Origin of the sequence: Kribbella koreensis, from assembly GCF_039525325.1 — a bacterium.
Lineage (GTDB): Bacteria > Actinomycetota > Actinomycetes > Propionibacteriales > Kribbellaceae > Kribbella > Kribbella koreensis.
In genome coordinates, this window is sequence record NZ_BAAAHK010000003.1 from 627,301 (window position 1) to 857,986 (window position 230,686).

General features: G+C 68.3%; 188 protein-coding genes and 2 pseudogenes (1 of these 190 cut by a window edge). 79 read left to right on the plus strand and 111 right to left on the minus strand.

Features of this window, described 5'->3' with window-relative positions:
- Positions 1-30: 30 nt before the first annotated feature.
- The 3 genes from alaS to ABD116_RS06650 are packed head-to-tail and all read right to left on the minus strand — an operon-like array spanning position 31 to position 3,363.
- Positions 31-2,700 (minus strand): alanine--tRNA ligase, encoded by a 2,670-nt coding sequence (alaS, locus tag ABD116_RS06640; RefSeq protein WP_343965929.1) that lies wholly within the window; start codon positions 2,698-2,700, stop codon positions 31-33.
- 4 nt (positions 2,701-2,704) lie between these two features.
- The gene (locus ABD116_RS06645; RefSeq protein WP_343965931.1) at positions 2,705-2,944 is read right to left on the minus strand and encodes a DUF6167 family protein; all 240 of its coding nucleotides are present in this window, start codon (positions 2,942-2,944) and stop codon (positions 2,705-2,707) included.
- Positions 2,941-3,363 carry a DUF948 domain-containing protein gene (locus ABD116_RS06650; RefSeq protein WP_328325242.1) on the minus strand — a complete coding sequence of 141 codons (423 nt, stop codon included), beginning with the start codon at positions 3,361-3,363 and terminating at the stop codon, positions 2,941-2,943. The genes ABD116_RS06645 and ABD116_RS06650 overlap by 4 nt, the downstream gene beginning before the upstream one ends.
- A 233-nt stretch (positions 3,364-3,596) precedes the next feature.
- Here ABD116_RS06650 and ABD116_RS06655 point away from each other — a divergent pair, with 233 nt between their 5' ends.
- The 4 genes from ABD116_RS06655 to ABD116_RS06670 are packed head-to-tail and all read left to right on the plus strand — an operon-like array spanning position 3,597 to position 8,665.
- Positions 3,597-4,820, plus strand: a complete 1,224-nt coding sequence (locus ABD116_RS06655) for an FAD-dependent oxidoreductase (RefSeq protein ID WP_343965935.1) — start codon at positions 3,597-3,599, stop codon at positions 4,818-4,820.
- A complete protein-coding gene (locus tag ABD116_RS06660) occupies positions 4,817-6,022 on the plus strand; it encodes a carboxylate--amine ligase (RefSeq protein ID WP_343965937.1) in 1,206 nt (401 codons plus the stop codon). The genes ABD116_RS06655 and ABD116_RS06660 overlap by 4 nt, the downstream gene beginning before the upstream one ends.
- The gene (locus tag ABD116_RS06665) at positions 6,022-7,449 is read left to right on the plus strand and encodes a polysaccharide deacetylase family protein (protein ID WP_343965939.1); all 1,428 of its coding nucleotides are present in this window, start codon (positions 6,022-6,024) and stop codon (positions 7,447-7,449) included. The genes ABD116_RS06660 and ABD116_RS06665 overlap by 1 nt, the downstream gene beginning before the upstream one ends.
- Before the next feature lie 4 nt (positions 7,450-7,453).
- On the plus strand, positions 7,454-8,665 hold the full coding sequence (locus ABD116_RS06670) for a glycosyltransferase family 4 protein (protein WP_343965941.1): 1,212 nt from the start codon (positions 7,454-7,456) through the stop codon (positions 8,663-8,665).
- On the opposite strand, the gene ABD116_RS06675 is transcribed toward ABD116_RS06670, so the two are convergent.
- The 10 genes from ABD116_RS06675 to ABD116_RS06720 form a co-directional block, all read right to left on the minus strand.
- On the minus strand, positions 8,621-9,631 hold the full coding sequence (locus tag ABD116_RS06675) for a hypothetical protein (RefSeq protein ID WP_343965943.1): 1,011 nt from the start codon (positions 9,629-9,631) through the stop codon (positions 8,621-8,623). The genes ABD116_RS06670 and ABD116_RS06675 overlap by 45 nt on opposite strands.
- Positions 9,618-11,000 carry a tyrosine-protein kinase domain-containing protein gene (locus ABD116_RS06680; RefSeq protein ID WP_343965945.1) on the minus strand — a complete coding sequence of 461 codons (1,383 nt, stop codon included), beginning with the start codon at positions 10,998-11,000 and terminating at the stop codon, positions 9,618-9,620. Before ABD116_RS06680 ends, ABD116_RS06675 begins: the two co-directional genes overlap by 14 nt.
- Positions 10,997-12,538, minus strand: a complete 1,542-nt coding sequence (locus ABD116_RS06685; RefSeq protein WP_343965948.1) for a hypothetical protein — start codon at positions 12,536-12,538, stop codon at positions 10,997-10,999. The genes ABD116_RS06680 and ABD116_RS06685 overlap by 4 nt, the downstream gene beginning before the upstream one ends.
- Positions 12,535-14,241, minus strand: coding sequence for a murein biosynthesis integral membrane protein MurJ (murJ, locus tag ABD116_RS06690; RefSeq protein WP_343965950.1), 1,707 nt, complete (start codon positions 14,239-14,241; stop codon positions 12,535-12,537). Before murJ ends, ABD116_RS06685 begins: the two co-directional genes overlap by 4 nt.
- On the minus strand, positions 14,238-14,837 hold the full coding sequence (locus ABD116_RS06695; protein WP_343965952.1) for a sugar transferase: 600 nt from the start codon (positions 14,835-14,837) through the stop codon (positions 14,238-14,240). Before ABD116_RS06695 ends, murJ begins: the two co-directional genes overlap by 4 nt.
- A gap of 83 nt (positions 14,838-14,920) precedes the next feature.
- Positions 14,921-15,616: an acyltransferase gene (locus ABD116_RS06700; protein WP_343965954.1), complete on the minus strand. Its 696-nt coding sequence runs from the start codon at positions 15,614-15,616 to the stop codon at positions 14,921-14,923.
- Positions 15,613-16,779, minus strand: coding sequence for a DegT/DnrJ/EryC1/StrS family aminotransferase (locus ABD116_RS06705; protein ID WP_343965956.1), 1,167 nt, complete (start codon positions 16,777-16,779; stop codon positions 15,613-15,615). The genes ABD116_RS06700 and ABD116_RS06705 overlap by 4 nt, the downstream gene beginning before the upstream one ends.
- Positions 16,776-17,909 carry a Gfo/Idh/MocA family protein gene (locus tag ABD116_RS06710; RefSeq protein ID WP_343965958.1) on the minus strand — a complete coding sequence of 378 codons (1,134 nt, stop codon included), beginning with the start codon at positions 17,907-17,909 and terminating at the stop codon, positions 16,776-16,778. The genes ABD116_RS06705 and ABD116_RS06710 overlap by 4 nt, the downstream gene beginning before the upstream one ends.
- Before the next feature lie 483 nt (positions 17,910-18,392).
- Positions 18,393-19,781, minus strand: coding sequence for a replication-associated recombination protein A (locus ABD116_RS06715; protein ID WP_343965961.1), 1,389 nt, complete (start codon positions 19,779-19,781; stop codon positions 18,393-18,395).
- Between the two features lie 145 nt (positions 19,782-19,926).
- The gene (locus ABD116_RS06720) at positions 19,927-20,121 is read right to left on the minus strand and encodes a hypothetical protein (protein WP_343965964.1); all 195 of its coding nucleotides are present in this window, start codon (positions 20,119-20,121) and stop codon (positions 19,927-19,929) included.
- Between the two features lie 149 nt (positions 20,122-20,270).
- Here ABD116_RS06720 and ABD116_RS06725 point away from each other — a divergent pair, with 149 nt between their 5' ends.
- Together ABD116_RS06725 and ABD116_RS06730 are read left to right on the plus strand one after the other, a co-directional pair.
- The gene (locus ABD116_RS06725; protein ID WP_343965966.1) at positions 20,271-21,512 is read left to right on the plus strand and encodes an MFS transporter; all 1,242 of its coding nucleotides are present in this window, start codon (positions 20,271-20,273) and stop codon (positions 21,510-21,512) included.
- Positions 21,513-21,686: 174 nt separating this feature from the next.
- Positions 21,687-22,997 carry a GGDEF domain-containing protein gene (locus tag ABD116_RS06730; RefSeq protein ID WP_343965968.1) on the plus strand — a complete coding sequence of 437 codons (1,311 nt, stop codon included), beginning with the start codon at positions 21,687-21,689 and terminating at the stop codon, positions 22,995-22,997.
- 52 nt (positions 22,998-23,049) lie between these two features.
- Here ABD116_RS06730 and secA2 read toward each other — a convergent pair whose 3' ends face one another.
- Positions 23,050-25,530: an accessory Sec system translocase SecA2 gene (gene secA2, locus ABD116_RS06735; protein WP_343965970.1), complete on the minus strand. Its 2,481-nt coding sequence runs from the start codon at positions 25,528-25,530 to the stop codon at positions 23,050-23,052.
- A gap of 60 nt (positions 25,531-25,590) precedes the next feature.
- Positions 25,591-26,391 (minus strand): GNAT family N-acetyltransferase, encoded by an 801-nt coding sequence (locus tag ABD116_RS06740; RefSeq protein ID WP_343965972.1) that lies wholly within the window; start codon positions 26,389-26,391, stop codon positions 25,591-25,593.
- 101 nt (positions 26,392-26,492) lie between these two features.
- Between ABD116_RS06740 and ABD116_RS06745 the strand changes: the two genes are divergently transcribed.
- The 4 genes from ABD116_RS06745 to ABD116_RS06760 are packed head-to-tail and all read left to right on the plus strand — an operon-like array spanning position 26,493 to position 29,773.
- Positions 26,493-27,098 carry an AMIN-like domain-containing (lipo)protein gene (locus tag ABD116_RS06745; RefSeq protein ID WP_343965974.1) on the plus strand — a complete coding sequence of 202 codons (606 nt, stop codon included), beginning with the start codon at positions 26,493-26,495 and terminating at the stop codon, positions 27,096-27,098.
- Between the two features lie 36 nt (positions 27,099-27,134).
- Complete coding sequence (locus ABD116_RS06750) at positions 27,135-27,893, plus strand: DeoR/GlpR family DNA-binding transcription regulator (RefSeq protein ID WP_343965976.1); 759 nt, start codon at positions 27,135-27,137, stop codon at positions 27,891-27,893.
- A gap of 46 nt (positions 27,894-27,939) precedes the next feature.
- Entirely contained in the window at positions 27,940-29,121 is a 1,182-nt protein-coding gene (locus ABD116_RS06755; RefSeq protein ID WP_343965978.1) for an MFS transporter, read from the plus strand.
- 46 nt (positions 29,122-29,167) lie between these two features.
- Positions 29,168-29,773, plus strand: a complete 606-nt coding sequence (locus ABD116_RS06760; protein ID WP_343965980.1) for an AMIN-like domain-containing (lipo)protein — start codon at positions 29,168-29,170, stop codon at positions 29,771-29,773.
- Positions 29,774-29,831: 58 nt separating this feature from the next.
- Here the strand turns inward: ABD116_RS06760 and ABD116_RS06765 are convergent, their stop codons facing one another.
- A complete protein-coding gene (locus tag ABD116_RS06765) occupies positions 29,832-31,844 on the minus strand; it encodes a GxGYxYP domain-containing protein (RefSeq protein ID WP_343965982.1) in 2,013 nt (670 codons plus the stop codon).
- A gap of 164 nt (positions 31,845-32,008) precedes the next feature.
- Between ABD116_RS06765 and ABD116_RS06770 the strand changes: the two genes are divergently transcribed.
- Together ABD116_RS06770 and ABD116_RS06775 are read left to right on the plus strand one after the other, a co-directional pair.
- Complete coding sequence (locus tag ABD116_RS06770) at positions 32,009-32,629, plus strand: TetR/AcrR family transcriptional regulator (protein ID WP_343965984.1); 621 nt, start codon at positions 32,009-32,011, stop codon at positions 32,627-32,629.
- A 5-nt stretch (positions 32,630-32,634) separates the two neighbouring features.
- Positions 32,635-33,015 (plus strand): RidA family protein, encoded by a 381-nt coding sequence (locus ABD116_RS06775; protein WP_343965986.1) that lies wholly within the window; start codon positions 32,635-32,637, stop codon positions 33,013-33,015.
- Between the two features lie 2 nt (positions 33,016-33,017).
- Here ABD116_RS06775 and ABD116_RS06780 read toward each other — a convergent pair whose 3' ends face one another.
- From ABD116_RS06780 to ABD116_RS06810, 7 genes and pseudogenes are all read right to left on the minus strand, one after another.
- Positions 33,018-33,371, minus strand: a complete 354-nt coding sequence (locus ABD116_RS06780) for a GntR family transcriptional regulator (protein WP_343965988.1) — start codon at positions 33,369-33,371, stop codon at positions 33,018-33,020.
- A 2-nt stretch (positions 33,372-33,373) separates the two neighbouring features.
- The gene (locus tag ABD116_RS06785; RefSeq protein ID WP_343965990.1) at positions 33,374-34,246 is read right to left on the minus strand and encodes a hypothetical protein; all 873 of its coding nucleotides are present in this window, start codon (positions 34,244-34,246) and stop codon (positions 33,374-33,376) included.
- Between the two features lie 66 nt (positions 34,247-34,312).
- Positions 34,313-34,513: a VOC family protein gene (locus ABD116_RS06790; protein WP_343966614.1), complete on the minus strand. Its 201-nt coding sequence runs from the start codon at positions 34,511-34,513 to the stop codon at positions 34,313-34,315.
- Positions 34,514-34,574: 61 nt separating this feature from the next.
- Positions 34,575-34,748 (minus strand): annotated as a pseudogene (locus ABD116_RS06795) (VOC family protein); the annotation flags it as partial.
- 65 nt (positions 34,749-34,813) lie between these two features.
- Positions 34,814-35,248, minus strand: coding sequence for a helix-turn-helix transcriptional regulator (locus ABD116_RS06800; RefSeq protein ID WP_343965993.1), 435 nt, complete (start codon positions 35,246-35,248; stop codon positions 34,814-34,816).
- Positions 35,245-35,820 carry a TetR/AcrR family transcriptional regulator gene (locus ABD116_RS06805; RefSeq protein WP_343965995.1) on the minus strand — a complete coding sequence of 192 codons (576 nt, stop codon included), beginning with the start codon at positions 35,818-35,820 and terminating at the stop codon, positions 35,245-35,247. Before ABD116_RS06805 ends, ABD116_RS06800 begins: the two co-directional genes overlap by 4 nt.
- Before the next feature lie 19 nt (positions 35,821-35,839).
- Positions 35,840-37,228, minus strand: a complete 1,389-nt coding sequence (locus ABD116_RS06810; RefSeq protein ID WP_343965997.1) for an MFS transporter — start codon at positions 37,226-37,228, stop codon at positions 35,840-35,842.
- Positions 37,229-37,349: 121 nt separating this feature from the next.
- Between ABD116_RS06810 and ABD116_RS06815 the strand changes: the two genes are divergently transcribed.
- Genes ABD116_RS06815 through ABD116_RS06825 form a run of 3 tightly spaced genes read left to right on the plus strand, consistent with a single transcriptional unit; the run spans position 37,350 to position 39,584 of the window.
- Positions 37,350-38,033, plus strand: coding sequence for a class I SAM-dependent methyltransferase (locus ABD116_RS06815; protein WP_343965998.1), 684 nt, complete (start codon positions 37,350-37,352; stop codon positions 38,031-38,033).
- 55 nt (positions 38,034-38,088) lie between these two features.
- Positions 38,089-38,697 (plus strand): RNA polymerase sigma factor, encoded by a 609-nt coding sequence (locus ABD116_RS06820; protein WP_343966000.1) that lies wholly within the window; start codon positions 38,089-38,091, stop codon positions 38,695-38,697.
- A complete protein-coding gene (locus tag ABD116_RS06825) occupies positions 38,694-39,584 on the plus strand; it encodes a hypothetical protein (protein WP_343966003.1) in 891 nt (296 codons plus the stop codon). Before ABD116_RS06820 ends, ABD116_RS06825 begins: the two co-directional genes overlap by 4 nt.
- 74 nt (positions 39,585-39,658) lie before the next feature.
- Here ABD116_RS06825 and ABD116_RS06830 read toward each other — a convergent pair whose 3' ends face one another.
- The 5 genes from ABD116_RS06830 to ABD116_RS06850 all read right to left on the minus strand — a co-directional run bounded on the left by ABD116_RS06830 (position 39,659) and on the right by ABD116_RS06850 (position 45,839).
- Positions 39,659-40,618, minus strand: coding sequence for a glycoside hydrolase family 19 protein (locus tag ABD116_RS06830; RefSeq protein ID WP_343966005.1), 960 nt, complete (start codon positions 40,616-40,618; stop codon positions 39,659-39,661).
- 124 nt (positions 40,619-40,742) lie between these two features.
- Positions 40,743-41,687: a glycoside hydrolase family 19 protein gene (locus ABD116_RS06835; RefSeq protein WP_343966007.1), complete on the minus strand. Its 945-nt coding sequence runs from the start codon at positions 41,685-41,687 to the stop codon at positions 40,743-40,745.
- 303 nt (positions 41,688-41,990) lie between these two features.
- Entirely contained in the window at positions 41,991-43,799 is a 1,809-nt protein-coding gene (gene aspS, locus ABD116_RS06840; protein WP_343966009.1) for an aspartate--tRNA ligase, read from the minus strand.
- Positions 43,796-45,154, minus strand: coding sequence for a histidine--tRNA ligase (hisS, locus tag ABD116_RS06845; RefSeq protein WP_343966011.1), 1,359 nt, complete (start codon positions 45,152-45,154; stop codon positions 43,796-43,798). The genes aspS and hisS overlap by 4 nt, the downstream gene beginning before the upstream one ends.
- A 4-nt stretch (positions 45,155-45,158) precedes the next feature.
- Positions 45,159-45,839 carry an MBL fold metallo-hydrolase gene (locus ABD116_RS06850; protein WP_343966013.1) on the minus strand — a complete coding sequence of 227 codons (681 nt, stop codon included), beginning with the start codon at positions 45,837-45,839 and terminating at the stop codon, positions 45,159-45,161.
- A gap of 262 nt (positions 45,840-46,101) precedes the next feature.
- Here ABD116_RS06850 and ABD116_RS06855 point away from each other — a divergent pair, with 262 nt between their 5' ends.
- Complete coding sequence (locus tag ABD116_RS06855; RefSeq protein WP_343966015.1) at positions 46,102-47,328, plus strand: DUF349 domain-containing protein; 1,227 nt, start codon at positions 46,102-46,104, stop codon at positions 47,326-47,328.
- A 52-nt stretch (positions 47,329-47,380) separates the two neighbouring features.
- A complete protein-coding gene (locus ABD116_RS06860) occupies positions 47,381-48,232 on the plus strand; it encodes a hypothetical protein (protein WP_343966017.1) in 852 nt (283 codons plus the stop codon).
- On the opposite strand, the gene ABD116_RS06865 is transcribed toward ABD116_RS06860, so the two are convergent.
- Entirely contained in the window at positions 48,215-49,081 is an 867-nt protein-coding gene (locus ABD116_RS06865; protein WP_343966019.1) for an MBL fold metallo-hydrolase, read from the minus strand. The genes ABD116_RS06860 and ABD116_RS06865 overlap by 18 nt on opposite strands.
- 93 nt (positions 49,082-49,174) lie before the next feature.
- Between ABD116_RS06865 and ABD116_RS06870 the strand changes: the two genes are divergently transcribed.
- Positions 49,175-49,756 carry a TetR/AcrR family transcriptional regulator gene (locus tag ABD116_RS06870; protein WP_343966021.1) on the plus strand — a complete coding sequence of 194 codons (582 nt, stop codon included), beginning with the start codon at positions 49,175-49,177 and terminating at the stop codon, positions 49,754-49,756.
- A 46-nt stretch (positions 49,757-49,802) separates the two neighbouring features.
- On the opposite strand, the gene infA is transcribed toward ABD116_RS06870, so the two are convergent.
- From infA to ABD116_RS06965, 19 genes are all read right to left on the minus strand, one after another.
- Positions 49,803-50,027, minus strand: coding sequence for a translation initiation factor IF-1 (gene infA / locus ABD116_RS06875; protein WP_343966023.1), 225 nt, complete (start codon positions 50,025-50,027; stop codon positions 49,803-49,805).
- A gap of 2 nt (positions 50,028-50,029) precedes the next feature.
- Complete coding sequence (locus ABD116_RS06880; protein WP_343966024.1) at positions 50,030-50,818, minus strand: GNAT family N-acetyltransferase; 789 nt, start codon at positions 50,816-50,818, stop codon at positions 50,030-50,032.
- 204 nt (positions 50,819-51,022) lie between these two features.
- Entirely contained in the window at positions 51,023-54,877 is a 3,855-nt protein-coding gene (locus ABD116_RS06885) for a hypothetical protein (RefSeq protein ID WP_343966027.1), read from the minus strand.
- Between the two features lie 116 nt (positions 54,878-54,993).
- Positions 54,994-55,974, minus strand: a complete 981-nt coding sequence (locus tag ABD116_RS06890; protein ID WP_343966029.1) for a hypothetical protein — start codon at positions 55,972-55,974, stop codon at positions 54,994-54,996.
- Positions 55,943-58,333, minus strand: coding sequence for a RelA/SpoT family protein (locus tag ABD116_RS06895; RefSeq protein ID WP_425552055.1), 2,391 nt, complete (start codon positions 58,331-58,333; stop codon positions 55,943-55,945). Before ABD116_RS06895 ends, ABD116_RS06890 begins: the two co-directional genes overlap by 32 nt.
- Before the next feature lie 119 nt (positions 58,334-58,452).
- Positions 58,453-58,992, minus strand: coding sequence for an adenine phosphoribosyltransferase (locus tag ABD116_RS06900; protein ID WP_343966602.1), 540 nt, complete (start codon positions 58,990-58,992; stop codon positions 58,453-58,455).
- Between the two features lie 10 nt (positions 58,993-59,002).
- Entirely contained in the window at positions 59,003-60,190 is a 1,188-nt protein-coding gene (secF, locus tag ABD116_RS06905; RefSeq protein WP_343966031.1) for a protein translocase subunit SecF, read from the minus strand.
- Positions 60,190-61,959 (minus strand): protein translocase subunit SecD, encoded by a 1,770-nt coding sequence (secD, locus tag ABD116_RS06910; protein ID WP_343966033.1) that lies wholly within the window; start codon positions 61,957-61,959, stop codon positions 60,190-60,192. Before secD ends, secF begins: the two co-directional genes overlap by 1 nt.
- An 82-nt stretch (positions 61,960-62,041) precedes the next feature.
- A complete protein-coding gene (gene yajC, locus ABD116_RS06915) occupies positions 62,042-62,491 on the minus strand; it encodes a preprotein translocase subunit YajC (RefSeq protein ID WP_343966035.1) in 450 nt (149 codons plus the stop codon).
- Positions 62,492-62,688: 197 nt separating this feature from the next.
- Positions 62,689-63,741 carry a Holliday junction branch migration DNA helicase RuvB gene (gene ruvB, locus ABD116_RS06920; RefSeq protein ID WP_343966038.1) on the minus strand — a complete coding sequence of 351 codons (1,053 nt, stop codon included), beginning with the start codon at positions 63,739-63,741 and terminating at the stop codon, positions 62,689-62,691.
- Positions 63,742-63,789: 48 nt separating this feature from the next.
- Positions 63,790-64,392 carry a Holliday junction branch migration protein RuvA gene (gene ruvA / locus ABD116_RS06925; RefSeq protein ID WP_343966040.1) on the minus strand — a complete coding sequence of 201 codons (603 nt, stop codon included), beginning with the start codon at positions 64,390-64,392 and terminating at the stop codon, positions 63,790-63,792.
- Between the two features lie 16 nt (positions 64,393-64,408).
- Positions 64,409-65,005 (minus strand): crossover junction endodeoxyribonuclease RuvC, encoded by a 597-nt coding sequence (ruvC, locus tag ABD116_RS06930; RefSeq protein WP_343966041.1) that lies wholly within the window; start codon positions 65,003-65,005, stop codon positions 64,409-64,411.
- Positions 65,006-65,081: 76 nt separating this feature from the next.
- A complete protein-coding gene (locus ABD116_RS06935) occupies positions 65,082-66,251 on the minus strand; it encodes a GNAT family N-acetyltransferase (RefSeq protein WP_343966043.1) in 1,170 nt (389 codons plus the stop codon).
- A gap of 40 nt (positions 66,252-66,291) precedes the next feature.
- Entirely contained in the window at positions 66,292-66,753 is a 462-nt protein-coding gene (locus ABD116_RS06940; RefSeq protein ID WP_343966045.1) for a hotdog fold domain-containing protein, read from the minus strand.
- Positions 66,754-66,786: 33 nt separating this feature from the next.
- On the minus strand, positions 66,787-67,548 hold the full coding sequence (locus ABD116_RS06945) for a YebC/PmpR family DNA-binding transcriptional regulator (RefSeq protein WP_343966047.1): 762 nt from the start codon (positions 67,546-67,548) through the stop codon (positions 66,787-66,789).
- A gap of 34 nt (positions 67,549-67,582) precedes the next feature.
- Positions 67,583-68,176 (minus strand): pyridoxal 5'-phosphate synthase glutaminase subunit PdxT, encoded by a 594-nt coding sequence (gene pdxT, locus ABD116_RS06950; RefSeq protein WP_343966049.1) that lies wholly within the window; start codon positions 68,174-68,176, stop codon positions 67,583-67,585.
- Positions 68,173-68,733, minus strand: coding sequence for a DUF6891 domain-containing protein (locus ABD116_RS06955; RefSeq protein WP_343966051.1), 561 nt, complete (start codon positions 68,731-68,733; stop codon positions 68,173-68,175). The genes pdxT and ABD116_RS06955 overlap by 4 nt, the downstream gene beginning before the upstream one ends.
- A 9-nt stretch (positions 68,734-68,742) precedes the next feature.
- Positions 68,743-69,645 (minus strand): pyridoxal 5'-phosphate synthase lyase subunit PdxS, encoded by a 903-nt coding sequence (pdxS, locus tag ABD116_RS06960; protein WP_343966053.1) that lies wholly within the window; start codon positions 69,643-69,645, stop codon positions 68,743-68,745.
- 75 nt (positions 69,646-69,720) lie between these two features.
- Complete coding sequence (locus ABD116_RS06965) at positions 69,721-71,076, minus strand: aminotransferase-like domain-containing protein (protein ID WP_343966055.1); 1,356 nt, start codon at positions 71,074-71,076, stop codon at positions 69,721-69,723.
- 284 nt (positions 71,077-71,360) lie between these two features.
- On the opposite strand from ABD116_RS06965, the gene ABD116_RS06970 reads away from it, so the two are divergent.
- Positions 71,361-73,013: a bifunctional 3'-5' exonuclease/DNA polymerase gene (locus ABD116_RS06970; protein ID WP_343966057.1), complete on the plus strand. Its 1,653-nt coding sequence runs from the start codon at positions 71,361-71,363 to the stop codon at positions 73,011-73,013.
- On the opposite strand, the gene ABD116_RS06975 is transcribed toward ABD116_RS06970, so the two are convergent.
- Both ABD116_RS06975 and ABD116_RS06980 read right to left on the minus strand, forming a co-directional pair.
- Entirely contained in the window at positions 72,995-73,981 is a 987-nt protein-coding gene (locus tag ABD116_RS06975) for a sigma-70 family RNA polymerase sigma factor (protein ID WP_343966059.1), read from the minus strand. The two genes, ABD116_RS06970 and ABD116_RS06975, sit on opposite strands and share 19 nt — an antisense overlap.
- Positions 73,981-74,466 carry a hypothetical protein gene (locus ABD116_RS06980; protein WP_343966061.1) on the minus strand — a complete coding sequence of 162 codons (486 nt, stop codon included), beginning with the start codon at positions 74,464-74,466 and terminating at the stop codon, positions 73,981-73,983. The genes ABD116_RS06975 and ABD116_RS06980 overlap by 1 nt, the downstream gene beginning before the upstream one ends.
- Positions 74,467-74,584: 118 nt before the next feature.
- On the opposite strand from ABD116_RS06980, the gene ABD116_RS06985 reads away from it, so the two are divergent.
- Positions 74,585-75,376 carry an S-methyl-5'-thioadenosine phosphorylase gene (locus ABD116_RS06985; protein WP_343966062.1) on the plus strand — a complete coding sequence of 264 codons (792 nt, stop codon included), beginning with the start codon at positions 74,585-74,587 and terminating at the stop codon, positions 75,374-75,376.
- The gene (locus ABD116_RS06990) at positions 75,373-76,395 is read left to right on the plus strand and encodes an NAD-dependent epimerase/dehydratase family protein (protein WP_343966064.1); all 1,023 of its coding nucleotides are present in this window, start codon (positions 75,373-75,375) and stop codon (positions 76,393-76,395) included. The genes ABD116_RS06985 and ABD116_RS06990 overlap by 4 nt, the downstream gene beginning before the upstream one ends.
- A gap of 76 nt (positions 76,396-76,471) precedes the next feature.
- Here the strand turns inward: ABD116_RS06990 and ABD116_RS06995 are convergent, their stop codons facing one another.
- Both ABD116_RS06995 and ABD116_RS07000 read right to left on the minus strand, forming a co-directional pair.
- Positions 76,472-77,431 (minus strand): hypothetical protein, encoded by a 960-nt coding sequence (locus ABD116_RS06995; protein ID WP_343966066.1) that lies wholly within the window; start codon positions 77,429-77,431, stop codon positions 76,472-76,474.
- A gap of 125 nt (positions 77,432-77,556) precedes the next feature.
- Positions 77,557-77,742: a hypothetical protein gene (locus ABD116_RS07000; protein WP_343966068.1), complete on the minus strand. Its 186-nt coding sequence runs from the start codon at positions 77,740-77,742 to the stop codon at positions 77,557-77,559.
- Between the two features lie 127 nt (positions 77,743-77,869).
- Here ABD116_RS07000 and ABD116_RS07005 point away from each other — a divergent pair, with 127 nt between their 5' ends.
- Positions 77,870-81,634, plus strand: coding sequence for a S8 family serine peptidase (locus ABD116_RS07005; protein WP_343966070.1), 3,765 nt, complete (start codon positions 77,870-77,872; stop codon positions 81,632-81,634).
- 60 nt (positions 81,635-81,694) lie between these two features.
- On the opposite strand, the gene ABD116_RS07010 is transcribed toward ABD116_RS07005, so the two are convergent.
- Entirely contained in the window at positions 81,695-82,450 is a 756-nt protein-coding gene (locus ABD116_RS07010) for a class I SAM-dependent methyltransferase (protein ID WP_343966072.1), read from the minus strand.
- A gap of 71 nt (positions 82,451-82,521) precedes the next feature.
- Between ABD116_RS07010 and ABD116_RS07015 the strand changes: the two genes are divergently transcribed.
- Complete coding sequence (locus tag ABD116_RS07015; RefSeq protein WP_343966074.1) at positions 82,522-82,710, plus strand: MmyB family transcriptional regulator; 189 nt, start codon at positions 82,522-82,524, stop codon at positions 82,708-82,710.
- Between the two features lie 28 nt (positions 82,711-82,738).
- Here ABD116_RS07015 and ABD116_RS07020 read toward each other — a convergent pair whose 3' ends face one another.
- Complete coding sequence (locus tag ABD116_RS07020; protein WP_343966076.1) at positions 82,739-83,446, minus strand: SDR family oxidoreductase; 708 nt, start codon at positions 83,444-83,446, stop codon at positions 82,739-82,741.
- 113 nt (positions 83,447-83,559) lie between these two features.
- On the opposite strand from ABD116_RS07020, the gene ABD116_RS07025 reads away from it, so the two are divergent.
- Complete coding sequence (locus ABD116_RS07025; protein ID WP_343966078.1) at positions 83,560-84,003, plus strand: MerR family transcriptional regulator; 444 nt, start codon at positions 83,560-83,562, stop codon at positions 84,001-84,003.
- A gap of 70 nt (positions 84,004-84,073) precedes the next feature.
- Here ABD116_RS07025 and ABD116_RS07030 read toward each other — a convergent pair whose 3' ends face one another.
- Both ABD116_RS07030 and ABD116_RS07035 read right to left on the minus strand, forming a co-directional pair.
- Positions 84,074-85,237: a sensor histidine kinase gene (locus tag ABD116_RS07030; protein ID WP_343966080.1), complete on the minus strand. Its 1,164-nt coding sequence runs from the start codon at positions 85,235-85,237 to the stop codon at positions 84,074-84,076.
- A complete protein-coding gene (locus ABD116_RS07035; protein ID WP_343966083.1) occupies positions 85,234-85,932 on the minus strand; it encodes a response regulator transcription factor in 699 nt (232 codons plus the stop codon). Before ABD116_RS07035 ends, ABD116_RS07030 begins: the two co-directional genes overlap by 4 nt.
- A gap of 122 nt (positions 85,933-86,054) precedes the next feature.
- On the opposite strand from ABD116_RS07035, the gene ABD116_RS07040 reads away from it, so the two are divergent.
- The 6 genes and pseudogenes from ABD116_RS07040 to ABD116_RS07060 all read left to right on the plus strand — a co-directional run bounded on the left by ABD116_RS07040 (position 86,055) and on the right by ABD116_RS07060 (position 90,678).
- Positions 86,055-86,720, plus strand: coding sequence for a glycosyltransferase family 2 protein (locus ABD116_RS07040; RefSeq protein WP_343966085.1), 666 nt, complete (start codon positions 86,055-86,057; stop codon positions 86,718-86,720).
- On the plus strand, positions 86,717-87,997 hold the full coding sequence (locus ABD116_RS07045; protein WP_343966087.1) for a DUF2064 domain-containing protein: 1,281 nt from the start codon (positions 86,717-86,719) through the stop codon (positions 87,995-87,997). The genes ABD116_RS07040 and ABD116_RS07045 overlap by 4 nt, the downstream gene beginning before the upstream one ends.
- A gap of 80 nt (positions 87,998-88,077) precedes the next feature.
- A pseudogene (locus ABD116_RS41910) lies at positions 88,078-88,374 on the plus strand (MptA/MptB family glycosyltransferase); the annotation flags it as partial.
- 168 nt (positions 88,375-88,542) lie between these two features.
- Positions 88,543-89,457: a glycosyltransferase 87 family protein gene (locus ABD116_RS07050; protein WP_343966089.1), complete on the plus strand. Its 915-nt coding sequence runs from the start codon at positions 88,543-88,545 to the stop codon at positions 89,455-89,457.
- 5 nt (positions 89,458-89,462) lie between these two features.
- A complete protein-coding gene (locus ABD116_RS07055) occupies positions 89,463-90,320 on the plus strand; it encodes an ATP-grasp domain-containing protein (protein ID WP_343966091.1) in 858 nt (285 codons plus the stop codon).
- A 79-nt stretch (positions 90,321-90,399) separates the two neighbouring features.
- Positions 90,400-90,678 carry a WhiB family transcriptional regulator gene (locus tag ABD116_RS07060; protein ID WP_343966094.1) on the plus strand — a complete coding sequence of 93 codons (279 nt, stop codon included), beginning with the start codon at positions 90,400-90,402 and terminating at the stop codon, positions 90,676-90,678.
- Here the strand turns inward: ABD116_RS07060 and ABD116_RS07065 are convergent.
- Positions 90,671-91,132 carry a hypothetical protein gene (locus ABD116_RS07065; protein ID WP_343966096.1) on the minus strand — a complete coding sequence of 154 codons (462 nt, stop codon included), beginning with the start codon at positions 91,130-91,132 and terminating at the stop codon, positions 90,671-90,673. The genes ABD116_RS07060 and ABD116_RS07065 overlap by 8 nt on opposite strands.
- Positions 91,133-91,175: 43 nt before the next feature.
- Here ABD116_RS07065 and ABD116_RS07070 point away from each other — a divergent pair, with 43 nt between their 5' ends.
- A complete protein-coding gene (locus ABD116_RS07070) occupies positions 91,176-92,105 on the plus strand; it encodes a threonine ammonia-lyase (RefSeq protein WP_343966098.1) in 930 nt (309 codons plus the stop codon).
- Between the two features lie 28 nt (positions 92,106-92,133).
- Here ABD116_RS07070 and ABD116_RS07075 read toward each other — a convergent pair whose 3' ends face one another.
- The 11 genes from ABD116_RS07075 to ABD116_RS07125 all read right to left on the minus strand — a co-directional run bounded on the left by ABD116_RS07075 (position 92,134) and on the right by ABD116_RS07125 (position 105,418).
- Positions 92,134-93,588: a glycosyltransferase family 87 protein gene (locus ABD116_RS07075; RefSeq protein ID WP_343966100.1), complete on the minus strand. Its 1,455-nt coding sequence runs from the start codon at positions 93,586-93,588 to the stop codon at positions 92,134-92,136.
- Between the two features lie 47 nt (positions 93,589-93,635).
- Entirely contained in the window at positions 93,636-94,472 is an 837-nt protein-coding gene (locus ABD116_RS07080) for an alpha/beta fold hydrolase (RefSeq protein ID WP_343966102.1), read from the minus strand.
- Positions 94,473-94,534: 62 nt separating this feature from the next.
- A complete protein-coding gene (locus ABD116_RS07085) occupies positions 94,535-97,279 on the minus strand; it encodes an ATP-binding protein (protein WP_343966104.1) in 2,745 nt (914 codons plus the stop codon).
- A gap of 75 nt (positions 97,280-97,354) precedes the next feature.
- Positions 97,355-98,101, minus strand: coding sequence for an AfsR/SARP family transcriptional regulator (locus ABD116_RS07090; RefSeq protein WP_343966107.1), 747 nt, complete (start codon positions 98,099-98,101; stop codon positions 97,355-97,357).
- Positions 98,102-98,206: 105 nt separating this feature from the next.
- Entirely contained in the window at positions 98,207-98,380 is a 174-nt protein-coding gene (locus ABD116_RS07095; protein WP_343966109.1) for a hypothetical protein, read from the minus strand.
- 64 nt (positions 98,381-98,444) lie between these two features.
- Positions 98,445-99,266, minus strand: a complete 822-nt coding sequence (locus ABD116_RS07100; RefSeq protein ID WP_343966110.1) for a bifunctional allantoicase/(S)-ureidoglycine aminohydrolase — start codon at positions 99,264-99,266, stop codon at positions 98,445-98,447.
- Entirely contained in the window at positions 99,263-100,606 is a 1,344-nt protein-coding gene (gene allB / locus ABD116_RS07105; RefSeq protein WP_343966112.1) for an allantoinase AllB, read from the minus strand. Before allB ends, ABD116_RS07100 begins: the two co-directional genes overlap by 4 nt.
- Positions 100,607-100,628: 22 nt before the next feature.
- Positions 100,629-101,744 (minus strand): glycerate kinase, encoded by a 1,116-nt coding sequence (locus tag ABD116_RS07110; RefSeq protein ID WP_343966115.1) that lies wholly within the window; start codon positions 101,742-101,744, stop codon positions 100,629-100,631.
- A gap of 131 nt (positions 101,745-101,875) precedes the next feature.
- Complete coding sequence (gene gcl, locus ABD116_RS07115) at positions 101,876-103,696, minus strand: glyoxylate carboligase (protein ID WP_343966117.1); 1,821 nt, start codon at positions 103,694-103,696, stop codon at positions 101,876-101,878.
- Complete coding sequence (locus ABD116_RS07120) at positions 103,696-104,580, minus strand: 2-hydroxy-3-oxopropionate reductase (protein WP_343966118.1); 885 nt, start codon at positions 104,578-104,580, stop codon at positions 103,696-103,698. Before ABD116_RS07120 ends, gcl begins: the two co-directional genes overlap by 1 nt.
- Positions 104,581-104,590: 10 nt before the next feature.
- A complete protein-coding gene (locus ABD116_RS07125; RefSeq protein ID WP_343966119.1) occupies positions 104,591-105,418 on the minus strand; it encodes a hydroxypyruvate isomerase family protein in 828 nt (275 codons plus the stop codon).
- 209 nt (positions 105,419-105,627) lie between these two features.
- Here ABD116_RS07125 and ABD116_RS07130 point away from each other — a divergent pair, with 209 nt between their 5' ends.
- The 12 genes from ABD116_RS07130 (at position 105,628) to ABD116_RS07185 (ending at position 120,359) form a co-directional block, all read left to right on the plus strand.
- Complete coding sequence (locus ABD116_RS07130; RefSeq protein ID WP_343966121.1) at positions 105,628-107,160, plus strand: PucR family transcriptional regulator; 1,533 nt, start codon at positions 105,628-105,630, stop codon at positions 107,158-107,160.
- Positions 107,161-107,292: 132 nt separating this feature from the next.
- On the plus strand, positions 107,293-109,218 hold the full coding sequence (gene uraD, locus ABD116_RS07135; RefSeq protein WP_343966124.1) for a 2-oxo-4-hydroxy-4-carboxy-5-ureidoimidazoline decarboxylase: 1,926 nt from the start codon (positions 107,293-107,295) through the stop codon (positions 109,216-109,218).
- The gene (locus ABD116_RS07140) at positions 109,215-110,699 is read left to right on the plus strand and encodes a xanthine dehydrogenase small subunit (RefSeq protein WP_343966126.1); all 1,485 of its coding nucleotides are present in this window, start codon (positions 109,215-109,217) and stop codon (positions 110,697-110,699) included. The genes uraD (ABD116_RS07135) and ABD116_RS07140 overlap by 4 nt, the downstream gene beginning before the upstream one ends.
- Positions 110,696-113,053 carry a xanthine dehydrogenase molybdopterin binding subunit gene (gene xdhB, locus ABD116_RS07145; RefSeq protein WP_343966128.1) on the plus strand — a complete coding sequence of 786 codons (2,358 nt, stop codon included), beginning with the start codon at positions 110,696-110,698 and terminating at the stop codon, positions 113,051-113,053. Before ABD116_RS07140 ends, xdhB begins: the two co-directional genes overlap by 4 nt.
- 14 nt (positions 113,054-113,067) lie before the next feature.
- Complete coding sequence (gene xdhC, locus ABD116_RS07150; RefSeq protein ID WP_343966130.1) at positions 113,068-113,895, plus strand: xanthine dehydrogenase accessory protein XdhC; 828 nt, start codon at positions 113,068-113,070, stop codon at positions 113,893-113,895.
- The gene (gene guaD / locus ABD116_RS07155; protein WP_343966132.1) at positions 113,892-115,184 is read left to right on the plus strand and encodes a guanine deaminase; all 1,293 of its coding nucleotides are present in this window, start codon (positions 113,892-113,894) and stop codon (positions 115,182-115,184) included. The genes xdhC and guaD overlap by 4 nt, the downstream gene beginning before the upstream one ends.
- Positions 115,181-115,672, plus strand: coding sequence for a 2-oxo-4-hydroxy-4-carboxy-5-ureidoimidazoline decarboxylase (gene uraD, locus ABD116_RS07160; RefSeq protein ID WP_343966134.1), 492 nt, complete (start codon positions 115,181-115,183; stop codon positions 115,670-115,672). The genes guaD and uraD (ABD116_RS07160) overlap by 4 nt, the downstream gene beginning before the upstream one ends.
- Positions 115,669-115,998: a hydroxyisourate hydrolase gene (uraH, locus tag ABD116_RS07165; protein WP_343966136.1), complete on the plus strand. Its 330-nt coding sequence runs from the start codon at positions 115,669-115,671 to the stop codon at positions 115,996-115,998. Before uraD (ABD116_RS07160) ends, uraH begins: the two co-directional genes overlap by 4 nt.
- A gap of 4 nt (positions 115,999-116,002) precedes the next feature.
- Positions 116,003-116,908 (plus strand): factor-independent urate hydroxylase, encoded by a 906-nt coding sequence (gene pucL / locus ABD116_RS07170; RefSeq protein ID WP_343966138.1) that lies wholly within the window; start codon positions 116,003-116,005, stop codon positions 116,906-116,908.
- On the plus strand, positions 116,905-118,257 hold the full coding sequence (locus tag ABD116_RS07175) for an 8-oxoguanine deaminase (protein WP_343966141.1): 1,353 nt from the start codon (positions 116,905-116,907) through the stop codon (positions 118,255-118,257). The genes pucL and ABD116_RS07175 overlap by 4 nt, the downstream gene beginning before the upstream one ends.
- Positions 118,250-119,500, plus strand: a complete 1,251-nt coding sequence (locus ABD116_RS07180) for a DUF6986 family protein (RefSeq protein ID WP_343966143.1) — start codon at positions 118,250-118,252, stop codon at positions 119,498-119,500. The genes ABD116_RS07175 and ABD116_RS07180 overlap by 8 nt, the downstream gene beginning before the upstream one ends.
- 133 nt (positions 119,501-119,633) lie before the next feature.
- Complete coding sequence (locus tag ABD116_RS07185; protein WP_343966145.1) at positions 119,634-120,359, plus strand: IclR family transcriptional regulator; 726 nt, start codon at positions 119,634-119,636, stop codon at positions 120,357-120,359.
- An 11-nt stretch (positions 120,360-120,370) separates the two neighbouring features.
- Here ABD116_RS07185 and ABD116_RS07190 read toward each other — a convergent pair whose 3' ends face one another.
- Positions 120,371-121,261 carry an LLM class flavin-dependent oxidoreductase gene (locus tag ABD116_RS07190; RefSeq protein ID WP_343966147.1) on the minus strand — a complete coding sequence of 297 codons (891 nt, stop codon included), beginning with the start codon at positions 121,259-121,261 and terminating at the stop codon, positions 120,371-120,373.
- 229 nt (positions 121,262-121,490) lie between these two features.
- Complete coding sequence (gene lplAB / locus ABD116_RS07195; protein ID WP_486336010.1) at positions 121,491-122,540, minus strand: lipoate-protein ligase LplAB; 1,050 nt, start codon at positions 122,538-122,540, stop codon at positions 121,491-121,493.
- 67 nt (positions 122,541-122,607) lie between these two features.
- On the opposite strand from lplAB, the gene ABD116_RS07200 reads away from it, so the two are divergent.
- The 8 genes from ABD116_RS07200 to ABD116_RS07235 all read left to right on the plus strand — a co-directional run bounded on the left by ABD116_RS07200 (position 122,608) and on the right by ABD116_RS07235 (position 132,466).
- Positions 122,608-123,123 (plus strand): hypothetical protein, encoded by a 516-nt coding sequence (locus ABD116_RS07200; RefSeq protein WP_343966151.1) that lies wholly within the window; start codon positions 122,608-122,610, stop codon positions 123,121-123,123.
- A gap of 70 nt (positions 123,124-123,193) precedes the next feature.
- Positions 123,194-124,501 carry a SidA/IucD/PvdA family monooxygenase gene (locus ABD116_RS07205; RefSeq protein ID WP_343966153.1) on the plus strand — a complete coding sequence of 436 codons (1,308 nt, stop codon included), beginning with the start codon at positions 123,194-123,196 and terminating at the stop codon, positions 124,499-124,501.
- A gap of 35 nt (positions 124,502-124,536) precedes the next feature.
- Positions 124,537-126,072, plus strand: coding sequence for a PqqD family protein (locus ABD116_RS07210; protein ID WP_343966155.1), 1,536 nt, complete (start codon positions 124,537-124,539; stop codon positions 126,070-126,072).
- Positions 126,073-126,075: 3 nt separating this feature from the next.
- Positions 126,076-126,543 carry a cupin domain-containing protein gene (locus ABD116_RS07215; protein ID WP_343966157.1) on the plus strand — a complete coding sequence of 156 codons (468 nt, stop codon included), beginning with the start codon at positions 126,076-126,078 and terminating at the stop codon, positions 126,541-126,543.
- On the plus strand, positions 126,540-128,228 hold the full coding sequence (locus ABD116_RS07220) for a class I tRNA ligase family protein (RefSeq protein WP_343966160.1): 1,689 nt from the start codon (positions 126,540-126,542) through the stop codon (positions 128,226-128,228). The genes ABD116_RS07215 and ABD116_RS07220 overlap by 4 nt, the downstream gene beginning before the upstream one ends.
- A gap of 6 nt (positions 128,229-128,234) precedes the next feature.
- A complete protein-coding gene (locus tag ABD116_RS07225; RefSeq protein ID WP_343966162.1) occupies positions 128,235-129,392 on the plus strand; it encodes an NAD(P)/FAD-dependent oxidoreductase in 1,158 nt (385 codons plus the stop codon).
- Positions 129,389-130,645, plus strand: coding sequence for an ATP-grasp domain-containing protein (locus ABD116_RS07230; RefSeq protein ID WP_343966164.1), 1,257 nt, complete (start codon positions 129,389-129,391; stop codon positions 130,643-130,645). Before ABD116_RS07225 ends, ABD116_RS07230 begins: the two co-directional genes overlap by 4 nt.
- A 30-nt stretch (positions 130,646-130,675) precedes the next feature.
- Positions 130,676-132,466 carry an ABC transporter substrate-binding protein gene (locus ABD116_RS07235; RefSeq protein WP_343966166.1) on the plus strand — a complete coding sequence of 597 codons (1,791 nt, stop codon included), beginning with the start codon at positions 130,676-130,678 and terminating at the stop codon, positions 132,464-132,466.
- 74 nt (positions 132,467-132,540) lie between these two features.
- On the opposite strand, the gene ABD116_RS07240 is transcribed toward ABD116_RS07235, so the two are convergent.
- Positions 132,541-133,785 carry a cytochrome P450 family protein gene (locus tag ABD116_RS07240; RefSeq protein ID WP_343966168.1) on the minus strand — a complete coding sequence of 415 codons (1,245 nt, stop codon included), beginning with the start codon at positions 133,783-133,785 and terminating at the stop codon, positions 132,541-132,543.
- A 233-nt stretch (positions 133,786-134,018) separates the two neighbouring features.
- Between ABD116_RS07240 and ABD116_RS07245 the strand changes: the two genes are divergently transcribed.
- Complete coding sequence (locus ABD116_RS07245) at positions 134,019-135,320, plus strand: MFS transporter (protein ID WP_343966169.1); 1,302 nt, start codon at positions 134,019-134,021, stop codon at positions 135,318-135,320.
- Positions 135,321-135,373: 53 nt separating this feature from the next.
- Here the strand turns inward: ABD116_RS07245 and ABD116_RS07250 are convergent, their stop codons facing one another.
- Positions 135,374-136,768, minus strand: a complete 1,395-nt coding sequence (locus tag ABD116_RS07250) for a hypothetical protein (RefSeq protein WP_343966171.1) — start codon at positions 136,766-136,768, stop codon at positions 135,374-135,376.
- Positions 136,769-136,907: 139 nt separating this feature from the next.
- Between ABD116_RS07250 and ddaH the strand changes: the two genes are divergently transcribed.
- From ddaH to ABD116_RS07280, 6 genes are read left to right on the plus strand one after another with little or no spacing between them, the layout of a single operon-like run.
- On the plus strand, positions 136,908-137,729 hold the full coding sequence (gene ddaH / locus ABD116_RS07255; protein ID WP_343966173.1) for a dimethylargininase: 822 nt from the start codon (positions 136,908-136,910) through the stop codon (positions 137,727-137,729).
- Complete coding sequence (locus tag ABD116_RS07260; RefSeq protein WP_343966174.1) at positions 137,729-138,067, plus strand: avidin-fold protein; 339 nt, start codon at positions 137,729-137,731, stop codon at positions 138,065-138,067. The genes ddaH and ABD116_RS07260 overlap by 1 nt, the downstream gene beginning before the upstream one ends.
- A 45-nt stretch (positions 138,068-138,112) precedes the next feature.
- Positions 138,113-138,577 carry a cobalamin B12-binding domain-containing protein gene (locus ABD116_RS07265; protein WP_343966176.1) on the plus strand — a complete coding sequence of 155 codons (465 nt, stop codon included), beginning with the start codon at positions 138,113-138,115 and terminating at the stop codon, positions 138,575-138,577.
- Positions 138,574-139,917, plus strand: coding sequence for a methylaspartate mutase (locus ABD116_RS07270; protein ID WP_343966180.1), 1,344 nt, complete (start codon positions 138,574-138,576; stop codon positions 139,915-139,917). Before ABD116_RS07265 ends, ABD116_RS07270 begins: the two co-directional genes overlap by 4 nt.
- Positions 139,914-140,927: an asparagine synthetase A gene (locus ABD116_RS07275; protein ID WP_343966181.1), complete on the plus strand. Its 1,014-nt coding sequence runs from the start codon at positions 139,914-139,916 to the stop codon at positions 140,925-140,927. The genes ABD116_RS07270 and ABD116_RS07275 overlap by 4 nt, the downstream gene beginning before the upstream one ends.
- Before the next feature lie 55 nt (positions 140,928-140,982).
- A complete protein-coding gene (locus ABD116_RS07280) occupies positions 140,983-142,251 on the plus strand; it encodes an amino acid permease (RefSeq protein ID WP_343966183.1) in 1,269 nt (422 codons plus the stop codon).
- Here the strand turns inward: ABD116_RS07280 and ABD116_RS07285 are convergent.
- A complete protein-coding gene (locus ABD116_RS07285; RefSeq protein WP_343966185.1) occupies positions 142,236-143,261 on the minus strand; it encodes a matrixin family metalloprotease in 1,026 nt (341 codons plus the stop codon). The two genes, ABD116_RS07280 and ABD116_RS07285, sit on opposite strands and share 16 nt — an antisense overlap.
- A 170-nt stretch (positions 143,262-143,431) precedes the next feature.
- Here ABD116_RS07285 and ABD116_RS07290 point away from each other — a divergent pair, with 170 nt between their 5' ends.
- Positions 143,432-144,712, plus strand: a complete 1,281-nt coding sequence (locus ABD116_RS07290; protein WP_343966187.1) for a glutamate synthase-related protein — start codon at positions 143,432-143,434, stop codon at positions 144,710-144,712.
- A 25-nt stretch (positions 144,713-144,737) separates the two neighbouring features.
- On the opposite strand, the gene ABD116_RS07295 is transcribed toward ABD116_RS07290, so the two are convergent.
- Entirely contained in the window at positions 144,738-145,553 is an 816-nt protein-coding gene (locus ABD116_RS07295; RefSeq protein WP_343966189.1) for an AfsR/SARP family transcriptional regulator, read from the minus strand.
- A gap of 311 nt (positions 145,554-145,864) precedes the next feature.
- Here ABD116_RS07295 and ABD116_RS07300 point away from each other — a divergent pair, with 311 nt between their 5' ends.
- The 5 genes from ABD116_RS07300 (at position 145,865) to ABD116_RS07320 (ending at position 152,190) form a co-directional block, all read left to right on the plus strand.
- Complete coding sequence (locus ABD116_RS07300) at positions 145,865-147,151, plus strand: ATP-grasp domain-containing protein (protein ID WP_343966191.1); 1,287 nt, start codon at positions 145,865-145,867, stop codon at positions 147,149-147,151.
- Positions 147,152-147,185: 34 nt separating this feature from the next.
- Positions 147,186-148,541 carry a SidA/IucD/PvdA family monooxygenase gene (locus ABD116_RS07305; RefSeq protein ID WP_343966193.1) on the plus strand — a complete coding sequence of 452 codons (1,356 nt, stop codon included), beginning with the start codon at positions 147,186-147,188 and terminating at the stop codon, positions 148,539-148,541.
- A gap of 28 nt (positions 148,542-148,569) precedes the next feature.
- Entirely contained in the window at positions 148,570-150,036 is a 1,467-nt protein-coding gene (locus ABD116_RS07310; RefSeq protein WP_343966195.1) for a cation:proton antiporter, read from the plus strand.
- A gap of 248 nt (positions 150,037-150,284) precedes the next feature.
- Positions 150,285-150,908 (plus strand): RNA polymerase sigma factor, encoded by a 624-nt coding sequence (locus ABD116_RS07315; RefSeq protein WP_343966197.1) that lies wholly within the window; start codon positions 150,285-150,287, stop codon positions 150,906-150,908.
- Between the two features lie 97 nt (positions 150,909-151,005).
- Positions 151,006-152,190: a hypothetical protein gene (locus tag ABD116_RS07320; RefSeq protein ID WP_343966199.1), complete on the plus strand. Its 1,185-nt coding sequence runs from the start codon at positions 151,006-151,008 to the stop codon at positions 152,188-152,190.
- Positions 152,191-153,255: 1,065 nt separating this feature from the next.
- On the opposite strand, the gene ABD116_RS07325 is transcribed toward ABD116_RS07320, so the two are convergent.
- From ABD116_RS07325 to ABD116_RS07345, 5 genes are read right to left on the minus strand one after another with little or no spacing between them, the layout of a single operon-like run.
- On the minus strand, positions 153,256-154,032 hold the full coding sequence (locus ABD116_RS07325) for an enoyl-CoA hydratase (RefSeq protein ID WP_343966201.1): 777 nt from the start codon (positions 154,030-154,032) through the stop codon (positions 153,256-153,258).
- Positions 154,029-154,928, minus strand: a complete 900-nt coding sequence (gene mmsB / locus ABD116_RS07330; protein ID WP_343966203.1) for a 3-hydroxyisobutyrate dehydrogenase — start codon at positions 154,926-154,928, stop codon at positions 154,029-154,031. Before mmsB ends, ABD116_RS07325 begins: the two co-directional genes overlap by 4 nt.
- Positions 154,925-155,977 (minus strand): enoyl-CoA hydratase/isomerase family protein, encoded by a 1,053-nt coding sequence (locus tag ABD116_RS07335; RefSeq protein WP_343966205.1) that lies wholly within the window; start codon positions 155,975-155,977, stop codon positions 154,925-154,927. The genes mmsB and ABD116_RS07335 overlap by 4 nt, the downstream gene beginning before the upstream one ends.
- Entirely contained in the window at positions 155,974-157,116 is a 1,143-nt protein-coding gene (locus ABD116_RS07340) for an acyl-CoA dehydrogenase family protein (protein ID WP_343966207.1), read from the minus strand. Before ABD116_RS07340 ends, ABD116_RS07335 begins: the two co-directional genes overlap by 4 nt.
- A 4-nt stretch (positions 157,117-157,120) precedes the next feature.
- Entirely contained in the window at positions 157,121-158,662 is a 1,542-nt protein-coding gene (locus tag ABD116_RS07345; RefSeq protein WP_425552056.1) for a CoA-acylating methylmalonate-semialdehyde dehydrogenase, read from the minus strand.
- A 131-nt stretch (positions 158,663-158,793) separates the two neighbouring features.
- Between ABD116_RS07345 and ABD116_RS07350 the strand changes: the two genes are divergently transcribed.
- Positions 158,794-161,532, plus strand: a complete 2,739-nt coding sequence (locus tag ABD116_RS07350) for an AfsR/SARP family transcriptional regulator (protein WP_343966209.1) — start codon at positions 158,794-158,796, stop codon at positions 161,530-161,532.
- On the opposite strand, the gene ABD116_RS07355 is transcribed toward ABD116_RS07350, so the two are convergent.
- The 3 genes from ABD116_RS07355 to ABD116_RS07365 form a co-directional block, all read right to left on the minus strand.
- Positions 161,492-162,412 (minus strand): COG1470 family protein, encoded by a 921-nt coding sequence (locus tag ABD116_RS07355; protein ID WP_343966212.1) that lies wholly within the window; start codon positions 162,410-162,412, stop codon positions 161,492-161,494. The two genes, ABD116_RS07350 and ABD116_RS07355, sit on opposite strands and share 41 nt — an antisense overlap.
- Before the next feature lie 58 nt (positions 162,413-162,470).
- Positions 162,471-164,009 (minus strand): purple acid phosphatase family protein, encoded by a 1,539-nt coding sequence (locus tag ABD116_RS07360; RefSeq protein ID WP_343966214.1) that lies wholly within the window; start codon positions 164,007-164,009, stop codon positions 162,471-162,473.
- A gap of 126 nt (positions 164,010-164,135) precedes the next feature.
- Positions 164,136-165,338 (minus strand): HupE/UreJ family protein, encoded by a 1,203-nt coding sequence (locus ABD116_RS07365; protein ID WP_343966217.1) that lies wholly within the window; start codon positions 165,336-165,338, stop codon positions 164,136-164,138.
- A 126-nt stretch (positions 165,339-165,464) separates the two neighbouring features.
- Here ABD116_RS07365 and ABD116_RS07370 point away from each other — a divergent pair, with 126 nt between their 5' ends.
- Positions 165,465-166,121 carry a type 1 periplasmic-binding domain-containing protein gene (locus ABD116_RS07370; protein ID WP_343966219.1) on the plus strand — a complete coding sequence of 219 codons (657 nt, stop codon included), beginning with the start codon at positions 165,465-165,467 and terminating at the stop codon, positions 166,119-166,121.
- On the opposite strand, the gene ABD116_RS07375 is transcribed toward ABD116_RS07370, so the two are convergent.
- Positions 166,053-167,258 carry an acyltransferase family protein gene (locus ABD116_RS07375; RefSeq protein WP_343966220.1) on the minus strand — a complete coding sequence of 402 codons (1,206 nt, stop codon included), beginning with the start codon at positions 167,256-167,258 and terminating at the stop codon, positions 166,053-166,055. The two genes, ABD116_RS07370 and ABD116_RS07375, sit on opposite strands and share 69 nt — an antisense overlap.
- 57 nt (positions 167,259-167,315) lie before the next feature.
- Between ABD116_RS07375 and ABD116_RS07380 the strand changes: the two genes are divergently transcribed.
- The gene (locus ABD116_RS07380; RefSeq protein WP_343966222.1) at positions 167,316-167,894 is read left to right on the plus strand and encodes a TetR/AcrR family transcriptional regulator; all 579 of its coding nucleotides are present in this window, start codon (positions 167,316-167,318) and stop codon (positions 167,892-167,894) included.
- An 89-nt stretch (positions 167,895-167,983) separates the two neighbouring features.
- A complete protein-coding gene (locus ABD116_RS07385) occupies positions 167,984-168,964 on the plus strand; it encodes a CE1 family esterase (RefSeq protein ID WP_343966224.1) in 981 nt (326 codons plus the stop codon).
- Positions 168,965-168,994: 30 nt separating this feature from the next.
- On the opposite strand, the gene ABD116_RS07390 is transcribed toward ABD116_RS07385, so the two are convergent.
- Positions 168,995-171,193: an ABC transporter permease gene (locus ABD116_RS07390; RefSeq protein ID WP_343966225.1), complete on the minus strand. Its 2,199-nt coding sequence runs from the start codon at positions 171,191-171,193 to the stop codon at positions 168,995-168,997.
- Entirely contained in the window at positions 171,190-171,927 is a 738-nt protein-coding gene (locus tag ABD116_RS07395; RefSeq protein ID WP_425552065.1) for an ABC transporter ATP-binding protein, read from the minus strand. Before ABD116_RS07395 ends, ABD116_RS07390 begins: the two co-directional genes overlap by 4 nt.
- A 193-nt stretch (positions 171,928-172,120) precedes the next feature.
- Between ABD116_RS07395 and ABD116_RS07400 the strand changes: the two genes are divergently transcribed.
- Together ABD116_RS07400 and ABD116_RS07405 are read left to right on the plus strand one after the other, a co-directional pair.
- The gene (locus tag ABD116_RS07400; protein WP_343966227.1) at positions 172,121-175,360 is read left to right on the plus strand and encodes a TIM-barrel domain-containing protein; all 3,240 of its coding nucleotides are present in this window, start codon (positions 172,121-172,123) and stop codon (positions 175,358-175,360) included.
- A gap of 99 nt (positions 175,361-175,459) precedes the next feature.
- The gene (locus tag ABD116_RS07405; protein WP_343966229.1) at positions 175,460-176,836 is read left to right on the plus strand and encodes a BTAD domain-containing putative transcriptional regulator; all 1,377 of its coding nucleotides are present in this window, start codon (positions 175,460-175,462) and stop codon (positions 176,834-176,836) included.
- Positions 176,837-176,977: 141 nt separating this feature from the next.
- On the opposite strand, the gene ABD116_RS07410 is transcribed toward ABD116_RS07405, so the two are convergent.
- From ABD116_RS07410 to ABD116_RS07450, 9 genes are all read right to left on the minus strand, one after another.
- Positions 176,978-177,220: a hypothetical protein gene (locus tag ABD116_RS07410; protein WP_343966232.1), complete on the minus strand. Its 243-nt coding sequence runs from the start codon at positions 177,218-177,220 to the stop codon at positions 176,978-176,980.
- A 50-nt stretch (positions 177,221-177,270) separates the two neighbouring features.
- Positions 177,271-182,139 (minus strand): choice-of-anchor D domain-containing protein, encoded by a 4,869-nt coding sequence (locus tag ABD116_RS07415; protein WP_343966234.1) that lies wholly within the window; start codon positions 182,137-182,139, stop codon positions 177,271-177,273.
- The gene (locus tag ABD116_RS07420) at positions 182,136-186,059 is read right to left on the minus strand and encodes a hypothetical protein (protein WP_343966236.1); all 3,924 of its coding nucleotides are present in this window, start codon (positions 186,057-186,059) and stop codon (positions 182,136-182,138) included. Before ABD116_RS07420 ends, ABD116_RS07415 begins: the two co-directional genes overlap by 4 nt.
- A complete protein-coding gene (locus tag ABD116_RS07425) occupies positions 186,059-187,081 on the minus strand; it encodes a hypothetical protein (protein ID WP_343966238.1) in 1,023 nt (340 codons plus the stop codon). The genes ABD116_RS07420 and ABD116_RS07425 overlap by 1 nt, the downstream gene beginning before the upstream one ends.
- Positions 187,078-188,856, minus strand: a complete 1,779-nt coding sequence (locus ABD116_RS07430; protein ID WP_343966240.1) for a hypothetical protein — start codon at positions 188,854-188,856, stop codon at positions 187,078-187,080. The genes ABD116_RS07425 and ABD116_RS07430 overlap by 4 nt, the downstream gene beginning before the upstream one ends.
- The gene (locus ABD116_RS07435; RefSeq protein ID WP_343966242.1) at positions 188,849-198,868 is read right to left on the minus strand and encodes a DUF6603 domain-containing protein; all 10,020 of its coding nucleotides are present in this window, start codon (positions 198,866-198,868) and stop codon (positions 188,849-188,851) included. The genes ABD116_RS07430 and ABD116_RS07435 overlap by 8 nt, the downstream gene beginning before the upstream one ends.
- Positions 198,865-199,443 (minus strand): hypothetical protein, encoded by a 579-nt coding sequence (locus ABD116_RS07440; RefSeq protein WP_343966244.1) that lies wholly within the window; start codon positions 199,441-199,443, stop codon positions 198,865-198,867. Before ABD116_RS07440 ends, ABD116_RS07435 begins: the two co-directional genes overlap by 4 nt.
- Before the next feature lie 213 nt (positions 199,444-199,656).
- On the minus strand, positions 199,657-200,049 hold the full coding sequence (locus ABD116_RS07445) for an aldehyde dehydrogenase family protein (protein ID WP_343966608.1): 393 nt from the start codon (positions 200,047-200,049) through the stop codon (positions 199,657-199,659).
- Positions 200,050-200,121: 72 nt separating this feature from the next.
- The gene (locus ABD116_RS07450) at positions 200,122-202,047 is read right to left on the minus strand and encodes an alpha-L-fucosidase (protein WP_343966246.1); all 1,926 of its coding nucleotides are present in this window, start codon (positions 202,045-202,047) and stop codon (positions 200,122-200,124) included.
- A gap of 106 nt (positions 202,048-202,153) precedes the next feature.
- Between ABD116_RS07450 and ABD116_RS07455 the strand changes: the two genes are divergently transcribed.
- The 6 genes from ABD116_RS07455 to ABD116_RS07480 all read left to right on the plus strand — a co-directional run bounded on the left by ABD116_RS07455 (position 202,154) and on the right by ABD116_RS07480 (position 211,128).
- Positions 202,154-202,846 (plus strand): GntR family transcriptional regulator, encoded by a 693-nt coding sequence (locus tag ABD116_RS07455; protein WP_343966248.1) that lies wholly within the window; start codon positions 202,154-202,156, stop codon positions 202,844-202,846.
- Between the two features lie 79 nt (positions 202,847-202,925).
- Positions 202,926-205,559, plus strand: coding sequence for a glycoside hydrolase family 97 N-terminal domain-containing protein (locus ABD116_RS07460; protein WP_343966251.1), 2,634 nt, complete (start codon positions 202,926-202,928; stop codon positions 205,557-205,559).
- Between the two features lie 125 nt (positions 205,560-205,684).
- Complete coding sequence (locus ABD116_RS07465; protein WP_343966253.1) at positions 205,685-208,180, plus strand: glycoside hydrolase family 97 catalytic domain-containing protein; 2,496 nt, start codon at positions 205,685-205,687, stop codon at positions 208,178-208,180.
- Entirely contained in the window at positions 208,177-209,442 is a 1,266-nt protein-coding gene (locus ABD116_RS07470; protein ID WP_343966256.1) for an ABC transporter substrate-binding protein, read from the plus strand. Before ABD116_RS07465 ends, ABD116_RS07470 begins: the two co-directional genes overlap by 4 nt.
- Positions 209,439-210,314: a carbohydrate ABC transporter permease gene (locus ABD116_RS07475; protein WP_343966258.1), complete on the plus strand. Its 876-nt coding sequence runs from the start codon at positions 209,439-209,441 to the stop codon at positions 210,312-210,314. The genes ABD116_RS07470 and ABD116_RS07475 overlap by 4 nt, the downstream gene beginning before the upstream one ends.
- Positions 210,307-211,128, plus strand: a complete 822-nt coding sequence (locus tag ABD116_RS07480; RefSeq protein WP_343966260.1) for a carbohydrate ABC transporter permease — start codon at positions 210,307-210,309, stop codon at positions 211,126-211,128. The genes ABD116_RS07475 and ABD116_RS07480 overlap by 8 nt, the downstream gene beginning before the upstream one ends.
- Positions 211,129-211,132: 4 nt before the next feature.
- Here the strand turns inward: ABD116_RS07480 and ABD116_RS07485 are convergent, their stop codons facing one another.
- A complete protein-coding gene (locus ABD116_RS07485; RefSeq protein ID WP_343966262.1) occupies positions 211,133-211,996 on the minus strand; it encodes a helix-turn-helix domain-containing protein in 864 nt (287 codons plus the stop codon).
- 57 nt (positions 211,997-212,053) lie between these two features.
- The gene (locus ABD116_RS07490; RefSeq protein ID WP_343966264.1) at positions 212,054-212,632 is read right to left on the minus strand and encodes a hypothetical protein; all 579 of its coding nucleotides are present in this window, start codon (positions 212,630-212,632) and stop codon (positions 212,054-212,056) included.
- Between the two features lie 127 nt (positions 212,633-212,759).
- Between ABD116_RS07490 and ABD116_RS07495 the strand changes: the two genes are divergently transcribed.
- Together ABD116_RS07495 and ABD116_RS07500 are read left to right on the plus strand one after the other, a co-directional pair.
- Positions 212,760-213,035: a DUF167 domain-containing protein gene (locus ABD116_RS07495; protein WP_343966266.1), complete on the plus strand. Its 276-nt coding sequence runs from the start codon at positions 212,760-212,762 to the stop codon at positions 213,033-213,035.
- Between the two features lie 95 nt (positions 213,036-213,130).
- Entirely contained in the window at positions 213,131-213,292 is a 162-nt protein-coding gene (locus tag ABD116_RS07500; protein WP_343966268.1) for a hypothetical protein, read from the plus strand.
- 25 nt (positions 213,293-213,317) lie between these two features.
- On the opposite strand, the gene ABD116_RS07505 is transcribed toward ABD116_RS07500, so the two are convergent.
- Together ABD116_RS07505 and ABD116_RS07510 are read right to left on the minus strand one after the other, a co-directional pair.
- Positions 213,318-214,322 carry a hypothetical protein gene (locus ABD116_RS07505; RefSeq protein WP_343966270.1) on the minus strand — a complete coding sequence of 335 codons (1,005 nt, stop codon included), beginning with the start codon at positions 214,320-214,322 and terminating at the stop codon, positions 213,318-213,320.
- Positions 214,322-214,912, minus strand: coding sequence for a hypothetical protein (locus ABD116_RS07510; RefSeq protein WP_343966272.1), 591 nt, complete (start codon positions 214,910-214,912; stop codon positions 214,322-214,324). The genes ABD116_RS07505 and ABD116_RS07510 overlap by 1 nt, the downstream gene beginning before the upstream one ends.
- Before the next feature lie 107 nt (positions 214,913-215,019).
- Here ABD116_RS07510 and ABD116_RS07515 point away from each other — a divergent pair, with 107 nt between their 5' ends.
- Entirely contained in the window at positions 215,020-215,886 is an 867-nt protein-coding gene (locus ABD116_RS07515; RefSeq protein ID WP_343966274.1) for a glycoside hydrolase family 16 protein, read from the plus strand.
- Between the two features lie 54 nt (positions 215,887-215,940).
- On the opposite strand, the gene ABD116_RS07520 is transcribed toward ABD116_RS07515, so the two are convergent.
- From ABD116_RS07520 to ABD116_RS07580, 13 genes are all read right to left on the minus strand, one after another.
- Positions 215,941-216,777: an SDR family oxidoreductase gene (locus tag ABD116_RS07520; RefSeq protein ID WP_343966276.1), complete on the minus strand. Its 837-nt coding sequence runs from the start codon at positions 216,775-216,777 to the stop codon at positions 215,941-215,943.
- Between the two features lie 48 nt (positions 216,778-216,825).
- Positions 216,826-217,788 carry a LysR family transcriptional regulator gene (locus ABD116_RS07525; RefSeq protein WP_343966278.1) on the minus strand — a complete coding sequence of 321 codons (963 nt, stop codon included), beginning with the start codon at positions 217,786-217,788 and terminating at the stop codon, positions 216,826-216,828.
- A gap of 259 nt (positions 217,789-218,047) precedes the next feature.
- Positions 218,048-219,265: an acyl-CoA dehydrogenase family protein gene (locus ABD116_RS07530; protein WP_343966280.1), complete on the minus strand. Its 1,218-nt coding sequence runs from the start codon at positions 219,263-219,265 to the stop codon at positions 218,048-218,050.
- Entirely contained in the window at positions 219,265-220,590 is a 1,326-nt protein-coding gene (locus tag ABD116_RS07535) for an acyl-CoA dehydrogenase family protein (RefSeq protein WP_343966282.1), read from the minus strand. Before ABD116_RS07535 ends, ABD116_RS07530 begins: the two co-directional genes overlap by 1 nt.
- Before the next feature lie 177 nt (positions 220,591-220,767).
- Positions 220,768-222,018 carry an RNA polymerase sigma factor gene (locus ABD116_RS07540; RefSeq protein WP_343966284.1) on the minus strand — a complete coding sequence of 417 codons (1,251 nt, stop codon included), beginning with the start codon at positions 222,016-222,018 and terminating at the stop codon, positions 220,768-220,770.
- The gene (locus tag ABD116_RS07545; protein ID WP_343966286.1) at positions 222,018-223,610 is read right to left on the minus strand and encodes a phytoene desaturase family protein; all 1,593 of its coding nucleotides are present in this window, start codon (positions 223,608-223,610) and stop codon (positions 222,018-222,020) included. The genes ABD116_RS07540 and ABD116_RS07545 overlap by 1 nt, the downstream gene beginning before the upstream one ends.
- A gap of 10 nt (positions 223,611-223,620) precedes the next feature.
- Entirely contained in the window at positions 223,621-224,178 is a 558-nt protein-coding gene (locus ABD116_RS07550) for a CGNR zinc finger domain-containing protein (protein ID WP_343966288.1), read from the minus strand.
- The gene (locus ABD116_RS07555; RefSeq protein ID WP_343966290.1) at positions 224,175-225,023 is read right to left on the minus strand and encodes an MBL fold metallo-hydrolase; all 849 of its coding nucleotides are present in this window, start codon (positions 225,021-225,023) and stop codon (positions 224,175-224,177) included. The genes ABD116_RS07550 and ABD116_RS07555 overlap by 4 nt, the downstream gene beginning before the upstream one ends.
- 25 nt (positions 225,024-225,048) lie before the next feature.
- Positions 225,049-225,198: a hypothetical protein gene (locus ABD116_RS07560; RefSeq protein WP_343966292.1), complete on the minus strand. Its 150-nt coding sequence runs from the start codon at positions 225,196-225,198 to the stop codon at positions 225,049-225,051.
- 1,320 nt (positions 225,199-226,518) lie between these two features.
- Positions 226,519-227,340 (minus strand): HpcH/HpaI aldolase/citrate lyase family protein, encoded by an 822-nt coding sequence (locus ABD116_RS07565; protein ID WP_343966294.1) that lies wholly within the window; start codon positions 227,338-227,340, stop codon positions 226,519-226,521.
- Complete coding sequence (locus ABD116_RS07570) at positions 227,341-228,528, minus strand: CaiB/BaiF CoA transferase family protein (protein ID WP_343966296.1); 1,188 nt, start codon at positions 228,526-228,528, stop codon at positions 227,341-227,343.
- 16 nt (positions 228,529-228,544) lie between these two features.
- On the minus strand, positions 228,545-230,533 hold the full coding sequence (locus ABD116_RS07575; protein WP_343966299.1) for an SUMF1/EgtB/PvdO family nonheme iron enzyme: 1,989 nt from the start codon (positions 230,531-230,533) through the stop codon (positions 228,545-228,547).
- Positions 230,530-230,686, minus strand: the end of a protein-coding gene (locus tag ABD116_RS07580) for a ribokinase (protein WP_343966301.1). Its footprint extends 728 nt past the window's final position; 157 of the gene's 885 nt are visible here — the last part of the coding sequence; the start codon falls outside the window, past its right edge; the stop codon is at positions 230,530-230,532. Before ABD116_RS07580 ends, ABD116_RS07575 begins: the two co-directional genes overlap by 4 nt.

The window sequence follows — 230,686 nt, forward strand, 5'->3', positions numbered from 1 at the left end:
TCGAAGATGTACAGAGGCGGAGGTTCATCGTTAACCGGTTACTAGTTGGCCGATGGCGTGTTCTACGGCTGCTAGGGCCTTGTCGGCGCCTGCTGGGTCGGTGCCGCCGCCTTGGGCTACGTCGTCTTTGCCGCCGCCTCGGCCGCCCAGCTGCTCAGCGGCGATCCGGACCAGGTCTCCGGCCTTCAGGCGCCATTCGCGGGCTACGTCGTTCAACGCGATGACTACGCCGGGCTTGCCGTCGTTGACGCTCAGTACTGCGACGACCGCCGGCTTGTCGGCGGGCATCCGGCCTCGGACGTCGAGCGCCAGCTTGCGCAGGTCGCCGCCGTTGACGCCGTCAGGCGCACGGTGACCGACATACGCGACACCGAAGACGTCCTTGGGCGCCTTCGCCAGCTCGGCGCCGGCAGCGAGCACCTGGCCGGCGTGGATCTTCTCCAGCTCCTTCTCGGCGACCCGCAACCGCTCCGCCAGATCGGCCACCTTCGCGGGCAGCTCCTCCGGACGCGTCTTCAGGTTCTCCGACAGCAGCCGCACCAACGCCCGCTCGCGCCCCAGGTAATGCAGCGCGTCCATCCCGACGAACGCCTCGAGCCGCCGCACCCCGGCACCGACCGACGACTCACTCGTCAACGTCAGCGCACCGACCTGCGACGAGTGCTTCACATGCGTGCCACCGCAGAGCTCGCGCGACCAGGGCCCGCCGATCTCCACCACCCGCACGGAGTCGTCGTACGTCTCGCCGAACAGCGCGAGCGCACCCCACTCCCGAGCCTCCGGGAGCGTCATGTACTGCGCCGAGACCTGCAGGTCCTGCCGAACCGCAAGGTTCGCGACCTCTTCGATCTCACTGCGGGTCGCCTGATCCAGCGCCGACCCCCAAGCGAAGTCGAGCCGCAGATACCCAGGCTTGTTGTACGACCCGCTCTGCAACGCGGTCGGCCCCAGCACCTGACGCAACGCAGCGTGGACGACGTGCGTCCCCGAGTGCGCCTGGCAAGCCGAGATCCGCCACTCCTTGTCGACCTGAGCATGCACATCGAGCCCAGCCTGGACAGCACCCTCGACGACCTCGACGCGGTGCACGATCAGGCCCTTGACCGGCCGCTGGACGTCGAGCACCTTCAGCTTGAACCCGTCACCGACGATCAGGCCCTCGTCCGCGATCTGACCACCGGACTCCGCGTAGAACGGGGTCTTCTCCAGCACCACCTCGACGGTCTCACCCTGCTCGGCGGCACCGGCCACCGCGCCGTCCCGCAGCACGCCGCGGATCTGGGAGTCGGTCGCGAGCTCGTCGTACCCGGTGAACTCGGTGACGCCCTTCTCACGCAGCTCGCGGTACGCCGAAGTGTCCGCGTGGCCGGCCTTCTTGGCCCGCGCGTCCGCCTTGGCCCGCTCGCGCTGCTCCTTCATCAGCGACCGGAAGCCGTCGGTGTCCACCTGCAGACCCTGCTCGGCGGCCATCTCGACGGTCAGGTCGATCGGGAACCCGTACGTGTCGTGCAGCTGGAAGGCCTGGTTGCCGGCCAACTGCGCCTCACCGGAAGCCTTCACGTTCTTCACGGCCAGGTCGAAGATCGTCGTACCGGCGGTGAGAGTACGCCGGAACGCCTCCTCCTCCGCGTACGCGATCTGGCTGATCCGCGGGAAGTCCGCCTCCAGCTCCGGGTACGACTTCTTCATCTGCTCGAGGCTGGTCGGCAGCAGTTCCACCAGGCTCGGGTCCTCGTAGCCGAGCAGGCGCATCGACCGGATCGAGCGCCGCAGCAGGCGGCGCAGTACATAGCCGCCCTGCTCGTTGCCCGGGGTGACGCCGTCGCCGATCAGCATCAGCGCGCTGCGGACGTGGTCCGCGATCACCCGGAACCGGACGTCGTCGACGTGGTCCGCGCCGTACTTGCGGCCGCTCAGCTCCGACGCCTTCTCGATCACCGGGAAGATCTCGTCGATCTCGTACATGTTGTCGACGCCCTGCAGCAGGTACGCGACCCGCTCCAGGCCCAGGCCGGTGTCGATGTTCTTCTTCGGCAGCTCGCCGAGGATCGGGTAGCCCTCCTTGCCGCCACCCTCACCGCGGATGTTCTGCATGAAGACCAGGTTCCAGAACTCCAGGTAGCGGTCGCCCGCCTCCCAGTCCCGGTCGGCGCCGAACTCCGGGCCGCGGTCGATCAGGATCTCCGAGCACGGGCCGCACGGACCCGGGATGCCCATCGACCAGAAGTTGTCCTTCATCCCGAGCCGGACGATCCGGTCGTCGGGCAGCCCGGCGACCCGCTTCCAGATGTCGATCGCCTCGTCGTCCTCGTAGTACACCGAGGCGTAGAGGACAGACTCGTCGAAGCCGTAGCCACCCTCGCTCTGCGGCTTGGTGACCAGTTCCCAGGCGTACTGGACGGCCTGTTCCTTGAAGTAGTCGCCGAAGGAGAAGTTGCCGTTCATCTGGAAGAACGTGCCGTGCCGGGTGGTCTTGCCGACCTCCTCGATGTCGAGGGTCCGGACACACTTCTGCACGCTGGTGGCGCGCGGGTACGGCGGCGTCTGCTGACCGACGAAGTACGGCACGAACTGGGCCATGCCGGCCACGTTGAACAGCAGGTTCGGGTCCGGCGACGGCAGGGGCGCGCTGGGCACCACCGTGTGGCCGCGGTCCTCGAAGTAGCTCAGGAACCGCCGGCGAATCTCACTGGTTTCCATGGTGTTACCGGTAGTCCTCACGTTCGTTTGCCGCTGTGTCTATGCCGAGCGCGTCGCGCAGCTCGGTCTCCCGCTCGGCCATCCCGGCCCGTACCTCGTCGCCGAAGTGCCGGATCGCGCTGGCCATCTTCTCCGCCGACTGCTGCAGGCCCTCCGGCGCGAACTGCTGGGCCCGCTTCTTCAGCCGGGTCACCGCGTACACACCGACCAGGATGCCCACGATCAGCCACAGGATCCGCTTCATCGCACGTCACCCCGCTTCTTCGCCTTGCGCTCGGCCTTCATCTCGTCCTTCACCCGGCGGGACACGTCGCGGCGCTGGTTCTCGCCGAGCGCCTTGCGGACGCCGTAGGTGAAGGCGGCCGCCTTCACCAGCGGACCGCCGGCGGTCGCCGCGAACAAAGACGCGAGCGCGGCCGCGTTGGTTGTCACGGTGGTGGCGTTGTCGGTGATCGTGTCCACCTTGGCCAGCTGGGCGTTCGTGGTCGCGACCGTGTTGGTCACCTCGCCGAGCAACGGAACGCTGGAGTCCGAAACTCCCTTGACCATCACGCGGGTCTCTTCGAACACCTTGCCGAGCTTGAGGATCGGATAGGCCAGCAGGCCCACCAAGATGAGCAGTGCGCAGGCTGCTATCAGCCCCGCGACTTCACCGACGCTCATGGTTACGATCCGCCTTCCGTTCGTCTGCCCCGTCCCGAGACCCCGGGTACCTCAGGGACCTTATCGCGCGGATAGCACAGTCCCGGACACAGGGACACCCTCACTGCCGGGTCAGCAACACATCTGCAATCCGGCAGAAGTTCGCCGCGCGGACCCGTGACGCAGCGCCACGAATGCGCAATACTGGCCGAAGCTCCGGGGGGAGTGTTCAGGACGTGGGGGGAGACCACCTAATGGACGAGACAGCCATTGCTGTCCTTGGCGCGGGCCCGCATGGCCTCGCCGCAGCCGCACACCTTCGCCGGGCAGGTGAAGAAGTCCGCATCTTCGGCGACCCGATGTCGTTCTGGCGGACCATGCCGGCCGGGATGTGGCTCAGATCGAACTGGACCGCGACCTGTATCGCGGAGTACGACGGACCGCTCAATCTCGACTCCTATATCGCCGAGACCGGCGCCAAGGTGACCAAGCCGGTGCCGCTGGACGACTTCATCGCGTACGGCACCTGGGTGCAGTCGAAGGTGGCACCGGACGTCGACCGCCGGTGGGTCACGAAGGTCGCCAAGGACGGTGACGGATTCGTGCTCACGCTGGGTGACGAGTCCCAGCTGCGGGCCCGGCGGATGGTCGTCGCGGCCGGTATCGCCGACTTCGTGAATCGCCCCGGCGTGATGTCCGGACTGCCGCGCGAGCTCGCCTCGCACACGGCCGACCACGCCGACCTGTCGGTCTTCAAGAACCAGGAGGTCCTGGTCGTCGGCGGCGGGCAGAGCGCGCTCGAGTCGGCCGCGTTGATGAGCGAGTCCGGCGCCGACGTGGAGGTCGTCGCCCGGGCCGAGAAGATCAACTGGCTGCACGGCGGCAAGTACCACCGCATGCTCGGCCCGAAGCTGGTGCCGCTGGTCTACGCGCCGACCGACGTCGGCCCGATGGGTCTGTCCAAGATCGTCGCCAAGCCGGGCCTGTTCACCGCCCTGCCGCGCTCGATCCAGGACCCGCTGGCCTACCGGGCGATCCGGCCGGCCGGTGCTGCCTGGCTGATTCCCCGGCTGGCGGACGTACAGGTCGGCACCGGTATCCAGGTGACGAGCGCCAAGGCGGTCGGCGACCGGGTGCACGTCGAGCTGAGTGACGGCAGTGCCCGCGAGGTCGACCACCTGATGTTCGGTACCGGCTACAAGGTCGACATCACGCGGTACCCGTTCCTCGACCCGGCGCTGGCGCTGCAGGTCAAGACACTCGACGGCTACCCGCTGATGAAGCCGGGTATGGAGTCGTCCGTCCCAGGCCTGCACTTCCTCGGCGCACCGGGTGCCCGCAGCTTCGGCCCGCTGATGCGGTTCGTGGCCGGCGGCTGGTACGGCGCGGAGTCGCTCACCAGGCTGGTTCGCAACAGCCGGCGCAAGACCGCTACCAGCGGTGCCGGCCGACTGGAACCCACAGGCGACGGCGTATGAACAGACACCCGTTCCGCAAGAACGCTGCCGGACCGGGTTCTGGAGTAGGGGCGGTAGTCGTCGGAGGCGACTACCAGGGCCTCGGCATCGTGCGCAGCCTCGGCCGGTACGGCGTACCGGTGACTGTGCTCGACGACGAGCGGTCCATCTCGCGCGTGTCCCGGTACGTCACCGGGCACGAGCGCGTGCCCGAGCTCCGGGACGCCGGCGAGACGGTCCGGATCCTGATCGACGCCTGCAAGCGGCTCGGTCTGCACGGTGCCGTCCTCTACCCGACCAGGGAGGAGACGGTCGCGGCGATCGCGGCCAACCGGGAGGAGCTCAGCGAGTACTACAAGCTGCCGACTCCCGCCTGGCAGGCGGTGCAGCCGGCCTGGGACAAGAGAGAGACCTACCAGCGGGCGGAGCGGCTCGGGATCCCCATTCCCCGGTGCTGGTTCCCGGAGTCCTTCGCCGACCTGGACCAGATCGATCTCAGCTCGCCGGTGATCCTGAAGCCGGCGATCAAGGAGAACTTCTTCTACGAGACCCGCGCCAAGGCGTGGCGGGTCGACACCCGGGCCGAGCTCGAGGCGGTGTACCGCAAGGCGGTCGACATCGTCGGCGAGGCCGAGATCATCGTCCAGGAGCTGATCCCGGGCGGCGGTGACCGGCAGTTCGGCTACTGCGCCTTCTTCAAGGACGGCGAGGCGGTCGCGGAGATGACGGTACGCCGGCTGCGTCAGCACCCGTCCGACTTCGGCCGGGCGAGCACGTTCGTGGAGACGATCGACCTGCCGGAGCTGGCCAAGCACTCGCTGACCTTCCTGCGCGACATCCGGTACTACGGGCTGGTCGAGCTGGAGTACAAGCAGGACGAGCGCGACGGGCAGTACAAGCTGCTGGACGTCAACGCCCGCACGTGGGGCTACCACTCGCTGGGCTACACAGCAGGTGCCGACTTCCCCTATCTGGTCTACCGCGACCAGCTGGGGCTGCCGGTGACCGAGTGCCGTGCCCGTGCGGGTGTCAGGTGGCTACGGCTCGCCACTGACCTGCCCAACGCGGCACTTGACATCAAGGCCGGGAAGCTGAAGGTCTGGCCGTACCTGAAGACCTTCCGCGGCGTGCAGACGGAGGCAGTGTTCAGCCTGCGCGACCCACTGCCAGGCCTGTACGAAGTGGCGCTACTGCCGTACCTGTTCTTCAAGCGGGGGTTGTGATGTTCGAGTCGACGCATCCCTTTGCGTTCTTCGACTACTGGCGAGTCCCGTACGACCTGAGCGGTGACTCGCCAGAGACCCGGCTGGGCGTGGTCACCGCCGGTACGTCCGGCAAGCAGCTCACCTGGATCCGGGCCAACGGCGGTAAGTCCCGCAGCGACTACAAGGCCGGCCGCTACCAACTGGCCGGCTTCTCCGTCGTCTGCCACCTCTACACCGGTACTGCGCTGTCGCCGGTCGACGAGACCTGGCACAAGGTGGAGCCGATCCTCGACGGCCACGGCACCGAGGTAGCAGCCGTCTGGGAGGACCAGCAGGGCAACGTGTTCCTGCCACTCGACCCGGGCGAGTCGATGAGCTTCCTGTGGTCCGAGCGCTACAAGACGGTCGGCAGCGCCAACGTCAAACGCCTTGTGCGCAAGGGAATAGTGAAGGGCTACTACGTGGTCCGCCCGCTCCTCCCCCGGCCGCTCCAGCTCAAGATGCGCCGGACCCTGGCCAAGCGCCAGAATGCTCCGTCCTTCCCGTCCTGGCCGCTCGAGCCCAGCCTGCACTCGTTCTACGACTGGCTGTTCGACCTGACCACGCGGCTGGCCGGTACGCCGGTGCCGTGGATCGATCTGTGGCCGGACGGCCACTCCTGGGCGATGGTGCTCACGCACGACGTCGAGACGGGCTTCGGGCGCGACGAGATGGAGCTGTTGCGGGCGCCGGAGCGCGACCGTGGCTATGTCTCCTCCTGGAACTTCGTGGCCGAGCGGTACGAGGTGTCCGACGAGGTGGTGGCCAAGGTCAAGGCGGACGGCTGCGAGGTCGGCGTACACGGTCTGCGGCACGATGGCCGGGATGTGGCGTCCAAGCGCATGCTGGGGCAGCGGTTGCCGGCCATGCGCAAGCACGCGGACCACTGGGGTGCGGTTGGCTTCCGCTCCCCCGCGACCCAGCGGTCGTGGGAGCTGATGCCGACGATGGGCTTCGACTACGACTCGTCGTACACGGACTCGGATCCCTACGAGCCGCAGCCGGGCGGTTGCTGCACGTACCTGCCGTTCTTCAACGAGGGCCAGGTCGAGCTGCCGATCACGCTGCCGCAGGACCACACGCTGTTCGAGATCCTGCAGCACGACGACGGCGAGCTGTGGGTCGGCAAGGCCCGCGACATCCGGGAGCGACGCGGCATGGTGCTGGTGCTCGCGCACCCGGACTACGCCGAGGACCCGCGGCTGGCCAAGGGCTGGCAGCAGCTCCTGGACGAGTTCCAGAGCGATGAGACGGCATGGAAGGCACTACCGCGAGATGTGGCGTCCTGGTGGCGTGACCGCGCGTCCAGTGAGCTCCGCCAGAGCCCGGACGGGTGGACGTTGACAGGGCCTGCTGAGGGCCGTGCCAGGGTTCAGCACGCCCCGCTCGCAAACCAGGAGGCCTAGCAAGATGCCGAAGCCGTTGCACGTCGCAGTGATCGTCGAGAACGTCGCACTGGGCGTCGACACCCGGTTGCGCAAGCAGGTGGACAACCTGATCGAGGCCGGGGTCCAGCTGTCGGTCATCACCATGCGGGACGACGACAACGCCCGCTACCGCGACATACCGAACCTGACGATCTTCGAGTACCCGGCACCCAAGCAGCCATCCGGCCCGGTCGGGTATGTCGGCGAGTACCTGCAATCCTTCGCCTGGGCCAGCTGGTACCTGACCAAGCTCCGGTTGCGCGGGCGGATCGACGTACTGCAGATCTGCCAGCCGCCGGACATCTACTTCCCACTGGCCTGGGTACTGCGCTGGGCCGGCACCCGCATCCTGGTCGACCAGCGTGATCTGATGCCCGAGCTACTCGGCAGCCGGTACGACGAGCCGCCGAAGCTGATGCTCAAGGCCATGCACTGGCTGGAGCGCCGTACCCAGCGGGTCGCCCACCACAGCCTCACGGTGAACTCCTACCTGAAGAACCGCATGGTGGAAGCCGGCGCCAAGCCGGACGCGATCTCCCTTGTCTACAACGGCCCCGTGCTGGCCCGTACCTCGCTGGCCGTCCCCGAGCCGAGTCTGCACGGCGAGCACCGCCACCTGGTCGCCTGGGCCGGCAAGATGGGCCGCCAGGACCGGGTGGACCTGACGATCGACGTCGCCGAGCACGTGATCCGCGAGCTCGGCCGGGAGGACGTCGGCTTCGTCCTACTAGGCGACGGCGAGTGCGTCGAGGAGCTGCAGCAGTCGGTCAAGGACCGTGGGCTGGAGCGCTGGATCACCTTCCCTGGCTGGATTCCCGAGAAGGACCTGTTCAGCTACCTGGCCACCGCGGACCTCGGCATCGACTGCAGCCTGCAGGTGGAGGTGTCGCCGGTGAAGGTGATGGAGTACATGGCTCAGGGTCTGCCGGTGGTCTGCTTCGACCTGCAGGAGAGCAAGCTGCTCGCGGACGGCGCAGGCGTCTTCACTCCGGCCGGCGACATCCCGGCGCTCGCGGCGAAGGTGGTCGAGCTGCTGGACGACCCGACCACGCGCAAGCAGCTCGGCGACACCGGGCGGCAGCTGATCACGGAGAAGCTGTCCTGGGAGCGCCAGACGCCGATCTACCTGAAGGCGATCGGCTGGGAGCCGTCAGTTGTTGCTACCGCAGCGGCGGATCCAGGAGCAGACGCCTGACGGTGAGGCCCAGGTCCTGTTCAGCCAGGGCCTCTCCTCCATCGTCTTGAACACCAGTGCGGTGTAGTCGTCGGCAGGCTTGGTGTGCCAGGCACCTGCGAACCAGGCGCCGACACAGCCGTCCAGCCGCTTCGCCGGGTCGACCGGGTTGTCCTTGCCGGTCAGCCACCAGGCCCAGCCCTCGAGGCAGCCACGGATGTACGCGCCGTAGTAGTCGAGCGCGAAGGCCGTCGAGTCGCGGTTGAACGGGAAGGTCCCGTTCTGGTTGCCGGCCATCTGCCCCCAGGCCGGGTCCTGCCACGACATCACGCCGATGATCGAGAACGTCTTCGGGCACAGGTTCTGCCCGTAGTCACGCTGGTAGTCGTAGCCGGCGAGCTTGATCTCGTTGCAGTACTCGCCTGAGGCCGCTGTCGGCTTGGGGAACAGGTCACCACAGCCTCGCTTCTCGACGCAGGCACCAGAGGGGTACAGGTCCTTCTGGTACCAGGTCGACTCGGTCACGGCGACTGCGCGCACCAGGTTGTCGGCGAGCCCCCACTTGCAGGCGGCCCATTGGATGTTCTCGTCCGTAGTACCGGTGTGGTGTCCGGTCACCCGGGCCAGTCCGAGGCTGTCCCAGCGGGTGTCGTACGCCTCTGCGGGAGTAGCGCGCGGCCGGACGGCCAGTGAGGTGTGCACCTGCTCCACTGCCGGCATCGTCTGGTTGGGCTTGCTGTTGCCCGGGCGAGGCTCCCACTCCGACCGGTGCACGCGCTCGGCGCACTCGGCCTCGGTGGGCAGCTGGGCGAACGATCCTGCGGGCATGGTCTGCCAGTAGCCGTCAGCTGCCGGCGGATCGTCGCCCGGGCTGTGTAGCCCGGGTAGTGCGAGATACACGCCGGCCAGCGTCACCGCGGCGATGAGTCCCCGTACTACGCGCCGCTGTATTCGGCCCTCCAGACGCATCCGATCAGTGCCCGACATGTTCCGACTTGGCGACCGGTCCGTCGCCTACCGGGTGACCGTCACCCTGCACGCTCCCCTGGCCGCTGTGCCGCTCATGGGACGCCGGCACCGTCTTGCGCTGGAACCGCCGCGAGCGCGGGGTGTTCGTCACGCAGCCGATCAGGTTGCCGCCGACACCGGAGAGGGCGGAGACGGCCTCGGCGGCCACTGCGCGCGAGCCCCGCTGGCCGTCGACGACGAGCAGGGTGAAGTCGGTCCGGCCGGCCAGCACGGCCGACTCGGTCGCGCCGATCGCGGTCGGCGCGTCGACGATCACGAAGGAGTGCTTGGACAGGGCCTGCAGCAACAACTCGAGGTCCTCGACGTTGAACCACGCGCCGACCCGCGGTGTCCCACCAGGCAGCACCCGCAGGTTCACGAACTCGGTCGACTGCACGGACCGCTCGAGCTTGCCCGAATCAGCCAGTACGTCGGTCAGGCCGGGTGTCAGCGGGAGCCCGAAGAGCAGATGCAGATCCGGGTGCCGCAGGTCGCCGCCGATCAGCACGACCTCCTTGCCGGTGGCCGCCATCGCGATCGCCAGCTGCGCGGCCACGGTGGTCTTGCCGGCGCCCGGCGACGGGCTGGTGATCAGCAGCGAAGCGCCCTTGCCACGCGTCGTCAGCGTGGTCAGGTGAGCGGCCAGATAGCCGAAGACCTCGCGTTCCGGGGTCGACGGCCCGATCTGTGGCGCCAGTGGGAAGTGCTGCTTGACGACCGGGATCTGGGCGAGCACCTCCAGCCCGGTCTGCCGCGTGACGTCGGCAGCGCCCCGGAGCCGGCCACGGACGCGGTCCCAGACGAAGGCGAAGCCGATGCCGAGCATCAGGCCGAGCACCAGGCCCAGGCCGATGATCAGCGGCATGTTCGCCGCCTCCGGCTCGGTCGGCACGGTGGCCGGCGAGATGACCTCCGCGAGCTTCGCCGACCGGCCCTTGTTGCGGTAGTCGACGTAGGCGTCGGTGAAGGCGGCTGCGCCGGCCAGTGCCCGCGAGCGGATCTCCGACGAGTACTTGAACTGCAGTACCTGGGCGTCGACCGGCACGGAGACCGAGAGAGACTTGGTGGCCTCGGTGACGCCGATCCCCATCGCCTTGGCCGCCGCGGCCGAGACGAGGCCGGAGTTCGCGACCTCACGCTCGGTGCCCATGTCAGGCGCCACGGTGCCGCCACCACGGGCCGCATCCGGGTAGACGACCACCTGGGCGGCACCGACGTACATCTTCGGCCTGGACATCACCGTGGCGCCGGCTGCGGCGGTGGTGAGCAAAGTGATCAGGATGATCACCCACAGGTAGCTACGGACGATCCCGCGTGACTTCGCGGTGCGATGGGTCGATCGGCTCATCTGTCCACTCCCGTGAGTGTGTCTGCTGATCTCATCATCGCTCCCCGTTGCGGTTTTTCGACAGTATCTTCCACTTCTTGTGCCTCAGCTGTAGCCGAGGCAGCCTCCGGCGGATCTTTCCCGACCGCCGCCAGCGCCAGCAGGGCGAACAGCAGGTCGGCGGTCCCTCGGTAGGTCAGGTGCGGGTCGAAGTTCATCAAGACGATGATCACCACGACAGCGGTGAAGGCTCCTACCGCCGCCACCGCGCTCCAGTCCGTCAGGTCCCGGCAGCGGATCCACAGGTCCTTGATGGCGACCCGGCAGAACCACACGTAGGCCGCGAACAGGGGGATCCCGCCACCCCACAGCAACCAGGTGTAACCGCTCTCGATCCAGACGTAACCGGTGCCCTGGGTCAGCACCACGACCCGGGCCGACGGCCGGACGCCGAACAACACGTTCGAGCCGTGGAACAGGTCCGGCCAGAAGTAGGTCTGCAGGTTGTACCAGCGCACGATCCAGCTGTTCGGCAGGCCCTGCGCGGACTGGAACCCTTCCAGCCGGTGCGTCACCGCTGGCCAGGCCGCGATCACCGCGACCGACAGCCCGACCGGCGCGTACTTGAGCAGGTCGAGCCGGCGCAGCGCGAACGCGATGCAGATGACCGCGACCACCAGGCCGAGCACGCTGGAGAACTCACCGGCGGCGAAGGTGCCGATCACGAAGACCAGGCAGGCCATCACCAGCAGCGCGATATGACGCCGGCTCTTCCACAGCATCGCCACCGCGATCGCCAGGTTGAAGATCAGCACGTCGGCAGTTGCTGCCGGCAACGACAGCGTCGAGCTGCCACGCGGGATCTCCAGCTGCGCCTCGAACCCGAACGGCACCCAGTACGTCATCAGCAGCGCGCGGACCCCGAGCACGTCGAGGGTCTGCAGGATGGCCAGCCCGCCGAGGATCACGGCCGACGACACCGACGCCCAGAGGCAGAACCAGACCTGCCGCTGGGTGTGGACGGTCCCCCGGACGATCGCGTAGACGCCCAGGAACTTCCACAGCACCAGTGCGTAGGTGATGTCGTCGCCGGTGATCTCCTTGCCCTGCAGGAACATCCAGGCCAGCGGGGTGATCGACGTGGTGATGGCGATCGCGATCAGGGACGCCTCGATGCGGCCTACTCGCAGGCGCAACGGAGTACCGGGGCGGTACTGGACGAAGAACCTCAGGGTCAGCAGGCCGGCGAAGAACACGGCCAGCGCCTCGTTGGGGCGCAGTACCGGAACGATGCGGCCGCGGTCGATACCGGCGACCAGCGGAGTCATGAAGATGATCAGGTACGCCGCTACGGCGGGCTTGCGCCAGATGACGATGGACAGGCCGATCACCGCGGTCACCGCGAGTGCTGCCATCGCCGAGACGGCCACCAGAGCACCCAGCATCACGGGGAGGCAGACACCCGCCGCCACCAGGCCGACGAGGTCCAGGCGCAGCCGACGGGCCCGGTCAGTCGCCTGACCGGACCCCAACAGCACACTCGGAGCGGCTACCGTCATCCGGTCTCCACCACCGCTGTCTTGCCACGATTGCGGAGTCCTGAGGTCAGCCAGGCGAACTCCGGCGACCGCAACAGGAGCTGGATGAGGGCGTACACGATCACGCCGACCGCAGCTCCGGTGACCAGCGCGAGGGCCTGCCCGGGCCTGCCGGCGAGATGCGAGCTGATGAGCTGTGCGCTGAAGTACGCCGGAATGGCCATCACGATCGAGCCGAAGGTGATCCGGACCAGCGAGCTCCACAGCTCCCGCCGCTGCCAGCCCCTGCTCATCCGCAGGAACAGATGTGCACCGCCGATGACCGCTCCAATGGCGTACGCGCCGCCGATTGCCGGTACCAGCAGCCTGGCCGGAGCGAAGGCGGCCAAAGCGCACAGAGTGAGGCAGAAGACCGCCTGGACGCCCATCGAGACCAGTGGCGTCTTGGTGTCACCACGCGCGTAGGAAGCCTGTGTGGTCACGTAGAACGTGGTCTCCCCCACCAACCCGAGCGCCAGCGCAGCGAGCCCCAGGGCGATCATCCGCAGACCCTCCGGCGAGGCCATCTGGCCCGCCGCGATGGTGTGCGCGATCGGGTCGGCCAGTACTACGAAGCCGACCGCCGCAGGGATCGCCATGAACAAGGCCAGCCCCAAACCCTCGATGAACGTGCTGGTGAATTCACCTGTCGAGTCGCTCTGATGCAACCGCGACAACCTCGGCAGGAGCGCCAGGGCGACCGGGGTGGCAGCAAGCGCGATCGGCAGATAGTAGAAGTTCAATGCCATCTGTATTGCGACAGTACCGCCTGCGACCCGGTTCGAGACCAGTAGCAACGCCAGGAGCTGTACTGCGAGCAGCCCCGCCTGGCTGACCGAGCGCAACGCCTTGCGGATCGTCACGAGCACTTCCGGATCGCGCCAGCCGGCCCGTGGGCGCAGGAGCACCCCTGCCCGGCGCGCACCCCACCACTGGATCGCTGCATGGGCTGCGACGGCACCTGTCGAGCCGAGGCCGAGCAGGAGCACTTCACCGGTCGACTGAGCGCCCAACTCCTTACCGGTGCCATAGATCATGCCGACGAGGACCAGTACGAGGATGATGCCGATGTTCTCGACCAGTGGCGCTGCAGCGGCCAGGGCGAAGCGGCGGTGCGCGTACATGACCGCGGTGGCGGAGCCGACTACGGCGTACAGGAAGACCTGCGGGATGGTCAGCAGGATCAGGAGCCGGGTGACGCCGATCTGGCCGCTGTCTCGCGTCACCTCGCTGAGACCGACGCCGCCGAGTGAGGTGATGCGTAGGAGCTCAGGGAGCAGCAGTACGGCGATCGGAGCGAGCAGTCCCAGCAGGACCATGGCAATCCCGAGGAAGCCTCCGGCGACGCGTGCGCTGTCCTTGGGACGGTGGTTGTCGATGTGCTGGACCAGTGCCGGCACCAGGAGCGACACGAACAGTGAGCCGGCCAGGAAGCCGTAGTAGATGAGGTTCGGCAGCGAGTTGGTCAGCTGGTAGGTGTTGCCGAGGAACGTCGGGCCCAGAACGGCACCGATGACCACTACCCGGATGACACCGGTGCCACGGCTTAGCGCCGTCCAGGCACCGACAGTGACCGAGTCCCGCGCGGTACCGGACGCACTGGTCAGGTCCTCGCGCAGTTCGTCGCCGGAACCGGCCATCGGCTCCGGCGACGTGATCTGCTCGCTCTGATCGGCTGTTGTCAACGCGCTCCCCCGAGCAAGGCCGGAATGGTCTTGAAGATGATCTGCAGATCCAGCCGGACACTCCGGGTCGAGACGTACTCGAGGTCCCAGCGCAGGCCCTCATCCATCGTGAGCTGGTTGCGGCCGTTCACCTGCCACAGCCCGGTCAGCCCGGGCTTGACCTGGAACCGGTCGAACGCCCATTCCGGGAACAGCTCGGCCTCGAAGGGCAGCACCGGTCGCGGCCCGACCAGCGACATCTCGCCGCGCAGTACGTTGAGCAACTGCGGCAGCTCGTCGAGGCTGGTCTTGCGGAGGAACTTGCCCGGCTTGGTGATCCGCGGGTCCTGGTGCAGCTTGTACAGGCCGTCGACCTTCTCGACCTCACCCGCCGCCATCGCGCGGACATACTCCTGGTGGACCTTGGGATCCGCGTCGGTACGCATCGTCCGGAACTTGTACATCACGAACTCGCGCTGGTCCGCACCCAGCCGGACCTGACGGAACAGGCCCTTGCCCGGGCTGGTCAACCGGATCCACAGGTAGATACCGAGCAGGATCGGCGCAGCCAGCACCATCCCGGTGAGAGCAAGGATCAGGTCAAGCGACCTTTTCACCAGTCCCACCGGAATGATGCGGCTCACTCCGCGGACGGGAATAGGCCGGGTTACGGGGGTTGCCCGGCTACCGCGGAGGAGACTCATCCCGCTACCTCCATCGTGACACTGACGCCAAGCCCCGTCTTCTCCTCGGCCGGACTCGCGTCCGAACCGTTGGAGAACCGGAAGCGCGAGGCCGATCCGTCGTCCGGCCGGATCCGCGCGCTGATGTCCTCCAGCTCGCCGACCAGACCGCGGACGCGGGCCGGGTTCCCGAAAGCGACGGTTCCGGCGGGCAGGTCGCGGGTGACGACCGAGCCCGCTCCGACCAGGCAGTTCGCCCCGATCCGGACGAACGGCAGCACGGTGACGTTGACGCCGAGCTGGGCGCCGGCCCCGATCGACGGGCCGGACATCACCTCGGCCGACTCCGCGCTGCCCGGATACAGGTCGTTCGCGATCGTGACCCCCGGCGCGAGGAACGCGCCCGGCCCGATCTCGGTGTACTGCGCGACGTAGCAGTTCGTGTGGATCTTCACCCCGGCGCCGATCCGGCAGCCGTAGTCGATCACCGAGTTGCTCCAGACCGACACGTCGTCGGCGATCTCGCACTGTTCCCGGACCACCACGTGGTGACCGGTCTCGAACCGGTCGCCGATCCGCGATCCGGCGTACAGGATCGTGCCGCTGCGCAGTCTGGCGCCCTCGCCGATGGTCAGCTCGGCGCCGGCCACCCGCGCCGCCGGGTAGCCGATCTCGACTCCCGGATCGGCGTTGATCGGTGGGTGGCTGCTCATCGGTCCAGCTCCGCGAGTACTTCGTTCAGTCCCTCGGCGACCCGGCGCGCGTCGTCCTGGGACAGATGCGGGAACATCGGCAAGGACAGCTGGCGGGCGGCGGCCGCCTCGGCGACCGGCAGCGGCCCGTCGGCGTACTGCTCGTAGGGCCCCATCACGTGGCAGGGAACGGGATAGTGGATGCCGGTCCCGATCCCCCGCTCCTGCAGGAGTTCACGGACGCGGTCGCGCTGGTCGACCTGTACGACGGCCAGGTGGTGCACGCCCTCGCCGTCCTCGAGTTGCTCGACCAGCTTCGCCCGGGCCGGATCGATCAGCTCCCGGTACGTCGCCATCAGCGCGCGCCGCTGCTGGTTCCACCCGTCGAGGTGCCGCAGCTTCGCCGACAGCACCACGGCCTGTACGCCGTCCAGCCGGCTGTTCATCCCCAGCACGCCGTGCGAGTAGTGCCCGCCCTCGCTCTGCATCCGGCCGTGGTCACGGACGGACAGCATCAGCTGGGTCAGCCCGGCATCGGAGGTGACGACCGCGCCCGCGTCGCCGAAGGCGCCGAGGTTCTTGCCCGGGTAGAAGCTGAAGCAGCCGACCTTGCCGAACGAGCCGGCCTTGCGGCCGTTCCAGGTCGCGCCCTGGGCCTGCGCGGCATCCTCGATCAGTACGAGCCCGAGCTCGTCGCAGATCTGCGTGATCGCGGTCATGTCGGGCAGCTGCCCGTAGAGGTGGACCACCGCGACCGCCTTGGTGGCGGGTGTGACGGCGGCCTTGATCGTCTCGGGCGTGAGCAGCAGCGTGCCGTCGTCGACATCCGCGAACCGCGGCACCGCGCCGGCCAGGACGACCGCCTCGGCCGTTGCCACGAAGGTGTTCGCGGGCACGATGACCTCGTCGCCGGGACCGATGCCCAGGGCACGGATCGCCAGGTGCAGGGCATCGGTGCCGTTGGCGACACCGACCGCGAACTCGGTTCCGCAGTACTCGGCCCACTCCTTCTCGAAGGCCGCGACCGCCTTACCGCCGACGTACTGGCCGTTGCGCAGCAGCTCGTCCCAGCCCGCGCGAATCTCCTCCGCGACGTCGTTGGTCGCGCCGGAGATGTCCAGGAAGGGCACAGGTTCGGAAGACCGCACCGGCGTCGGCCGGCCGGTCGGGGTACCGGTGCTCACCGCAGGTCACCGACCGGGGCCGAACCGTTCTGGTGCAGAACGCCGTTCTGGTGGATGACTCCGTTCGCCTTGTCCAGCACGACCTTGGCCGGCCCGTTTCCGGCGAGCTCCTCGATCAGCACCTCGCGGCCCTGGGTCGCCGACAGCTGAGCAGCCTCCAGCACCTCGACCACGGCCAGGCCGTTGGCGCCGCTGGTCAGCGGGGTCAGCCCGGTCAGGATGCAGTCGACGAAGTGCTCGTCCTCGACCATCAGCGGCTCGTTCATCACCAGGTGCGGAGACACCACGTCGCCGTACCGGTAGGACATCGGCGGCTGGGTCAGGTCGTCCCCGAGCTGCGGTCCCTGCGAGACGCCCTTGTCGTGGACCTTGATCCGCTCCTCCGACGCGAGGTCGTTGAAGATGACCATCTTCTGGCTGCCGACCATGGTGACCCGGCGGACCTTGCACGGGTCCAGCCAACTGACGTGCACGTTGGCCGTCACGTCCGGGTTCTTGTAGTGCAGCCGCAGGTAGCCGACGTCCTCGAGCTTGGCGTTCGCGTGGTGCGACGACCAGCACTGGACGCTGACCGGAGTCGCGCCGAGCACGTAGTTGAGGATCGACACGTCGTGCGGCGCCAGGTCGAACAGCACGTTGCAGTCGTGCTGGTAGAGACCGAGGTTCAGCCGCGCGGTGTCCAGGTAGTACAGATCGCCGAGCTCCTTCTTCTGCACCATCTCGCGCAGCTGCCAGACCGCGGAGTGGTACTCGAAGGTGTGGCCGACCATCAGCACCACGCCTGCTGTCTCGGCGGCCGCGATCATCTCGCGTGCGTCGGCGGCGGTGGTCGCCAGCGGCTTCTCCACCATCACGTGCACGCCGGCCGCGATCACCTTCAGCGCCAGCGGTTTGTGCGTGCTCGGCGGCGTGGCGATGATCACGGCATCCAGGTGCGGGATCGCCTCGTCCAGATCCTTGTACGCCTCGAGCGCCGGGTAGTTGCGGGACAACTGGAGCGCGCGATCCGGGTTCGGGTCGATCACCGCGATGGTGCCGACCGACTCGAGCGAGTGCAGCACCCTGATGTGCTTGGAGCCCCAGTAACCACAGCCGACCACGCCTACGCGCAGGCCAGTAACGTTCGTCATTGCCATTGCCGGAAAACCCCCATAGTGAGACCACCCCTGACCCTGCAACCAGCGGTGCCTCTCAGCCCCCGCTGACCCCCTGACCGACCCCCCGGCCAGCAAATGTCGATTGAACCGACAACGAAACAATAGGCCGACTTTCAGACCACGTACAGGCCTTCATCGGCTCGCGTGTCGCGAACTCGTTGGGTAATCGAACGACTCCAGAGAATCACAGTCCAACGGGCAGCCGCAAGGGCTGGAAGGCTCGACTTCTGGGCAGTTTCTCACTGTTCACCGGGACTTCGGCCGGAACTCCTTTACCTGCCAGGGGTCGCGAACGGAGCCACCCTGAAGGGATCCGGGCCGGCCTCGACGGCGAAATATTCGACACCGAAGCGTCTCGTTGCCGATCGGGCCTGGGCAATTGTTACGGGCCCGGTAATTCTCTTGGTTTATCCTCCGGAAATACCGGAGTTATTCACAATGAAATCAGCGGATCACTCAGCGCTTCCGGAGGATCTCCCGGATCTTCGTCAGCGCCTCGGCGTAGGCCGCTTCGCCGCCGCGCCGGGTGGGCTGGTAGTAGTCCACCTTGTCGACGACGTCCGGCGCGTACTGCTGGCCGACCACGCCACGCGGATCGTTGTGGGAGTACTGGTACGACGAGCCGTGGCCGATCTTCTTGGCGCCGGCGTAGTGCGCGTCGCGCAGATGCGGCGGCACCGGGCCGACCTTGCCCGCTTTGACGTCGGCGATCGCGGCATCGATGGCCAGGATGACCGCATTGGATTTCGGCGCGAGCGCGAGGGCGACGACGGCCTGGGCCAGATTGATCCTTGCCTCCGGCATCCCGATCAGCTGCACCGCTTCGGCGGCCGCGACGGCGACGCCGAGCGCGGTCGGGTCGCCCATCCCGATGTCCTCGCTGGCCGAGATCACCAGCCTCCGGGCGATGAACCTGGGGTCCTCGCCGGCCTCGATCATCCGCGCCAGGTAGTGCATCGCGGCGTCGACGTCGGAGCCGCGGATCGACTTGATCAGCGCGGACGCGACGTCGTAGTGCTGGTCGCCGGCCCGGTCGTACCGGACGGCGGCCCGGTCGACCGCGGTCTCCAGCGTCAACAGGTCGATGAGCACCGCGCCCTCGCCCGGTTCGTTGCCTTCGGCAGCTCTTGCCTTGGCGCCGCCAGCCGCTGCCTCCAGGTACGTGAGCGCGCGGCGTGCATCGCCACCGGCCATCCGGAGCAGGTGATCCAAGGCATCGTCGGCCAGCTCGAACTCACCGTTCAGCCCGCGCTCGTCGACGAGGGCGCGCTGGAGCAGTACCGCGATGTCTTCGTCGGTCAGCGACTCGAGAGTCAGCAGCAGCGAGCGGGACAGCAACGGCGAGATGACCGAGAAGAACGGGTTCTCGGTGGTCGCCGCGACCAGCGTCACCCAGCGGTTCTCCACGCCCGGGAGCAGCGCGTCCTGCTGGGCCTTCGTGAAGCGGTGGACCTCGTCGATGAACAGCACGGTCTCGACGGTGTCGGCCCGGGTCAGGTCGCGCCGGGCGGCGTCGATCACCTGGCGGACCTCCTTCACCCCCGCGGTGACCGCCGACAGCTCGACGAACTTCCGGTTGGTGGCGTGCGACACCACCGCCGCGATGGTGGTCTTCCCGGTCCCGGGCGGCCCCCACAACAGCAACGACATCGGCTGGTCCCCCTCGACCAGCCGCCGCAACGGCGACCCCGGACTCAGCAGATGCTGCTGGCCGACCAGCTCGTCCAGACCGCGCGGCCGCATCCGGACCGCCAACGGCGCCGAGGTGTGATCGGCGTCGGCCAGACTCCCACCCCCACGACTGGAAGCAGGCACGCCTGGCAACTCGAACAACCCATCACTCACCCCCCGACCCTAACCGCCGCCACCGACAGTCCACGAAACCACCGCGACCACAAGGCGAAGGGCCAGCCCTCCGGTACCGGCGAGCCCGCTGGCGGACTGGCTCCACGGCCCGGACCTGACCCTTGCACCTCTCGGGCAGCGCTGCTCAGATTCTCTTCCGGTACCGGCATCGCCGGCGGATCCGGCGTGGCCTCGGGCTGCAGCTGATCAAGCGATCGAGTAACTCCTCGTCCCCGTGCTCGGTCGCCATCGGCACCGGTACGGTGACGATCGCCCACAACGCACGCAGCCGGCGCGCGAGCTCCAGCTCCGCGGAATCAGCCCCCACCCGCCGTGCCATTTCGTCTTCTCCCATGAGTCCCCAGTTCTCCCCTGCCCGGTGTATCGCTGAAGAGGACGACAACGTTTCACGACCGCCCGGCTTCGAACGGATAACGGCTCACCGCTACCGCCAGCCGACGCCCCCCGACCCTGGGTAACTTGGCCGGCATGGCCCGCCCCCATGAACCCAGCACGACTGATCCTGCCGACCGGCCGGCGACCTATCGCGACGTCTTCGCGGTAGCGGAGTTCCGCTGGTTGTGGGGAGCGCTGCTGGGCTCGGTGATCGGGGATCAGCTGGCCCGGGTCGCGCTCGCGGTCCTGGTGTTCGACCGGACCGGATCGGCCGGTCTGTCCGCGCTGACCTATGCGCTCACTCTGCTGCCCGACATCGCCGGAGGCCCGCTCTTGTCGGGGCTCGCCGACCGGTACCCCCGGCGTACCGTGATGGTCGGCTGCGACGTCGCCAGGGCCGGCCTGGTCGGGCTGATGGCGATTCCCGGCACCCCGCTGCTGATCCTCTGCGTACTGCTGGTCGCCGTACAGTTGCTCGCGGCACCTTTCCAGTCGGCCCGGATCGCCTCGATGGCCACCATCATGACCGGCGACCGGTACCCGGCCGCGATGGGCGTCTCGGCGATCACCCTGCAACTCGCCCAGCTCGCCGGGTTCGTCGCCGGTGGCACGATCGTCGCCGGGCTCGGCGCGAGCAAGGCCTTGATCATCAACGCGATCTCCTTCGCCGTCTCCGCGGTGGTGCTGCGATTCGGCATCAAGGAGCGACCGGCCGCGGCCGGCACGGAGCCGACCGCCAAGCCGAGCTGGTGGGGCTCGCTGTCCGCGGGAGCCCGGCTCGTCTGGCAGAACCGGAGGCTGCGGTACCTGACCGCGCTGATCTGCCTGCCCGGCTTCTACATCTCGGTCGAGGGCCTGGCGACCCCGTACGCCGCGACGCTCGGCGGCGGCGCGGTCGCCGTCGGCGTGCTCTTCGCGGCCAACCCGGCAGGCAACGTCATCGGCGTCCTCTTCCTCAGTCGGCTGACCCCATCGCGGCGACACGCCTTGATGGGGCCGCTGGCAGTGGGCGCCTCGGCCCCGCTGATCGGTTGCGTCTTCTCACCCGGGCTCTGGGCGACCGTGGCCTTGTGGATGCTGTCCGGGGTTTGCTCGTCCTACCTGATCACTGCCCAGACGACGTTCGTCAAGGACGTTCCTGATGCGCAGCGCGGTCAGGTGATCGGCCTGGCCCGCACTGCGCTCACGGTTTCTCAGGGAGTGGGGATTCTGGCCGCGGGCGTTGCCGCCGACAGCGTCCGCCCGGCCTTGGTGGTAGCTGCCGCTGGGGTCCTCGGCGTCATCTTCGCGTCTGGCTTCGCCGGTGGCTACCGGCGCGCCGATCAGCGTGGATGATCCGGTCTCCGACCGCAACGGCTCGTCCGGGGTTCACGGCCATTCGACTACGCGCATGTGGATCCACCTCCTCCTGACTACGGTCCGCCTACCGTTGGCCCCCTCTGGCCATGACAATGGGTGACTTCGCGTTTACGCTGTTACACGAGGACCAGTGGGGCTGGGGGAACTGTTATGTCGAGTATCAGGTACTGGAGACCAAAGCGCAGGCGTAGGCGCGAGACTGACACCGCTTCTTCATGGACGCCTGCCCGCTGGGCGCTGTGGTCGGCACCCAAGTCCGTGCTCGGCTACGTGCTGGCCGTCGACGTGCTCGCGCTCGTCGTCTTGGCCGCATCGTTGCGGGACCTCTCGATCGGCGGTGACGATTGGATCAGGTTCGGGGTGCTCGCCCTCGGCTCGGCGATCCAGACCGAGGCGGGACGCGAGATCGAACGGCTCCGCTGGACGGCCGCCGAAGGCGCCATCTACGCGAATCTGAAGTCGATGTGGATTTTCGCGGCCGTGCTCGTGCTGCCGGGGCCGCTCGCCATTGCGATCACCGCACTGACCTTCCTGCACTCGGGGCTCCGCCTTCGGCGCAGCGCTCCCCACCGCGGGATCTTCTCCGCCGCCAGCGTGGTGGTCGGAGCGGCCGCGGCATCGGTGAGCCTGACCGCCATCAACCCCACCGGCCACCCGGGCTATGCGGGCGGATTCGTCGGGCTGATCGCGGTGATCGTCGCCGGCGTCGTGTTCTGGTTCGTCAACTTCGCCTTGGTCGTCGGCGCGATCCTGCTGTCCAATCCGAACACGAACGCCCGCAAGGTGCTCGGCCAGCCGTCCGACCACCTCGTGGTGGCCGGTGCCCTCGGGCTCGGCGTAGCCAACGGGGCATTGCTGATGGAGCAGCCGTGGCTCACGGTCGTGCTGCTCATCACGGTGCTCGGCCTGCACCGGGCACTGCTCGTCGGACAGTTCCAGTACGCCGCACGCACCGACTCGCAGACGGGGCTCGCGAACGCCGTCTTCTGGCACGAGCTGGCCGGCAAGGAGCTCGACCGGGCACAGAACGGCGGTACCTCGCTCGGCGTGCTCTACCTGGACCTCGACCACTTCAAGCTCGTCAACGACACCTATGGGCACCTGGCCGGGGACCAGGTCCTCAAGGTCGTGGCGAACGAACTGAAGGACGATGTCCGGACCGACGATCTGGTCGGCCGGCTCGGCGGCGAGGAGTTCGCGATCCTGCTGCCGAACACCAGCGCGGAGGAAACCAGCCAGGCAGCGGAACGGATCCGGCGGCGGATCTCCAGGATCACCGCCACCGTCACCACGGCCCACGGCCATGCCACCGTCGAAGGTCTCACCTGCTCGATCGGCGCGGCCAGCTACCCGGTAGCGGGGAGCACCCTCGACGAACTGCTGCTGGCGGCGGACTCGGCGACGTACGCCGCCAAGAACGCCGGCCGGAACCAGGTCGTCACCGCTCCGGCGATGAGCTGACAGCAAAACAGCCACCACGGAGGAGTCCGTGGTGGCTGGCTGCTGACGGAGATCAGTCCTTGGTGTCCGGCTTCTTGTCCTCGGTGTCGTCGCCGGCCTCGCGGAGTTCCTCCGGGAGTTCGTCGGCGAGGTCTTCGTCGTCGAGGTCGCGGAGTTCCTCGGGGAGTTCGTCCTGGTCGAAGGTCTCGGCCGGGATCTCTTCGGACTGGCCTTCGGACTCGGGCTTGATCGCGTTGCGGAGGCGGCCGAGGATCCGGTCGGCCTCGGTGCCGAAGGGGTTGTCGTTGACCAGGTAGGTCCACGTCGCGGTCGGGCGCGGAACGCCGGAGGCTTCCTCGTCGAGACCGTCAGCCGTGATCTCGGCTTCCTTGAAGGTCTCGGCGGCCTCGGTCCACGCGTCGGCGATCAGCGTGTCGAAGGAGGCGATCGCGGACTTGTTGAACTCGTCGATCGGCTTCATGTGGACGATGCCGCCGGCCAGCGAGCGGAGGTGGATGCCCTCGCGCAGGTCGGCCAGGTAGGCCAGGTGGTCGGTCCACTTGCGGTCCAGGTGGTGCAGCGCGATCTTCCGCGCGGCCGCCTTCACGGTGTCCTCGTCGAGCTCCTCGACCAGTTCGTCGTACCGCTCCTTGGCCCGCTCGGCCAGCTCCTCGGCGGCCAGGTCCTCGGTCAGCACCTTCTCGCGGGTGTCGAGCAGGATCGACCGCTGCTGGCCGGTGAGCCGGTGGTACGACCACGTCGTACGGTGCAGCTCGGCATTCGCGCCGTCGGCGACCCGCTGCGCGTGCTCCAGCATGCCGATCGCCTTGCGGTCGGTGAGTCGGCCATCGGCGTCCGGCGACGGGCGCAGGCCCGACGTCACGGAGTACCGGGTGACGAGCTCGTCGGCGAGGCTGGCGAAGAACAGCGAGCCGCCCGGGTCGCCCTGGCGTCCGGCGCGGCCGCGCAGCTGGTCGTCCAGCCGGCGGGACGCGTGCAGGCCGGTGCCGATGACGTACAGCCCGCCCAGCTCGATCGCGCGGTCCTTGTCGTGCGATTCGTCGCGCCCACCGAGACGGATGTCGGTACCACGGCCGGCCATCTGCGTCGACACGGTCACTGTCCCCGGCACACCCGCCTCGGCGATGATCGCGGCTTCCTCGGCGTCGTTCTTGGCGTTCAGCACGACGTGCGGGATGTCCGCTTCCTCGAGCTGATCGCTGAGCTGCTCGGACTCCTCGACGCTGTGCGTCCCGATCAGGATCGGCCGGCCGGTCTCGTGCACCTCGCCGATGTGCTCGACCAGCGCCTTGTTCTTCTGGGCGACCGTCAGGTACAGCCGGTCCGGCTCGTCGACGCGGATGTTGGGCTTGTTCGGCGGGACGACCGCCACCTCGACCTTGTAGAACTCCTGCAGCTGCTCGCCGACGACGACCGCGGTACCGGTCATGCCGCACACCGTCGGGTAGCTGCTGACCAGCGCCTGCACGGTGATGCTGTCGAGCACCTCACCGGAGTCGCTGACCGGGACGGCCTCCTTGGCCTCGACCGCGGCCTGCAGACCGTCGGGCCAGCGCTGCAGCTTGGCGATCCGGCCGCGGTTGTTGTTGATCAGGCTGACCTTGCCGTCGCGGACCAGGTAGTCGACGTCGCGGCGCAGCAGTACCTCGGCGTGCAGCGCGACGTTGATCTGGGTCAGCCGGTCGAGGTTCTCGTCCTCGTACAGGTTGATGTCGCCGAGGGCCGCTTCGACCTTGTCCGTGCCCTTGTCGGTCAGCGCGACCGTCCGGCCGTCGCCGTCGATCTCGTAGTCGAGGCCGGCCCGCAGCGTGCGGACCAGCGCGACCACGTCGTCGTCGAGCTCCTCGGTCCGGGTCGCGCCAGCCAGGATCAGCGGCACCCGGGCCTCGTCGATCAGCACCGAGTCGGCCTCGTCGACCAGTGCCACGTCGGGCTGGACGGTGACCCGGTCGGCGACGTCGTCGACCAGCCGGTCCCGCAGTACGTCGAAGCCCAGCTCGCTCACCGGCGCGTAACAGACATCCGCCTGGTACGCCGCCCGCCGCTCCTCAGGTGTCGAGGCCTGGCCGATGTGGCTGACCGTCACGCCGAGCAGCGCGTAGATCGGCCCCATCCACTCCGAGTCGCGCTGGGCCAGGTAGTCGTTGACCGCCATCACCTGGACGCGCCGGCCACCGATCGCATACCCGGCGGCCGCGAACGCGCCGGCCAGTGTCTTGCCCTCACCGGTCGCCATCTCGACGATCCGGCCCTGCAGCAGCGCGAGCGCACCGACGATCTGCCCGTCGAAGGCCCGCTCGCCGATGGCCCGGAGCCCGGCCTCCCGGGCGAGCGCGAGGAACTCGATCTGGTCGCCCTCGTCCAGACCACCGGTGGTCCGCATCTCGGTGACGACCTCGGTGAGTTCTTCGTCGGTCAGGTCCTTGAGCGACTCCTCCGCCTCGCCGACCGCGGCGGTCAGCTTCTCGTACGGGCCGAGGTCGATCGAGCCGGGGCGCTGCAGCAGCCGGCGAAAGCGCGAGGTGAGTTTCATGGCCATGATCTCCGCAACGTACAGCCTGCCGAGGTCGTTCCGCTCACCGGGTTGGGCGTGTCAGGGCTTCCATTCATAGGGCGTGGTCGTGGTGACCGCATGGAGGCCGAGCTTCTGCAGGATCGGCCGGGAGTCCTCGGACGCGTCGACCCGGAGGAATTCGTACCCGCGCTCCTTCGCGATCTTCGCCCGGTGCACCAGGATCGCGCTGTAGAGCCCTTGCCGGCGCCACTGCGGCAGCGTCCCGCCACCCCACAGGCTCGCGAACCCGGTCTCCGGATGGAACCGGATCCAGGCCGCCGTCAACGCCGGTCCCTCGGGTCCCCGCAGCGCATCCTCGATCAGCGTCACGACCAGCCGGTCGGGGAACATCCGGTACTCCGCGGCCAGCCGCTCCTCGATCCGCTCCAGCCCGTTGTGCCACAGCGTGTCCATCAGCACCGCGATCCGATGGAAGTCCGCCGGGTCCTCGCCCACGTCCCGCATCCGCACCTTCGACGGCAGCGCCGACGGCCGGGCCAGGATCGCGTCCACCTCGCCGAGGATCAGCGTCTCCGGGTCCGCCTTGACGAACCCGGCGCGAAGCAGCCGCTCCCCCAGGTCGGCCGGCTCGTCGTACGCGTAGGTCTTCCACTCGAACTCCAGCCCGCGCTCGCGGAAGAACGCGACCTGCGCGGCGATCACCGCGTCCGGGTCGTCGCCGAGACCGCGCGGCGTCTCGACGAATCCGCCGCCGCCCTCGCCCTCGAAGTACGAGCGGTGCACCAGCCCGTCCAGCTCCTGCTTCCAGCCAGGAATCGTGTCGGCGTCCGGCAGGCGGATCCGACGGTGGAAAACCTCTAGCAGCTCATCAGGTGTCATCCCGGCCATCCTCGCTGCTGCGGAGTCAACCGTCATCCCCTTTACCGCGTCCAACCAGCAGACCAACCACCACGGTCACGGTCACGGGAGGGAAGTACGTCATGAGCAAGGTCAGCGTCATTCGTCGTCACCCCGTCCGCGGCACGCTCGCTGCCCTGGCGATCGCCGCCCTCGCTACCGGCGCCGCGGTCGCGGTACCGGCGCAGGCCGGCCCGCCCGTCGAGCGATCGGCGGCGAGCCGGGCCGGCTGTCCGACCGGCTGGGGTTCATTGCCTGAGGCAAGCACCAGGGGCGGCGCTTCGGCAGTCACGAACGTCCGGACCGGCCGGCACGCCTGCTACGACCGGCTGGTTGTCGATCTGGCAGGCAAGGGCGGGACCGGATACCGGGTCAGGTACGTGAAGGTGGCCACCGCGGACGGCTCCGGTGCACCGATCCGCACCCGCGGCGGCGCCGTCCTCCAGATCGTCGTCACCGCCCCGGCGTACGACGCGGCCGGAAGGCCGACGTACCGGTTCACGAACCAGAAGGAGCTGTCGACCGTCGCCGGGTACAGCACCTTCCGTCAGGTGGCCTGGGGCGGCAGCTTCGAAGGCCAGACGACGCTGGCGCTCGGTGTCCGGGCCCGGCTGCCGTTCCGGACCTTCGTCCTGACCGGCCCGGGCAGCAACAGCCGCATCGTGATCGACGTCGCGCACCATTGGTGAGTTGCGAACGAACATCAGCCGTGTTCGAATGAACGTGTGAACAGTGAGGAACGGCTGAGGTTCGTCGTCGAGGAGCTCGCGCGAGCGGGCCGGGTCGGCGTTGCCGAGCTAGCCCAGGACACCGGGACGTCGGAGATGACGATCCGGCGCGACCTCGACCTGCTGCAGAGCCAGGGGCTGGTACGCCGGGTCCGCGGCGGCGCGGTCGGGGTCGCCCTGCGCGGCGAGATCATCCCGTTCACGTTGCGGGACAAGCAGGGCAAGGAGGTCAAGCTACGGCTCGCCGCGGCCGTCGCCGAACTGATCTCCGACGGCGAGGCGGTCGCGCTCGACAACGGGACGACCTGCCTCGCGGTCGCCCGCGAGCTGGCCGGGCGCGCGATCACGGTGATGCCGCTGTCGCTGCACTCGGCGGTCGTCCTGGGCGAGGCGGCGCGGACCAAGCTGATCATGCCCGGCGGCGAGGTCAGCTCCCCCGAGCTCGCGTCGTACGGCGCTGCCGCGGAAGCCGGCGTCCGCGGCATCCACTTCGACACCGCGGTGATCAGCAGCTGCGCGGCACTCCCAGCCCACGGACTCACCACCAACACCCTGGCCGACGCCGCCATGAAACGCGCTCTGATCGAGTCCTCCGCGCGAGTGCTGCTGGCCGTCGAATCAGCCAAGCTCGAGCGCACCGCGATGGTGACGGTGGCCGGCCTCGAGTCAGTCGACGTCCTGATCACCGACGACGAAGCCGACAACGAAGCCCTGGAAGCCTTCCGCTCCGCCGACGTCGAAATCAGATTCGCCTGATGAGCCACTCGGCGCCGACCCCAGGCCGCACGATCGGGGCGCTCGCATGACCACCACCTCCCCCAACCCCATGTCCACCCGGACAGCGGCGGGCGCGGTGTTCCTGTTGTTCGTCACCAACGGGATGTTGATCGGCGGTGTCGGCGGAAGCCTGCCTGCCCTGCGGGATCGCCTCGATATCGAAGCAGCAGGGCTTTCGCTGCTGTTGTTCTGTCTGGCGTCCTCGGCCGTCGTCTCGATGCAGATCGGTGGCCGGCTGGCCGACCGGATCGGCGCGCGGCCGGTCGCGCTCGTCACGCTGACCCTGCTCGCGCTCGGCGTCGGCACCCTGTCGATCACCTCATCGTTGCCCTGGGCAATCGTCGCGATGGTGCTGGCCGGGCTGGGCAACGGCGCGATGGACGTCGCGATGAACTCGCTCGGCGTCGAGGTCGAGCAGGCCCGGCCGAAGCCGATCATGAGCCGCTTCCACGCCTTCTGGAGCGTCGGCAACCTGACCGCCGCCGGCACCATCGTGCTGATCGCCCGCGCCTTCGACAAGACCGGCGCGGCCAACGTCGGCCCGGCCCTCGGCACGCTCTGCGTCGTCGGCCTGATCTCGATCGCCGTCTGCGTCCGGATCGTGCCGCACGGACGCAGGATCGAGCACACCGAGGACGGCGTCCGTACCGCGATCCCGCGGCTGGCCTGGGCGCTCGGCCTGATGGCGTTCTGCTTCGGCCTGGCCGAGGGAACGGCTGTCGACTGGTCCTCGGTCCACGTCACCGACGTCGCCAAGATCGACCCATCGACAGGCGCCCTCGGCCTCGTCGCCGTCAGCGGCTTCATGGTCGTCATCCGCCTACTCGGCGACCGAGCCGTCGCACGAGTCGGTCGGCGCACGGTAGTACGGGTAGGCGCGGTCACCGCCATCGGCGGCTACCTCTTCACAGTCTTGGCCCACCCACTCCCCCTGCTACTGATCGGCTGGTCGCTGGTCGGCCTAGGCGTAGGCCTGGTCGCTCCCCAGGTCTACGCCGTAGCCGGCCACGTCGGCGGCGGCCGCATGCTCGCAATAGTCGTAACCTTCGGCTACGCCGCCTTCCTGGTAGGCCCAGCTCTCATCGGCCAACTGGTCGAACACTTCGGCATCCAGCACGCAATGATCCTCCCGCTGACTTTGTCCGCCTGCCTGGTCGCGGTCTCGGCCGTCCTCCCACGCGACGAAGAAGACCGGCAGAATCGATAACTTCGGACCCTCCGGGCGCATCTAACAGGTGTCCTGAGGGGGGCACATGAAATGCATCCAGCTCATCCACCGCCGCCACCACCGACCGATCCGCACCGCGCTCGCAGTACTCACCCTCGCCGCAGTACCGGCGGGCGCGGTCAGTGTGCCGGCGCATGCCGCGTCGACCGCGAGCACCGCCGCTGCCGCCACCTGCGCCGCTCGATGGGGCTCGTTGCCTGAGGCAAGCACCTACCGGGGGTACGGGCTGCTGACGAACGTCCGGACCGGGCGGCACGCCTGCTACGACCGGATCGTGTTCGACGTCCAGGGCAAGCCGTCCTGGTTCCGCGTGCACTACGTGAAGAACATCTACACCATCGGCGAGGGCAAGCTGATCCCGCTGCGCGGTGGCGCCAAGCTGGAGATCATCCTGTCGGTCACTCCATACGACACGGACGACGGCTACGTCACCTACGATCCGCCGAACCACAACGAGCTGACCAACGTGCGCGGCTACCGGACGTTCCGGCAGGTCGTGGACGCGGGCAGCTTCGAGGGCGAGACGGTCATCGGCGTCGGAGTCCGCGCCCGCCTCCCGTTCCGCGTCTTCACGCTGACCGGCGCTGGCAACACCAGCCGCATCGTCGTCGACGTCGCGCACCGCTGGTAGGACCGCAACCTGAAGCCGCTGGACCTGCCGCGCCACCGCGGCAGGTCCAGCTCCGTTTCTAGAGGACGCGGTTGAGGAGGTCGAAGAAGGTGTTGGCCAGCACGAGCTCATATGGGTCTTTGAGCAGGCCGGCCAACTCCGAGATGTCCGAGGGGGTCCACGACCACGCGTTGATGCCGCCGGAGATGAACAGCGGCTTCGTGCCGTCCCACTGGGCGACCCGGGCATCCAGCGCGGCCTTGTACTCGGCGGCCTTGCCGGGCGCGCCCCACTGTCCGACGACCGGCAGCCCGCACTGGCGGACTGCGAGGAGGTCGCCGTCCCAGGTCTGCATGATCCCCTTCAGCGGGGTGTACTTCTTGAAGCCGGCGGCGATCTCCGGGGACAGCAGGACCCATTTGTCGTTCTCGCGGTGGCTGTAGGAGTAGACGACGTCCATCCCGGTCCGGCGCAGCGTCGAGCCGGTCAGCTTCAGGAATTGGGTGAAGTCGCTCGGCACCCACGATCCGGGGTAGGTGTAGCCGGCGCCGGAGGGGCCACAGACCAGCAGGTCGTTGGCCGTCGCGGTCCGCTGGTAGTGGCTGAACAACCCAGGACCGGTCTCCAAGAGCAGCGGGCTGATGGTCCAGTTCGCCGGTGCGTCGCCACGCTTCGGGTCGTCCCAGAGGTCGCGCATGTGCCGCTGGCAGTACTGGATGTTGTCGCCCTCGCCGAACGTCAGCGTCAGGTACACCTTGTTCTTCGGCTTGTTGATCCGCCGGACCGGCCGGACCTTGTCCGAGATCGGTGCGCTGAAGCCCGCATGGACGGTCCCGTTCATGTAGAAGTCGGCCGCGATCACCGGCGATCCACCCTGCGAGGCGAGGTCGACGCCGTCCCACTCACCGGAGACGTCGTTGGCGAACCAGCCCATGTACGGCGCCAGCGTCGGGTACTTCGCGAAGTGCTCGACCAGCAGATCGCCGGTCTCGCCACCCGGCGGTAGCCAGCTCACCAGGGCTTTGGTGGCCACCACGTAGTCGCGGAAGTACGCGAACGGCTCGATCCGCGTCGGCGAGGTGTCGGTCGCGCTCACCAGGTACTGGTTCCACATCGTCACGGTGACCACGAGGGACGTCGTACCGGCCGGCGGGTCGAACTGGTAGATGAAGTAGCCACCGCCGTCGCTGAAGCGGTTGGCCTCGCCGCCGATCGACGAGTTGACGCCGTCGAAGAGGAACGGCGCCTCCTGCGGCGTACCGGGCAGGAAGTGCGCGATCTGGGCGCCGTCGGCCTTCACCGTGATCTCGGAGACCGACGCGCCCCAGCCGTCGTCGGTGAACGAGTCGGCGAACCGGACGAAGACGGTGCCCTTGCCGAGCTTGGCCGAGACGTCGAGGTCGTAGCTGCCGCGGTTCGACGAGTCGCGGATCTGCCTTGTCTCGCGGGCGATCTCCTGCCACTGCACGTTCTCGACCGCGACCACCCGGGTCGGCGGCAGGCCGGCGAGCAGCTGGTGGGTGACGCGTGGGAACAGGTTGTCGAGCTGCCAGCGGTAGGTCTTCACGCGGTCGTCGTCGAACATCCCGCGCAGGTCTTTGACGATCCGCAGGCCGTGTGCCTTGGCCTGATCGGCGTCGGCGACGACCGCGCTCTCCAGCCCAGCCAGGGTCGTCGCAACATTGAGCGAGTCCGGTACGGCCGGGTCGTGGACGATCGCGCCGCGGACCCGATGCCGGTACCTGGCCACCAGGTCCAGGGGATTCTGGTACGTCGTCGTCGGCAGGTGCATATCCGTGAGCCACTTGGCGTCCGGCGTACTCATCGTGCCGGTGTCGAAGCTGAAGTAGAGCTCCGGCCTGGTCCTGTTGACGATGCCCTGCAGCGTCGTCAACAGGGTCTGGTCGCCGCCGCTGAGCTTGCTGACATCGCCGTAGTGCAGGTGTTTCGGTCTCTCGAAGGCCGGCAGCAGCCTGCCGCTCGTGGTGGTACTCAAGGTCGGTACGGCGCCTGCGGGCAGGCCGGGGAGCAACCCGAACCCACCTGCTGTCAGTGCGCCGCTACCCGCCAGGAACGTTCGTCTCGACACCATCGTGACCACTCCCCTGTCGCTGACATCGCTGTCAAATGACGGGGAGATTAGTCAGCATCACGGCGCGTGTCGAGACCTCGGACAACGTTGTCGGCAAATTGCTTGGAATCGTTTCCGTTTGCTCGCCTCGGCATGCTCTTACCGTATGGTGATACGGTAAGAGCATGAGCAATCTTGGGTCAGGCCGCGCTCGCCGGGCCGGCGGCGCCAAGCGCACGCTCGTGCTCGACCAGGTGATCGCGGTGCTCGCCGACCGCGGCTACGCGGGCACTCGGTACGCCGACGTGTCCGAGGCGTCCGGGGTGGCGGTCAGTACGTTGCAGGGCTACTTCGGCTCGCGCGAGGACATGCTGATCGAGGCGTTCGGGCGCGCCACGGCCGTCGCGGTGACCGCCATGGACGAGCTGGTGGCGCAGTTCGACGATCCTTGGCAGCAGTTGGTGGCGATGGTCGATCGAGGACTGTCCACCGATATCGCGACGTGGCGGATGTTGATGGAGTTCTGGACGGCCGCTGCTCATGACGCCGAGTTGCAGGAGCATGCCGCGGCGCTGGCGGCGCAGTACCGGGAGCCGTTCGTCGACGCGGTGCGGCGAGGGGTCGAGAGCGGTGCGTTCACGCCGCGCTTCGAGATCGCCACAGTGGTCGAGGTCGTGGTGGCGGCGATCGTCGGGCAGCTCTACCCGGTCGTACTGGGTCATCGAACGCCGCAGGACAAGGACTATCGCGAAGTGGTGCTGGCTCAGCTGGCCTTCGCGCTCACGATCGATCCCACAGAGAGGTGACCTGTATGTTCGTCAACCCGGAGGGCCTGCACAACCCGGTCCCGTTCGGCTACAGCCACACCGCCGCCGTTCCGGCCGGCTCGGAGCTGGTGTTCGTCTCGGGTCAGTACGGGTCGGGCCCGGACGGCATGGTCGTCTCCCCCGACTTCGCCGAGCAGGTGAAGCAGGCGTTCGGCAACCTGGGGATCGCACTGGCCGCCCACGGGCTCGATCTCAGCCATGTCGTCCAGCTCCGGACGTACGTGGTGAATCCTGACTTCGAGAAGCTCGGGGTGATCGGCCAGTTCGCCGGCGCGACTCCGCCGACCCAGACCGTGATCGGAGTGGCCGCGCTCGCCATGCCCGACATCCTCTTCGAGGTGGAGGCGGTCGCCGCACGGTCCTAGAACTACCAGGCCTCGTGCAGGATCCGGGTCGCCTCGGACAAGGAGAGGTTGGCCCGGCGGGCCGCGCGAGCGAACACCGTTGCCGCCGCCTGCGTTTCCTCGTCGTCGATCTCGCTGCGCGCGGCCAGTACGAACGTTCCGTTCCGGCCGCGGGTCTCCACCAGCCGGTCGGCCTCGAGCTCCTTGTACGCCCGGGCCACGGTGTTGACCGCGAGCCCGAGATCCCCGGCGAGTTGGCGCACGGTCGGCAGACGCGTGCCCTGCGCCAGCTCCCCCCGGCGGATCGACTGCTCCACCTGCTGCTTCACCTGCTCGTACGGCGGCCGGGATGCGGCCGGGTCCACCGAGATGATCATCTTTACCTGTCTCCGAGGGGTGCTTGGATCGCTTGCTGCGAGCGACGCAGGCCCCGCTTGCTGTCGGCGGCACCCCAGATCAGGCATTCGACCGCCGTGCCGCCGATGAACATAACCCACGCGAACGGCGCGGCGAAAGCAGGGACGCCGGCCGGCCACTCGAAGGACAGCACCGCGGCCGCGCCGAACAGCCAGCCGGCGCCGATCAGGATGTTGAGCATGTCCCGCAAAGCCTTGGCCCGCAGGGCTTCCTGCCAGCGCAGCTCGTCCTCAGTGGCGGCCGGCTGATTCAGCTGGAGGATCCGGCGCTGCAGGTAGATCCCGACCGCCGCGATCGGGATCGTCGCCAGCCCCGGGATCGCCAGCGCCCAGCCGCGGCTTGCGTGCTCGTCGGCGGTCGTCAGCACCAGCACACCCAGGCCCAGCGCGAGCAGCGGGAAGACGAGCATGGCGTACTGCCCGATAACCTCCACCGGAGTGAGGTAGTCCCCCAGGCGACGCTGCCGCAGGGTCGCGGTCCGCGGTCCGGCCGGCCGCGCGGCACGCACCGCACGGTACTGCAGGACGAAGGATCCGATGCCGATACCGGCGACCATCCCCATGAAGGTCCAGCCGAGAACCGGCGAGAAGAGGTCGCCTCCGGCCAGCAGCACGATCCCGCCGACCACCACCCCGGCAACCGCCAGCCCGACCGCGCTGGCGGCCTGCGTCTGGGCCAGCCGGCTCTCCGCCGCCGCCATCAACTTCTCGTCCTTCGGCAGCCCGCCGGTGTAGACCAGCCGTCCCACCTGGCTGCGCGCGATCGACTTGCGCGACAAGAACAGCAGCGCCCCACCGACCACCGCCACGACCACCAGGCCGAGTGACAACCCCATCCTGACCAGCTCCCCTCGAGTCTTTGTCCCAATTGTATTGAGACAAAGACTACTGTCAACCAGGGGTCAGTCGGCGGGCTGGAAATCGGCGGCGCTGTACAGCTTCTGCTCGACCAGGACCAGCCAGTTGCCGGAGTTGTCGCGGAGGACCGCCTCGACGCCGTACGGGCGGTCGGATGGTTCCTGGATGTACTCGACGCCCTTGGCGACGAGTTCGGCGAAGGTTTTGCGCCAGACCGGGGCGGTGGGGTGGGGCAGAGATAACACAGTCGTCGGTGTTGATGCCGAAGCCGTGCATCGAGCCCTTGGCCATGATCCGGCGGATCGACTCGGCCGATTCGGGGTCCATCGGCGGGCCGGGCAGCATCAGCACCACGTGCAGCTCGGGGTGGTCGGCCTGGTAGACGGTGCACCAGCGGAACTCGCCGACGGTGATGTCCTCGCCGGGCGCGAAGTCCAGTTTCTCGGTGTAGAACGCCTTCGCCTCGTCGATGTCGTGCACGTAGACGGTGATCAGGCTGATGTTGGTGATCAAGGTGCCTCCTCGTCGGATCCGTGCCTGCGACGCTACGGCCGCGGAGGCTGCGGTGGCTTCTCCGCGATTGCGGAGTTCAGACCGACCATGAAGACGAAGCAGCCGGGGATCCGGGCCCCCGGCTGCGTGCGCTGGTACTCCGACGGGCTCATCCCGATCAGCTCGGAGAACCGCTGCGAGAACGAGCCGAGACTGCTGTAGCCGACGAGTTGGCAGACCTCGGTGACGGTCAGGTTGGTCGCGCGCAGCAGGTCGGCCGCCCGCTCGATCCGGCGCCGGGCGACGTACTGCATCGGCGTCTCGCCGTACGCCGTCGTGAAACAGCGCAGGAAGTGGTACTTCGAAACGCCCGCCGCAGCGGCCAGCGCCTCCAGGTCGAGCGGCCCGGCGTAGTTGCGGTCGGCAACATCCCGGGCTCGCCGCAAGTGCGGGAGCAGCTCGGACGGCACGGTCACGGTCGTCGTCATCGGCGGAGGGTGGAGAGCAAGGTGCTGATCAGGAGGTCGGGCGCGTCGGCCGAGGCCAGGCGACCGGCGTCGACCTCGTCGGCGGCCGCGTGCAGGATCGCGTAGAAGGTGGCGACCAGCCAGTCCACCGGCTGATCGGTGCGGAAGTCGCCGGCTGCACGACCTCGCTCGATCAGCCGGCCGACGTGCTGGAAGGCGGCGTCGTGCTGTCGCCGGAGTGTCTCCGGCCCGATCTCGGCGAGTGCGATGGTCCGCACCCGCCGATGGCGGTCCAGGATCGGCCACGACTTCTGTACCAACCGCACCAGCGCCTCTGCCGGTGGCTGCTCGTCGAGAGCGAGCTCCGTCAGTACCTGGTCGGTGTGCTCGATCCCCCGCCGCAGCACCTCCTCCAGCAGGACCTCGCGGGACGGGAAGTGCGAGTAGAGGGTGACCCGGCCGATCCCGGAGGCGGTGGCGACGTCGCTCATCGATGGCAGCGTGCCGTGCGCCATCAGCTCGTGGGTTGCGCGCAGGATGGTCTCGATGTTCCGCTCGGCGTCGGCCCTGCGCTTCGGAGTGGAGGTCGGCACGCCTACACCTTACGAGGCCTCAGTGGCCGTGTCCGTGACCTGCTACTACGAGTGCTTTGCCGCCCGGGACGAGCAGTAGGGCGATTACCCCGGCCACGGCCGCAGCGATCGCGCAAACGGCGTACCCGGCGGAGAAACCGTCCGTGCTCACGACTGTCGGCCCGGCGAAACTGGCGGCCGCCACCGTCGACATCACGGCGACGCCGATGCTGCCGCCGAGCTCGTGGAAGGTCGTGACGACACCTGACGCCACTCCGGCCTCGGCTGTGGGCACGTTGGCCATCGTGGTGGTCATGGCGGTGACGAAGAGCGGTCCGACGCCGAACGCCGCCAGCAGGAAGCCGGGCAGTACTCCGGTCCAGACGCTGTCGCCGACCTGGGTGAGCAACGCTGCCCCGAGAGCGGTGACCAGGAAGCTCCCGGCGGCGACGGCACGACCGCCGACTCTCCCGATCAGGTGTCCGCCGACTTGCGCTCCCCCGGTGATCGCCAGGGCAACCGGCAGGAAGACAAGTCCGGTCTCGAGCGCGCTGTAGCCGCGAACCTCTTGCAGCAAAGGCGAAGTCAGGAAGAACAGACCCAGCAACAGCCCGGTCGCCACCAACATCAAGAACATCCCGGAAACCACCGGCCGACGCCCCATCGTCCGCAGATCCATCAGCGGAGTCGCGGTCCTCGCCTCCACCAGCAGAAACAGCCCATAACTGAGGGCCGCAGCCGCCAGGACTCCCAAGGTGCTGGCTGCACCCCAGCCGTCCTCTCCCGCGTTGACCAGTCCGTAGATCAGCAGCGCGGTGGCGGCTGTCACCAGCAGAGCCCCCGGCAGATCGATCGGCGCCCGCCCAGCGCCCGCCTGTGCCGGAACCAACTGAGGTAGCAACACCAGCACTGCCACACCGATGGGCACGTTCACGTAGAACACCCACTGCCAGCCTGGCCCCGCCGTCAGTAGACCGCCGAGGAGTACTCCGACGGCTGCTCCGGCGCCGCCGATGGCTGCCCAGATGCCTAATGCGCGGCTGCGATCCCGGTCGTGGAACGTCGTCGTGACGATCGCGAGTGCTGCCGGCGAGAGCAGTGCTGCTCCCAGGCCCTGCGCCGCCCGGCCCGCGATCAGGACCGCCGCCGATCCCGCCAACCCAGAAGTGGCCGAGGCCAGCGTGAAGATCACCAGGCCGGCCAGCAGCGTCCGCCGCGCGCCGAGTACGTCGGCCAGCCGCCCGCCGAGAATCATCAACCCGCCGAACACCAGCGTGTACGTCGTCACCACCCACGTCAGCGACTGCCGGCCCAACCCGAGGTCGGTCCCGATGCTCGGCAACGCGATCTGCACGACGGTGATGTCGACCACCAGCATGAACTGCACGAACGCGAGCAGCCCGAGCACCAGCCATTTGTTCTCTCGCACACCCTCACCCCTAACCTGAACACTGCTGTATAGTTTATTCCAGAGAGCGTGGCACGGATGACAAGTTTCGGCAAGAGCCGAATCTCTGGACAGCACGGAGGGAGCCGCCGAGGCTCGCGGTATGACGACAGACGAACGCGTAGGGCAGGGCGGCGCCGGCCCTGGCGAGCTCGCGCCGGACGGCAGCTCGGTGGATCTGTACGTCCAGGTGCAGCCGCACGGTGAGGACGAGCTGATCAACGCCGCGATCGCCCCTGGCAGCAGCATTCTCGAGCTGGGGTGCGGTACCGGGCGGATCACCCGGCCATTGGTTGCCTTCGGCCACCAAGTGGTCGCGGTCGACGAATCGGCGGCGATGACGTCGCGGATCACCGAGGCCGAGACGGTCGTGTCGACGATCGAGGAGCTCCGGCTCGACCGGCGGTTCGACGTGGTGCTGATGATGTCGTACCTGATCAACGTCGCCGACGACGGCGCCCGGCAGCGACTGCTCGACACCTGTGCGCATCACGTGAAGTCCGATGGTGTGGTGCTTTTGCAGCAGCAGGATCGGGAGGTGTTCGCGCGGAACGTAGTACGGGAGAGCCCGCAGCGGCGGGTCGAGGTCGCGGACGTCAAGCAACTCCCCGACGACATGCAGTCGGCCACGATGATCTACACCGTGGACGGCCGCACTTGGTCTCAACATGTCCTGGTCAAGAATTTGACCGAGGAAACTCTTAGCGCTGCGCTGCACGCCTCCGGGCTCGCTCTGGACGGCTATCTGACGCCTGATCGGGGCTGGATCCGCGCCAAGCTGCAGTAACCGGCCACCTGGCCGGCAACCGGGCGGGGACCCGCGGACCCTGTTAGGTATGCCCATGACATCGAGCAGGCAGGACAAACCTCCGCCTGCCATGCCCGCCGACCACGACCTGTGGGAGGCACTGCGCCGCTGCGACCCCGAGGCCCTCGGCACCCTCTTCACCCGGTACGCCGGTGTCGTCCACGCCTACGCGGTCCGCCACACCGGCTCGTACTCGACCGCAGACGACGCAGTACAGGCCACCTTCATCACTGCGTGGAGGCAGTTCACCCATGCCGACCCAGGGCCGCTGGTGCATGACACGGCCCGCGCCTGGTTGCTGACCATCGCCCGCAACGAGCTACGCAACAGCACTCGCGCCAAACGCCGGCTGGCGCAGTTCGTCAGCCGGCAGCCCGCTCCCCTGCATGCGCCCGACCACGCCGAAAGTGTCGCGGCCCAAGTCGACTCGGAGCAACGGATCCAGGCCGTACGGGCAGCGCTCGGCCGGCTGCCGGCGCACGAGCGCGAAACGGTCGAGCTCGTCTACTGGGCCGAACTACCGCTCGCCGAGGCCGCCGAAGTACTCGGGGTCGCCGAGGGAACCGTCAAGGCACGGCTCTCCCGGGCCCGCCGACGCCTGCCCGCTCTGCTCGACCAATCCGGACCGGAGGAGGCCCGATGAACAACCTCACCACCCCGCCGCCGGTCGAGGAGCTCGACCCGCAGTACGTCGAGGACCTCCGCGCCAACCTGGTCAGGACCGCCCGGGGAGCCCAGCGCCACCGGTCCATCTGGACGCCGGTACTGGCAGCCGCCTGCGGAGTAGCCGTCATCACCGGCGGCGTAGTAGCCAGCACCCGCGCCGGCGGCCACTCCGGCTCCGTCGAACCGGCCGGCCCTCAACCGACAGTGGCTCAGCAGGTCCCGCCCAAGGACTCCGAACGCATCAACCTCGACCGCGGATCCGCCTTCATCGGCAGCGGCGTCGGCATCGTCGACGCGGCGGTGGCCAGGAAGTGCCTTGCGGAGAAGAAGTCTGCGCTCGGCCAGCCGAATCCGGCGACGCCGGCCGACGTCTCACTCGACGGTTCCTATCTGGCCCGCCTGCAGAAGACCCTGCCCGGCGAAGGCGGCCTGCTCGAGCCGCTGAGGACCACACTGCTGATCCAGGAGTTCACGACGCTGGCCGGCGTCCAGGTCGAGTGCTACGACGACAAGCTCCTCTATGCCTTTGATCCGGCCGCCGTCCCGCTGGAGAAGACCCTGAAGCTGACCAGCAGCAAGCCGGTCAACGGGCGGTGGAATTTCTCGGAGATCCCGGACGGCAACTCGACCCGACTGTTCGTCACCTACACCTTCGCCGCCCTCCCCGGCGTCAACGAGGTGCAAGTCCGGATCCGGTGGACCGGCGGAGCCTCGCCCTGGTACGTCGTACCGGCGTACTTCGGCCGCGGCTACGCCACCGCCTCCCAGCTCGGCGCTGTTCATCGGCCCGGGCTGACCGAGGTGGACTACCGCGCCGTCGACAAGGACGGCAAGGTCCTCTTCAGCGGGGTCGAACGGGGCTGACGCTGACCGCCGGCCGGACTCTGGGCGGAGTCCGGCCGGCTTGTCGCCAAGGTGGCGCTTCGGTTGAGGAGGGGTCAGCCGAGGCCGCCGCCGACCTTGGTGAGGGCGTCGAACTGGGTGCGGCTGAGCTTGCTGGTGTCACCGCTGAGCGCCTTGGAGCGGGTGCAGATGATGCCGCCCGGCACCGAGCCGGTCAGCACCCGGATCGCATTCTTGAACGAGTCGCAACGGCGCTGGTCCTCGGCGCCGGCCGGGTAGCCGATCGCCGCGTTGACCTTGCCCATGTTGAGCTGGTCCGCGAACGGGTTGATGTTGCGGGCGACCGTCCAGTACCAGCGGGCGATCGGGGCGCTCCACTGCAGCGACCGGGCCAGCTCGGGGTTGCCGAGCAGGTCGATACCGAAGTACCGGCCGGCCGGGCCGTAGTTGAAGTCACCGGTCAGCTGGATGTAGCCGCGGCCGCCGTACAGGCGGGTGTCGCCGATCTCGCGGATGTTGTACTCCAGCCGCGACTCGTGCACCAGCGTCGCGAGGAACGCTGCCTTCCGGTACGGCGTATTGATGTTGGCGTCGCGCATTGCCTGGTTGAGCGACGGCAGCCCGGTCTCGACGAGCGACGGATTCGCGATCCGGGTGCCGAACATCGCCTGCACCTGCGCCAGCGTGATGTCGCCGGACGGCGGGTTGGTGCCACCGCACTCGGCGACGCCGGGGAGCTTGTCCTCCGGGATCGCCACGTACGCGACGGTGACGTAGCCGCCGAGCGCCGGTACGTGCGCCCACCAGCGGCTCGAACCGCCGGAGACGGTGACGAGGTCGCCGTACTTCTGGCAGTCCACGTCGATGGAGGTCGGGCCGGGCAGCGTCCGGACGACCGGTGAGGACAGGTAGGCGTCGGCGCGGACGTTCACGCCGGTGCCGTAGGTGTTGAAGACGGCCGCGCTCGCCGGAACGGCGGTGACCAGACCGGCGGCGGTGAGGCCGGTGAGGGCGAGGGTGGCTATCAGAAGACGGCGGATTCTTCGCTTGAGCATGACAACTCCCGGGGCGGGGACAGCATGGGCACGGTAGCCGTGAAAAGTTAACGGGCGTCTCTCACGACGATGTCACTTTCCACCCAAACTGCCCCCGGCTCAAGCCTTTCGACCAGGTTGCAAATCAGCCGACGGTGCCGGGGATCCGGTCCAGGGCCTCGAACTGGGTCTTGGTGAGCTTGCTCGTGTCACCGCTGAGCGCCTTCGAGCGGGTGCAGATCACGCCGGCCGGGACGGAGCCGGACAGGTACCGCAGGGCGTTCTTGAAGGAGTCGCAGCGACGCTGGTCCTCGGCGCCAGCCGGGTAGCCGATCGCCGCGTTGACCTTGCCCATGTCCAGCGCGTCGGCCATCGGGTTGATGTTGCGGGCGACCGTCCAGTACCAGCGGGCGATCGGGGCGCTCCACTGCAGCGACCGGGCCAGCTCGGGGTTGCCGAGCAGGTCGATACCGAAGTACCGGCCGGCCGGGCCGTAGTTGAAGTCACCGGTCAGCTGGATGTAGCCGCGGCCGCCGTAGACGCGGGTGTCGCCGATCTCGCGGATGTTGTACTCCAGCCGCGACTCATGCACGAGGGTGGCGAGGAAGGCGGCCTTGCGGCGGGGCGTGTTGATGTTGGCGTCGCGCATTGCCTGGTTGAGGGACGGCAGTCCGGTCTGGACGATCGACGGGTTGGCGATCCGGGTGCCGAACATCGCCTGGACGTCGGCGAGGGTGACGTCACCGGCGGGCGGCGGTGGGTCGGCCGGACAGTCCGGTACGCCGGGAAGCTTCGTCTCCGTGGTGTTGATGTACCCGACCGTCGCGTACCCGCCATGCGCCGGCAGATGCGCCCACCAACTGGTCGCCGCCCGCCCCGGCACGGTCACCGGGTCCCCCAACTTCTGGCAGTCGACATCAACCGCGGTCGGCCCGTTGAGCACCTTCACCACCGCAGCGGAGAGGTAGGGCTCGGACCGGATGTTGAGAGCACTGGCGGTGGTCTGGAAGGCGACCGCCTGAGCCGGAGTGGCGGCAACCAGGCTGATTGCCACCAAGGCCACGGCAGAAGACAACACACGCTTGAACATGAGAACTCCCGGGCGGAAGGAGGATGAGGGCACAGTGAACAACTACTACGGACAGTCACTGCACGGTCACTTTCTCACCGCCCGATACCTGTTGCTCAAGTGCGCAACAGCCCTCACATCCGCCTCACGGCGCAAGCCGCCGCCTGCCCCTCCCACCGCCCACCATTTGAGGGGTTAACCCCTCAAATGGTGGGTTGCCTGCCCGGATTCTCAGGGGGCAACCCACAAAGTGAGGGGTTAACCCCTCAAATGGTGCGCGGCGGGAAAGGGAAGGAGCGCCGGTGAGGGGCGCCCCTTTCCGGGCTACTTCTGCGGGTCGGCCGCCGGCGCGGCCTTTGCTTCGCCCTTGGGTTCGGGCTTGGCGTCTACGCCGGCTTCCTTGCGTTGGGCGGGGGTGATGGGGGCGGGGGCAGCGGTGAGGGGGTCGAAGCCGCCGCCGGACTTGGGGAAGGCGATGACGTCCCGGATCGACTCCGTGCCCGCGAGGAGGGCGGTGATCCGGTCCCAGCCGAAGGCGATGCCGCCGTGCGGGGGCGCGCCGAACTTGAACGCGTCGAGCAGGAAGCCGAACTTCTCGGTCGCCTCCTCGTCGGTCAGGCCCATCACCTTGAAGACCCGCTTCTGCACGTCCTCGCGATGGATACGGATCGACCCACCGCCGATCTCGTTGCCGTTGCAGACGATGTCGTACGCATAAGCCAGCGCGCTGCCCGGATCGGTGTCGAACGTCTCCAGCGAGTCGGGCTTCGGCGACGTGAACGCGTGGTGCACCGCAGTCCACGCCCCCGACCCGACAGCGACATCACCAGCAGCGGTCGCGTCGTCGGCCGGCTCGAACAGCGGCGCGTCGACGACCCACACGAACGACCAGGCCGACTCGTCGATCAGCCCGCCGCGCCGGCCGATCTCCAGCCGCGCCGCACCCAGCAGCGCCCGCGACGATTTCACGGCACCAGCAGCGAAGAAGATGCAGTCGCCAGGCTTGGCACCGACGTGATCGGCCAGGCCAGCGCGCTCCTCCTCGGACAGGTTCTTGGCGACCGGTCCGCCCAGCTCGCCGTCCTGACCGACCAGCACGTACGCGAGCCCGCGCGCACCGCGCTGCTTGGCCCACTCCTGCCACGCGTCCAGCTGCTTGCGCGGCTGGTCGGCGCCACCCGGCATCACCACGGCGCCGACGTACTGCGCCTGGAAGACCCGGAACGGCGTGTCCTTGAAGTACTCCGTGCACTCGACCAGCTCGAGCCCCATCCGCAGATCGGGCTTGTCGCTGCCGAAGCGGGCCATCGACTCGGCATACGTCATCCGCTGGATCGGCGTCTGCACCTCGTGCCCGGCGAGCTTCCACAGCTCGACCAGGATCTCCTCGGACAGCGCGATGATGTCGTCCTGGTCGACGAAGCTCATCTCGATGTCGAGCTGGGTGAACTCCGGCTGCCGGTCGGCACGGAAGTCCTCGTCGCGGTAGCAGCGGGCGATCTGGAAGTACCGCTCCATCCCGGCGACCATCAGCAGCTGCTTGAACAGCTGCGGCGACTGCGGCAGCGCGTACCACGAGCCCGGCTGCAGGCGCGCCGGGACCAGGAAGTCGCGGGCGCCTTCCGGCGTCGACTTGGTCAGCGTCGGCGTCTCGATCTCGACGAAGTCGTGCTTGTCCAGGACCGCACGGGCCGCCTTGTTCACCTTGCTGCGCAGGCGAAGCGCCGAGCCCGGGCCCTGGCGGCGCAGGTCGAGGTAGCGGTACTTGAGCCGGACCTCTTCGTTCACCGGCGTCGCATGGTGCTCCTCGACCGGGAACGGTAGCGGCGCGGCCTCGTTGAGGACCTCGATCTCCTCGGTGATGATCTCGATCTCACCGGTCGGCAGGTCCGGGTTCGCGTTGCCCTCGGGGCGCGCGGCGACCGTACCGACGATCTTCAGGCAGTACTCCGAACGCAGCCCGCTGGCGGCCTCCTCGTCGCGGATGACGACCTGGACGGTGCCGCTGGAGTCGCGCAGGTCGATGAACGCCACGCCGCCGTGATCGCGTCGCCGTGCCACCCAGCCCGCCAGCGTGACGGTCTGTCCGGTGTTCTCGGCCCGCAGGGAGCCGGCGGAATGGGTACGGATCACGAGTTCTCCTGAGGGGTTTCGATGCTGGGTCGTACGTCCTGCGCGGGCGGTGCCCAGGTGGCCGGGTCGGCCGGTACCTGGTCACCGCTCCTGATGTCCTTCACCTCGGCGCCGTTCTCGGTGGTGAACCAGACGAACGGAATGCCGCGCCGGTCCGCGAACTTGATCTGCTTGCCGAACTTGGCCGCCGCCGGGGCGACCTCGACCGGAATGTTGCGCGCCCGCAACGCGGCGGCTGTGCGCATCGCGTCGGCCCGCTCGTCTTCGTTGTTCAAGGCAACCAGTACGGCGGTCGGCGTACTGCGGCTGCCCTTCACCAGGCCCTGGCTGAACAACCGGGCGATCAACCGGGACACCCCGATCGAGATGCCGACGCCCGGGTACGTCGTCTTGCCGTCGCTGGCGAGCGAGTCGTAGCGGCCGCCGGAGCAGATCGAGCCGTACGACTCGTGGCCGATCAGCTGGGTCTCGTAGACGGTGCCGGTGTAGTAGTCGAGGCCGCGGGCGATCTTGAGGTCGGCGACCAGCAGGCCGGGAGCGTGCTCGTTTGCCGCCGTCATGATCGCGGCCAGCCGCTCGAGGCCCTCGTCGAGGATCTCGTGCTGGACGCCGAGCGCCCGCACCTGCTCGACGAAGGACGCGTCGGTGCTGGAGATCTCGGCCAGGCGGAGCACCTGCTTGGCGGTCTCGGCCGACAGTTGAGGTCCGGCCGGTGCCGCCGTGTCTCCCCCGCCGGTCAACAGTTGGGTGACTTTGTCCGGGCCGATCTTGTCGAGCTTGTCGACGATACGGAGTACCGAGGTGACGTCCTCGATGCCCAGGCCGCGGTAGAAGCCCTCGGGGATCTGCCGGTTGTTGACCTGGATCCGGAACGGCGGGATCGGCAGCTTGCTGAACGCGTCGGCGATCACCAGCGGCAGCTCCACCTCGTAGTGGAACGGCAGCGTGCCGTCACCGACGATGTCGATGTCGGCCTGGGTGAACTCGCGGTAGCGGCCCTCCTGCGGGCGCTCTCCACGCCAGACCTTCTGGATCTGGTAGCGCCGGAAAGGGAAGGCCAGCTTGCCCGCGTGCTCCAGCACGTACCGGGCGAAGGGGACCGTTAGGTCGAAGTGCAGGCCGAGGTCCGACTTCTCCTCGACGGGCGCGCCGAGGCGGCGTACCGCGTAGATCTCCTTGTCCGCGTCCTCGCCCTGGTTCGAGAGCCGGTCGATCGGCTCGACGGCGCGCGTCTCGATCGAGGCGAAGCCGTGCAGCTCGAACGTCTCCCGGATCACGTCGAGGAACTGCTGCTCGACGATCCGGTCGCTCGGGAGGTACTCGGGGAACCCACTGATCGGGGTCACCTTGCTCATTTTCTTATGTCTCCAGGTCCTGCAGGTAAGGGTTGGTCGCCTTTTCCCGGCCGATCGTGGTCTGGCCGCCATGACCCGGCAGGACGACGATCTCGTCGCGCATCGGCAGGATCTTGGTGGCCAACGTATGCAGCATGGCCGGATGGTCGCCGCCGGGCAGATCCGTCCGGCCGATCGACCCCGCGAACAACACGTCCCCGGAGAACAGCACCGCCGGTACGTCCTCGGGACCCAGGTACGGGGTGGTGAAGGTGACCGAACCACGCGTGTGGCCCGGGGTGTGGTCGACGGTGAACTGAAGGCCCGCCAGCTCGAGCTGCTGGCCGTCCTTGAGCTCCTGGACGTCGTCGGGCTCGGCGAAGGTGTGATTGCCGCCGAGCAGCATCCGGGCGGTCTCCTGGCTGATGCCGGCCATCGGGTCGGCGAGCAGGTGCCGGTCGTCGGCGTGGATCCAGGCGGTGCTGTCGTAGGTGCCGCAGACCGGTAGTACCGAGAACATGTGGTCGATGTGGCCGTGGGTGAGCAGCACGGCGACCGGCTTCAGCTTGTTTTCCCGGACGACCTGCTCGACTCCGCTGGTGGCGTCCTGTCCGGGGTCGATGACGATGCACTCCGCGCCCTGGCCGGTGGCGACGACGTAGCAGTTCGTGCCCCACGAACCCGCGGGGAACCCGGCGATGAGCACGACAGACCTTCCTGGAACCGACAAGGGACCTGCCAAGGCTACCGGTGACGCTGTGCCGAGTACGAACCGCATTGTTGTCTGCTTGTTTTGTGCCCGATTGTGATGGCAACCCCGTTGCGTAGCGGCCGGGAGTTTGTGATTGTTCAGTGATACGCGTGGGGACAGCTCCCGACGCGCCCGACTGCACCCTGTCGACGGCGATGAACCGGCGACTGGACAGAATGGGAACGAGCGCAGTACATACCGCCGGAAGGGGCGAGTTGTGGCCGAGGAAAGCTGGGGCCGGGTAGCCGACGACGGAACGGTCTTCGTACGGACCAAGGACGGGGAGAGAGCGGTCGGCCAGTGGCCGGATGCGAACCCTGAGGAGGCGCTCGCCTTCTACACCCGCCGGTACGACGCCCTGGCGTTCGAGGTGGACCTGCTGGAGAAGCGGGTCCAGGCGGGCACCGTCTCGCCCGACGACGCCCGCGCCGCGGTGAAGAAGGTGACCGGCGCGATCGACGAGGCCCAGGCCGTCGGCGATCTGGACGGTCTGCGGGCCCGGCTGGACGCGCTCACCCCGCTGGTCGCCCAGCAGCGCGAGAAGAAGAAGGCCGAGCGCGCCGCGAAGGTCGAGGAGGCCCGGGACGCGAAGACGAAGATCGCCACCGAGGCCGAGACGATCGCGGCCGGCACCGACTGGCGGCACGGCGTCACCCGGCTGCGCGAGCTGCTGGACGAGTGGAAGGCACTCCCCCGGCTCGACAAGTCCAGCGACGACGAGCTGTGGCACCGCTTCTCGTCCGCCCGGACGACCTACACCCGGCACCGCAAGCAGCACTTCGCCGAGTTGTCCTCCAAGCGTGACGAGGCCGCCGTGGTGAAGGAGCGGCTGGCGGCGGAGGCAGAGTCGTTGTCCTCCTCCACCGACTGGGGCCCGACCTCAGGCCGCTTCCGCGACCTGATGCGCCAGTGGAAGGCCGCTGGCCCGGCGCCCCGCGAGGTGGACGACAAGCTGTGGGCGCGCTTCCGCAGCGCCCAGGACGCCTTCTTCGGCGCCCGCGACGCCGAACAGGCCCAGGAGAACGAGGAGCAGGTAGCCAACCTCGCCGCCAAGGAATCGTTGCTGGTCGAGATCGAGGCCATCCTCCCCGTCAACGACGCCAAGGCCGCCCGAGACCAACTCCGCGACCTCCTCGACCGCTGGGACGCCATCGGCAAGGTCCCCCGCGACTCGATGCGCACCATCGACGGCCGGCTCCGCGCCGTAGAACAAGCCGTCAAGTCCGCCGAGGACGAGGTCTGGAACCGCAGCAACCCCGAGGCCCGCGCCCGCGCCGAGGCCACCGTCAAACAACTCCAGTCCCTCATCACGGACCTGGAGAAGCAGGCCGCCAAGCACGAGGCCCAAGGCAACACCCGCAAGGCCACCGAGGCCCGCGAAGCAATCGCCGCCCGCCGAGAATGGCTAACCCAAGCCCAAAACGCCCTCACCGACTTCAGCTAGCCCTGTGGACAACTGAAAGCACAGGATGTCTGCCCTCAGACATCCTGTGCCGATGTCCTTTCCACCCTTCTTCTGCGGCCTACCCTTCACCGGCCGCCAAGCCGGCAAAAAGCTGAACTGGCTGCTCGGCGGCGGCGAGATCCGCCAATTGCTCAAAGGCGTGTACGTCGCCACCGAGACGCCCGACAGCCCAGAACTGCGAGCGGCCGCGGCCGCACTCGTCATCCCCTCCGACGGCGTCGCACGCGCCGAAACCGCGGCCTGGATCCACGGCATCCCCACCGCTGCCCTCAGCGCAGACGAGCAGGTTCCGATCCGCTGGACGAGAACCCCGGCCGAAACCGTGAACCTGGCCGGACACAAGGTGACCAGTCCGGCGGCGACAGGCGTCGAACTCGCCCTCCACCTACCCCGGCCGTTCGCCCTGGCATCGATCGACGCCCTCCTCCGCTCCGGCCGAGCAGACCGAGCCACCCTCGAAGGTCTCCTCGACCAGTACGACACCCACCAAGCCCAGCTACGCGCCCGCAACATCCTCAAACACGCCGACCCCCGCGCCGAGTCCCCCGCCGAATCCTGGCTCCGCCTCCGCCTACTCGACGCGGGCTTCCCCAAGCCCGACCTGCAGGTCCGCGTCAGCGGCCCAACCCGCGACTACCGCCTCGACCTCAGCTACCCCGACCCGATCGACGGCGTCCGCCTAGGCCTCGAATACGACTCCGACCGCTGGCACTCCAGCGATCGGGACCAGGTCCGCGACGAGGAACGCCGGACCGGGTTGAAGGCACTTGGCTGGCACATCATCCCTGTCCGGCGTACTGATCTGTGGGGTTCCTATCCAGCGCTGGAGCTTGCGGTGGGGGCGTTTCTTTGTCGGTGGCCTCGGCTACCGCGGCGTTGGTGAGCCTAGGCGGGCCATGGCGCCGGACCAGAGGGCGCCTGGGTTCAGGCGGTTGGGGTGGAGGTCGAGCATGGCGTGGAAGAAGTCGAGGGCTGAGCTCGGCTGAGCGAGCAGGCGCTTGGCATCGAGCAGGTACTGGCGTGTCTGGGCAATCGTCTCGGGGCTGTCGGCGTTGGCCCGGTTCTTGTGTCCGCTGACGACGCTGGCCGGTTGTAGCGCCTCCACGGTCTCCAGTGCCGCGAGCCAGGCATCGATCCCCCCGTCGGCGGACTCACTGAGGTACTGATGGACGCCGTTGTAGACAACGTCACCGGCGACGACCAGACCGATCGACGGGACATGCAGCACCGTCGTGTCGTCAGTGTCGGAGTGGCTCACCTCGACCGAGATCAACTCCTGCCCCTCCAGCTCGAACCGGTTGTCCGGCGGAACCGTGGCCAGGATCGGGGACGCGGGAATCTGGCCGGGAAACAGCTTGTCCCACAACTTCGCCCGGAACTCAGGCGAACCGTGCTGCCGCATCATCGCGATCGTGCCGGCCGACGCATAGGCCACCGCCCCCGGGAAGCGCTCCAGCAGCGGCGCCGTACCGAACCAGTGGTCACCGTGCCCGTGCGTCGCGTAGACGTACCGCAGGTTCTTCCCGCTCGCCTCGACCCAGTCGCCGACCCGCTCGGTCTGCTCGATCGTCATCGGCGGATCCACCAGCACCGCGTCGTGTTCGCCGAAGATCAGCGTCGTCGACAACGGAGAGAACATCCGCCGATCCCCGTTGGGAACCAACTCCGCGACGTTCTGCGGGATCGGATCGGAGATGAAGACGTCGTACGCGAGCGTGCCACCGGGAGCCATCGTGCCATCCTTAGTAGGTAGACCAGTCGATCTACTAATTATTAGATAGACTGGTTGATCTACTGTCAAGCCAGAGAGAGCGTGTACCCGCAGATGAGCCCCGCGACCGGCCCAGGACCCCGTGAACGCCTTCTCGACGCCACCCGCCGGCTGACCTATGACAAGGGCGTCGGCATCGGCATGGACGCGCTCCTGAGCGAGGCGGACGTGGCCCGCCGCTCGCTGTACCAGCACTTCGGCGGCAAGGACGGCCTGGTCGCCGAGACTCTGCGCACCACCCGCACGGCCGACCTGGAGCGATACCGCGCCATACTGGACTCGGCCGGCGACGATCCGCGGGAACGGCTCCTCGCGCTGTTCGACTTCTTCACCCAGGACACCGGCAATCGGGGATTCCGCGGCTGCCGCTACACCGCCGCGGATCTCGCCCTCCCCGACCCCGCACACCCCGCTCATGCCGAGACCAGCCAGTACTACGAGCACATCAACGAGTTGCTGCTGAAGGAACTCCAAGCCCTCGGCCACCCCGAGGCACAGCAGGCAGCCGATCAGATCCAGCTCGTCATCGACGGCGCGCTGATCGAGCGAGCCACCCGGCCGGGCGCGCGTCCCGCGGCCGCCGCTGCGCGACTCCTCCGGCACCTCGTGGACGACTGGCGGCAGGGCCCGAACTGACCCGCCCGCGCCCGGGAGTGGTTGCCAGGCGCGGGCGTTGGGTGGGTCAGTTGCGGTAGCGGAAGGTGATTCGGCCTCGGGTCAGGTCGTAGGGGCTGAGTTCTACCAGGACTCGGTCTTCGGGGAGGATCTTGATGTAGTTCTTGCGGATCTTGCCGGAGATGTGGGCGAGGACCTTGTGGCCGTTGGTGAGTTCCACCCGGAAGGTGGCATTGCGGAGGCATTCGACGATCGTGCCTTCGACCTCGATGCCGTTGACGTTTCTGGGCATGGTCAGGCCTTTCCTGGGTGGATGGAGAGTTCGAGGGTGGTGCCGGTGCGCTGACCGCCGAGGGACTCGAACAGGGCGAGGGCGGGTGTGTTGGATTCGTCGACCTCGGCCGTGACGGCTTCGAAGCCGGCACGGTGGAGACCCTGCAGTACTCGAGTGAGAAGGGCGCGACCGATGCCGTGGCGTCGATCAGCAGCGAGAACGGCGACCAATCCGATTCGAGGACGCCGGGTTCTCGTCGCGACCCGGACCATTCCGACATACCGGCCGTCTCGGATCGCGACCGTGTACTTCGAAGGATCCATCGGTCTCGTACCGCCCTGCCAAGGCAATACCTCGGCGGGCATCGTATGCCAGCCGACGGCAGCCTCGACCTCAGCCCGAATCGCCTTGTCCACAAGGCGAAGCGGCCCTTCGTCGGCAGCGGCGATGACCACGTCCGGAGGAGCTGACCTGGCCGACAGCTCAGTCGGTACCACGAACTCGTACTCGCGACGCGACATCGTGAACCCGGCCCGCTCCCAACCAGCCAGCAGCTCGCGATCGTTCTCGTCGACAACCGTGTGCAAAAGCTCCGACCGATCGGCCACCATCGCGGCGGCGAGCCGGTCGAAGATGTCGTCGCGCCAGGTGTCGATGCTGACGAAGGTACGGCCGTCGAGCCGGCGTGAGGCGTGGGCGCGGCCGGCCACCAGGTCGTTCTCGATCGCGTGCCACTGGTTATCAGCGACTCGCGAGATCGTGACCGCGTGGGAGCCGACGCCCTGCGGTGGGAAAGGCGAAGTGTTCATAGGTGTGTTCCTTCCGGGAGTGCCGAAGATTTCTCGGGGCGCTCCCGGCGACACCTATGTCAGTCGCCCGCCCGTGACCACGAGAGGGGACGCACCCACTGCGCTACAGCGTTCATGGGTTCCCACCTCCAAGCGTGATGTCACGGACCACGGCACGGTATCAACCATGCCGTGGTCCGGCCACTTGTTTTCCCAGGCTCCGGGCTACGGACCGAAGAAGGTCATCGTCCTCCCGACCAAGCCGGACTTGTCGGCGGCGGTTCCGTAGGCCTCCAGCGGGAAGGCGAGGAAGACCACCTTGTATCCCCCGGCGAACGACAGGCCGTCGGGCTGTGAGGTGTCGTCCGTGAAGGCCGCTGACGCCCCGCCGTTCGGGGTGACCTGGTCCTCGAACTCCGCGCCCAGCACCGAGTGGTCCAGCGGTACGGTGCCGATGCCGTCCGTCACCGGGTTGCCGGCGACGCCGTGGACCGCATCGGTGGCCTTGTCGTTCTGGACTTCGGTGCCGTCCCAGGTGATGTGCAGGTAGTCGTGCACGAACGCGGTCGTACCGGCCGCCTGGTCGAGGATGTCCTGGCCGGACATCAGCAGCCGCCCTCCCCCGTCCAGGAATGCCTGCAGACGTGTCTCGTACGGCGTGATCGGCGCCGGGTACGTGTTGCCGGTGAACCATACGACGTTCCGGTGCGCCAGCAGGTAGTTCGCCGGAAGGTTGCTGTCGGCATCCAGATCCCAGGTGTCGAACGAGACACCCGCGCCGGTCAGCGCGGCGGCGTACACAGCCTGTACGTCGGGCGCGTTGCCGTCCTCGTCCACCAGCAGGGTGTCGACGGTGACCGCGATGGTCTTGAGCGTCGCGCTCGCCGAGACTCCTGGACTGCCGACCGACGTCGCCGTGACCGTCGCCGTGTTGGTACCGGTGGCTCCGGCAGGTACGGCCACCTTCACGCAGAACGTCGCGGTCGCACCGGGCGCCACGGTGGGTGTGGACGACTGCGGCGTCGTGCAGGTGGGGTCGAAGAAGCTGACGGGATCAGTGCCGCCGGTACTCGCCAAGGTGTAGGAGTCGGGGGTGAACCCAAGGTTTCTCACCGTCTGGGTGTAGGAGACCGAGGTGCCAGGCCGGCCGCCATCGGTCTGCGTGGCCGGGGTGAGGCTCACGCCGTACGCCGGCGCGATGGGTGTGATCACCGGCGATCCGGTCGTGAACGGCCCTTGCGCCGATTCGGCCCGGATACCGTCGTTGACGATCGCCGTCGTCACGCCGGATCCGATCTTCACACTCAGGTGCACGGTGGTACTGCCACCGGCCGGAACGGTCAGACCGGTCCAGGTCGCGACACCGCGAACGTTGCTCCCGCCGCTGTCGGCGGACACGAAGGTCGTGTTCTTCGGCACCGGGTCGGTGAGCTTGACCCCGGTCGCGGCGGCGTTGCCGACGTTCGCGAGCGTGATCGTGTAGTCGAGCGTGCTCGACGGTCCGACCGGAACGTCGGCGGCCGTCTTCGTGACGACCAGAGCGGGCACGGCCGCCGAAGTGTCCGTACTCCGGAACGCTCCACGCCCGTGCGTTCCCGCGACGAGCACTCGGTGCGACGGGTCGAGGTCGAGCTGCCAGATCGCGATCTCAGGGATCCCGGAGCCGAGCGGAGCCCAGTGCCTGCCGCCGTCATGGGTGACGAACGGGCCCACATCGGTGCCGGCGTACAGCGTGTCCGCGTACGACGGGTCGAGGATGATCGAGTTGACCGGGCTGTCCGGCAGGTTGAAGCTGATGTTCGTCCAGTCCTTGCCACCGTTCGTCGTCTTGAAGAGGTGACCTGGATGGGCCGGCGTGGCGGCGCTGAATCCGGCGAACGCCGCGTAGGCGATCCGGTAGTTGCTGCGGTCGACCGCGAACTGGGTCACCGGCCGCTTCGGCAGTTGCCCCTTGTCCACCCGGGTCCACGACGGCGTGTCGCTGACCTGCGCGTCCGGACTCACGTAGACGTAGCCGTCTTCCGCGCCGGTGTACGCCGCGTCGCCGCCGCCCATCCCCACCGCGGAGATGACACAGCCCCGGCCGCCGTTCGGCGCCTCGCCGGTACAGCCGCTGGTCAGGTCGCCGCTGATGGGCTTCCACCGGACGTCACCGGCCGACGATGCCTTCGCGTTGTCAGTCCGGTAGAGCCGATAGGTGCCCAGCATCAGCTGGTTGGTCTTGCGCTGGTTCTGTACCCACGGGACGTAGAAGTCGGAGCGGTCGGTCAGGTCGATCCCGGTCCTGATGTACTGGTTGCTGAAGAAGGTGAGGCCGCCGTCGGTGTACCGGTACGGCGAGATGCCGAAGTAGGTGCCGAAGACGTAGTTCGCGTCGGTCGGATCGACCAGCACCTGTCCACCATCGCCGCTGGCGACGTCGAACCAGCTGGCCGAGGCGGTCGACTTGCGGTCCGTGCCGTTGTCCTGCGTGCCACCCCAGACCCGGCCGGGGACGGTCGGCGCGTTCGCGACCGAGGTGAACTGGCCCAGCTGAAGTCCGGTCCGATGGGTGACGGCCGCGGTCGCCGGATCGACCGTCCCGTTGAGGTTCTGCCACGTCACCGCGCTGAGCGGATCGGTCGCGTTCGGGCGGCCGCCGCGATCGCCGGAGTACCAGACGCCGCCGTCGGAGCCGATCAGGACGTGCTCCGGATGCGCCGGGTCGTAGGCGAGGGCGTGGAAGTCGGGGTGCTGGTCCCAGCCGAGGTTCTTCCAGGTCTGGCCGCCGTCGTCGGACCGGAAGATGCCGCCCGAGCCGATCGCGTAGTTGAACTGTCCGGCCGCATAGACGATGTCGGGGTTGACCGGATCGGCGACGATGACGTTGTCGTACGAGCACTGCTCGGCGCAGTAGTCCTCGACGGTGTCGTCCCCGGTGCCCGGCTGCGTGATCGACCAGCTCGCGCCCTCGTTGGTGGACTTGAAGACTCGCGCGGGCTGGTCGGTCCAGGTGAAGCCGGCGTACAGGACCGCGCCGTGACCCGCGGGATGGGAGATTCCGAGCGAGAACCGGGTGGCGGTCGAGGCATAGTCGACCGCCGGCAGGCCCGTCATGATCGGTGACCAGTGCCGGCCGGCGTCGGTGCTCTTGTAGATCGCGTCGCCCCAGAACGAGCTGTACAGGACATTCGGGTTCTGCGGGTCGATCTCGAGGTCGGTGGCCCCGTTGGACGCCGACTTCGCCACCTTGAGGATCCGCCAGCTCGTACCGCCGTCGGTGGACTCCCAGACGCCGTACCGCGAGTGGTCCGGCGGGGTGGTCCTGCGGGCGCCACCGCGGCCGCGCAGGATCGCGGCGTACAGGTGACTGGCGTTCCGTGGGTCGACGACCAGCGCCGAGGTCGAGACACCTTCGAAGAAGTCGCCCGACACGTGCGTCCAGTGCTGGCCGCCGTCGGTGGACTTCAGTACGCCGTTGCCGAAGTAGCTGTCACCGGACAACGCGCCCTCGCCGGTACCGGCGTACACGATCGCGTCGTTCGACGGTGCGACGGCCAGCGCTCCGATGGCCAGCGACGGCAGGTCGTCGGTCTTGGTGGACCACGTGCCGCTCGCCTGGTCGTACAGCCAGATGCCGCCTTGGGCACCGCCCAGGATGAACTGACCGGTGCTCGGCCGGATCGCGAGGGCGCCGATGCGGCCGCTCATCGCGGTGAAGATCGGCGTGCTCCGGGTCACCTGGACGATCGGATCGGGACCCAGACCGGTCCACTGGCCAGTGAAGGTCGCCGGGCCCGGGCTCTTCGTGCGCTGCCTTCGCTGTTCCCCGGCGTTGAGGGCCGCGACAGCGCGTAGTGCGCCCGCGCGCTGGTTGTCGAGCTTCTGGTCGCCTGCGGTCCGCCGGCTCATGAAGAAGAAGTCCCGCTCGAGGAACGCCTGTTCGTCCTTCTCACTCACCCGGGGCGGTCTGGTGCCCGGGATCAGCGTCGGGGTGTCGTCGACCGGTGGCGCGCCGGTCGCCCCCACTGGCGCCAGCAACAGACCGGCGACGAGTACCGCCGACCCGAGTGTTCCTACTGCGACCTGCTTCCGCCCCATAGCCATAGTGCACTCCCATTGCCGTTCCCCCGAGAGCGCGCGCAGGCGAATTTGCCTGCCTCCGACAGTTGGCACCCGGTGCGATGGGTTGTCAAGAGCACGGTGCCGGGTTCGGCTCAGCCGGAGAAGCCGGCGTGGACGTGGTCGTGGTGGGTTCGGTCGGAGAAGTAGGCGGGGCCGGAGAGTCGGTAAGGGCCGCCTACGTTGTAGGAGCCGAGGGCCTCGGCTGCCCGCATGTAGTTGGTGATGAGGGTGCGTGGGGTGGAGGGATTCACGACAGCCTGGCCGTTGATCTGCCACGTGTCGAAGGCTCGGCCTCGGGGGTGGTCGCTGGGCCGGGTGGTGCCGAAGACGTTGAGGGGGTGGCCGGAGCGGAGGACGCTGATGCCGATTCGGTAGGTCTTCGCGAGGGTGAGCATCGCGGTGAGGACGGTGTCGTGGATGTTGCCGGAGCGGATGTCGGCGGCTGAGGCGGGCGGGAGGATGATGCGGTCGTTCGCCAGGACCTGGCGGGCGGCTGCGGTGAGGGTGCGTGCCGGTGGGCCGGGTCGGGCTGGGTGTTGGGAGGTCACCCGCCAGGTGCGGCCCGATCTGGTCAGTCGTACGTCGACCGTGGTGCCGGCGGTCGTTAGCTTGCCGTTGGCAACTGAGTACGTGCGGCAGGGGACGAGGACGCTGGCGGTGTCGGCCAGCAGGCCGCCGTACTGGGCGTCGATGATCTCGACGACCGTGTTCGGGCGGGCCAGGAGCTTCTGGACGGCTTGGACGGCGGCGAGTTTGGCTTCGGGGACGAGCTCGCCGCGGCCCGGGGTCCAGGGTTTGACGGATGGAAGGGAGGCAGGGGGCGAGCTGGGCGTCGATGCCGAGGGAGGCGCAGAAATCGAGGACGCAGGAGGTGAAGGACTCGAGGACGTCGTTGAGGACCCAGGAGGCGTCGGCGCAGGTGGTGTAGGCGCCGGAGTGGAGCTGCTGGACGGCTTGTCGGCGCTGCAGCCGGCCAGCGTGCCTGCGCCGAGGATCAGCAGGCCGCGGCGGGTGAGCTGCGGCCTGCTGAGGAAAGACCAGCTACTGGGTGACCCGGTAGACGTCGAAAACACCCTCGACCGAACGGACCGCCTTCAACACGTGCCCCAGGTGGGTCGGATCGCCCATCTCGAAGGTGAACCGGGACTTGGCGATCCGGTCGCGCGTCGTCGTCAGCGCCGCCGACAGGATGTTCACGTGGTAGTCCGAGAGGACCCGCGTGATGTCGGACAGCAGACGGGCCCGGTCCAGAGCCTCGACCTGGATCGCGACCAGGAAGACGGACTGAGCCGTCGGAGCCCACTCGACCTCGACGATGCGCTCGGGTTGGGTCTGCAGGTTCTCCACGTTGGCGCAGTCGGCCCGGTGCACCGAGACGCCGGCACCGCGGGTGACCCAACCGATGATCTCGTCGCCCGGCACCGGAGTACAGCAGCGGGCGAGCTTCGACAGCACGTCCGTGGCGCCCTTGACGATGACGCCGGCATCGCCGCGTGCGGTCCGTTTGCGCCGCTCGCGAGTAGCCGGCAACCGCAGGCCCTCGGCGAGATCCTCGGCCGCACCCTCTTCGCCGCCGTAGGTCTCGATCAGGCGCCGTACTACGGCCTGCGCGCTCACGTGACTCTCCCCGACCGCGGCGTACAGGCCGGTCACGTCGGGGTAGCGCAGCGAGTTGGCGACTGCCGTCAGCGTCTCGTGCGAGAGCAGGCGCTGCAGCGGCAGGCCCTCCTTGCGCAGCTGCTTGGCGATCGCGTCCTTGCCGTGCTCGATCGCCTCGTCGCGGCGCTCCTTGGAGAACCAGTGCTTGATCTTGTTGCGGGCGCGCGGGCTCTTGACGAACATCAGCCAGTCGCGCGACGGTCCGGCGCCCTGAGCCTTCGAGGTGAAGACCTCGACGACGTCGCCGTTCTCCAGCGTGCTCTCCAGCGGCACGAGCCGCCCGTTGACCCGGGCGCCGATACATCGGTGCCCGACCTCGGTATGGATCGCGTAGGCGAAGTCGACCGGTGACGACCCGGTCGGCAGCGACATCACGTCGCCGCGCGGGGTGAAGACGTAGACCTCGGAGTTGTTGATCTCGAACCGCAGCGAGTCGAGGAACTCCGACGGGTCGGAGGTCTCCCGCTGCCAGTCGACGAGCTGCCGCACCCAGGGCATCTCGTTCGGGGCGCCGATCTCGGTGGTCGGCGGCGCGCCCACCTCGGGAGCCGGCGCGTTCGGATCTTCCTTGTACTTCCAGTGCGCGGCGATACCGTACTCAGCCCGCCGGTGCATCGAGAACGACCGGATCTGCAGCTCGACCGGCTTGCCCTGCGGGCCGATCACCGTCGTGTGCAGCGACTGGTACATGTTGAACTTCGGCATCGCGATGTAGTCCTTGAACCGCCCGGGCACCGGATTCCACCGGGCGTGCAGGACGCCGAGCGCCGCATAACAGTCGCGGACCGACTCGACCAGCACGCGGATGCCGACCAGGTCGTAGATGTCGCCGAACTCGCGGCCGCGGACGATCATCTTCTGGTAGATCGAGTAGTAGTGCTTCGGCCGGCCGGTGACGGTCGCCTTCACCTTGGCCGCGCGCAGGTCCTCGTGCACCTGGTCGATCACCGAGGCGAGGTACTCGTCCCGCGACGGAGCTCGCTCGGCCACCAGCCGGACGATCTCGTCGTACACCTTCGGGTGCAGGGTCGAGAAGGACAGGTCCTCGAGCTCCCACTTGATCGTGTTCATACCCAGCCGGTGCGCCAGCGGGGCGTAGATCTCGAGCGTCTCGCGGGCGATCCGCTCCTGCTTCTCCTGCCGCAGGAAGCCCAGCGTGCGCATGTTGTGCAGCCGGTCGGCGAGCTTGATCACCAGCACCCGGATGTCCTTGGCCATCGCGACGACCATCTTGCGGATCGTCTCGGCCTGCGCGGACTCGCCGTACTTGACCTTGTCCAGCTTGGTGACGCCGTCGACCAGCATCGCGATCTCTTCGCTGAAGTCCTTGGTCAGCTCGGCGATCGTGTAGTCGGTGTCCTCGACCGTGTCGTGCAGCAGGGCGGCGCACAGCGTCGGCGCGGTCATGCCCAGCTCGGCCAGGATGGTGGCCACCGCGAGCGGGTGCGTGATGTAGGCGTCGCCGCTCTTGCGGAGCTGGCCGGTGTGGTGCTTCTCGGCGGTGCGGTACGCCCGCTCGATCATCGCCAGGTCGGCCTTGGGGTGGGTCGCCCGGACGACCCGGAACAGCGGCTCGAGCATCGGCGCCCGGTTCGGGTGCCGGGTGCCGCCGAGGCGGGCCAGCCGGGCGCGAACCCGGGCCGGCGCGATCCGGGGCGGCTGCGCCGAGGGGGGCGCCGCGGGGGCTGGAGACGGCGATGCGGCGGCCACCGGGCGGCTCGCGGGAGCGCGCGGAGGATCGAGCGGCACCACGTCAGGTACCGCTGAAGTCATCGCCGGGTCTTCACCCACGTTGTTTCCCTCCGCCGACAGAGCACCAGTCTAGAGGGAAGGAACCAACGGGGCCGACACGGCCTGTGGACAACACGCCGATTTGATGTAACCGCTTGACTTCAGACAGTGACGAGCGTGTCCACACGCTCCCCCGCCAGGCGCTCGCGCCACGGCAGGAACGACAGGTCGATCAGTACCGACGTGGCGACCACTTCGGCACCGCAGCGGCGTACCAGGCGCAGGCAGGCCTCCACCGTGCCACCGGTGGCGAGCACGTCGTCGATCACCAGCACCCGGTCACCGGGCGCGAAAGCGTCCTGGTGGACCTCGATGGTCGCCTCGCCGTACTCCAGCGCGTAGGACTCCTCGAAGGTCGCTGACGGCAGCTTGCCCTTCTTGCGGACCGGGACAAACCCCGTGCCGAGGGCCAGCGCGACCGGGGCGGCCAGGATGAAGCCACGCGCTTCGATCCCGACCACCTTGTCGACGACGACGTTGCCGTCGGCATCACGACCGGCGGCAGCCAGCGCCTCCACCACCTGGGTGAACCCACTGTGGTCCGCCAGCAGCGGGGTGATGTCCTTGAACACCACCCCCGCCTGCGGGTAGTCCCGGATGTCGCGAATGCCGTCCTGCAGTACCTGATCCAGCGAACGCATCAGCAGCCTGTCACTTGCCACGCTTGGAGCGGGGCTTGCGGGCCGGTTGCGGGCGTCCTGCGCCGCTCGTTGGCCGCACCGGGCGGCTCGAGGCAGTCGGTACGCCGGCAGTCGCGCTGGCCGCCTTGGGCCGGTCCTGCACCCGGGTGGTGTCCGCCGCGCTGGCAGCACCCGCCACCGCGCCGGCGGCGACCGGAGTACCGGCTGTCACGCCTGCTTGGGCCCGCTTGGCGAGCACCCGGCGGCTCAGGGCCTGCATGCCCGGCTCACGCTCCTTGAACATGGCCAGCAGGGCCGGAGCGATGAAGATCGACGAGTACGCACCGACGGCGATACCGACGAACAAGGCCAGCGACAGGTCCTTCAGCGGACCGGTGCCCAGGACGACGGTACCGACGACCAGGATCGACCCGACCGGCATCAGCGCGATCAGCGTGGTGTTGATCGAGCGGACGATGGTCTGGTTGACGGCCAGGTTGGTCGCGTCGCTGTAGGTGTAGCGGTTCGACCCGGTGATGCCCCGGGTGTTCTCCCGCACCTTGTCGAACACCACGACGGTGTCGTACAGCGAGTAACCGAGGATCGTCAGTACGCCGATCACGGTGGCCGGCGTGACGTCGAAGCCGATCAGCGCGTAGACGCCGACGGTGATGAACACGTCGTGGATCAGCGCGATGATCGCCGCCATCGATGCCTTGGGCTCGCGGAAGTACGCCCAGATCACGCCGAACACGAGGATCAGGAAGACGATCAGCGCGAGGATCGCCTTGTTCGCGATCTGCGAGCCCCAGGAGGCGCCGATCTGCTGGTTGCTGACCTGGTCGGTCGGAACCCCGACCTCCTTGCCGATCGCCTCGCGGACCTTGACGATGTCGTCCTGGCTCAGCGGCTTGGTCTGCACCCGCACCTGGTTGGCGCCGATCGTGGTGACCACCGGGTCGCCGAGATCCTTGGCGTTGGTCGACTTCACCGCCGACGTGACGTCGTCGACGGTGTTGTGGGTGACCTTGACCTTCGCCTGGTACTCGACGCCGCCCTTGAACTCGATGCCCAGCGCCAGCCCCTTGGCCAGCAGCGAGCCGAGCGAGATGACGACCAGCGCGATCGAGACCGCGAACCAGATCTTGCGCTTGCCGATGAAGTCGTAGGAGACCTCGCCGCGGTGCAACCGGGCACCGATGCTTCCGAGCTTCGACATCAGACCTCGCCTCCGACGGGCTTGGGCGTGGACTTCTTCGCGGCCGGGCGGGCCGATGGTTTCATCTGACCGGGCAGCCGTTCGACGCCGAGATGCTCGGGGTCGAGACCGGACAGCTTGTGGCCGTGGCCGAAGAAGTCGGTCCGGGCCAGCAGCGTCACGATCGGCTTGGTGAAGACGAACACGACGAACAGGTCGATCAGGGTGGTCAGGCCGAGCGTGAACGCGAAGCCCTTCACGCTGCCGACCGCGAGGACGTACAGCACCACGGCCGCGAGCAGCGAGATCGAGTCGGCCGCGATGATGGTGTGCTTGGCGCGGGCCCAGCCGGTCTCCACCGACGAGCGCAGGCTGCGGCCCTCACGGACCTCGTCGCGCAGTCGTTCGAAGTAGATGACGAACGAGTCCGCGGTGATACCGATCGCCACGATCAGACCGGCGATTCCGGACAGCGTCAGGGCGAAGCCCATCGACTTGCCCAGCAGCACCACGGCCGCGTAGGTCAGCGCCGCGGCGACCGTCAGCGACATCACGACGACGATGCCCAGGCCGCGGTAGTACAGGAACGAGAAGAGCACGACCAGCGCGAGGCCGATCAGGCCGGCGGTGATACCGGCGGAGAGCTGGTCGCCACCGAGCTGGGCCGAGATCGTCTCGACCGACGAGGTGTCGAACTGCACCGGCAGCGCGCCGTACTTGAGCACGTTGCCCAGGTCGCGGGCCTCGGTCTCGGTGAACGAACCGGTGATCTGCGCCTGGCCACCGGGGATCGGCTGGCTCACGGTCGGGGTGGAGATCGTCACGCCGTCGAGCACGATCGCGAACAGGTTCGACGGCGGGGGGAGCTTGGAGATCGCGGTAGTGGCCTTGAGGAACTTGTCGCCGCCCTCACCGGTGAACTTCAGGTTGACCTGCCAGTTGACGCCGTTCTGCGGGATCGCCGCGGAGGCGTCGGACAGGTCGGTGCCCTTCAGGATCGCCGGACCGAGCAGGTACTTGGTCGAGAAGTCCTGGCTGCAGGAGAACAGCGGCTTCTTCTCCTCGTCCTTCGGCTTCGGCTTGTCCTTGTCGCAGGTGAACGTCGCGAAAGCGGCGGTGGTAGCCGCGTCCGGCTTCCACGCCAGCGGATCGCCGGTGACCTCGGCGCCCGGGATCGTCGACGGCGTCGGGGTGGCCGGTGTGCTCGGCTTCGCGCTCGGGGTCGACGGCTTGGGCGTCGGCGTCGGGGTGGCGGCGTGGCCCAGCACGCTGCTCCAGGCGCGGCCGTTCGGCGTGGCGGTGCTCGACGGCTTGATCGTGCTGGCCGGCTTCGGCGTCGCGCTCGGCTTCGGCGTGGCCGACGGCTTGCCGGTCGGCGTGGCCGACGGCGGCGCGGGCGGCAGCGGCTGGCCGGCCTGCTGGTCGTAGACGATCCGGAAGTTCAGCAGCGCGGTCTGGCCGATCTGCTTGACCAGCGCGTCCTGGTTGGCGCCCGGCACGGAGACGGTGATGTGGTTCTTGCCGGAGGTGGCGACCTCGGCCTCACCGACACCGGCGCCGTTCACCCGCTGGGAGATGATGTTCTTCGCCTCGGACAGCTGTTCGGCCGTCGGGTCGCCGCCACCGCCGACATTGCTGGCCGTCAGCGTGACGGTGGTGCCACCGCGCAGATCCAGGCCGAGCTTGGGTCCCCAGGTCTTGGCGATCGCCATGATCCCGAACAACAGGACCAGGATGACTGCCAGGACGATCAGGTTCCTGCCGGGGCGGGATGTCGTCGTCGTTGCCACGTCAAATTCTTCCTTGCGCTACTGGGCGCGCCCGGGCATCACCGTGATGCCCGTGCGCCGCACGCCGATAGGACGGGGTGGATCAGTTCTCGGTGTGCGTAGGGGGCAGCTTGGGCTTGTCCTGGACCTTGTCGGCGCCGGCGTCCGGCACCTCCACGGACTCCTTGGCGTCAGCCGGCTCCGTCGCGGTCTCGCCGTCGGCCTCATCCGCCGGCTCGTCCGCCGCCACATCCTCGGTCTCCTCCGGGATGACCCGGCCGATCGCTGCCTTCACGAACTGGACCAGCACGCCGTCGGAGATCTCCAGCGTCACGTACTCGTCGTCGACCTCTTCGACGATGCCGACCTGGCCGCTGGTGGTGATCACCTTGGTACCCGGTTGCAGCGCGGCGACCGTCTCGGCCTGCCTGGCCTTCTGCTTGCGCTGGGTACGGCTCATGAACCAGATCATCCCGACGATCAGGATCAGCGGGAGCAGGAGCGTGATGCCCCCACCGCCGGAGGAGGCCATCGGTGCGGCGATCAATACCATCGGGACTCAGAATCCTTCGTCGAGAGTACGGGTGCCCCGCACGCTCTGCTCGAGCGCGCCGGGTCATTGCGGGATGGCCCGGGTACGGGCCACCGGGGAGTCTAACGCGTGGGCGGCAACAAGTACCTCATGACTGCGGGTCACGTTTGAGTTACTCGTTACCGGTACAACGTCGCCGGCTGCCGGATGGTGCCCGGCTACTCGTCCTCGGCGTCGAAAAGCGTGTCGGCGAAGCTCGCGCCCTTCGGCACCGCCAGGCCGAGGTGGCGCCAGGCGGCCGGGGTGGCGACGCGGCCGCGCGGAGTACGGGCCAGGTAGCCGGAGCGGACCAGGAAGGGCTCGGCCACCTCTTCCACGGTTTCGCGCTCCTCACCGACGGCGACCGCGAGCGTGGACAGGCCGACCGGTCCCCCGCCGAACCGGCGGCAGAGCGCGTCGAGGACCGAGCGGTCGAGCCGGTCGAGGCCCATCCGGTCCACCTCGTACAGCTCCAGCGCGGCCTTCGACAGCGCGATCGTGATGATGCCGTCGGCTCGTACCTCTGCGTAGTCGCGGACCCGGCGGAGCAGCCGGTTCGCGATTCGGGGTGTACCGCGGGAGCGGGAGGCGATCTCGGCGGCCGCCTCCTTGGTGATGTCGACGTCCAGCAGCGTCGCCGAGCGGTTGATGATCTTCTCCAGCTCGGCCGACTCGTAGAACTCCAGATGGCCGGTGAACCCGAACCGGTCCCGCAGCGGTCCCGGCAGCAGCCCGGCCCGGGTGGTCGCGCCGACCAGCGTGAACGGCGGGATCTCCAGCGGGATCGCGGTGGCGCCGGGGCCCTTGCCGACGATCACGTCGACCCGGAAGTCCTCCATCGCCATGTAGAGCAGCTCTTCGGCCGGGCGGGACATCCGGTGGATCTCGTCGAGGAACAGGACCTCGCCCTCGTTCAGCCCGGACAGGATCGCGGCCAGGTCGCCGGCGTGCTGGATCGCCGGGCCGCTCGTGATCCGCAGTGGGGCGGAGAGCTCAGCGGCGATGATCATCGCCAGCGTGGTCTTGCCCAGGCCGGGTGGGCCGGACAGCAGTACGTGATCGGGCGCGCGGTTGCGGCCGCGGGCGGCGTGCAGGACCAGCTCGAGCTGCTCGCTGACCCGGCGCTGCCCGCCGAACTCGGCCAGCGTGCGCGGCCGCAACGCGGACTCGATCTTGCGTTCCTCGATGTCCATCGCATCCGCGGACACCAGTGGGCGAACGTTGTCGTCCATCCGCTACGCCCCCACGATCTGGCCGGACGGCTGTGCTGACTTCATCGGCTACGCCTTCGAGAGGGCGCGGAGTGCGGCGCGGAGGAGATCGGGAACGGAGGGTTCTGTTTCACCCTGGGCCAGCGGTGAGACGGCGATGACCGCGTCGTCGGCGTCGCGGGCCGACCAGCCGAGGCCGACCAGACCGGCGTGTACTTGCTCGCGCCAGACCTCGGTCGAGGCCAGCGGACGGCCGGCGACCGTGCGTGAGGGGGCGCCGATCTTGTCCTTCAGCTCCAGGACCAGGCGTTGGGCGACCTTCTTGCCGACGCCGGGGATCTTCACCAGCATCGCGAGGTCTTCGGCGGCGACGGCTTGCCGGAGTTGGTCCGGGCTCAGCACCGCGAGGGCCGCCTGGGCCAGCTTCGGGCCGACGCCCGAGGCGGTCTGCAGCAGCTCGAACAGTTCCTTCTCGTCGGAGTCCGAGAAGCCGTACAGGGTCAGGGAGTCCTCGCGCACCACCATCGAGGTGGCGAGCTTGAACTCCTGGCCGGGGCGCAGCGTCGCCAGGGTGCCGGGGTGGCAGTAGAGCTGCAGCCCGACTCCCCCGACCTCGATCACACAACTGTCCAGCCCGATCGCGGCCACCGGGCCACGCACGAACGCGATCATCGCTTCCCTCCGAGAGTCATCGTCGGCCTTCTTGTGCGGCCACTGCGGCGCGCAGTCTTGCTACCTGCAGGCGGGATTGGGCTTGGGCCAGGGCTTCGAGGTTGGCTCGGCTGCCTGCTGCCTCCTCCAGGCGGCTGGTCACTCCACCTCGCCAGACATGGCAGATCGCCAGTGCCAGCGCGTCCGCCGCGTCGGCCGGGGTGGGTCGCTCGGCCAGCTTGAGGATGCGGGTCACCATCGTGGTCACCTGCTCCTTTCCGGCCCGGCCCGACCCGGTGACCGCCGCCTTCACCTCGCTCGGCGTATGCAGCGCCACCGGCAATCCCCGCCGGGCAGCGACCACCATCGCCACCCCCGACGCCTGCGCCGTGCCCATCACCGTCCGCACGTTCTGCTGGGCGAACACCCGCTCGACCGCGACCGCGTCCGGCCGGTGCTCCACGATCCACTCCTCCAGCTCGGCCTCGATCCGGACGAGCCGCTTGGCGACGTCCAGATCGGCCGGTGTCCGGATCACTCCGACGGCGATCATCTTCGGCGGCCGCCCAGGGCTGCCTTCGACGACACCGAGACCACACCGGGTCAGTCCCGGGTCGACACCGAGCACGCGCACTGGATCACCTCCGAACGTTTGTTCGACAACCCTAGACGTCCGGCTGGAGGCGACGAAATCGACTCGCTGAAGGAGATCAGAAGTAGTCGAGCATGTACGACGTGGCGCCCGAGAAGGCGGTGTCGATCGCCCCGTCGTCGGCGGCCGCGCCACCCCACGCCAGCCCGGCCTTGCGCACGGCAGGCAGTGGCGTACCGGCGTATAGGGCGGTCAGGCCGCGGGAGCCGAGGCGTAGGGCGTCGCCACTGGAGGTACTAGGTGTCAGGGAGCCGGAGCCGCCGGAGACGGACAGGTGCCAGCGGCCGGTGTTGGCTCCCAGCTCGGAGTCGTCGAGGTCCAGGTCGACCTCCAGGGAGGCTCCTGGCGCGAAGCCGCGCGCGGAGATGGCGGCCGGCGCGTCCAGCACCCGCAGCATCCAGCGCTCGATCAGCGCGTTCTTGTCCGCTTCTGTGGGGACCAGGAGATGTGCAGGGTCGTCCGGCGACAGGTAAGCGTCCACATCGGTCGAGATGGAGGACCCCGAGCCGACCACCGCCCACAGGGCGCGCGCAGTGGCTTCAGAACCCGCAATCAGCTCCTCCACGCGCAGCTTGCCGCTCTGCCAGCCATAGACGACGAACCCGTCCTCAGCCAGGTAGCAGAAGCTGTTGTCCTCCCCCAGCCACTCGGCCACCTTCGCCTCAGGCCAGACAATCGGTCCGTTGCTCCGCCCACTGCTGTGCAGCTGCCCAGCCAACTCCAGGAAGCGGCCTGCGTCGGCAGGACCGGCTCGGCGGACACTGACCTCCTTGCCGCCCAGCGAACGCAGGTCTGCCGCCGGGAACGTGTACCGGTACCGCCCACCACCGAACTCGTACCCCAGGTGCCGGTAGATCACAGTGGTAGCCGGGTAGAGCCCCGACAACGGGTATCCGTGCTCAACAGCCCGGGCAAGGATCCCCCGCATCACCATGCTGCCGACCCCACGCCCCCGGTACTCCGGTGCGACGACAACCCCGGCGACCCCGGCCATCGGCACCTTGCGCCCGCTCCACCACTGCTCGAACGGCCAGTACCGGGCGGAGGCGACCACCTCGTCGCCATCCATCACACCGACTATCCGGCGGCCGGCGATCCAGGCCTGCGCATCCGCCTTCCACTCCTCGCGACGCCCGGCCTCCAGCAACCCGAAGGAGCGGGAGCGCACGCGCAGTACGTCGTCCAAGTGCTCGGTCTGGACATCTACCAACCGCAAGTCGTCAGCCACGCTCAGACCCTACGACGCGGGCGGCCCGGAGTACCTGGGGTTATTTCTTGTCCGTCACCCAGAGGTTGATCGTGCCCTGCACCACGACCGTCCCGTCGGTGCGGGTCGCCTTGACCTGGACAGGGACGTCGGGGCCGGCCGTCCACGCGTCCGGGTCGGTCTCGGCGGAGCAGGTGAGGTCCGAGGTGGACTTGGCGAGGTACTCGACCTCCATCCCCTTCGGCAGCCAGCGCTTGCCGGAAGGGATGGTCGCCTCGGCCAGGGCGCCCATCGCCGCCTCCAGGCCGTTGCAGACGGCGATCGCGTGCACGGTGCCGATGTGGTTCTGGACGGCCCGGCGCTTCGGTAGTACCAGGGAGGCGTAGTTCGGGCTCACCTGGACGAAGCGCGGGCGGACCGAGCGGAAGTACGGCGCCTTCAGCGTGAAGGCCAGCGAGAACAGCCGCGAACCGCCCGGAACCCCACGGAACTTCTCCCACATGCGCAGCACGTCGTTGGCCATGCCGCACATGTTACCCACGGGTAAGGCGAAATGTCAGCCGACCTCGGCCATGACCTCGTCGGAGACGTCGAAGTTGGCGTAGACGTTCTGCACGTCGTCGCTGTCCTCGAGGGCGTCGATCAGACGGAAGATCTTGCCGGCGCCCTCGGCGTCCAGCTCCACCGTCATCGACGGGACGAAGGACGCGTCGGCCGACTCGTAGTCGATGCCGGCTTCCTGCAGCGCGGTCCGGACCTTGACCAGGTCGCTGGACTCGGAGATCACCTCGAAGGACTCACCCAGGTCGTTGACCTCGTCGGCGCCCGCCTCGAGCACGGCCTCCATCACGTCGTCCTCGGAGTAGGTCTTGCCGTCCTGCTCCTTGTTCACCACGATGACGCCCTTGCGGTTGAACAGGTACGCGACGCTGCCCGGGTCGGCCAGCGAACCGCCGTTGCGGGTCATCGCGGTCCGGACATCGGCCGCCGCGCGGTTGCGGTTGTCGGTCAGGCACTCGATCAGCATCGCGACGCCGTTCGGCCCGTAGCCCTCGTACGTGATCGACTGCCAGTCCGCGCCACCCGCCTCGGCGCCGGAGCCGCGCTTGACGGCGCGGTCGATGTTGTCGTTCGGGACAGAGGACTTCTTCGCCTTCTGGACCGCGTCGTACAGGGTCGGGTTGCCCGCGAGGTCGCCACCGCCCGTCCGGGCGGCCACCTCGATGTTCTTGATCAGCTTCGCGAAGAGCTTGGCGCGCCTCGAGTCGATGACCGCTTTCTTGTGCTTGGTGGTGGCCCATTTGGAGTGGCCTGACATCGCGAACCCAACCCTTCTACCGCCTGCAACTGACCTAGAGGTCGCGCACCAGATCGGCGAAGTAGCCGTGCAGCCGAGCGTCACCCGTCATCTCGGGATGGAACGACGTGGCCAGCAGCCGATCGTGGCGAACCGCGACGATCCTACCTGCGCCCGTGCCCGACCTCACCGTCGACAGTACTTCGACGTCGCGCCCGACGCGTTCCACCCAGGGTGCCCGGATGAACACCGCGTGGTACGGCGTGTCGAAGGCCGCGAAGTCGAGATCGGCCTCGAACGAGTCGACCTGCCGCCCGAACGCGTTCCGGCGGACCGTCACGTCCAGGCCGCCGAGCGTCTCCTGGCCGTCGATCCCGCCGGTGATCTCGTTGGCCAGCATGATCATCCCGGCACACGTCCCGAAGGTCGGCATGCCGTCCGCGATCCGCTTCTGCAGCGGCTCGAACAGCTCGAACGTCCGGGCCAGCTTGTCCATCGTGGTCGACTCGCCACCGGGCAGCACCAGCCCGTCGACCTCGGCAAGCTCGGACGGCCGGCGTACCGGGCGTGCCTCGACGCCTACCTGGGCCAGCATGGCCAGGTGCTCACGCACGTTGCCCTGCAGCGCGAACACGCCGATAACCGTCACAGCTGAACCCTTCGTTGCCAGTCGATGGTCACTTCGATGCGGCCCTCGTCGAAGACCGCCGGTAGGTCCCGCTCGTGCAGCAGAGCCAGTACGTCGTCCAGCAGCGACTCCCCCGGCGCGACGTTGGCCGTGTCGGGGTGCCAGACCTTCAGCTCGAGCATGCCGAAGTCCACCGCGTGCCAGACGTCCGTGTCGGTGAAGAAGACCAGACCCTTCGGATCCGCGGCCGACTCCAGCACGGCACGCGCAGCGTGGTGATCCGACGTGTAGCGGACCACTACGACGCCCAGCGACCCCAGCTCGGCCAGTACTGCGTCCAGCCGGTCCGGGTCGGTCGTCTCCGGCCAGTCGGCCGCATCGGCCGCCACCGCAGCCACTGCCTCGTCGACCAGCTCGGGCACGAGCACTGCCGGGTCTGCCGCCGGCGCATCCTCCTGCACGGCCTCGGTCAAGGCAGCCGTGACAGCAGCGCGATCGGCGTACCCGGAACGGACCAGGACGCGAGCAAGACCGCGCAACTCGCGCGCGGTCCGCTCACCTACTGCTTGCTCTGCCACCGGTGTTGCTTACCAGCCACGCTCGGCGAGGCGGTGGGGCTGGGGGATCTCGTCGACGTTGATGCCGACCATGGCCTCGCCCAGGCCGCGGGAGACCTTGGCGAGGACGTCCGGGTCGTCGTAGAAGGTGGTGGCCTTGACGATCGCCTCGGCGCGCTGGGCCGGGTTGCCGGACTTGAAGATGCCGGAGCCGACGAACACGCCCTCGGCGCCGAGCTGCATCATCATGGCCGCGTCGGCCGGGGTGGCGATGCCACCGGCGGTGAACAGCACGACCGGAAGCTTGCCGGCCAGTGCGACCTCCTTGACCAGCTCGTACGGCGCCTGCAACTCCTTCGCCGCGACGTACAGCTCGTCCTCGGGCAGGTTCTGCAGCTTGCGCAGCTCCTGGCGGATCTGGCGCATGTGGGTGGTCGCGTTGGACACGTCACCGGTGCCGGCCTCGCCCTTGGAGCGGATCATCGCCGCGCCCTCGGTGATCCGGCGCAGCGCCTCGCCCAGGTTGGTCGCGCCGCAGACGAACGGAACGGTGAAGTTCCACTTGTCGATGTGGTTGGCGTAGTCGGCCGGGGTGAGCACCTCGGACTCGTCGATGTAGTCGACCCCGAGGCTCTGCAGGATCTGCGCCTCGACGAAGTGACCGATCCGGGCCTTGGCCATCACCGGGATCGACACGGTGTTGATGATGGATTCGATCATGTCCGGGTCGCTCATCCGGGAGACGCCGCCCTGGGCGCGGATGTCGGCCGGGACCCGCTCGAGCGCCATCACCGCGACGGCTCCGGCGTCCTCGGCGATCTTGGCCTGCTCGGCGGTGACGACGTCCATGATCACGCCGCCCTTGAGCATCTCGGCCATCCCGCGCTTGACCTTGGCGGTACCGGTCTGCGGGGTGTTCTGGGTCTCGGTCACTGCATCCTCCTGGTCGCGGTCTGGCACGAGTCCAGCCTAGGACGAGTGGCCTGCTGACCTTCAGTCCACTCTGAATCAACTGGACTGCTTCAGTGCCTCTCCCAGCCGGGCGACGACGAGCCGCAGAGTGGCCGGCGGGGCGGTGAACGGGATCCGGATGTGCCGTCGGTCGGTGCCGTCCGGCGTGAACAGATCCCCCGCGCCCAGTAGCAACCCCTGCTCGCGTGCAGCCTCCAGCACCTTTCTGGCCCGTACTTCGGTGAGCTCGAGCCACAGCGTCATGCCACCGGTCGGCGTCGGCCAGGCCACGCCGTCGAGTGTCTTGAGCCCGGTCTCCAAGGCCGCCAGGTTGGACCTCAGGCGTGTCTTGCGCCGGGAGATCACCCGGTCGAGCCTGCCGAGGATCGCCTGGGCCAGTAGGTCGTCCAGCGCACTAGGGGACGTCACGCTGAGCTGTGCCGACGTGTTGATCCGCCGCCTGAGCTGCCGGCCGGTACGGACCCAGCCGACCCGCAGTCCGCCCCAGACGGTCTTGCTGAGTGAGCCGACGCTGACAGTGCGCGGGTATCGGCTCAGCGGCTCGGCCTGCTCTCCACTGGCGAGCCAGAGCGGCCGCATGGTCTCGTCGCTGATCAGTGCGGCGTCGTAGCGCCGGGCGATCTCCACTACGGCCGTACGCCGGTCCGCTGGGAGGCTGAGGCCGGTCGGGTTGTGGTTGTCCGCCTGGAGGTAGATCACCTTGGGCTTGTGGCGCCTACAGAGATGGGCGAGCTGGTCGGTGTCCCAGACGCCTGCGGGCCAGCCCACTACGTCCAGTCGGTGTCTTCTCAGTAGGTCGAAGGCTGCTGGGTAGGTGGGCGACTCGGTGATTGCAACGCCGGGTCCTAGGTCCAGGCCGGCTAGGGCCGCGTTGAGGCCGGCTGCGGCGCCTACGGTCAGGGTCAACTGGCCTGGTTCGGTGGGGACGCCTTCGAGGGTGAGACGCTCGGCTAGCGCAGTACGGAGGTCCAGTGAGCCCCCGGAGGGTGGGCCGTCGCCGCCCATGGCCTGCGGGAGGCCCTCGGCGATGATCTGCGCGGCCACCTCAGCCACGTCGTGTGGAGCGGCCGTGGTGGCGAAGCGGAGGTCGAGCAAGGGCTGGTCACCCGCCGACACCGTCGAGGCGGGGGCAATGGGGTCCAGCAGGCGGTCGAGCGGCCTTACGTGCGTACCGGAGCCTCGCTTTGTCTCCAGTACGCCGTCCGCGCGCAGTTGATCGAGTGCGCGCACTACGGTCACCCGGCTCAGGCCGAGGCGCTCGGCGAGCACTCGCTCCGACGGGAGGCGGGACCCGATCGACAGGTCGCCGCGCTCGATCCGGCGCAGCACCAGGGCCTCGACCTGTTCGGTCTTGGTCCCGTCCGCTGGATCCAGATCGCTCCCCCGCCACATAAGTCCAGTGTCACATGATTGGCCTCACTCCACCCTCCACCTCCCACCCGCCCACCCACCCAGCCGCCTCCGACGAGCGCCGGCTGGGTGGGCATTTGAGGGGTTACCCCCTCAAATGGTGGGTTGTCACCCCTGGCTCAGGGGTGACAACCCACAACCTCGGGGGTTAACCACCCAGATGGCGGGCGTCGAGGGGCGGGCTTGGGGTTGGGCCGGTGGAAGGCGGGTGAGGTAGTCGTCGTGGTGGGTGGGGAAATGTCGGTGCCAGGTGTGAGGATCAGCGCATGGATGAGCGGTGGGCGATCGCGCCGGTTGAGGGTGGTGGGGCGCTGCTGGTCGCCCTCCACCCGGACGGCCAGCCCGCCGGTCCGGTGCTCCGTGAGCCGGACCTGGCCGCAGCTGTCGGGTCTCGGCCGGAGGTGACTCGCTGGGTCTGGCGGTCATCGCAGGAGATCTACCCGCGGTTGCTGGCGGCCGGCGTACGGGTCGAGCGGTGTTATGACATTGAGTCGGCCGAGTTGTTGCTGCTCGGGCATGAGGGGCGGTGGGGTGAGCCGCGGTCCGCGGCGGCCGCTTGGGCACGGTTGAGTGGGAAGCCGGTGCCTGCTGATCCGCCGTTGCGGTCGACGACGCCTGGCGAGCAGTCGTCGCTGTTCGAGATCCAGGAAGAGCCGATCGGGTTCGAGGCGCTGTTGCGGGTCTATGCCGAGCAACTCCGTCGGCATCAGCAGGCGGAGTATCCGGAGCGGATGCGGTTACTGACGGCCTCCGAGTCGTCGGGGATGCTCGTGGCCGCCGAGATGGATCGCGCTGGGCTGCCGTGGAGCGCTTCGCGGCATCGCGCTTTGCTGACCGAGCTGTTGGGGGAACGGTTCGCGGGGTCCGGGGAGCCGCGGCGGTTGACCGAGTTGGCGGATCAGATCTCGGAGGCGTTCGGGCGGCGGGTGCGGCCGGAGTTGCCGGCGGATGTGCTGAAGGCTTTCAAGCAGGCTGGGTTCCAGGTCACGTCGACGCGCAAATGGGAGCTGGAGCGGATCGAGCATCCGGCGGTGGCGCCGCTGCTCGAGTACAAGACGCTCTATCGGATCTATACGGCCAACGGATGGTCGTGGCTGAGCGACTGGGTGCATGACGGGCGGTTCCGGCCTGGGTTCATTCCGGGTGGCACGGTGTCCGGGCGGTGGGTGACCAACGGCGGCGGTGGATTGCAGATTCCGAAGGTGATCCGGAAGGCGGTGGTCGCGGATCCGGGGTGGCGGCTGGTGGTGGCCGACGCGTCCCAACTGGAGCCTCGGGTGCTGGCGGCGATCTCACGTGATCCCGGGTTGATGGAGGTCGCCGGCGACGCGGGCGATCTGTACAAAGCTGTTTCGGACAAGGCGTTCTCGGGTGACCGTGGGATGGCGAAGCTGGCCGTGCTGGGTTCGATCTACGGGCAGACGTCCGGTGACGGGCTGAAGAATCTGGCGATGCTGCGGAAGCGGTTCCCGAAGGCGGTCGCGTATGTGGACGATGCGGCTCGGGCCGGGGAGGAAGGCCGGTTGGTGCGGACCTGGCTCGGGCGGACCTGTCCGCCGTCGGGATCGCCGATCGACGACGCGCTGCTGGAGGGGCCGTCGGAGGAGCGGCAGACCGATGCACGGCATGCTCGGGCTCGTGGACGGTTCACGCGGAACTTCGTCGTCCAGGGGTCGGCCGCGGACTGGGCCTTGTTGATGATGGCTGCGTTGCGGCAATCCATTGCTGACCTCAAGGCCGAGCTGGTCTTCTTCCAGCATGACGAGGTGATCGTGCATTGCCCTGCTGACGAAGCCGAGGAGGTTGCTGCGGCTGTTCAGGCCGCGGGCGACCTGGCGGGCCGGATCACTTTTGGGGAGACGCCGACCCGCTTTCCCTTCACCACGGCCATCGTGGAGTGTTATGCCGACGCGAAATGAGTAGGTAGCTCGAGGCGTTCGAAGTCGGTGAGCTCGAAGGCGGTCATCTCGGCGATCAGGCCGTCCTCGATCCGGAAGACATCGATGCCGAACGGGCGATAGAGGTCGTCGCCGGGCACCCGGAGGTATGTGGCCAGGGCCGGCTGGCGGTTCACGCTGATGGGGATGAACCGCCAGTCGCCGCGGTTGGCGTCGCCGTCGGGGTCGAGGTTGGCGGCCATGATCCGCTGAGCGTCCGTGCGGCCTTCGAACCAGAACGGGTACGGCGGCATGGTGATGCGGATGTCCTCGTGCATCAGCTGGGCGATACCGGCTGAGTCGGCTCGCTCCCAGGCGTCCATGTACTTCTTGAGCAGCGCCTGCTCCTCGGCCGACGGGTCACTGGTGGGGGCCCACTCGGCGCGTCGGGGTGGCAGCTGCTCACGGAGTACCGGGCGGGCTCGCTGGAGGGCGCTGTTGACCGAGGCGACGGTGGAGTCGAGGAGGTCGGCGGTTTCCTTGGCGGACCAGCCGAGTACGTCTCTCAGGATCAGTACTGCGCGCTGGCGCGCGGGGAGGTGCTGGATCGCGATGAGGAAGGCCAGCTCGATCGTCTCGCGGCGTACGACGGCGGCGTCGGGCTCTTCGGCTCGGTCGAGCAGGACATCGGGGTAGGGCTGCAGCCAAGGGAGGTCGGTGCGGGCGATGGCTTCGCCGGTGGGCCAGGAGGCGGGTTCCAGTTGGTGCGGAAGGACGCGTTGCGGGCGGCGTACGTCGTCGATGCAGGCGTTGGTGGCGATCTTGTACAGCCAAGCGCGGAAGGACGAGCGGCCTTCGAAGTCGGTGCGTTTGCGCCAGGCGCGGAGGAAGGTCTCCTGGACCATGTCCTCGGCGTCGTCGTAGGAGCCGAGCATGCGGTAGCAGTGGACGCGTAGCTCGTGGCGGTACTGCTCTGCCTGGGCAGCGAAGGTTTCCTCGGTGACAGTCATCAGCTGCCGTCTTCCAGTTCGATGGTGGCGGGCATGGGGGCGTGGCCGGCTAGGCGGAACCAGGTGACGATGCGGCGGCTCCGGAGTACGCGGGTGGAGACCACGATGTCGTTGTGGAATCGCCTGGCCAGTTGGACCCGGCGTACCGCAGTACCGAGCTCTGTTGCCCAGGGCTCGACGTCTGTGCCGGTTGCTCCGATTGCTCGGGTCAAGGCCGACTCGGCTCGCTCGCGGGTGTCGCTGGTCGCGGTGCGGGCGCGGTGGGCTGCATCCAGCAAGAGTAGGGAGGAGGCGGGGTCTAGTGCGCCGCTTCCGGCTAGCTCGGCTACTAGGGCCGAGCGGCGGGCTAGTTCGGTCTCCAGGGAGGCGCGGGCGGTGGCGACGCGGTGGTGGAGGCGGTCGAGGCGGCCGGCGGTCCAGCTGCAGTAGCCACCGAGCAGGAGCAGCAGGACTCCCACCAGGATCAGCACGACAGAGACCTTCACGGGGACATTCGACCATCAATCACTCGGCTGCCGGCTCCACCTCCCCCGCCGATTACGGAGCGCTGACGGTCCGGGCGGATCGCGTAGTTGCCGGGCCGCGGGATTCTAGGGTCGGGGCATGGCGGAAATCGGTGTGATCGGTGGGTCTGGCTTCTACTCGTTCCTGTCCGGGGCGCGGACGGTGGAGGTGACGACGCCGTTCGGGGCGCCCAGTGAGATGCCGGTGGTCGGGGTTGTCGGTGGGCGGGAGGTCGCGTTCATTCCGCGCCATGGCGGGGATCATCGGTTCCCGGCTCATCGGGTCAACTACCGCGCGAACCTGTTCGCCCTGCGCCGGCTTGGCGTCCGGCAAGTGCTGGCGCCCTGCGCTGTCGGCTCTCTGCGCGAGTCGCTGACGCCAGGGACCTTGGTGGTGCCCGACCAGTTCGTCGATCGGACCTGGGGGCGGGAACATACCGTCTACGACGGCACCGGGCCGGTTGTGCACGTCTCGGTGGCGGATCCGTACTGTCCGGCCGGACGGGTCGCAGTGATTGCTGCGGGCAACGGGTCGGTGGTTGCCGAGGGCACCATGGTGGTGATCAACGGGCCGCGATTCTCGACCCGTGCGGAGTCGCAGTGGCATGCGGCGCAGGGGTGGTCGGTGGTCGGAATGACCGGTGCTCCGGAGGCGTCGATCGCCCGGGAGCTGGCTCTGTGCTACACGTCGGTCGCTGTCGTCACCGACCACGATGCGGGCGTCTCGGTGGGTGGTGGCGTTACCCAGGCGGAGGTGTTCGAGGTCTTCGGCCGGAGCATCGAACGGTTGAAGGGCCTGCTGACCGAGGTGATCGGACAGCTGCCCAAGGTGGACGAGGATTGCACCTGCCGGCACGCGTTGGACGGTACGGCCGGAGAGGACCTCTGGTGAAGATCCTGCTGACGGGCGGGGCCGGTTTCATCGGACGGCACGTCCACGCGCAACTCCTCGCCGACGGCCACTCGGTGCGTGTGCTCGACTCGCTCCGCCCGGACGTGCACGACGTCCCGCCTGTCATCGACGGCCTGATCGTCGGGGACATCCGCGATGCCTCGGTGGTCTCGGAGGCGTTGCAGGGCGTGGATTCGGTCGTGCATCTCGCCGCGAAGGTCGGCCTCGGCGTCGATCTCGACGACATGGACGACTACGTCAGTACCAACAGCCTCGGTACCGCCGTACTGCTGCGCGCTCTCGGGCGGCAGGGTGTGCAGCGACTCGTCTATGCCAGCTCGATGGTCGTCTATGGCGAAGGCCACTACGAATGCGACCGCCACGGCCCCGTCGCCCCTGGCCCGCGCCGAGTCGAAGACCTCGACTCCGGCCGTTTCGAACCACCCTGCCCGATCTGTTCTGAACCCCTGCGGCCGGGCCTGGTGAGTGAGGACGCTCCCACTGACCCTCGGAACACGTACGCCGCCACCAAACTCCACGGCGAACACCTGGCCGCCACCTGGTCCCGCGAGACCGGTGCCCACGCAACCGCCCTCCGCTTCCACAACGTCTACGGCCCCGGCATGCCCCGCAACACCCCGTACGCCGGAGTGGCCGCCATCTTCCGCTCCATGCTGGAACGAGGCGAGGCGCCGAAGGTCTATGAGGACGGCGGTCAGCGCCGCGACTTCATCCACGTCGCCGACATCGCCTCCGCAGTAGTGGCCGCCGTCAACTCCCCCACGCCTGCGCCGTTCGTCGCATACAACGTAGGCAGCGGCACCGTCCGCACAATCGGCGACCTGGCCTCCGAACTGGCCCGCGCCTACGACGGCCCGGCCCCCGTAATCACCGGCGCCTACCGCCTCGGCGACGTCCGCCACATCACCGCATCATCCGACCGCCTACGCGAGCACCTCCACTGGAAACCCGACTACGACCTCCGCACCGGCATCGCAGACCTCATCCACAACGGCTGAACGGAAAAGCCCAGGTCGGGTGACCTGGGCTTCTGCCGGTACTACGAGATCGTGGTGCTCAGCGCATCGGGCGAGCTCACTCGCCGATGAGGTTGGTGTTGGTGATGTAGCGGAAGTGGACGGTGCCGTTCTGCGGCAGAGCGACGCTGCCGATGGTGTTGACGACCGTCTGCGAGCCCTTGGCTTTGCTGAGGGCGTACACGGTGGCGGTGTGGGCTGTGTTGTTGAAGCCGGTGAGTAGCGTGCCGCCGCTGTTGCCGCAGCGCTCGGCGACCAGCTGCTGGTAGGCGCCGAAGCCGGTGGTGCGGACCGCCTTGAGGGTGCCCTTCAGCGTCGTCGTCTTGGGCAGGTGGATGGTGTAGAGCCCGCCGGCCTTGGTAACTCCCAGAAGCGTGTCGTAGGTCGCGGTCTCGGCGATCGTGGTGATCGACCTGAACGACTTGTAGCCGGCCGCGCTGCCGGCGGCCGAGACCGGACCGGTCGGGCCGTTGATGCTGTAGCGGTACAGCGAACCGTTCGTGCTCAAGCCGTAGAGGTACGAGCGTTCCGCGACGTTTTGTCCGTTGACGTAGCGCGAGCTCGCAATGGAGGTGAAGCTGGCCCAGCCGGTACCGAGCCGCTTCCAGCTGACCACCGGAGTCGTGGTCGTCGGAGTCTTGTACGACTCGACGGCGGTGTACAGGCTGCCGCCCACCAGGAGCATTCCGGTGAAGTACTTCGTGGTGCCTGAGCCTGCCCAGGCGAACCAGGTGGAGCTCGCGCGGACAGCGAACATCTTGTACGACCCGGCCTCCTCCTCGGTCACCGGCCTGGTCGCGGTGATCCGGTAGCCACCGTTCTGACCGGCGGCGGTCACGGCGCCGACAACGACCGAGCAAGCCCCGGTTGCGGCCTTCGCCCTGACGATCGGCTCTGCTCCGGTCGCAGCCCGCGGCTGGGGTTTGCCCTGCACCTCTGCGCCGGCCGGGTTGGCCGCCACAGCCCCCGTGACCAGGCTCAGCCCGGCCACAGCAAGAGCAAAACGACGAATTCTCATCTGCAAGTTCTCCCTGTAGTACTCGATGCCCCCCGAGGGCTTCACGAACCCACAAATGTCCGCTCACCCTAGCTACTCGAGCCCCCCACCAGAACGTCATTGCAGCAAGCTGCAACCAGCCCGAGTCATTTCGTTGGCCTGAGCCGTGTCCAGTGGACGCGGGTCAGCCAGGGGAGCGTGTACTCCGGCGCGGTGAGGTGTGACGACATGTCGAGCGGGAACCCGAAGTCTTGAGGCCAGGTGGGAGCGAGGAGCTCTTCGACGGCGGCGATGGAGGGGAGGACCGGTCCCTCGGCAACGTTCCACGTCACGACGAGGGTGCTGACTGCGTGCCCATTTTTGCCAAAATTGGGGTGTTGCTGGCGGAAACGGGCAATTCGTTTACTCCTGTCCCCGGTGCTGATCAGATTCGGTCACCCCTGATCACCGGAGGACTCCATGCATTCTTCTGCCCGTCGGCTGCTCGTGCCGGCCGCAGCGCTTCTCCTCGTCGCCGGTCTCGCAACTCCGACGACGGCTGGCGCCGCACCTCCCGCCGCACCTCCCCCAGCACTCCCCACCGCCGACGGCGCGACCGCAGGGACACCCCTCGACCTCACGCTCATCACCGGCGACAAGGTCACGGTCGCGCCCGGTCCCGGGCGGGCGGTGTCGGTGCAGGCCGTCGTACGCGCTCCGCGATCGACCGGACCGGTACGGGTCAGCGTCGAGAACGGCGACACGTTCGTCTACCCCGGCGCCGCGATGCCGTACCTGGCGACCGGGCAGCTCGACAAGCAGCTGTTCAACGTCAGCGAGCTGGTGGCCCAGGGGTACGACAACGCCCGGAGCAAGGACCTCCCGCTGGTCCTCACGGGCTCGCCCAGCGCGGCCGCCAAGTCCGTGCGCCGCTCGGCGCTGCCAGGCACGACCACCACGCTCGATCTGCCGTCGGTCGACGGAGCGGCCGTCAAGGCCGAGAAGGGGGAAGCGGCCGCGCTCTGGTCGGCGCTGACCGGGCCGAGCGGCGTACGGGCAAAGGCGAGCACTGCCGCCGCGCCCTCGTTCGCGGCGGGGATCGGCAAGGTCTGGCTAGACAGCAAGGCGCGGACGATGCTCGCGGACACCACCGCACAGATCGGCGCGCCCGCGGCGTGGGCAGCGGGAGTGACCGGTACGGGCGTACGGGTCGCGGTACTGGACTCCGGCGTGGACCTGGGGCACCCGGACCTGGCACAGCGGATCGTGGCAACCAAGAGCTTCGTGGCCGGTGAGGACGTCGTCGACCGCAACGGTCACGGCACGCACACCGCGTCGACTGTCGCCGGTACCGGCGCGGCCTCGGACGGCAAGGAGCGTGGCGTCGCGCCAGACGCCGATCTCATCGTGGGCAAGGTGCTCGGCGACAGCGGCTCCGGCCCGATCTCCGGCATCATCGCCGGGATGGAGTGGGCGGCGCGGACCGAGCACGCCAAGGTGATCAACATGAGCCTGGGTACGCCGGCCTGGCACACCCAGGACGATCCGCTGAGCCAGGCCGTGAACGAGCTGAGCGCCGAGACCGGTGCCCTGTTCGTGATCGCCGCCGGCAACTCGGGAAGCAACCCGTACAGCGTCAGCTCCCCCGGTACGGCGGACGCCGCCCTGACCGTCGGCGCGGTGGACGGCTCGGACCAACTGGCCGACTTCTCCAGCGTCGGCCCGCGGCTGATGGACGACGGACTCAAGCCTGACCTGACCGCACCCGGCGTCGACGTACTGGCCGCGCGGTCGCAGTACACGAACGACGGCGGCGAGGGCTACTACCGGACCGACAGCGGTACGTCGATGGCGGCTCCGCACGTCGCCGGCGCAGCTGTCCTGCTCGCCGCGCAGCACCCGGACTGGACCGGGCAGCAGCTCAAGGACGCGCTGATGAGCACCAGCAAGCTGACGCCCGCGTACACGGCGTACCAGGCAGGCACTGGCCGCGTGGACGTCGCGGCGGCCTCACTGCACGGCCAGGTCATCGCCACCGGCTCGGTCGACGCCGGGCTCGTCCCCTGGTCGCCGAAGCCGGCCCGGACGCCGGTGAAGCGGCAGATCAGCTACCGCAACACCACGGAGCTGCCGATCACCCTGCGGCTGTCCACTGACCACGCCGGGATCTTCCGCCTCGCAGCTACCCAGGTGACAGTGCCTGCGCGAAGCACCGCCTCAGTCGGCTTCACTGCAGACCCGAACGGACTGGCTCCCGGCCAGTACGCCGCCCAGGTCATCGCGACTTCAGCGACCGGCACCGTCCACACGGCCGTCGGACTGGCCGTCGAGCCGAAGAAGTACAACCTCACCGTCCATCTGAAGGACCAGGCCGGCAAGCCGGTCAGCGGCGAGGTCGAGGTCACCGGCGCGGACGGGAAGTCCACCGTGCTGTGGGCAGCGGACGGCAAGCTCACCAGCCGCTGGGCGCCCGGCTCGTACACGATCATCTCGACTCTGGACGTGCCTGGCAGCAACGGCCCGCACTCGCTCGGCCTGGCCTTCCTGACCGCGCCGGAGGTCGACCTGACCGGGGACCGGGACGTCGTCCTGGACGCGTCGCGGAGCCGTCCGATCAAGGTCGACACGCCCAAGCCGACGACCGTCACCACGAGCAGGTTCGACCTCTTCCGGTCGTTCACCTCGGCGCAGCCGACCCCCGACGACACGGCGGCGCTGCACGAGATCTACATGCCGCCGCCGGAGTACGACAGCTTCTGGGCGCTGCCGACGAAGAACAAGGTCCGCACCGGCAGCTTCGTGCTGACCACCCGGTTCCGGGCCGAGCAGACGCCGCTGACGATCAGCTACAGCGGTCACAGCCTCGACGACTCGCTGCTCGTCCAGCCCGGCTCCCCGGCGTTCCGCGCCGGCACGACGCGCGTCACGGCCGTGTTCGCCGGTACCGGCACACCTGCCGAGTACGCCGGTCTGGCTGCGCGCGGCAAGGCGGTCGTCGTCCGCAACAGCATCGACGTACCGCCCGCGGACCGGGCCGCCGCGGCGCACGCTGCCGGCGCGGCCATGCTGCTCGTGGTCAACGACGGCATCGGCCGCTACAACGACTGGTACGGCGAAGCCGACGGCCGGACCCTCGGCCCGATCCCGACGGCGTCGCTCACCCTCGACGACGGCGAGGCCCTGATCAAGAAGCTCGCCACGCGTCGTACCGAGCTGACCGTCGCGGCCAATCCGGTGCCGTCGTACCTGTATGACCTGGTCGACTACCACCAGGGCAAGGTCCCGGACGACCCGTCGGCGGCCACCGACCCCGGCAGCCTCGCCCGGATCGACAACGACTTCGCGCCCCCGAACGGTCAGCAGGTCGTGGAGAGCCGCGAGGACAGCCCGGCGTACGAGCACTGGCCGGCGGCCTTCCCGTACGCCGTCTTCGGGTCGGTCCGGGTACCGCGGTTCCCGGCGAAGCCCGCGGTCGGGCACCGGACGGACTGGGTGTCGGCGGGCGCGAAGTGGCAGCAGTACGCCTCGATCAACGGCTGGTCGACGTTCACCGACATCACCAGCTACCAGCCGCGCAGCGTGCAGAGTCAGCGCTGGTTCGGCCCGATCGTGCGGCCGCGGATGCTCGAGTTCGAGCTCCCGCACCGGGTCGGCAACGCGATGGGCGGCATGATCGCCGGCTTCGGTGACGGCGGGTCCGCGCACAGCGGCGACTCGCTGATGACACGCAGCTTCGCCCTGTACCAGGGTGAGGAGAAGCTGGTCGGCAACGGCCCGCGGCCGGACTTCGGCGTGGGCGACCTGGCGCCCGAGAAGCGCCCGTACCGGCTGGTGGCCGACACGATCGGAAACGCCGAGCTGACGCCGTACTCGACGACCACGCACACCGAGTGGAGCTTCACCTCCAGCGAGGCGGAGAACCAGCCGCTACCACTGGCCCAACTCGACTACGCCGTCGACGTCGACGCAACCGGCCGCGCAAAGCGAAACTCGCTCTTCGCCATCAAGCCGGTGGTCCTGGGCAGCAGTGCCCGGCAGGACGAGGTGGTCTCGGTCGGGCTGGAGGTCTCGTACGACGACGGCACAACCTGGCAACGCCTACAACTGAAGGAGACCAAGGGCAGCTGGGAGACGCGCCTGCAAGCGCCACCGCGCGCCGGACAGGTGTCGATCCGAGTCACCGCCAAACAACGCAACGCCGGCGGCATCACCCAAACAATCACCCGAGCCTTCGGCCTCAGATAATCCAGGCGGGCGACCGGCGACACCGGTCGCCCGCACTTCCTCGGACTGTCAGCTCGTTGGCTATGCCTTGCTCGCCACGACCGTGTAGTTCTCGGCCTCGGGGTTGTACGTGCTGCGTTCCGTGCGGAGTCCGGCCTGGTGCAGCTCGGCTGTGAGTTCGTCGTGGCGGTAGGGCCAGCACGACAGCAGTTCCGAGCGGACGAGAACCGGCCCGGCCGCATCGACTTGTGCGATCGCGATCTCGATGTGGTGCTCCTCTTCCCACTGCGACGCAATGTCCCAGCGGTAGATCACGACGGCATCGCGCCCGTTCCGGCGGACAAGATGATCGCTGATATCCAGCCGGGAACCTCTGGACCGCACCAGTTCCCAGTTGCGGGAGGTAAGTACCAAGCGGCCGCCGGGGCGCAGAAGCCGTGACATCGACTCCAGAGCAGCATCCCTGCCTCTCGCGCCCTCGGCGTGGTGCAGCGAGTTGCCGACGCAGAACACCATGTCGAAGGTCTCGTCGTCGAAATGGTCGGGCAACTCTTCCCAGCTCGCCCGCTCGGCCCGGACGGATGCCCCGAATTCTTCAGCCAGCTCCGCAGTACGACGAACCATCGCTTCGCTGGCGTCAGTTGCGGCCACCTGCATGCCACGACCGGCGAGGCCGACCGCCAACTGTCCGGTTCCACACGAACAGTCGAGGACACGAGCGTTCGACGGCAGCAGACTGATGACGTCGTCGAACGACGCAGCGAACTCGGCCGGGGTCAGCTTCGCATCCGAGATGAGCCACTCGTACACCTCGGCAAGCTCGTTGTAGCTCGTCACAACAACTACCTCCACACGGGGCTGGCTCACGGTCGGACGTCAGTACATCAGCGGAGCAAGACGGTCCACCAATGGTTTTGCAAGGGGGCCGCCCACAGAACAGCGGCAACCTCCATCCAGTACTGGGGGAACTCGAGCTGTACGCCCAGCGCCTGGTGGATCCCGACGAGGGGCAGGAGCTGCTGGTCTTCGTGGCAGAACCCGGCACGCCGAGCGCCGAGAAGCTGCAGTCCCTGGAAACCGTGACCGCAGCACCCTGACCTCGACGGGATCGGGATCCAGGGGCTGTCAGGCGAGCTGCTGGTAGAACAGGGCCGGGTCGCCGGCGAGTGAGGACTTCACCATTGCCGTCCAGTCGTCGACGACGACCTCGATCGAACCGGCGGACAGGCCGTCGAGCGCACGGCGCGTCACCTCGCGCGGATCGACCTTGGGTCCGTCGTACCCGGCCATCATGTCCGTGTCGGCGGCGCCGAGGTGAACGCCCTGGACGAGCGTGCCCTGGTCGGCGAGCTCGAGACGTACGGCGTTGGTCATGTTCCACTCCGCTGCCTTGGCGACGGCGTATGCTCCGGCACCCGGGGCGGCGAACCACGACAGCGCCGAGAGAACGTTCACGACAGCGCCCCCGCCGTTGGCGGCGAGGATCGGACTGAACACCCGGATCACGTCGAGCGTGCCCCAGAAGTGTGTGTCCAGCTCACGCCGGATCTCGGCGAGCTCGCCGGTGACCAGGCGGGCGCCGGTCGTGATGCCGGCGTTGTTCACCAGCAGGCTGACATCCCCCGCGGCGGCCGCCGCCGCGACGACGGACTCGTGATCGAGCAGGTCGAGCCGCAACGGCACCACCCGGGGATCGTCGAAGTCGAGTGTCTCGGGACGACGAGCGGTCGCGTAGACCTTGCTCGCCCCCCGTTCGAGAAGTTCGAGGACGAACTGACGGCCGATGCCGCGGTTGGCGCCGGTGACGAGGGCGATCTGGTCGGTGACGTTCATGGGTTTCCAGTCTCTTGTCTAGAGGTCGGGGCCGGGCCGTACCCGGCACTGGCTACGCTAGAACCTGACGTTGACGTGAAGGTCAAGTCGGATCAGTTCACCGAGAGGAAAAGATGCGGATCGGCGAGCTCGCGGATCGAGCCGGAGTCAGCACCAGGGCACTGCGGTACTACGAGGAGCAGGGCCTGCTCGCCTCCGAACGCACCGCCAGCGGCCAGCGCGTCTACGCCGAGGCGGCCGTTGAGCGGGTCCAGCTGATCCAGCAGCTGTTCACCGCCGGCCTACCCAGCCGGACCATCGTTCGGCTGCTGCCCTACATCGACGCCGGGCACGCCACACCCGAGTCCTTCGAACTCCTCGCCGCCGAACGCGACCGCATCACCACCGCGATGACGGAACTCGCCGCCGCCCGCGACGCGCTGGACCGCATGATCCACATCGCGAATCACCCAACCCCCGAACACTGCCCCGCCCTCCGAGAGCCCGCCTGGGCGCCGTACGTCGAGGCGGGCGCAGATTCGACGCCCGTGGATGAAGCCGCCGCCGTCACAGTCTGACCAGCAGTAGGTCTCCACCCGGCGACAGTCCACCACCCCCACCACCGACCCAACCCCGCGCGTTGGGGTTTTAGGAGGGGGTGGTTACGGGTGGGAGTTCTATTTTGAAGGTGCAGCCGCCGGGGATGTTGGTGACTGCGATCTCGCCGTCGTGGGATTCGACTACGCCTCGGGCGATGGCGAGGCCCAGGCCGCCGCCGCTGCTGGTGGTGCTGGTGGTTGCCAGGCCGTTGGCGGGGGTGCGTTGTTCGTCGCCTCGCCAGCCGATGTCGAAGACTCGGTCGAGGTCGTCGTCGGGGATGCCGCCGCAGCCGTCGGTGACGGCCAGGCGGACCCGGCCGTCGTCCTCGCGGGCGACCATGACCTTGACGGTGCCGCCGTGTTCGGTGTGGCGGATCGCGTTGCCGACGAGGTTCGTGACCGCGCGGGTCAGCTCGTCCGCGTCGCCGTGGACCGCGAGACGGTCGTCGTCGGACGGTGTCGACACCGTCAGCGACACGCCTTCCGAGCGGGCGTGCTCGCAGCTCTCCCCCACCACGTCCTCGGCCAGTTCGCGCAGGCTCACGGACGACCGTCGCCGCGGCGGCGGCGCGGCGGACAGGCGGGACAGTTCGAAGAGATCGTCCACCAGCCCGGTCATCCGGTCGACCGTCGCGCGCATCTGCCGCAGAGCACCCGGTACGTCGTCGATGACGCCGTCCTCCAGCCCCTCCGAGACAGCCCGCAGCCCAGCGAGCGGCGTACGGAGGTCGTGTGACATGAAGGCGACCAGCTCGCGCCGGCTGGCCTCCAACGCTCGCTCGCGCGCGTTCGACGCAGCAAGCTTCTGACGAGTCATCTCCAGCTCGTCGGTGATCGCCGCCAACTCGGCAGGCACGTTCGCGAGGCCTTCGACCGGCTCGTACGACGTACCGAGGTGCCGCAGCCGTCGTCCGACGTCACGTGAGCCGGTACTGATCCAGTGCCCGAGCAGCACCGACATCGCCAGCCCCAGCAACCCGGAGAACGCTAGCGTCCACAGCACCACCAGCGAGTCGTGAGCCGAGATGAACATCGCCTGCACGCTCTGCGTCACCGCGGCAAGCGCACCGAGCATCGGCACCAGCCCGGCGACGATGATCGTGATCCGCAGCGACTTGCGCCGGAACCGCCACAGCACCGCCGCACCGAGCAGCGCGACGATCAGCGTCCAGCCCGCGGTGAGCGCGAGGATCGTGAACTGGTCGCGGTTCATTCGGCCTCACCCGCGAAGCGGTATCCCGTCCGGGGCACGGTCAGCACCAACTGCGGATCCGACGGATCCACCTCGATCTTCTCGCGCAGCCGGCGTACGTGCACGGTCACCGTCGACGAGTCGCCGAAGTCCCAGCCCCACACCCGCCGCAGCAGCTCCGCCTTCGTGTACGCCTTGCCCGGATGCGACACCAGGAACGCCAGCAGATCGAACTCGCGATGCGTCAACGACAACGCGGCACCGTCAAGAGTGGCGATCCGGGCAGCGGTATCGACCGTGATCGGCCCGGCGCGGAGCTTGGTCGGCGTCAGGTCCAGCCCGGCCAGCCGTTCCTCCCGCCGCAGCATCGCCTGCACGCGCAGCGTCAGTTCGCGTGGGCTGAACGGCTTGACCACGTAGTCGTCCGCGCCGAACTCCAGCCCGACCAGACGGTCCTCTTCCTCACCCCGGGCCGACAGCATGATCACGGCGGCGCCGTCGTCGGCGGCACGCATCCGGCGCAGTACCTCCAGACCGGACAGTCCGGGCAGCATCACGTCCAGTACTACGACCGACGGCTTCCACTGCTGCCACACCTCGACCGCCATCACGCCGTCGGCGACCACGCGGGCGTCGTACCCCGCCTTGGTCAGGTACGCCGAGACGACGTTCGACACGGTCGGGTCGTCGTCCACCACGAGCACACGAGTAGCCACTGGTCGAGCGTAGATCGTCCATCTGGCCGAATGCGCCACCTGGCCCGCTATGGAGTGGGACGTAAGCGAGCTGTATCCGGTACTGGCCCCTGAAACCGGTCGATCCTCCCTACGGTCGAAGAGTGCAGCCAGTAGACGCCGAAGTCGATCTCATCCTCCCGTGCCTCAACGAGGCCGCCGCTCTGCCCTGGGTGCTCACCCGGCTGCCGGCCGGAGTACGGGCCGTTGTCGTCGACAACGGCTCCACCGACGGGTCCGCGGAGATCGCTGCCCGGCTGGGAGCGCTAGTGGTGCCGTGCGAGGTCCGCGGGTACGGCGCCGCTTGCCATGCGGGTCTAGAGGCCAGTACTGCGCCAGTGGTCGCCTTCCTCGATGCGGACGCATCCCTGGATCCGCGGCAGCTCGTCCGGGTGACTGCACCCGTGCTGTCCGGGCAGATCGACCTCATGCTCGGCAGGAGGCGGCCGGTGTCGCGCAACGTGTGGCCGTGGCATCTGCGGCTGGCGAATGCGGAGCTGTCGAGGCGGGTGCGTCGGCGTACCGGCGTACAGCTCAGGGATCTTGGGCCGATGCGGGCAGCGCGACGGGAGCCCTTACTGGGGTTGGATCTGCTCGACCGGCGGTCGGGGTATCCGCTGGAGACGGTCGTGAAGGCGGCAGACGCGGGGTGGCGGATCGCGGAGGTCGATGTGGACTACCTGCCGCGCTCTGGGCGCTCGAAGGTGACCGGTACGCCGCTGGGCGCCGCGCGGGCCGTGCTGGACATGTCGAAGGTGCTGTCGGCGTGAAGGCGGACACGCTGATCGTGATCGCCAAGGAGCCGGTCGCGGGGCGAGTGAAGACGCGCCTGCAGACCGAGTTCACCCCTGCGGAGGCGGCAGCGCTTGCCCGGGCCTCGCTGGCCGACACCCTTGCAGCGGTCCGCGATACGCCGGTACGCCGGTACGTGCTCGCCCTGGACGGGCAGAGCGGACCGTGGTTGCCCAGCGGCTTCGAGGTAGTCGAGCAGCGGGGTGATGGGCTGGCAGAGCGGCTCGCAGAGGCGTTCGAGGACGCGTACGCCGGTGGGCCGATGCTGCTGGTCGGTATGGACACCCCTCAGATCACCCGGGAGCTGCTGGACGTCGACTGGGCCGATCACGACGCTGTGCTGGGGTTGACCGAGGACGGTGGCTACTGGGCTCTCGGGTTGCGTCAACCGGACCGGCGGGCGCTGGTCGGCGTACCGATGTCCACTGATCACACCGGGGCGGATCAGCTGGCTCGGTTGCGGTTGCTCGGGTACAAGGTGTTGTTGCTGCCGATGTTGCGGGACATGGATACGCCGGAGGATGCGGCGGTGTTGGCGGCGTGCTTCCCGGCGCTGCGGATGTCGCGGTTGCATGGGCGGTTGCAGCATTCGGCGTCGCCGGGGTTGTTGTTCGAGAAGGCCCTCTCTGGGGCGCGGGTGGTTGCCACTGGCATCGATGGGCAGCAGGTGCCGTCGTTGTGCGAGGTGGATCGCTGGCAGGCGCCGGCGGATGAGGTGGATCGGTTGGCGCTGAGTCGGTGTGAGGGGCCGGTGCTCGATATCGGGTGCGGGCCGGGGCGGATCGTCACGGCGCTGGCGGAGCGCGGGATTCCGGCGCTCGGGGTCGATATCTCGGCGGAGGCTGTCCTGCTGACCACCAACCGAGGTGCTCCTGCGCTCCGGCGTCCGGTGCAGGAACCGCTGCCGGGCGAGGGGCGCTGGGGAAGCGTTCTCTTGATGGACGGCAACATCGGCATCGGTGGAGCGCCCGCGCTGCTGCTTCGCCGTTGCGCGGAGCTGGTCCGGCCCGACGGTCTGGTGCTGGTTGAAGTCGACCCCGACGACAACCTCGATGACACCGCTCCGATCATCCTGCACGCTGACGGCGGCCGTCGCTCAAGACCTTTGCCCTGGGCAAGGGTCGGCACCCGGGCAGTACTGCGCCACGCCCTCGCCGCAGACCTCCTAGCCACTGAAGACTGGCGCACCCCGCACCGAGCCTTCCTGGCCTTCCGCCGAGCCCCCGCAACCCTCCGCCAGGCGTCCTACCGATGAAGGCATCGGAGGAGGCAGCCAGGCCTCGCTGGCGCGCAGCGCGCGTCCGCCGGGGCGGGGCGGGGGTCGGCCGGGGCGGGATGGGGCTGGCGGTCGGCGGCTGCGTCGCTGTTGCTGTGTCGGTTGGCGTTCTCGCAGCGGAGGCTGCTGGGTGGTGGCCGAATGCGGTGTTGGTGGGTGGGTGCTTGGTGGTGGGTGGTGTTGGGTGGCTGGTGACCAGGCGGCCGGCTGGGGGGCGCGTGGTGCTGGCTGTGGTGGCGGTGGCGGCTGTTTGTCAGGTGCCTGGGTTGTTTAGGGCACCGATCACTAGTACCGACGCTTATCGGTATGTGTGGGATGGGCGGGTGCAGCTGTCTGGTAGTTCGCCCTACAGCCATGTGCCGCTGGCTGATGAGTTGGCTCGTCTGAGGGATCCAGTGCTGTTTCCTGGGCTGACAGCAGATGAGCGGTCTGGGGTGACCGGACCACCACGGGTACCGCGCGACCCGGCGGCTCTAGCGGCAGCTTCGGCCGATGATCCGCGGACGAAAATCAACCGGCCGCGCGTGCCGACCATTTACCCGCCAGTGGCTCAGGCCTACTTCGCCGCAGTCGCCCTGGTCACCCCCTGGTCGGCAGGCACGTTCGGACTCCAGGTAGCGGCTGCAGCACTCGCCGTCGCCCTGACCGCGCTCCTGGCTAGCCAACTCAAGCGCACCAACCGCGATCCACGCTGGGCTCTCCTGTGGGGTTGGTCACCGATAGTGGTCCTGGAGGCAGGCAGCGCAGCCCACGTCGACGTGCTCTCAGCCCTCCTCATCGCAGCCGCAGTAGCCGTAGCAGCCCGCCGCCGACCGATCCTCGCAGGACTACTCCTCGGCGCCGCCGCGGCCACCAAACTCCTGCCCCTCCTCCTGCTCCCCGCCTTCACCGCAATCAAGAAGAGAGACCTCCGTACGCCGCTGGTTGCCATCGGCACCTTCGTCGCCAGCTACATCCCCCACCTGCTCGCCGCAGGCACCCTGGTGATCGGCTTCCTCCCCGGCTACCTCACCCAGGAAGGCTTCGACGACGGCAGCTCCCGCTCGGCGATTCTCGCGCTGCTGTTGCCTCCTGAGGCCCGCCAGCTCGCCGCCGGCCTACTCGCGGTGACGCTCGCCATCGTCGCCCTGCAGCGCCAGGGCCGCGAGCCGATCGCCGTCACCTGCTGCTGGCTGTACGGCGCCGCGCTGCTCGTCACCACACCGACCTACCCCTGGTACGGACTCCCCTTGATCGCCCTCGCCGTACTGGCCAACAGGTTCGAGTGGCTCGTCGTACCGGTCGCGGCCTACCTCGCCTACGCCAGCTTCGGCCACGACCAGCGCCAGGGCCTGATCTACGCGGCGGCCCTTGTCATCGTTGTCATCGCGATCACGCTGCGTCAGCGCAGCGCCACACCAATCCGGTTTGACGAACCGATCGGGGCACGCCAACACTGAGCGACGTGAGAATCGCTCTGGTTAATTCGGCCGACCACGCCGAGCTGCACCCGCACGACCTGCCGCTCGCGGCCGCCCTCCGCGACGCCGGGCTCGACCCGGTGGCCGAGGTGTGGACCGATCCGTCGGTCGACTGGTCCTCGTACGACGCGGTGCTGCTGCGCGCCGTCTGGGACTACCACCGGCGCTACCTCGAGTTCACCGAGTGGCTCGGCCAGCTCGACAAGGCCGGCGTCCCGCTCCTCAACGAGGCCGGCCTGGTCCGCTGGAACGCCGACAAGCGCTACCTGCTCGAGCTGCGCGAGCGCGGCGTCGCGATCGTGCCGTCGCAGGTCGCGGCCGGCGCCTGCCTGCGCGAGGTCGTCGGCGGGCTGGACGGCCAGGAGATCGTGATCAAGCCGACCGTCAGCGCGACGGCCCACAACACGATCCGCGGCACGGCTGGCTCGACCGCGCTCAGCGACGCGATCGAGGACCTGCCCGACGACGTCTACCTCGTGCAGCCGTTCCAGCCGGAGATCCAGAGCGAGGGCGAGTGGTCGCTGATCTTCTTCGGCGGCGAGTTCAGCCACGCGGTCCTGAAGCGCCCGGCAGCTGGTGACTACCGGGTGCAGCACGACTTCGGCGGTACGGCTGAGCTGCTCGACCCGCCCGCGGCCGTCCTCGACGGCTCGATCGCGGCCATCGCGGCGGCCAAGAGCCGCAAGGCCCCCGTCTACGCCCGCGTCGACGGCATCGTCAGCAACGGCCGCTACCTGCTGATGGAGCTCGAGCTGATCGAGCCGTACCTGTTCCTCCCGGAGGCACCCGACGCGACCACCCGCTTCGCCACCGCGGTCGCCGACCGGCTCAGGCCCGCTTAAGTACAGTATTCAAGTGGACTAACTCTCATATAGTAAGACGCGCTCCGGAACCCTGCCGGGCGGGCCTAGCGTTTGCGTCATGAGGCCGACCCTGACAGTGATCGCAGACCCCGCGGACCGCTGGATGACCAAGGCAGCCTGCGTCGGACAAGCATCCTTGTACGACGAGACTGCATCGCCTTGGGAACAGCGCAAGGCGCGCGAGCTCTGCCTGAGCAGCTGCCCCGTGATCGACGAGTGCCACGCCTGGGCGCGCCGGGAGAAGTTCACCGGTACCGCCGCCGGCCAGCGCCTGCTCTACGGCCGCCGGCGTGGGCACCCGGAGACAGCGGCCGCTCCGGAGAGCGCGGTCAGCTGAGGCCGAGGTTGACGCTGAGGTAGCCGTCGTAGTCCGGGTCATGCGGCCGAGAGAGCACATGCGCGACCCAGGACTGCCGCTCCTGGTCCACTACGAGCAGCTCCCACGCACACGCGGTCGGACCGTCCGGCGGCACCAGGTGGAAGTCCGTAGTACCGAGGTCTGCGCGCAGGGAGCGCACGTACAGGATGTCGAGCTCCCACCAGCCGAGGATGCCCCAGAGCGCCTCGGTGCCGGTGTGGACGATCAGGAACGCCATGCCGGGTCGCTCAGCCGTCACTGGTGGGAGGAGCTTGTCCGCTGCGTCCAGGGCCGCCTCCTGGGCGGCAGCATCCGGCAGTACTCCGGTAGCCGAGATGCCGGTCACCCTGACCCGCCAGTCGCCGCCCTGCTCGACGCCAAGCGTGCGGGTGAGACGTGGACGGTAGGCCGGCATGGGCAGTGGCGCGGTCATGGGTCAATCATCTCGCGGCCCAGGTCCAGTTAATGTCTGCGGTATGCCGACCATCGAGGACGTTCGTACTGCCGCTGCGGGACTGCACGGGCGGATTCATCGCACGCCGATGGTCGAGTCGTCGGCGCTCGATGAGCTGTTCGGTGGACGGCTCACGCTGAAGGCTGAGCTGTTCCAGAAGACGGGCAGCTTCAAGGTGCGCGGACTGCTCAACAAGACGCTCAAGCTGACCGCGGAGGAACGCGAACGTGGCGTCATCACCGTCTCGGCGGGCAACGCTGCTGGTGCGCTGGCCTGGGCGGCGCGGGATGCCGGAGTGCCGGCGACGGTGGTGATGGCCAAGACGGCGGTGCCGGCGAAGATCGCGGCGGCACGGGCGTACGGAGCTCAGGTCGAACTGGTCGAGGGCGATCTGATGGGCGCCTACGAGTCGATCCGGGACGAACGGAAGCTGACCGGCGTCCACCCGTTCGACGATCTCGATGTCATCGCCGGGCATGGCAGCCTCGCGCTGGAACTCCTCGACGATCGTCCTGAGGTGGATACCGTGCTCGTGCCGGTCGGTGGCGGCGGACTGATCTCGGGGGTGGCGCTCGCGCTCAAGCTGATCCGGCCGAGCATCCGGGTGATCGGGATCGAGCCGGAGAACGCCGACGTCGTCAGCCGCAGCCTCGCCGCCGGATCACCGCAGAAGCTGCCAACCGCCAAGAGCGTCGCCGACGGCCTCGCCGCTCCCGTCTGCGGCACCCACAACTACGCGATCATCGCCCAGTACGTCGACCAGGTGGTCCGCGTCAGCGAAGAGTCGATCATCGAGGCGACTCGATTGGTCATGTCCCGCACGAAGCTCGCCCTCGAGCCTGCCGCGGCAGCACCCTTCGCAGCTTTGCTGGAAGGCAAGGTCGAGCTGGGCACGCTGACTGCCGGCGTCGTCAGCGGAGGGAACCTCGACGTCGCGAAGCTCGCCCTCTGACTGATCCGCCAGCGAGCCGGCTGCGTTGCTACGCGTGGACGGGGTCTAGCTGGCGTGGTGGGGCGTCGGGGATTACGCCGTCGCCGGGGTCGTTGACCAGGTCGCCTTGGCGGACTGGGTCGTTTTCTGGGAGGAGGATGTCGCGGGCTACTACCAGCATCAGCCAGAGGGTGCCGGCCATGCGGAGTACGACGGACAGCCAGTAGATCTTGTCCGGCTGGTTCGGGTCTCCGGGCGCCAGGTACTGGGCCAGATGCAGCCAGACCATCATCCAGTAGAACGATTCGCACGCCTGCCAGATCAGCCAGTCGCGCAGCTTCGGGCGGGCCAGGGCGACCAGCGGCAGCAGCCAGAGCACGTACTGCGGTGAGTACACCTTGTTGACCAGCAGGAACGCGGCCACCACCAGGAACGCCAGTTGCGCGAACCGCGGCGGCCGCGGCGCCATCAGCCCGAGGATCGCGATCGAGAGACACAGCCCGGCGAAGATGACGATATTGAGCTGGTTGACGTCGGCGACCTCGTGCTTGGCCAGCTTCAGGACGTACCAGATCGAGCCGTAGTCGCTCTCGCGCTCGTCGTTGAAGACCCAGAACGACAGCCACTCGTTCTTCGCCAGCAGGTAGATCGGCGCGTTGACCAGCCCCCAGCTGAACCCCGTCGCCACCAGCGCGAGGAACCACTGCCACAGCTTCCGCCCGCGCAGGCACACGATCAGCAGCGGCCCGAGCAGCAGGAACGGGTAGAACTTCGCCGCCGTCCCCAGCCCGAGCAGGATGCCGAACCAGATCGGCTTGCCCCGCGACCACGCATACATCGCGCCCGCAGTCAGTACGACCGCGAACAGGTCCCAGTTGATCGTGGAGGTGAAGGCCAGTACCGGCGCAGCGGCGACGTACAGGGCGATCATCGGCTGCCCGCGAGCCCCGCCCTGGCGTTTGGCCACCCCGCGCGCCGTCGCCACCGTCAGGCCGACCAGGATCAGCGCGCAGAGGAAGAGCATCGCGACGTTGACGACGAAGAAGACGCCGGCCGTGTCGCGTTTCTGCGCCTCGGTCACGTCCTTCTTCGGGTCGCCGGTGAAGACCCAGGTGATCTTGGCCGCGACCTCCATGAAGCCACCGGTGAGCACCGGGTACTCCAGCACCGGGTAGTTGCCGGTGTCGAGGAACGGCCGGTTGCCCTCGGCGAACCCGCGCTCCTGGTAGAGGTAGCCGATGTCGGAGTAGCACAGCGCCTGGAACGGCCGCCAGCTCTGCCGGTTCCAGCCGTCCTCCATGCAGGGCGCCTTCTGCAGGACGCCCAGCGCGAAGGTGATGCAGCACACCGCGAGCGCGATCCGCAGCGGCGTCCACCAGGACGAGCTGAGCCGGGCGAACTTGCCGGTGGGACCGCCGAGGCCGACAGTCAGACGCGCGACGGCCGGTTCGACCTCAGGCCGTCGTTGCGAGTCCTGGGCACTAGGTGGCGTCACGGTGGCCATACTCTCCTATCCGTCGGCCGCCCGGCAGGCGGCGCCCGCCAGGTTACCTAGGTTGTCCACCCCCGTGCGTCATTGCGGTCAGCCGCGCGTCTCTCCAGCTGGGTCAGGGCGGCAGCGGCACGGGCGGGGTCCTCCCACCAGAACAGGTGCCCGGCGCCGTCGAACAGCTCCAACTGAGCGCCTGGGATCAAGCCGGCCAGTCGGTGCCCGTTCACTACTGGGATGCCGGCGTCCGCAGTACCGTGCAGGACCGTGGTCGGCCTGGTGACGGTACCGAGCCTGTCGCCGGTGTCATGGGCGAGCGCTGCCTGCCACTGCATCTGTATGACCGGTACCGGGACCTTCACCGAGAGTGCGCGGCTCTGGTAGGTCTCGAGCAGTCCCGGTGTCTCCGCCGCGAACCGCCGGGAGAAGTTGGCCTCGAAGCTCGTCTTGGTCGCATGGTCCGGGTCCCTGGTCGCGAAGGCCTCGACCATGCGCCGGGATGTCTCGGACATCACCCCATCCGGCCCGCCTGCCCAGGTACAGCCGATCGCCAGCGCCCTGACCAGCTCCGGGTGGCGCAGGACGAGTTCCTGCGCCACCATCCCTCCGAGCGAGATCCCGAACACCAGTGCGTCACTCCACCCGAGCGACGCGATCACTGCGGCCGCATCCTCGGCCAGGTCGGCCGTACTGAACGCCTCGTCCGCCCGGTCGCCGCGCCCGACCCCCCGATGGTCGTACGCGACGATGTCGAATTCCGGCTCCAGCAGCGACAGCAACTCCTGGCCCCACATCGCGTGATGGGCACCCATCCCCTGGATCAGCAACAGCGGCGCACCCCGCCCACGCCGTACGTAGTCCAGCCGGCGACCGCCGGTGCCTGTCAGATAGTCGAGCATCGTCCCTCCGGGTTCCCTGTCTCGGGCAACTGTCTCCAGAGGTCCTTGCAGCCCGCTTGCAGTCAGTCGCCGGCGAGCAGGGCCAACATGGCGCTCCAGGACAGCTCAAGGCCCTCCGGCACCGCGATGCCTTCGAAGGCGTCCTCGACCCACGGCTCAGCCGGGTTGACCAGTCCCCTGGTACGCAGGCCGAGCAGTGCCGCATGAGTCTGTACCGCCGCCAGCAACCGTCCTGCGTCCTCAGCAGGCCGCCCGACCCGTACCATCGCCAGCGCGCCGACCCGCAGCACGTTCAAGGCGTACGGGTAGTCCTCATGCTCGAGGAACTTGGCCAGCGAGACGCGCACCTTCTCCATCGCCCGCTCAGGCGACGCCACCTCGGGGTGGAGCAGGAACGCCTCCGCGACCGCGAGCGTGGCCCAGGCACGCATGAAGCCGCGCCCCGTCTCCTCGATGAAGTCCGCCTGCGCCAGGATGCCGTCGCCGTCCCCACCGGCCGCCTTCAACAGGGCGACGGCGTAGACAGCACGCGCGGCGGATACCAGTCCTGTCAGGCCGTGCTCGTCGCTGATCTCCTCTACCCGTCCGGCGATGTCAGCGGTCAACTCGGTCCGGCCGCCGACCGCGCAACCGACAGCGAGGAACAGGCACAACTCCGCGTAGTCCCGAGGCGATTCCTTCGACACCTCCGGGAGCAGTGCGACCACCTGGTCGACCAACTCGTCGACGCCGCGCAGATCGCCGGAGTAGTAGGTCAGCGCGGTCAGCGAGTTGAGCGCCCGGCCACGGTCGATCGCTGGGCCGTCCGGCGCGGCATCCAGCGCGTCCCGAAGCATCCGGATCGCCTCGGCATGGTGCACGCTCCGGTACAGGTAGACGCCCAGGCCGACGGCCGTGGTCAGCGCCGCCGCCGGATCACGGGCGAGGTCGTGGGCGAATCCGGCCCGGACGTTCGGCAGCTCGCGGTTCATCCGCCGGATGAACCAGCCGCCCCGGTGCTCACGGATCGCGACAGCGCAGCGCGCGGTCAGCAGATGCACCCAGCGGGCCTGCAGTCTCAGCGTCTCGTCGGGGTCTGGATCGAGCTTGCGGCTGTAGGCGCGGATGCTCTCCAACATCAGGTACCTGGTCGGTTCAGCCGTCGTGTCGGCGACCACGACGGATCGAGTCACCAACGCCGACAGCGACTCCAGTACCTCCACCTCGGTACTACGAACGCCCAGGCTCTCCGCCGCTTCGAGCGTGAACCCGCCCTCGAACGCCCACAGCTTGACCAGCAACTCCCGATCCGCGGGATCCAGTAGGTCGACACTCCAGCCGATCGCGGCTTCGAGCGTCTCGTGGCTGGCCAGCGAGCCCTGCGGCACTGCCCCGAGCAAAGCGAACCGGTCGTCAAGGCGGTCGGCGATCTCACCCAGGCCGAGCACCCTCGCCCTGGCGGCGGCCAGCTCGATCGCCAGCGGCAGACCATCGAGCGCGGCCGCGATCCGGCGGGCGGCGGGCAACTCGGTGGCCGATGGCGTCCACCCCGGGCGGACCGACTGGACCCGATCGACGAGCAGGTCCACGGCCGCGTCCGTGTCGGTTGCCCAGGGCAAGGGGTTGACCGGCAGGGTGAGCTCGCCTTCGACGCCTAGTGGTTCGCGGCTCGTTGCGAGGATCCGTAGCTGGGGGCAGCCGTGGATCAGGTCGGAGACCAAGCAGGCGGCCGCCGCGACGAGGTGTTCGCAGTTGTCCAGTACGAGGAGGCCTGGGCCGGCTCCGATGGTGCGGATGAGCAAAGCGGTCGGGTCGTCTCCACTGGCGACCAGGCCGAATGCGTCCACCACGGTTGCCGGTAGTGCGGTGGGGTCCGAGACATCGGCCAGCTTGGCGAACCAGAGGTCGTCCGGGGTGTTCCTTGACACGTACTCGACGGCCAGGCGGGTCTTGCCCACGCCGGCCGGGCCGATCAGGGTGACCAGGCGGTGGCGGGTCAGGCGGTCCGTGAGTTGCTTGAGGTCGGCGGTGCGCCCCAGGAAGGAGGTGAGCGGCCGTAGTACCGGCTGGATCGGGGTGGCAAGGGTCGGCTCGGCTAGGCGCAGTCTGGGGTCTTGGGCGAGGATCTGCTGCTCTAGGGCCTGCAGCTCGGGGCCGGGGTCGACGCCTAGCTGGTCGGCGAGCAGGTCGCGGACCTTGCGCAGGGTCGCGAGTGCGTCTCCTTGGCGGTCGGCTCGGTAGAGGCCCAGCACGAGGAGGGCCCAGCGGCGTTCGCGCAGCGGCTGCTCTCGGACCAGTTGCTCCAGCTGGACGACCGCGCCGATCGCGTCCCCGTCGTCCAGCCTTGCCGCGGCGAGTTCCTCCGCTGCCACCTCACGGAGTTCCTGGAGGCGGCTGCGGTCGGCTGCTGTGGAGTCTTCGGGGAGTTCGGGGTAGGGGTCGCCTCGCCAGAGGGCGAGGGCTTCGGTGAGTTGGCGGCGGGCGGTCGGCGGCTGGCTCGATCTCGCCGATTCGATCAGGGCGGCGAAGCGGCGTACGTCCAGCTCGTCGATGGTGAGGCGGTAGCCGGTCGGCGTACGGTCCAGACGATCCCGGTACTCCGGTCCGAGGGCCGCCCGCAGTCTCGAGACGTACGCCTGCATGGCCGCGGCTGCCTTCGGCGGCGGACTGTCGTCCCACATGGCCGCCGCGAGCCGGTCGTTGGACACGGCTGAGCCACCGGCCGCCGCCAGCGCGGCAACCAGCCGACGAGGCAACGCGCCCCCGACATCGATCTGAACCCCGTCAACCAATACTTCGACCGGCCCCAGAACCCGGCACTCGAACACCCCCAGACAATACGCCGCCCCACCGCGCACCGCCCGCCCATTAGCCGTGCCACCCCTCGACGGCGGGGCTGGGGGTCAGCGCCAGCGGCCGCTTCTCACCGGGACTCGGCGGCGGGGTGTGAGGCGGTGTTCCAAGGCGCAGAGGGATGGGCCGGGGTCGAGGCCGACGCCGTCGGCGAGGAGGCTGCGGACCCGGTGGAGTTCGGCGATTGCCCTTTCGGGCCGACCTGCTTGACAGAGCCCCAGCACGAGGAGTTCCCATCGCCGCTCGCGATAGGGGCTCTCAGCAACGGCCTGCTGTAGTGCAGGAACAGCCCTCGCGACATCACCCAGCGTCAGCCGAGCCGCCTGCAACTCCTCCACGGCGACCTGCCGCAACTCCTCCAACCGCGCTCGCGATCCCACGACCAACGGCGAGTCCCCCAGATCCGACCACGGCGTACCGCGCCACAGCGCCAACGCCGACTCCAGACTCGCCTCAGCCCGGACCGCGTCATTGCCCCTCAGCTGCTGCAACCCACGATTCACCGCGGCGACGAACTGCCCATGATCCGTCTGCTCAACCGGTACTGCGAGCGCGTACCCGGCCGGCATCCGGCGGATCCACTCCCCGATCCCCGTACTCCGCAACCGCCACACCATCACCCGCAACGCCCGTACGGCGGCCGCCGGCTGCTCGTCCCGCCAGACGTACTCGGCCAGCACCTCATCGGGCACCGCAAACCCGTCCCCCGTAGCCAGCCCGGCCACCAACCGCCGCGACAATCCCCCACCCAACGGGACCCCAACCCCGTCGACCTCGACCGCCAGCTCCCCCAACACCCGACACACCACCCCGGCTCCCATGCCCCCACGTTCCCGCCGAGACCTTGCAAGCACCTTGCAGTCACCCGCCGCAGTGGTCAGCGGCGGGTGACTGGTGGGCGGTTACCCGGCGCCGTAGCGCAGGATGAAGTCGATGTCGGGGTCCCGGCCCAGGTTCGGGGCGGGCGGGTCTTCGGGGTCGTGGGTGGCGATGGTGTCTTCCAGTTTCACCGCGGGCGGAAGGTGCTTGAACCTGTCGGCGTCCGCTTTCGCCGCGGCGGGGATCTCGTCAGTCATCTCGTGCTCCCTCGAGTCGGCCTACGAGCTGTTAGATGCTCCAAACGACCGTTTGGTTCCGGGGTCAGCTCAGCCGGGGCAGCTTGGCGTGGCGGTTCACGTCCTTGTAGATGAGGTAGCGGAAAGGCCCAGGACCGCCGGCGTAGCAGGCCTGCGGGCAGAAGGCGCGGAGCCAGAGGAAGTCGCCCTCCTGGACCTCGACCCAGTCCTTGTTGAGCAGATACACGGCCTTGCCTTCGAGGATGTAGATGCCGTGTTCCATCACGTGCGTCTCCGGGAACGGGATCACCCCACCCGGCTCGAAGCTCACGATGTTGACATGGAAGTCGTACCGGACATCCAGCGGATCGACGAACCGCTGCGTCCGCCACCGCCCCTCGGTCCCGGGCATCTCGATGCCCTCGACCTCAGCCTCGTTCGTCACGAAAGCAGCCGGTACGTCGATCCCGTCGACCGCCTCGTAGGCCTTCCGCACGAAGTGGAAGGTCGCGAGCTCATCGCTGGTGTTGCGCAGCGTCCAGTCCGAGCTCGGCGGCAGGAACGCATAACCACCCGGCGCCAGTTCATGCTTCTCCCCGCCGACCGTCAGCACCAGGTTGCCCGAGACGACGAACAGCACGGCCGAGGCGCCCGGATCCGCCTCCGGCTTGTCGCTGCCCCCGCCCGGCGAGACCTCGACGATGTACTGCGAGAACGTCTCCGCGAACCCCGACAGCGGACGCGCGATCACCCAGAGCCTGGTGTTGTCCCAGAACGGCAGCTGGCTGGTGACGATGTCGCGCATCGTGTCGCGCGGCAGTACGGCGTACGACTCGGTGAAGACCGCGCGATCGGTGGTCAGCTCCGTCTGCGCGGGGTGCCCGCCCTTTGGGGAGTAGTAGGTCATGCGTCGTCTCCTCGGGTCAGCAGCCGGCCACGAGGGTCGGCGTGGATTTCGATCGGGCGGCCGCGCAGCCAGGTACTGCGCACCACGCCGGCGAGCGGGCGTCCGGCGTACGGGGTGATCGCGTTCTTGTGATGGAGCGCGGCGACGTCGACGACGAAGGACTCGTCGGGGGCGAAGACGCAGAAGTCCGCGTCGTACCCGACCTCGAGCCGGCCCTTGTGCGCCAGACCGACTTGCGCGGCCGGTGCCTGGCACATCCAGCGGGCGACGTCGGTGAGCGTGAATCCGCGCTCGCGCGCGCCGGTCCAGACGGCGGGCAGGCCGACTTGCAGCGACGCGATGCCGCCCCAAGCCGCACCGAAGTCGCCGGTGTCGAGTCGCTTGAGGTCAATGGTCGACGGCGAGTGGTCGGACACGACGAGGTCGATCACTCCGTCGCGGAGTCCTTGCCAAAGCAGCTCGCGGTTGGCCGCCTCGCGGATGGGTGGGCAGCACTTGTACTGCGTCGCGCCGTCGGGGATCTCCTCGGCGGAGAAGGTGAGGTAGTGCGGGCAGGTCTCCGCCGTGATGGGTACGCCGTCGCGCCGGGCTTCGGCCAACAGCGGCAGGACGTCGGCGCTGGAGACGTGCAATATGTGCACTCGGCAACCAGTTTGGCGGGCGAGGTCGATCACCTCAGCCACCGCCTTGTTCTCCGCCTCGCGTGGGCGGGAATGCAAGAAGCGCTGGTAGCTGGCGCCGTCCGGCGCGGGAGCGTGGTCGATCTGGTGGGCGTCCTCGGCGTGCACGATCAGCAGCCCGTCGAAGGAGCTGATCTCCCGCATCGCCTGCTCGAGTTGCACGTGATCGAGCGGCGGAAACTCATCCACCCCCGAATGCAGCAGAAAACACTTGAACCCGAACGTCCCAGCCTCGTGCAGCGGCCTCAACTGCTCGGCATTCCCCGGGATCGCGCCACCCCAGAACCCAACGTCCACGAACGCCTGACTCTGGGCCGTCTTCCGCTTGAGCTCCAGCGCCGGTACGTCGCAGGTCGGCGGGATGCTGTTGAGCGGCATGTCGATGATCGTCGTCACGCCACCCGCCGCGGCGGCCCGGGTCGCACTGGTGAACCCTTCCCAGTCGGTACGCCCCGGATCGTTCACATGCACATGCGAGTCGACCAGCCCCGGAAACAACACCTCATCCTCAGCCAACTCAACCGACTCAGAAGCGTTGAGGTCAGTGTCATATGGCTCGATGCTGACGATCCGGCCGTCCTTCACGCCCACGGCGGCGGGCACCAGGCCCGTAGTACTGACCATCCGGCGGGCCCGGATGACGAGGTCCAGCGCGGTCATGCGGTCCCCTCTCGGTTGAAACTCATCGTAGGTCGGCCGCGATCCGTTCACCGAGCATTCGCAGCAACGGCACCGGATCGGCGATACACCGCTGCACATCAGGCTCCAGGTCGTTCAGCGCATACGCCTTCGCAACCCCCACCTCCCTCAACTGCTCCCCCTCCAGCGTGTTAACCCCACAAACAGCCACCACCGGTACGCCGGCAGCCACCCCAGCCGCTGCCACCCCCACCACTGCCTTCCCCCGCAACGTCTGCTCGTCCAACTTCCCCTCCCCCGTCACCAGCAAGTCAGCCCCACGCACCCGCTCGTCGAATCCCACCAGCTCCAGCATCAACCGGATCCCCGCCCGCAACTCCGCCCCCAACACAGCCACCCCCACAAACCCCACACCCCCAGCAGCCCCCGCCCCCGCCGCTTCACGTTCATCCCGACCGACTGCGGAGGTGACCAAGTCGGCCCAGTGAGCCATCGCCTTGTCCAGCTCTTCGACATCGCCCGGGGTGGCGCCCTTCTGGGGGCCGTATGTCGCTGCGGCCCCGGTTGGGCCGGTCAGGGGGTTGTCGACGTCGCAGGCGATGACCAGGTCGACTCCCTGTAGGCATTCACGCAGTACAGCCAGCTCAAGCGATTCAGCAACTAGTAACCCAGCACCGCCCTCCGGTACCTCTTCACCCCGGGCGTCGAGCACCCGGGCGCCCAGCGCGCGGATCAGCCCGGCGCCTCCGTCCGTACTCGCACTACCGCCGATCCCAAGAATCACCCGGCTACAGCCGTCCGCGATCGCCGCAGCCAGCACCTCACCCACACCCCGCGAGGAAGCCGTCATCGGAGCCGGCCGACCGCCAGGCAGCCGCACCAACCCACACACGTCAGCCAACTCGACCACCGCCGTGTCCCCGCGCCGCGCATACCCACTCAGCACCGGCTCCCCAGTAGGCCCAGCAGCTGTAACCGGCACCAACTCAAACCCCGCAGCAACAACAGCGGCCAGCGTCCCGTCGCCACCATCAGCCACCGGCACCCAGTCGACCTCGACACCCGGCCGTCCCAGCCGCAGCCCGTCGCCGACCGCAGCAGCAACCTCGTCGCTACCCACCGACCCCTTGAACTTGTCCGAAGCAACAACCACCAACACCAAGCCACTCCCTCACTCATGCCGACCGCGTTCCACCGGACCCGCCAGCTGTCGGCTGGCGGGTTGTTCGGCGGCTGGCGACCTGTAGCGCGCCAGCCGCCGAACAAACACCGTTCGTCCGCTCGGGTCCGTCAGCCGGCCGGTGCGGGGAGGGCGGAGGTGGGGCGGTCGGTGAGGTGCGGGGTGCGGAGGATTGCTGTGGGGGCATCGCCGGGGGCGGTGGCCAGGTCCTCGAACTCGGTGATGTTGTTGAGTTCTGTGCCCATGGAGACGTTGGTGACTCGTTCGAGGATGACCTCGACGACGACCGGGACCTGGTACTCGGCGATCAGTTTCTTCGCCTGTTCCAGGGCGGGCAGGATCTCGTCCGGTTCGGAGACCCGGAGGGCCTTGCAGCCCAGGCCCTCGGCGACCTTCACGTGGTCGACCCCGTAGCCGTTGAGTTCGGGGCTGTTGAGGTTTTCGAAGGAGAGCTGGACGCAGTAGTCCATCTCCAGGCCACGCTGGGCTTGGCGGATCAGGCCCAGGTAGGAGTTGTTCACGACCACGTGGATGTAGGGGATGTTGAACTGCGCACCCACCGCCAGCTCCTCGATCAGGAACTGGAAGTCGTAGTCGCCGGACAACGCGACGACAGTCGAGTCCGGATCGGCGACGGCGACACCCAGGGCGGCCGGGACGGTCCAACCCAGCGGACCGGCCTGGCCGGCGTTGATCCAGTGCCGCGGCCGGTAGACATGCAACAACTGCGCCGCCTGGATCTGGGACAGGCCGATCGTGCTGACGTAGCGCGTCTCCGGACCGAAAGCCCGGTTCATCTCTTCGTAGACGCGCTGCGGCTTCACCGGCACCACGTCGAAGTGCGTCTTCCGCTGCAAGGTCGCCCGCCGTTCGCGGCACTCCTCACCCCAGCTGAAGCGCCCGGCCAGCTTCCCCTCGAGCGCCCATTCCCGGGCAACCTCGACGAAGACCTCCAGCGCGGCCCGCGCATCCGAGACGATCGAGTAGTCCGGCGCCAGCACCCGCCCGATCTGCGTCGGCTCGATGTCGACGTGCACGATCGTGCGGCCCTCGGTGTAGGTCGCGACCGACCCGGTGTGCCGGTTCGCCCACCGATTGCCGATCCCCAGCACGAAGTCCGACGCCAGCAACGTCGCGTTCCCGTACCGATGCGACGTCTGCAACCCGACCATGCCGGCCGCCAGCGGATGATCGTCCGGAATCGAACCCCACCCCATCAACGTCGGCACAACCGGTACGCCGACCAGCTCGGCAAACTCGACAAGCAACGAAGCGGCGTCCGCATTGATCACCCCTCCACCCGCAACGATCAGCGGCCGCTCGGCGGCGTTGAGCATTCCCAGCGCCTTCTCCGCCTGCGCCCGGGTCGCGGCAGGCCGTAGTACCGGCAGCGGCTCGTACGTGTCGATGTCGAACTCGATCTCCGCCAACTGCACGTCGATCGGCAGGTCGACAAGCACCGGCCCCGGCCGCCCCTCGCGCATCAACCAGAACGCGCGCTGGAACGTCCCCGGCACCTGCGCCGCCTCCATCACGGTCACCGCCCACTTGGCGACCGGCCCGGCGATCGAGGCGATGTCGACGGCCTGGAAGTCCTCCTTGTGCAGCTTCGCCACCGGCGCCTGCCCGGTGATGCACAGGATCGGGATCGAGTCGGCCGAAGCGGAGTACAGGCCGGTGATCATGTCGGTGCCGGCGGGACCCGACGTACCGATGCAGACGCCGATGTTCCCGTAAGCGGCCCGCGTGTACCCCTCGGCCATGTGTGATGCAGCCTCGACGTGACGCGCCAGGACGTGCTTGACCCCACCATGCTTCTTCAGAGCGCTGTAGAACGGATTGATCGCGGCACCAGGCAACCCGAACGCCTGCGTCGCACCTTCCTTCTCCAGGATCAGTACTGCGGCATCGACCGCGCGCATGCGAGCCATCAGGCCACGTCCTTCCCGGACAGCCGCTCCACGCCACGCAACAGAGCAGAGTGGTCCAGGCCGCCGTCACCATTGGCCCGGGCCGAAGCAACCAGCTGAGCCACCAGCGCACCCAGCGGTACGACGACGCCGGCCTCGCGAGCCGCGGCCGTCACGATGCCCATGTCCTTGTGATGCAGATCGATCCGGAACCCCGGCTGGAACGAGCGCGACAACATGTTCTCCTTCTTCTGCCGCAACACCGCCGACCCCGCCAGGCCGCCACCGAGTACCTCCAGCGCGGCCTTCGTGTCGACGCCGTACGCCTCCAGGAACACCAGCGCCTCGGACACCGCCTGGATATTGGCGGCAACGATCAACTGGTTAGCGGCCTTAACCGTCTGCCCCGAACCACTCGGCCCGACATGCACGACGGTCTTCCCCACGGCGTCGAACAGCGGCTTGGCGATGGCGAAGTCATCCGCCTCCCCGCCGACCATGATCGACAACGCCGCGTTCCGGGCACCCGCCTCACCGCCGGAAACCGGAGCATCGAGCAACCGGAACCCGACGGCCCGCGCCTGCTCGGCAAGCCGCTGGGTGACGTCCGGGCGGATGGACGAGAAGTCGATGATCAGCGTGCCGGTCTCGGCCAGCTGGAAGACGCCCTCCTCACCGGTCAGCACGGCCTCGACGTCGGGCGAGTCCGGCACCATCACGCAGACCACGTCGGCACCCTTGACCGCGTCGGCCAGCGACTCGGCCGCCCGGCCACCGGCCTCGACCAGCGCGACCGCACGCTCCGGGCTCCGATCGAACCCGGCCACCACGTGTCCGGCGTTGGCCAGATGGACAGCCATCGGGTTGCCCATGATGCCCAGCCCGATGAAAGCAATGTTCGTCATCTCGAATCTCCTAAGAAGTAGCCAGGCCGCGGCGTTGGAGCGGCAACCAGCTGAAGCTGTCGTTGGTGGAAGTGGCCGGCTTGTACTCCAGCGAGACCCACCCGGAATACCCGTTGGCCTCGAGCGCGGCGAGCTGAGCCTCGAGCGGTAGCGATCCGGTGCCGGGCTCGTTGCGCCCGGGCGCATCCGCGATCTGCACATGCGCGATCCGGTCGGTGTGCTCGGCGATCACCCGATCGACGTCGTCACCGTTGACCGCGAGGTGGTACAGATCCGCCAGCAGCCCGAGATTCTGTACGCCGTACGCCGCCCGCACCCGATCGATGACACCGAGCACATCGGCGGCCGTCCGCAGCGGATACCGCTCGGCCCCGCTGACCGGCTCGACCAGCACCGTCGCACCGATCCGCTCCGCAGCCCGAGCCGCCAACGCCAAGTTCTCGACGGCAAGCTCATCCTGCTCCCGGGCCTCCACTCCGTCCTCGCGGTTGCCGTAGAGCGCGTTGAACGCCCGGCACCCGAGCCGCTCCCCGATCCCGACCGTCACGTCGACGTTGTCCCGGAACTCCCCCGACCGCTTGGGCGACGACGCCAGCCCGCGGTCGCCACCCGGCATGTCCCCGGCGAAGAAGTTGAGCCCGACCAGCTGCACCCCGGCGTCCCGGATCGCCGCCACAAACCCGTCGACCGAGGCATCCCCCGGTACCGCCTCGGCGAACGGCCACCAGAACTCGACCGCCCCGAACCCGGCCTCCCGGGCAGCCGCCGGCCGCTCCAGCAGCGGCAGCTCGGTGAACAGGATCGAGCAGTTCACGGCATGACGCAGCGCGTGGCTCATGGAGTCCTTCTCTCGTTTTCCGCATTGTGGAAACTTGCTTCTGCTATGCGAAATGACCATAGGATGCCGATCAACGGCCCGTCAAGCACCGCCCCCCAAGCCCGAAGAGGCCTGTTCAAGGTCCGGACGGGCCGTCTTCCGGAAAAGCGCTCCTTTCGCGCGCGCGTACCCGCGTTGTACGTTCCTCCAAAGGGATGAAAGAGGCGCAGATGCTGCTCTCCGAACTGTTCGAGCCGCCAGAACTGCGGCTCCGGCTGCTGCACGCGGCCCGCGGCGCCTACGACCGACCGATCGGCCGGATCATCACCACCGACCTGCTCGAGCCCGGCACGTACCTCAACGGCGGCGAACTCGTCCTCACCGGCCTGGTCTGGCGCCGCAGCCCCAAAGACAGCGAAACCTTCGTCGCATCGGTAGCAGGCCGCGGCGCGACCACGATCCTGGCGGGCGCAGCGCTCCTCGGCGAGGTCCCCGACGACCTCCTCGAGGCCTGCCGCCGCCACCAGGTCACGCTCGTCGAGGTCCCCACCGAGATCGCCTTCGCCGACGTCACCGAGTACGTCGCGGCCGCCGGCTCAGCCGGTACCGGCGCCCGCCTGTCCGCAAGCCTCGTCCGCCAACGCCAGCTCCTCTCGGCCATCGCCTCCGGCCGCAGCCTCGACGAGCTGACCGCCCGGATCTCGACCGAGATCGGCCACGACTGCCGCGTCATCACGTCCACCGGCCGCCACGTAGTACCGGGCCCCGGACCGCTCGACGAGGAGACCCTCGACGCGATCACCAGGCGCTTCCTGACAGCGGATCGCACGCCCGCGGTCGCCGACGCGGCCGGTACGTCGTACAGCCTGTTCCCCATCGGATCGGGGCTCGGCAACCGCCTCACCGCCTGGCTGCTCGTCGTCGACGGCGACCACACGCAATGGGCCCGCGCCCACGTCGAAGCGGTCCAGGAACTGTGCGCGATCGCCGCTCTGGACCGCGTACGCCGCGACGAGGGCCGCCTCGCGCTACGCCCGCTAGTGGAGGACGCGCTGAGCCTGGTCGAATCCGGCGGCCCGCAAGCCGAGGTCGCGACCCGCCTCCGTCAGGCCGGCGTACAGGTCGATCGCCCGATGGCCGTCGCCGTGGCCGAGCTCAGGGACGACGGCCCGGTCGAGATCGCGCACTCGCTGATCGAGGATGTCGCCCTCACCGTCGGACCGGCTGTCGTCGCGGCCGGGCGGGACGGTTTGCTGGTCGCGTTGCTGCCCTGGTCTGCCGAGCTTCCCGACCTACTCCGGAGCGCATTCGGCCGGCTCGATCCCGGCCTGTCGCGGGCCAGACTCGCGGTCGGCGTCAGCGGCGAGACGACCGTCGACGCGCTGACCGGAGCGCTGGAGGAGGCACGGTTCGCGCAACGGGCGGCGCTGTCCGGGCGTACCCGGGTCTCGGTCGTCACCTCCGACGAGGTCGCCTCGCACGTCCTGCTGCTGGCGACCGTGCCCGACGACGTCCGGCGTACCTACGCGCACCGCGTCCTGGGCCCGGTGCTCGAGCACGATCGCCGGACCCGCGCCGATCTGCTGGCCACGCTGACGGAGTTCCTGGCGTGGTCAGGCTCCTGGTCGCGGACCGCGGAGTCGCTGCACCTGCACGTCAACACCGTTCGCTACCGGATCGAACGCGTCGAGCAACTGACCGGTCGCGATCTGTCGAACTTCGAGGACCGGGTGGACGTGTTCCTGGCCCTCAAGTCGCTCTGATTGGAGGATCCTCCAAAAGCGATCGATCCGATACCCCGCAAGTTCGGAGGTTTATCGGGTGCAATCAATCGCCGCCTGAGCCCAAGCTGTCGTGCAGGTCAGATCCGCCGCGACCCCTTGGAAGGTGCCGAAATGAAGGCAGAAACGCGACCGAGCCGCGCGAACCGTCATCCCGTCGACGAAGTCCTGTCGCCGGGCAAGCTCGCCGTCTACGGCACCCAGCACGTGCTGGCCTTCTACGCCGGCGCGGTGATCGTCCCGATTCTGCTGGCGAACTCGATCGGCCTGACCACGGCGCAGCTCGTGCACCTGATCAACGCCGACCTGTTCACCTGCGGGATCGCCTCGATCATCCAGTCGGTCGGCTTCTGGAAGGTCGGCGTCCGGCTGCCGCTGCTGCAGGGGGTGACGTTCACGGCCGTGTCGCCGATGATCGCGATCGGGCTCGCGGCCGGCGGTGGTACCAACGGCCTGCTGGTGATCTACGGCGCCGTCCTGGTCGCCGGGTTGGCCACCTTCTTCATCGCGCCGTTCTTCAGCAAGCTGATCCGGTACTTCCCTCCCGTCGTCACCGGCTCGGTGATCACGATCATCGGCCTGGCCCTGCTGCCGGTGGCCGCCGGCGACGCGACGGGTGGCGCTGGACCGACGTCGGACCCGACGAGCGGCAAGAACCTCGCCTACGCACTCGGCACGCTCGCGCTGATCGTCTTGATCCAGCGGGTCTTCAAGGGCTTCATGGCCACCGTCGCAGTACTGGCTGGCCTGGTCGTCGGCACGCTGGTCGCCTGGGCCTTCGGTGACGCGCACTTCGGTGCGGTCGGTGACGCGGCCTGGGTCGGTGTCACGCAGCCCTTCTACTTCGGCTGGCCCAAGTTCTCGATCGCCGCGATCATCTCGATGGTCGTCGTCATGCTGATCACCGCGGTGGAGACCACCGGGGACGTGTTCGCGACCGGTGAGATCGTGCAGAAGCGGATCAGCCGCGACGACATCGCCCGGGCGCTGCGGGCCGACGGCTTGGCGACCACCATCGGTGGCGTCTTCAACTCCTTCCCCTACACCTGCTTCGCCGAGAACGTCGGTCTGGTTCGGCTGACCCGGGTGAAGAGCCGGTGGGTGGTCGCGTCGGCGGGCGGGATCATGATCCTGCTCGGGCTGATCCCCAAGGCCGGTGCGATCGTGGCCGGCATTCCGCATCCCGTACTGGGTGGCGCCGCGCTGGCGATGTTCGCCACCGTCGCGGTCGTCGGCTTCCAGACCCTGGCCAAGGTCGACTTCCACGACCACCGCAATGTCGTGATCGTCGCGACCAGTGTGGGTCTGGCGATGTACGTCACCGCGCAACCGCAGATCTCCCAGGCGGTACCGGGCTGGGCCGAGATCATCTTCGGCAGCGGCATCACGCTGGGCAGCCTGACCGCCATCGGGCTGAACCTGCTCTTCCACCACGTCGGCAAGGACTTCGGGCCCGCTGTGGCCGGCCAGCCGACCGGGAGCGGACTGATCCGGCTCGACCAGGTGAACAAGATGAGCCGCGACGAGTTCGTGCAGACCTTCTCCGGACTGTTCCAGGGACCGACCTGGATGGTGGAGCGCGCTTGGGAGATGCGGCCCTTCAACGACACCCACGCGCTGCGGCGGTCGTTCCAGGAGGCGCTCTTCTCCGGGTCTGCTGAGGAGCAGCGTGAGTTGATCGGGTCGTATCCGCAGCTCGGGTCGCAGTTCGTTGCCGACGGGCTGAGTGGTGAGGCTTCACTGCGGGATCAGGCGACGCGTGGGCTGACCTTCCTCCCCGAGCAGGACCGGGACGAGTTGGCGGCGATCACCGCGGAGTACAAGGAGCGCTTCGGCTTCCCGCTCGTTATCTCGGTCAGGGATGCGGAGTCGTTCGACCGGATCGTCGAGCAGGGCCGGGCGCGGCTCGGCAACTGCGAGAACCAGGAGCACGCCGCCGCGCTGCTGGAGATCGCGAAGATCGCCGGCTACCGCTTCGACGACTTCCTGCAGGACGCGAACCCCATCCACAGTGCAAGGACCCGCTGGAGCCGACCATGACGACGATCAAGGTGAACGGCAAAGACGCCGGCCTCGACGGCGTGCCCGTCCACACCACCGTGCTGGACTGGCTTCGTGATCGCGGACTGACCGGTGCGAAGGAAGGTTGCGCCGAGGGCGAGTGCGGCGCTTGCTCCGTACTGGTCGCCCGCCCCGGCATCGACACCCCCACACAGTGGACCGCCATCAACGCCTGCCTACTCCCCGCCGCCTCCCTGGACGGCCAGGAGATCATCACCTCCGAAGGCCTGGGTAAGAGCACTGCCCTGCACCCCGTCCAACAAGAGATGGCCGTCCGGGGAGGCTCCCAATGCGGCTTCTGCACCCCCGGCTTCGTCTGCAGCATGGCCGCCGAGTACTACCGCCCGGACCGTACCGCCACCACTGCAGAGGCTGACCGAACTGCCGATGCTGACCGAACTGCCGCCGCTGACGGTGCCTGCGCCCACGAACACGGCCCCAACGGCTTCGACCTCCACGCCCTCAGCGGCAACCTCTGCCGCTGCACCGGCTACCGCCCCATCCGAGACGCCGCCTACGCCCTGGGCGAGCCCGCAGCCGATGACACCTTGGCGGCTCGTCGCTCATCGCCACCCCCTCCCCCGGTCGCCACCCAACTGTCGGTCAACGGCTCAGAGTTCCTCCGCCCTTCCACGCTGACCGAGGTACTAGACCTTCTCGCCAACCGCCCCGGGGCGCAGCTCGTGGCCGGCTCGACCGACGCCGGCGTCGAGGTCAACATCCGAGGCCAGCGCCCACCCCTGGTCATCGCCATCGACCGCCTACCCGAACTCCGCGAGTTCGACTTCGGGGTCAACGAGGTGCGGATCGGGGCGGCGTTGACGTTGAGCGAGATCGAGCGGTTGCTGGGTGGGCGGGTCCCGTTGCTGGCACAGCTCTTCCCGCAGTTCGCCTCTCGGTTGATCCGCAACGGCGCGACGATCGGCGGCAACCTCGGGACCGGGTCGCCGATCGGCGATACACCGCCGGCCCTCCTCGCCCTCGACGCGTCGCTCGTCTTGGCGTCGACCCGCGGTGAGCGCGTGGTGGCCTTGGCCGACTACTTCACGGGCTACCGGCAGACGCTCAAGGCGCCGGACGAGCTGATCCGCAGCATCGTGGTTCCGTTGCCATTGGCACCTATGACTGCTTTCCACAAGATCGCCAAACGGCGGTTCGATGACATCTCGAGTGTTGCTGTCGCGTACGCGGTGGAGGTTGTCGACGGAGTGGTCGAGCAGGCGCGGATCGGTCTGGGTGGGGTGGCGGCTACGCCGTTGCGGGCGCGAGCTACCGAGGACGCGTTGGTCGGACGGCCGTGGACCGAGCGGACCGTTCAAGAAGCGTCCGAAGTGCTCGCCGGGGAGGGGACTCCGATGGACGATCACCGGGCCAGTTCGGCGTACCGGTCGGCGATGCTCGGGCAGTCGCTGCTCAGGTTCTTCGCTCAGCATCTCGCAGCAGAGGGGGTCAGCGCATGAGCTCGCTGTCGCTTCGTCCTGAGAACTCGGTCGTCGGGCTGCCGTTGCCGCACGAGAGTGCCGCGTTGCATGTGACCGGCGAGGCCCTCTACACCGACGACCTGGTCATCCGCACCCACGACGTACTGCACGCGTGGCCGGTCCAGTCGCCGCATGCTCATGCGCGGATCCTCGACCTGCGGGTGAAGCCGGCGTACGACGTACCGGGCGTTGTCCGCGTCCTGACGTCCGAGGATGTGCCTGGCGTCAACGACGCCGGCGTCAAGCATGATGAGCCGCTGTTCCCGTCGGAGGCGATGTTCCACGGACACGCGATCTGCTGGGTGCTCGGTGAGACGCTGGAGGCTGCCCGGCTGGGTGCTTTGGCAGTCGAGGTCGAGTACGAGGAACTTCCTTCCTTGGTAACCGTCCGCGAAGCGATTGCCGCGGGCAACTTCCAGGGGATCGGCCGGCACCTGGAGAGCGGCGATGTCGAGGCAGCGCTTGCATCGGCACCGCATGTCTTCGAGGGCGAGTTCGAGTTCGCCGGCCAGGAACACTTCTACCTGGAGACGAACTCCGCCCTGGCGCTCATCGACGAGGGCGGCCAGATCTTCGTCCAGAGCAGCACGCAGCACCCATCGGAGACGCAGGAGATCATCGCCCACGTGCTCGGCGTCGCCAACCACGCGGTGACCGTCCAGTGCCTGCGGATGGGCGGCGGCTTCGGCGGCAAGGAGATGCAGCCACACGGCTTCGCGGCCATCGCGGCGCTCGGTGCGACGCTGACCGGCCGACCCGTACGGCTGCGGCTCAACCGCACCCAGGACGTCACGATGACCGGCAAGCGGCATGGCTTCCACAGCTCCTGGCGAGTCGGCTTCGACGACGACGGTCATCTGGTCGCGCTGGACGCAACGCTCACAGCCGACGGTGGCTGGAGTCTCGACCTGTCCGAGCCGGTGCTCGCCCGCGCGATGTGCCACATCGACAACGGGTACTCGATCCCCAACGTCCGCGTCGACGGCCGGATCGCCAAGACGAACAAGACGTCGCAGACCGCCTTCCGCGGCTTCGGCGGGCCGCAGGGCATGCTCGTCATCGAGGACATCCTCGGGCGGTGCGCGCCGAAGCTCGGGTACGACGCGATGGAGCTGCGGCGGCGCAACTTCTACCAGCCACTCGACAGCACGCCGTACGGGATGCCGGTCCGGCACGCCGAGCGGCTCGAGGCGTGCTGGAGCGAAGTACTGGAGACCGCGGACGTCGAGCGACGCAAGGTGGAGATCGAGGAGTTCAACGCCTCGCATCCGCATCTCAAGCGGGCGATCGCGATGACGCCGGTGAAGTTCGGGATCTCCTTCAACCTGACCGCGTTCAACCAGGCGGGCGCGCTGGTGCACGTCTACAAGGACGGCTCGGTGCTGATCAACCACGGCGGCACGGAGATGGGCCAGGGCCTGCACACGAAGATGCTGCAGGTGGCGGCGACCTCACTGGGCATTCCGCTGTCGCGGGTGCGGCTGGCGCCGACACGGACCGACAAGGTGCCCAACACGTCGGCGACGGCGGCGAGCTCGGGGGCCGATCTCAACGGAGCGGCGATCAAGAACGCGTGTGAGCAGATCCGCACGCGTCTCGAACAAGTTGCCGGGGGCAAGCTCGGGATCGGCGCGCATGATGTGCGCTTCGCCGACGGTGTCGTCCGCGGGCTGACCTTCGACAGTCCGACGCTCAGCTGGGAAGAGGTCGTCCACGCGGCGTACTTCCAGCGGGTGCAGCTGTGGGCGGCCGGCTTCTACCGGACCGAGGGCCTGCACTGGGATGCGAACGCGATGCGCGGCGAGCCGTTCAAGTACTTCGCGTACGGCGTGGCCGCCTCCGAGGTCGAGGTCGACGGCTTCACCGGTTCCTACACCCTGCGTCAGGTCGACATCGTCCACGACGTCGGCGACAGCCTCAGCCCGCTGATCGACATCGGCCAGATCGAAGGCGGCTTCGTCCAGGGCGCCGGCTGGCTGACCCTCGAAGACCTCCGCTGGGACGAAAGCACCGGCCCGAACCGCGGCCGGCTGGCCACCCAGGCAGCCAGCACCTACAAACTCCCCAGCTTCTCCGAGATGCCAGAAGTCTTCAACGTCCGCCTCCTCGAGAAGGCCCACGAAGACGGCGCGGTCTACGGCTCGAAGGCTGTCGGAGAACCCCCGCTGATGCTCGCCTTCTCCGTCCGCGAAGCGCTCCGCCAGGCAGCAGCTGCCTTCGGCCCGGCTGGAACGAGCGTGGATCTCGGCTGCCCCGCCACGCCGGAGGCGGTGTACTGGGCGCTGGACAAAGCCCGGGCGTGCTCCGCCTCTCCCAGCACGGGTGGGGCGTGATCGAGATGGAGTGGATGCGAGCGGTTCAGCGGCTGCGTGAGCAGCGTCAACCCGGAGTGCTGGTCACCGTGATGTCTGTTCGTGGGCACTCGCCTCGGGATGCCGGCGCCAAGATGGTCGTCTCCACGGACGAGGTCTGGGCGACCGTGGGCGGCGGCAACTTGGAAGCCGTTGCCATCGAGCGGGCGCGGGTGCTGCTTGCGGCGGGTGCGGGCGAACCCGAAGTACTGGAGTTTTCGTTGTCGGACAAGGCGCCGTTTCAGCAGGCGGTGCAGTGTTGTGGGGGTGAGGTGAAGTTGTTGCTGGAGCCGTTGCCGGTGGTTCCGTCGGTGGCGATCTTCGGGGTCGGTCATGTCGGGCTCGAACTGGCCCGCATCCTGGCACGGCACGATCTTGAGCTGCACCTCATCGACTCCCGCCCAGAGCAGCTCGTACCGGAAAGACTCTCAGTCCTGGACGACGCCGTGGCAGGCGTGCACGTGCACCACGTACCGGTCCTGCCCGAACTCGTGGTCGGCGAGCTCCCACCAGGCACGCACGCACTGGTGATGACCCACGACCACGCCGAGGACGCCGCCCTCTGCGACGCCGCGCTGCGCAACGGGCAGCTGGCGACGATCGGCCTGATCGGCTCGCGCGCCAAGTGGGCCCGATTCCGGCAGAAGCTCGCCGACGACGGCAACCCGGCCGAGGCGATCGACTCGATCACCACGCCGATCGGGCTGTCCGACCTGCCTGGCAAGGAGCCGGCCGTGATCGCGGTCAGCGTGGCCGCCTGGCTGCTCCAACTGTTTGTTGCCGAGCGCAACTCCGCGCCGGTTCACCGTGAGGCGAAAGCATGACGCTCTTCAGAGGAACCTTCCTCGACACACCCGAGAACCCGTTCACCGGTGGCACGCTCCGAGTCGCCACCGACGCAGCACTGCTCGTCGAGGACGGGCTGATCACCGCCCGCGGCAGCTACGCGGACCTGCGCGACGCCCACCCGGCCGAGCGCGTCGTCGACCTGACCGGCGGGCTCGTACTGCCCGGCTTCGTCGACACCCACGTCCACTTCCCGCAGATCCGCGCGGTCGGCGGGATGGGCATGCCCCTGCTCGAGTGGCTCGACCGCTACGCGCTCCCCGAGGAAGCCCGGATGGCCGACGACGCCTACGCCTCAGGCGTCGCCAACGAGTTCGTCCGCGGCCTCGCGGCAGCCGGTACGACGAGCGCGCTCGTCTTCGGCGCCCATTTCGCCTCCGCCGTCGACACCCTCTTCACCGCCGCCTCCCGCGTCGGCCTCCGGATCACGAGCGGCCTGGTCGTCAGCGACCGCATCATCCGCGCCGACCTACTCACCACTCCGGAGCGCGCGTACGCCGAGTCGCTCGCGCTGGCCGCCCGCTGGCACGGCGTCGGCCGCAACCGGTACGCCGTGACGCCCCGCTTCTCCCTCTCCTGCACCGACGACCTCCTCGCAACCTGCCACACGATCCTCGAGGAGATCCCCGGCGCCCTCTTCACCTCGCACCTCAACGAGAACGAGGCCGAGATCGCCACCGTGACCGAGCTCTTCGGCGGCAGCGACTACGTCAGTACCTACGACAAGCACGGCCTGGTCGACCACCGCAGCGTGCTGGCCCACAACGTCCACCCGACCGACGTCGAGCTCAAGCTGCTCGGCGACAGCGGCGCGACGGTCGCCCACTGCCCGACGAGCAACGCGGCGCTCGGGAGCGGGCTGTTCCCGCTCACCCGGCACCTCGATCACGGCGTACGGGTCGCGCTCGGGTCCGATGTCGGCGCTGGTACCGGCTTCTCGTTGTTGAAGGAAGGCCTGCAGGCGTACTTCTGCCAGCAACTGATGGGCGACCGCGGCCTGGCCCTCAACTCCGCCCACTTGTTGCACTTGGCAACAACTGCTGGAGCATCGGCGCTGGGCCTGGACGATGTCGGCGAGCTGAGTGTCGGCAAGCGCTTCGATGCGCAACTACTCCGGCCGGCCGACGGCTCGCCGCTGGCGATCGGCCTGGAGCACGCCGAGGATGCCGAGGACGCGCTGGCCCGGGCCTTCACCCTCGGTACGCCGGCCGACGTCCGTGCCGTCTGGATCGACGGTCAACTGGTCAACGACGTGGAGGTCGGATGAACCTGCAGGAATTCGACCTCGCGCCGGCCGACGAGCTGCGCCCGCTGCTCGCCGCCTGCTGCGACGTCCCGCGCTGGGTCGACCGCATCCTCGAGGCCCGCCCGTACGCCGATCTCGCCGCCCTCACCAAGGTCGCCGACGAAGCGTCCCGCTCCCTGACCTCCGACGAGGTCGCCCAGGCACTCGCCGCCCACCCCCGGATCGGCGACCGCGCCGAAGGCTCGAGCACCGAAGCAGCCTGGTCCCGCAAGGAACAGTCCGGCGTCGGCGACGACCCCGCTGTCCGCTCGGCCTTGGCCGATGGCAACCGCGCCTACGAGGAACGCTTCAACCGCGTCTTCCTCATCTGCGCCACCGGCCTGTCGGCGACCGAGATGCTCACCGCGCTGCGCGAACGCCTCACGAACGACGACGCGACCGAAGCGGCCGTAGTACAAGAGGAACTCCGCAAGATAGCCCACCTCCGCCTAGCGAAGGCGATCACATGACCACCCTCTCCACCCACGTCCTCGACACCGCCCTGGGCAAGCCGGCCCAAGGCGTCCCGGTCACTCTCAGCCGTCTCGAACCGGCCGTCCTGACACTCGGCACCGCAACCACCGATCAAGACGGGCGGATCGGCAGCCTGACCACCAAGGAACTCTCAGCCGGCACCTATCAACTGAGGTTCGACACCGCCGCCTACGCGCGGGCGACCAAGCAGGACATCTTCTTTCCCGAGGTCGTCGTGACCTTTCTGATCTCCGATGAGCGGCACTACCACGTTCCGCTGCTGCTCAGTCCGTTCGCCTTTTCCACTTATCGAGGGAGCTGATCCGATGGCGATCCACCTGGGAGCCAATCAGTACGGCAAGGCCGAGAGCCGCGTCGTCCGCATCTACCGCGACACGCCCCGGCACCAGATCCGCGACCTCAACGTCTCGTCGGCCTTGCGCGGCCGGTTCGAGGACGCCCACATCACCGGCGACCAGTCCGCGGTCCTGCCGACCGACACCCAGAAGAACACCGCCTTCGCCTTCGCCAAGGAGAAGGGCATCGACTCGATCGAGGAGTTCGCGCTCACGCTGGCCGATCACTTCCTCGAAGCCTCCGCCGCGGCAGACGGCGCCCGGGTCGAGATCGAGGAGTACAACTGGGAACGCATCTCCGTCGACGGCGCCGGCCACGACCACTCGTTCGTCCGCAGCGGCGCCGGCATCCGTACTACGGTCGTCAACGTCGACGGTCGAGGCGACGACCGCAAAGCGCATGTCGTCTCGGGGATCCGCGCCCTGACCGTGCTCAAGTCGACCGGCTCCGAGTTCCACGGCTTCCTCAAGGACAAGTACACGACCTTGAAGGAGACCGACGACCGCATCCTCGCGACCTCGCTGGTCGCCCGCTGGCGCTACGACCACACCGACGTCGACTGGGACAAGTCGTACGACGAGATCAAGAGCCTGCTGCTGGAGAAGTTCGCGACGATCCACAGTCTCGCGCTGCAGCAGACCCTGTACGGGATGGGCGAGGCGGTCCTGGAGCGCCACCCGGAGGTCGCGGAGATCAAGTTCTCGGCACCCAACAAGCATCATTTCCTGGTCGACCTGAGCCCGTTCGAGGTGGAGAACCCCGGTGAGGTCTTCATCGCGGCGGACCGTCCGTACGGCCTGATCGAGGCGTCCGTCGTCCGTGACGACGCAACGGACGCCGGGTCGGCCTGGCACGCAGTACCGGGTTTCTGTTGATCGTCATCGACGGCGCGGCCGTGGTCACGCTCGACCGGGAACGCCGGGAGCTGACCACCGGCCATGTCGTTGTCGACGGCAACCGGATCGTGGCGGTCGGGCCGGGGCCGGCGCCGGCCCTTGGCGCAGCGCGGGTGATCGACGCACGCGGGTGTCTGGTGACGCCCGGGTTCGTCAACACCCATCAGCATCTGTACCAATGGGTGACGCGTGGACTCGCAGTCGACTCAACTCTCTTCGGCTGGCTCAACACTCTGTACCCCGTCTGGGCCGGCATCGACGAGGAGTCGGTGCACGTCGCAGCACAAGGCGCGCTGGCCCAACTGGCGCGCACCGGCTGCACAACGGCCTCGGACCACCACTACGTCTTTCCCCGGCGAGGGGGTGATGTCCTGGAAGCCGAGATCACCGCGGCCTCTGAGGTCGGACTGCGGTTCCACCCGGCCCGCGGCTCGATGGACCTCAGCCAGAAGGACGGCGGGTTGCCGCCTGACTCGGTGGTCGAGGACCGCGAGGAGATCCTGCTCGCGACCGAGGCCGCGATCGACCGGTGGCATGACCCTTCGCCGGATTCGATGCTGCAGGTCGTGGTCGCTCCCTGCTCGCCGTTCAGCGTCACCGGCGACCTCATGCGGGAGTCGGCAGAGCTGGCTCGGCGCAAGGGCGTTCGGTTGCATACGCATCTGGCCGAGACGACCGATGAGGCGGAGTGGTGCGACGAGCGGTTCGGCTGTACGCCGTCGGAGTACGCGGCTGAGCTGGGCTGGACCGGCTCGGACGTGTGGTTCGCGCACGGCATCCACTTCGACGACGCGGAGATCAAGCGGCTGGGCTCGACGGCCACGGGAGTCGCGCATTGCCCCAGCTCGAATGCTCGCCTCGGCGCCGGGATCGCTCGTGTCGCCGATCTGCGAGCGGCCGGTTGTCCGGTCGGGCTCGGGGTGGATGGTGCTGCCAGCAATGAGGCCGGCAGTCTGCTCGAGGAGTTGCGCCATGCGTTGCTGTTCGCGCGCGCTCGTGGTGGGCCGCAGGCTCTCGACGTACGGACGGCTCTGGAATTGGCGACGCTGGATGGCGCACGGATCCTGGGCCGCTCGGACGAGATCGGCTCTTTGGAGGTCGGCAAGTTGGCCGACCTCGCCGTCTGGCGACTCGACACCCTCGCTCACGCGGGCATTGACGACCCCGTTGCCGCCTTGGTCCTGGGCGCTCCCCCGCCCCTGGAGCTGCTCCTCGTCAACGGCCGTCCCGTCGTTGAGCACGACACGGTCGTCACCGTCGACGAACCGATCCTGGCCGAGCAGGTGGCAAGGACCCAGCGCACACTTCTGAGGAGCATCAGTGGATGAACAGCTGTTTGCCGAACTCGACCGACGGCTGTCCGACGCCGACGAGGCGCTGACGACCCTCTACCCGGGCGATCGTGGAGTCCGGCAGCCGATCCACACCGTGTATGTGCCGGCCGATCGATTCCTGGTCGGCACCGTCGACGAGTGGGCGGAACAGGCTCGGGCTGTACTACGGGAGCACGGTGGGTCGGTCGCTGAGCTGACCGAAGTACTGGGTTTGCCTGCTGATCATGCTGTCGAGGTCTACGACCGTGTTTGCGCCAAGCTGACGCGGGAGCCGATCGAGGACCTGCGGATCGACTTCGAGGACGGCTATGGAGTCAGGCCGTACGAGCAGGAGGACAAGGCTGCGGCCAGCGCCGGCCAGGCGTTGGCGTCGCTGGTCAACGTGGGCACGGCTCCGCCGTACCACGGGCTCCGGATCAAGTCGCTCGAGGCTGTCAGCCGTCGGCGTGGGGTCCGAACGCTGACGCTGTTCGTCGGTGAGCTGGCCGAGGCCGGTGCGTTGACGGACGGGTTCGTGATCACGCTCGCCAAGGTCACGTCGGTCGCGCAGATCTCGGCGATGGTGGTGGTGCTGGATTCGGTTGAGCGATCGCTCGGGTTGGCTTCGGGGTCGTTGCGGTTCGAGATCCAGGTGGAGACGCCGCAGGCGATTCTCGGGGCGGACGGTACGACGCCGCTGCCGGCGATGATCCGGGCGGGTGCGGGGCGAGTGACTGGGCTGCACTACGGCACCTATGACTACTCAGCTTCGCTTGGCGTCGCAGCGGCGTACCAGAGCATGGAGCATCCGGTCGCCGACCACGCGAAGGACGTCATGCAGTTGGCTGCGGCCGGTACCGGCGTCTTCGTCTGCGATGGCTCCACCAACGTACTGCCCGTCGGCTCCCGCGAGCAGGTCCACGCCGCATGGCGTCTCCACCAACGCCTGGTCCGCCGCTCCCTCGAACGCGGCATCTACCAAGGCTGGGACATGCATCCCGCGCAACTACCAAGCCGCTACCTCGCGACCTACCTCTTCTACCGCGAAGGCCTTGGTACTGCGGCCGCCCGGCTGCGCGCCTACGTCGAAGGAGGCACCTCCGGCTACCTGGACGAGCCCGCCACAGCCGCCGCCCTGGCCGGCTTCGTCCTCCGCGGTCTCGAGTGCGGCGCCCTCGATCCCACAGAACTCGACAAGCTGATCGGTGTAGACCCCGCCGGCCTCTCGAAACTCGCTCGCCGCCCCCTCCGCTCCTGAAATCCCTCGGTACTTCCGCCATCTGTGGTTAAACTTCCATAATCCGGAAGTACCGAGGAGATCGGAGCCCCACATGGCGGAGCCGGCTGGGACAGTGCCAGATGGTGCTGGGCCGAAGAGTCGCACTGGGAGCGTGCAGTCTATTGAGCGGGCGTTCGCTCTGCTCGAGATGATGGCTGATGCGGGTGGGATGGTGCCGTTGTCGCAGCTCGCGACCAGCTCCGGGCTTCCGTTGCCGACGATCCACCGGCTGGTCCGGACGCTGGTCGATCTCGGGTACGTCCGGCAGGAGCCGTCTCGCCAGTACGTCCTCGGCCCCCGGCTGATCCGGCTCGGCGAGGCGTCCTCGCACATGCTCAGCATCTGGGCCCGCCCGCACCTGGCCCAGCTGGTCGACCAGGTCGGTGAGTCGGCCAACATGGCGATGCTCGACGGGGATCAGATCGTGTACCTGGCCCAGGTACAGTCCCGCCACTCCATGCGCATGTTCACCGAGGTCGGCCGCCGCGTCCTCCCGCACTGCACAGCGGTCGGCAAAGCCATCCTCTCCAAGCTCCCCGAGCCAGAGGTCCGCGACCTCCTCCACCGCACCGGCATGCCGCAGCACACCTCCACCACCATCACCAACCCCGACGAGTTCATCGCCCAACTCCACAAGGCCGAATCAGACGGCTACGCCCTGGACGAGGGCGAACAGGAGCAAGGCGTCCGCTGCATCGCAGTACCAGTCCCCGACGCCCCGTCCCGCCTAGCCCTCTCCCTCTCCGGCCCCGCCGGCCGAATGACCGAAGACCTCCTCCACCAAGCAGTCCCCCTCCTGACCCAAGCCGCCAAGTCCCTCTCCGACGACCTCCGCTAGCCATTCCCCTCTCACCCACCTCGTACTGCGGGAGCGACCTCGTGGGCGAAGAGGTTGACCTGGTCGAGAGTCAGGGTCTCCGGCCAGAGGACGAAGCCGCGGAACGGCGTGTTGGTGGCCAGTTCCGACAGCAGCGTCACCCATTGGTCGACGGAGCCGCGGAGTGGGCGGTCGCCGACCAGGTCGGTGCCGTTGGCAACGTTCTCGGGGGTGATGGTTCCGACTACTTGAGCGATCCGTAGGACGTCGCCGGGATCGCGCCCGGCCTCGCGGGCGCCCGCGTCGATGGCTGCATGAGCGTCCGCCCAGCTCTCGTACGGCAGATACGACGGAATCGGCGCGGCCCACCCATCAGCGATCCGGCCGGTCAACCGATTGGCGCGCGGCCCAACGGACCCGAACCAGATGCCGATCGAGTGCGCGGGCGCCGGTCCAGCATGCACACCGCGGACGTGATGAAACTCCCCGTCCACCCGCGCCGTCTCGCCCGCACGCCACAACGCCCGGATGACCTCGACGCCCTCCTCGAGCGCCTTGAGCGCCTCCCCCGGCTTCAGCTCGCCACCGCCCATGGCCGCGACCGCGTGCCACGCAGCCCCGCTCCCCAGGCCGAGTTCGAAACGTCCACCAGACAGCAGATCCAGCGTCGCCGCGGCCTTGGCCAGCATCGCCGGCGGTCGCAGCGGAAGATTCGCGACGTCCGGGAACACCCGGATCCTGGAGGTCTTGTCGAGCAGGTGACCCATCAGAGTGAACGTGTCCAGGAACTCCCCCACATACGGATGATCCTGTACGCCGAACAGCTCCAGCCCACCCTCATCCGCCGCCCGCGCGACCTCGACCGTGAACTCCACCGCCCCGGCCCGCGGCGGCGCCTGCACCCCGAACAGCAACTCAGTCATCCGCGAACCCTCCAGGCTCGGTCACTCTCACCACAAGTATCGCCCGACGAGGAGGTGGCACCGGCCCTCGGCGCGGACCTCCGTGCATACCTAACTCCGGCGTTCGAACACTTCCCCAGCGTGCCGGGCCTATCCGGCCGGGGGTTGTGCGTGCGTGGCGCTCCGCCAGATGCGGGCTACGGCTACGGCTACGGCTCGCATCGGGCGCCGGCCCCGACCCGGACGACGCTTACGGCACGCGGACGAGCCAGTCCTCGGTCCCGAACTTCGAGTCAACGCGACGCTGCGCCTCGGCCACCGTCTCGTCGTCGATGGTTGCGGCAGCGAGGCCGTAGCGGTTGGCGAAGGTGCCTACCAGGCGGTTGATCACCTCGGCCCGCTCCAACCCGGTCTGACTCCGCAACGGGTCGACTCGCTTGTTGGCGCTCTTGGTGCCCTTGTCGGACATCTTCTCGCGGCCGATCCGCAGGACCTCGACCATCTTCGCGGCGTCCATGTCGTACGCCATCGTCACGTGATGCAGCACCGCCCCACCGGCGAAGCGTTTCTGGGCGGCGCCGGCGATCTTGCCGGCCGGTGAGGTGATGTCGTTGATCGGCTGGTACGTCGCGGCGATGCCGAGCTCGTTCAGCGCGCCGACCACCCAGTCGTCGAGAAAGGCGTACGAGTCGACGAAGGACAGCCCGGAGACGAGCGACTCGGGCACATACAGCGAGTACGTGATCGTGTTGCCCGGTTCGACGAACATCGCGCCGCCGCCGCTGATCCGGCGTACCACCGTCACGTCATGCTTCGCCGCCCCGCCCAGATCCACCTCGTTGGCCAGCGACTGGAAGCTGCCGATGATGACCGCGTTCGACGCCCACTCCCAGATCCGCAACGTCGGCGGCCGCTCCCCCGACCCGACCTGCTCGGCCAGTACCTCGTCCAGCGCCATCTGCAGCGCCGGCTCCCGCGGTACGTCGTGCACGAACTCCCAAGCGTGATCCGTCCAAGCCGTAGCCCCCGTCAACGCCCGCCGCACCGCGACAGCCACAGCCTCAGGCGAGAACCCGATCATCTCGACCCCATCGCCGAGCACCCCGCGAACCCGGGCCGCGATCTGCGCCACCGGCATCTCGACCGGCACCCCGGTCAGCGCCCCGTTGATCCGCTCCAGCGCATCATCCGGCTCCAGGAAGAAGTCCCCGCTGATCCGCCCCCGCCGCACCACCTCGTCGACGACGTCGAGATCGGCGACGACCAACTTCCCACCAGGCACCTTGTATTCACCATGCACACCACTACCCAACCACCCACCCCCCAGAGATGTTCCTCAAGACCCCCTCCCCGAGCGATCATCAGCCATGCGCGAACGCCTGAACTCGACCCCCACCTGGGCCCTGCTCCTGATCCTCTGGCTCGCCTGGACCGCGGTGACGTTCGCGATCGGCATCATCGAGACCAGAGACCTGTTCTGGTCCCTCATCTTCGGCACCGCGGTCTCACTCATGGTGGCCGTCGGCATGACCTTTGCGATCAAGGCCAGGCTGCGCTGGGAGAACGGCGCACTGGGCGATGCCCCGAAGGACGCCCGGAGGCTGGCCCTGAAGGCTGCCTGGAAGGGCCCGCTCCCCACCGACCCCGAACTCCGCGCGACAACCCTCGCCGTCGCCCGGGAACAACTCCGCCAGATGCGCCGAGGCCGCCCGCTCCAGATCGTCGCCGTCTCCCTGGTCACCGTCTCTGCCATCGGTCTGGCCTTCACCGACTCCCCCTGGCAACTCCTCATGTTGGTCTTCTACGTCCCCCTCGCAGTCACCTTCCTCTACGCGCCCACCCGCCTCCGCAAACGCATCGCTCAGCTGTCCGAAGCCGAGTAGGTGTATCAGCGGGCCGGTGCCGAGTGCTCTCGAAGGGAGGTGATCACACCCCGAGACGAGGGCGGCACAGATGTCGGAACTGAGCGTGGACGTGGAACTGCTGGCCATCGGCGCCGGGCCGTCGAACCTGGGGCTCGCGGTGGCGCTCGAAGAGCTGGCCCCGGAGCTGGCGGAGAACAGCCTGCTGATCGACCGGAACACGGAGATCGCCTGGCAGCAGGGCATGTTGATGCCGTGGGCCACCAGCCAGGTGTCGTTCCTGAAGGATCTGGTCACCCAGCGGGACCCCACCAGCAAGTTCTCCTTCCTCAACCACCTGTTCGAGACCGGGCGGATGGACGAGTTCGTCAACATGAGCACCTTCACGCCGTACCGGGTGGAGTTCACCGAGTACCTGCGCTGGGTCGCCGCGTCGCTGGAGAAGGTGAAGATCGAGCTCGGCCGTGAGGTTGTCTCGATGCAAGCCAAGAAGGACGAGACCGGATCGGTGACCGGCTGGGTCACCACGCTGGCCGACGGCAGCACGATCAACAGCCGCTACCTCGTGTACGGCGGGAGTCGCGAGGCCAACATCCCGCCGGTGCTGGCCGATCTGCCGCCCAACCGGGTCGTGCACAGCACGGCGTACCGGCAGCGGGTTGCCCAGTTCGATGGCGAGCTGCCGTACCGCGTGGCCGTCGTCGGCAGCTCCCAGAGCGCCGCGGAGATGTTCCGTGCATTGCGCGACGACCTGCCCGACAGCGACGTCGCCTGGCTGATGCGGTCCATCGGCCTCAGCTCCGACGCCTCCAGCAAGTTCACCAACGAGCTGTACTACCCCGGCTTCGTCGACGAGTTCTACGACGCCCGGCCGGCCGCGCGCGAGCAGATCCTGCAGGAGATGTACCGGACCAACTACTCGGTCGTCACTCCCCCGATGCTCGAGCACCTGTACGCCGACCTCTACCTCGACCGCTTCAACGGCCGTACCGAGCGCCGTCTGATCCCGATGGTCGACATCACGGCCGCCCGCGACACCGGCGACGAGCTGGTACTCGAGCTGACCGACCGCCGCACCGGCGCGGTCACCGAACTGCACCGCGACGTCGTCTTCCTCGGTACCGGCTTCGACACCCGGATGCCGCGCCTGGTCCGCGAGCTGGCCGACAGCCTCGACCTCGACCAGATCGACGTCACCCGCAATTACCAGCTGGAGCTCGGCGTACCGAGCGCAGCGGCCGCCTACCTGCAAGGCGTCAACGAGCAGACGCACGGCATCTCCGACACCCTGCTCAGCGTGCTCGCCCAGCGGGCCGAGGAGATCTGCCGCGACATCATCGGGCACCGCGAGCGGATCCCGGCTGCCGCTGTATCAGGCGAGGAGGCGTCCGCGCTCTAACGGGTGGCAGAACGGCAACCCCGAGGAGACCCCGGATGGCAATGGTCGAACTGGAACGGACCCCACTCGACGAGGTGGCCCGGGCCCGTGAGCAGGCCTTCGCCGGCCTGCAGGCAGCGATGCCACCGGCCATCCTGGCCGAGGCGTTGCAGTGCACCGTCAAGCTGCAGGCTGAGTTGCCCTACCGCGAGGAGCTGGAGAAGAACCTCGTCATGGTGGCGTTCGGCGGCGGCAAGGACAGCTCGTACACGCTGGCCTTCGTCCGTGCGATGCAGCTGATCCTGTACCGCGTCCATGGCCGGACGTTCCGGATGCGGGTCGCCACCAACCGGCACGCGGGCATGCCGCGGCCGGTGATGGAGAACATCGATCGCGAGTACGTCGCCCTGCGGCTGTTCGACGACCCGGACTGCGAGCTGCTGCTGGTCGACGGCGACGAGGTGTCGGAGTTCTACGTCGACTCGCCGCAACGCGAGCACGTGATCCGGCGCAACCGGCTGGACATCCTGATGACCGGGCACCGCACCTTCGCCGACGGCCGGCCGACATTCTGCAACTCCTGCAACCTCAGCGTCTTCAACGCCTTCGGGGTGGCCGCGGCGTACGGCGACGGCGCCGACATCATCATCACCGGCGACTCACCGCGCGAGCAGCGGCAGTACACCGCCTGGGTCGGCCGGCTGGCCCGCCAGATCCGCGCGACCGACCCCGGCACGATCCGCGAGCACGCCAGCACCGAGAACGGCTTCGGCAAGGTGCTCGGCCAGCTCGACGACATCGCCGGCGCCTACTTCACCGACATCCTCGGCCCCGACGCGACCACCGCGATCGCCGAGCGGCAGGTCAGCACGGCCGTCCCGGACCGGTTGAAGTTCTTCTCGATCTACGACGAGACCGACTACGCGGCCGGCGACCACTTCGAGCTGCTGACCGGCTTCCTCGGCTTCCAGTTCGACGACCTGGCGTTCAGCTTCACCGAGTCCGACTGCGCGAACCCGGCCCTGATGGCGCATCTGCGCGGGATCAAGGCCGAGCACCTGTTCCAGCGCTCCTACGACGAGGGGATGGCCGAGTACGTCCAGTTCGCCCTCGGCCTGATGCGCAAGAAGGACATCCCGGCCGGCCTGATCGAGACGATGCGGGCCCGGTACGACACCCCGGACGCGCTGAAGCGGATGCGGCTGCTGGCCGAGGAGTACGCGCTGGAGACCTTCGCTCTCACCGAGAGCCACCTGGTCTGCATGACGTACTCCCCGTTCGCCGGCCAGGGCGCCGGGCTCGAGCAGTTCATCGAGCGCGAGCACCCCGAGCTGGCCGACCGGGTCGCGGACATGCACAGCCTGCTGGCCGGCGTGACCAACGACGTCGAGCTGGCCGCCGAGCTCGAGCGGATCAGCGGCCTCGAGCCGAGCCAGCTGCGGGTGCTCTACAGCCGGTCGGTGCAGACCCCCGGCGGCGGTGGCGCGCCGGTGATCGACCTGATCCTGCAGGGCGATCCGCACAAGGCGGTCATCGAGACCAAGCACTCCCAGAACGGTCCGAACACCTTCGAGCAGATTTCGGGACGGTAAGCCATGGTCGTACACATCTCCCGGCTGGATCGTGACAATCTCGTGCACGAGTACAGCGTCGACACCCAGCGGCTGATGCCGTGGGCGGTGCTGAACGCACCGTTCGAGGTCTCGTACGCCGTCTGCCGGGCGAACACGGTCTCCAAGCTGCACACCCACCACGAGCAGGAGATCTTCGTCGCGGTCTCCGGCGAGGTCGAGGTCGAGTGCGGTGGCGAGCGGCAGCCCTTCCGGGCCGGCGACGTCTGCTACTTCACGCCGGGCCAGCTGCACCGGGTGCACAACCACAACGACGAGGACTTCGTCTTCACCAGCATCTGGTGGGACCCGGAGATGTCGCACCGGTTCCTGGCCGCGCACGCCGGGTCGGAGACCGAGAAGCTCGCCGCCGAGGCGCGCGAGAAGGAAGCAGAGAACGCCGCGACCGCCGCGGCGATCGAGAACTCCGAGCGTGAAGGAGCCACCGCGTGACCGGCGTACTGCCCAAGGACGACGACCGTCCCGTCCTGGTCCTCGGCCCGAACCCGACTCCCAACGGTGGCATGCATCTGGGCCACATCGCCGGTCCGTACCTGGCCGGCGACGTGTACGCGCGCTACCAGCGGGCCCGCGGCCGCAACGTCATCTTCACCACCGAGACCGACGACAGCCAGACCTACGTGGTCGCGTCGGCCGCCCGCGAGGGAATCACCTCGGAGGCGCTCTGCAAGCGCTCGACGGGCCAGATCCAGGAAGCCCTGCAGGCGATCGGCATCTCGTACGACGGGTTCGGACCGTTCGACTCGACGTACAAGGCCACTGTGCTGCAGTACTTCCACGCGCTGCACTCGGCGGGAGTCTTCAAGCTCAAGACCGTCCGGCTGCCGTACCTGGAGCGGACCGGCGAGTTCATGGTCGAGGGTCTGATCGAGGGCGACTGCCCGGTCTGCCTGAGCAGCAGTCGCGGCGGCCTGTGCGAGACCTGTTGCCACCCGAACAACTTCGACCAGCTGCTCAACCCGCACTCGACGATCAACCCGGACGACAAGCTCACCTACCGCGAAGCCACCATCATGGTGCTGCCGCTGGAGGAGTACCGCGACCGGCTGACGAAATACCACGAATCGCTGGCGACCCACCGGCGCCCGCACGTGCGGCAGATGATCGCCGAACTGCTGGCCCGCCCGTTGCAGGACGTGCCGATCACCTTCCCGCTCGGCTGGGGTATCGACGCGCAGTTCCCGGAGGTGCCCGGCCAGGTGCTCAACGCCTGGCTCGAGCTGATCCCGGCCGGGATGTTCACCACCTCGTACGCCGCGAGCAAGCTCGGCCGCGACACGGTCCCCGGCGAGCTGTGGAAGAAGGCCGAGAACCTGCGGATCGTGCACTTCCTCGGCTTCGACAACGCGTACTACTTCTGCCTGCCGCACATCGCGATGCTGATGGCGCACGGCGACAAGTACGTCTGGCCGGAATCCATCATCAACAACGAGTTCTACGAGCTGGAGAGCTCGAAGTTCTCGACCAGCAAGCGGCACGTGCTGACGCCGCAGGAGTTGCTGAAGGAGGTACCGCGGGACGTCGCCCGGCTCTACCTGGCGCTGACGGCCCCGGAGTACCAGCGGTCGACCTTCAGCCGGGCGGGGCTGGACAAGATGGCCGAGGACCGGCTGATCGGTCCCTGGAACCAGCTCGCCGGCACGCTCGCCAAGGCGGTCGCCAACGCCGGCGACGACAGCGCCCGGCTGCCGGTCACCCCGGGCGGTCGCGGCCGAATCGTCCTCATGCTTGAGCGATTCGACCTGTTCTACGAGATGCCGACGTTCAACCTGAACCGCGCGGCCGACACCGTGCTCACCCAGCTTGAGCGACTGCGCGGCCGGGCAGCAGCTCTCGACGGCATCGGCCTGGACGAGCAGCCGGAAGCCTGGGGCGACCTGTTCGCCGAGGTCAAAGCCCTGCTGGCGTTGGCATCCCCGCTCCTGATCGACCTCGTCACAGCAGCCAAGGAAGCCGGCGTCTTCGACGGTACTTCGAACGCTCTGCTGGCGAACGGAGTCTTCGACGGCGCCGACGTCAAGCCGTTCGCCCCGCCGCTCCTGTCTGCCGAGCCGGCCGCTGCGGGCAACCCCGCCGAAGCCGTTGAGCCGGCCGGCGCGCTCGCCGGAGGTGGGTGATCCCGGATGCGGATCACGGTGGTAGGTGGTGGCGTGATCGGGCTGCTCACCGCGATCGAGTGCGTCCGCGCGTCCGGCGCCCACCAGGTCGATCTGGTGGACGCCGGTCCGATCCCGTCACCGCTGGCCACGTCGAACGATCGGCTCCGGGTGACCCGCGCGCTGCACCGGGGCGACCCGGTGCTGACGGCTGCGGCCGCGGGCGCGCATTCCGCCTGGCTGGATGTCGAGCGGCTGCTCGGTACGCGGTTCTATCACCCGACCGGTGCCCTCACGGCGATGCCGGCTGAGCAAGCCAACATCGAGTTGGCCGAGCTCACCGCCGACGGCGCGAAAGCCTGGGCGCTGTCACCGAAGGACCTGGCCAACTGGTATCCGCGCGTCAACTTCCCGCCCGGAAGCGCCGCCGTACTAGAGGCGACGGCCGGTGTGCTGCTGGCAGACCATGCCCTGGTGGCTATGGCCCGCTGGCTTGCCGAGCATCCTCGGGTGCGACTGCTCCCCCACCGCCAGGTCGTCGCGGTGTCCGAGGTCGAGGGGGACGGCGTGGTCCGATTCGCCGACGGCGCGACCCAGTCGGCAGATCGAGTCGTCATCGCTGCCGGACCGTGGTCACGCGAGCTGTTGGCCGGCTCGGTCGGACCGGATCTGACCTTGTACCGGCAGAGCGTGCTGTCCTATCGGCCACCGACCTGTCGCCGGAACTGGGCCGAGATGCCGGTCGTACTCGGCCTCGGCCCGAACCGCGATGCGTGGTTCATGCCGACGGTGGCGCAGTCGGAGGCGCCGATGCGATTGAGCGCGGCAAGCGCGTGCAGACCGGTCGAAGAGATGACCGATCGCGGTACGCCCGACCAGTGGCGTCATCACCTCGTCGACCTGTTCACCCAGCTGATCGACGGGTTCGACCCGGCCGGGGTGGTCGGGGCCAACGACGGCTACTACCTGGCCGAGCGCACGCAAGGCGGGCCGCTGCTCGCGGCGTACGGAGCAGGCACTATCTGGGCCTTTGCCGCGTGCGGCGGGATGTCTTTCAAGTTCGCACCCCAGATCGCCCGGGCGATCGCCGATCGTGCGGTGGGCGACTCGCCCCGCACGACCGGTCTCGAGTCGATCGACAGGCCGCGCCAGCTCGCCGCGGTCGGTGAGGAGTTGACCCTATGAAGCTGCTCGCTCTGGAGGCCGTGCAGAACGCCGGCTACTACCAGTCCCGCTACCAGCAGATCGAGGAGTTCGGCGGCACGCTGTACGTGCTGAACGGCCTCGGCCAGGAAGGCTATTGGCCGGCCGACCGGTACCGGATCGCCGGCTCCAAGCACATCGACGACATCATCAAGGCCGCCCAGGAGTGGCACGCCGACGAAACATTCGACGGCGTCCTCACCTTCTCCGAGTCCGGGGTGCTGACGGTCGCCGCGGTGGCCGAGGCGCTCGGGCTGCCTGGCGTCGGTCTCGATGCTGCGCGGATCAGCCGGAACAAGCTGCTGATGCGGGAGGCGCAGGAACGCGGTGGCGCGCCGGTGCCGAGGTACCGGCTGGTGCCCGATGTCGACGCGGCGCTGAAGGCGGCCGAGGAGTTCGGGTATCCGATCATCCTCAAGCCGACGTTGGGGGCCGCGAGCAACTTCGTGTTCAAGGTGGACAGCGCCGGCGAGCTGCGGACCCGGTTCCCGCAGGCGCTCGAGGGCATGGCCGGGATGTCGTGGTTCCAGATGGAGCCCGACGGGCTCGACCTCGGACCGTACGGACTGCTGGTCGAGTCGTTCCTGGACGGCCGGGAGATGCAGATCGAGGCCCTCGCCTGGGACGGCGAGGTGTATCTCGGCTCGATCGTCGACCGGATCACGATCGAGGGCAACACCTTCGACGACGACGCGCACCAGGCTCCGACCACCCTCGACGCGGACCAGCTGGCCGCCGTCCACGACGTCGTCACCAAGGCTGCCCACGCACAGGGACTGAAGCGCAGCGTGATGCACGCCGAAGTCCGTTTCCATCAAGGCAGACCGCACATGCTGGAGATCGCCGTACGACCGGGCGGTGGCGGGCTGGACTACTTCGCCCGCCTGAGCACCGGGTACTGCCCGATCCGCGCCACGATGGCGGTCGCTGCCGGGGTGAAGCCTGAGGTCCAGCACTACCACCCGACCGGAGTCCATCTCGCCGGCACCTGCTTGATCAGCGCGCCCGGCCGGATCGAGCAGATCACCGTGCCGCCGGCGGTGGCCGAGTCGGACCGGGTGTTCTTCCTCAAGATCACCGCCAAGCCCGGTGACCTGGTCCGGCGGCCGCCGGACGGCAACAACATCCTCGGCTTCCTCTGCACCAGCGGCGCGACCTTCGACGAGGCGATCGCGACGGCGTACGAGTTCGCCGCGCAGATCGACGTACGGCTGGCCTTGCCGGCGACGGCCTGACAGACCCTGAACAAGAAGAAAGGTGACCTGATGTCCACAACGTTGACCACGCAGGATTCCGGCCAGCCGTCCGAGGCGGGCCGGCCAGTCAAGGGTGGCATCGTCACCTGGGCCTGCAACCCCGGCTTCCCGCCGGCCGCGATCTTCCCGTTCACGCCGCGGGAGCGGATCGGGATCCGGAACCTGTACGAGTTCCAGATCCTGATGTTCCGCCCGCTGTACTGGCTGGGCAAGGACGGCGCGGCCGGCGTCGACTACGACCGCAGCCTGGCGCATCCGCCGGAGTGGAGCGAGGACGGCCTGAGCGTCACCGTCACGCTGAAGGACTGGCAGTGGTCCAACGGCGAGCCGATCTGCGCCGACAACGTGATGTTCTGGGTGAACATGATGGCGGTCAAGGGCGACCGGCTCGGCTACTACGTGCCCGGCTACTTCCCCGACAACCTGTCGTCGTACGAGAAGATCGCCGAGGACAAGGTCCGGTTCACCTTCAACGAGGTCTACTCCAAGACCTGGGTGGAGATGAACCAGCTGACCCTGATCACCCCGATGCCGAAGGCCTGGGACCGCACCGCGGACGGACCCGCGCGGGCGTCGTTCGACAAGGACGACATCCCCGCCGTCTACGACTACCTGGTGTCGGAGAACGGCGAGTGGACCGAGGAGGCCAACCTGCACCGCGGCGGCTGGGCCGACAGCCCGGTCTGGAGTGTCGTCAGCGGCCCGTGGAAACTGAAGAGCTACGACCTCGACGGCCTGGTCACCTTCGTACCGAACGAGAACTACTCCGGCCCGCACAAGCCCCAGCTGGCCGAGTTCCGCCAGGTGCAGAACGACACCGACGAGCTGATGTACAAGCGGCTGCTGGCCGGGCCGGACGCCGAGGACGGCATCCACATCGGCTATCTGCCACCCGGGATGGAGATCACCGACGGCAGCCCTGACCCGCTGGCGGACAAGTACCGGGTGGTGCCGCAGGACGTGTTCGTGCTCCGGTACATGCCGTTCAACTTCGACAACGACTCCGACACCGCGGCGATCTACAAGCACGCGTACGTCCGGCAGGCACTGCAGATGTGCCTGGACCAGGACCGGATCATCGCCGAGGTCTTCAACGGCAACGCCTACCGGATGGACGGGCCGATCCCGCCTTCGCCGCCGAACCCGCACGTCTCCCCCAAGCAGCGCAACGACCCGATGCCGTTCGACCCCGAGGCGGCCAACGAACTGCTCCGGGCACACGGCTGGGACACCAGCACGCTGCCGGCCGGCTGCGTCCAGCCCGGCGAGGTCGCCGGGTGTGCGGGTGAGGGTGTGGAGATCGGCGCCCACATGTCCTTCACGATCCGGTACGTCGAGGGCAAGGACGCGCTGCTGAAGCTGCTGGAGATCTTCAAGGAGGACGCGGCCAAGGCCGGCATCGAGCTCAAGCTGGAGCCCGTCTACGGCTCGGTGATGGTGGCCGAGGACCACAGCCCGAACGTGCCGAGCAAGCGGCTGTGGGAGATCAACACCTGGAACGGCGGCTGGTCGTTCTACGGTCACCTGACCGGCGAGATGCTGTTCGCCACCGGTGGCGGCAGCAACTTCGGCGACTACTCCGACCCGACCGCGGACAAGCTGATCGACGCGACCGTGCACAGCGACGACCCGGAGGCGATGTACGCCTACCAGGACTACATCGCCGAGCAGGTCCCGACGATCTGGTCACCGGGCTTCCCGAACCGGATGTTCGAGGTGGCGAAGAACCTGCGCGGCGTCGAGCCCTGCAACCCGTACGGCCTGATCAACCCCGAGGACTGGTACTACGTCGAGGACTGATCCCAGGACGAACAAGAAGCCGCCCCAGCCGGAGCTGGGGCGGCTTTCTTGTTGCCTGGGGTCAGCGCCTCAGCTCAGTGCTTCAGCGGGGTGGTTGCCGCCGGCAAGTGGTGCATGCCGCGCAGGAGCGTGCTCGGCTCCCACTCCAGGAACTTCGGGTCGGCGGTCATCCGCAGATCCGGGAACCGCTCCAGCAGCCGGGTCAGCGCGATGTTCGTCTGCATCTTGGCCAGCGGCTGGCCGATGCAGAAGTGCGGACCGTGACCGAACCCGAGCACGCCCTTGGGCTTGCGGTCCAGATCCAGCTTGTTCGCGTTCTCGTACTGCTCCTCGTCGCGGTGCGCCGACAGGATCGACAGCGCCATGATGCTGTTCTCCGGCACGATGGTGTCACCGATCTGGATGTCCTCCAGCGAGAACCGGAAGGTCGCCACCCCGACGCCGCCGTCGTAGCGCATCAGCTCGTCGATCGCCTGCGACATGATCCCCAGGTCGCCGCGCAGCCGCTCCATCGCGTCCGGGTTGGTGAGCAGGCTGAGGATCGCGTTCGACAGCGTGTGCTGCGAGGTGATGTGGCCGGCCACGGTGTAGAGGAAGATCATCGCGACCAGCTCGTCGTCGGTCAGCCGGTCGCCGTCGGGGTTGCCCTCGATCATCGCGCTGACCATGTCGTCACCGGGGTTCTTGCGCTTCATCTCGATGATCGCCTGGCCGTACTCCTGGACGTTCTTCGACGCCTGCTCGACCACCTCCGGCGGGTGCCCCGCGCCGACCAGCTCGACCGCCCACTGCTGGAACCGCTCGCGGTCCTCGAACGGGATGCCGAGCACGTCGCAGATGATCACGATCGGCAGCGGCTGGGCGAACTCGGTCACCAGGTCGACGTCGTCGCGACCCTCGAGCTTGTCCAGGTACTGGCCGACCAGCTCCTCGATCCGGTCGCGGAAGTTCTCCATCCGCTTCAGCGTGAAGGCCTTGCTGACCAGTGAGCGCAGCCGGGTGTGCCGGGGCGCGTCGGTGTTCAGCATGTGCTGGGACAGCTCGTCGTCGAAGCCGACGTCGGGCTTGTCGGTCTCGACGTAGGTGCCCGTGTGCCGGGCGAACATCTCGTTCATCCGGGTCCCGTCCTTGCTCACCCGGGGGTCCTGCAGCAGCGTCCGCACGTCGGCGTACCGAGTGACGAGCCAGACGTCGGCTCCGTGCGGGAAGACCACGTGATGGACGCGGCCCGCCTTCCGGTACGGCTCGAGAATCTCGTACGGCCTCTGCATGAAGTCGTCCGGGATTCGATCGAGGTCCCGGTGGATTTCGATGGTCATATTGGTCCGATCCTCCTGCCAGCGGGGCATGACGACGCGGGGGCACACGCGGTCCGCGATGTGTCGCCGTCACCCCACCAGAGGCAGCCCGGACGCGCCGCTGATACACGTGTTTTAGTTGCCTGCAAACCCTGTCGGACGGGCGTTCGGCGCGGTAGCGTGCGGGACCAAATGTCCGCAGGCAGACCTGCCCGGACAACTCGCCTGCCCGGAACCAAGGGGTGAAGTAACCGATGAGTGAAGAAGTCGACCGCGATCCGGCACCGGCCGAACAACCCGGCACCGGGCTCGGTGCGATCGCGACCTGGCGGCAGACATCGCTGACGTCCAAGGCGCTGCTGTTCGGCGTGTTCGTCAACCGGCTGGGCGCCTTCCTGCAGATCTTCCTGGTGCTGTTCATGACGCACAAGGGCTTCTCGGCCGGTGAGGCCGGCTTCGCGCTCGGCGTCTACGGCGCCGGCCACGTGCTCGGCTCGTTCGTCGGTGGCTGGCTCACCGACCGGCTGAGCGCCCGGGCCGCGACCCTGATCAGCATGCTCGGCTCGGCCGCGTTGATCGTCTCGATCCTGTACATCAAGCCGTACTGGCTGATCCTGCTCGCGATCTTGGTGGTCAGCACGGTCAGCATGCTGAACCGGCCGGCCGCGCAGGCGATGCTGGCCGAGCTCACCAAGCCGGGCCAGCTCGTGATGACGATGGCGATGTACCGGCTGGCGATCAACCTCGGTACGGCCGTCACGCCGATCGTGGGTGTCGCGCTGGTCTCGGTGTCGTACAACCTGCTGTTCTGGGCCGAGGCGTTCGCCGCGGTGCTGTACAGCGCGATCGCCTGGAAGTTCCTTCCTGGCAAGCCGAGTGCGGCCGAGCAGGCTGAGAAGGCCGCGGCGAAGGCGGCCGACAAGAAGCAGGGCTATCGGGCTGTTCTGGCCGACTGGCGCTATGACTTCTACCTGGCCGCCGTGTTCCTGGTGACCATCGTCTACTGCCAGTACCTCGCGGTGCTTCCGCTGGCGATCGTGGACGACGGGATGAGCCTGTGGTGGTACAGCCTGGTGGTCTCGGCGAACGCGGTCGTCGTCGCGGTCTGCGAGGTACCCGCGACGAAGTACGTGCAAACCTGGCCTTTGCGTATCACCGCCATCGCGGGCTTCGGCCTGGTCGCCGTCGGCTACGGCATGTACGCCATCGCCCTGATCCCAGCCCTGCTGATCGTCGGCACGATCATCTGGACCGCCTCCGAGATCATCGGCGCCCCCACCACCTTCGCCTACCCCGGCATGGTCGCTCCCCCGCACCTGATGGGCCGCTACTCCGGTGCCATGCTGACGGTCTTCGGTCTGGGCAACGCCATCGGCCCCGCAGTAGGCGTCTGGGCCTGGTCCCACCTGGGCCAGACCTTCTGGATCTGGGCCGCCGGCGTAGCAGTCCTCTCCGCAGTCTGCGCCCGCATAGGCATGCGCCGCCCAGACGGCGAGCCCTCCAAGATCCCCGCCCCCACCCCCACCACAGACCCCAGCACCGAACCAGCCACCTAAACAAATGAAAAAGGTGGGGCGGCCCATTGAGGGCCGCCCCAGCTTTTTGTGTACTACTTGACCGGAAGCGCGGTGCCTGGCTCGACGTCCGAGTCTTCTGGGAGGACGTGCATGCCGGTACCGACTGAGGCGCCGGCCTTCAGGCGGATGACCTCGAGGTCCGACTCCACCGTCGCAGCGCGGGCGAAGACGCCGCCGAAGCCGTTGACTACGGTGAAAACGCCCCAGTTGACCAGCCAGGGCACGGGATCGCCCTCTGGCATCGGGAAGTACTCCACCACCGGCCGGATCCGGCGCTGGACGATCCATGACCCGCCGACGGCCGACCGGACCCGCTCCTCCCACTCCTCCGCGCTGGTCTCCGCACGCCAGCCGAGCAGTACCCCGTCGCCGCCGTGCAGCTGGGTCGGCTTGAGCACCAGGTCGTCCTGGTGCGAGAGCACGTAGTCGATCAGGTCGACGCGGCTGCCATCCTCCAGCGTCACCTGCTCCGACCGCACCGCCCGGGTCCACGGCAGGATCCGGTCCAGGCTGGCCAGCGTCTCCGCGTCGAAGTGCTTCCGGTTCGCCTCGTCCGACAGCATCGCCAGTGCGCTCTTGCTCGCGAACATCTCCGAGTCCAGCGGGGTGAAGATCTTCACCTCACCGCGGGCCGCCGCGTCCAGGATCGGCTCGGCCAGCGCGAACGACTCCGGGTCCTCCAGGTCCTCCAGCATGAACAGCCGCTGGATGATGTCGAGCTTCACGTCCCCCAGCCAGACCCCACCGTCGCGCACCTCGAGCTGCCCGATGTGACCGAAGACGGTGTCGATCCCCATCTCGGTCAGCCGGCCGGAGAAGTGCTGCATGTACGGCTCGAGCGTCTCGTAGCTGCTCGGCCAGTCGACGGTCGCCATCTTCGGCCGCGACCCGGGCGCGAACCCGCTCTCGACCAGCATGTCGTTGACCTGCTCGCGCATCGTGTCGACGAAGGTCAGCCGGTGCTTCTGCGCGAACTCCAGCATCACCGGCTGGTCCAGCAACGCGGTGGCCATGTCGGAGTGGTCGATGCCACCGAGCGCGCTGCCCATGTTGAACTCGAGCAACTTGAACCCGTCCTCGGACAGGTACAGGTCACCGCGGCTCTGCTTGGTGACGGTCGTGCCGCGGCTGCGCAGGACCGCCGAGACCTGCGCCTCACTCAGTCCGACGGCCCGGCCGAAGGCGCCGAAGTCACCGCCGTACAGCTTGTCGGGCAGGCTGACCAGGGCGGCGTGCATGTTCAGCATGTCGTGCGCCAGTTGCTCGGTCTCCTCGGCACCGAGGAACAACGGCCGCGACAGGTACCGGCCGCCGTAGAAGGACTGCAGGCCGACGGACTCGGGCTGGGTGCTGGTGAGTTCGGTGGCCGAGATCCCTCGTCGCTTGACCTCGTCGAGATACAGCGCAGTGAGTTCAGCTCGGCTCAAGCCGGTAACCATATGTCGGACCTCCGAGTGGGCTGGGCGGAGCAGAGCCGCTCCTACTCGCAAGAGACCTCGACCTGCCCCCGGAAATACACCCATGGGGGGAGGTATCTGACGGTACCCCCGGCCTCCTCTGGTGGGCATGGAAACCACTGCTCGGCAGGCCACAGCCCGCCACTACCTGATGTGCCCGCCGACCCACTTCGACGTCACCTACTCCATCAACCCATGGATGGATCCCGGCAAACCGACCGACCAGTCGATCGCCATGGACCAGTGGCAGCGGATCCACGACCAGCTGATCGACCTCGGCCACACCGTCGACGTGATCCCGCCGCTGGAGGGATTGCCCGACATGGTCTTCGCCGCGAACGGCGCCACCGTGTACGGCGACCGCGCGCTGGTCGCCCGGTTCCGGTTCCCCGAGCGGGACGCGGAGTCGGCCGGCTACCTCGACTGGTTCGCCGCCAAGGGACTCAAGGTCCGCCAGGCGGCGCTGGAGAACGAGGGCGAGGGCGACTACCTGGCCGCCGGACCGTGGATCCTGGCAGGCAACGGCTTCCGTACCGACCGCCGCAGCCACGTGGAGACCGAGGAGTACTTCGGCCGCCCGGTGATCGGCCTGACCCTGGTGAACGACAAGTTCTACCACCTGGACACCGCGCTGTCGGCGCTCGACGACCGCACGATCATGTACTACCCGGCGGCCTTCACCCCCGGCAGCCAGGGCATCCTGCGCGAGCTCTTCCCGGACGCGATCATCGCCGACCACGACGACGCCGAGGCGTTCGGACTCAACGCGGTCTCCGACGGCAAGCACGTCCTCATGCCCGAGGGCGCCGCCAACCTGGTCGCCCAGCTGCGCGCAGCAGGCTTCGAGTCCTTCGGCATGGACGTCTCCGAACTGCTCCGGGCCGGCGGCGGCGTCAAGTGCTGCATCCTCGAGCTGCACAACCAGGTCTGATGATCGATTACGACGGCAGGAGGTTCCGCGATGTCGCGCACGCCGAGGGCGATGGCCCGTCGGCCGTGTACCGGCAGCGCGGAGACCTCCTGTGGGGTGACTTCAGCGGCGGCAAGGTACGGCGTGGGTCGCTGACCGGCCTCTGCCGGCCCGACGGGTCCATCGAGTTCACGTACACGATGGCGCTGGCCGACGGGACCGTACTGGCCGGGCATTGCGAGAGCACGCCCGAGATGCTGCCGGACGGCCGCATCCGGCTGCACGAGCGCTGGGAGCGGTACGGGCCGCAGGCGGCCAGTGGCGTCTCCCAGCTGGACGAGATCGCCTCACCACTCTGAGCAGGCCTGTGTATCAGGGCGTGAGCAACTGATGCTCTGGTTGTCATGGATCATGTCGCCGCCGTCCCGGCCGGCAGAGCCGCCGGGAACGGCGACCTCACCGTGCTGCTGACCAGCGTCTCCTCGGACTCGCACACCTGGAACCTGGTGTTCCTGCAGCTCGTGCTGGAAGAGCTGGGCCACCAGGTACACAACCTCGGCGCCTGTGTGCCGGACGACCTGCTGATCGCCGAGACGGAGCGCATCCGCCCGGACCTGATCGTGGTCAGCACCGTCAACGGGCACGGCTTCCACGACGGGCTGCGGGTGATCAGCCAGCTCCGCGACCGGCCGGGCCTGAGTCAGGTACCGGCGGTGATCGGCGGCAAGCTCGGCATCGACGGACCGGGCTCCGACGGCTCCCGCGCCAGGCTGATGTCCGCCGGGTTCGACGCGGTCTTCGACGACGGGACCGGCCTGACCGCCTTCCAGTCGTTCGTCCGTCAGCTGACCACCGGCGTCGCTTCGTGAGCCTCCCGTCCACCGGCTCGTTCGGTGACTTCGTCACGGGCGCGCACCAGGCCGGCCGGCTCGTGGTCCAGCCCCGGATGGGGGTCAGCGAGGCCGCCTCGATGCGCCTGGGGTTGCAGCTCACCAAGGCGGCAGCCGCAACGACCGTGGGTACGATCACGCTCGACAGCTACACCCGGGTCGGCGACCACGCCAGCGCCGGCGCGGCCCTGGCGGCCGGCATCGAGCTGAACGGCTACCCGATCGTGGCGCAGGACGTGTCCACCACCCGGGCGGTCCTGGACGGCGTCGTCGGCGTCGACTTCCCGGTCCAGGTCCGGCACGGCTCACCGTTGCCTGCGGCAATCATTCGCTCGCTGGTCGCGGCCGGTCTGCACGCGACGGAGGGCGGCCCGGTCTCGTACTGCCTGCCGTACAGCCGCGCTCCGCTGACCGAGTCGATCCCGAACTGGGCGCTCAGTTGCGAGTTGCTGTCGGAGGTACGGGAGACCGGCGTCGAACCGCATCTGGAGAGCTTCGGCGGCTGCATGATGGGCCAGCTCTGCCCGCCCGGCCTGCTCGTCGCGCTGAGCGTGCTCGAGTGCATGTTCTTCCGCCAGCACGGCATCCGCAGCGTCTCCCTGAGCTACGCCCAGCAGACCGATCCGGACCAGGACGCCGAGGCGATCCTCGCCATGCGCCGGCTGGCTGCGCAGTGGTTGCCGGACATCGACTGGCACGTCGTCATCTACACCTACATGGGCGTCTATCCGCGCACGCCCGAGGGCGCCTCGCGCCTGCTCGAAGAGGCCGCGCGGCTGGCAGTCCGTACGTCGTCCGCCCGGCTGATCGTCAAGACCGTTGCGGAGGGCTATCGGATCCCCACCTTCGCCGAGAACGTCGACGCGCTGGAGACTGCCGCGGCCGCTGCCGCGCGGTGCACCAGGATCATCGGCGACATCGACGACACCGGTATCCACGCCGAGGCGAGCGCGTTGATCGATGCCGTGGTCAACCTCGACCCGGACCTCGGTACCGCGCTCGAACTCGCCTTCCGCCGCGGCTACCTCGACGTCCCGTACTGCCTGCACCCGGACAACGCCGGCAAGGCTCGCAGCTATCTAGACGACACCGGCCGGCTGCAGTGGTCGTCGGTCGGCTCGATGCCGATCCGCGAGTCGGTCCGGCGGACCGGCGCGGGCAAGCTGACCGCGATGGGGCTGCTGTCGACGCTGTCGTACATCGAGCGGAAGTTCGACAGCGCGAGTCTCGAGCAGGAGTACCAGGCCGCACCCGCGGCCGAGCAGCTGCCGGACTCCAAACCACCGCCCCGTGACGAACTGACAGGGAGCAACTTATGACCGAGACCCGGATCCCACCCGCGCAGGCCGCGGCCTCGCTGCCGCCGAGTCCCCGTGAGCACTTGACCTCACCGGTCACCCGGGCGGTCCTCGTGATCCAGAACAAGATGCTGTCCGCGAGCCGCGAGTACCTCGCCGGCCGTGGATTCATGGAACTGCTGCCACCGATCATCGGACCGGTCACCGACCCGGGCGCCCGTGGCGCCAAGCAGGTCGACGTCGACTACTACGGCCACCGGTACAAGCTGATGACGAGCGCGATCCTCTACAAGCAGGCCGCGCTGACCTCGTTCGACAAGATCTTCTTCATCGCCCCGAACGTTCGGCTGGAGCCGCTGGAGACGACGTCGACCAGTCGGCACCTGGCCGAGTTCCACCAGATCGACTGCGAGATGGCCGATGCCGGCCGCGACGACGCGCTCGAGCTGGCCGAGGGCCTGGTCCGGTACGTCGTCGAGCGCGTGCTGAGCGACCTGCCGAGCGAACTGCACACGCTCGGCCGGGACGCCGGCGCGCTGGCCGAAGTACTGACCGGGCACTTCGGCCGACGTACGCACTCGCAGGCCGTCGCCGATCTGCATGCCATCGACCACGACCAGAGCCCGGACGCGGAGATCGACTGGGTCGGCGAGGCGAAGCTGTCGCAGCAGGTGGACCGGCCGTTCTTCGTCACCGACTACCCCAAGGGGTCCCGCGGCTTCTACGACAAGGAGAGCCCGGACCAGCCCGGCATGCTGCGCAACTTCGACCTGATCGCGGCCGAGGGGTACGGCGAGCTGTGCAGCGGCTCCGAGCGCGAGCAGGACTACGCGACCATCGTCGCCCGGATGCGGGAGACGGCCGAGAACCCGGCGAAGTACGCGTGGTACCTGGAAATGCTCAAGCAGGGCGTGCCACCGAGCGCGGGCTTCGGCTTGGGGCTGGAACGCTTCACCCGCTACGTGGCCGGACTCGACTCGGTCTGGCAGGCGAGCGCGTTCCCGAAGGTGCCGGGTATCCCCTCCCCGTGACCGCCTCGCCGTGCCCAAGCGCCCTGGTGGCCGGTTTCCGGCGAAGATGTCCCGCATGACGGAAGCAACCACAGAGCCGAGCGGCACGCTCAGCCTGGGCCAGGGCACGGCCTTGTACGTCGGGGCCGTGCTGGCCACCGGCGTGATCGCACTGCCGGCTCTGGCCGCCGAGGTGGCCGGGCCGGCGTCGTTGCTGGCCTGGCTCGGCCTGGCGATCGTCTCCGCTCCCCTGGCGGCGACGTTCGCCGCGCTGGGTGCGCGCTATCCGGACTCCGGTGGCGTAGCGACGTACGCGCGCCTGGCCTTCGGCGACAAGGCGGCCGCCGTGGTCGGCTGGTGCTTCTACCTGTCTGTGCCCGTCGGTGGTCCCGCTGCCGCCTTGTGGGCCGGTGGCTACGTCGAAGCCGGCATCGGTGGTGGTGAGAAGACGGTATTGATCACCATGCTGCTCCTGATCCTCGCTGTACCGGCCACCAACGCCTTCGGGATCCAGGTGACCGGCCGGGTGCAGATCGCCCTGGCTGCGCTGCTTGCCGTCTTCCTGGTACTAGCGGTCGCGCTGTCGCTGCCACACGCGGACCTGGCCAACCTGCAGCCGTTCGCACCGCATGGCTGGAAGGCGATCGGCCCGGCGGCCGCACTGCTCGTCTGGAGCTTCGTCGGCTGGGAGGCGGTCACTCACCTGACTGCGGAGTTCCGTAGGCCGGACCGCGACGTACCGCGGGCCACTGCGATCGCAGTGGTGGTCGTCTGCGTGCTCTACCTCAGCGTCGCCTTCGCCACCATCACAGTGCTCGGCCCTGGTGCGGCAGAGACCGATGCGCCACTGGGCGACCTGCTAGCGATCGGCCTCGGCGGCAACTCCCGCATCCTGGCCGCCTGTGCAGCGCTACTGCTCAGCTTCGGCGCCATGAACGCGTACTACGCGGGCGCGTCGAAACTCGGCGCCGCCCTGGCCCGCGACGGCTCGCTGCCCCAATGGCTGACCCAGGGCAGTGCTGCCGGCGAGATCCCGCGCCGTAGCCTCACGTTGCTCGGTGGCATGTCCACAGTGACCGCCTTGATCGTGGTCGCAGCAGGCATCACGCCGTCGTCGTTGGTACTGCTCACCACCGGCCTGTTCGTCACTGTGTACGCCGTCGGTGTCGCGGCCGCCGTCAAGCTGCTGCCACGGGGCAGCAAGGGTCGCCTTGCTGCCCTCGTGGCACAGGGTGCTGTCGTAGTCCTGCTAGTGATGGCTGGGCCCTACTTGCTCTGGGCCTTGATCGTCACAGTGGCCGCACTCGGCTATCGCTGGCTGACCCGCGGTCAGCGGCGTCCGTAGAGGGCCTGCATCCCGAGGACGTCGCCCCGGCCGAGCGTGCGCATGTGCCCGGTACAGCGCCGGACACCCGGGTACATCGTGAGGTTGAGGTCCTCGTCGGCGCTGAGGTTCACCAGGCCGTAGACGTGGCCCATCTCGTGGGTCAGGACCGACTCCACGTCGTACCGCCAGCGGTCCTTGTCCGGCGGCAACTCAGGCTTGCACTTGGGGTCGTTGACCGGGTCGTAGGTCCAGTTGTAGTCGGCACTGTTCATCCTGATGTCGGCCTCGACGGCTCGGGTCCGGCCGTGTCTGGTCTCGGACCAGGTACAGGTCCAGGCCAGGGTCGCCTCGAACGAGCCGCCGGGCAGGTCGCCTTCGTCGATCACGCTGTGGTGATCGCGGTCGCCGCAGGTCGTCGCGCCGTCGACGTACACGAAGTTTCCCTGCCTGGCGGTATGGCCGAGGAGAGCGCCGGACGCGCCGTTCCGGCCGCGCATGCCGCAGGTGTTGCGGCCCTGGGTCATGTTGGCGAGGGACCGCCGGACAGCCGCGTCGAAGTCGGACTGCCGGTTGGTGGCGAGCTTGGTGCCCCACGTCGTACGGAACAACCAGGGTGAGTGCCACTTGTAGTCGCGGAGTGCGTAGGTGTCGCGGTCGCAGGCACCGGGCTGACCGGCCAGGTCAGGGAACTGGTTGTCCGGCTCGTGCTTGGCGGGAGCCGAACCGGTACTCACCCGCCCCTGCTCGTCGGTGGTCAGGCTGTAGGTGCGGGCGCCGGACGGGTAGAGCAGGTCCATCGTGACGCTGTCGCCTGGCTGCGGGACGGTGAGTGCGACGCCGTCGCCGGCGTCGATGAGTCTGCCGACGGCTCCGCAGGCGACTGCGGAGCGTGCGGCGAGGGCGGTGGAGTGCAGGACGCCTTCCGGCAACCGGCAGGGATTCGTGACGGCGGCAGCGCCGCCGACGGGCAACGTACTGACAGCCAGCGTAAAGGCGGCCAGCACAGTGGTCAGGCGTGCGAACTTCATGGTTTGTGCCCCCCGGCCCAATTGAGAGTGAAACCCCTTACAGAGAAATTGAGGGAGCGGCCCGGTACGGCTGATACGGGTGTCCGCGAGTCGGTCGGCCGCGGTCCCCGTATTTTCACCGCTCGCTCACCGCCTCTGTCGGTGCAAGAGCTTGCTGCGATCCGATTGAGGTGGCCATCCTGCACGCCGAGACGTTCCCCGAGGCAGCAGTCCGAAGCCGGGCCAAGACCGGTGCTGCCGACGCGTTCCCGCCCGCGGACCAGTACGGGCACGCGCTGTTCGGCGCCGAGACCGGCGGGCCGGAGCCGACCTGCCCGATCGATCGGCACCGGCTCGTACCTCCGGTCTTCGTCCCGCAACGCTTCGCGAAGCTGGTCGAACTGACCCGCGAGCCGGTCTATCGCGACGTCGTGCTCGAGACGACGATCGGCGGGTTCCGGTCCGCGCTGCCGTTGTATGTCTCGGCCTTCGGCTCGACGGAGGCAGCCAGTGTCGCGCTCGGCATCTCCGCCAGCAGGCAGGCCGGACGGCTCGGCATCCCGATGGTCGTCGGCGAGAACGTGATGCCGATGAACAGCTACGGCCGGCTGGAGGAGGACGCCGAACGCTCCCTGCTCGGCCGGATCAGCGCCTACCAGGCCGAGGCGCTCGACGGGTACGGCGGTGTCGTCGTCCAGCAGAGCACCGAGGACGCGGACGCCGAGGTGTGGAACCTGGTCTACAGCGACCCGAACGCCTTGTCGCTCCTGGAGTCGGGCCGGCTGGCCTTCGAACTCAAGGTCGGCCAAGGCGCCAAGCCGGGGCTGGGCGGGATGACGCTGATGGGCGCCGAGTCGGCCGAGCGACTGGCCGATGCCTACCTCCTCGACCCCGTCGTCGGCAACGGTCAGGTCCTGCGCAGCAGCAGCCCGGGCAGCTTCACCGCGGAGATCCTGAAGCAGCAGATCCGGCTCATGCGCAACAACTACCCGCGAGCCCGGATCTGGGTGAAGTTGCCACCAGCACGAGATGTCGCCGCCGCTGCCCGCGTGGCCTGGGAGGCCGGCGCCGATGCGGTGACCGTCGACGGCGCCGAAGGCGGCACGGGCTGGGCGCCTCGCGCGTTCCTCGACCAGGTCGGCCTGTCCCTCGGCGAGTGCCTGCGCCGGATCGGCGAGGAGCGGGCCGGTCGCGAGCAACCCGGCCTCGAACTGGCCGGCGCGACGCCGACCTGCCTGCTGGTGTCCGGGCGGATGTGGGAAGGCGCGCGGATCGCCAAGTCGCTTGCCCTCGGCGCCAACGCGGCCGGCCTGGGCCGGGCCGCGTTGATCGCCGTCGACACCGACCCGGACAACGGCCTGGTCAACCTGGTCGAGTGCCTGGCGCTCGAACTGCAGTTGATCGTGAGCGCCCTGGGCAAGTACCACGTGGAGGCACTCGACCGGGAAGACGTGTGGAGCCCAGTTGGATAAGCCGGCTGGGTAGGCCGGTCGGGTACTAGGCCAGGTGGCGGTTCCGGCGGAGCATGTCGGGCACATCCCGGCGGGCGTGCGCGACGGTCTGCCGGCTGCGGACCAGATCCACCAGTTCCGCCGTCGGCTCGACCCCGAGCTCGGTGGCCAGGCTCTTGCGGAAGAACTCCAGCCGCCGGATCGCCTCCACCACGTTGTCCTCGGCCAGATGCACCTCGATCAGCACCCTGGTCGCGCTCTCCCGCAACGGCTCCAGCCGTACCGCTGCCATCGCCGCCTCGATCGCCTCGGCGTACCGGCCGTCGCAGGTCAGCGCCTGGGCGGTCAGCTCGAGCGCGTGCAGCTGCAATTGGCGCAGCCGCTCCCGCCCCAGCAGGACCCAGTCGTCGTACCAGCCCGGAAGCAGCTCCCCCATCGTGGCCAGCGTCGGCAGCAACCCCTGATCGGCGCCGCACTCGCCGTCGTTGATCACCCGGCGGATGGCGGTGACCAGCGTGCTGACGTCTACATCAAGCGATTCATCCAAACGCAGCGTCTCGTCGCCGGTGACCAGCGGGTGCTCGCTCAACTGCCGCAGCCGCCACAGAGCGGTCCGCAGGCAGGCCTGCGCCTTCGAGTCGGACACCTCCGGCCAGAGCGTGCCAGCCACCTCCGCACGGCTGGACCGGCCGCGGAGCGCGACGTACGCGACCACCCGCCGGGCGCTCAGCGGAATGGACAGCGTCTGCTGGTCCACCACCGCCCGGAAACCGTCGAGCAGCCGGAGTTTCGGTACGTCCGGATTTTCTTCGGGCACAAAATCCGGCGTCGGCTCACCGACTAGACCGGATTCATTCGTCATATGTCCCCCCACAGGCATGAATTCCCACTTCCTGTGATTACTGGGCGACGCTCCGTTACGGCGAAGACTTTCGCCGGATCCGTCTCCCGATATGGGCATCGGCGACCTCCTCATCAGTGACCCCTGCGTTACCTGCGGTGAAGTCTGAATCCTCAGCTAATCGAGTACAAGGCATTGGCCCGGCAGATATCAGACATTTCCCCGGCAGTTCCCGGACGAACCCCTGAACCGGCGCTCGCCGACAGTCTCTGTATCACCCGTGGCGCCCGGCCCCCTCTCGTTGGGTAGTGCTCAGCCCGGGAGGCAAACGCGTGGACGACGACAACACCGACGGTGTCGTGCTGCAGTTCGGTAGCGGTTTCCAGCCCTACCGCCAGTACCTGCTGGAGGGCGCGGCGAAACGCCGGCCGCTGTGGCTGATCGACGACGAACCGGTCGGCTGGCAACAGCCCTACCTGGCCGGCAGCAGCGTCGTCGTTCCCTTGCAGGGATCCGGTCTGGTCCTTGATCACGACGCTCTGCTCGCCGCGGCCGAAGCGGTCGCGCAGACCCACCGGGTCCGCGGCGTCTTCACCTACGACGAACCATCGGTGATCATCACCGCCCTGGTGGCCGACCGGCTCGGGCTCACCGGCCTGACGCCCGCGGGCGCCGAAGGATGCCGCAACAAGGTCAAGAGCCGAGAGGCACTGACCGCTGCCGGACTTCCGCAACCACGGTTCGCGGTAGTCACGACGGCCGAAGCCGCCGCTACCGCGGCCGCGGAGATCGGGTATCCGGTGGTGGTCAAGCCGCGCGGGATGGCGGCCAGCATCGGCGTCGCGCTGGTGAACGGCCCCGACGACATCGCCGCTGCCTTCGAGCGGGCCGACGACTCCAGCCGGAGCGGACCGGTCGCGTACCACGGTGGCGCCCTGATCGAGGAGCTCGTCGACGGGCCGGAGATCAGCGTCGACGGCGCCGTGGTCGACGGCGTCTACACGCCCTTCTGCATCGCGCACAAGCAACTCGGGCCGCCGCCGTACTTCGAGGAGATCGGCCACATCGTCGACGGCAACGACCCGTTGCTGACCGATCCCGAGCTGCGCGAACTCCTCCGCTCGGCCCACGCGGCCCTCGGCGTGCCGTACGGGATCACCCACACCGAGATCCGGTTCAGCTCCCGCGGCCCGACGATCATCGAGGTCAACGGGCGGCTCGGCGGCGACCTGATCCCGTACGTCGGAAAGCTTGCCACCGGCATCGATCCGGGCGCCGTGCTGGTCGACGTGGCCGAAGGCGTCCAGCCCGACCTGACGATGGATCACCGCAGCTGCGTCGGGATCCGGTTCTGCTACCCGCCCGAGGACGCCCGCGTGGTGGAGATCACGGTGCCGGAGCCGGGCGCCGTACCGGGCCTGATCGAGGCGCACCCGATGGTGCCCGCCGGAGCGACCGTACGGCTGCCGCCACGCGCGCACATCGGCCGGCACGCCTACGTCATCTGTACCGCCGACGACCCCGGCACCTGCGCCGACCGGCTGACCGCCGCGGCGGAGCTGGTCGAGCTGAAGTACGAAGCGCTGAACGAGACCGAGTTCTCCGGCCGGCCATGGTGAGCCGAGTCCCGAGCCACAACAACTGGGAGCCCGCATGACAAACCGTGAGGTCGAGTTACTCGCAGTCGGTGGAGGTCCGGCGAACCTGGCCCTGGCCGTCGCGGTCGAGGAGCTCGGGATCGACGGCCTGGCAGAGAACTCGCTGGTGATCGAGCGCGGCCACACGGTCGAGTGGCAGCGCGGTCTGCTGCTGCCGTGGACGAAGAGCCAGGTGGCCTTCGCCAAGGACCTGGTGACGCTGCGGAACCCGCGCAGCAAGTTCACCTTCCTCAACTACCTGCGCAGCGTCGGCCGGCTCGACGACTTCATCAACATGGGCAGCTTCACGCCGTACCGGGTGGAGATCTCCGGCTACCTCAGCTGGGTGGCGCAGTCGCTGCAGAAGGTGAAGTTCGAGCTCGGCTGCGAGTGCACGTCGATCGCGCCGGTCCGGGACGCGTCCGGCACCCTGACCGGCTGGCTGACCAAGCTCGCGGACGGCAGCACTATCTCCAGCCGGTACCTCGTGATCGGCGCCGGTCGCGATGCGTACGTGCCGCCGGTTCTCGCCGGGCTGCCCGCCGACCGGCTGGTGCACAGTACGCAGTACCGGTACCGGATCGCGGAGCTGGCCAAGGACAAGCCGCATCGCGTGGCCGTCATCGGCGCGGCGCAGAGCGCGGCCGAGATGTTCCGGGCGCTGCAGAACGACCTGCCGACCGGCGACGTGAACTGGGTGATGCGGTCGATCGGGCTGCGCGCGTACGACACCAACAAGTTCATCAACGAGCTGTACTACCCGTCGTTCATCGACAAGGTCTGGGACGCGCGGCCGGAGGGCCGCGAGCAGATCCTGCGCGAGATGCACCTGACGAACTACTCCGGCGTCGAGACCGACCTGCTGCAGGACCTCTACACCGGGATGTACCTGGACAAGCTGCACGGCGTCGACCGGCGCCGCCTCATCACGATGACCGACATCACCGGCGCCCGCGAGGAAGGCGACGAGGTCGTCCTCGAGCTGACCGACCGGCGCAGCGACAAGGTCACCGAGTTGCGGCTCGACTACGTCTTCCTCGGCACCGGCTTCGTCCGCGAGATGCCTGCGATGGTTCGCGATCTCAGCGCGGCGATCGGGCTGGACCAGATCGGCGTCACCCGCAAGTACCGGCTGGAGCTGAACGAGGAGTCGGACGCGGCCTGCTACCTGCAGGGGGTGAACGAGGCGACGCACGGTATCGCCGACTCACTGCTCAGCGTGCTCGGCAACCGGGCCGGCGACATCATGAGCGACCTGCTCGCCCGCCGGTCCGGCCAGACCGACGGGTCCGGCCGGACCAACGGGACGCACCGGACCGTGGACGAGCTCGCCGCGGTACCGCTGTCGGCCGACGGCGCGCTGCACAGCTGAACCCTTACACCTGAACAGAGAGGCCGCCATGTCCGCAACAGACAGTTCCCTGCTGCCCAAACCCGGCCGTGGACTGGCGGTCGCCGGCGGTCTCGTCGCCGCTGCCGGCGTCGTGCTCGGCATCGCGTACGCCGTCGGCTGGCTCGATCCGGATCACCATGCAGCCGCGGCCGGTCCGGTCGCACCGGCCGCGGCGTCGCCGGCCCAGCTGATGTGGCGGCTGCTGATCGCGGTCGCCGTCGTCTGCGCGCTGGCGACCGTCTTCGGCAAGCTCGCGAAGATGATCGGCCAGCCGCCGGTGGTCGGCGAGATCATCGCGGGGCTGATCCTGGGCCCGTCGGTGATCGGATCATTGGCGCCCGGGCTGTTCAACGCGATCGTGCCTTCGGCGGTACTGCCGAACCTGAATCTGCTCGCCCAGGCCGGGCTGGCGATCTTCATGTTCACCGTCGGCGCCGAGTTCGGGCGGGACAAGCTCGGCCGGGATCGAGGGGCGATCGCCGGTGCCAGTCTCGCGATCATGGCCGTACCGTTCGCGCTCGGTGTGATCGCGGCGCTGCCGCTGTACTCGACGCTGGCCGGCCCGTCGGTCGGGCGGCTGCCGTTCGTCATCTTCATCGGTACCGCCCTCGCGATCACCGCATTCCCGGTGCTGGCGCGGATCGTGCAGGACTTCGGCCTGGTCGGCACCCGGCTCGGCTCGCTGGCCATGCTGTGCGCGGCCGTCGCCGACGTACTCGCCTGGTGCGCGCTGGCGATCGTGCTCGCGATGATCAAGTCCTCCGACCTCACGACGGCTCTGGTCGCCCTGGTCCTGACCATCCTGGTCGGCGTCGGCTGCGTGTTCGTCCTCAAGCCCGTACTGCGCTGGGCCGCCGATCGGTACGCCGCTGCGCTGCCCACCCCGATCCTGGTGCTCGCTGTTCTCGCGCTGATCCTCGGCCTGGCCGCGGCGACCGACGCGATCGGCGTGCACGCGATCTTCGGCGGCTTCCTGGCCGGGCTGGTGGTACCGAAGGAGATCCTGCCGGTGAAGCAGGTGTCCGAGCAGATCTGCGGGCTGAACCGGGCGCTGCTGGTGCCGGTGTTCTTCGCCTCGATCGGCCTGAAGACCGACGTCAACGCGGCGATCTCGCATCCTCAGGTCCTCGCGGCCGGTGCCTTGCTGCTGGTGGTCGCGGTGGCCGGCAAGTTCCTCGGCGCGACTCCGGTCGCTCGAGCCGGCGGTCTGCCGGTCCGGTCGGCGATCGGGCTCGGCGTACTGATGAACGCCAGAGGCATCACCGAGATCGTCGTGCTGTCCGCCGGCCTCAGCGCCGGGCTGATCAACCAGGGTGCTTTCACGGTGATGGTGATGATGGCGCTGATCACCACGATGATGGCGCTGCCATTGCTCCGGCTGCTCGGATCGTCGCTTCGCGAACCCAGTGCGACCGAACAATCACCCATTGCTGATACGTATGCCAGCGGTGACGCCAAGACCGTCGTTCCGTGACGCCATCACTACGCCTGCGTGACGGCGCCAGTGATCGAATAGTCACCGAAGGCAGCACTGACGACGGCCGCTGGGGGCGCGTGAGGCACAGGTCGCTTCAAAGGTAATGCCGAGTGAGGTTTCATCCAGCCCACAGTTCCCTGCGGGCTGCCTGCTGACGTCCGCCAGCGTCGGCAGGACACACCTGTGCCTTTTTGCCCCCGCCGCCGGTCGCTCATTCTGCGTGAATCAGCGAAAGGACGTGGAACGTGTCGACGATCTCGCCACGCAAAACCGAACGGACGCCCGAGGGAAATCGCCACCACACCGATTCCGGACCTTCGTTGGAGGTCCTCCTCGGCCGGGCCCTGGACTCCGATTGGTCGGCGTGGAAGGAGCTGGAGGGCCGCTACGCCCACCTGCTCACCCACGCGGCCCGCGGCGTCGGTCTCAGCCACAGCGACGCAGCGGATGTCGCCCAACTCACCTGGCTGCGCCTGTGGCAGCACGGACGCCAGATTCGCGACCCCGAGTGCCTGCCGGCCTGGCTGGCCGCGACGGCCCGGCGCGAGGGACTGCGGCTGGCGATCAGCCGGAAGCGGTACCTCCTGTACGCCGACCCGACCGCGGAGCACAGCGACGGCCAGCGGACCGCGGTCCTCGACGTCTACCCGGTCGACGGGGAGTACGAGCCCTCTACGGAACAGGCCCTGCGGCGGCTGCCCGGCCGGTACCAGCGGCTGATCCGCCTGTTGATGTCGGACAGCTGCCCGTCGTACACCGAGATCGCGGAGATGCTGAACCTGCCGATCGGCAGCATCGGCCCGATGCGGATGCGAGCCCTGCAGATGCTCCGCCGGACGCCGGAACTGGCGGGCGCAATGGCCCATTGAGTCAGGCGGCGTGGTCGACGTTCTGTGCCGAAGTCATTGCATTCAGTGGCCGGTCGACTGCATTCTTGGGGCGCCCCGATCGATTGTGAGGAGATCGATGAGAATCCGCCCCAGCTCCGCCCTGCTCGCCACCCTGTCTTCGTTCGTCCTGACCGCCGCGGCCGCCGGTGGTGCCCTCGCGGCGATCCCGCCCGAAGCACCATCGGCCGCTGCCGGTCCGGCCGCCACCGGCCTGGTCGCCGCCCCCTTGGCGACCGACACCGACGGCGACTCGTTGCCCGACACCTGGGAGACCAACGGCTACGACGCCAACGGTGACGGTGTCATCGACGTGAACCTGCCCGCGATGGGCGCGACGGCGAACAAGAAGGACCTGTTCGTCGAGATGGACTACATGAGCGGCCGGCTCGCCACGACGGCCGCCTTCGACCGGATCAAGGCGGTCTTCGCCGCGGCGCCGGTCAGCAACCCCGACGGCAGCACCGGCATCCGGATCCACCTCGACGGCGGGCCGGCGGCCGGTTCGGCGTACAACCTCGGCGGCGGCAACCAGGTGCCGTACGACAGCAACCTGCAGCCCGCCGAGTCGCAGACCGACGCGATCAAGAACGCCAACTTCGCGCCCGCCCGCAAGGCCGTCTTCCACTACATGCTCTGGGCCGACGACTACGACAACACCTGCAGCAGCGGCAACGCGTTCGCCATCCCGAACGACACCTTCATCGTCACGATGGGCCCGAAGTGCAACTGGACCGTCACCGAGAACCGCAACGTGGGCACCTTCATCCACGAACTCGGCCACGACCTCGGCCTGACCCACGGCGGCACCGACCACGTGAACTACAAGCCGAACTACCTCAGCGTGATGAACTACTTCTTCCAGTTCGACGGCGTCCCCCGCACCAGCGGCGCCAACTGGTTCAGCTACTCGAACTTCGCCCCACCCGCCCTGAACGAGAACAGCCTGCGTGAGTCGGTAGGCCTCAACACCACCACCGCCTCCACCTGGAAGACCTACTGGAAGTGCCCCAACGGCACCACCCGCACCTCCGGCGCCGCCAACGCCCCCATCGACTGGAACTGCGACGGCGACACCGCCGACACCGCCGCCACGAGCATCAACGGCGACTCCAGCCGCACCACCCTCACCGCCCAGAACAACTGGGCCAACATCCGCTTCGGCGGCGGCGACGTAGGCGGCGGCAGCCCCCAGTCCAAGACGGCCGCCAGCGAGCTTCGCGAACTGACCCAACAGGAGTACGAAAGCTTCAAGACCCGCTGACCCGAGGAACACTCGGGCTCTGTCGACGGCGCTTGCAACACTTCGGGCTCGCAATGCCAGGGCTCGCGTGGATGCCGGGGTGCTGCTTCGAAGGAACCCTGGATCGCGTCACCGGGCTGCTTGAGTGTCCTAGTCGTGGAGGTGGGTATCAAGGACGCTTCGCGTCCCTTCGGGATCGAACAAGTTCGACCCTTGACACCCACCACCACGACCAGGGAAGGACGCAGCTATCCCGGAGCCGCTGACAAGACCGGCAACAAATGGCAGATTCACCACCAAAGCCCCACCAACCCGCCACGAAACGACCACGGCCAACCCCATCGAGTAGGCCACCACCGAGCCCCGTCCGACCCTTGCCCGACCACCGGCTCGAAACACCCTCCGCCCTCAAACCAGTTGCCCGAGGCACCTAGTGCTCCACCCGAGCATCCCCCGGCAACGGATCCACTCACGTCGAGCACAAAGTCGCCAACCCCGCACCGCCCCGCACGCGCAACCCCCGCCAACCACCCCGACACGCCGAGGGCAAGCGATTACCCACCGAGTTACGCATGCGCCGACGACCGCTAGCTGTCGCTAGCAACCAACTCTGCCCGGCTGGCAGCCGTTCCCCGCAGACCAGACGGCCAGACCACCGACAGCTCAGCGCCCCCGCCACCCCCTTGATCCATTCCTCCGCCGCAACGATCTCGCTCCGCCGCCGTCACCCGCCGACCGAGCGCACCACCCGGACCGCCACGCATACACAACCCCCACCAACCACCCCGACACGCCGAGGGCAAGCGATTACCCACCGAGTTACGCATGCACCGACGACCACTAGTTGCCTCCAGCAACCAACTCTGCCCGGCTGGCAGCCGTTCCCCGCAGACCGGACGGCCAGACCACCGACAGCTCAGCGCTCACCACGGCAACCCCGCGGCCACAGCACCCTTGGCTCAGTACCGCGCAACCACAGCGCCCTCACCACAGCGCCCTCACCACAGCACCGCAACAACCCCGCGGCCCAGCGGCAACACCATGGCGACCGCGGTATGCGGGGAGGCCGGCCTCGGCCGGCGGGTGTCAGTGGTGGGTGAACTTCGGGGGGCGTTTTTCGGTGAAGGCGGTCATGCCTTCGGTGCGGTCGTCGAGGGCGAAGGTGGCGTGGAAGGTGCGGCGTTCGAAGAGGATGCCTTCGGTGAGGGTTGATTCGAAGGAGCGGTTGACGGCTTCCTTGGCTGCGTAGACGGCAGGCAGGGACATTTCGGCGATCTTGTGGGCTACCTCGGCGGCCTCGGCGAGCAGCGAAGCGGCGGGGACGACGCGGGAGACGAGGCCGGCACGTTCGGCCTCGTCGGCGGAGATTGTGCGGCCGGTGAGGATGAGGTCCATGGCCTTCGCCTTGCCGATGGCGCGGGTGAGGCGTTGGGAGCCACCGATGCCGGGGATGACGCCGAGAGTGATCTCCGGCTGCCCGAACTTCGCCGTGTCCGACGCGATCAGGATGTCGCAGATCATCGCCAGCTCACACCCACCACCCAGCGCGTACCCACTCACCGCCGCGATCAACGGCGTACGAACCGCCGCCAGCCGATCCCAGGCCGTGAACCAGTCTGACAGATACATGTCCTGGTACGACTGCGCAGCCATCTCCTTGATGTCGGCGCCGGCCGCAAACGCCCGCTCCGACCCGGTGATCACGATCGCACCCACCGAACGATCGGCATCGAGCGTGGTAGCGGCCTCGACCACCTCCACCATCAGCGCCTCGTTCAGGGCGTTCAGCGCCTTCGGCCGGTTCAGCGTGATCGTCGCGGTCCGCCGGTCGCGGGTGACGATGATGTTCTCGTAGCTGGTCATGAGGCGTCCCGGATCTCGTTGATGATGGCGGAGAAGTCGAGTGCAGAACCGTTGCCAGCGGCAAATTCTTGGTAGAGCGCCGCGGCCAACGCGCCCAGGTTGCTCGCGGCGCCCACCGTCGAAGCCGCCTGGACAGCAAGTCCAAGGTCCTTCGCCATCAACGGAGCAGCAAAACCAGGCTGGTACGACCGGTTGGCCGGACTGGTGGGCACCGGCCCCGGCACCGGGCAGTTGGTCGTCAACGCCCAGCACTGCCCAGAAGCAGTCGACGTCACATCGAACAGCGCCTGATGCGACAGCCCGAGCTTCTCGCCCAGAACGAAAGCCTCGCTGACCCCGATCATCGAGATCCCAAGGATCAGGTTGTTGCAGATCTTCGCCGCCTGCCCAGCCCCTGGATCACCGCAGTGGACGATCCGCCCAGCCATCGGCTCGAGAACCGATCGCACGGCCGCCAGGTCCGCAGCCAGCGCCCCGACCATCAGGGTCAGCGTGCCGGCCGCAGCGCCGACCACCCCTCCGGACACAGGCGCGTCCACCGCGCGATGTCCCGCCGCGACGACCAGCGCGGCAGCCTCCCGGGCATCCGACACCGCGATCGTCGAGCAGTCGACGAACAGCGCTCCCGCAGGCGCCGACGCCAACAGACCCGGCACCTCAGCAGTCCCTTGGTAAAGGTCGAGAACATGCCGGCCACTCGGCAGCATCGTGATCACCACCTCGGCGCCCGCCACCGCCTCAGCAGCAGAAGCGGCCATCAGCACGCCCGCCTCGACGGCGGCAGAGCGAGCCGCGTCCGAAGGATCGAAGCCGGTGACCGCATACCCAGCCTTGACCAGGTTGGCCGCCATCGGCCCACCCATGTTGCCCAGCCCGATGAACCCAACCGTCTTCACGATGCACTCTCCTGACTCAGTCCAAGCTCATCAGCGCCCAGCCCGGCGAAGTACGAAGCAACAACCGACTCAGCCACATCGTCCAGCCGGGCAGGCATCCACTGCGGATTGCGATCCTTGTCGATCACCTGCGCCCGCACGCCCTCGAGGAAGTCGTGCGACCCCTGGAACCGCAACGACAGCCGATACTCCTGATCCAGCGCCTCCCGCAGCGACGACAGGTCCGCCGCCTCCCGCAGCGCCCGCAACGTCACCCGCACCGAAGTCGGCGACTTCGAAGCCAGTACGTCGGCAGTCGACCGAGCCGCCCCCACCTCAGAACCCATCAACCGGGCCAGGATCTTCACCACGTCATCGCCCTCGTACGCCGCATCGATCCACTCACGATCCGCAAGCAACCCAGAAGCCGGAGCCTCCGCAACCACCGCGGCCAAGGCCTCCGCCGGTGCCACGCAAGCAAGCGAAGCGATCAAGCCAGGAAGCCGGTCACTCGGCACGTACCAATCGGCCAGCCCGACAGCGATCGCGTCACCCGCCCGCACCGACCCAGCGGTCAGCGCCAGATGCGTCCCCAGCTCCCCCGGCGCCCGCGACAACAACCAGGTCCCGCCGACGTCAGGGAAGAACCCGATCCCCGTCTCCGGCATCCCGATCTTCGACCGCTCGGTCACGACCCGCACCGAGGCATGCGCCGACAACCCGATCCCGCCACCGAGAACGATCCCGTCCATGACCGCCACGAACGGCTTCGGGTACTCCGCGATCGTCGCATCCAGCCCGTACTCCGCGGCCCAGAACTCCGCCGACGCCGTACCGCCGGCAAGCCCGTCCTGGTAGATCGACACGATGTCGCCCCCAGCGCACAACCCACGCTCGCCACTCCCGGTGAGCACCACCGTCTGCACCGACGGATCGCAAACCCACGAATCTAGCGCAGCCTGAATCAAGTCCACCATCTCGTGCGTCAACGCATTGATCGCCTGAGGCCGATTGAGCACGATGTGCCCCGCCTGCCCGTCCTGGCTGATCAGCACCACCGGCTCACTCATGCCGCCGCCTCGATCAGGGCCCGGCCGACGATCAGTCGCATGATCTCGTTGGTTCCTTCCAGGATCTGGTGGACGCGCAGGTCGCGGACCACCTTCTCGATGCCGTACTCGCTGAGGTACCCATAGCCCCCGTGCAACTGCAAAGCCTTGTTCGCAACAGTGAACGCGGAATCGGTGACGAACCGCTTCGCCATCGCACACACCTTCGCCGCATCAGCCGCCCGGCTGTCGAGCGTCCGCGCCGCGTGATGCAGCAAGCACCGCGAAGCCTCCAACTCGGTCGCCATATCGGCGAGCTGAAACACCAAAGCCTGCTGGCTGATCAACGGCCCACCGAAGGCCGACCGGGACTGCAGATAGCTGGTCGCCTGCTCCAAAGCCCATTGCGCACCACCCAACGAGCAAGCGGCGATGTTCAGCCGCCCACCGTTGAGCCCGCGCATCGCAATGCCGAACCCCTCGCCCTCATCCCCCAGCCGCTGAGAAACAGGCACCCGTACGCCGTCCAGGATGACCTGCCGAGTCGGCTGCGCATGCCACCCCATCTTGCGCTCGTTGGCCCCGAAGGACAGCCCAGCCGCATCGCCCGGCACGATGAAAGCCGTGATCCCCCGCGGCCCCGCATCCCCAGTACGCGCCATCACGACGTACACGCTGGACGACCCGGCCCCGGAGATGAACTGCTTCACCCCATCGAGCACATAGTCGGAGCCGTCGCGCCGAGCAGTCGTGCGCAAAGCACCGGCATCCGAACCAGCCTCGGGCTCGGTGAGGCAGTAGCTCCCAAGCCCTTCCATACTGGCCAGTCCGGGCACCCATTGCTTCCGCTGGTCGTCCGTACCGGCCGAGTCGATCATCGACGTGACCATGTTGTGGATCGACACGTACGCCGCGATGGCGGTGTCCCCGCGTGCCAGCTCCTCGAAGATCGTCACCGCCTCGAGCCGGCCGAGCCCGGACCCGCCGACATCCTCCGCGACACAGATCCCACCCAACCCCAGATCACCCGCACGCCGCAGTACGTCGACCGGAAAGTGCTTGGCCTGATCCCACTCGATCGCGTGCGGGGCCAGCTCGTGCTCGGCGAACTTGCGCACCTCCCGCGCGATCGCCAACAGCTCCTCGTCGTCCGAAGTCATCGGGTCAGCTCATCGTCGGGATGACGAAGCTGGCACCCTCTTTGGCCCCGGACGGCCACCGCGACGTCACCGTCTTGGTCTTGGTGTAGAAGCGGAAGGAGTCCGGCCCGTGCTGGTTGAGGTCGCCGAATCCGGACCGCTTCCAGCCGCCGAAGGTGTGGTACGCGATCGGCACCGGAATCGGTACGTTCACCCCGACCATGCCGACATTGACCCGGGCCGTGAAGTCCCGCGCGGTGTCGCCGTCCCGGGTGAAGATCGAGACACCGTTGCCGTAGGCATGCTCACTCGGCAACCGCAGCGCCTCCTCATAGGTCTCGGCGCGCGCGATCACGAGCACCGGCCCGAAGATCTCCTCGTCGTAGATCCGCATGCCGGGAACGACCTTGTCGAACAGCGTCGGCCCGAGGAAGAAGCCCGACTCATGGCCGGCCAGCACGAAGTCGCGACCGTCCACCAGCAGCTCCGCGCCCTCTTCGACCCCGGCCCCGATGTAGTCGATCACCCGCTGCCGCGCCTCGGCGGTGACCAGCGGTCCGTAGTCGGCCTCTTCATCCAGGCTGTGCCCAACGGTCAGCCCCGCGATCCGCTCCTGAAGCTTCGAGACGAGCGCGTCGGCCGTCTCCGCGCCGACCGGCACCGCGACCGAGATCGCCATGCACCGCTCGCCGGCCGAACCGTACCCAGCGCCGATCAGCGCATCGGCGACGTCATCGAGATCAGCGTCAGGCATCACGATCAGGTGGTTCTTGGCGCCACCGAAGCACTGAGCCCGCTTGCCGTTCGCGGCCGCCGACTCGTAGATGTACTGCGCGATCGGCGTCGACCCGACGAAGCCGACAGCCCGGACCCGCTCGTCCTCCAGCAGCGTGTCGACCGCTTCCTTGTCGCCGTTGACGACGTTGAACACGCCGGCCGGCAACCCGGCCTCGAGGAACAACTCCGCGATCCGCAACGGCACCGAGGGATCCCGCTCGGACGGCTTGAGAATGAACGCGTTGCCCGCGGCCAGCGCCGGCCCGGCCTTCCACAGCGGAATCATCGCCGGGAAGTTGAACGGAGTGATCCCCGCGACCACGCCAAGCGGCTGCCGCATCGAGTAGACGTCGATCCCGGTCCCGGCGCCGGTCGTGTACTCACCCTTGAGCAGGTGCGGACCCCCGGCGGCGAACTCGATCACCTCCAGCCCACGCTGGATGTCACCCTTCGCATCAGCAACGGTCTTGCCGTGCTCACTCGACAGCAGACGAGCCAGCGACTCCATATCCCGATTGACCAGGTCGAGGAAGCGCAGCAGCACCCGAGCCCGCCGCTGTGGGTTCCACGCCGCCCACTCGAGCTGAGCTCGCTCGGCGTCATCGATCGCCGCGACGACCTCTGCCTTGCTCGCCAACGGCACTCGCGCCTGCACCCCGCCGGTGTTCGGATCGAAGACGTCGGCGAACCGCCCCGAGGTCCCCGCCCGATGCTGCCCGGCCACGAAATGGCTCAACTCGTTGCTCAACGTCTCACTCCCGGACATCGCGACTGCGATGGGCAGCCTCACCAGATACTAGGAAGCCCGACTATATACATGGACGTCCTACTAAATCTCCGTGATCTACCCCACCGCCGACCACCGAGCGGCACCCCGTGCCGGAGTGCGACGATGGCGGGAGGCTGAGCACGGGGAGAGCGATGCTGGAGGTTCGGGTACTGGGGCCCGTCGAGGTGACCGCCGCCGGCGTGCCGCTGATGCTGGCGGGAACGCTGGAGCGGGCACTGCTCGTCCGGCTCGCCCTGGCCGGCGGCCGGAGTGTGTCCGACGATCAACTCGTCCGCGATCTGTGGGGCGACGCCGAGCTGGCCCGTCCCGTCCAGCGCCTCCGAGTGCTCGCCTCGCGGCTCCGGTCCAGCCTCGGCCCGCACGCCGAGCTGTTGCAGCGATCACCGGCCGGCTTCTCCCTCGCGGCCAGCGCGCTCGACCTGGAGCTCGCAACCAAGGCCACCGAACGGATGTACCGAGCCCGTACGGCGGGCGATCGCAAAGCCGCCGACCTAGCCGCCACCGAAGCACTCCAGCAATGGCGCGGCCCCGCGCTGACCGGCCTTCGCACTGTCCCGTACGCCGCCAAAGACGCCGAACACCTCGACGCGGAACACCTCGAACTCCAGCTGGCCCTGCTCGAATCCGAAGTCGACCGCCACTCCCCCACCGCCGGCGCCGAACTGGACCGGCTGGCTCGCCAGAACCCACTCCACGAACGCCTGATCGGCCTGCTCGCCCGCTCCCTGTACTTCGACGGCCGCCGCGCCGACGCCCTCAACGCGCTGGCTCAGTTGAAGGAACGGCTCGCCGACCAACTCGGCATCGACCCCACCCCGGCCACCATCGATCTCGAACTGAAACTCCTCCGGCACGATCCAGCCCCACAGCCGCCGGCAACACCGCGAGCGGTTCCCGTCCGCGCCCCCGAGGCGGGCAGCGTCTTCGTGGGCCGAGCCGACGAGTTGCGCACATTGGCGGCCGAGTTGGCCCACCCCGGCCTCGTCACCGTGCTCGGCGGCCCCGGCGTCGGCAAGACCCGGCTCGCCCAAGAAGTTGCCCTCAGCACCCAATCCACCGGCCGCCAGGTCGGCTGGCTCGACCTCGCTCCGCTGCGCTCACCAGCCTCGGTGAACGGCGCACTGGAGGCCGCGATCGGGCTCGACAGCCGCCCCGGCGATCCCATCGCTCACTGCGCCGAAGCGCTCGACGGCAGCCTGCTCGTCATCGACAACGCCGAACACCTCATCGACGAGGTCGCCAAGCTGGTCGCCGAACTGCTCCGTACCGCCCCAGCGCTCTCGATCCTCGTCACCTCGCAACGCCCGCTCCACATCAGCGGCGAAGAGCTCCACCACCTCCACGCACTACCCGCCGACGCCGCAGTCGCCCTCTTCTGCGCCCGCGCCGGCGCACTACCAGGCCCTGAAGCCGAGGCGATCTGTACTGCGGTCGACCGCCTCCCCCTCGGCATCGAACTGGCTGCCGGCCTCACCAGAACCCTCACCATCACCCAGATCGCGAAGCGGATCAACGACCGCCTGAGACTCCTCATCGGCGGCCCTCGCGACAACGGCCGCCGCCACACCAGCCTGCAATCGGCGCTCGACTGGAGCCATGACCTGCTCGACCCCACCAGCCGGATCGTCCTGCGCAGGCTGGCCGTGTTCCCCGGTGGCTGCACTCTCGAAGCGGCCGAAGCCGTGATCCCCGGTGACGACCTCCACGCTGCCGACATCGTCCCCGTGCTCACCGAGCTCGTCGACCGATCGCTGGTGACGGTACGTTCCGCGGCCGGCGTACGACGCTTCGGCCTGCTCGAAACCGTCCGCGACTACGCCACCAACCGGCTCCGCGAGTCGGGCGACGAACCCGTCGTACGGGAGCTGCAGATCGCGTGGTGCCGGCAACTCGCCACGACGGCTGACACCGGTGGCGATCCCGGGTCCAAGGAGCTGATCGCCGTCGTGAACGAGGAGGAGCCGAACCTCCGGTCCGCGATCGACTGGTGTCTGGGCGACGGCGGCCGGCCCGAGGCGGTACTCGGCCTCGTCTCGCCGCTGTGGTGGCACTGGCGGATGCGCGGATCATTGCCCCAGGCACGTATCTGGCTCCGCACCGGACTCGCCCACACCGGCCCGGAACCGACCACCGACCAGGCCGTCGGACTTCGTGTACTGGCCTCGGTCGCCCGGCACAGCGGCGACCTCGACGAAGCCCTCGACTGCGGCGAACGGGCGCTCACCGCGTTCCACGCGCTCGGCGACAGCGGCGGGCTCATCCTCACCTTGTACGGCCTCTGCCTCACCAGCATCGGCCTGGAGAGGTACACCGACGCCATCGACTACGGCGAGGACGGTTGCCATCTGGCCGCGGCCGTCAACGACCAGACCATGCTGGCCGGCCTGCTGGACAACCTCGGCATCGCGCTGCGCTGCCTCGGGCGGCTCGACGAGGCCGAGGCCAAGATCCTCGAGGCCCTGCGGATCCAGCCCAACGACGAGTTCGCGGTCGCTGCCGAGACCGAGCACCTGGCCCTGATCGCCGCCCTCCGCGGCGACCCGGTCCGCGCCCGCCAACTCAGCCTCCAGGCCCTTCGCTACTTCCGCGATCGCGAGCTGGTCGAGGCGCAGGTCGGCATCCTCGAATCCATCGCCTGCCTCGAGGTCGCCGACCACCCGATCGCCGCGCTCCGGATGCTCACCGTCGCCGCCCACCATCGGGAGATCCTCGGTACGCCCGGCTACGTCCCCGACCGGATCGCCGAGCGAACGGCCGCACTCACGGCCGCCCGCAAGGCACTCGGCACGGACGCGGTCCTGATCGAACGTACTGCCCGGGACCTGCCCCTCAAGCAGCTTGTCGACGGGCTCCTCGCACCCGCCGAGTGACGAGCACGAGCCCGGCCACAACCACGACGAGCAGCAACACGACGACCCACGGAATCGTCCACGCATGCGCGGTGGTCCGAACGGCGGCGAAGGTCGCGGTCGAGCCGGCCGCGTCCGTCACCAGGGGCAGCAGCTCGACAGCTCCGGTCAGCCGTCCGGCCGGCGTCACGCCCTTGACCGGAACGGACACCTTCCACGTCTCGCCGGGCAGCAACTGAGGCGAGTCGGCGATGGCACCCGACTGCGATTCCAGCCGGCCGAACGGCCCTGAGACCGAGGCGGTCTGGCGGGCCGCGGCGATCGTGTTGCCGGTGTTGCGGATCTCGTAGGCGACCGTCGCGTCGCCGTTTCCGGCGTACTTCACCTTCAGGTCTTCGACCGACAGGCTCGGCTCGAGCTGTCCGCTGACCCGCAACCGGATCCGGATGGCGAGCCGTCGCTCCACGTCTTTCTGGGTCAGCGACGTGATGACGCCACCGAGGTGGTCGCCTGGTCGCGCATCGGCCGGTACCTCGATCCTGAACGGCACCTCGACCGACTTGCCCGGCAAAATCCTTACCTGCTTGCGATCCGCGTGCACCCAGGTGCCGAGGTCCTTCGAGTCCGAGCCGCGAAGATCCAGCTCACCAGTCGAGGTCGTGAACGCATCACCCGCGTAGACCGCGAGGTCGAGCGGCGCCTTGCCACGGTTCAGTACGACAAAGGCGTCCTGTACCTGACCGCCGGCCGCCACGGTGTAGCTGTAGTTCGCGCGGCTGGAGCCATAGCTGTTGGACGCCGTCTTCACCTGCCAGGGCGCGCTGTCGTCCGCCGCGGCGGTGCCCGCTCCCAGAACAACAGCACCGACAGCGAGCAACAGGACGCCGGGCAACCGAAACATGTCTCTCCAAAAGGGGTGGAAGGGTGGACGCCCCGAAGGACGCCCACCCCCGCGAGGATCAGCTCACCGAGGTGAGGGTGACCTTCTCCTGACCGTCCTGCGTGGTGGTCTTGCTCTCGGTCCAGTTCACGCCGTCAGCGGCCGCGGCACGGACGCCACGGTCGTTGTACGGGTAGTACCGGACCCGGTCGATCACGGAGCCGACCGGCTGGGCCGGGCCGGCACCGCTGTCCGGACCGCACCAGGCGACGCGGCCGAGCTCGACCGCGGCGTTCGGGGCGGCACAGGTACCGCTGCGGATCTCCTCGACCGTGAGCTTGTCGTCGCGTACGTCGACCTTCACGTACGTCCGGACGTGCTCCTGGTTCTCGACCGAGTTGGCCCAGTGGTTCTTCGGGTTCAACGGGTCCGGACCGTAGTTCGGGTCCTTGGAGGTGTCGGGTGCCGTCAGGTCGTAGTACTTCGAACCCGACGCCGAGTTCGCCGTCACGTAGATGACGCCGCCCGGGCCCTGCTCCACCTTGGTGGCGCCCGGCTGCTCGGCCGGGTTCGCCTTCTTGCCGTTCTTGATCACGTAGCTACGCGAGTAGCTGTGGTCGTGACCCTGCAGCACCAGGTCGACACCGAGGTTCGAGAAGGCCGTCGGGAAGTCCAGCCGGCGCAACTGGTTGTCGGTGTCGTTGGCGTGATCAGCCGGCGAGTAGATCGAGTGGTGGTACACGAGCACCGTGTACTTCGCACCCGCGCCCTGCGCCTGGATCACCTTGCTGACGTAGTCGATGTGCGCCGCGTCGGCGTTGTTGGCGTAGGCGTTGCTGTTCAGGTCGATGAACAGCACGTCCTTGTACTTGTACCAGTAGTCGCCGCCGGATTCGGACTTGGCGTCACCGCGGTAGAACGGCGCCGAACGGTCGGTGTTCGGAGTCCAGAAGTGCTGCTCGTACGCCTTGCCGCCGACGTCGTGGTTGCCGATGGTGGCCGCCCACGGGTACTGCCGCAGCTTGTCGGAACCCAGGAAGGCGTCCCACTGCGGCTCGTTGTTGGCGCTCTCGACCTGGTCGCCACCGGAGACCAGGAGCTCGGCGCCCGGGTTCGCGGTGAGCGCGACGTTCAGTGTGTCGGCCCAGCCGGCACCGTCGCGCGCGACGTCCCCGGACGACCCGATCTGCGGGTCGCCGAAGAACAGGAAGCTGTAGTCGCCGGTGAACTCGCGGGTCTTGAACGAGTACGTCGGAGACCACATGCCGCCGTTGCCGACGTGGTACGAGTACGAGGTGTTCTTGCGCAACCCGTCGAGGGTCGCGTGCCCGTTGAAACCGCCGTTCACGGTGTTGGCCGCGACGGTGGCCGGGAAGCTGATGGTCGCACTCGCCGGGAACTTGCCCTTGACGATCTTCGCCGTCTCGGCGAGCTGCACGACCTGCGCCGCGTCGGTCGTGGCGTACCAGCTCACGACGCGCTGGGACTCGGACGCGCCGACTCCCAAGATGATGCGGGTGGGCGCCGGGGCATCAGCGGCCTGCGCCGTGCCCAGGCCGGCACCGAACGCCACCGAGGCGCCGATGGCGGCCACTGCCACCCATTTGATGAGCTTCATCGATTGTCCATCCCCTACGGAGGTGATGCTGTGAAAAGTGCGCTCCGAGCGTCTTCCCGGTCGGTAGAATCCAGGTGAACACGGGTTCACCACTCGACTGCACGCCACGCAACAGTCGAGGGCGCGTCACATCCCGGTCACTCGCTGTACGAACCAGAACAGCCCGGCCGCCGAGACGCCCGCGGCGATCGTGCCGGTCACCCAGAGCGCGGCGATCGGAGCACGGTGACGGAGCAGCGCGAGCAGGGGGAAGGTCAGCGCGATCAGCGACAGCTGGACGACCTCGATGCCGATGTTGAAGACGAGCAGCGACCAGAGCAGCTGCCACGACCAGGCCTCGTCGATGCCGAGCGCTCCGGCGAAACCGAGTCCGTGCACGAGCCCGAAGCAGAACACGACCCCCAGCCGGGTCCAGCCCGCCCGGTCCAGGCCGAGGTGACTGCGGCTGTTCACCTCGATGTCGGTGGCGGTCCGGCCGCGGCGCCAGAGCCGCCACAGATGCCAGCCCGCGACAACCGCGATCGACAAGGCGATGACGGGCTCGACGAAGGACGCGGTCACGTGGACGAGACCGAGCGCGGCCAGTACGAAGGTCACCGAGTGCGCGATCGTGAAGGTCGTCGCGGCGAGCACTATCTCGCGCAATCGGCGGGACCCGGCGATCAGCGCCAGCAGGAACAGGATGTGGTCCAGCCCGGTCAGCAGGTGCTCGGCACCGAGCCGGAAGAACTCCCAGAACCTTTGCCCTGTTGACTGTTGGGTCGAGAGCACCGGGTGCTGGTCGTCGAGGGCGCTGCTGCCCGTCTTCAGGTCGAGGTGGTACGTGACGATGGTTTTGGTGCCTTTGACGTAGCCCTCGGCCTCGGGGAACAGTCCGCTGCGGATCTCGTGGGCGGCGGCTTGGGGGCATTGGAAGTCGAGTACCAGGACGACGTACGGGACGCCCTCTCGTTGCTCCATGGTGAAGTCGCCGTCGCGCTTCGCAGTACAGGCCTGGCCGTCGGCGGTGACTGTGAAGCGTTCAGTCGCGTAGCTGACGACCGAGTCGGCGTGCCTCGTGAGGGCGGCGGCCTGTTGGGTGGAGTCGCCGGAGTCGAACGCGGCGGTGCCGTCCTTGAAGAGCGGGTCGTCCTTGCCCGCATCGGCGGCGGAGACGACGAGCAGGTCGTACTCGAGTCCGAGCTGGGCGCGCACCTGCTCCCTGGCCGGCGACGTGAGGTCGGCGTACACGGTCGAACTGAAGCCGTGCGCTTCCGCCACCGGCGCGGTCCCCAGTACTACGGCGACCGCGGCCGCGGTCACTGCGAGGACCTTCTTGATACCTGACATGGAGCGCACGCTCCACCTGGTGAGTGAACGATCGGCTGCCCGCAGACGAACAAGTGCCGACCACCAGAAGTATCGGCGAACCATGAGGTAGAAAGAGCTGATCCCCTGCTGACGAAGGACGTTTCCGTGCGCCTGCTCCAAGCCGTTGGTACGACGGCCGCGATCGCCGTACTCGCCACGGGCTGTGCATCGGCCGACGACTGGTCGCAACCGCGCGCGGCCGCGCCGACCCCGATCGGCGCCCTCGGCGCCGGCTTCGTACCGACCGTGAAACCGTCGCCCGAGGCAACGATCACGCCGCGGCCCGGCTCGTGGGACGGCGTCCATCCGCCGCAGGACTACCGTGTCGTCCTGCTCACCGCCGGTGACGCTCCGCAGACGAAGACGCTGGTGACGGCGGTCGAGGACTGGGCGACGCAGGAACACGTCAGTCTCAAGACAGTCAAGGCTTCGGACGACTACATCGCGGGGATCGGCGAGGCCATGGACCTACACCCGGACCTGATCGTGGCTGCCGGCAACAATCTCGTCGACCCGCTGGCGATGGTCACTCCGAATCACCTGGACCAGCAGTTCCTGGTGGTCGGTGCGGAACTGGCCGAGCCGACCGGCAACGTCACCGCCGCCGACTGGATCGGAGCGTCCTTCCGCGGCGAGGGTCTAGGCGCCTCCTCCAGCTACGACCCCAGCAGCTTCACCCCGGCCCGCGCGGCCTCAGCCATCCGCGCGGGCGCCGCCAGTGTCCTCACCGGCCATACCGGAATCGTGCTCTGGTTGGCGTAGAGCTTGGCGTTTGACTCCGAAGAGCATCGAGACTCCGGGGAGGGTGGACAGCAGCCAGGCCAGGAGGGCGGAGAGCAGGAACGCGGTCGGCATCAGTACGGCGTACTTGGTCGCGATGCCCGCGTTCCAGCCGACGACGTAGTACGCGATCAGCAGGATCACCGGTTGGTGGATCAGGAAGAACGGCATCGCCGCCCGCGCGATCGGCACCGGCAGCGGTCGCTGGAACGCGGACGCCCGCAGCCCGAAGCCCAGAACGGCGACGAGCCAGCCCCAGACGGCGAGGGTGATCAGGGTGAAGTACCAGACGTACGGCCAGGAGTAGCCCGGGTCGTCCCACCAGGCATCGAGGAAGTCCATGATCCCGGTGACCAGACCGACGAGGAACGCCCCGAGGCCGAGGGCCAGCCCGTAGACCGCGTTGCTTCGGACCGCCGGGATCAAGCGATCGTCCGAGAGCACCAGGAAGCCGACGACGAAGAAGTCGAAGAAGAAGACGAACTCGCCCCAGCCGTGGTCGGGACCGGGAGCGGCCTGGAAGAGCAGATGCACCGGCACGAGCGGCACCGCGAGAAGCAGGATCCTCCCGGGCCGCTCACAACGCACGGCGATCCAATCGACCAGCCGCCGGCCCTGGGGACCGCGCAACCACAGGAAGATCGGCAACCCGAGCAGGGCGAACTGCAACAGGTAGACGAGGAACCAGAGGTGGTACGTATCGCGCAACCAGAGCGGCGGATCACCGCGCAGGTCGCTGAAGAACGTCTTCGCGTCGCCCAGGAACGAATCGTGAGACCGGCCCTTGTGGTGCTCCTCGATGAAGTACTGCGGTGGGGACAGCAGCACGTACGCGACGATCAGCGGTACCAGCAACCGGAGCAGCCGCTCCCGCAGGAAGCCCGTCGCAGTTCGCCACCGCAACGCCAGCCACGCGGCCGCCCCCGAGATCATGAAGAAGAACGCCAGCCCCCACAGCCCGAGGAACGCGATCGCGACCGAGATCCCCCCGCTGGTCTGGGCGTTCTTCACATGCCAGTCACCGTCGTCGAACGGCCGCAACGTGTGGAACACGAACACCCCGCCCACGGCCAGCACCCGCAACCAGTCCAGGAACCACAACCGCCCCTCGTCCGCCATCCCGCAAGGATCCTGCCTACCACCCCACCCGCGCCACCTCCCGTAAGATGACCGGTCATGGCGACCAACGCGGAGCGCACCGCGTCGCGGCGCCGGGAGATCCTGGCCGCGGCATCGGCGATGTTCGCCACCAAGGGATTTCGGAACTCCTCCCTGCAGGAGGTCGCGGCCGCGGCCGGGATCACGCCGGCCGGCTTGCTGCACCACTTCGGCAGCAAGGACCAGTTGCTGACCGAGTTGCTCGCGCATCGCGACGCGTCGGAGATCGCCGAGGTCAACGACCCCGAGCGACCGCACGGTACGGCCTTCCTCGAGCACCTCGCCGACACCGCCGACCGCAACAGTGAGCGACGCGGGCTGACCCAGCTGTACGTCGTGCTCTCGGCCGACGGGGTGACCGACGAGCACCCGGCGCAGGACTACTTCCGGTCCCGGTACGACGGGTTGCGGTCGATGATCGCCGACGAGATCCGGCTGGCCCAGGCCGCCGGTGACGTGGCCGGCGACAAGAATCCGCAGGAGCTCGCGACGCTGATCATCGCGGTGATGGACGGGCTGCAGATCCAGTGGCTGTACAACCCCGAAGCGGTCGACATGGGCGGCCTCGTGCGCAAGCTGATCGGCGCCCTGACTTAGCCCATGGATGTTACGAGCTCTTGACGGCAGCGAAAAACCTACCGAACATTCAGTAGGTAAATCCCGGTTCGCTCCACCGAGGAGTTCAGATGAGGCTTCGCGCCGTCCCGCTCGCGTTGTTCGCCCTTCTCCTGCCGCTCGCGCCGGCCACCGCGGCACCGCCCGACAGCTGGGGTCGCTGCACCCCGGCCCTGGCCGACGGCACTCAGACGATCCAGGTGCGCTTCGGCGATACGGCGTACCCGGTCCGCGTGCATGTGCCGCCCACCACCACGAGGGGGCCGCTGCCGATCGTGCTGAATCTGCACTTCAGCAACGGGAACGCCGACCAGCAGGCGGCGTACTCCGGGCTCGAGCCAGTCGGCGACCGCGAAGGTTTCGTCACCGTCGAGCCCAACGGCAACCTGCCTGCCGCGACGCCCAACCCGAATCAGATCTGGTTCTGGAACGTGCCCGGCGTCCCCACCACCGCCGGCGCCTATCCCCCGCCGGATGCCCGGGACGACATCGCCTACCTGACCAAGGTCATCGACGACGTCACCCGCCTCGCCTGTGGGGACTCCACCCGCGTGTACGTCGCCGGCCACTCCGGTGGCGCCCGGATGGCATCCGCCTACGCCTGCGCCCGTCCGGACAAGGTCGCCGCGCTCGCCGCCAGCGCCGGTCTGCGTGCCGGCCGCCCCTCCCCCACGGACCCGATGTTCCCGGAGGTACAGACCTGTACTCCGAACCGCCCCGTCCCCGTCATCACCTTCCACGGCGACGCCGACACCACGAACCCGTACCAGGGCAGGCCGACCGACCTGCGCTGGGGCTATCCGACTCCCATGGCTGTCCAGTCCTGGGCCCAAATCGACGGCTGCACGAGCGGGCCGACCGTCGTCGCGGTCTCACCACACGTGAACCGCCTGACCTACGACGGCTGCGCCCGCGGTGCCCAGGTGGTTCTCTACAAGGTTGCCGGAGGCACCCATAGCTGGCCCGGGAGCGCCGCCGACTCGGGTGCAACCAAGGAGATCGACGCCTCCACCCTGATCTGGCACTTCTTCCAATCCCATCGCCGTCTCTGAGGAGTTGAACCTGTCATGGGCCTCATGAACTCATTCTCGGGAGCCGGCCTGAGCCAGGGCCGGCCGCCGGAGCAGTAGGGTGATGGGCAGGATCGTGGTGGTCATGGCGAGGAGGGTTGCCCCGCCTAGCACTGCGATCCAGCCCAGGGCTGGTACGTAGGGCAGGGCGCCGCCGGTTACTGCACGGACGACTGTGGTCAGGGTGACGGCTGCGATTGTTCCGCCGATCACGACGGCCACTCCGAGGAGGCCGGCTTGTTCGGCGTTGACCATTCGCTTGACCTGGCGGGTGGTGACGCCGGTGAGGCGGAGGACTGCTACCTCGCGGCGGCGGGCCAGGGCGGCCATGATCATGGTGTTGGCGGCGGCCAGGGCGGCGTACGCGATCATCACGCCGATCAGGAGCTTGTTGAGCCAGGCGCTGATCGCCAGGTCCTTCGCGGTCTGCACGGTGAGCTGGCTGACCGGGATCAGGGTTGCGCTCTCCGGCAATGCGGTCGGTTTGCTTCCCGAAGTACGGAGCAGTACTTCGTCGGGGGCCTGGCCGACGGTCGCGCGGTCGAGGATGAAGTCGCCGAAGCCTAGGCCGCGGGAGTAGATCGCGGTGATCTTCAGGTGCTTCGGTGTTCCGTCGGCGAGCCAGATGTCGGCGGTGTCGCCGAGCTTCCAGTTCTGGGAGGATGCGCGGACCTGGGAGACCGCGACGCCGCCGGGTGTCAGTTCGCCTTCCTTGATCTGGAGGTCGGTCGTCTTCAGGGAGTTGGCAAGGTCCATCGCCTGGGCGGGGACGACTTCTGCGTCCTGCATGACCTTCACGATGACCGACGTACGGCGGACGCCCGTCGCAGCCTCTACGCCGGGCACCTTGCTCAGGCGCTCCGCCGCGTCGTCCGGTAATCCCTTGGGCGAGACCACGGCGTACTGCGCGAGGGTGCCGGCCTGTACCTGCTGGACGGTCTGCCGCTCGAGGTTGTCCTGGAGGAACCAGACGGAGCCGCCGAAGCCGACCGAGAGGACCAGGGCGGTCAGTACGGTCGCCATGCCTCGCGCGTTCGCCGCCAGGTTCCTGGTGGCGAGGTAGCCGCTGTTGCCCCAGACCGCTCGGAGGAGCGGGCTGAGCAGTTTGGCGGCGCGGCTGTTGATCCAGGGTGCGAGCAGGGCTACGGCGAGGACCAGGAGGTACAGCATGCTGACCGCACCGCCGAGGGCCGCCTGGCCGCCGCCCATCACTGCGAAGGCGCTGGACGAGAGGGCTCCGACAAGCGCCGCCAGGCCAAAGCCGAGTCTGACCTTGCCACTGCGGGTTGGCTCGACTGCTGCGTCGGCCAGTGCCTCGGCGGGGCGGATCGCGGAGATCCTCCTCGACGCGAGGAGAGCTGCGACAACGGCGAGCACCACGATGAGGAGCGCCGCCGCCGGCGCGGCCAGAACTCCAATGCTCATGGGGAAATCAGCTGGTACGAAGCCTCTGCCGATCAGCTGGTCGCCCATCCAGCGGCTTGCCAGCAGTCCGGTGGGGATGCCGATCACCGAGCCGATGCCGCCGAGGATCGCGGCCTCGCCCATCAACATCCGGCGGAGCTGCCACGGCGTCGCACCAGTTGCCCTCAGCAACGCGAGCTCACGCCGCCGCCCCCGGATCGACAGTCCGATCGTGCCGGCCACCACGAAGACGATCAGCATCACGACGTACCCGCCGAAGGCGGCACCAACCTGGATCAACAGGTCCCGGGCCGCCGCGAGGTCTGGCCGCTCGACGATTCCCTTCGCGTTGCCGGCATATGCCTTGGCCGACTCCGCCGCCGCAAGCTTCTCCACCGCGGCCTTGACAGCTCCTCGGTCCGCACCGGCTTCCTCGGTGACAGCAATGACCTCGACCCGGCCAGGCGGGGTTTTGGCGCTGGTCGGCGGGTCTGCGACTGCTTCGGCGACTCCGGGGAGCTGGCGGAGTTGGTCGACCAGGGTGGCGGGCATCGTGCCGGGTTCGGGGAGGCGGGTTGTGGTGGTGTAGGTGTCGCCGCCGAATTCCTTGCCGGTGAAGGTGATGTCGCGCTTGGCGACGACCAGGTCGGCGGCGCCGTGGAGCTGCGGCTTGGGCTGGTGACGGAGGCCGGACTCGACCAGTGCGCCGGTACCGGTCATCACCATCACACCGGCGGCTAGAGCGATCAGGGTGGCGAGGACCGTACCCGGTCGATGGCGGAGGAGACGCCCGGCGAGCCCGATCATCGCCGTACTCCCGTGTCAGACATGATGCGACCGTCGGCGAGTACCAGCACGCGATCGGCGTACGAGGCCGCCGTCTGATCGTGCGTGACCATGATGATCGTCTGCCCCTGCTCGTCGACGATCGACCTCAACAGGCCGAGGACATCGGCCGCGGTGTGGCTGTCGAGGGCTCCCGTCGGCTCGTCCGCGAAGACCACCGTCGGACGCATCGCCAGTGCCCGCGCGATGGCAACCCGCTGCTGCTGTCCACCCGACAACTCGGCCGGCCGATGGTGCAGCCGCTCTCTGACGCCGACGCGCTCGACAACCTCGTCCAGCCACCTGCGATCCACCGGTACTCCGGACAGCCGCAGCGGAAGCATGATGTTCTCCTCCACGGTCAAAGCACCCACCAGGTTGAAGTTCTGGAAGACGAACCCGATCTCGCTCCGCCGCAACCGCGTGAGCTTCGCCTCCGACAACCGCGACAACTCCTTGTCGCCGACCCAGACACGTCCGGAGGTCGGCCGATCCAACCCGGCGGCAGTCTGGAGCAGGGTGCTCTTGCCGGACCCGGACGGGCCCATCACGGCCGTGAACGTACCGCGGGCGAACGCAGCGTCGACGTTGTCGAGCGCCGCGACCCGCTGCTCCCCCGCCGCGTAGATCCGGCTGAGCTGCTCCACCCGCACAGCCGCCGTGCCATCGTCCGGGGCCGTTCGTCGGTTCACTGCGAGGTCGGTTTCGGTGATCACTGAGGTCATACCCGCAACGCTAGGCAGCCCGTAACGTCGGCGACATCCCATCCACTGGCGCTTCGGAGGTAGAGCTGACACCACCAACGACCACCTCTGGACACGCCGACCCTCACCGTGCTCATATTTGCCCTGCAAGGATTTCCATCGTTGTAGACCGCCCCCTCTTCGAGATCGGAGTCCGATCGTGCCGATGAGAACAGCCGGTACCGTCCCCCGCGCCCTCACTGTCGCCCTGGCCGCGTGCGTCGTGTCCGCCGGGTTGATCGCCCGGCCGGCCGACGCCACCAACAGCACCGTCGCCAGGCAAACCGTCATCACCGGCAACGCCCGCTTCCAAGTACTCTCCCCCACCCTGATCCGCACGGAGTACGCCGGCGACGCCCAGTTCCAGGACTCCGCGACCTTCAACGCCGTCGGACGCGAGGACTTCAAGCCAGTCCCGTTCACCTCGTCGGTGACAGGCGGCGTACTCACCATCCGGACGAGCGCGGCGACCCTTACCTACAAGGTCGACTCGGGCCCGTTCGACGCGAGCAATCTCAGTATTCAACTGAAGGCTGGACCGACCCCTGTCGTGGCGGCGCCTTGGCACCGGCTGACCTGCGCTGTCGATGCGTTGTGCGAGGGTGAGGACCTGGTTGCCGATGGGCTCGGGGTTGCGACCGATCATCGGGGTTACACCGGTGCGGGGTTCCTTGCTGGATTCGAAACCACCGGAGCGCAGGCATCCGCGGACGTCCTCGTCGCTGACGCCGGGGCGTACGCCTTCACCGCTCGGTATGCCAACGGGACTGGTGGCGATGGAAAGCACGAGACCCGGACGCTCAGCGTGTCCGTTGACGGTGGAGCGGCCCGAGCGGTGTCGTTCGGGCCGACGGACGGGTGGGACTCTTGGGGGCTGGCGTCAGTGCCTCTCGCCCTCGGAGCCGGGCACCACGTCTTGCGGCTCGTCCGGAGCGCGACTGATTCGGGCAACATCAACGTCGACAGTTTCGCAGTACTCAAGGCGGGTGACGCCTATCCACCGGCGAGTGCTCGTGCGTACGGCGATTGCGCCTTCGCGGTCAGCTGCGAGGCCGAGGCCGGTCTCCCAGCCGGATCAGCCGTGGTGGCGAGTGACCATCCCGGGTACGCCGGACACGGCTTCATCGCGGAGCTGAACACCGACTCGAGCCTCACCCAGCGAGTCGTCGGCGTCCCGGCGGACGGCACCTACCAACTCCACCTCCGCTATGCCAACGGCACCGGTGGCGACGGCCGCCACGAGACCCGGACCGCCACCATCACGACCGGCGGCGTGACGCGCACGATCTCCCTCCCGGCGACCACCGACTGGAACGCGTGGGGCACCGCGTCCATCCCAGTCGACCTCAAGGCCGGCACGAACGAGGTCGTCCTCGGCTGCCCGGAGGCGACGAGCTGCCACGTCAACCTCGACACGGTCGCGGTTGCGGCAACCGGCGTACCGGCTCCGCAACCGCACCTGGCGCTCGGCGGATACCGGCGCGGACTCGACGGGGTCAATGGCGACAACGGGTCGCCGACCACCACCGAGGGCCTGCTGCACAAGGACGGCTGGTACCTCCTCGACGACACCACCTCGGCGCTCTACGACGCTCCAGCCCGCCGGGTCACCCAACGCCCGGCACACGGCAGTGCGGCCTACCAGGATGGCTATGTCTTCGGATTCGGCCACGACTACAAGACCGGGCTCGGGGACCTCAAGACGCTGACCGGACCGGCCGAGCTGCTGCCGCGCTGGGCCTATGGCGTCTGGTATTCGGAGTACTTCGATCGCACAGCGGCCGACTACCGCGACACCATCCTGCCCGCCTTCCGCGCCAACGGCGTACCACTGGACGTCCTGGTCACCGACACGGACTTCAAGGCGCCCGACACCTGGAACGGCTGGCAGTTCGACACCGCGAAGTTCCCCGACCCCGCCGGGTTCTTCGCCTGGTCGAAGTCAGCAGGTCTACACAACAACCTCAACATCCATCCCAGCATCATGGGCAACGACCCACAGTTCGCCCAGGCGCAGGCCACCGCGAAGGGCAAGCTGACCAAGTCCGGCTGCGGCGCCGACTGCTACGTCTTCGACTGGGCCGACCCCGATCAGCTCAAGGCCTACCTCGACCTGCACGCCGCGATGATGCAGCAAGGCAACGACTTCTGGTGGCTCGACTGGTGCTGTGACAGCTCCCGCTCCAGCCTGCCCGGCGTCACCCCGGACGCCTGGATCAACCAGCAGTACGCCGACCTGGCCGCGCCGGCGATCGGTCGAGGATTCGTCATCTCGCGGGCCTACGGATCGTTGCAAGCCGGTGGCTACGGCGGTCCGACGGCGTTGGCGACCGGTCCTTGGGCGGACAAGCGCAGCACGCTCCACTTCACCGGCGACACCTCGTCGACCTGGGGCACCCTGCGGATGGAGGTCGGGGCGACGCCGGCCGAGTCGGTGGCGACCGGCATGTCGGCGATCAGCCACGACATCGGCGGCCACAACGACGGCAACGGGCTGCCGGGCAGCGAGCTCTACACCGTCGGCGGGCAACAACGCAGGACGTCGAAGCTGCCCGACGACATGTATGCCCGGTGGGTGCAGCTCGGCACGTTCCAGCCGATCGACCGGTTGCACAGCAACCACAGCGACCGGCTGCCCTGGCAGTACGGGACAGCGGCGGCCGAGTCGGCCAAGCGGTTCCTCAACCTTCGCGAGAACTTGGTGCCCTACACCTACACGCTTGCTCGGGAGGCGGCGACTACCGGCGTACCGGTGGTTCGGCCGACCTACCTGGAGTATCCGGAGGAGCCGGCGGCCTACGCGACGGCCGGTAGTGAGTACCTGTACGGGCCGGACGTACTGGTGGCTCCGGTGACGACGCCGGGGGCACAGACGAGCACAAGCGTCTGGTTCCCACCGGGCCAGTGGACGGACTACTTCACCGGCAGGACGTACGCCGGTGGAACGACCCAGTCGGTCACCACGGATCTCGGGACCATGCCCGTGTTCGTCAGGTCCGGCGGCATCATGACGACCCGCACCGAGAACGTGACCAACGACGTCCAGAACCCCCTGGACAAGGTGACCGCGACGATCGCAACCGGCGCCTCAGGCACCTTCGAGCTCTACGAGGACGACGGCTCGACCACCGACCAGGCGCTGACCGCGACGACCGAACTCACCTACCAGGAGACCCCCAACCGGCACGAACTCACCATCGACCCCACCCAGGGCCGCTACCCCGGTCAGGTGACCGAACGAGAGTGGACGGTGAAGCTCCTCGGCGTCCAGGCTCCACCGGCCCGGATCAGCCTCAACGGCCACCGCCTCGACACCGAGAACTGGGCCTGGGACACCACCACCCGGACCCTGACCGTGAAAGCGCCTTCCCAACGGATCAGGACGGCACTCCGAATCTCCTACTGACAACCCTTTGCACAGGTAGGCTCCGGTAACGCTTCGCGGTCAGAGCGAGGCTTACCGGAGTACTACATGGATGCGGGGGACATATTGGGGCAGTCTCGCGTGCGGCTGGGGATTCTCGGGCCTTTGCGGGTGCAGGTGGGTGGCGAAACAGTGGCGGCCAAGCGGCCGGCTGTTCGTCATCTGCTGGGTGCGCTGCTGCTGCACAGCGGCGAGGCGCCGAGTGCCGCTCGGGTGACGGAGCTCGGTTGGGGTCCGGCCGGGTGCTCGAGCGGGTCGTTGCATACGACCGTGTCGCGGCTCCGGGACTGGCTCAAGGAGGAGTGCGGGCCGACAGCGACCGTCACCTGGGACGGGCACGGATACCGGCTCGAGCTCCCTGACTCGGACGATGACCTCGCGACCTACCGGCAACTCGTCCTGGCGCCGCGAGCGACCGAGCCGACTGAGCGCGCCCACGAACTGCACCGCGCGCTCGACCTCTGGCGCGGGCCGCTCTTCGCCGACGGCCCCGAATGGATCCGCACCGACCCGCTGGTACGCCGCTGGGAGGAGTCGCGGATCAGCCTGGCCCTCGAACTCGCCGACGCGGCGCTGGAGGCCGGCAAGCCCGAGTTCGCGCTGAACCAGTTGGAGCAACTGGCGGCCGAGCTCCCGTACGACGAGCGAGTCCACGCCCGCCTGTTGACCATCCTGCTCGCCTGCGGCCGACGAGCCGAGGCCCTGCGCCGGTACGACGACGTACGCCGCCGGCTGTCCGAAGAACTCGGAGTCAGCCCCAGCGGAGCCCTCGCGGAGGTCCACGCCGAGTTGCTCCGTGAGCCGCGCTCGGCACGAGCCCCGTTCCACGACCGGCCGAAGTCAGGCCAGCTGGTGATCGGCAGTCACGAAGCGATCATCGCCCTGCCCGAGGTCCGCGCCCTGCTCGCCGAGATGCGACTGCACCACCCGGACCTCACCATCAAGGTCCGCCACCTGGACTTCGTCGAACAGGTGACCGCGCTGCCGCAGGGCCAGGTCGACGTCATCGTCGCGTACCTCCCCGTCCCGCCCGGCGTTCCGGTTCAGGTCATCGGCACCGGCTCCCGCGCGGTCGCCGTCAGCAACAACCATGAACTGGCGGGCCGTGACCAGCTCCGGATCGCGGACCTGAAGGGTCACAAGGTGGTGAGCCTGTCCCCCAGCGTCCACCAGGAGTACCGCGACTTCTGGGCCGTCGATCCCCGCCCCGACGGCAGCCGCGTCGACTTCACCGACGACGAGGTCACCAACCTCGAAGAACTCTTCTCAGCCGTTGCCCTGGGCCCCAACATCACCGTCGTCCCGGCGAAGTGCCGCGACTTCTACCCCCGGCCCGACATCGCCTACATCGACGTCGTGGACATGGCCCCCATCACGGTCGCCCTGGCCTGGCTCCCCGGCCCCGAGCGCCCCGCCCTCGACGCCCTGGTCACCGAGGCTGCCCGTCTCCAGGCCTGACCGCGCCTCACGCTTCACCGATGGCTGGGGCAGCAGCAGATCCCGTCGCGTAGACGCTTCCCGCACCATCCCTCATTGCCCAGCCTCCAGACCGAGCCACCTCGGCCGACCCGACCTGGCGCGAGCCACTGGCCGGCCGGGTCAGGTCGCGGTTCGGGGGCGGCACCATTCGCGGCGGGCAGCCAGGCCGAAGCAGAGCGCGGCCACGCTGAGCACTGCCACGATCGCCCATTCCAGAGCGCCGTTGCCGCCGTCCGGGTCCCAGCCGATGAGGAGTTCGATCCATTCGCGGCTGATCAGCGTGACCACCGCCAGCAGCAGCGCAGCCACCGAGAAGCCGGACTGCAGCCAGAAGCGAGTACGTACCGCGGGCAACGAAGACATCAGGCAAGCTCCTTCGACGAGGGCGAGGACGAGGACAAGACGGGCCAGGACTAGGCGATCACCTCGGGTGGGTCGGACAGGCCGAGGGTGTTCAGCAGGACCGCGATCATGCCGGCGGCCGTCGTGGTGCCCTCCGCCAGCAGATTCACCACCGCACCCTGACCGTTCCCACGGACGATCACCGCCCCGCGGACGACCCCGTTGGCGTTCGGATCGAAGCGAACGGTCACCGACGTCGCGTCCCCGGGCGCGATCACCAACGGCAGCGCCGGCAACCCCGGCAGCGAGAATCGGTTGCTCCCGGCAACATCCAGCTGCACGGTGTCGACGGTCAGCGGCGCGCTCCCCAGATTCCGGATCTCCAGCGGCAGATCTCCCGGCGCCCCGGTCCGCACCAGCCCGAACTCCAGAAACGCCCGGACGCTCAACCGCGGCCGCCCGGCAGCGATCCCGAATCCCGTCGCCCGCAGCGTGATCGCACTGTGCGCGGGATCATCGGAGCGGACGATCAGCTCCGTCCCCCGATCCCCCGCCGCGCCCGGCGTGAACGAGACCTCCACCGCCCGATGCTCACCACTCGCGAGCACCAGTGGGAAATTCAGCGGCCCAGCAGGCACGGCCTGCACCGCGAAATCACCGCCCGCTCCAAAGATCTCGGTCACCGTCACTCCGGCAGCACCGATGCTGTGCAGAACGATCCGCCGCCGGGTCGTCGTCGCGACCTGCTGTTCACCGAAGCCCAGATCAGCCTCGACCAGGAGACTCGGCCCAGCCGGTACTTCGAACTCCCACGCGCTCCGCCCATACGTCCCGACCCGGATCACCTGCGGCCGGACAGCCGGATCCACCGTGTTGTCGAGCTCCAGCGCCTGACACGACACGTTCGGAAGATTCGGCCCGACCCGCTCCCACACCGACCCGGCACCAAGCCGCAGCACACCGATGTCCGACGCGACCAGCAGCCTCGAAGGCCCGCCGGTCACCCGCTCCCAGCCGACCCCCATCACCGGAATGTCGGGCAGGTTCCCCAGCGCCGCGTTGAACACCCCGCCGACCTCACGCCACGGCGCGACCCCGCCGACGGTGATCCCACCGGCCGTGGTCAGAAAGACGTGCCGCGTACGCCGCTCCGTCGCCGTCTCGCTGTAGCCCGCGACCACGACAGCCACCGTCGTACCAGCCGCAACGGCCGGATCCGACCGGATTGCAGCGATCGGTCCCCGCGCACCGATGTCGTTGACGTAATTGTTCGCCGCCCCCAGGAAGGAGTTCCCGGCGTTGTTGCTGAACCGCACCGTCCCCGCCCTGAACGGCACCCTGCTCCCCGCGATGCCGACCCACAACTGATTGGCCGCAGGCGCGTGCAACGCGGAGATCTGATCGGTGAAGGTGGCCACATTGACGAAGCTGATCCCACCGTTCGTACTACGGAACAACTGGTTGTCGAACGACACGAAGACCGTCGTAGAGACCGCCCCGGCCACTGGCACCAACGCGACCCGCTGCCGGTTCGTGGCGCCGAGAGGCAACCCCCGACCGATCGTCTGCCCGCTGGCTCGCGGTACCGCACCGGACACCCCGTTCCCGGCGACCCCGACCAGCTCGAAGCTGTTCGCATCCAGGACCCGGATCGCCTGCCCGGCAACATTCGCGGCCAGGTTGCCGGTGACCCCGGTGATCGTCACGTTGTCCCCGGACACGAAGCCGTGACCCTGCGCCGTGACCACGATCGGCGTCGTGTTCTCGGCCCGGAACACCGCAACCGTACCGGCCACCGCGGGCCCCCGCAGCCGACCTGTCCCGGACACATAGGCAGGCTGGGCCGACCCGTCCGACCCGTTCAGCGACAGCCGGGTCGGCGAGATCACCGTCACCGTCCAGCTCGGAGTCGCCACCGAGTTGTTGGCGGCAACATTTCCGGCGACGCCGTCGATCCGCACCTTCTGCCCGGTCGCGCAGCCGTGCGCGACGGCTGTCTCGATCTCGATCGGCGCCGCGAGCGTGGCCGCCGTGATGTTCAGCTCGGTCAGGTACCGATCACCGGCCGCCTGCGGACCCGCGCCGAACGCCGCCACCACGGTCCCGTTCTTCCCGTTGAGGGTGAACTCGCGCGGGTTCAGCACCGTGACCACGTTGCCGCCGTTGGCGATCCCGCCACCGCCGGTGACGTTGGAGATGAACACGCCGTCGCCGGTACGGAACGTATGTCCAGAGGTGACCACCCGGACCGGATTCTCGTTGTGGATCGAGATGATCTGGTGCCTGGCCGGGATCGGGAAGCCGCTGTCGATGAAGGTCCGGCCGCCGTTGGTCGACCGGATGAACCGGCCGCCGTCGAAGCCGTAGACGATGTCGGGGTCGAACGAGTCCACCGCGACGTCCCCACCGTCACCGTCGATCCCGGCCGTCCACGCGCCGATCGCGTCGCCTCGCCGGTGCCCCGCCGTACCGGTGTCCTGCATGCCGGCGAAGATGACTTCGTTGGTACCGACGCCGCGGCCGATGTCCATCCCGCGCAGCAGCGAGGTGGCGAGGCCTTCGTTCAGCTGATCGAACGTCATCGTGCCGCCGATCCCGTTGACCGCGCCGACGCTGCCGGTCCGGTTGATCCCGCCGTCCGTGCCGAGATACACGGGCGTCGGCGACACCGGCGCGACCCCGGACCAGTCCCACCGGGTCGGTGGCGCGAAGACGAGTTCGTGGTGATCCCAGTGCGCGAGGGTCGTACTCGGCGAACTGCCGAAGCCGGCGATCGCATCCATTCCGCCGCGGGTGGCCGGTGTCACCGTCGGGAAGGTGCCGCCGCTGTCGGTCGACCGCCACAGTTGCTGGAAGCCCGCGTAGACGACCTGCGGATGTTGTGGATCGACCCCGAGCGTCAGGTTGTAGACGGTGGTCGTCACACCGTCGGCGGCGGCCCGCACGTTCAATGCCGGACGTCGCGCCCAGGTCGCGCCGAAGTCGTCACTGCGGAACAACCCGATAAAGGTGCTGGAGCCGATGAACTCGTTGTCCTGCACGGATGCATAGAGAGTGCGCGTCCGCGGCAGCAACGACTGCGCGAACACGACTCGGCCGAAACCCAGCCCTGCGGCCACGCCACCCCCGTGCGCGAGCAGGTTGTCGGACTGCATCAGCTCGCCGGTCGACGTGATCGTCAGCCGGAACAGCCCGCGGTCTGGGTTGGTCGAGGTGGTGCGGAACGTCCGGCCGCCGCTGGCGAAGTACACGGTGTTGAAGGCGTCCGCCGGTCCGATGACAGTGGCACCCACTCCCCCGTACGCCGCGTTGAGCGTGATGCCCCCGATCCGGAAGTGATCGTTGTCGACCCGGATCGCGCGGCCGGAGTTGTTGGGCGCGTTGATCCCCGGCAGCCCCAAGACAGTGACGAGGTCGCCGTCGAAGCCGTGCCCGGCCACGGTGACGTTGATCCCTCCCCCGCCGTTCGCCGCAGCTGTGATCGGTACGCCGGGCGCGTGCTGCGGCCCGTCGACGATGCCGGTCGCGGCGACGTACGCGCCGTTGCCGCGTGAGCCGACCAAGGAGAAGGTGTCCGGCGTGAGCACCCGGATCGACCAGGACCGGTTGGCCGCGGTGTTGCCCTGTACGCCGCTCACGGCCACGATGTCGCCGGTGATGAAGCCGTGCGCGGCCGACGTGATCACGATCGGGTTCGGCGCGGCCGGATTGGTCGCGCCCGTCACCGGCCTGGTCGACGGATGGGACGGCCCCCAGGCGAACCCGCTGGTCGCGCCGCCGCCGGCGCCGTGGGACGTCCGCAGGGTGAACTTGTCGTCGTCGACGCGATCGATCAGCCAACTGCCGTTGGCTTGCTGGTTCGGCGCGACCCCACCGAGGATCACCCGATCGCCGGTGGCGAACCCGTGCCGAACCGCCGTCACCTCGATCGGATCGGCGTTGCTCGCCCCGGTCACCCGAGTGGTCCGGTACCAGCCCTGATCGACCTCCAGCGCGGAGATCACGCCGAGCCGGATCGGCCTGCCGTCGTCGTAGGCCGGATGGTTGGCGCCGAAGTTCCGGCCACCGTCGGCCGAGTAGTACAGCCCGGCCTGCGACGCGACCAGCAGCGTGCCACCGGTCGGGCAGACCATCCGGATGATGCCCCGGTCGCTCAGGAACGGTGGCTGCCGCGCGTCGAAGAGAGTCGCGCCCGCGCCGCCGTACGCCGCGTTCATGGTGGCGCCGGGAATCCGCAGGGTGTTGGCGTCGATCCGGGTCGAGTCGCCCTCGCCGACCGCTCCGACCACCCCCGGCAGCCCGACGGCGGCAACACGATCTCCGGTCGAGTAGCCGTGCCCCGCGACAGTCACCCGGATACCACCGGCGTTGTTGACCGCGGCGGTGATCGCCTGCGGCGGCCGGCCCGCCGGTGAGGTGAGTCGCGACCAGCTGACCCCGCCGTCGACCGACTTGAACAGCCCGGCGGATTTCGGCAGGCCGCCGGCGCCTTCGAACAGGTTGCCCGTACCGACGTACAGGATGTCCGGATCGACGGGATCCAACGCGATCGCGCCGATGGCCATCGCCGACAGCTGGTCGGTGATCGGCGACCAGCTCACCCCGTCGTCGCGCGATTTCCAGACCCCGCCGTTGCCGGTGGCGATGTAGATGACCTTGTCCGGGCCCGGTCGCGGGTCGATCGCGATGTCGACGACCTCACCACTGTCCGGCCCGGTACCGAGGAAGATCTGCTCGTTCCCGACCAGCAGCGGCGCCGGGCCGACCTGCTTCCACCGGCCCGGTCCGTTGTAGCTCAGCGCGTTGACGTCGCGGACCGCGTACCGCCAGCGCCGGTTGTCGATCCGGCCGCGGCGGTCGGACTGCAGCGCTCGCAGGGCTTCCGGTTTGCGTTCGGACTCGCCCTCGTTGGCGTCGTTCTCGAACCTCGGCTCGCTCACGATTCCTCCTCGGGGGTGAGCTTGAGCCAGCCCTCCTGTCCCTCGGACGGGTCCGGCGGGATCCGCGCGTCCGCGGTCGAGTTCACGATCGGGTCCTCGGCCCAGGTGGTGGCGTCGGCTCGGTGGTTCCAGGTCCAAGTACCGCGGATGTCGGCGGCGATCGGCATCCGGATCAGTTTCGGATCGACCAGGACCGGGCCGAACCGGAAGACCGGTGCCAGCCGCGACAGGCCGGGTGCGACCCAGGACCGCCGCATGCCGATCTCCTTGCGGGGCAGGAAGCCGGTGGTCGCGTGGACGACGCTGTGCGGCTCCATCAGCAACGTGAGCCAGACGTCTTGCTGCGGTTGCACCCACAGCACGCCGCTCGTGTCGACGTACGGATGGTCGACCGGGGTCGATCCCGGTTGGGCGATGACGCCGAGGTCTGTGGCGAAGTCGGTGTAGTAGTCGGACGTACTGGAGGCCTGGCCGTTGAAGCCCTGGTGTGGCCCGACCGGTCGGGCGAAGTCGGCGGCGGCCGGATCTGAGACGTGCAGGGTGCGGTAATCGTCGCCGACGAAGTACCCGAGCAGGCCGTCCTGCCAATGCGCGAGCGCGCCGACGCGGACCGGGACGCGGATGCCACTGACCAGCCCCGGCGTAACGGGCTCGTCGACCTCGACCCGGACCAGCGCACGGAGTACGGCGATCGGATGGCCGACCAGCAAGGCGAGATGCTCCTCACCGATGTGCCCGAAGGGGTCCACCGACCACAGCGACGAGTCGACGATCCGCAGTAGCGACGAGAGGGCCGTATCGACCGCCGGGGCATCCGGTGTCGCATCGACCACACCCCAGTCGAGCAGCCCCTGGGCGATCCCGGCGAGATGGCGGTTGCGGATGGTGCCCGACGGCGCCGAACCGAGATTGGTCGGCTGGCCGGGCGAGTCCTCCCAGACGATCCCGGCCCCCACCCCGGCACCTGCCTCGACGTCGAGCCGCCCACCGTCGAAGCGGACCGCGCCGAGGCCGACTCCATCAGTGGCGTGGAACTGGAGGTCGCCGTCGAGGTGGTTCGGCAGTACGAACCCGCAGACCGGATTGGTCGCATCGTTCGCCTCGACTGCATCGTCATCGGCCGAGACGAACCGGAACCACAGCCGGCTCGGAGCGGTGAAGCGGGGCGCCAGCTCGACCAGGTCCGGACGATCCGCGACGGTCAACGGCTCGGTCCGCATGATCAGCTCGGGCTTCGCCGGCTCGGTGGCGCTGGAGCCGGCGAGGTCGAGCACCTGGCCGAAACAGTCGACCAGCCGGAGCCGCTTGACCTTCAGGAACCCCGACCGCAGCGGCCAGAAGTCAGCCGGCACGACCCCGTCGGCAGGCTTCGCGACCCCGTCCGCAACGAACCCGGCGCGCAGGATCGAGTTGAACCTGTCCATCGCCCCGACCAGGACGTCCATCTTCTCCAGTTCGTCGGCGATGTGGTCCAGATCGGCTTCGCCTGCGGCCCGTTGCGTCTGCAGCGAGACCATCGCGCTGATCTGACTCACCATCTCCATGCCCGCCTGCGAATGGAACGCATGCGTCGTCTGAGGGGTCAGCGAGATCGAGCCGGCACTCTGCTGCGCCTGCTCCAGCACATCGCGGACCGTCGCCGCGGCGACTTGAGCCGCACCACCGCCCAGCAGCGCACGACCCCGCAGCGTTCGTACGCCGGCCTGATACGCATCCGGCAGGCTGTCCGGCACGGCGTCGAAGTCGATCTCCTCCAACTGCCAGTCGGCGAACTCCGCCGAGCTGTAGAGCTCCACTTCCCAGTCAAGATGCAGTGGAACCCAAGGGATCCTGGGCAGCGCCACAGCCATTGCCGCAGGCAACGTCCCCGCGAACCCACTCAGCGACAGCAACGGCGCGATGTCCCGCCGATCGTCACGCGCGACCTGCCAGACGGTCTGCTCGACGGCGAACACCTCGGCCGCCTGGGTCAGCGCTGCCGCGTCGAACCTGGCGTCACCGCCGAACCGGGACTGCACGGCCACCGGCGCGCTGCCGGGATCGAGCAAAGCCAGTTCGCGAACCAGATCGTCACATTCGACCGGTACGCCGCCATGGTCGACCGTCCGATCGAGGAGGTCCTCACCACGGACCGCCGAGCCGGGCAAGTTGACCAGCCGCCGCGGCGAGAGGCCAGTCACCGTGTGCCCGCTGAGCCTGCAGACCAGCTTCTGCGTCTCGGCGGACATGCCGTCGAATCCGTGCTTGAACGCCCGGCCGCCGCCCTCGATCAGGAACACCGGATCGGCCGGGACGAAGAACCGCGGCAGCGCTCGTCTGGCGTCGATCGTCTGCGTCACCGGCTCGGCGTTGGGCGCCGACGGGACCCTGACCGTGACCTCCTCGACGGCCTTGATCGCCTGCAGCACCTTGTCCATCGAGCCGATCCCGAGCTTGGGCGAGCCATGAGCGATCGGAGTCGCCGACGTGTTGGCCACCAGTACGCCGTCGAAATGCGACTTGCTCAGCAGCGTACCGGCCTTGCGACCCCCACCCGATCGACCGCGGAAGACGCCGGGATCGGTCTTCGAAGGATCCGGTACCACCGAACTGGGCTGGACGGACGCGGTCTGCTTCACCGGCTCCGTGACCACCCCACCAGGCAGGCTGGCGAAACCGCTGGCGTGCAGCCGGCTGTCGATCCGGGCGGCGCTGTCGGGCAGGTCCAATTCGTCCGTACCACCGAGCAGCACCGCTTCGAGAATCCGGGCCTCGTCCGCGTTGCCCTGGTTGGCCGCGAGCCGCGCAGCCAGCGCTTCGGTCAGGGTGTTCCCGATGGTGACCGTCACCGCATTCGCGTCCGGCGGACCACCGACCACGCCACCGAGCAGTCCTTCCGGAGCGACCGCCAAGCCTGCATCGGGCCAGCCGAGTCCGACGACCGCACCGTGGTAGAGCGTGAGTTGCGGCCACGACACCACTTGCGCCAGCCACTTGCCCAACGCTGGAATCCCGGTGTTGGTCAGTTGCGTGGAGGTCTCACCGAACGCGCCGTCGGCCACGATCTTCTTGCCGACGGTCAAGTCGGTCTGCATGGCGAACCGGCTCTCCCGGGCGACCAGCCCCACAGTGCCGGCCGCCTTGGCGCGGTTCTGCGCGTAGACGAATGCCGTCTCGATGTCGGCGGGGTTGACCTCCCAGCCGAGCCCGGTCAGCCGCGACTCGAACTGGGTCGGCGAGCTCAGGTTCTCCCCGATCGGATCGTCGACCATCCGGCTGTGCCAGCCACACACCAGATAGGCCAGCGGGCCGCGCACATCGCCTTGCTTTCCGAGCCCGCCCAGCTGGCTGAGGTCGTCGTAGAAACCGAGCCGGCCCTCGACGTTGTCGAAGTACGCCGACCAGGCGGTGTCGCCATGTCCGAGCGCCGTCAGCGGCTCCTGGCCGGGCACGGTGGTGGACTCCGGATCGACCGGCTCGGTCCATTCGTCGAGCGGTACGACGGTCGGCGTCTCGTCGCCGGCTTCGATCACCCAGCCGCTGACAGTACGCCGCGTCCCTTCCTTGCCCGATGACAGCCGGATCACCAGCCAGCGATCCGGTACGGCGGGAAACGCTACGTCGCCGCTGGCCGCAGTACCGGTCCCCCGGGTGAGCGCGTCCGGCAAGGCCCAGTGCAGGTAGACGCCTGGCTTCCGCGGCTCGCGTTCGGCGAACGGCTCGGCCAGCAACTCGTAAGCAAGTCGATCGCTCCCGGTCTCCGGCACCTCCATCGCGACCTTGGCCCAGGTCCCCTCCTTCTTGCGGACCACCAGCGCGTCCAGCTGGATCGGCACCAGCACTCGCGGGGTGCGCGGCACCTTCGGGTTCCAGCTGGCGATCATGCCCGGCGTCATCCCGTGCGCCAGCGACAGCGAGATCAGCTTGGGATCGATGGCCATCACAGCACCCCCAGGACCGTCTTCACGCTGCTCAGCACGAGCGGCTGCTGCACGGTGAACGTGACGTTCACGAACTCCAGGTTGTGGCCCGGAATGCCGGTGTCGGCGAAGTCCTCCGTACCTTCGAAGTGCTGCCGCCACGGCGGGTCGAGCACCGAGATGGCGAACGACCCCGAGCCTTCCTGCACCACCGCGGTCGGGTTGGCCGCATGGGCATCGATCAACGCTTCGCGAAGTGCGGCGACCCGGATCACGTCCGAGTGCCGTTTCCGGGTCGGTACCGTCACCTGGACGGCCCGCCCGTTCTTCACGATCTGCTGACCGTGCCCGTCCCGCAACGGCACCTTGAGTTGCGACCCGACGTGCCGCACCCCGAACTGCACGCCGTGGTGCGGCTCTTCGAGGATCACCATCTTCGGCTCGGTCTCGAACAGCGCGATCATCAGCGACGGCGCCAGCAGCTCGAGCCGGAGCAGCTTCAGCTGGTGTCCGACCGCGTTGGCCGAGGACGTTTCGAACGGCTCGGCGATGGTGACGTCGTAGGCGCGGACGTCCATGTGCGGCCACTGCTTGACCGCGCTGGACCGCAGCAGGAAGCCGGTGATCAGCTTGGCCTCTCGCTGGTCGGCGTCGCTGACGGCCTTGGCCGCGTAGAAGTCCGTTCCCCGCTGAAGACTCCGGACCATCCGCTCGCTCTGGTCGAGCAGTTGGTGCAGGGCGCTTCCGCGCGCCTGGTAGTGGGCCTCCTCGCGCGACCCGATCTGGCCGACCGCGAGCCCGCCGTCGACCAGCCGGTCGGTCCAGGACCGGTCGACGTAGAAGAACCGGATCGACTCCGGTGGCAGCATCCGGTCGTCGGGGATCAGGTACTCGAACGGCACCCCGACCAGCAGCCGCAGATGCGACAGGAACGACTCCATGTACGGCGGCAGATCGCCGTCGGGCTGCAGGGCCGAGGTCTGCGCCGGATCCTTGAGCCGGGTGAACAACGCCTCGCGGGCGGTGGTGGCCGGAAGTCTCATTGAACGCCTCCAGGCTCCTGCAGATTGGCGAACGCCCGCTGCCGCAACTCGGCCAGCGCGGCCATCCCCACCTGATCGGACAGCACTTGGTCGAGGTTGGTGGTCGGTACCGCCCGGCCGCCGTCGACCAGGACGGACTGGGTGAGCGCGACATCGGCGCCGAGCAGCCGTACCGCGTCGTCGACCGTTTTCAGCGCGAACGCCTTGGCGACTCGTTCGGGCTGCAGCAACGGACTGGCCAGCAACGCTTCCACGCCGAACGGGTCGGTCGGTGGCGCGATGCCCTTGGTCACCTTCTCCAGTACGTCGACCGAGTACCGCAACGCGACCGGGTCCAGCGGGTTCTCGATCAGGTTCAGCCGCATCGTCAACTGCAGCAGGTTGATGGCGGACTGGCGGGCACTGGATCGGAACGACCCGCGACGCCAGCGCATCAGTTCCTGCGCCAGCCGGGCGTCGGCCGCGGCCAGGAGACGACCGACCTCGAAGGCGGCGGCGTACGAGATGTTCTCCGCGCCGGTCTCGGCGACGACCCGGCGGGCCTGGTCGGAGCTGTGGTACGGACCGAGCGCGTCGCGAGTGAGCGGTTGCGCCACCAGCGGGCCGCGGTACCAGCTCTGCTCGGGCGCCCCGAGGCGATCGGTGACGTCGATCTTGATGTGGCCGGTGTCGGTGACCTCGAGCTTGGTGGCCGGCTCGACGTCGCCGATCATGCCGACGTCCAGCCCCTGCATCAACTGGCGGAAGGTACCGTCACCTTCGCAGGTGAACGTCCAGCTGTGCAGCAGGACGAGCTGAGCCTTGGGGTGCAGCACCGCGTCGATGGTGACACCGACATTGACGTTCGCCGTGGTGGCAGTGGCGTTGAAGTTGGTGTTGGTGCTGAAGTTGGTGTTCGTGCTGAAGTTCGTGCTGACGTTGCCGCCGGCGGTGAAGGTGTTCCCGGCGACCAGGTCCTTCGCGGGGAACTTGGCGAACTTGTCGGCCTCGGAGGCGATCACGCTGGTGCCGAGCGAGCTCTTGCTCAGGGCAACTGTTTCGGAGATGTCGGCGATCTCGGCGTTCTGGAAGATGTCGGAGCCGGTGTCGGCGTAGTCGGTGACCGGGAGCAGGTCGGTGCGCTCCTCGACCGAGACCAGGCAGCACACGTAGTCGGCGCCTGACCGCGGCACCCGGTTGCTCATCACCACGGCGAAGTAGCCGTCCGAGTCCCCCGCCGCCAGCTCGCGATCATCGACGTTGACCTGCCGCACGTGAGTGAGGAGCTGTAGCTCCTCGGGCATCGGCAGGATCTCCTTGAGGAACTGCTGGTCCGCCTCGACGGCATCGCAGCGGATACCACTGGGCTGCCCGAGCCGGACGAACACGTCATGCGGCACGATGTCGGTCAGCGCCAGATTGCGCTTGATCGTGCACTCCGACTGCTCGAACATCACCAGCGCCAGGAACGGGAACGGCGTCTCGTCGGCACCAGCCGTGTAGGCATCCCCGAGCGGGCGTTCCCAAGGCAGGGTGCGACGGCCGAGGGCGACGTGCGGAAGCGCGGAGTCGAACGGGCCGTGACCGTTGCGTGGTGGGAAGACTCCAGCGACTTCGTTGGGCGCCAACGCGAATCGCGGGCCCTCGACGTCGAAGAAGAAGTCCTGGCCGGGCAGCGGTTGCCCGGTGCCGTCGATGGCGACCTCGGTCCCCACCCGCATCCGGTACTCGCCGGCGGTCAGTGGTGGGCGGATGTAGTCGAAGAGGATCATCTCGCCGACGCGTGGATCAACCATTGCTCAACCTCACAGACACGCTCCCGTCCACGGTCAGTTGCTCGGCGCCGACGACCTCGGTCAGGGTCGAGCCGTTGAGAGTCGTCGCCCAGTTGGCCGCCGTTCCGGTACCACCGACGACACCGGACAAGACGATCGGCGCGGTCGCTCCGGGCGGGGTGAGCAGGCCGACGGTGACGGAGATCCGGTCGGGGTCGCCGGCGTCGGAGGGGCGGCGGCGTACGTCGTACAGGAAGAGGGTTCGGGTGCCGGCGGTGACCTGGATCGGCTGGCTGCTGACTCGCACCTGCTCGGTGTTGAGGATCACCGATTCGGGGCCGAGGCGGGTGGCATCGGGGTTGTCGATCAGTACGCCGATCACGGAGACGAACGGCCCGAAGTCGGTCTGCACCACCTCTTGCGCCAGCAAGGCGCGTGAGACGGTGATCATCCCGGTCGCCGCCGCGTGCCCACGGATGGAGGCGCCGATCGGCTTCGACAACGAAACAACGGAACCCCTGGCCAGCAAGGTGGTCGGTCCGACCTGGACCAGCTCAGCCCCGAGCTGCCACCCAAGAACCGGCAGCGCTCCGGCGGTAGCCACGTTGGCCGTGATCATGCTGGCTTGAGTTGCATCAGCCAGGTTCTTGATCAGGTTGTCGGGGAGGCGGCCAAGGGCTGTGACGGCTACCATTGCGCAGCCGTCGGACAGTTTGAGTTGGAGTTTGCCGGCGGCTTCCCGGTCGGCGAGGACGGTTCCGGCTGTGCTCAGCTCGGTGATGCGGACGGCGGAGTCGCCGGCGATTTCCAGGTACCAGTCCAGCGCCCGTGGTACCTCCCACACCTGCGTTGATCCGGCCCGGATGGTCACTCCGTCCTTGCGGACCTGCTCGGCGAGTTCGGCCATCGAGGCCGCGACGGTGCGGCCGGTCGGTGCGCCGAGGTCCGGCGTCCGGAGGGTGCGGGCGGATCGGGCGGCACGGGTTGGTTGCGGGGTACCGGACAGAGGCTTGGTGAGTAGCGCGAAGCCGGGTGCGTCGTACGAGGTGATCAGCTCGTTGCGCACGTCCACGACCGGCAGGTCGGCCAGGCCGAGTTGCCGCCCGAGAGGAACGGTGCTGCGGGCAACGGTCTGCTGGCCGGCGACGACTGCTTGCCGTTGGACCATCGACCGCAACCGCGGCTTCTCCAGGAAGACCGGTTTCACGTCGCCCACCCGGATCGGCGGCGGAGCAACGCCGGCGCCCTGGTCTTCCAGGGTGAACCCCTCGGACAGCGCCGACAGAACCGGCGGCGCGGATCTCCGAGTGACGAGCGCGTTGAGCGCCACCGGCCCGTAGCCGTTCTGCCGAAGTCCACTGTCTTTACGGAGGTCTGCGAACTCGACGGCACCACCGGCGGCCACGGATCCGACGATCGTGCCGAGGCCGGTGAGCAGCGTCCCCGTGCTCACGCCGCTGGCGACCTGCGCCAACTCCAGCCAGGCAGCGCCCGCCTGGAGCACCGCGGTGATGTGCCCTGCATCCCGCCGGGCGAACGGCAGCGGCCGGAAGTTACTGGCATCGACCAGCTTGCCGATCGGGATGACATCGCTGGCGTTGTGCAGCCCGGCGACACCCTCCACGATGATGCCGGTCAACGCAGGAAGCGTGTTGGACGCGGCGGGCGGCTTCAGGTCCGGGAAGTAGTGGTACGTCGCCTCCGAGAACTGCCCGATGATCGGCGTCAGCCGGAACAGCCGCTCGTCGATCTCCAGCGACTCGTCGGCCGGGTTCTGGCTGCGCGGAATCAGATCGACGAAGCTCGACGAGTTCTCCGGCTTCTTCGCCAGCACGACCCGGTGCAGCGCGGTGATCTTGTCGGAGCTCTTGTACATCGGGGCGAGGTCGAAGTCGTAGGTCGCTGCGAGATCGGCGTACCGGCCGAAGATGACGGTCGACATCTGGCCCTCGGCGACGTCGCTGTCGAGTTGCAGAGCGAAGCCGCGAGCGGCCATCCGGGTCTCGGTCCGGAACGACCATTCGGCCGCGAGGCGCCACGGCTGTTCCGCAGTACCGGGTGCCACCGCCGCGCCGGCCGGCTCCGCAGGCAGCAATCCGGTCGACACCTGGGCGCTGACCGACGCGCTGTTCGGATCGCCCGAACGCACGTAGGTGTCGACGAATTCGTCCCAGTGCTTGGCGGGCGGCAGGGCCTGGGCGTCGTCGCCGAACGGCACGGTCACCGAGGTGACGCCGAGATCGGCGGTCACCGTGCCGTGGAACGGCGGGCCTTCCAGGTGCAGCTTGGCGCCGACGGAGACGCTGATCTCGATCGTGCAGCAGGCGAAGAAGCAGATCCGGATCCGCAGCCGGGCGCCGACCGAGATGCCGACGTCGACGATGTAGTGGAACGGATCCCACGAGATCAGGATGTCCGTGTACGCGCTGAACCAGACCTGGATCCAGTCCGGTCCGTAGGTGGCTTCCATCCGGACGCCGGTCATCACGGCCGTGTTGGTCAGCGCGAAGTACGACTCACCCTTGATGTGCACGACACCGAGGAAGTCCCAGCGGAACCCGACCCGCGGCACCACCGGGTACTCCGGAAGCGGCTTGAACGCAGGGTGGTAGCCGCCGACCGTGAGCAGGAACTGCGACTTGCGGAACCACATGAAGAACGCGAAACCGCCGGTCAGCTGACAGTCCGGCGTGATCAGCCACGAGTTGTCGGTGAGCTGCGCCTGGACCGAGAACAGCCCTTCCGAGGTGGAGAAGCGAGCCTTGAGCGCGAGCTCGATGCTGACGATGGCGAAGTCGTCGGACGGCAGCGCCATCCGGGCGACGCCGATCAGTCCGACGTCGACGCCGGAGTCCAGCGCCACGTAGAGCACCGCGGTGATGTTGACGAGCTCGAACGACGTGCCGCGAATACCCGCTGCCAACCACAGTGCACCGCGAGCCGGCGGCGTCTGCTGACGGAACTCGAACAGCGCCTGCATCGGGTTGTTGGCCAGCGCCTCGGGCCGGTCGAGTGCCTTGACCAGCATGAAGTCCGGGATCTGGTTCAGGTCCTCCGGCACGATCAGCCGGCGGTTGTAGCCGAGGCCGATGGCGATGCCGGTGAGGTTGATCAGAGGCGTCAGGCCGATCGGTACGAACACGCCGCCGTAGATCGCGAAGGACGTGTACTCGTCGGCCCCGCTGCCGACCACGCTGTACGAGCCGATCACCACCGCGCCGATGGTGCCGATCTTGATCAGCAGCATCCCGTCGTACTCGATCGGCGGCCCGTCGAACTTGACCAGCCCACCGGCGATCGAGATGGCCGGGCCGCTGTAGCCGATCGCCAGCCCCTTCAGGTCCAGCGACCACTGGGTCGGATCGGTCACGTGGGCATAAGGGATGGTGACCGTGAGGTCGTCGACCTCGGCGCTGAGCCCGGCGATCGTGACGCCGCCGTCGATCGCCAGCGAGATCGCCGTGTTGGTCACGCCGAGACCGATCTCGGCGATGAAGATCGGGCCGAAGCCGGCATGGATCGGGATCCAGAAGATGCCGGCCTGCCCGCCGACCAGGACCCTCAGCGGGCCGCCGGTGTTGTCCGGGTGGTCCCAGTACCAGATGTCGAGGTCGGCGCTCGGGTTGACCGATTGGCTGTCACCGCTGGTACCACCGGACGACAGCAGGTTGGAGGCGACCGGGTTCGAACCGCCGCCGGCGTCGAGCGCGGCACCGATGGGCAGGCCGAAGCCGCCGAGTTCGAGGCCTGCGCCGCCGTGCAGGATCTGGAAGCCGGCGGCTGTTTCGAGGTCCAGGAAGAGCAGCGCTCGGACCGATCCCAACCGGAGAAAGCTTTCCGCCACCAGCGCCGAGCCGTCGCCCTTGGCCAGGCCGATGCCGACCCCGTGCAGTCGCAGCCCGAAGTTGAAGTCGATCGAGTCGCCGCCGATGTCGAGCAGCAGAATCTCGAGGCCTTCCGCCGCGGCCGCTCCCCAAGCCGAGGGCGCGCCGAAGAGGATCTGCAGCTCTAGGTCGCCGATGCCGATGGCCTGGTAACCGGTGAGGCCGAGACCGACACGTCCGGACTCAGCGACCAAGCTGAGGTTGAGGGTGCCGATGGCAAGGTCCAGCTGGCCGGCCGCGCCCGCGGCGAATCCGGCGAGCATCTCGAAGACGTTGGGCAGCGTCTCGACCACTTCACCGCCGCTGAGGATGCCTGCGTCGGTGAGCGCGGTCTCCAGGGTGGGACCGTCGGTCCACAGTTTGCGGGTCAGCACGTCGTGCAGCGCACTCACCGCGACCCGGATGACGAGTGGCAAGGCGGCGCCGACGAGGATCGTCTCCGCAGCCGCCGGGCTTGTCGTCAGCGCGAAGTCCGGCGCGAGCTGGACCACCAGAGGACCGTCGAGGGTGCCGCTGCTGAGCGGCAGGCACCGTACCCGGAAACTCAGTGGCGGGCCGCTGTCGACCTCGATCGCAAATCGGGGTACGACGGTGACGCCTAGGTCGCTGAGGTCGAGGCCGATCGAGCTGCCGACGGTGACGCCGGTGTCGTCGACGAGGACGTTCGCGGCCAGCGCCAGCGGTGCGTCGGCGGGCTTCAGGTCGACGAGCGCGACCGCGACGGTCGGGCCGTTGTCGCTCCAGCCTGCGCTGATCTGGAGCCTGCCGGTGCCGGCCGCCACGTCATGGGTCCAGCGGACCAAGCCGTTGATGCTCTGCAGCTCGAGAGTCGGGATCAGGTTGAGCAGGTCGGCGACCGCGGCGGCGATCCCGGCGCGGCGAGTGGCGTCGATGCTGGTGAACCAGGTGCCTTCGAGCATCGCGGTGAATTCGGCGGTGTGCGCGGAGAAGTGGCCGACCGCGTCGTACACGCCGAGGTGCGTGGCCGCTTGCAGGGTGTGGACGAGCCAGGGGTCGCGTGGCTCGGGGAAGTTGGTGAGGGCCTCGTCGAGGACGGCGGGGAGCAATGCCCCGGCGGCGCCACGGAGAGCACCTAGGCCGCTGAAGGTTGGCAGCAGGGTGATCGGGGGGACGCCTTGTGGGGTGACGACCAGCGTCACGCCATCGGGGCCGACGCCGAAGGTGATGGCGACTTGGGGCCAGGTTCCGCTGAGCGGCGTACTGATGGTGACCGTGCCGCCTGGTGCGACGTGGCGGGTGGCGTCGATGTCGAGCGTGAGGCCGACGGCCAGTACGCCGCCGATCGGTGTCGTCGTACCGATCGCGATCCGGGCGGACTGCGGGGCTGCGCCTGGCCCTGCGGTGACGGTGACGTCGGCCGGCAGTTGGAGGCCGAGGCCTGTGGGTAGGCCGATGGCTGTGTTCAAGGTGGTGAGCAGGCCGGAAAGCTTGGCGGGGTCGAGACCGCCGTCGAGTGCGCCGAGAGCACCGGCCAGGAACTCGCCTGGCGTTTGGAGCAGCTGGAGCAGTTGGCCGATCTTCAAGCCAGGCACGAGTTCGGCGAGGACATTGCCGACGACTCCGCTCACCAGTATCTGCGGCAGGGCCGCGTCGAGCTTGGCGGCGAGGTCGCCGATCGATGGCGTGGGCAAGAGGGTCAGGTCGGTGACGAAGGGGGCTGCGTCGAGCCGGATCGTGCCGTCAACGGTTCGATAGGTCAGTGCAACCGGCCCGACGTGGACGACCAGCTCGGCAGTGGGCTGGAAGGCGGGCAGCAAGAGGTCGATGTCGGCGCTGATGCTGATCAGTGGTGGCTCTACTGCACCCAGGGCCGTTCCGGTCTCGATGCCTGTACGCCAGGTGCCATCGGCTTGTCGGCGGACGAACAAGGCGTACGGCGAACCTGGTGGTGCCCAGACGTACGCCAGTTCTTGCGTGCTGACCGGGGTAAACGAGAGGTCTGTGACCAGGCCAGCCCAGCCGTCTGGCCGGGCTAGTGCTGCCGGGATCCTCGCTCGGAGGTAGCCGACCGGGTCGGTGCGTAGCGCTGCGAAGCCGTCGCCGGACAGGCCGGTGATTCCCTGCGCGTCTGTACTGACCAGGTCGAGTGCGCCGAGGGCGGCCGCGAGGGTGGAGACCGGGAGACTCGCGCTGTCCGTGCTCGCCAGTGCGGCGTCGAAGGCCGCGCCGATCAGGCTGGCTGTGCGCGGATCGGTGAGATCAGCCGTAGGAATCGTGGTGCCACGCCAGGCGGCTTGATCCAGCGTCGCGTCCAGAGTGGCTTGGATGCCGGTGCCGGAGCCGGTTGCGGTCAGGCCGAGCAGTAGGCGGCGGAGGCGGCCGTCCACTGCACTCGGTCCTGCTTGGCCGACAATCCAGCCACCGCTGCGGAACAGGTCCAGCTCGACCCGGAGCAGTTGTGCCGGTCGCGGTGCCGGCGGCGGTGCGTCGCCGAGCGGGATCTGACCGAGGCCGAAACGCACTCGGGCCTCGGCCTGCGGCGAACCGGCGGGCGGGTTGCCGATCGATATCGGCATCGCCATTCCGTAGGACAGATGGCTCGGGGTCGGTCGTGCTTGCCCGCTGAGCTGCTGGAGGTACGCGCTCATGCCTGTCTGCATGAAGGTGAAGAAGTCGTCGGAACAGACGCCGGCGATCGTCATCACCGGCACGTCGCCCAGGTCGTACGGCGCGGCGAGGGTGAAGGAGGATGCCGGATACGGATCGGGCGTCGCCAGCGCACCGGGCGCGACGGGTGGCTCGTAGCCCTCCAGGCCTTGCTTGAGGTGATCGAGCGCGTCGCGAAGGGGTGACGCTTGGAGTCCGGCCCGAACGCTGGTGGCCAGGCGGATCGCGTCGCCGACAGCGGGGTCGTCGAGGAAGGCGAGTGGGGTGCCGAGGTGCGGCGTACCGATGGTGATCACGCCTTGCGCCCTGGTCGGGTGGTCGGCGGCGAAGCGTCGCGCGGCGAGACCGGCGTACGAATGCGCGACCACGATCACCGGGCCGGGGTGGAGAACCTCAAGCCGGTCAGCGATGTGAGCGATCTGATCGGCGAGGTACCTGACGTCGCCCCGGCGGTCGTCGGCGAGGTCGGCCGTGTAGTAGTCGGCGGCTGCGGTCACGCTGTCCAGCGCGATCGTGCGGGGGTCGATACCGGCCGTGCGGAGGTCGAAGTGTGCGTTGGGATCGGTGGGGCCTTGCAGGGCAGGCGCCGCGAGTAGGTCGGCCCAGCTTCCGGCGTTGCCGAAGACCGGTCCGACCAGCAATACCGTCCGGGGGCCGGCGCCGTGCAGGGTCTCGATCTGGTTCAGGACGGCGGCGATGGCGTCCGGGTGCCGCGGGAGTTCGAGGTGGGCCGCGTCGACCTCGGCGCCCTGGACCCAGCCGAAGATGTCCGGGCTCTGCGCGTCGCGCGGTACGACGCCGTCGCCCGCGTTGAGCTGCACCTGCAGCGATCGGAGTTGCGCGGCGATGTCTCGTACGGTCAGGCCTTTGACCAGCGAGCTGATCGCAGGGTCGAACCAGGCGAGCTGAACGAACACCTCGGCCAGGCCGGCGAGGTCGGTCGCCGCGTCGACGCGATTGCGCATGCCGGTCAGCCAGTCGATCGGTGGGCCTGCTGGTTCGAGCCAGAGTTCGAGGTCCGGGCCGATATCGTCGCCGTCGGCATCCTTGGTGCCGCCCGGCCATGGCACGCGCCATGGATCGCCGAAAGTCCCGCCGCCGATCAGGAAGGACGGCAACTGCGGATCGAGGTCCGTCGACAATCCTCCGGCCAGCTCGTCGAAGGCGTCTGTTCCCAGCGATGCGAGGTACTGCAGCAGGAGGGCGGCGCTGAGTTCGCCATCTGCGCCGACGTGGGTGATCAGCCGGCCCAGCCAGCTGCGGACGGCACCCAGCGGGTCTTGGAAGAGCAGACCGGGCTGGGCCGGATCGACCAGGCTCGGGATCTCGGCGTCGAGGCCGGGCAGCCGGTGATGGAGTCCGAGTAATGCAGTCGCGAGGTCTGCCTGCGGGCCGGCGATGCCGGCGAGCATCGACAGGAGCAATCGGAGGACGTTCTCCAGGTCGGTGACGGTCAGGCCGAGGGCTGCGGCCGTCGCGGGCAGGTTGGTCAGGTCGAAGGGGGCTGCGGGTGGGAGGTGTACGTCGGCCAGCGTGATGGTCTCGCCATCCGCGGTCAGCGTCAGGCCGTGCGCGTGGATGTCCCAACCGAAAGGCTGCCCGGGCTGCCAGCCTGCGGCCAGGGTGAGGTCGTCGAGGCTGATCGCGATCGGACCGGCGGCGGCGTCGAGCGCTGGACTGAGAACGAGTGACAAGCGTTGGGCGCCGATGAACGAGACCGTTGCGGAACCGGTCGCCGGGAGATCGAAGGCCAGTACTTCGCTGGTCAACGCCAGCGTCGACCCGGCCGGCTCGGCGGCCAGTCGCAGCCCGATTCGCAACTGCTCCGTGGTGGGTGTGTCTGGATGGGGTTGGTGCCAGGCGGCCAGCTGGAGGGTGGCACCGTCGGCGATCGCTATCTCGACGGTCCATGGCTCTGCGGTGGTGCCCTCTCCGGCGACGGCATCGGGGAGGCCGATCACCTGGGCGATCTCGCGCAGAATCAGGTTCCAGCGGTCGGCGTCGCCGAGCACGGCCCGGTGGTAGGTCTCGATTGCTCTCGCGGGATCGACTACCAGCTTGGCCAGGTCGAGTTGGTGCGGCCAGGCGGCGACTGGGTTGCCGGGGTTCGCTGGGTCTTCGGGCGGTACGAGGCCCGCGATTGCTGCTAGGCGGCGGCCGACGTCGGTGCCCAGGGCTGCGTTGATGGCGGCTACGACGGCGTTGGCGGCGGCGGCTTCTACGCTGTCGACGTTGGTCAGGTCCAGTACCGGGTACGGCGTACCGGCCAGCTGGTTGTTGAGGAGTTGGAGAACAGGTTTGAGGGTCGAGCCGTCCCAGCCGATGCCGGCCTCGACGGTGCCGACGCGGACTTGGGGGTTGTCGACGAGAGGCGTGTTCGAGGCGCCGGTCAGGCGGAGCAACGCTCGGGCCTCGGGGAGCACCCGTGCGTTGCCAGTACCTGAGAGAGGTACGTCGGCGATCACGCAGCTCGCGTCGGCACTGACCGTCGGCTGGTTGGGCCCGAGGTCCGTACTGACGTTGACGCCGAAGCCGAAGCGGGCGAAGCCGTCAGCGGCTGGGTCGCCGGAACGGGCGACTGTCGCGTACAGCTCGCCGAGGCCGGCGAGGTCGAGCAGGCTGATCCGCCATGGGTCGACGAGGGTGCCGGTGCCGTCGAATAGGGACGTCGCGCCGAGGAGTCCGGCGAGATGTTCGAGCCACTCTCCTGCGGGCAGCGTTGCCAGCCAGTGCTGTACTGCGGCCGGGCCGTCGGCCAGCTCTGCGAAGGGGAACGCCGGGATGCTGCCGCCGTCGGCCAGCCCGAACAGGCCGAGGAGGTGGTCGGCCAGCATGGTCAGCGTCGGGTCCGGGCCGACCTCGGCGAGCACGACCTTCAGCAGAGCGGCGAGCAGATCCGGTGCCTCGCGGCCGAGCTCGTCGACGTCGAGCACCTTGTCGATCGGCGGTTCGCCGTTGATGCTGAGCCCTTCGAGCACGACCTCGAGGCCGAAGCTCGGGTTGGCCGGATCCGGCACGATGCTGCACCGGGCGACGATGGCGGCCAGCTTGATCGGTTGGGCCGGCGGGGTGAAGGCGGTCTCGATCCGGACCTCGGCCGTGATCGGGTGGGCGGCGGTACCGATCACCAGCTCGAGCGTCGAACCACCCGACAAGATGTCCGCCTGGATCCGCAAGCGGCCGGGCACTGGTGACGTACTGCTGTGGAACTCGCCGCCGACGCCGAGGAGCAGGCTCGATCCGGTGTCGTTCAGCGTCAGATAGAGGTTGCCGCTGGGGAGGTCGCCCAGCAGTGGATGCCATTTCTCCGCGGCCGGGCGACCGGGTTGCTGGATCGGTACCAACGCCAGATCGCAGAACCGGCCGAGCGCAGCCCGCTGATCCGCGTTGCGGACGATTCCTTGCAGCCGGGTCAGCGGCGCCGAGAACCACCCGACATCCAGCTCACCACCGCCATCGACAAGCCCGATCGCCTGCGCCAACAGCCCGAGCTCATCCGATCCCCCGAGATCGAAACTCATCCCGCATCCCCCTCCGGTACTTCTGATCGGCGCGCGCGATGGTGCCGCTCGGCCAGCTCACGCACCGAAACCTCCTGCCGCGCAGCGAACACGAACCGATCCGGCCCGATCTCGACCGACGCCGGCGCGAGCCCATGACTGTCCGCATGACTGACCAGCAGCCGAACCAGCGCCGCCCAGATCACATCGCGGAACAACGTCCCCCAGCGCGCCGCGACCGCCGGATGCCCCAGCGCCCCTTCATCGGTAGCCGCCACCAGCGACGCCGGATCATCGCGCCCGCCGAACACGAACCGCACGATCAACGGCGCCACCCCGAACTCCGCCGACTGCGTATCAACCGCGACCACCAGCGTGTTCTCCAACGCCCGCAGTTGCAGCTTCCCCACATGCAGGACGATCTGCGACCCACGATCACTCCAGACCACCGCGGACGCGCCCGCATTACGCGACCCCGCCAACGCACTCTGAAGCGCCGCCGTCACCACATCCACGCGCAGCTCATCGCGCCACGCATCCGCCCCCGCCGCAGAAACACCACCCATCGCCGGCCCATCCCCCTCGATCCCCGGCACCCCAAACAGACCGTCGGCCCCGCAACACGACGGTCACGCCCCTGCCGAACCCAACCCCCTGCCCCCAAGAACCCCAGGAAACTCCCCTACCCCCGAGACTCCTCCGCCCACCCCACCCCGTCAATCCGCCAGCCCCCAGAAAATCCCGCGCCTCTCCACCAACCGCCGCCACCTCGCGCACCACCTCAGCGGCAGGTGGCAGCGCGCGGATTGCTACATCGGGTACTGCGCGGGCTCGCCGCGCAAGGTGATCCAGCGGGTTTCGGTGAAGGCTTCGATGTTGGCTTCGGGGCCGCCGAAGCGGGAGCCGGTGCCGGAGGCGCGGACTCCGCCGAAGGGGGCGTTCGCCTCGTCGTTGACGGTCTGGTCGTTGATGTGAACGATGCCGGTCGGGATCTGCTCGGCGATCGCCAGGCCGCGCATCACGTCCTTGGTGACGATCCCGAGCGACAACCCGTACTCGCTCGAACCCGCCAGCCGGATGGCGTCCTCCACCGAGTCCACCCTGGTCACCGGCGCCACCGGACCGAAGACCTCCTCGGTGAACGCCGCCGCCCCGACCGGTACGTCGGCCAGGCGGGTGCCTACTCTCAGATTCGCGCGCAGCGCGCACCCGGGGTGGGTGGGAGCGCCGAGTGGTGAGCGACGAAGGAGCGAAGGGCGAGGCGGCGTGGGGAGTTAGTTTTGGGCGTAGACGCTGACCTCGGCGAGGGAGAGCGGGCCGCTCTGGTTTTCCAGTTGGACTCGGAGGTAGCGGGCGGGGGTGCCGGTGAAGTTGAGGGTGGTGGGGGTGCCGGCTGTGCCGGGGTGGCGTTGGGCGGTGACTCCGGCGGCGGTGCGAGCGGTGGCCAGGTCCGGGGCGGTGATGGGGTTGTCGGAGATGATCACCCAGAAGTCGGTCAGGCGGGAGCCGAAACCGCCGTCCGTACGGTTGTAGATCTCGACGTCACCGATGGGGGCCGAGGCGCCGAGGTCGACCTGCCACCAGGCTTCCTTGGCATCGACAGTGGTGTGGGTGACCGAGTTGCCGAAGTAGTTTCCGTCGGTGTTGCCGTCGACCGCCCGGCCCGCGTCGCCGTCGTAGTCGGTGGAGATCTGGGTGGCCGGCTTGTGCAGGGCCAGGTTGCCCGGACGTACGGGGTCGCTGATCAGCTCCGAGCTCAAGTACTCGTGCGACAACGGATCGCGGTACTTCACATGCAGCAACTCAACCGGCCCGGCCGCAATGTCGAGCCCAGCCAGGTTGAGATCGACCCCTCCGTCAGGCCTGACCGTGAACGGAACGGCCCGGCCCTTGGGCGTCTTCACCCAGACCACCGGATTGTTCAGGTTCGGCACCGTCAGCAGATCCTTGTCCCTGGCCGGCCGCTTGAACAAGAACACGTTCATCGTCGCGTCCTTGAAGGTCGTCGCCGCCACCGCACTGGGCCGGATCGGCCCACCCCGCGTGCCGTAGATCGCCGCACCGTACGACTTCATCCACTGACCGACCTCGGCCAGCCGGTCGCGCTGCGGCTTGTCCACCTCCCCCGACGGCTTCGGCCCGACGTTGAACAGCAGGTTCCCATCACCGGTCGCCGTCGAGATCACCGTCTTGACGATCGTCTCGAGCGACTTCACCCGCTCGTTCGGCCGCCACGACCACTGGTCGCCGATCGTGATGCACGATTCCCAGGCTCGCGCCACGTCGAACGCCCCGACCCGCTGCTCCGGAGTCGAGTAGTCACCGGCCAGCGTCGGCTGCGGGTCCGCCCAACCCAGCGCGTACCCGCGATTGTTGATCAGGATCCCGGGCTGAAGGTTGCGCGGTACGGAGTGGAACGTCGGCGGCCGGTAGACGCTCAAATCGGTCGGTGCGATCCCGTCGTACCAGAGGAACGAGATGTCCCCGTAGTCACTCATCAACTGCTTCAAATGGCCCATCATGTAGCCGTAATAAGCGTCGTTGTCCCCCGCGACGATCAGCGGATTGGTCCAGTCCCAGCCCGAGTAGTAGAGCCCGAACTCGATCCCGCGCGAGCGGCAGGCGACCGCGACCTCGTCGACCAGATCCCGCTTCGACTTCCCCAGCGGCGTGGTCGCGAAGTCCGGGTAGAACGAGTCCGCGTAGTTCCGCGCACGGAACATCGGGAAGCCGTCATGGTGCTTGCTCGTCAACACCAGGTACTTCATCCCGGCCGACACCGCGACATCAGCCAGATCCTCCGCCCACCCCTTCGCCGGCAGGAACGACTTGTACGCAACGTCGTAGACCGGATCGAACAGCTTGGCCGGATCGTTGTACGGCGAACTCGTCTCGTCCGTCTTGCCGGCCCGGTACGCCTGCCGCCCCCACCCGGTCTCGCGACCGGTCAAGCTCGCCGGCCCGAAGTGCACGAACAACCCGAACCGCAGCCGCGCCAGCGCCTCCTGCGCATCAACCCGTTGCCCGGTCGCATTCAGCTGGACCGGCGCGGCATGAGCCTGCGAAGCCGTCGAACCGAGCAAAGTGGCAGCAACACCGGCCGCAGGCGCGCCGAGCAGGATCGAGCGGCGGCGAAGTCCTCCAGCAGGAGCAGCGGAGGCGGCGGCGGGAGGACCGGCGGGAGAATCGGAGTTCGACATCGGAGTGACCTTTCGGTGGCGGGCGGCGAGGCACTCAAAATCGGATACGATATTGGAAATTAGAAGCTGCGCGGCCCAGTGTCAATGGCCGGGGCAGGAGGAGAACGTGCGCGACCAAGACCAGGGCCGGCCACCACGGCTGCGGCCCGCGCCCCGCCTGATGCTGCGCGAAAGCGTGTACGAGGCGCTCAAACGCCTCCTCATGGACAACGCCCTCGAGCCCGGCGCCCGCCTCTCGATCGACGGCCTGGCCCGCGAACTCCAGGTCTCGCAAACGCCCGTACGCGAGGCGCTCTTCCGCTGCGAAGCCGAGGGCCTGGTCGTCCGGCGACCGAACGCCGGCTACCTGGTCGCACCGCTGCTCGGCCGCGACGCCCTCCTCGACCTGTACGACCTCCGCCTCCTCCTCGAACCCACCGCCGCCGCTCGCGCCGCCACCAACGCGACCGACCGGGACCGCCGGGACATCGACGACGCGGTACGGGCGATGGCACCCGCCGTCCACGGCGACAGCTACCAGGCATACCGGGAGTTCGCCGAGGAGGACGCGAAGCTGCACGGCACGATCGCGAGCGCCGGCGGCAACCCGCTGATCGCCGACACGCTCGACCGGCTGCGCGCGCACGTCCACACGTACCGGCTGTACTTCCGCCACGGCATCGCCGAGGTCACCACCAGCGAGCACGAGGCGATCAGCGACCGGATCCGCGCTCACGACGCGGCCGGCGCCGAGCAAGCCATGCGAGCCCACCTCGAGAACTCGCGGACCCGCCTGCTCACCGCCTACGACCAGGACTGAAAAACCAAGTCGAATCATCCATGTCAGCGCGCAAAAGTCTCATTTTCCCGGTCGCCTGCTGTCCGTACTGTCGGACGACATGCAGATCTCCCACAAAACAAGGCGTTTCGCCAAACTCGCGGTCGCCATGGTCGCCGTCCTGGCCCTCGGTCCACCACTACTCACCGCCGGCCCCGCACAGGCTCTCGTCACCCACACGCTGACCTCGCCGGACGGGCTGACCAACATCACGGTCACCGACCAGGCCGGCGGCGGGCTGACGTACAGCGTCGTGTCGGGAAGCACCAGCATCTTCGGTGACTCGCCGCTCGGCATCACGACCAGCACCGTCGACTTCACCTCAGGACTCACCTACACGGGCGAAGCGCGCTCGATCATCAACGAGACCTACTCGCTGCCCGCCGGGACCAAGCCGAGCTACGTCAACGACGGCCGGCAGATGACGCTGACCTACACGAAGAGCGGCGCGACGATGCAGCTGGTCGTCCGCGCGTACAACGACGGCATCGCCTTCCGGTACGTGCTTGCGGGCAGCGGCGCCATCTCCATCACAGGCGAGACGACCGGGTTCCGCCTGCCGGCCACGACTGGTGGGTGGGCGGCACCGTGGAACTCCAACTACGAGCAGGACTACATCTACCGCAACGCGACCCAGCTCAACTCGGGCGTCGATCTGACGATGCCGGCGTTGGCCTCGATCAACAACAACGCGTACTTCACGTTGATCAGCGAGGCCAACGGCTACAACTCGAACGCGAGCTACGCCCCCGGCATGCTCGAGGGTGACGGTCTCGGCACCGGGCTGCTCAAGCTGTCCCGTACGCCGGACCAGAGCTTCCCGATGTCGAGCACCTACCCCTTCCAGACCCCGTGGCGGGTAGCGGTCATCGCGCCGAACCTCGACGTCCTCTACAACTCCGACCTGGTGCAGAACCTCAACCCACCGGCCGCGACCACCCCGAGCTGGGTGAAGCCGGGGCGCGCGGCCTGGTCCTGGTACTCCGACGAGGACAGCGCCTCCGACCTCACCAAGCAGAAGCAGATGGTCGACTTCGCCGCCGAGATGGGCTTCGAGTACGTCACCGTCGACTGCTGCTACACCCCGGCCGTCGACCTGCCCGCGATCTCGGCGTACGCCGCCCAGAAGGGGGTCAAGGTCTTCGCCTGGGTCACCGCTGACGCCGGTCAGACCCCCGCCCAGGCGACGCAATTGGTTGCCGATCACAAGGCATACGGGGTGGCCGGCCTCAAGGTCGACTTCTTCCTGAGCGACTCGCAGGCGGTCCAGAAGTGGTACCAGTCGATCGGCGACGCCGCCGGGGCGAACCAGATGATGCTCGATCTGCACGGCAGTACGAAACCGGGCGGCGAGAACCGCACCTGGCCGTGGGTCCTGACGTCCGAGGCCGTGGCCGGTACCGAGCACTACAAGTACCCGCCGCCCACGACCGCGGCCGCCGACGTCACGTATCCGTTCACGCGCGGACCGATCGGGCCGATGGACTACACGCCGGCGATGATCTCGCAGAACGCCTCGGTGCTGACGCAAGGGCACACGCTCGCGCAGGCGATCGTCTACAACACCGGCATGATCAACTACGCCGACTCGGCCGCGGCGTACGAGCAGTGGCCGGGCCGTCACCTGATGCGGGCCATCCCGACCACGTGGGACCAGACCAAGGTCGTCGAAGGCTTCCCGGGTGATCACATCACGCTCGCCCGGCGGTCCGGGTCCGACTGGTTCGTTGCCGGTATGACCTCGCCTGCCCGGACGGCGACGGTGCCGCTGTCGTTCCTCGGAGCAGGCACCTACACGGCGACGATCTTCTCCGACAACGCGTCCGGCCGGGTCCAGGTCAGCACGCAGTCGGTGACCAGTGCAACGACCCTGTCGCTGCCGATGATCGCGACCGGCGGGGTGGCGGTACAGATCTCCCAGACGCCGCTCGCCCAGATCGGCAGTGCCGACACCCGGTACGAAGCAGAGTCGGCGAGCAATACGCGAGCAGGTTCTGCCTCGGTCGACGCCTGCAAGGGGTGCTCGACGGGGTCGAAGGTCGGCAACGTCGGGTCGGGCGGCTCGGTGCAGTTCAACGGCGTCACGGCGACGACGGCCGGTACGCACCGGATGACGTTCACCTACACGTCGGCCGATCCGCGGTCGGTCCGGATCACGGTGAACGGCACGGTACTGAGCACCGAGAATCTGCCCGATTCGGGCGGCTGGGAGTTCGTCAACAAGTGGTCGGTCGACGTGCCGCTCGTCGCGGGCTCGAACACGATCAAGTTCGACAACCCGAGCGCCTTCGCCCCGGACATCGACGCGCTCACCATCGAGCGAGCCACCGAGGCGGAAGCGGCGGGCAACACGCTCGCCGGCGGTGCAGCGACGGGTGCGTGTGCCGGGTGCTCGGGCGGTACGTTCGTGAAGTCGCTCAGCGGTAGCGGCACGCTCGACGTCAACGGCGTCACAGCATCGTCCGCAGGCAACCACACGGTGCGGCTCGATTACGCGAGCGCGACCGCGCAGACCGTCCAGGTTCAGGTCAACGGCGGGACGGCCGTCACCGTCACGCTGCCCGCAACCGGTTCCGCGACGGCCATGGCGACCAAGACACTCGGCCTGACGCTCACCGCGGGGTCGAACGTCATCAGGGTGAAGAGCGCCTCCTCGGCGGCGGTCGGCATCGACAGGCTCAGCGTCGTCCGCTGATCCATCCAGCCGGAGGGCCACGATTCCCGCGGGGGATCGTGGCCCTTCGTATTTCGTCGAATCGTCCATGTACTAACGCCGAACGGCCATGTTCGCAGGCTCGGCCGGTCACTAGGGTTGCGCTCGTGATCACCAAGGAGGACCGGATTCCGACGGTCGGCAACGGCACCGTCACCGCGACGCTGGCCGTCGGCGAATCATCCATCGGCCTGAAGCTCAGCCGACACGATCGGCCACTCGGAGTAGTTGCTCTGGGCATCAGCGTCGACGGCGCCGACCTCGGCTCGGGCTCGACCGTGGTGCGCTCGTCGGAGTTCCCGGCGATCGAGGAGTGGTTCGCCCCGGCCGGCAAGGCGCGCGGCAACCACCTGGTCGACCACCGCGAGCTGCGGGTCGACCTCCACCACGCCGCGACCGATCGCGAATGGACGATCCGCCTGCGAGTGAGCCCCGACGGGATCGCCGTCCGGTACGCGATGCCCGAGTTGCAGGGCCTGGCCGGCGTCACCGCCGACAACACCAGCATCGACCTCGAGCTGTTCTCGCGCGCGTGGGTGCTCAAGCACCAGACCTGGTACGAGACGCCGCGGGCCGGTGTCGACCTCGCCGAGCTCGAGCCCGGTTCGTACGGGTTCCCGTTTCTGGCTCAGTCGGGTGACGACTACCTGCTCGTGTCGGAGTCGGGCATCGACGGGCGGTACTCCGGCGCGCATGCGGCGATGTCCGGTACGACCCTCGGCTTCGAGATCGCCGACGCGGCTGTCGAGATCGCTCGCGGCGATGTCACGCCGTGGCGGGTGTTCATCATCGGCTCGCTCGCCGACGTCGTCGAGTCCCTGTTCGTCGACGAGCTGGCTTCGCCGGTACGGCCTGAGCTCGCCGACGCCGACTGGATCAGGCCGGGCCGCGCCGCGTGGTCGTGGTGGTCCGACTTCTACTCCGGCGCGCAGCTCGAGCAGCAGAAGCGATTCGTCGACGCCGCGGCCGAGATGTCCTGGGAGCACCTGCTGATCGACTGCGGCTGGGAGGAGACCTGGGTCCCCGAGATCGTCGCGTATGCGAGCAGGCGGGGAATCCAGGTGCACCTGTGGACGGTGTGGCACGACCTCGACGGGCCGGACAAGCTCGGCCGGCTGGCGCTGTGGCGTTCGTGGGGGGTGGCCGGGATCAAGGTCGACTTCATGGAGTCGGAGTCGAAGGACCGGTACCGCTGGTACGACTCCGTGCTGCAGGAGACCGCGCGGCTGGGGTTGATGGTGAACTTCCATGGCTCGGTGATTCCGCGGGGGTGGGCCCGGACCTGGCCGCAGGTGGTGGGGTACGAGGCCGTGCGCGGTTCGGAGTACTACGTGTTCTACAACGACACTCCGTTGACGGCTGAGCACAATGTCATCCTGCCGTTCACACGCAATGTCGTCGGGGCGATGGACTACACGCCGGTGGCCTTCTCGGCCGCGGATCGGGTCACCAGCGACGGCCATGAGCTTGGACTCAGCGTGGTGTTCGAGTGCGGGATCACGCACTTCGCCGACGATGTCGCCGCCTATGCCGAGCGCCCACTCGCCGCCCGCTTCCTGGCCGAGCTGGCGCCGGTGTGGGACGAGACCGTACTGCTCTCAGGCACGCCTGACACCGAGGCCGTGATAGCCCGCCGGCACGGCGACCGCTGGTTCATCGGCTGCATCGCCACTGGCCGCCGCCGAACCCTGACGATCAACCTGGACCGCCTCGGCCTGATCAACCCAACCACCTGGCTCGTCGAGGACACCACCGGGCTGGCCGACAGCACTGGGTCTGCCGACGACGCCGCCGGGCTGGTCGAGCGTACGGTGTCCGGCAGTTCTTTCGAGGTCTCACTGGCCGACAACGGTGGCTTCGTGGCGATCGTTTCCGACGGTGAGCTCTTCCGGTCGGCTCCCCGGGCCGTCGTGCATGCGCCGACGGTCGAGCCTGAGCTTGCCGTGTTCGACGACGACAACGTTGCTGTGGTCAGGACGAGCGCCGATGCGCGGGTCCGCGTGGCACCTGGCTGGAGCGCCGAGGTGGCCGGCGACGGGCGCTGGCGGATCCAGGCTCCGAGTGACTTGCCACCCGGATCTCAAGGCATCGTCACCGTAGAATCGACTTCGATGCCTCCGGCAATCACCCATGCGCGAGTCGTGGCGCCACTCGTGGCCGGCGTACATCGTGTCTCTGCTCTGCCCATGCTGGCTTTCCAGAACGAGAGCGGCCCGGTCGAGCGCGACCTGAGCAACGGCGGCGGCAATCCGGCCGACGGGTCCCCGATGCGGATCGCCGGAGCGCACTTCGCCGACGGCCTCGGGGTGTCGACGCCTTCGAAGGTCGACCTGTACTTCGGCGGCCATGCCGGCCGGTTCACTGCCAGCGTCGGCATCGACGACGAGACGCCGCAGACCAGAGTGCGAGCGGTCGTCAGCGGCGACGGCCGGGAGCTGAGTTCCGTCGTACTGGAAGCGGGAAACACCGCCGTCGACATCGAGGTCGATGTCTGCGGCGTTCGCGTTGTCACCTTGTCCACCCGAGAGGTCGCCGCCGGCGACCCTCCAGCACACGTGGACTGGGCTTCGGCCCGCTTCATCGTGACGAAAGGAAACAGATGAACAGGAAGTCGTTGCTGTCGATCGCGGTCGTGGCCGCGCTGCTCGCCGGATGTTCGGGCGGCGGCGACAAGGCGTCGAGCTCCGACGGGCCGGTGACCATCACCTACGGGATCTGGGCCGGCACCCAGACCCCCGCCATGCAGGAGATCGCCGCTGCCTTCACCAAGAAGAACCCGAACATCACGGTGAAGATCCAGGAGCGGCCGTACCCCGAGTTCTGGTCGACCCTGCAGACCGGCGCCGCGGGCGGAACCGCACCCGACGCCTTCTGGATGCTGGCCCAGCAGATCAGGCCGTACGCGGCCGGAAACCAGCTGCTCGACATCACCGACACGGTCAAGCAGGAAAACGTTGACCTCGGCAACTACCCCCAGGCGGTCCTCGACCTGTACGACCAGGGCGACGGCAAGCTCTACGGCCTGCCGAAGGACGTCGACACCAACGCCGTCTGGTACAACAAGGCGATGTTCGACAAGGCCGGCGTCGCCTACCCGAAGGCCGACTGGACCTGGGCCGACTTCCGCGAGACGGCGAAGAAGCTGACCGACCCGGCCGGCGGGACCTGGGGTGTGGCCGCGCCGCTCGACTACCAGGGCGGGTACTACAACTCGATCTTCCAGGCCGGCGGCAAGGTGATCTCCGACGACGGCAAGACCGCTGCCATCGACAGCCCCGAAGCCCAGGCGGGCATCAAGTTCTGGACCGACCTGCAGGCCGACAAGTCGTCGCCGACGCTGCAGCAACTGTCGGACACCGAGGGCGAGACGATGTTCGAGCAGGGCAAGGTCGCGATGTACGTGTCGGGTGCCTACTGGGCGCTCAAGCTCTACGACAACAAGGCGATCCGGGCCAAGGTCGACGTCGCGCCGCTACCGACCGGCGTGAAGCAGGCCACCGTGACGAGCGGGATCGAGAACGTCGGGTACGCCGGCACGAAGCACCCCGAGGAGACGAAGAAGTTCCTGCTCTTCGCGAGTGGCGAGGAGGCCGCGAACATCCAGGCGAAGTCGGGTGCGGTGCTGCCTGCGTACAAGGGCACCGAGAAGACGTGGATGAACGCGATGCCCGAGTTCAAGAACCTGCAGACCTTCATCGATGCCAAGGCATACTCCGTACCGCTGCCGGTGCAGGGCAATGCCGCTGAGTGGCAGGGACTGCAGGCGAAGTACCTGACGCCCGCGTGGGACGGCAAGGTTTCGGTCGCCGACGCTGCGGCCCAGTACGCCGATGCCATCGACAAAGTACTGGCCGAGAACGGATGAGGAAGCGTACCGACTGGGCGGCCTTCGCCATGATCGCTCCGGCGTTCATCGGCCTGGCCGCCCTGTACCTCTGGCCGTTCGTCGCGACCTTCCTGAAGAGCTTCCGGAAGGTCCCGGTCTTCGGCCCGAGCCGGTTCAACGGGGTCGAGAACTACCAGAAGCTGCTCTCCGACGCGGATTTCTGGAGTGCGCTCGGCAACTCGGCGAAGTACACCGTCATCGTTTTGCTGGGCATTCCGTTGGCGGTCGTCTTCGCTGCCCTGATCCAGCAGGTCTCCCGCGGCCGGGGCATCTACCGGGTGCTGTTCTTCCTGCCGGTGGTGACGCTGCCGGTCGCGGTGGGCATGGTTTGGCGGTTCATCCTGAACGGCGATTTCGGGCTGCTGAACTACGTGTTGTCGCTGTTCGGCATCCCGGGCGAGTACTGGGTGGCCGACGACCGGTTCGCCGTTTACGCGTTCGCCGTGGTCGGTATCTGGATGGGCCTCGGCGTGAACCTGATCATCCTGGGCGCCGGACTGCAGAACATCCCTGTCGACCTCTACGAGGCGTCGGCGCTCGACGGCGCGAACCGGGTCCGGCAGTTCTTCTCGATCACGCTGCCGCTGCTCAGCCCGAGCGTCTTCTTCGTGACGATTCTGACGACGATCTCGGCGCTGCAGATGTTCGACCTGGTCTTCATCATGCTCGGCAGTATCAACAACACCGCGCTGAGTGGTTCGAAGACCATCGTGTACCTGTTCTACGAGGCGGCCTTCGTGCAGTTCAAGCAGGGGTATGCCGCGGCGATCGCGATCGTGCTGCTGGTGATCATCATGATCGTGACCGCGATTCAGTTCCGTCTCCAGAAGAAGTGGGTCGTCTATGACTGACCGTCGCGGGCAATGGCGGCTCCATGTCGTCCTGATCATCGCCGTCGTGCTGATGGTCGTCCCTTTCGGCTGGGAGATCCTGACGTCGTTCAAGACCAGCAACGAGGTCGCGTCGCTGCCGCCGACGCTGTTCCCGTCGGATCCGACGGCCAAGGGCTACCGCAGCTTCTTCCACGTCACCCCGTTCTGGGCGCAGTTCTCCGTCTCGGTGATGTCGCTGGTCCTGCGGGTCGTCGGTCAGGTGTTCGTGTCCGCCCTCGCCGGGTACGCCTTCGCGCGGCTGAACTTCCCTTTGCGCAGGACGCTGTTCGCGTGCTTCATGGTGATGCTGATGGTGCCGAGCCAGCTGTTCCTGCTCGGTCAGTTCGACATCATGAAGGGGCTGGGGCTGCTCGACACGGTGCCGGCACTGGCCATCCCCGGCATCTTCTCGGCCTTCGGGACCTTCCTGATGCGGCAGGCCTTCCTGACGATGCCGAAGGACTACGAGGAGGCCGCGCGACTCGACGGCGCGGGCACCTTCCGGACGTTCTGGAGCGTGATGTTGCCGATGGCACGCTCGATGATCGCCGCTCTCGCCGTACTGACGTCGCTGTACTCCTGGAACGATCTGCTCTGGCCGCTGATCGTCGCACCGGCCGGCGACGCCAGGCCGCTGCCGGTCGGGCTCGCCAGCCTGCAGGGGCAGTTCGGCACCGACTACCCGACCCTGATGGCGGGCGCGCTGATCTGCACGCTGCCGTTGGTGATCGTCTTCGTCGTGTTGCAGCGGCAGTTCTTCGCCGGTATCGCCAACAGCGGGCTGAAAGGCTGACCCATCAGACCGCGTCGCGGCGGCGGAACTGGGTCGGGCTCATGCCGTGGAACCGGCTGAACTGCCGCGAGAAGTAGAGCGGATCGGAATACCCCAGCTCGTCGGCGATACTGGCGACCGTCGCCGGCGAGCCGTCGAGCAACTGCCGCGCGCGGGCCATCCGGAGGCTCTGGTGATGGGCCAGCACTCCCCCGCCGGTGACCTTGCGAAACAGCGCGCTCAGATGCGACGGCGAAACCCCGACCAGCTTCGCCAGCTCCGGAACCTTCACGCTGCTGTCCAGCCGATCGGCCAGATAACTCATTGCCCGCTGCAACGGATCGCCGTCGGCAGGCATCACCCGGTCCACATTGATCTGGGTCAGCAGTTTCCACGCCGCCCCCGCCGTACCGATCAGCCAGGCCGGCGACTGCCCCCGCTCCAGACTCGAAACGATCTCGTCCAGCAACGCCACCGCCCGCTCCATCCGCCGGATCGGCACCAGCGGCCGCGCCGCCGAGACCTCGAGCGTCTCCACCAGCTCCGCCACGTCGGTCCCGGACAGATGACACCACCAGATCGACCAAGGACTGTTCTCGTCGGACCCATAGGTGTGCGGCACCCCTTTGGGAATGATCAACGCCGTCTGCGACCCGATCCGATGCGTCGCCTCCCCCACCCGGGCCCACCCGGTCCCTGCCGCACACACGATCACGATCGTCTCGTCGATCCCCCGCGGCCGCTGCATCCGATGCCCCCGGGCCATCGGAAAATAACCCGCCACAGTCACCAGCAGACGCCGCGTCACCGGCCGCCCCAAGGCCCCCGTCACGAGCGGCCGCGGCACCACGACGATCCGCTCGTTCCGAAAGCCTTCCTGGATGGGCATCCCCCCATGATGCACCATCCAGGACACAATTCCCGTTACGAATAAGGCGGTTCCAACTCAGCCGACCAAGGTGAATGTCCTGGTCGCCTTGGCCAGCGTCGTGGTCAGTACGGCCCGGTCGCCGAGCCGCCCACCGGCAGTGAGCTCCACCGCCTGATCCGTGATGCCGTACAGGCTGACGAACCGGGTGGCCACCCATCGGGTGGTAGCTCCCGAGCGGTAGCTGTAGACAAGCGTCGCCATCGTGACCTTGCCACCACGGGCTGTCGTGAGCGTGCCAGTCGCCCTCCCGAGGATCCGCAGCCCCGGCGTACCGCGAAGAGCCACCTCCCGCTTCTTCATCGCCGCGGCCGGCGTGATCTTGTGCCGCTGATCGAGATCGAACCGAATCATCCGGGCCGCCGACGGATCCACGAACCGGTCCTGCCACCTGCCGGTCTTCACCTGCCGCCACGCCCGCGGTACCGACACCACCCCATTGCAGTAGTCCGGCGAGGTGCACGCCAGCATCCGCTGCGCATAAACCGTCGCCTGCACAGTGCTGACCGACTGCGGCGCAGCACCAGCCGGCACCCCAACCCCCAACGCCATCCCAGCCGCCCCCAAGACGGCCGCACCCACTCGCCAAGCCCTCATCACGTCTCCCCTTCGACCGAATACCTCCGATGCAGGTGAGACGCCCCAGCCCATCCTCAGGTTGGAAACTGACGTGCATCCTAAGGAACAACACTCCCCTGACCACCTGAACCTGCAGACTTTGCTCATGCGAATCCTGCTCCGGGTGAAGCCGGGCGCCTCACGGACAGCCGTCGGTGGCCGGTACGACGGCCCGGCCGGCCCCGCCCTGGTGGTCGCCGTCGCCGCTCGAGCGGTCGAAGGCCAAGCAACGAAGGCTGTCCTCCAAGCAGTCGCAACAGCGTTCGGAGTACGCCCCTCAGCCGTAACCCTCGTCCGAGGCGCGACCAGCCGCGACAAACTCGTCGAAATCCACGGCGACGAGACCGCCCTCCAGTCGAGGCTCGAAAGCCTGCGCGACTGAGGCACGCCGCGGTCGGCGTGATTGCGGAGCATTTGCCGCGGGTACCGGAGGCAGGCCCGGTATCACCCGGACACCCTCAGTTGAGGAGGAGACCGATGAGTACCAACCCACTCACGCCGATGCCGCCGCCCCTGCCGGACCCCGACGATCCCAACCGTCCCGAGGACGACCCGGACCTCAACCCGAGCCCTGAACCCGACAGCGACCCCGACGAAGACCCCAACGAACAACTCCCCCACATCGAGGAACTCGGGTAAGACTCCGAGACGAGTCGAACGGGATTCAGCGGTCGAGCGTCCGGTCAGGGGCTGACGGAGTGTTCGGCCGGTGGAGGGCGCCTGGTGTGGCCGGCTGTTTTGTTACGGCGCCTCGGGCGTCCGCGTTGGTGGCTAGTACGGCGCGTAGGTGGTCGACCTCTGGATCGACCGGGCGCAGCGTCGGGAAGGGATCCTTGGCGGGCGGCAGGGTGTCCATGCCTCGGCCCGCGGCGGTCAGGGCCTGGTCCGTCATCGGGCCCGGTGTGGGGTTGAAGGTGCCTTGCTCGCCAGGGGTGCGGACCTGCGTCGTGTACCAGACACGGTCGGCATGCGGGCGCAGTTCGGGGTACTCGACCGCGTAGTACTCGGTGTCCCGCCACGGCTGCTGACAGATGACGCCGGTCTCGAGCTCCGGGTTGGCCTCCATCGCCGCCGCCGTGTCCCGGGCGTACTGCGCCGACATACAGGACCAAACCTCTCGCTGAAACGCATAACCGTCGCCCGGGCGCGCCTCCTCCATCACCCGGATCCGCGCATCCAGCTCGGGATCCTCACTCCGCAACGCCCGCAGGTGATCCGGCGACACGTCCGACCACAACTGCATCCGCTCGATCGTGCCGCCGTCGGTCGTGCTCTCCAGCAAGACGATGTCCGGGTTCTCGTTGGCGAGCATCTCGGCCACCTGCATGTTGCTCAGCTCACCGCTGTCAGTACGGACCGGATCTCCAGTCGCCGGATCGAGCGTCGGCCCGGCCCAGAACAGCCGCGTCCGGTCCGGCCCGGCGTCGACATCGAACCAGCGCTCACCTCGCCGCGTCGCCTCGATCCCATCGGCAAGCCAGTGCGCCAGATCATGCTGAGACTCCAGCGGTACGCCGCGCTCAACCAGCTCCAGCCGCGCCGCCTCGAACAACGCCTCGCTCTCCGCAACGTTCCGCGGCGCGGGAGCTCGTCCCGTATGAGTCGCACGGGCCCGCTCGAAGTGCTCGCCATCAAGCACATCGAGTACGACCCCCAGCGACTCCCTCACTAGTCAGCGCCTCGCCGCACCAACTGCTGCACACTCATCGCCGGGTGCTTCGGATCGAACTCCAACCCCGCATGGGCCGCGTACAGATGAAACTCCAGCCCCGGCCGCTCCCACACCGCCAAATACCCGACCCTGCGCGGGTCGTACTCATCCCGCCACCGCGCCGTCGGGAAGTCCGGATCCACACAGGCGCCGACATACCCGGGCTCCCCCAGGTACCGGCGTACCAACTCCAAATACCGCGGCCATTGCTGCTGCCGCATGATCCGCACGGCCTCGGCGTAGTCCTCCGCCGTCAGCCGGTACGCCGCCCACCCACCCCGACTCGTATCGAACGACGCACTCTCGCCCCCGACCACAACCAGCGACCCCCGCTGAGTAGTGAACGACCACCCCGTCTGCCGCATGTCCACGGCCTCGGTAACCGGCTCAGAACTCCACCCAGCAGCGAGCAGCACCCGGTCCCGCAACTCCCCCAGCGCCGCCGCCCCACCACCGCCCGGCCCCCACATCGCACGCCAGTCCCGCACATCCGCAATGTCCGCCAACACGGCCTCGAGATCGCCCAGCGGCTCGTCCTTGATCTTCACCACCGCAGTATCACATCGGCCTAGACCACCACCCCATATCTCAATTTGACCACTTATTTACCAGTATGAAACCGTGGCCTCAGCTTCCTGGACCAACTGGAGACGTGATGAACCGAGTTCGCCCCGCGGCGGCACTGCTGGCGGCCGTCGTAGCGACGGCGGCTCTGCTCACCACCGGCTGCGACGACCAGCAAGACGCCGACGCAACGCCGAGCCCGTCGGCGCTGAAGATCTCCTGGCAGGACGAGTTCGACGACGCGGCCGGCAGCAAGCCGGATCCGGCGAAGTGGGGCTACCAACTCGGCGGTGAGCCGCAGTGGGGCAACGAGGAATGGCAGTACTACACCGACCGTACCGAGAACGCCGCGACCGACGGCGAGGGGAACCTAGTGATCAGCGCCCGCCGGGAGAAGGTCCCCGGGATGGAGGACTGCAAGTACGGTCCCTGCGACATCACCTCGGCCCGCATCACCACGGCGGACAAGTTCGACCAGGCGTACGGCAAGTTCGAGGCCAGGATCAAGGTCCCGGCCGGCCAGGGCCTGCTGCCCGCCTTCTGGGCCATGGGCGACAACGAGGACGAGGCCGACTGGCCGGCCAACGGCGAGATCGACATCATGGAGGTCGTCGGCAGCGAGCCCGGCAACGTCTACGGCACCATCCACGGTCCGGGGTACTCCGCGACGGAAGGCCCGACGAAGGCCAGCGCGCTCCCCGGGGGCAAGGCCTGGGCCGACGACTTCCACGTGTACGACATCGTCTGGTCGCCCAACCTGATCATCTGGCACGTCGACGACCGCGAGTACTACCGCGTCACCCCGGCCTCACTACCGAAGGGCAAGAAGTGGGTCTACGACCACAACTTCTACCTCCTCCTCAACATCGCCGTCGGCGGCACCTGGCCCGGCGCCCCCGACAACAACACCGACTTCCCCGCCCAAATGCTGATCGACTACGTCCGCGCCTACTCCTGAGACCAACTGCATCACCAGCCGTTGTGGCATCCCCAGACAGCTTCCACAGCCCGCCTATGCGCCCGTGTCGGCGCCGACCGAGTACGCGACCGCCCGATGCGTGTCGTGTTCGGCGAGCCGGGCGACGAGCGATGCCCGCACGTCGTCGTAGGTGTCAGACCCGAGCGGCAGACGGAGCGGTGTCTGTCCACTGTCCACCAGATCGATCATCGCCGTGGCGATCTTCCGCGGATCACCGGGCAACGAGAAGTTGCCGTCAGCAAGCATCCGACGCACCTCGCCGGCCGGGGTGTCCGTGTACTCCGGCATGGCCGGCGCGGTGGCGAGGGAACTGCCGAAGCCAGTCGGCGTCGCGCCCGGCTCGACGATGGTCAGGCTGATGCCGAACGGCGCGACCTCAGCTGCGACAGTCTCACTGAAGCCTTCGATCCCCCATTTGGAAGCGTGGTAATAGCTGAAGTTCGGGTAAGTGGTCTGCCCGCCGGCGGTCGAGACCTGCAGAATCCGGCCGTACTGCTGAGCACGCAGGTGCGGCAGTGCCGCGCGGACAACGTGGATCGAGCCGAGCAGATTGGTGTCGATCACCTGCCGGATCTGTTCGTCGGTGGCCTCCTCGACCGAGGCGAACACGCCATAGCCTGCGTTGTTCACCACCACGTCGATCGTGCCGAGCGCCTTGAACGCATCGTCGACCACGCGCCGGACCTGCCCGGCGTCGGTGACGTCCAGTTGCGCGGTCCAGAGCAGGTCGCCGTACTCCGCGCGCAGATCGTCCAGCGCCTCGGGCCGGCGAAGTGTCGCGGCCACTCGATCACCCCGACTCAGCAGTTGCTCGGTCAGCAGACGCCCGAAGCCGGACGAAGTACCAGTGATGAACCAGGTGTTGGTCATGATTCCCTTTCGATTCGGTACTTCCAGGTTGAGCCGAATCGAGCCATCTCACAAGCGACGCTTTCTGGCCCCAGCCATGCAGAAACATGATATCTGAGGCGCCCTGGTACCGAACTCGACCGCCTCCGCCTGCAATGCGCCAACCATCGCCGACGCAGCCGGACCAGGATCCGCGCCGGTAACGGCCCAGGCCGTCCGCCCGAACCCACTCCCCTCCTCGCGAACCGGAATCCAGCGAACCCCGCGCGGCACCGACTCCGCAGCCACCCCAGGCACCAACGCGATCCCCAGCCCCGCGGCAACCAGACCAAGCCGAGTCGGCCAATCACGAACAGCAAAGGAAACCCGCGGCTCCTCGATCCCCGGCCAAGCACCGAACTCCGGCGCATCCCCAGAACGAGCACCAACCACCCAAACCTCATCCACAAGCTCGTCGGGCCGCACAAACTCACGCGCCGCAAACGCATGCGACTCCGCAACCGCCACACCACTACCGCGCCCACGGGCCAACTCGGACAGCTGCAACCCATCGAGCTCGTACGCCGGCAGCCCCTTCCCCGTCGCCAGAATGGCCACCTCCAACCGCCCCCGCCGCAACGCCTGCAACTGCGCCGGCGTGGACCCCTCCACCACCCGGATCTGCAACCCCGGATGAACCCGCAACAGCCGCCCGATTGCCCTAGGCAACAACACCGCACAGGCAGTCGGATACCCACCCACACTCAACCGCCCAGCCAACCGATCCCGCAACCCCGCCAGTTCCTGCCCCGCCGCAGCAACCCCATCAATCACCCGCCCCGCATGCCGCACCAACACCTCACCGGCAGCCGTCGCCCGCACCCCACGCGCATGCCGCTCGAACAACGCCGTCCCCACAACCTTCTCGGTGACCAACACCTGCCGAGACACCGCCGACTGGCTGTACCCAAGCCGCTCAGCCGCCCCACTGAACGACCCCGCCCGAGCAACCTCCAACACAACCCGCAACCCCACCAACGTCATCTCCACCATCACCAAACCCTAGCCCCAGCCCTCCCCCCAATCGCCGACATCAGCCTGATCCGCCCCCGGTCAGCAGCAGGGTGTGGGGTCGTCTCTACAGCCAGGCATCGCGCCACCGACCCCGAGGGCGCAACCTGTCCAGCCTTGGTCGGGTGGGTGCCTACTCTCACTTTCGCGCGACGGAGGAGCGCACACCTGGGTGGGTGGGAGCGCCGGGTGGTGAGCGACGTAGGAGCGAGCGGCGAGGCAGCGTGGGGTCTTCCGTTGGCTACTTGAGTTCGGCGGAGGTTTTGCCTAGGAGGCGGCGAGCGACGATCAGCTGCTGGATCTGTTGGGTGCCTTCGAAGATGTCCAGGATTTTGGAGTCTCTCGCCCATTTTTCGAGGAGTTCGTGTTCGGAGTAGCCGATGCTGCCGGCTAGTTCTACGCAGCGGAGGGTGATGTCGTTGGCTACCCGGCCGGCTTTGGCTTTGGCCATGGAGGCTTGGAGGGAGTTGGGTTGGGAGTTGTCGGCCATCCAGGCCGCCTGGAGGGTCAGGAGGTAGGCGGCTTCCCAGTCGGCTTCCATTTGGAGGTACAAGGCTGCGGCGGCGGGCTGCTGGAAGATGGGGCGGTCGTAGTCGACTTCTACGCCGGCTTCCGATAGCAGCGAGCGGGTGACCTCCAGCGAAGCGCGGGCGCAGCCGACGGCCATGGCGGCGACGAGCGGGCGGGTGTTGTCGAAGGTTTGCATGACGCCGGCGAAGCCTTTGTCTGCGTCGATTTCGGGGGTGCCTAGCAGGTTGGCGGCCGGGACTCGGCAGTTTTCGAAGCGGATGGTGGCGGTGTCGGACGAGCGGATGCCTAGCTTGTGTTCGAGGCGTTCGACGGTCATACCGGGCGTGTCTTTGAAGACTACGAAGGACTTGATGGCGGCCCGGCCAACGGACTTGTCCAGGGTCGCCCAGACGACCACCGCGTCACAGCGGCCGCCGGCGGTGACGAAGATCTTTTCGCCGTTGATGACGTACTCGTCGCCGTCGAGACGGGCGGTGGTCTGGATGCTCGCCGAGTCCGAGCCGCACCCCGGCTCCGTGATCGCCATCCCGGCCCACACGCCGTCAAATCGCCGCAGTTGCTCATCGGACGCCACCGACGCGATCGCCGAGTTCCCGAGGCCCTGTCGCGGCATCGACAGCAGCAGCCCGACATCGCCCCAGCACATCTCCATCACGGACAGCACCGACGACAGGTTCGACCCGTTCTTCACCTTGCCGTGGTCATCTTCAGCACCAGCAGTACGCCGTACGCCGCTAGCCCCAGCACCCGACCCCGTACCGGACGCCCCCAACCCGTCCACCATCGCCGCGAGCATGTCGAGTTCCTTCGGATACGCGTGCTCGGCCAGGTCGTACTGACGCGAATTCGGCCGCAACATCTCCGCCGCGACCTGATGTGCCTGGTGGATGAATGCGCGGAACTTCCGTGGCGTTTCGAGGTTGATCATCAGACGAGCACCGCACCTTCCATCACGCCGACGGCCCGCAAGTCGCGGTACCACCGCTCCACCGGATGCTCCTTCACAAACCCGTGCCCGCCCAGCAACTGCACCCCGTCGGTCCCGATCTGCATCCCCTTCTCGGTGCACAACCGCCGCGCCAGCGCGACCTCGCGCGCGAACGGAAGCCCTTGCTCAGCACGCGATCCGGCCCGGTACGTCACCAGCCGCATCCCCTCGAGCTCGATCGCGATGTTCGCGACCATGAAGGCCACCGACTGCCGATGACTGATCGGCTCACCAAAGGCAGTCCGCTCGTTCACGTACGGCGTGACGTAATCGAGCACCGCCCGAGCCGTACCGAGCGACAGCGCACACCATCCCAGCCGCGAGAGCCGAACACATTCCGCATAGTCCGAGAGAGTCCCCAACTGCACAGCCGGTACGTCGTCCAGCAACACGCGACTCAACGAAGCCGCGCGCAGCCCCATCGACGGCTCGGCCTCGATCGTCACGCCCGGATGCTCGGACTCGACCAGGAACAGTGCCGGCCCCTGGTCCTCCAGTTGAGCGGCGATCACGAACACCTCGGCCTCAGCACCCCGTGGCACCAACGACTTGACCCCATTGAGCAAATGCCCGGTTCGTTGCCTGGTCGCCCTGGTCTTCAGAGCGAAGGGGTCGAACAACGCGCGCGGCTCGACGATCGCCAGCGCCGCGGCCGGTACCGACCCACCCGTGAAGGCCGGCAGGTACGTCGCCTGCTGCGTCTCATCGCCCCACAACGAGATCGCCGTGCTCACCGCAGCCGGCGCCAGGCACGCGACCGCCTGACCCATGTCGCCATGCGCCATCGCCTCGGCCACCAGTACGCCGGTCATCGCCGACCGCTCGCTGACGATCCCACCGAGCTCTTCCGGTACTTCGATCAGGCTCAACCCCAGCTCAGCCGACTGGGCCAGCACCTTGGTATCCGTCGTACCAGCGACATCAGCCTCAGCCGCGGCGGGCCGCAGTACCTCGGCCGCGTACTCCGTGACGACCCCGACCACCATCTGCTGGTCCTCGGTCGGCGTCAGGTCGAACCGCCCGGTCCCCTTCGCCGCGGGCAGCCGCGACGGCTTGGCCAGCTTCGACGCCGCGACGAAACTCCGCGTCAGCGCCCCAGCCGTCCGGAATCCGGTCTTCGTCGCCTCGAACACCACCCGCTCGGTCTGCTTGCGCCACCCGAACCGATCGATCACCTGCGACTTCGCCAACCGGTTCAGTAGCGCCACCCCGACCCCGATCGGGTCCCGCCGACGGCTGGGCTTCGCATTCTGCTGGATGACCATGCGCCAACTGTAAACCGAAGTTACAACCCAAGTCACGCCTCCTGCCCCGCGACATCTGTCCCACTCGACAGGTAGTGCACCGCGAGACGCTGTACACAAACCGACAGCTCAGCCTGAAGTGCACTACCGCGCGCCGACTATGTCCTGTCGATCGGGACAGCTCCAGGTAGGAGCGGCTCAGGAGTTGTCTGCGATCTGGGCGGCTTTCGCCGCTAGGTAGCGCTGCTCCGGCAGCGAGGTCGTCCGGCGCGCGGCGGCCAGATAGTGGTCGCGGGCCTCGGTCAGTTTGCCGAGGCGTTCGAGCAGATGTGCGCGGACGGCGTCCAGGCGGTGGCTGTCTTTCAGCCGGTGGTCGTCGTCGAGCGTGGTGAGCAGGTCCAGGCCGGCTTGTGGGCCTTCGACCTGGGCGAGGGCGATCGCGCGGTTGAGCGTCACCATCGGGTTCGGCGCCACGCTCTCCAGCAGCAGGTAGAGGGCGAGGATCTGGTTCCAGTCGGTCTCCTCCGTGCTCGGCGCCTCGGAGTGGATCGCTGCGATCGCCGCCTGCAGTTGGTACGAACCGACCTCGCCGCGCGCAAGCGTACGCAGTACCAGCGCGGACGCCTCCTCGATCGGCTCACGCAACCACAGGCTGCGATCCTGCTCGTCGATCGGGATGAGGCTGCCGTCCGGCGTGGTCCGCGCCGCCCGCCGCGCATCGGTGAGCAGCATGAGCGCCAGCAAGCCGGCGACCTCACCCTCGTCCGGCAGCAACTGGTAGAGCAAACGCGCCAACCGGATCGCTTCGGCCGTCAGCTCGACCCGCTGCAGATCGGGTCCGGAGCTGGCCGTGTACCCCTCGTTGAAGATCAGATAGAGCACCTGCAGTACTACGCGCAGGCGATCCGCCCGCTCCTCCTCCGGCGGCAACACGAACCGGCTGCCGGCCGCCTTGATGCTCTTCTTCGCCCGGCTGATCCGCGGCGCCATCGTTGCCTCCGGCACCATGAACGCCTTGGCGATCTCCGCCGTCGTCAACCCACCGACCGCCCGCAACGTCAACGCCACCTGCGATGCCGGCGTCACCGCGGGATGACAACACAGGAACAACAACGTCAACGTGTCGTCCGACTCCGGCACCTGGTCCTGATCAGCCCCCGGCGCGACCAATTCCTCGGCTCCAGCCATCGCCGCCACCGAATCCTCACGCCGCCGCCGGGCACTCTCACTCCGGAATTGATCAGTCAGCTTCCGGGTGGCAACGGTGATTAACCACCCCCGAGGATTCCCCGGTACGCCGTCAGTCGGCCACTGCGTCGCGGCCGCCAGCAACGCCTCCTGGACAGCGTCCTCACACAGATCGAACTGCCCATGCCGCCGAGCCAAAAACCCGAGTACCTGCGGCGCCAGCTCCCGCAACAACCCCTCGACCCGCTCCCCCGAGTTCATCAGCGCTGGAGGTGGCGGAGGGCGGCGGTGGTGGGGATGCGGGTCAGGGGGCCGAGGAGGGAGGCGTCGCGGAGGGCAGCTCGGGCGGCTAGGTGACCGCAGGCGCCGTGGACGCCGGGGCCGGGGTGGATGGCGGAGCTGCCGAGGTACAGGCCGTCTATGACGGTGCGGGGGCTGCCCAGGCCTACGGTGGGGCGGAAGATGAGTTGCTGGTGGAGTTGCGCAGTACCGCCGCCTAGCGCGCCGAGGCCTAGGGAGGCGTTGGCTTGGGTGAAGTCGCTGGGGCGTTGGAGGTCGCGGGCGATGACGAGGTCGAGGAAGCCGGGGGCGTGGCGTTCGATGGCGCGGTCAATCCGGCCGGCGAGCTTCTCGGCGTCGGCGTCGTCGGGTAGGCCGCGGGGTAGGTGCGAGTAGGCCCAGACGGCCTCGGTGCCTTCGGGTGAGCGGGATGCGTCGGCCTTGGTGGTTTGGCCGATCAGCAGGAAAGGTGCCGTGGGCAAGCGGCCGGTGTCGAGGTCGGCGCTGACGTGGACGAGGTCGTCAGCGGTGCCGCCGAGGTGTACTACGCCCGCTTCGCGAGCCTGGCGGGCGCGCCATGGGATCGGGCCGCTGAGGCGGTAGTTGAGTTTGACCGTCGGGTAGTCCCATTCGAAGTTCTCGAGGTCGCGACGGAGCCCGGCCGGAATGCTTGCTGGTGGCAACAGTTCGGCGTACAGGGTATGAGCTGAGACGTCGGCGATGACGGCGCGGCGGACGGAGATCGTCTCGCCGCTCGCGGTCCGTACCGCGGTCGCCTTGCCGGCCGAGACGTCGATCGAGGTGATCGGGGTGCCTGTGGAGAGGAGGGCGCCGGCGCGCTCGGCCCGGCGTACCAGGGCTGACGAGAGCGAACTCGAACCGCCTTGCGCGACAGGGAATCCGACGTCCTGGGCGAGCATCGCGAGGAGCCAGCCCATCGTGCCGCTGACGCTGCCGGTGAGCGGGGCGTCGGCGTGGAACGCGTTGCCGGCCAGGATCGCGCGGCCGCGGGCGCCTTCGAAGAGTTCCTGGCCCATTCGGTGCATCGGCATGGCCATGAAGCGAGCGAAACGAGCCAGCTCCCCCACCGAACCGAGCTTGCGCGCGAGGCGGAGGCCGGGGGCGACGGGCGGCCAGGAAGTGAGCAGCGACTGCAGGAAGGGCGCGCGGATCTTGGTGTACTCCTGGTAGAGACGCAACCAGGTGTCGCCGTCCTTCGGGTGATCGCGACCGATCGAGGCGGCGGTGTCGGCCGGATCCGGGTGGATCGCGGGCGCGTCATCGTCGTCGGGGTCGATCAGGTGCGCCAGGGCGAGCGGGGCATGGGACCAGCGGAGTCCGAAGTTCTCGAGCTCGAGCGCACGTAGTACCGGCGAGGCTACGCCGAGTGGATAGCTGGAGCTGAAGCGGTCGCTGACCCAGCCGTCGCTGGCGGTCGAGCGCACGGCGCCACCCGGCTCGTCGGCGGCTTCGACGATCAGCACGTCCCAGCCGGCGTCGGCCAGGGCGATCGCGCTCACCAGCCCGTTCGGTCCGGAACCGATCACCACAGCATCAACCACACGCGGCAGCATGCTCCCGACCTTAGCTGCTCGCCTCCTTGTTCCGGGCACGGAAGGCCCGCAGGTTCGCAGGATTTCCACACGTCTTCAGCGAATGCCAGACGCCGCTGTTGTTCCGCGACCGGTCGTAGAACACCACCCGGCACCTGTCGTTCTTACAAGCCTTCAGCCGACGCCAGCTATCAACCTGCTGCCCAGCCAGTACCTCCGCCAGCACCCGCGATGTCACGTACTCCGCCCCAGTACCACCGCCGCGCAGCTCCACAGTCCCATCCACTCCCAGCACCAACTCCGCCGCTACACCTCGCGCGCCAACCTCTGCCACCGACTCCGGCGCCGCACCTTCCGGTACGACCAGGCGATGCAACTCAGTGCGGAAGGCCCGCAGGACTTCCAGGTCTGTGGCGGTCAGCTTTGCCTCGCCTGGGAGCACCCGTTCCAGCCAGGCCGTTGCGGTTGCGAGGTCGGCCAGGAGGTCTGGTTGGGTGCCTACTCCTCGGGTGTTGAGGAAGTCGTGGGCCAGGGCCAGCGTGTCCGGCGCGGGGTCCAGGGTGAAGCGCTCGGTGGCGGGGGAAGTCATTGGGTGAGCAGCGACAGGCCGCCGTACCAGAGAGGGCTGGGGTTGAGGCGGTTCGGGTGGCGTTGGATCATCTGGTCGAAGAACTCCTGGGGAGTCGGCTGTCCGGCGAGCAGTTGGGTCACGTCCTGAAGGTACTGCTTGGTCTGGTCCAGGATGATCGGATCGTCCGGCAGTTCGCGGTTCTTGTGGCCGGCGACGACCGCGGTCGGCGTCAGCTCCGCCACCTTGTCCAGCGCCGCGATCCACGCCTCGAACCCGCCGTCGCGACCCTCGACGATGTACTGATGGATGCCGTTGTACGCAACGTCTCCCGCCACCACCAACCCGATCGACGGCACATGCAGCACCGTCGTCTGATCGGTGTCGGTATGACCGACCTCGATCGCCTCCAGCACCTCACCCTCGAGCAAGATCCCCTCAGCCGGCACCGGCACCGCAAGCACCGGCGTCGCCGGGATCTGCCCCGGGAAGATCCGGTCCCACAGCTGCTCCCGCCCCACCCCGGCCTGCTGATGCATCATCTCGATCGTCCCCGGCGTCGCATAGGCGACAGCACCCGGGAAGCGCTTGACCAACTCCCCCGTACCAAACCAGTGATCCCCATGCCCATGCGTCGCGTAGATCGCCGTCAACCGCTTCCCCGACCGCTCCACCCAGTCCCCGACCGCCTGGATGTGCTCGCTCAGAAACGGCGGATCGACCAGCACCGCATCCCGCTCCCCGAAGATCAGCGTCGTCGACAACGGATTCCAGTACAACCGCTCCCCATCCGGCATCCGCTGCTCCCCAGCACGCAGCGCGCTCGGACTCACCTGCACCTCATAGAACAGCCTCGTCGCAGTCATGAAAGAACCATAACTCTTTTACTTCTTACACACCACTCCCCCCGGTACGCCGCTGCGCCGGTACGCCCGCCGATCCGGCACGCCCGCTGATCCGGCACGCCCGCCGATCCGGTACGCCGCCGAGCCCCACCTCGCCGATCCACCCCACCCGCACCGCCATGCACGCATAAGCCACCCGCCCCACCCACCCCCACGCTGCATCCCGCCCCAACCCGCCCCCTTATGCATGCGCAGCCGTCCGCCCGCACCTGCAAGCCAGCGGAAAGGGCGACCCGCGAGCCGATGGGCCGGCAGGTGCCGTCGACCGCGCGCCCGCGAGCCGATCAGCCAGAGCGCGCCCGCGAGCCGACGAGCCGGTGGGCCGGTGGGCCGGTGGGCCGGTGGGCCGGTGGGCCGGTGGGCCCAGCAGATGCCCGCAAGCCGATGGGCCAGCGCACGCCCGCGACGGGGTCGACCAGCGCGTGCCGCGGCCAGCGGGTACCCGCGAGGCGGTAGGCCAGCGGGTGCCGACGAGGCGGTAGGCCAGCGCGTGCCGCGCGAGGCGGTAGGCCAGCGCGAGGCGGTAGGCCAGCGCGTGCCGCGCGAGGCGGTGGGTCGGCAGGCGCCGACGAGGCGATCAGCCAGCGGTTGCCGCGAGCCCCGTGGGCCGGCGCACGCCCGCGACAAGGTCGACTGTCGACCAGCGCATGCCCCGAGCAGGCGAGCCGGTGGGGCTCAGCAGATGCCCCCGAGCGGGTGGGCCAGCGCGTGCCGCAGCCAGCGGGTGCCGGCGAGGCGGTAGGCCGCGCGTCCCGCGCGAGGCGGTAGGTCGGCAGGCGCCGGCGAGGCGATCAGCCAGCGGATGCCGCGAGCCCGTGGGCCAGCGCACGCCCGCGACACGGTCGGCCAGCGGGGTGCCGGTGACGCGGTGGGCTAGCGGGTGCCGACGAGGCGGTAGGCCAGCGCGTGCCGCGCCAGGCGTTGGGCCGGCAGGCGCCGGCGAGGCGATCAGCCAGCCGATGCCGCAAGCACGTGGGCCAGCCCAGGCCCGCGACACGGTCGACCAGCGCATGCCGCGAGCAGGTGAGCTGGTAGGCCCAGCAGATGCTCGCAAGCCGGTAGGCCAGCGCGTGCCGCAGCCAGCGGGTGCCCATGAGGCGGAGGGCCGGCAGGTGCAGGCGAGGCGGAGGGCCAGCGCGTGCCCGCGAGGCGGAGGGCCGGCAGGTGCCGGTGACGCGGTGGGCTAGCGGGTCCGACGAGGCGGTGGGGAGATGGGCGAGTTGGCATGGGGTCAGAGCGGCGGGCGGAGTGGGCGACGCCGAAGTGGGCGGATTGGGCCACGCCGGGGTGGGCGGAGCGGGCCACGCCGAAGTGGGCGGAGCGGGCGAGGCCGGGGTGGGCGGAGTTGGGCGAGGCCGGGGTGGGCGGAGTTGGGCGAGGCCGGGGTGGGCGGAGTTGGGCGAGGCCGGGGTGGGCGGAGTTGGGCGAGGCCGGGGCGATGGTGGGTGGGCCGGGGTTAGCGGTCGATCTGGGTCATTAGGTTGGTGATTTCGCGGGCTCGGCCGAGCATGGCGGGGTCGGCCATTCGGCCGTCGGGGAGGACGATGACGCCGCCTTCGGTGAAGCCGGCCTTCTCGACGGCGGCCAGGAGGGCGGCGGCCTCGGCTACCTGGGTGGCTGAGGGTGTGAAGCACTCGATGATGGTTGGGAGTTGACGGGGGTGGATTGCGGTTCGCCCGACGAAACCTAGGGCGCGGCCGGCCAGCGATGTCCGGCGCAGGCCTTCCTCGTCGTCGACGTGTGGGTAGACCGACATCATCGGTGCGCCGAGGCCGGCGGCTCGTGAGGCTGAGACCAAACGACCGCGGGCCCACGCCAAGCCGTCCGGGCCGTCGACGCCCAGCGAACTCGCCAGGTCGGCTTCACCCAGGGCGACCGCGATCACCCGCGGATCGGCGGTCGCGATCTCGAACGCGCGCTCCAGCCCCAGCGGCGTCTCGATCAGCGCGGTGATCCTTGCCGAAGGCACCCGGTCCAGCACCCACCGGATGTCGTCGGCACTCTCCACCTTCGGCACCCGCACCCGAACAGCCGGTACTGCGGCCAGCGCCGCCAGATCGTCCTCGATCCACGGCGTGCCCGGCGCGTTGACCCGAACCTCGACCGGAGTCCGCCCGGTGAACGCCGCGATCCACGCGACCGCCCACCCCCGCGCAGCCACCTTGTCGTCGACCGGTACCGCATCCTCGAGATCGAACACCACCAGATCAGGGCCCGCAGCAACAGCCTTCCCAAACCGGTCCGGACGATTGGCCGGCACGTACAAAGCCGTCAGCACCTAAACAACTCCTGCCTCACGCAAAGCTGCCAATTGCTCAGGGGTAACGCCGATCTCGGCCAGGACGGCGTCGGTGTCGGCGCCGTGCGGTCGACCCGCCCAGCGGATCGAGCCGGGTGATTCGGAGAGCCGGAAGAGCACGTTCTGCATCTGGACCGGCCCGCCGAGCTCCTCGTCGTCCACCTCGACGATCGTGTTCAGCGCGGCGTACTGCGGATCCGCCACGATCCCGCGGATGTCGTGCACCGGCCCGACCGCCGCCTCGGCCTTCTCGAAGGCGACCATCACTTCATCCAGCGAGCGCTCCAAAATCCAGTTGCCCACGGCATCATCCAGCTCGTCCGCATGCTCAGCCCGCTCCCGGCCACTCCCGAACCACGGCTCAGCAACGAGATCCGGCCGACCGACCAGCGTCACCACCCGCTCAGCAATGCTCTGCGAGCTGGTCGAGACAGCCACCCACCGATCATCCGCGGTCCGGTACACATTGCGCGGCGCGTTGTTGGACGACCGGTTCCCCAGCCGCGGCTGCACGTATCCGGTCTGCTGGTACGCCGTAATGCCACCACCCAGCATCATCAGAATCGGCTCGATGATCGCCATGTCGATGACCTGCCCGGCCCCCGACTGATCGCGCTCTCTCAACGCAACCAGTACCGCGTAAGCCGTAGCAAGCGCCGTAATCCCATCCGCCAACCCGAACGGCGGCAAGGTCGGCGGCCCCTCCGGCTCCCCCGTCACCGCCGCGAACCCACTCATCGCCTCAGCCAACGACCCGAACCCCGGCCGGCGCGACCAAGGCCCGACCTGACCGAAAGCAGTCACCCGCGCGATCACCAACCGCGGATTCACCGACAGCAAGACGTCAGGCCCAAGCCCCCAGCGCTCCAACGTCCCCGGCCGGAAGTTCTCCACCAGTACGTCGTTGGCCCGAACCAAGGAAAGAAACACGTCCCGCCCCTGCGACAGATCAAGCGTCGCCAACCGCTTGTTCCGCCCGAGCGTCTTGAACCACAACCCGACGCCGTTCTTACTCGTCCCATGCCCACGGGCAGCATCCGGCCGCGACGGATGCTCGATCTTCGTCACATCCGCCCCGAAGTCACCGAGGAACGTCGCCGCCAGCGGTCCCGCGAACAGCGTCGCCGCCTCCAGCACCTTCACGCCTTCGAGCGGCGCCGGCCTCATCGAAATACTCCAGGTGTCATCCCGCGCACCGGAAACCGATGGTCTCCGACCGGTCCAGCCCGCCACCGGTGAGCACCAGCTTGAAGCTGACCTCCGGATCCTGCGGCCCGCCGTCGGCGTACCAATCGGAGCCCTCGGCAACGAAGTACGAGCCGCCCTTGAGAATGCAGAACCTGCTGCGCCCGTCGCGGTGCTCGCTCTCGGTCAGGTTCCAGACCAGCGGCTCAGAGCGGGTGAACCGGTCCAGTCCGGCCGCAACCTGCCACTCGTCCTCGGTCGGGAGCCGACCCCCACGCCAGGCCGCGTAGGCCCGCGCGTCCGGCAGATCGACGTACGTGACCGGCTGATCCTCCGTACCGGCGACAGGCGCGCCATCGACCCAGTGCGCGAGGAACCGATTCGCCACCTTCGGCTTGTATCCGGTCGCGCGAAGGAACTCCGCGTACTCCGCGTTGCTCACCTCGCGCACCGCCACCGACACCCCGGAGAGCGTCACCTGACGCGTGACCGTCTGGATGTCATGCAGCCGCGGAGGCAACGGCTTCCACTCCTCCACGTACGGCGCCTGGTCGTACAGCCCCGTCTCGCGCCGCCGGTGCCGAACCGTCAGCGAGTGCTCCCCAGCCGGCACCTCGACCACGTCACCCACAAACGCGCCAGAAACCTCCGGAACGGCAACCCGCACAGCCGGCGACATCGGGAACGCCGAATCCTTCACATGCGGCCGCGACATCGTCCCCAGCCGACGCGCGGTCGCCCGGCACTCCTGCCCGGCCGTCGCCCCGACGCGCACGATCCCAGCCACTCCACGCCCCGGTACGACGAGGTGCACCCCGTCGTCATCCGCCGTGATGGGCACGCCCGACGTCACGTCGTACCAGTCGCCGACCTGATCCTCCGAGCGCAGCACGATGCCCTCGAAGTCCTCGTCGTCGCGATTGATCAGCGTCCAGAAGGTGATGTCGGCCAACTCGAACCGCGACCCGAAGACGCCGTGCTCACGGGCCTTGTCGGGGATCTCCGGGGTTAGCGGGATCCAGTCGCCACCGATCAGTACCGGAGAGAACGCTCTCTGCGCCGCGACCATCCGGCGCAGCGTCGACCGGTCGCGGGCGTTCCAGCCGACCCACGCCGAGAACACCGACTCCCAGACCAGGATTCCGACACCGTTCACCCACGCGGACTGCAACTCATCGCTGTGATCGCGGTTCCAGCGGCGGGTGTGGTGCATCATGTGCCGGCGCTCGAACAGGTGCGCCCGCAGCACGCCGGGCGCCCGGGTGTCGGCGAACCATTGTGCCCAGGACAACGCGTGGTCGCTGATCCTTGCCAACGGCAACCGTGACTCGCCTTCGAAGGCGATCGCCGGGTTTGCCCGCTTGAGCGGCCGGGTGAAAGCCGGGTCAGCCTCCTTCAACGTGTCGAGAAAGGCGCCGTCAGCACCGAACTCGGCAACCAGGGCAGCGAATTCGTCCCCATCCGGCCGCCCGGCACGACGGGTGCCGACATCCCACGGGTTGTAGTCGAAGAACACCTTCAGCCCGAGGTCATGCAGCTTCGAGACCAGCTCCCGAAGGCCCGGCACGTCGCGATAGAAGTCGAACTGGTTGCGCGAGTCGATCCCGATCACCGGGTACGCGTGCCAGAGCACCACCGCGTCGTACCCGCCGAAGTCGTCGATCCCGTGCTGGACGAACTTCTCCGGCGTGAAGACGCCCGCGTCGACGTCGTACAGCTGGTCGTCCCAGAGCCAGACGAGCGCCACCGAGTACGCCGTCTGGGTCCACTCGCGACCGGGCACCTCGTAGTGCAGGCCGCCGTCGTACGCCGTCCGGTCGTAGGCGCCCATCAGCCACTCGGCCAGCTTGCCGCGCCAGCGGGGCAGGTCGGTCGGGTCGTCGGGGGCGCCGAGGATCTTGGCGTCGTCGAGGAAGGCCAGATCGGCACGCAGGCCGAGATCGACCCTCGCGGGCTGATCGATCGGCCTGGGCTCGAGGGGGTTCACAGGTATACCTCCGCAAGGCGCGCGTCGATTGCTTCCCCGTGAGGCACCGAAGGGATCGCCCCCGCGGTCTGAACACTCAATGAAGCAGCAACGTTAGCGCGTCGGACCGCATTCGTCAGGTCGCGGGGTGTAGTTGACTCGGCAGCCAACGTC

Excerpts from the sequence above, each read along its gene's own strand:
- ABD116_RS06675 (WP_343965943.1), bottom strand. The coding sequence starts at position 9,631 with ATGTCGGGCACTGATCGGATGCGTCTGGAGGGCCGAATACAGCGGCGC.
- ABD116_RS07500 (WP_343966268.1), top strand. The coding sequence starts at position 213,131 with ATGAGTACCAACCCACTCACGCCGATGCCGCCGCCCCTGCCGGACCCC.
- ABD116_RS07535 (WP_343966282.1), bottom strand. The coding sequence starts at position 220,590 with ATGGTCATCCAGCAGAATGCGAAGCCCAGCCGTCGGCGGGACCCGATC.
- ruvB (WP_343966038.1), bottom strand. The coding sequence starts at position 63,741 with ATGGACGACAACGTTCGCCCACTGGTGTCCGCGGATGCGATGGACATC.
- ABD116_RS07530 (WP_343966280.1), bottom strand. The coding sequence starts at position 219,265 with ATGATCAACCTCGAAACGCCACGGAAGTTCCGCGCATTCATCCACCAG.
- ABD116_RS06970 (WP_343966057.1), top strand. The coding sequence starts at position 71,361 with ATGGATGAGCGGTGGGCGATCGCGCCGGTTGAGGGTGGTGGGGCGCTG.
- ABD116_RS06710 (WP_343965958.1), bottom strand. The coding sequence starts at position 17,909 with ATGACGAACGTTACTGGCCTGCGCGTAGGCGTGGTCGGCTGTGGTTAC.
- ABD116_RS07080 (WP_343966102.1), bottom strand. The coding sequence starts at position 94,472 with ATGCTCGACTATCTGACAGGCACCGGCGGTCGCCGGCTGGACTACGTA.
- infA (WP_343966023.1), bottom strand. The coding sequence starts at position 50,027 with ATGCCCAGAAACGTCAACGGCATCGAGGTCGAAGGCACGATCGTCGAA.
- ABD116_RS07470 (WP_343966256.1), top strand. The coding sequence starts at position 208,177 with ATGAACAGGAAGTCGTTGCTGTCGATCGCGGTCGTGGCCGCGCTGCTC.
- ABD116_RS06815 (WP_343965998.1), top strand. The coding sequence starts at position 37,350 with ATGACGACAGACGAACGCGTAGGGCAGGGCGGCGCCGGCCCTGGCGAG.
- ABD116_RS06730 (WP_343965968.1), top strand. The coding sequence starts at position 21,687 with ATGTCGAGTATCAGGTACTGGAGACCAAAGCGCAGGCGTAGGCGCGAG.
- ABD116_RS07365 (WP_343966217.1), bottom strand. The coding sequence starts at position 165,338 with ATGTCAGGTATCAAGAAGGTCCTCGCAGTGACCGCGGCCGCGGTCGCC.
- uraD (WP_343966134.1), top strand. The coding sequence starts at position 115,181 with ATGAACCTGCAGGAATTCGACCTCGCGCCGGCCGACGAGCTGCGCCCG.
- ABD116_RS06665 (WP_343965939.1), top strand. The coding sequence starts at position 6,022 with ATGTTCGAGTCGACGCATCCCTTTGCGTTCTTCGACTACTGGCGAGTC.
- ABD116_RS07375 (WP_343966220.1), bottom strand. The coding sequence starts at position 167,258 with ATGGCGGACGAGGGGCGGTTGTGGTTCCTGGACTGGTTGCGGGTGCTG.
- ABD116_RS07125 (WP_343966119.1), bottom strand. The coding sequence starts at position 105,418 with ATGAGCCACGCGCTGCGTCATGCCGTGAACTGCTCGATCCTGTTCACC.
- ABD116_RS06685 (WP_343965948.1), bottom strand. The coding sequence starts at position 12,538 with ATGACGGTAGCCGCTCCGAGTGTGCTGTTGGGGTCCGGTCAGGCGACT.
- ABD116_RS06655 (WP_343965935.1), top strand. The coding sequence starts at position 3,597 with ATGGACGAGACAGCCATTGCTGTCCTTGGCGCGGGCCCGCATGGCCTC.
- ABD116_RS07305 (WP_343966193.1), top strand. The coding sequence starts at position 147,186 with ATGACAAACCGTGAGGTCGAGTTACTCGCAGTCGGTGGAGGTCCGGCG.
- ABD116_RS07545 (WP_343966286.1), bottom strand. The coding sequence starts at position 223,610 with ATGCTGCCGCGTGTGGTTGATGCTGTGGTGATCGGTTCCGGACCGAAC.
- ABD116_RS06880 (WP_343966024.1), bottom strand. The coding sequence starts at position 50,818 with ATGAACACTTCGCCTTTCCCACCGCAGGGCGTCGGCTCCCACGCGGTC.
- gcl (WP_343966117.1), bottom strand. The coding sequence starts at position 103,696 with ATGGCTCGCATGCGCGCGGTCGATGCCGCAGTACTGATCCTGGAGAAG.
- ABD116_RS07480 (WP_343966260.1), top strand. The coding sequence starts at position 210,307 with ATGACTGACCGTCGCGGGCAATGGCGGCTCCATGTCGTCCTGATCATC.
- ABD116_RS07260 (WP_343966174.1), top strand. The coding sequence starts at position 137,729 with ATGATCGATTACGACGGCAGGAGGTTCCGCGATGTCGCGCACGCCGAG.
- ABD116_RS07140 (WP_343966126.1), top strand. The coding sequence starts at position 109,215 with ATGACGACGATCAAGGTGAACGGCAAAGACGCCGGCCTCGACGGCGTG.
- ABD116_RS07540 (WP_343966284.1), bottom strand. The coding sequence starts at position 222,018 with ATGAACTCGGGGGAGCGGGTCGAGGGGTTGTTGCGGGAGCTGGCGCCG.
- ABD116_RS07325 (WP_343966201.1), bottom strand. The coding sequence starts at position 154,032 with ATGACCAGCTACGAGAACATCATCGTCACCCGCGACCGGCGGACCGCG.
- allB (WP_343966112.1), bottom strand. The coding sequence starts at position 100,606 with ATGACCGCGCTGGACCTCGTCATCCGGGCCCGCCGGATGGTCAGTACT.
- ABD116_RS07285 (WP_343966185.1), bottom strand. The coding sequence starts at position 143,261 with ATGAAGTTCGCACGCCTGACCACTGTGCTGGCCGCCTTTACGCTGGCT.
- ABD116_RS07360 (WP_343966214.1), bottom strand. The coding sequence starts at position 164,009 with ATGAAGCTCATCAAATGGGTGGCAGTGGCCGCCATCGGCGCCTCGGTG.
- ABD116_RS07400 (WP_343966227.1), top strand. The coding sequence starts at position 172,121 with ATGAGAACAGCCGGTACCGTCCCCCGCGCCCTCACTGTCGCCCTGGCC.
- ABD116_RS06765 (WP_343965982.1), bottom strand. The coding sequence starts at position 31,844 with ATGGTGTCGAGACGAACGTTCCTGGCGGGTAGCGGCGCACTGACAGCA.
- ABD116_RS06965 (WP_343966055.1), bottom strand. The coding sequence starts at position 71,076 with ATGTGGCGGGGGAGCGATCTGGATCCAGCGGACGGGACCAAGACCGAA.
- ABD116_RS06885 (WP_343966027.1), bottom strand. The coding sequence starts at position 54,877 with ATGGGGCGGAAGCAGGTCGCAGTAGGAACACTCGGGTCGGCGGTACTC.
- ABD116_RS06720 (WP_343965964.1), bottom strand. The coding sequence starts at position 20,121 with ATGGCACGGCGGGTGGGGGCTGATTCCGCGGAGCTGGAGCTCGCGCGC.
- ABD116_RS06995 (WP_343966066.1), bottom strand. The coding sequence starts at position 77,431 with ATGAGAATTCGTCGTTTTGCTCTTGCTGTGGCCGGGCTGAGCCTGGTC.
- xdhB (WP_343966128.1), top strand. The coding sequence starts at position 110,696 with ATGAGCTCGCTGTCGCTTCGTCCTGAGAACTCGGTCGTCGGGCTGCCG.
- ABD116_RS06770 (WP_343965984.1), top strand. The coding sequence starts at position 32,009 with ATGAGCAATCTTGGGTCAGGCCGCGCTCGCCGGGCCGGCGGCGCCAAG.
- ABD116_RS07070 (WP_343966098.1), top strand. The coding sequence starts at position 91,176 with ATGCCGACCATCGAGGACGTTCGTACTGCCGCTGCGGGACTGCACGGG.
- ABD116_RS07385 (WP_343966224.1), top strand. The coding sequence starts at position 167,984 with ATGAGGCTTCGCGCCGTCCCGCTCGCGTTGTTCGCCCTTCTCCTGCCG.
- ABD116_RS07025 (WP_343966078.1), top strand. The coding sequence starts at position 83,560 with ATGCGGATCGGCGAGCTCGCGGATCGAGCCGGAGTCAGCACCAGGGCA.
- ABD116_RS07295 (WP_343966189.1), bottom strand. The coding sequence starts at position 145,553 with ATGACGAATGAATCCGGTCTAGTCGGTGAGCCGACGCCGGATTTTGTG.
- ABD116_RS06645 (WP_343965931.1), bottom strand. The coding sequence starts at position 2,944 with ATGAAGCGGATCCTGTGGCTGATCGTGGGCATCCTGGTCGGTGTGTAC.
- ABD116_RS07515 (WP_343966274.1), top strand. The coding sequence starts at position 215,020 with ATGAACCGAGTTCGCCCCGCGGCGGCACTGCTGGCGGCCGTCGTAGCG.
- ABD116_RS07230 (WP_343966164.1), top strand. The coding sequence starts at position 129,389 with ATGAAGCTGCTCGCTCTGGAGGCCGTGCAGAACGCCGGCTACTACCAG.
- ABD116_RS07460 (WP_343966251.1), top strand. The coding sequence starts at position 202,926 with ATGCAGATCTCCCACAAAACAAGGCGTTTCGCCAAACTCGCGGTCGCC.
- ABD116_RS06775 (WP_343965986.1), top strand. The coding sequence starts at position 32,635 with ATGTTCGTCAACCCGGAGGGCCTGCACAACCCGGTCCCGTTCGGCTAC.
- hisS (WP_343966011.1), bottom strand. The coding sequence starts at position 45,154 with ATGAGCAAGGTGACCCCGATCAGTGGGTTCCCCGAGTACCTCCCGAGC.
- ABD116_RS07320 (WP_343966199.1), top strand. The coding sequence starts at position 151,006 with ATGAGAATCCGCCCCAGCTCCGCCCTGCTCGCCACCCTGTCTTCGTTC.
- secF (WP_343966031.1), bottom strand. The coding sequence starts at position 60,190 with ATGTCGAAGCTCGGAAGCATCGGTGCCCGGTTGCACCGCGGCGAGGTC.
- ABD116_RS06780 (WP_343965988.1), bottom strand. The coding sequence starts at position 33,371 with ATGATCATCTCGGTGGACCCGGCCGCATCCCGGCCGCCGTACGAGCAG.
- ABD116_RS07310 (WP_343966195.1), top strand. The coding sequence starts at position 148,570 with ATGTCCGCAACAGACAGTTCCCTGCTGCCCAAACCCGGCCGTGGACTG.
- ABD116_RS07065 (WP_343966096.1), bottom strand. The coding sequence starts at position 91,132 with ATGACCGCGCCACTGCCCATGCCGGCCTACCGTCCACGTCTCACCCGC.
- ABD116_RS07200 (WP_343966151.1), top strand. The coding sequence starts at position 122,608 with ATGCGCGAACGCCTGAACTCGACCCCCACCTGGGCCCTGCTCCTGATC.
- ABD116_RS07410 (WP_343966232.1), bottom strand. The coding sequence starts at position 177,220 with ATGTCTTCGTTGCCCGCGGTACGTACTCGCTTCTGGCTGCAGTCCGGC.
- secA2 (WP_343965970.1), bottom strand. The coding sequence starts at position 25,530 with ATGAAACTCACCTCGCGCTTTCGCCGGCTGCTGCAGCGCCCCGGCTCG.
- pucL (WP_343966138.1), top strand. The coding sequence starts at position 116,003 with ATGGCGATCCACCTGGGAGCCAATCAGTACGGCAAGGCCGAGAGCCGC.
- ABD116_RS07205 (WP_343966153.1), top strand. The coding sequence starts at position 123,194 with ATGTCGGAACTGAGCGTGGACGTGGAACTGCTGGCCATCGGCGCCGGG.
- ABD116_RS07490 (WP_343966264.1), bottom strand. The coding sequence starts at position 212,632 with ATGAGGGCTTGGCGAGTGGGTGCGGCCGTCTTGGGGGCGGCTGGGATG.
- ABD116_RS06870 (WP_343966021.1), top strand. The coding sequence starts at position 49,175 with ATGAGCCCCGCGACCGGCCCAGGACCCCGTGAACGCCTTCTCGACGCC.
- ABD116_RS06895 (WP_425552055.1), bottom strand. The coding sequence starts at position 58,333 with ATGACTTCAGCGGTACCTGACGTGGTGCCGCTCGATCCTCCGCGCGCT.
- ABD116_RS07235 (WP_343966166.1), top strand. The coding sequence starts at position 130,676 with ATGTCCACAACGTTGACCACGCAGGATTCCGGCCAGCCGTCCGAGGCG.
- ABD116_RS06835 (WP_343966007.1), bottom strand. The coding sequence starts at position 41,687 with ATGTTCAAGCGTGTGTTGTCTTCTGCCGTGGCCTTGGTGGCAATCAGC.
- ABD116_RS06820 (WP_343966000.1), top strand. The coding sequence starts at position 38,089 with ATGACATCGAGCAGGCAGGACAAACCTCCGCCTGCCATGCCCGCCGAC.
- ABD116_RS07095 (WP_343966109.1), bottom strand. The coding sequence starts at position 98,380 with ATGACTGACGAGATCCCCGCCGCGGCGAAAGCGGACGCCGACAGGTTC.
- ABD116_RS06755 (WP_343965978.1), top strand. The coding sequence starts at position 27,940 with ATGACCACCACCTCCCCCAACCCCATGTCCACCCGGACAGCGGCGGGC.
- ABD116_RS07015 (WP_343966074.1), top strand. The coding sequence starts at position 82,522 with ATGGTTTTGCAAGGGGGCCGCCCACAGAACAGCGGCAACCTCCATCCA.
- ABD116_RS07435 (WP_343966242.1), bottom strand. The coding sequence starts at position 198,868 with ATGAGTTTCGATCTCGGGGGATCGGATGAGCTCGGGCTGTTGGCGCAG.
- ABD116_RS07215 (WP_343966157.1), top strand. The coding sequence starts at position 126,076 with ATGGTCGTACACATCTCCCGGCTGGATCGTGACAATCTCGTGCACGAG.
- ABD116_RS06865 (WP_343966019.1), bottom strand. The coding sequence starts at position 49,081 with ATGGCTCCCGGTGGCACGCTCGCGTACGACGTCTTCATCTCCGATCCG.
- ABD116_RS06650 (WP_328325242.1), bottom strand. The coding sequence starts at position 3,363 with ATGAGCGTCGGTGAAGTCGCGGGGCTGATAGCAGCCTGCGCACTGCTC.
- ABD116_RS07475 (WP_343966258.1), top strand. The coding sequence starts at position 209,439 with ATGAGGAAGCGTACCGACTGGGCGGCCTTCGCCATGATCGCTCCGGCG.
- ddaH (WP_343966173.1), top strand. The coding sequence starts at position 136,908 with ATGGAAACCACTGCTCGGCAGGCCACAGCCCGCCACTACCTGATGTGC.
- ABD116_RS06760 (WP_343965980.1), top strand. The coding sequence starts at position 29,168 with ATGAAATGCATCCAGCTCATCCACCGCCGCCACCACCGACCGATCCGC.
- ABD116_RS07390 (WP_343966225.1), bottom strand. The coding sequence starts at position 171,193 with ATGATCGGGCTCGCCGGGCGTCTCCTCCGCCATCGACCGGGTACGGTC.
- ABD116_RS07190 (WP_343966147.1), bottom strand. The coding sequence starts at position 121,261 with ATGACTGAGTTGCTGTTCGGGGTGCAGGCGCCGCCGCGGGCCGGGGCG.
- ABD116_RS07240 (WP_343966168.1), bottom strand. The coding sequence starts at position 133,785 with ATGACCATCGAAATCCACCGGGACCTCGATCGAATCCCGGACGACTTC.
- ABD116_RS06830 (WP_343966005.1), bottom strand. The coding sequence starts at position 40,618 with ATGCTCAAGCGAAGAATCCGCCGTCTTCTGATAGCCACCCTCGCCCTC.
- ABD116_RS06940 (WP_343966045.1), bottom strand. The coding sequence starts at position 66,753 with ATGGCCAACGACGTGCTGCGCATGTGGGAGAAGTTCCGTGGGGTTCCG.
- ABD116_RS07100 (WP_343966110.1), bottom strand. The coding sequence starts at position 99,266 with ATGACCTACTACTCCCCAAAGGGCGGGCACCCCGCGCAGACGGAGCTG.
- ABD116_RS07030 (WP_343966080.1), bottom strand. The coding sequence starts at position 85,237 with ATGAACCGCGACCAGTTCACGATCCTCGCGCTCACCGCGGGCTGGACG.
- ABD116_RS07335 (WP_343966205.1), bottom strand. The coding sequence starts at position 155,977 with ATGAGTGAGCCGGTGGTGCTGATCAGCCAGGACGGGCAGGCGGGGCAC.
- ABD116_RS06975 (WP_343966059.1), bottom strand. The coding sequence starts at position 73,981 with ATGACTGTCACCGAGGAAACCTTCGCTGCCCAGGCAGAGCAGTACCGC.
- yajC (WP_343966035.1), bottom strand. The coding sequence starts at position 62,491 with ATGGTATTGATCGCCGCACCGATGGCCTCCTCCGGCGGTGGGGGCATC.
- ABD116_RS07350 (WP_343966209.1), top strand. The coding sequence starts at position 158,794 with ATGCTGGAGGTTCGGGTACTGGGGCCCGTCGAGGTGACCGCCGCCGGC.
- ABD116_RS06725 (WP_343965966.1), top strand. The coding sequence starts at position 20,271 with ATGGCCCGCCCCCATGAACCCAGCACGACTGATCCTGCCGACCGGCCG.
- ABD116_RS07555 (WP_343966290.1), bottom strand. The coding sequence starts at position 225,023 with ATGACTGCGACGAGGCTGTTCTATGAGGTGCAGGTGAGTCCGAGCGCG.
- ABD116_RS06740 (WP_343965972.1), bottom strand. The coding sequence starts at position 26,391 with ATGACACCTGATGAGCTGCTAGAGGTTTTCCACCGTCGGATCCGCCTG.
- ABD116_RS07355 (WP_343966212.1), bottom strand. The coding sequence starts at position 162,412 with ATGTTTCGGTTGCCCGGCGTCCTGTTGCTCGCTGTCGGTGCTGTTGTT.
- uraD (WP_343966124.1), top strand. The coding sequence starts at position 107,293 with ATGAAGGCAGAAACGCGACCGAGCCGCGCGAACCGTCATCCCGTCGAC.
- ABD116_RS07225 (WP_343966162.1), top strand. The coding sequence starts at position 128,235 with ATGCGGATCACGGTGGTAGGTGGTGGCGTGATCGGGCTGCTCACCGCG.
- xdhC (WP_343966130.1), top strand. The coding sequence starts at position 113,068 with ATGCGAGCGGTTCAGCGGCTGCGTGAGCAGCGTCAACCCGGAGTGCTG.
- ABD116_RS07420 (WP_343966236.1), bottom strand. The coding sequence starts at position 186,059 with ATGGCCATCGATCCCAAGCTGATCTCGCTGTCGCTGGCGCACGGGATG.
- ABD116_RS07425 (WP_343966238.1), bottom strand. The coding sequence starts at position 187,081 with ATGAGACTTCCGGCCACCACCGCCCGCGAGGCGTTGTTCACCCGGCTC.
- ABD116_RS07340 (WP_343966207.1), bottom strand. The coding sequence starts at position 157,116 with ATGACTTCGGACGACGAGGAGCTGTTGGCGATCGCGCGGGAGGTGCGC.
- ABD116_RS07520 (WP_343966276.1), bottom strand. The coding sequence starts at position 216,777 with ATGACCAACACCTGGTTCATCACTGGTACTTCGTCCGGCTTCGGGCGT.
- ABD116_RS06700 (WP_343965954.1), bottom strand. The coding sequence starts at position 15,616 with ATGAGCAGCCACCCACCGATCAACGCCGATCCGGGAGTCGAGATCGGC.
- ABD116_RS07275 (WP_343966181.1), top strand. The coding sequence starts at position 139,914 with ATGACCGAGACCCGGATCCCACCCGCGCAGGCCGCGGCCTCGCTGCCG.
- uraH (WP_343966136.1), top strand. The coding sequence starts at position 115,669 with ATGACCACCCTCTCCACCCACGTCCTCGACACCGCCCTGGGCAAGCCG.
- alaS (WP_343965929.1), bottom strand. The coding sequence starts at position 2,700 with ATGGAAACCAGTGAGATTCGCCGGCGGTTCCTGAGCTACTTCGAGGAC.
- ABD116_RS07525 (WP_343966278.1), bottom strand. The coding sequence starts at position 217,788 with ATGGTGGAGATGACGTTGGTGGGGTTGCGGGTTGTGTTGGAGGTTGCT.
- ABD116_RS07280 (WP_343966183.1), top strand. The coding sequence starts at position 140,983 with ATGACGGAAGCAACCACAGAGCCGAGCGGCACGCTCAGCCTGGGCCAG.
- ABD116_RS07075 (WP_343966100.1), bottom strand. The coding sequence starts at position 93,588 with ATGGCCACCGTGACGCCACCTAGTGCCCAGGACTCGCAACGACGGCCT.
- ABD116_RS07265 (WP_343966176.1), top strand. The coding sequence starts at position 138,113 with ATGGATCATGTCGCCGCCGTCCCGGCCGGCAGAGCCGCCGGGAACGGC.
- ABD116_RS06745 (WP_343965974.1), top strand. The coding sequence starts at position 26,493 with ATGAGCAAGGTCAGCGTCATTCGTCGTCACCCCGTCCGCGGCACGCTC.
- ABD116_RS07570 (WP_343966296.1), bottom strand. The coding sequence starts at position 228,528 with ATGAGGCCGGCGCCGCTCGAAGGCGTGAAGGTGCTGGAGGCGGCGACG.
- ABD116_RS07005 (WP_343966070.1), top strand. The coding sequence starts at position 77,870 with ATGCATTCTTCTGCCCGTCGGCTGCTCGTGCCGGCCGCAGCGCTTCTC.
- ABD116_RS07245 (WP_343966169.1), top strand. The coding sequence starts at position 134,019 with ATGAGTGAAGAAGTCGACCGCGATCCGGCACCGGCCGAACAACCCGGC.
- ABD116_RS07380 (WP_343966222.1), top strand. The coding sequence starts at position 167,316 with ATGGCGACCAACGCGGAGCGCACCGCGTCGCGGCGCCGGGAGATCCTG.
- ABD116_RS07495 (WP_343966266.1), top strand. The coding sequence starts at position 212,760 with ATGCGAATCCTGCTCCGGGTGAAGCCGGGCGCCTCACGGACAGCCGTC.
- ABD116_RS07020 (WP_343966076.1), bottom strand. The coding sequence starts at position 83,446 with ATGAACGTCACCGACCAGATCGCCCTCGTCACCGGCGCCAACCGCGGC.
- ABD116_RS07430 (WP_343966240.1), bottom strand. The coding sequence starts at position 188,856 with ATGGTTGATCCACGCGTCGGCGAGATGATCCTCTTCGACTACATCCGC.
- ABD116_RS07485 (WP_343966262.1), bottom strand. The coding sequence starts at position 211,996 with ATGCCCATCCAGGAAGGCTTTCGGAACGAGCGGATCGTCGTGGTGCCG.
- guaD (WP_343966132.1), top strand. The coding sequence starts at position 113,892 with ATGACGCTCTTCAGAGGAACCTTCCTCGACACACCCGAGAACCCGTTC.
- ABD116_RS06860 (WP_343966017.1), top strand. The coding sequence starts at position 47,381 with ATGTCCTTTCCACCCTTCTTCTGCGGCCTACCCTTCACCGGCCGCCAA.
- ABD116_RS07130 (WP_343966121.1), top strand. The coding sequence starts at position 105,628 with ATGCTGCTCTCCGAACTGTTCGAGCCGCCAGAACTGCGGCTCCGGCTG.
- ABD116_RS06660 (WP_343965937.1), top strand. The coding sequence starts at position 4,817 with ATGAACAGACACCCGTTCCGCAAGAACGCTGCCGGACCGGGTTCTGGA.
- ABD116_RS06680 (WP_343965945.1), bottom strand. The coding sequence starts at position 11,000 with ATGAGCCGATCGACCCATCGCACCGCGAAGTCACGCGGGATCGTCCGT.
- ABD116_RS07210 (WP_343966155.1), top strand. The coding sequence starts at position 124,537 with ATGGCAATGGTCGAACTGGAACGGACCCCACTCGACGAGGTGGCCCGG.
- ABD116_RS06985 (WP_343966062.1), top strand. The coding sequence starts at position 74,585 with ATGGCGGAAATCGGTGTGATCGGTGGGTCTGGCTTCTACTCGTTCCTG.
- ABD116_RS07550 (WP_343966288.1), bottom strand. The coding sequence starts at position 224,178 with ATGACTTCCCCCGCCACCGAGCGCTTCACCCTGGACCCCGCGCCGGAC.
- ABD116_RS06800 (WP_343965993.1), bottom strand. The coding sequence starts at position 35,248 with ATGACGACGACCGTGACCGTGCCGTCCGAGCTGCTCCCGCACTTGCGG.
- ruvA (WP_343966040.1), bottom strand. The coding sequence starts at position 64,392 with ATGATCGCGTTCGTGCGTGGCCCGGTGGCCGCGATCGGGCTGGACAGT.
- ABD116_RS07120 (WP_343966118.1), bottom strand. The coding sequence starts at position 104,580 with ATGACGAACATTGCTTTCATCGGGCTGGGCATCATGGGCAACCCGATG.
- ABD116_RS06900 (WP_343966602.1), bottom strand. The coding sequence starts at position 58,992 with ATGCGTTCGCTGGATCAGGTACTGCAGGACGGCATTCGCGACATCCGG.
- ABD116_RS06670 (WP_343965941.1), top strand. The coding sequence starts at position 7,454 with ATGCCGAAGCCGTTGCACGTCGCAGTGATCGTCGAGAACGTCGCACTG.
- ABD116_RS06785 (WP_343965990.1), bottom strand. The coding sequence starts at position 34,246 with ATGGGGTTGTCACTCGGCCTGGTGGTCGTGGCGGTGGTCGGTGGGGCG.
- ABD116_RS07060 (WP_343966094.1), top strand. The coding sequence starts at position 90,400 with ATGAGGCCGACCCTGACAGTGATCGCAGACCCCGCGGACCGCTGGATG.
- ABD116_RS06945 (WP_343966047.1), bottom strand. The coding sequence starts at position 67,548 with ATGTCAGGCCACTCCAAATGGGCCACCACCAAGCACAAGAAAGCGGTC.
- ABD116_RS06825 (WP_343966003.1), top strand. The coding sequence starts at position 38,694 with ATGAACAACCTCACCACCCCGCCGCCGGTCGAGGAGCTCGACCCGCAG.
- ABD116_RS07450 (WP_343966246.1), bottom strand. The coding sequence starts at position 202,047 with ATGTCGAACTCCGATTCTCCCGCCGGTCCTCCCGCCGCCGCCTCCGCT.